This window comes from Pseudomonas sp. IT-232MI5 (assembly GCF_949767845.1).
GTDB lineage: Bacteria > Pseudomonadota > Gammaproteobacteria > Pseudomonadales > Pseudomonadaceae > Aquipseudomonas.
Window position 1 is genome coordinate 112,883 of sequence record NZ_CATKQE010000058.1, and the last position, 228,982, is coordinate 341,864.

Here is a 228,982-nt window from a genome sequence, read left to right on the forward strand (position 1 = left end):
AAGCGCTGGACGCAATCAGCTTTGTCGCCCATCCCGGCCAGGTTCATGCCTTGATGGGCGAGAACGGCGCCGGCAAATCGACCCTGCTGAAAATCCTCGGCGGCGCTTACATCCCGAGTAGCGGCGAGTTGCAGATCGGCGAGCAGACCATGGCGTTCAAGTCGACGGCTGACAGTATCGGCAGCGGCGTCGCGGTGATTCACCAGGAGCTGCATCTGGTGCCGGAAATGACCGTCGCCGAAAACCTGTTTCTCGGCCATCTGCCGGCCAGTTTCGGTTTGATCAATCGCGGTGCCCTGCGCCAGCAAGCGTTGAATTGCCTGAAAGGTCTGGCGGATGAAATCGATCCGCAAACCAAGGTCGGACGCTTGTCCCTCGGCCAGCGACAACTGGTGGAAATCGCCAAAGCGCTGTCGCGCGGCGCCCATGTGATCGCTTTCGACGAACCGACCAGCAGCCTCTCGGCCCGTGAGATCGACCGCTTGATGGCGATCATCGGGCGCCTGCGTGACGAAGGCAAAGTCGTGCTTTACGTCTCGCATCGCATGGAAGAAGTGTTCCGCATCTGCGACGCGGTGACGGTGTTCAAGGACGGTCGCTACGTGCGCACCTTCGACGACATGAGCCAGTTGACCCACGATCAACTGGTGACCTGCATGGTCGGGCGCGACATTCAGGACATCTACGATTACCGCCATCGTCCACGCGGCGCCGTCGCGCTGAAGGTCGCCGGCCTGCTCGGCCCGGGCCTGCGCGAGCCGATCAGTTTCGAGGCGCACAAAGGCGAAATCCTTGGCTTGTTCGGACTGGTCGGGGCAGGGCGCACCGAGCTGTTTCGCCTGCTCAGTGGCCTTGAGCGCATGACGGCCGGACGCCTCGAACTGCGCGGTCACGAACTGAAGTTGCGCTCACCGCGCGATGCGATTGCCGCCGGGGTTCTGCTGTGCCCGGAAGATCGCAAGAAGGAGGGCATCATCCCGCTCGCCAGCGTTGCCGAGAACATCAACATCAGTGCCCGCGGCGCCAACTCTGGCCTCGGTTGCCTGATTCGCGGTTTGTGGGAAAAGGGCAACGCCGACAAACAGATCAAGGCGCTGAAGGTGAAAACCCCGCATGCCGGTCAGCAGATCAAATTTCTGTCCGGCGGCAATCAGCAGAAGGCCATTCTCGGTCGCTGGCTGTCGATGCCGATGAAGGTCCTGTTGCTCGACGAACCGACGCGCGGCATCGATATCGGTGCGAAAGCGGAGATCTACCAGATCATCCATAACCTCGCTGCCGAGGGCATTTCAGTGATCGTGGTGTCCAGCGACCTGATGGAAGTGATGGGCATTTCCGACCGCATTCTGGTGCTCTGTGAAGGCGCTCTGCGCGGCGAAATCAGCCGTGACCAGGCCAATGAATCCAACCTGCTGCAAATGGCTTTGCCGCGCCACCGCGCTGACGGCGTGGCGAACTGAGAGGTGACTATGATGACAACCCAAAACGAAACCCTGCCCAAAGAGCGCAAACCTTTGGACATGCGCCGCTTCCTCGATGACTGGGTCATGCTGCTGGCGGCGATCGGCATTTTCATTGCCTGCACGCTGCTGATCGACAACTTCCTTTCGCCGCTGAACATGCGTGGCCTGGGCCTGGCGATTTCCACCACCGGGATCGCCGCGTGCACGATGTTGTACTGCCTGGCGTCGGGGCATTTCGACTTGTCGGTGGGCTCGGTGATTGCCTGCGCCGGCGTGGTCGCGGCGGTGGTGATGCGCGACACCAACAGCGTGTTTCTCGGTGTCAGCGCGGCGTTGGTAATGGGCCTGATTGTCGGGCTGATCAATGGGATCGTGATCGCCAAGTTGCGCGTCAATGCGTTGATCACCACGTTGGCGACCATGCAGATTGTTCGCGGTCTGGCTTACATCTTTGCCAACGGCAAGGCGGTGGGCGTGTCGCAGGAATCGTTCTTCGTCTTCGGTAACGGCCAGCTGTTTGGCGTGCCGGTGCCGATTCTGATCACCATCGTCTGCTTTCTGTTTTTTGGCTGGCTGCTGAATTACACCACCTACGGACGCAACACCATGGCCATCGGTGGCAACCAGGAAGCGGCGTTGCTCGCGGGTGTGAATGTTGATCGGACCAAGATCATTATCTTCGCCGTGCATGGGGTGATTGGTGCGTTGGCCGGGGTGATTCTGGCGTCGCGGATGACCTCGGGGCAGCCGATGATTGGTCAGGGTTTTGAACTGACGGTGATCTCGGCTTGCGTGTTGGGCGGGGTGTCGTTGAGCGGCGGGATCGGCATGATCCGGCATGTGATTGCCGGGGTGTTGATTTTGGCGATCATCGAGAATGCGATGAACCTGAAGAACATTGATACCTTCTACCAATACGTTATCCGTGGTTCGATCCTTTTGCTGGCGGTGGTGATCGACCGCCTCAAACAACGCTAAAAATCAAGAGCCCCTCACCCCAGCCCTCTCCCGGAGGGAGAGGGGGCCGACCGAGGTGTCTTGCGTAATCCGTCGACCTGAAAGACCTCGTCGATTATGTATTCGGCAAAGCTCTTTCGGGTGGATTGTGGATTCGGCAAAGCACTTTCAGGTCGGCGTACCTCTTGAGCATCCCCCATTCAGTCCCCTCTCCCTCCGGGAGAGGGCTAGGGTGAGGGGCTTTTGATTCTCCCGCCTTTCGTCACTATCCCCAAATATTCCTTGCCCGCCCGTGCCCGTTTCGGGTATCAATTTGTACATGATTAGACAGGTACGATTTGACAAGAAACAACGGGTGGTCGACGAACTCGTCCGGCGCATCGAGAGCGGCCTCATGGAGGACGGCTTTCTGTTGCCCGGCGAGCATCAGTTGGCTCAAGAATTCCAAGTCAGCCGAGGCACGCTGCGCGAAGCGCTGGCCGAACTGAAACGGCGCAATTACATCGCCACGCAAAGCGGCGTCGGTTCCATCGTCACTTTCGACGGTGTCGCCCTCGACCAGCGCAGCGGCTGGGCACAGGCCTTGGCCGATAGCGGGGCGATGATCAACACCGAAGTGCTGCGCCTGGAAGCTGTGACCCGGCCAGACCTGCTATCGCGGTTTGGCACTGACCAATTCATCACCCTCGACCGTCGCCGCCGCTCCAACGAAGGTACGCTGGTGTCCCTCGAACGCTCTTTGATGCCAGCGACTGGCGGCCTGGAAAGCCTGCCGCGCGTCGGCCTGATCGACAACTCCCTGACCATCACCCTGGCCGCGTACGGCTACATCGGCGAGCGCGGCGATCAATGGATCGGCGCCGAGCCGCTGAATGCCGAAGATGCTGAACTGCTCGGGCGCCCGGTCGGCACCGTTTTCCTCAAAGCGCTGCGCACTACCTACGACCGCCAGAACCGTTTCATGGAGCTGGTCGAAAGCCTGCTCGACCCGGTGCATTTTCGTCTGCACCTGCAATTTGGAGAATCGAAATGACCGCGCTCAACCGTGCCCTCGGCGCTTTCTATGGCCTGGCCCTCGGTGATGCGCTGGGCATGCCGACGCAATCGCTGAACCGCGAAACCATCAAGACCCGTTTCGGCCAGATCACCGATCTGCAGGACGCCGGTCCGTTGCAACCGATCGCCGCGAACATGCCCAAAGGTTCGATCACCGACGACACCGAACAGGCGATTCTGGTCGGCGAGTTGCTGATCGAAGGCAAGGGCCGCATCGAGCCGGCGATCCTCGCGCAACGCCTGATCAAGTGGGAAGCCGAGATGCAGGCCAAGGGCTCGCAGGATTTGCTCGGGCCGTCGACCAAGCGCGCCATTGAAATGATTCTCGCCGGCCATTCGCCGGAAGAAGCCGGACGTTACGGCACCACCAACGGCGCGGCGATGCGCATCACGCCGGTGGGGATCGCGGCAGATGTTGCCGATCCCGAGCGCTTTATTGCGGCGGTGGTGCAGGCCTGTCAGGTGACCCACAACACCACGCTGGGGATTTCCAGTGCGGCGGCGGTGGCGGCGGTGGTGTCTGCTGGCATCAATGGCGTGGACTTGGGCGAGGCGCTGAACCTTGGTCAGCACATCGCTCAGCAAGCCGAGGCGCACGGGCACTGGGTCGCCGGTGGGCGTATTGCCTCGCGGATCAGTTGGGCGCGCACCATCAGTGTTGATAGCGACAAGGCTTTACTGGCCGATCTGCTCTACGACGTGATCGGCACTTCGGTGGCGTCGCAGGAGTCGGTGGTGGTCTCGTTCGCACTGGCGCAGCAAGTGGCGGTCGGTGAGATGAGTGCGTTCGATGCGCTGTGCATGGCGGCGAGTCTGGGCGGCGACACTGACACCATCGCGGCGATTCTCGGGGCGATGCTGGGGGCCTGCCTGGGTCTTGAGTGTTGGCCTGGCGCGATGATCGAGACGGTGAAGGCCGTTAATCATCTGGAGCTTGAGCCGTTGGTGCAGGGGCTGTTGGCTTTGCGCTGATTGAACTGACGCCATCGCTGGCAAGCCAGCTCCCACAGGTTTTTGCTGTGAACACACTTTTGTGTACACCCCCGATCCCTGTGGGAGCTGGCTTGCCAGCGATAGGCGCAGCGCAATTTTCGAATTTTCAACCCGCAATGGATCGCGCAGACAGGCCGAGGAAGGCCGCGATGTCTTGTCGTTTTGCATCATTGCCACAACCACAAAAAAGGCAAACAGGAGCACCTTCATGAGTTCATCATCCGCCGGGCAAAGCGCCGGGCAACTGGAAACCCGCGGCATCGAGCCGGTGCCGGAAGCCGAGTGCAACGGCCATCCGCTGCAATTGTTCTGGGTCTGGTTCGCTGCCAACATCTCCATCCTCGGTCTGCCGCTGGGTGCCACGTTGGTCGCGTTTCGCGGGTTGGCGATCTGGCAGGCAATCATCGTCGCAATCATCGGTGCCGCCGGTTCGTTTGCCGTGGTCGGGATCATCTCGATTGCCGGCCGTCGTGGCCGCGCACCGAGCCTGACGTTGTCGCGAGCGATCTTCGGCGTGCGCGGCAATATCGGCCCGACACTGGTCTCGCTGATGTCGCGTCTCGGTTGGGAAACCGTCAACACCACCACCGCTGCATTCGTGCTGCTGTCGCTGTGCTCAATCCTGTTCGGTTCGCCGGTCGAAGCGAAAAGTGCGCCAGTGCTGACGCTGATCTTCATCGCCATTTTCGTCCTGCTGACCCTGTCGGTGTCCGGCCTCGGTCATGCAACCTTGCTGGTCATCCAGAAGTGGGCGACCTACGTCTTCGGTGCGCTGAACATTCTGGTCGGTGGCTTCCTCTGCGCGACCATCGATTGGAGCGCGGTATTCAACGCCACGCCAGCGCCGATGAGCGCAATGATCATCGGTATCGGCACCATGGCTGCCGGCACCGGGATTGGTTGGGCCAATGCTGGCGCCGACATGTCGCGCTATCAGCATCGCAGCGTCAAGGCTGTGCGTCTGGTTGCGTCCGCTGCATTCGGTGCGGGGATTCCGCTGGTGTTGCTGATCACCCTCGGCGGTTTGCTGTCGGTGGGCAATAACGATCTTGCTTCGGCGACTGACCCGATCGTGGCAATCCGCGACATGCTGCCAACCTGGATGGCGGTGCCGTACCTGATCACCGCATTCGGTGGCCTGTTGCTGTCGAACAACCTGTCGGTGTATTCCGCCGGTTTGACCACGCTGACCCTCGGCCTGAAGGTCAAACGCGTCTACGCGGTGGTGGTCGACATCGTTGCGATCTTCGCCGGTTCGATCTACTTCATGCTGATCGCCGACAGCTTCTACGGTCCGTTCATTACCTTCATTTCCCTGCTGGCGGTGCCGATCACCGCGTGGGTCGGGATCTTCGTCGTCGACCTGATACACCGTCACTACTACAGCCCGACAGATTTGCTCGACGTCAGCCCGAGCAGCGCCTATTGGTATCGCGGCGGCATCGAGTGGCGCGCGTTCGGCGCGTGGGCGATTGCCATCGTCCTCGGCTTCAGCTTCACCACCATCGGCACCACTGCCGAGAACGTCTGGTTCAAAGGCTTTCTGTCTGATTCGTGGCTGGGCCACAACGGCCTCGGCTGGATTGTGACCTTCGTCGTCGCTGGTGGGATTTACTGTGTACTGGGCGGGGCGAAAGATCGCCGCGCCGCGCCAACCGAGAATGCTCATGCCTAAGATGTTGCACACCGGCCAGGTCATCATCGACCTGGTCATGGCCGTGGATAAACTGCCGCAGATTGGCGGTGACGTGCTCGCGCAGTCGGCCGGTTTCGAAGCCGGTGGCGGTTTCAATGTAATGGCAGCGGCGGTACGTAATGGCTTGCCTGTGGTTTATCTTGGCCGGCATGGCACCGGACGTTTCGGCGATCTGGCGCGTCAGGCGATGAATGCCGAGGGGATTCACATCGGCATCACCGAACCCGCAATGAAAGACACCGGTTTGTGTGTGGCGCTGACCGATGCGTCGGCCGAGCGCAGCTTTATTTCCTATATCGGCGCTGAAGGTGAAGTGACTGAAGAGGATTTGAACAGCGTCGCGGCCGAGGCGGGCGATTACGTTTATCTGAGCGGCTACAGCCTGCTCCACGAGGGTAAGGCGCAGGCGTTGCTCGATTGGACATTGGCGTTGCCGGCGACAATCAACGTGGTGTTCGATCCGGGCCCGTTGGTTGAATCACCGGACTCGCCGCTGATGAAAGCGTTGCTGCCGCGCATCGATGTGTGGACCAGCAACAGTGTTGAAGCGCTGCGGTTTACCGGCGCTGAGGATATTGGCGTGGCGCTGGATCGTCTCGCTGAGCATCTGCCCAACGAGGTGTTGATGGTGGTGCGCGACGGGCCGCAGGGTTGCTGGATTCAACAGGCCAACGAGCGTCGGCATGTGCCGGGGTTTGTCGTGAAAGCCGTGGACAGCAATGGCGCCGGTGATGCCCATGCCGGGGTGTTCGTCGCCGGATTGGCGCAGGGCTTGTCTGCCCATGAAGCAGCGCGGCGGGCGAATGCTGCAGCGGCGCTGGCGGTGACGCGCTGGGGGCCGGCGACTTCACCGGGTGCGACTGAAGTGGATGCGTTTTTCCGCGAGTCCGGCGGCGCCTGATCTACCGCCATCGCTGGCAAGCCAGCTCCCACAAGTTTTTTTGGTGAACACACATTTGTGTACACCCCGGTTCCTGTGGGAGCTGGCTTGCCAGCGATTAGGCCATCAGCCTCAAGTCAAAACTTGAATTGGCCGCTCGCCGCATCGGCAACGAGCGACCGCAGGACTACTGCAGATCCAGCTTGCGCGCCGCCTCAACGCCGGCGGCACTGAGCTTGATCGGCAGGTTCAACGAATGCTCGCCAGCCTCGTTGCAGGTCACATGACCATGGTGAATCAATCCGCGATCCTGCAGGGCGGCGAGGGCGCTGGCCACGACTTTCTCGCCCCGGTAATTGTCCAGCACCTCCTTGCCCAGACCACTCGGATGGGCATGCAGCAGGCGGGTGAGGACTTCTTTTTCCAGGTTTTTATCGACGTTCATGGGTACCTCTTCATGGATGTGAATAGGACGCTCGCGTCGGCGAACTACTGACCGGAGCCTTCGGAACCGGAGCCACCGGTGGTGGTTTTGGAACCGACGCCGGGGCCCGCGTTGTCTGGCGTGGCGGGGGCGTCGGGGGTGTTCATGCCGCCCTGACGACCCGGGTCACTGCCCTGAGTGCGCGGATCGGTGCCGGTGGCGGGCGGTTGATTGATCAACGGCACGCCCGAGCCATCGGTGTTCATGCCGGGGGCACTGTTGATGGCGGGTGCGCGGGGTGGGGTAGGATCGGTAGGGCCGGTGCCCGCAGCGGTGGCGGATGCGGCGAAAACCGCAGGGCAGAGCAGGGCGCTGAATACGAAAGCAGTCAACCTTGACGGGATCATAGGGCATCTCCAGTGATTGGAATCCTTACCTGTCGTTGGTCTGCCTGCTGATCGAATTGGTGCCTGATGAACGACGAACGGTCTGGATTGCCTGCGCCGATTTCAGACTGATCCGTCGCCAGAGCAAGCGGCCAAGGGTGATCAGCCAGTTGGCCAACGCGACGAGCAATACCGTCAAAAGCAGCGTGCTCATGCCGTGCTCGACGATGATTTTCCCGGCCAATAGCGGGAAACCAAATACACCGATGAAGTACGAAAGACTGAACAGCAACAACGCCTGCGATGTGGTGCCGGCCGGTGCTTCGTTGGCGGCGAGGCCGTTGATCACCGAATAGGTCAGGCCATAACCGACGCCGAGCATCAGCGCCGCCAACAGATAGCTGAATCCGCTGTGCACACCGAACGCGAACAGCACAATCGAACCCAGCATCAGTCCCGACAGCAGGCACGATGCGCGTAATGGATCACGCTTGACGACATATCCCGAGATCAGCATCCGACTGCTGATCGCGGCACTCATGAAACCGAGAAAGAACAACGAATAATCCAGCGAAAGGGCGGCGGCATAACTTGTCTGAAAACTCGACAGGCCACCGAATACGCAACCGCCGAGACCGACCATGATGATCGGAAACAGGGCGCGTGAACCGAGCACTTGAGTGGTCGTCTGCCAGGTGATTCTTGCCGCGGTTGTGGCTTGGGTTCTTTTCAGTTTTGCGCCAAGCTGCCAGAGCAGCAGCACCCCGATCAGGCTTGCCAGCGCCGCCAGATAAAATGCCGAGGTCACCGGCAACCCCAATGCACTCGCCGCACGACCCAGTAATGGCCCGCTGCCGATGCCGGTCATCATGCTGCCGGACAGCAAGGCGAAATATTTGGCCCGCTGCGCCGGCGTCACCAGACTGGCAACGATAATCGGTCCCAAGGTGTAAAAAACGCCCCAGCCCAATCCCAACAACAAACCGAAAAACAGCAGCAAATGACCGAACCCCGGTGTCAGCGCAAAACCCAGGCTCGCCGCCACCAGCAACAGCCCGAACACTGCAATCGAACGCGCCGCCCCGAGCCAGTCCGACAAATGCCCGGACACCAGCACCGCGACAAACGTACTGACCATCGCCGCCGAAATCACACTCCCCGCATCGTGCTCATTGCCGCCGCGTGAACCGATCAGCAGCGACAGCAAAAATGTCGAACCGTAGGACAACGACAACAGATAACTGGCGAGGCAGAAAAGGCCGAACAGCTTGCTCGATACCGTGGGTGTTGCTTGCGACATGACGCGGTTCCTTGACCGGAAAAATTCAGCGTCATCTGTTTAGCACGGCGGGCCGGCGGATTAGGTCTGAGGTTGGCGAAGTCAGGATCGCTGCGCGCCGGAGTAACGCTCAGGCAATGCCGATCTCTTCCTTGAATTGTTCCATGAAACCTTTCAGGCGTTGATGACGGATCTGCGCCAGACGCTGGCCAGCGTCTGTCTGGAAACCGTCGGCAAGGTGCAGCAGTTTGGTCTGGAAATGATCGAGGCAAAAACGCGTGTCATCGTAACCGCGTTGTTTCGCTTCGGGATCCTGCGGGTCGTACAGCGCCGAACCCATGCGTCCGGCGATGTAAAAGGTTCGGGCGACACCGAGCATGCCCAGTGAGTCGAGGCGGTCGGCGTCCTGGACGATTTTCGCTTCGAGGGTGCGCGGAGTGATGTTGGCGGAGAAACTGTGGGCTTCGATGGCGTGAGCGACGGCCGTGATTTTTTCGCTCGGCCAATTCATTTCGGCGAGCACCGATGAAGCTTTTTCCGCCGCCAGTCGCGAGGCTTGCGCGCGCAGTGGCGAGTTTTTCTCGACAGCCACGCAATCGTGCAGGAGCACCGCAGCGAGTAGCACCTCCAGATCACCGCCTTCTTCTGCATGCAGCGTACGCACGTTGTGCCAGACGCGCTGCAAGTGGGCGAGGTCGTGGGCGCCGTCGTCGGACGGCTCCAATGCGTACGGCAGTAACTCTGCTGCCAGTGCCTCCACGGGCGTAAAACTATCTAAGTTCATAAGCATCCTTTCAGATTGTCTCAGTTCCTGTGGGAGCGAGCCTGCTCGCGAAGAGGCAGTATCAGTCACCGCAATGTCACTGACAGTCCGCTTTCGCGAGCAGGCTCGCTCCCACAGGGAACTGCAGTGTTTGCAACATTGCGCAGGGTAGTGTGTGTTTTGCCATGTGACGAGCGCCGCTCACCACCTTAGTATGGCGTTTTCCTTTTTCCGACAAGGCCCGTCCATGACGATCGAAATCCGCCCGGCGACCCCCAGCGATGCCCCGCAAATCCTCGCCTTCATCACTGAGCTCGCCGATTTCGAAAAGGCCCGCCACGAAGTCATCGCCAGCGTTGCCGACATCGAGCGCAGCCTGTTCGGCGAAGGCGCCACCGCCCACGGTCTGATCTGCCTGCGCGACGGGCTGCCGATCGGTTTCGCGGTGTTCTTCTTCAGCTACTCGACCTGGCTCGGCAGCAACTGCCTGTACCTCGAAGACCTCTACATCACCCCCGAACAACGCGGCGGCGGTGCTGGCAAAACCTTGTTGCGTCACTTGGCGAAAATCGCCTGCGACAACGACTGCGGCCGCTTCGAATGGAGCGTGCTCGACTGGAACACGCCGGCGATCGAATTCTACAAATCCCTCGGCGCGCAACCTCAGGAAGAGTGGGTGCGCTATCGCATGGATGGCAAGGTCTTGCGCGAGTTCGCCGAGGGCTGATCAACAATGATGGCGATTCAGTGTTAATTCGATTGTCGGTACCGCTCTAGTTCGGCATTCTACGCGCCATTTTTGCGCACTCACGGACGACACCTGCAATGCCTCTGGCACAATTTCTCCACGCCCGTGGAGCCTTCGCTGCGTCAACGAGTGACCGGCGATGAGCGGACTACGGGCGTCAATGCGTCTGTATGGCCTGGTGAAGAACTCAGGCTCAAGCGACAACCCCCAGCGTCAACCGGTCGATATTCTCTGTACGACGAACAGCACGGGCGGCACTGCCATTCGTGCGTTCGTGTCACGCCTTGATGCCGAGTTGATGACCCGCAGTGCCGGGCTCGCCGATTACCGCGTGATACCGCTGCGCACCTTCGATCCGACGGCGTTTATCGACGCTCATCAAGGCTGGCTGACGCTGCACGTCTGTTGCGGTTTCGTCGCCCCTGTCGGGCATTCGCTGCTCAAGGACCGCGGGTTGATGCCGATGGGCTGGTACGTCTATTCCGAGATCAGCCAGTGGACGGCCCAGCATCATCTCGACCTCGGCGCACAAATGGCTGAACTGCTGCAATCGACTTACGAGCGTAATCACCTGCGCAACTACAACGCCTGGCTCAACGAACTCGACGACGCCTCGCCGGCTGAACTGGCATGGCAAACCGACGAAGCCTGGCGACACCTGCAAACCGCCGCATCACCCGACAGCCGTGAGCATTGCCACGCCCTGTTCGACCCCGTCGACAACCGCTGGCGCTTCGCCGCGACCGACATCGATATTCATCAGCTGCACCCGGAACCCCTGAAGCAAGGAGCTTTGAATTGAGTGGTAAACCCGCTGCACGCGTCACCGACCCGACCGCCTGCCCATTGCCAGGCCATGGCACCAACCCGATTGTTTCCGGCTCGCCGAACGTCTTCTTCGACGGCCTCGCCGCCGCGCGCATGACCGATAAATCGGCGTGCGGCAGTCCGATTACCGGGGCCGTTTCCGGCACGGTTTTCATCAACGGCCTGAATGCCGCCACGCTCGATAGCACTGGAGGTCACGGCAATGTCGTGGTCGGTGGTTCGGGGACGGTGATTATTGGCCAGAGCGGCGGCGGGGCGGCTTTTAGCGGGTTGTTGCCGATGCCAGTGCATTTTACGGACAGGTTGCAAGTGGTTAATGAAGCAACTGGCGAGCCCGTGCCCGATCATCCCTATGTGATTCAACGGGGCGATGGCAGCATGGAACATGGGATCACCAATGAGCAGGGCTTTACTCATATGGTCAGCTCTCATTTGGCCGAAACCATAAAACTGTTTGTAGAGTGATCGAAATGGAAGTCGCAAACCCTGCACTCAAAGATTGCAAAAACGAGGTGGTGAGTCATGAGTTGACTTGCAAAACCGACCAGACTGTAAAAGCTGTGGCAATCAAAATCAAAAAAATCGTCGTGTTTTTCATCGGCGGTGCTGGAGACAAGGAACCGTATTATCAAGATCAACCACCTCACGGTAACGTAACCAGTGCGCAGGTTTTATTGCCTAAAAAATTCAGCGACGCGCAAATTGGAAAAATAAAGTCGGTGTACCTTAGTTATAAGGATGTGCGCGGCAAGAAAGACATAGAAAAGTATGTGCTGAGTTATCTGAAAGGTGATAAATCAATTTATATAAGTATCGTCGGTCACAGTCTGGGAGGATGGAACGGCGCTCATCTGGCAGCCATACTCAAAGAACAGGGATTTACGGTGAAGTCCTTGGTCACGCTTGATCCAGTGGGCGGCGGACTGGGTGTCTGGCTGATTTCAGACATTTACGCCACCACCCCGAAGCCTGGTGCAGAGTACTGGATCAATATATTGGCTGCACCGGCGAAACCCAATCAGTCCGATGATGTCGCCGAGATGGGAGAACGCTGGGTCATGAGCTCGGGTCCTGATATCAATAAAGCGGTAGACACCAACCACGAAGATGCAGGCGTAATGTTCAAGGCGAGGATTCTTGGCGAACAGTCCGCATGTGATCTCATCGCTGAAAAAATGATCAAATATCTGGAGTCTTGACATGCGAGTGTTGCTTGCAATTCTAGTTCTTTGTTTGTGTGCTTCGTGCGCAAAAAGAGTGCCATTACCAGAGACCGAAATTGAATTTGTTTCTGTTACCAAGTCTGGACACAGTGCTCTTCTGGATGTTCGCTTCAGTTCAATGACTGATCTGTTGCGATTCTTCGAGATCAATGCCGGCCAACATCAGGTCGGCAATGCCTTGATCTGTTCAATGGATGAGAGTGGCTTCTTCGAAACAAAACAGGACCTGACCCGGTATCTCGAAGGGGAGGTCGTCGCGGTATTAAATGAATCTGCTGCGGGGCCATATGTGTATTCGGCTGAGGTCTCTGCGGTGCATACACCGGACGGTGGAACGCTGAGTACGTACTTCAATAAAAAACAACTGTTGATGGTATTGAGCGCGCGTCAGGTCGTGGCATGTAAATTCAGGACTGCTGCCTACGCTTACGGTCCGTATTACTCAAAATCAATGAATATTCCTGCCAGTGTTTTCGTTCAGGCGATAGAGCGTCAGTAGTGATATTGATAACGGTGAATCACGGATCTGTTCGAGGAGAGTGGGTAGACGTGATCATCCCAAAATATGGGATGCAAAATTACATATTGAGATTTAGCGCCTGAGAGGGCTATAGTCCATCGCACTCACTGCCAAAAACAAAACAGGTGAAGCGATGCTGGCGCAATTGATCGCGCTCGATTGGGGGACGACCTCATTACGTGCTTACAAACTCGCGGCGGGCGGTGTGGTGCTGGAGCAGCGCGCGCTGTCGTCCGGGATCATGCAACTGCCAAAGACTCCGCGAGCCATCAACGGTCGCGAATGCGCCGATGGTTTCGAACTGGCCTTCGATGAAGCGTGCGGCGACTGGCTCGATGCGCAGCCGGATCTGCCGGTGATTGCCTGCGGGATGGTCGGTAGTGCGCAGGGCTGGCGTGAAGCAGCCTACTGCGAGACGCCGGCGAACGTCGCCAATCTCGGAAATTCCCTACAAATAGTTGTCAGCCTGCGCGGCACCGTGGTGCATATCGTGCCGGGGGTGATCCAGCGTTCGCGTCTGCCGAACGTGATGCGTGGCGAAGAAACCCAAGTGCTCGGTGTGCTGCAGAATCTGCCGATTGAGGCGGGTGCCGATCTGTTGATCGGTCTGCCGGGCAGTCACTCGAAATGGGTCGACGTGGTCGATGGCTGCATCACCCATTTCGATACGTTCATGACCGGCGAAGTATTCGCCGTGCTCAGTGAATACAGCATTCTCGGCCGAACCCAACAGCACAGTGCGACGTTCGATGCTCAGGCGTTTGACCGTGGCGTGCAGGTTGCGCAGTCGGCAGATGGCGAGCTCGGCGTGCTGTCGACCTTGTTCAGCGCCCGTACCCTGGGCCTGACCGGCGAACTCAGCCCGACCGCGCAGGCAGATTATCTGTCCGGCCTGATGATCGGCCATGAACTGGCGGCGCTCGCCAGCGCTCAACGTCGCCGTCGCAACAACCGGAATCTCCCTTCGATCATCCTCATCGGCAACGCGCAACTCTGCGCGCGCTACAGCCGTGCCCTCGATGCCTGCGGTTTCGCCAACGTGACGCTGGCCGAGCAGGCGACCGAGCGTGGCCTGTGGCAACTGGCGCTGGCCGCCGGACTGATCGATTCCTCATCCCGTTAACCCTGACTGGAGGCCTGACATGCTCAAGCAAGCATTGGCGCAAAACGGTCTGATCGCGATTCTGCGTGGCCTGCACCCGCAGGAAGCTGCCGCTGTCGGAGAAGTCCTGTATGCGGCCGGATTTCGCGTCATCGAAGTACCGCTCAATTCCCCGTCGCCGTACGAAAGTATCCGCATCCTGCGCACGACCTTGCCCGCCGATTGCCTGATTGGTGCCGGCACAGTGTTGACCCCGGAACAGGTCGAGTTGGTGAAAGAGGCCGGCGGGCAAGTGATCGTCATGCCGCACAGCGACGCCAAAGTGTTGCGCGCGGCGAAAGCGGCGGGGCTGTTCCTGTCGCCGGGCGTTGCCACACCGACCGAAGCGTTCGCGGCGCTGGCGGAGGGCGCGGACATTCTCAAGCTGTTCCCGGCCGAGCAGATGGGCCCGGCGGTCGTCAAAGCCTGGCTTGCGGTGTTGCCGGCGGGGACGGTGCTGGCGCCGGTCGGCGGTATCACGCCGGACAACATGCAGGCGTTTATCGACGCTGGCGTGAAGGGTTTCGGTCTCGGCTCCGGTCTGTTCAAACCGGGCATGACGCCTGAGCAAGTAGCGGTGAATGCCAAGGCCTACGTGGCCGCGTGGAAGGCCCTTCGCTAAGACTTTTTTGGCGCTGCGTGCGCTACATCTATAAGAGAGACAAAAAGATGAAAATCACCAAACTCACCACCTTCATCGTCCCGCCGCGCTGGTGCTTTCTCAAGGTCGAAACCGATGAGGGCGTGACCGGTTGGGGCGAGCCTGTGGTCGAAGGCCGCGCCCACACCGTTGCGGCTGCCGTCGAAGAGTTGTCCGACTACCTGATCGGCAAAGACCCACGCAACATCGAAGACATCTGGACCGTGCTGTATCGCGGCGGTTTCTACCGTGGCGGCGCCATCCACATGAGCGCACTGGCCGGTATCGATCAGGCGCTGTGGGACATCAAGGGCAAGGCCCTCGGGGTGTCGGTGAGTGATCTGCTCGGTGGTCAGGTGCGCGACAAGATTCGTGTGTATTCGTGGATTGGCGGCGATCGTCCGGCCGACACCGCGCGTGCGGCGAAAGAGGCGGTGAGCCGTGGTTTTACTGCGGTGAAAATGAACGGCACCGAAGAACTGCAATTCCTCGACACCTTCGAAAAAGTCGATCTGGCACTGGCCAACGTCGCTGCGGTGCGTGACGCGGTCGGGCCGAACGTCGGTATCGGCGTCGACTTCCATGGCCGCGTGCACAAGCCGATGGCCAAGGTGCTGATGAAGGAACTCGATCCGTACAAATTGATGTTTATCGAAGAGCCGGTGCTCAGCGAAAACTACGAAGCGTTGAAAGAGCTGGCGCCGCTGACCAGCACGCCGATTGCTCTCGGTGAGCGGCTGTTCTCGCGTTGGGACTTTAAACGCGTGTTGAGCGAAGGCTACGTCGACATCATCCAGCCGGATGCTTCCCACGCCGGTGGTATCACCGAAACCCGCAAGATCGCCAACATGGCTGAAGCCTACGACGTCGCGCTGGCGCTGCATTGCCCGCTGGGGCCGATTGCGCTGGCGGCGTGTTTGCAACTGGACGCGGCTTGTTACAACGCGTTTATCCAAGAGCAGAGCCTGGGCATCCATTACAACGAGAGCAATGACTTGCTCGACTACGTGAAGGATCCGCGGGTGTTCGATTACGACAAAGGTTTTGTGAAGATTCCGAACGGACCGGGCCTGGGTATCGAGATCAACGAGGAATACGTGATCGAGCGCGCGGCGGTCGGCCACCGCTGGCGCAACCCGATCTGGCGTCATGCCGATGGCAGCTTTGCCGAGTGGTGAGTACTGCCTGACACACCCGATGAGATCGTCCCCACGCTCTGCGTGGGAATGCCTCAATGGACGTTCTGCGTCCGCTTTTGGGACGCAGAGCGTCCCGGGCTGCATTCCCACGCAGAGCGTGGGAACGATCAGGCCTCAGGCCGACCTCAATAAACATAAAAAGAGGCTCTCCCCATGCAACCGCAAACCCTCACCGGGCAGGCGTCTTTAGTCACGCCCAGCCGTAAGCGGTTTTTCATCATGGTGTTGCTGTTTATCACCGTGGTCATCAACTACCTCGACCGCAGCAACCTGTCGATTGCCGCGCCAGCGCTGACCAGTGAGCTGGGCATCGATCCGATTCACGTCGGCCTGATCTTCTCTGCGTTCGGCTGGACCTACGCCGCCATGCAGATCCCCGGCGGCTGGCTGGTCGATCGCGTGCCGCCGCGCATTCTTTACAGCGTCGCTTTGTTGTTGTGGTCTGTGGCTACGGTGATGCTCGGTTTCGCAGCGAGTTTCATCGCGTTGTTTGTATTGCGCATGGCGGTCGGTGCGCTGGAAGCGCCGGCGTATCCGATCAACAGCCGCGTGGTCACGACGTGGTTCCCCGAGCGTGAACGCGCCACGGCCATCGGTTTCTACACCTCCGGGCAGTTCGTCGGTCTGGCATTCCTGACCCCGGTGCTGGCCTGGCTGCAACACGAATTCGGCTGGCACATGGTCTTCGTCGCGACCGGCGCGGTGGGCATCATTTGGGCTGTGATCTGGTACGCGGTCTATCGCGAGCCACGGGATTTCAAAGGTGCCAACGAGGCGGAAATCGATCTGATCCGCGAGGGCGGTGGTCTGGTCGATATTCAGCAGAAGACGGCCAAGGTCAAAGCCAAATTCAGCTGGACCGACTTGGGCATCGTGCTGACCAAACGCAAGTTGTGGGGCATCTACCTCGGCCAGTTCTGCCTGAACTCGACGCTGTGGTTTTTCCTGACATGGTTCCCCACCTATCTGGTGAAATATCGCGGCATGGATTTCATCAAGTCCGGCCTGCTGGCGTCGCTGCCGTTTCTCGCCGCGTTTATTGGTGTTTTGTGCTCGGGGTTCTTTTCCGACTTCTTGATCCGTCGCGGCTACACCGTCGGCTTTGCGCGCAAGTTGCCGATCATTGGCGGGTTGCTGATTTCCACCTCGATCATCGGCGCCAATTTTGTTGAATCGACGCCGCTGGTGATTGCCTTTCTGGCGCTGGCGTTTTTCGGCAACGGTCTGGCTTCGATCACCTGGTCGTTGGTGTCAACGTTGGCGCCGGCGCGGCTACTCGGTCTGACCGGCGGGGTGTTCAACTTCATCGGCAACCTGTCGGCAATTGCCACGCCGATCGTCATCGGCTTCCTCGCCAGCGGCGATTCGTTCGCGCCGGCGATCACCTACATCGCGGTTCTCGCCTTGATCGGTGCCTTGTCCTACGTGTTGCTGGTCGGCAAGGTCGAGCGTATCGAGTTGTAGTGGTCTGCGTCGGGCGACCATAATGCCGCCCGTTCCCTCGCTCAACGGTAAAAGGCTGGATATGCAGGAAGACGCTCCGGAAAAAACCAAGGACGCCGCGCCCACCGGCACGCAGACGCTATTGCGCGGCCTCGGTGTGGTGCAAGCGGTGGCCAGTGGCGCCCGCGATCTCAAGGAGATTGCCCGGCTGATCGGCACCACGCGCAGCACCACCCATCGTCTGGCCAGTTGTCTGGTCGATGAGCGCTATCTGCGCGTGGTGCCGCAAGTCGGTTATCTGCTCGGGCCGAAGCTGATCGAGCTGGGTTTTCAGGCCCGCGAAGAGTTGCCGCTGGTGACCTTGGCCGGGCCGTATCTGGACGAGTTGTCGGCGCTGACCGGCGACACCGTGCACTTGGGCATTCGTGAAGGCGACGAGGTGCTGTATCTGCTGAAGAATCCGGGACGCAATGGCCCGGAAATGCGTTCGCGGGTCGGCCATCGCATGCCGCTGGCGCGCACCGGGATTGGCAAGGCATTGATGCTCGATGACTCGCCGAAAGATTGGCAACGTCTGTACGACATCAGTCTGCCCGCAGGTGGGAAAAGTCAGTTCTGGCCGCAGCATCCCCAGCAGTCGTGGGAACAGCTTGAGCAGCGCATGACCGAATACGTTGCCGGTGGCTACGCCTTCGATCTGGAGGACAACGAACCGTCGATCCGCTGCGTGGCGGCGCCGATTCGCGATGCGAGCAAGGGCATTGTCGCGGCGATCAGTATCGCCAGCACCGTGCCGTACATGCCGCTGGAAAAAATGGCCGAGCTGATTCCCCTGATCAAAGGGGTCACAGCCCGGCTGTCGGCAGAGCTAGGCCTGAAGGTTTAAACCTTGAGCGTCGCCATGTCGATCACGAAACGGTACTTCACGTCGCCGGCGATCATGCGCGCGTAAGCCTCGTTGATCTGGCGGATGTCGAGCATTTCGATGTCGCAGGTGATGTTGTGTTCGGCGCAGAAATCCAGCACTTCCTGGGTTTCAGCGACGCCGCCGATCAACGAACCGGCCAATACGCGACGGCTCATCACCAGTTTGCCGGCGTGTACCGGTGGATCAATCGGCTCGATCAGACCGACCAGAATGTGCACGCCGTCGAAGCGCAGGGTGTCGAGGTACGGGTTGAGATCGTGCTGCACCGGAATGGTGTCGAGCAGGAAGTCGAAGTAACCGACAGCCGCTTTCATCTGTTCGGCATCGGTGGAAACGATCACGTGATCGGCACCCTGACGACGACCTTCTTCTGCCTTGCTCGCCGAGCGGGTGAATAGCGTCACCTCAGCGCCCATGGCCTTGGCGAACTTGATGCCCATGTGGCCCAGACCGCCCATGCCGAGAATCCCGACCTTGTCGCCAGCCTTGACGCCGTAGTGCTTGAGCGGCGAGTAGGTGGTGATGCCGGCGCAGAGGATCGGCGCGGCGCTGGCCAATGCGAGTTTTTCCGGGATGCGCACAACGAAGTGTTCGCTGACGACGATGCTGTCCGAATAACCGCCCATGGTGTTGCTGCCATCGACCCGATCCGGGGTGGCGTAGGTCATGGTCGGGCCTTCGAGGCAATATTGCTCAAGGTTCGACTGGCAGGCTTCGCAGGTACGGCAAGAGTCGACCATGCAGCCAACGCCGACCAGATCGCCTACTTTGTGTTGGGTGACATTCGCACCGATCGCGGTGACTTTTCCGACGATCTCGTGGCCCGGCATCAACGGGTAAACGGCGATGCCCCATTCGTTGCGCGCCTGGTGGATGTCGGAGTGGCAGACGCCGCAGTAGAGAATCTCGATCGCTACGTCGTCGGCGCGCGGGCTGCGACGTTCGAACTTCATCGGGGCGAGGGGGGTGGTGGCCGATTGGGCGGCATAGCCGATGGCGGTGTACATGTGAAACCTCGCAAAAGCAGGAACAAGTGAGGCGGCGCATTTTGGGCGTCGACTGACCGGTCGGCCATGACGATTCCTCCGGGTCTCATGCCTAATCCTCCGGCATACCGGTTTGATCGGTCGCATTGGCAAAAGGATCTGCCATGATGTTTTCATCCCCCTGTTTTCGTGATTTTTTGTGAAGAACAATTCGATGCAATTGACCCGTCATCTTGATGCCAATGCGCGCCTGGTTTCGCTGATCGAACCGCTGGCGCTGCGCGACGGTTACTCGCCTACCGGGTTGCCCGGTGTGCAAGTGTTGCGCGCCAGTTGCGATGTCGCCCGTGGCCCGCACATTTACGAGCCGAGCCTGATGATCATCGCCCAAGGCAGCAAGCTGGCGTTTCTCGGGCCGCGCACCATGGAGTACGGCGCCGGGCACTATCTGATTCAGGCACTGCCGGTGCCGTTCGAGTGTGAGACGTTTGCCTTGCCGGATGCGCCGTTGCTCGGGGTGTCGGTGGCGATTGATCGGGTGTTGCTCGGGGAACTGGTGCTGGCCATGGGGCTGGCGCCGGGCCGGCATATCCCGGCGCAGACGCCGGAGTCGATGACCTCGGTGGTGCTCGACGATGACATGCGCGGCTGTGTCGAACGCTTGCTCAGTTGCCTGCACGATCCGCTGGAATGCCAGATTCTCGGGCCGGCGCGGGTGCGCGAGTTGTTGTTCACCGCGTTGCGCGGGCCGCAGGCCGATGTGTTGCGCGCGCTGGTCGAGCAGCAGGGGCAGTTCGCGCGGGTGGCGGCGTCGATCAGCCATCTGCATGCACATTACACCGAGCCACTGAATGTCGAGACCCTGGCCGGTTGCGCGAACATGAGCGTGTCGACCTTTCATGAGCACTTCAAACGCAGCACGTTGTTGTCGCCGGTGCAGTATTTGAAGCGCTTGCGTTTGTTGAAGGCGCAGACGTTGTTGGTCGCCGAAGGGCTGGGTGTGGCGCAGGTGGCGCATCGGGTGGGGTATCAGAGTACGTCGCAGTTCAGCCGTGAGTACAAGCGCTACTTTGAGCGCAGCCCGGGTGATGAGCGCGCTGCCTGAGGATTGACACAATCCCTGTGGGAGCTGGCTTGCCAGCGGTGAGGCCGGCACATTCAACATAGATGTCGCCTGATCCTCCGCCATCGCTGGCAAGCCAGCTCCCACAGGGGGTGATGCGATGCACTAAATTTTGGGCAACAAAAAGGCCCCCAAATCGGGAGCCTTGATGTTCAGCGGGTCGACTTACATGTTCGGATAAGTCGGGCCACCAGCGCCTTCCGGCGTGACCCAGGTGATGTTCTGCGCAGGGTCCTTGATGTCACAGGTCTTGCAGTGCACGCAGTTCTGCGCATTGATCTGGAAGCGCTTCTCGCCGTCTTCCTTGGTGATCACTTCGTACACACCGGCCGGGCAGTAGCGCTGTGCCGGTTCGTCGTACAGCGGCAGGTTCTTGCTGATCGGGATGCTCGGGTCGGTCAGCTTCAAGTGGCAAGGTTGTTCTTCTTCATGGTTGGTACCGGAGATGAACACCGAGCTGAGCTTGTCGAAGCTGAGTTTACCGTCCGGCTTCGGATAATCGATCTTCTTGCAGTCGGCCGCGAGCTTGAGGCAAGCGTAATCCGGCTTGGTGTCGTGCAGGGTGAACGGCAGTTTGCCGCCGAAGATGTTTTGATCGAGCCAGTTGAAACCGCCGCCAACGATGGCGCCGAATTTGTGGATCGCCGGGCCGAAGTTACGGCTGGCGAACAGTTCGTCGTAGAGCCAGCTCTTCTTGAACGCGTCGACGTAAGTGGTCAGCTCTTCAGTGCCGTCCTTTTCCGCGAACAGCGCGTCAGCCACCGATTCAGCGGCGAGCATGCCGGACTTCATCGCAGTGTGGCTACCTTTGATCTTGGCGAAGTTCAGGGTGCCGAGGTCGCAACCGATCAGCGCGCCACCCTTGAAGACCATTTTCGGCAGCGAGTTCAGGCCACCTTTGCAGATCGCGCGGGCGCCGTAGCTGATGCGCTTGCCGCCTTCCAGGTACTGCGCCAGCACCGGGTGATGCTTGAGGCGCTGGAACTCGTCGAACGGCGACAGGTAGGTGTTGCTGTAGGAAAGATCGACGATCAGACCAACCACCACTTGGTTGTTTTCCAGGTGATAGAGGAACGAACCGCCGGTGTTCTCGGTGCCCATGATGTCCAGCGGCCAACCGGCGGTGTGCACCACCAGGCCTGGCTGGTGTTTGGCCGGGTCGATCTCCCAGATTTCTTTCAGGCCGATGCCGTAGTGCTGAGCGTCGGCATCGCTGTCGAGGTTGTAGCGCTTGATCAGCTGCTTGCCGATGTGGCCACGGCAACCTTCGGCGAACAGCGTGTATTTGCCACGCAGTTCCATGCCCGGGGTGTACAGGCCTTCTTTCGGATTGCCTTCGCGGTCGACGCCCAGATCACCGGTGATGATCCCGCGCACCACGCCTTGCTCGTCGATCAGTGCTTCCTGAGCGGCGAAGCCCGGGTAGATTTCTACGCCGAGGTTCTCGGCCTGCTGGGCGAGCCAGCGGCACAGGTTGCCGAGGGAAATAATGTAGTTGCCTTCGTTGTGCATGGTCTTGGGCACAAAGAAGTCAGGAATTTTCTGCGCGCTTTCGGCGTTTTTCAGGACAAAAATATCGTCGCGGGTGACCGGAGTGTTCAGCGGCGCGCCGAGTTCTTTCCAGTCTGGGAACAACTCGTTCAGAGCGCGTGGTTCGAACACGGCACCGGAGAGGATGTGTGCGCCGACTTCGGAGCCTTTTTCGACCACGCAGACGCTGATTTCCTTACCGGCTTCGGCGGCCTTCTGCTTCAGACGGCAGGCGGCGGACAGGCCAGCGGGGCCGGCACCGACGATGACCACGTCGAATTCCATGTATTCGCGTTCCACAGGCTATCTCCTACTCAAGGCTCAACAGTTTTTTTTCTAATTTGGAGGTTTGATGTCGCATCCGCTATTCCTTTACGTTAACGTCAAGGGGAATATTGGAGAACAGACCTTTCTCTCTAGGCGGCGCATTATATCTACACCACTCCGAGCGTCCAATACAAACGTTTGTTTGAATCGGCTCCAGCCCAGAGAAATCAAAGAAGCGCGGCTTATGAATGGTCATTTTGCTGTATTGACCGGAATAGGCGTTCCGGTCAAGATACGGTCGGTTTTGCGCTCGTCGTAGGCAGACTGGCGGTTTCAAGAGCACGTCTAAAGGCAGGGCACAGGTGGTCGAGAGTGCTGCGCAGCGCAGTCTGGCGCGCAGTTTACACAGCGTGAGGATCAATGACTTGTCGGTCACCACTGACGAACGGTCGCACCCCCTTCACATCGTGGAATCACTTCGCACCCCGGTCGGCGTTTTTAGAGGTGCCCTTTTAGCCTGATGAGCATCAACCGCCAGGTTCGCCTAGGCGACTTTCTTTTCACCGGAGAGTAACGAGGAATCCATGAAGGTTCTTGTAGCTGTCAAACGCGTTGTGGATTACAACGTCAAGGTTCGCGTCAAGGCGGACAATTCCGGCGTCGATCTCGCCAACGTCAAGATGTCGATGAACCCGTTCTGCGAAATCGCAGTGGAAGAAGCCGTACGCCTGAAAGAGAAAGGTGTTGCGACTGAAATCGTCGTCGTCTCCATCGGCCCGACCACCGCTCAGGAGCAGCTGCGTACCGCACTGGCTCTGGGTGCCGACCGTGCCATCCTCGTCGAATCCGCTGAAGATCTGACCTCGCTCGCCGTGGCCAAGCTGCTCAAGGCTGTGGTCGACAAGGAACAGCCGCAACTGGTGATCCTTGGCAAACAGGCCATCGACAGCGACAACAACCAGACCGGCCAGATGCTCGCTGCACTGAGCGGCTACGGTCAGGGCACGTTCGCCTCGAAAGTCGAAGTCTCCGGCGACAGCGTTGCCGTGACTCGCGAAATCGACGGCGGCGCGCAGACTGTTTCGCTGAAACTGCCGGCAATCGTCACCACCGACCTGCGTTTGAACGAGCCGCGCTACGCGTCCCTGCCAAACATCATGAAAGCCAAGAAGAAGCCTCTCGAAGTGCTGACTCCGGACGCTTTGGGCGTTTCCACCGCCTCCACCAACAAGACCCTGAAAGTCGAAGCGCCGGCTGCACGCAGCGCAGGTATCAAGGTCAAGTCGGTGGCTGAACTGGTCGAGAAACTGAAAAACGAAGCGAAGGTAATCTAAATGACTATCTTGGTTATTGCTGAACACGACAACAAAGTGCTGGCCCCGGCCACACTGAACACCGTGGCTGCTGCGGCCAAAATCGGCGGCGACATCCACGTTCTGGTTGCCGGCCAAGGCGCTGGCGCCGTGGCTGAAGCCGCTGCGAAAATCGCAGGCGTGAGCAAAGTCCTCAACGCTGATAACGCCGCTTACGCGCATCAGCTGCCGGAAAACGTTGCTCCACTGGTAGCTGAGCTTGGCGCTGGTTACAGCCACATCCTGGCTGCCGCTACCTCCAACGGCAAAAACATCCTGCCGCGCGTTGCTGCGCAGCTCGACGTTGACCAGATCTCCGAGATCATCTCGGTTGAAAGCGCTGATACCTTCAAGCGTCCGATCTACGCCGGTAACGCCATCGCTACCGTGCAGTCCACCGCTGCGATCAAAGTGATTACCGTGCGTGCTACCGGTTTCGATCCGGTAGCTGCTGAAGGTGGTTCGGCTGCTGTTGAAGCCGTTGGCGCTGCACACGACGCGGGCACTTCGAGCTTCGTTGGCGAAGAACTGGCCAAATCCGATCGTCCAGAGCTGACCGCAGCCAAGATCGTCGTTTCCGGCGGCCGCGGCATGCAGAACGGCGACAACTTCAAACACCTGTACGCTCTGGCCGACAAGCTGGGCGCTGCGGTGGGTGCTTCGCGCGCCGCCGTCGACGCAGGTTTCGTACCGAACGACATGCAGGTCGGTCAGACCGGCAAGATCGTTGCGCCACAGCTGTACATCGCCGTCGGTATCTCCGGCGCGATCCAGCACCTGGCCGGTATGAAAGACTCCAAAGTGATCGTTGCGATCAACAAGGACGAAGAAGCGCCGATCTTCCAGGTGGCCGATTACGGTCTGGTGGCGGATCTGTTCGAAGCCGTACCTGAGCTGGAGAAGCTGGTCTAATCCAGCGGCTTCACTTATAAAGAGCCCGACCTTTTGGTCGGGCTTTTTTTTGTCTGGGATTTGAGTGGGAGCTTTTTGCCATGGATCTGCGCTGCGGATTGCATTACTCGGTATTGCTGGGATTGGCTCTGTTGCCGGGTTTGGCCACGGCCGCGGGCAAGTGCGAGCGCCTCGTCGTCACCGGCAGCCCGGATGCGCCGCCGTACCTGTGGCAGGACCCGCAGAATCCCAAGCAGTTGATCGGCGCCAGTGCCGACCTGTTGCAACAAGTCGCCAAAGACCTCGGCATCAAAGTCGAACTGCTCTACGCCGGCAAACGCTCGCAAGCCCTCGATGAAGTTCGCAGCGGGCGCATGGACATGCTGGCCGATGCGCCGCTGACCTTCAATGAACTGGAAAACTTCGACTACATCTATCCACCGCTGCTGGAAAACGACTATCTGGTGTGGACGCGTAAAGGCTCGACACTGGTCTATAGCGAGGCCAAAGACTTGCATGGCCACACCGGTGCGATGTCGGAAAAGTCTCGCATGACCCAGGCATTCGGCGTTTTCGCCGAGCAGAATCTGACCCTGACACGGACAGCCAACCTCACTCAGGCCCTGCAGAAATTGCTCCTCGGTGAAGTGGAATATGTACTCGCCGGCCGCTACTCAGGCATGGCCGCCGCGCAGGCATTGGGCATGACCAATGACCTGCTGGCGTTCGAGCACCCCGTCGACCGCCCGGGGCTGTTTCTTGCGGTTTCGCATAACTCGGCATGTAACGATCCGTGGTTGCGCGGACAGTTGGCCAAAAAGATGACAGAATTGCCCGCGTCCGGACTGACGGAAGCCGCGCTGCAACGCAACATCGAGCGCTGGAAGGCGCAGCAGCAACAGCCGCAACAACCCGTCAGTGCCCCAAAACAGTAGGGATTCTTAGTGAGTATTCGACCTCTTTTCGCGGCGATGGCCGTTCTGGCCCTGGCCGGTTGCGCGACCGATCCGGCACCCGTTGAACAAATGCGCCTGACCGAGCAAGCCATAATCCAGGCCAAGGCTGTTGGCGCCACTGCTGACGAAGTGCCGGAAATGAAACTGGCCGAAACCAAGTACAACCGCGCCAAAGGCAACATGGCGGACGAGTCCTACCGCAACGCGCGCATGCGTTCGGAACAGGCTGAACTGGATGCTCGTCTGGCCGAAGCCAAAGTGTTGACGCAAAAAAGTGAAGAACAGCTGAATGTGCTCAACACCCGCATCGTCCGTCTGCGCAAGCAACTGGGAGATGCCCAATGAGCCTCAAATCCAAAGTCCTCGGCGGTCTGATACTTGCCGGTTGCGCCAGCTTGTACGGCTGCGCCGGTCAACACAGCGAATCCGCACTGCAAGAGGCCAGCGCCGACTTCCAGAAGGTCAAGGAAGATTCCAATGTGCTGCGCATCGCGCCGAAAGACGTGATCCGCGCCGGTGAGTCGCTGGCCCGTGCCGATCGCCTGTCGACCTACTGGGGCAGCGGCTCCGACGTGGTGCATTACGCCTACCTGAGCCAGCGTTACAGCGAAATCGCCCGCGAGCACACCAATCAGGTGCTCAACGAAGAGCGCGCAGCCAAACTGGAGCTAGAGCGTCAGCGCTTGCAACTGGCCCTGCGTGAATCCAAGTTGCTCAGCGTGCAGCAGCAGGGCAAATGGCTGGAAGAACAGATCGTCGCACTGGCCACCACGCAGACCGACCGTGGTCTGGTAATGACCCTCGGTGATGTGCTGTTCGACACCGGTGAAGCGGAGCTGAAAAACTCGGCCAACCGCGTGGTGCTGAAGATCGTCCAGTTCCTGCAATTGAACCCCAAACGCGTGGTGCGTATCGAGGGGTACACCGACAGTACCGGTGGCAAACAGGAAAACCTCAAGTTGTCTCGTGATCGCGCGCAATCGGTCGCGGATGTGTTGATAGATCTGGGCATCGACGACAAGCGCATTCAGGCCGAAGGCTACGGCGACGAATACCCGGTGGACGCCAATGCTTCCGAGCGTGGGCGGGCGCAGAATCGTCGTGTGGAAATTGTCTTCTCCGATGAAAAAGGCCAGCTCGGCGCCGCCCGCTGAGGGCTGCGTCTCTGGAAAGCCCGGACTGTCATGCAGTGCCGGGCTTTTTTACGTCTGTCGAATAGCCCGCAAATCAGTACAGTCGGGGGCAGACACCGCACTGTATGGTCGAGTAATGTGACAACTGTCCCAGTACACTTCTAAACTGTTCCGGTATTGTTTCACACAAGAATAAAATGCCCGTGAAATCGAGTGCTGCGTCATGACCAATCTCTTGCTCTACCAACGTATTGCTCAGCAACTGGCCGAAGATATCCGTCGTGGTGTCTATCAACCGGGGGAGCGCGTGCCTTCGGTGCGCAAGATGAGTTCGCAGCTCAACGTCAGCCATGCGACGGTGTTGCAGGCTTACGCCAATCTCGAAGATCAGGGCTTGATTAGGGCGCGCCCGCAGTCCGGGTATTACGTGCACCAGACACCTGCACTGACGGCGCCGACGCCGGACATCGCCCGGGTCGAACGGCCAGGCTTGGTTACCCGCAGCAGCATCATTCAACAGGTGTTGGTCGAATCACGCCGAGAAGGCGTGTTTCCGCTCGGCGCGGCTGTGCCGAGTGTCGACTACTTGCCGGTGCGCGCACTGCATCAGCAACTGGCCAAGGTCACGCGCTTCCATAGCCCGCGTGCTTTCAGTTACATGTTCAGCCCCGGTTTTGAGCCGCTGCGCCGCCAGGTGGCGATCCGCATGCGCGATGCTGGTGTGGTGGTCGATCCGTCAGAAGTGGTGATCACCCACGGTTGCGTCGATGCCTTGCAGATGTCGTTGCGCGTACTGACCCGCCCGGGTGATCTGATCGCCGCCGAATCGCCGACCTATTACGGATTGCTGCAACTGGCCGATCTGCTCGGCCTGAAAGTCATCGAGATTCCGAGCGATCCCGCGACTGGCATGAGCCTCGAAGCCCTGCAACTGGCGGCCAACCAATGGTCGATCAAAGCGTTGGTGCTGACCACGCGACTGAGCAATCCGCTGGGCGGCACCATGCCCGAAGAGCGGCAGAAACAGTTGCTGCGCCTGGCTTCTGATTTCGATATTCAGATTGTCGAAGATGATATCTATGGCGAACTGATGTTCGAGCAAGGCAAGACCAAAGCGCTCAAGGCGTATGACCGACTGGATCGGGTGATCTACTGCTCGAGTTTCTCCAAAACCTTGTCACCCGGTGTGCGCATCGGCTGGATGATCGCCGGCAAGTATCAGCAGGAAATCCAGCGCTTGCAGACCTTCAGCACCCATTCGGCGTGCAGCGTGACGCAGATGGCGATTGCCGCTTATCTGGAAAACGGCGGTTATGACCGGCATTTACGGTACATCCGCCAGGAATACCGGAAAAACCTCAGCGCCTTCCAGTTGGCGGTGCAGCAGTACTTCCCCGAAGGCACGCAAATGACCCGGCCCACGGGCGGTTTCATCCTCTGGGTGAGCTTGCCGGGGAGGGTCAATACCCAGGAGTTGCACGTTCGCGCGTTGCAGCAGGGTATCAGTATTGCCCCGGGGCTGATCTTCAGTAATACCGAGCAGTTCAACCACTGTATTCGCCTGAACTGCGGGATTCCGTGGAACCGCGAGGCGGAGCGGGCGCTGATGACCTTGGGCATGCTGGCGACGCAACTGTGTCAGGAAACCGCTGGCGGATTCTGAACGAGCGGTGGGTGACGCTTGTCTTGTCGCGTCCAACAAGCGAGCATATGGCCCTCTGCCGTTAGTGTCGTTGGGTCCATGAAAGCGATTTTTCCTGCCGCTTGGGTGTTGCTGGGTTTGCTGATGATCGGTCATGCGCCTGGAGCCGTGGCCGCTGCAGTTCAGGAAAAACCGGCTGCGACGAGTGCCGCTAAAAAAGCCACGTCTGCGCCAAAGGCCGTTCCCGCGAAGAAAGCCCAGCAAAAAGTCATCAAGAAACGCAAGCCGATCACTTCCAAATCGAAGCCTGCCAGCGAAGTGGTGAAAGCCAAGTTGCCGCCGGCAAAACTCGATTTGAGCCTGCCCAAGGACATGGTCCAGGAACTGAAGCCCAAGGGCACGGTTGAATTGCCCAAGCGCGAGCCGATCCTGCCGCAGATGTTTGGCGAGAAAAACAACGGATTCCAGCTCAACGGCCGCTTGCTCAGCAACGAAATGCAGTTGCAACTGCGCAACGAAGAGCGCCGCGAAGTCGAAGGCGCGGCGCTGGATTTCGAATTCAAACAGTAAAACCAACCCATCTGTGACCCGCAGACCAGACGCTTTGTCGGAGACTGGTCAGTCACATTGAGTTATCGCTAAAAACCCCGGTTCAGGCAATTTGAAACAGCCGTTTTAGCGGTTACTCTGTTCCGCGTCTCTTTTACACATCGCCCGTCGCGAGGAATTGTTCGTCATGAAATGCCGTGAAGGCTGTGGCGCTTGCTGCATTGCCCCTTCCATCAGTTCGCCGATTCCCGGCATGCCTGATGGCAAACCCGCCGGCGAACGTTGCGTGCAGCTTTCGGTCGAAAACCTGTGCAGCATTTTCGGCCGCCCGGAGCGTCCGGCAGTCTGTTCGGGCTTTGCTGCGGATGTCGAGGTCTGCGGCAGCAGCTCGGAAGAAGCGATCAGGCTGATCGGCTGGTGGGAGCAAATGACGGCGGCGTGATGTGTCAAACGAACGGAACTTCAACAATAAGGAATAAGACTATGGGTTCGCTGCATCGTATCGCTGTGTTGTGTGGTTTGACCGCTGTGCTGGCCACGTCCGTCGCTCAGGCTGAAGACTGGAAAGTCGCCAAGAACGAGGACGGTATCAAGGTGTCCCTCAGTGAAGTGCCGGGTTCGGACTACAAGTCCTACCAGGGCGTTGTGCTGATGAAAACCACCGTCGCCAAACTGCGCGCACTGCAGGAAGATGTCTCCGGCGCGTGCGCCTGGATTCACGAATGCAAGACCCAGAAACTGCTCAAGCACGAAGGCGATCAGAGCTGGACCTACACCCAGTTCAACACGCCTTGGCCAGTTACTCCGCGTGACTCGGTGCTGAAGGTGACCACCGTTGAAGGCGCCGATGGCAGCCTGACCCGCAATCTGGAAGGCTTGCCGACGTACATGCCGGAAGAAAAGGGCTTTGTCCGCGTTCAGCAGGTCAAAGGCTTCTGGAAGTTCGTGCCCAAGGGCGACCAGGTTGAAGTGACTTATCAGGTGCACACCGAGCCAGGCGGTAGCGTGCCGGCAATGGTGGCCAACAAGTTCGTCGTCGATGCGCCGTTCAACACCTTGAAAGCTCTGAAAGAACGCGCCGAGAAGTAAGAAGCGCGCTCTACACAAAACGCCCCGACCGATACGGGGCGTTTTGTTTTCTCGCTATATTGTGTTTCCAGATATGCGTTGCACGAAATTTTCACAAAGTGTTCCTGACAATTCGCCCGCGCTGTTTGCACGCTTTCCCGGTTTGCCATGGCTCTAGATGAAAGTGTCTGGCGGCGGGGCAGTAATCAATGGCAATGGTGCAGGTGATCGTGCAACATTTGCGCACCGCGCACGCCCCGGGGTCTGGAATGACCAATAGAGGGCATGGCGCCGCTGTATTTTTTGCAACTTCAACTTCCAATGGGTTCTAAAACGACATGGCAAACCCGGACGCCCTGAATCAGCAGCGATCTTCTGCTCGCCTGCTGCAACCGACCGTCAAATCGCATCTGGCCTACACGCTGCTTTGCGCGCTGGTCATGATGGTGATGTTTTCCGTGCTGCGCCTCGCGCTGCTGGTCTACAACCGCGAGATGATCCTCGACACTCCGGCTTCGACCTTCCTCGAAGCCTTCGCCAACGGCCTGCGTTTCGACCTGCGCCTGGTGGTTTACGTGTGCATTCCGCTGGTGCTGGCACTGTTCAGTGCCCGCGCCATGGCCGCTCGCGGTTTCTTCCGCCTGTGGCTGACCATCGCCTCAAGCATCGCGCTGTTCCTTGGCCTGATGGAGATGGACTTCTATCGTGAGTTCCACCAGCGCCTCAACGGTCTGGTGTTCCAGTACGTGAAAGAAGACCCGAAAACCGTGATGAGCATGCTCTGGTACGGTTTCCCGGTGGTTCGCTATCTGCTGGGATGGGTCATCGGCACTGTCATCCTCACCCTGGCGTTCAAAGGTGCCGACCGTGCCACGCGTCCGCGCGGACCGTTCAGTGGCGGCAGCGTCAGCACCCGTCAAGTTGCGCCGTGGTACACCCGTCTTGCGGTGTTCGTGGTCTGCTTGCTGATTTGCGTGGTTGCCGCTCGTGGCACTCTGCGTCAAGGCCCGCCGATGCGTTGGGGTGACGTCTACACCACCGATTCCAACTTCGCCAACCAGCTTGGCCTCAACGCCACGCTGTCGCTGATCGAGGCTGCCAAGTCGCGCATGGGCGAAGATCGCGACAATATCTGGAAAGCGACGTTACCGCAGGAGCAAGCGCAGAAAGTCGTGCGCGATATGCTGCTGATGCCTGACGACAAACTGGTCGATGCCGATATTGCCGCCGTGCGCCGTGATTACACGCCGCCGGCCGACAAGACCCTGCCGATCAAGAACGTTGTAGTGATCCTGATGGAAAGCATGGCCGGTCACTCGGTCGGTGCATTGGGCGCGCCAGGCAACATCACGCCATACCTGGACAAACTGTCGAAGGAAGGTCTGCTGTTCGACCGCTTCTTCTCCAACGGTACGCACACCCATCAGGGCATGTTCGCGACCATGGCCTGCTTCCCCAACCTGCCAGGTTTCGAATACCTGATGCAGACCCCGGAAGGCAGCCACAAGCTGTCCGGCCTGCCGCAGGTGCTCAGCGCCCGCGACTACGACGACGTATACGTCTACAACGGCGACTTCGCCTGGGACAACCAGTCGGGCTTCTTCAGCAACCAGGGCATGACCAACTTCGTTGGCCGTAATGACTTCGTCAACCCGGTGTTCTCCGATCCGACCTGGGGCGTGTCCGACCAGGACATGTTCGACCGTGGTCTGCAGGAGCTCAAGGCGCGGGAAAACGGCAAGCCGTTCTACGCGCTGCTGCAAACCCTGTCCAACCACACGCCATACGCCTTGCCGACGCCATTGCCGGTCGAGCGCGTGACTGACCGTGGCAGCCTCAACGAACACTTGACCGCCATGCGCTACTCCGACTGGGCACTGGGTCAGTTCTTCGAGAAGGCGCGCAAAGAGCCGTACTTCAAGGAAACCCTGTTCGTCATCGTCGGCGACCACGGCTTCGGCAACGAGCGCCAGATCACCGAAATGGACCTGGGCCGCTTCAACGTACCGATGCTGATGATTGCACCGGGCATCCAGGAGAAGTTCGGTACCCGTGACCACACCGTGGGCACGCAGATCGACATCGTGCCGACCATCATGGGCCGTCTCGGTGGCGAAGTGCGTCATCAGTGCTGGGGCCGCGATTTGCTCAATCTGCCGGAAGGCGACACCGGTTTCGGTGTGATCAAACCGTCGGGCAGTGAGCAGACGACCGCCATCGTCACCGCCGACCAGATCCTGGTGTTGCCAAGAGACAAGGACATGGGGCCGAAGATGTGGCAGTACCAGCTAGGTGCCAACCCGCACGCCGAAGTCATTCCAAATGCACCGCGCACTGCCGAGTTGAAACTCAAACTCGAAGCGTTCCTGCAAACGGCGACCAAAAGCCTGATGGATAACACCGCTGGCGTCATTCACGGCAAACCGGATTGATCGCTCACTGCCAGTAAAATCCGCGCAATAAAAAAGAGGCCCTGAACAGGGCCTCTTTTTTTTGCCGGTTACATCGTTATATCCGACCGAGTAACAGCAGCACCAACAGCACCACCAACACCACGCCGATAATCCCCGATGGACCGTAACCCCAACTTCTGGAGTGCGGGAAGACCGGCAGACCACCGATCAGCAACAGGATCAGGATAATGATAAGAATTGTGCCCATGTCGATTTCCTTGTTGATAGTGTTCGAGAAGTCTTGGTATTCAAGGGCGACTGGAGACTAAGTAATTCCAGACGGCTTACAAATTCCGACCGGTGCGCGTGAAAGAAAATTCAATGTTTTTTTAATGTATTTGGATTGCTTGTTTATTTCCTTTGAAGCACAAGATCAAAAGATCGCAGCCTTCGGCAGCTCCTACAGGAGTTCGATGTAGGAGCTGCCGAAGGCTGCGATCTTTTGATCTTGCATTCAGCAACTTGATGGAGCGTGGGCGCGCGCCGATCCTTCGCTACACTCGGCGCATCTTCCCCGGAACAACAAGGCTGTTTGCTATGCAAAATCGCATGATGATCACTGGTGCGGGCTCGGGCCTGGGTCGCGAAATCGCGCTGCGCTGGGCGCGTGAAGGCTGGCAACTGGCCTTGTCCGATGTCAGCGAACCCGGCCTGCAGGAAACCCTGAAAATGGTCCGCGAGGCCGGTGGCGACGGGTTCATTCAGCGCTGCGATGTGCGTGATTACAGCCAGCTCACCGCCTTCGCCCAGGCCTGCGAAGAGAAGCTCGGCGGCATCGACATCATCGTCAACAACGCCGGTGTTGCCTCGGGCGGTTTCTTCAGCGAGCTGTCGCTGGAAGACTGGGACTGGCAGATCGCGATCAACCTGATGGGCGTGGTCAAGGGCTGCAAGGCGTTCCTGCCGCTGCTGGAGCAAAGCAAAGGCAAGATTATCAACATCGCCTCGATGGCGGCATTGATGCAAGGCCCGGCCATGAGCAACTACAACGTGGCCAAGGCCGGGGTGGTGGCGTTGTCGGAAAGCTTGCTGATCGAGCTGGCGCAGCAGGAAGTAGGCGTGCACGTGGTGTGTCCGTCGTTCTTCCAGACCAACTTGCTGGATTCGTTCCGTGGTCCCACCCCGGCGATGAAAGCGCAGGTCGGCAAGTTGCTGGAAAGTTCGCCGATCAGCGCGGCGGACATCGCCGATTACATCTATCAGCAAGTGGCCGCCGGCGAGTTCATGATTCTGCCCCACGAACAAGGCCGGATGGCTTGGGCGCTCAAGCAGAAGAACCCGCAACTGCTCTATAACGAAATGACCTCCATGGCGGAAAAAATGCGCGCCAAAGCCAAACAGAACAACGGCTGAGCTTGCCCGTAGCAGACCGCGTCGTTAGGGTGGCCGCAATGGTCACCCTGTCGAGACGCATCAATGCTCAATTACTTGTGGTTCTTCCTCGCGGCGCTGTTTGAAATCGCCGGTTGCTTCGCCTTCTTCATGTGGCTGCGCCAAGGCAAAAGTGCGTTGTGGGTGATTCCTGCGCTGCTCAGTCTGACCCTGTTCGCACTGCTGCTGACCCGCGTTGAAGCTAACTACGCGGGGCGTGCCTATGCCGCGTATGGCGGGATCTACATCGTCGCGTCGATTGGCTGGCTGATGGTGGTCGAGCGGGTGCGTCCCTTGAGTTCGGACTGGATCGGCGTGGCGCTGTGCGTGATCGGCGCTAGCGTGATTCTGTTCGGGCCGCGATTTTCTGCGGCGTGAGGGGTATTTGTCGGAAACGTCTGACGGCTTGATGCGAGCATGGCTGTAAGGCAAAACTGATTTGCCCGCCATGCATTGTAGAGCCGCGGCAAGCCGCGCATCTTCAGGGTTCGCTAACCCTGAAGGACGAATCTCATGCTTGTACTCAGCCGTGTTGTTGGTGAGTTGATTTCAATCGGCGACGACATTTCCCTGCGCGTGCTGTCGGTGAACGGCTCCAGCGTGCGCTTTGGCGTCGAGGCCCCGCAAAAGGTCAATGTGCACCGCGCGGAGGTCTATGACCGGATCAAGCGCAAGCAGGCCACCGAAAAGCTCCGCTAGGCATTCAATCGAACAGATGCTTGGGCACATCGTGTTTGAGCATCAACTGACATTGCTCGCTTTCCGGGTCGAAGACGATCAGCGCCTGGCCTTTGGTCAAGGCCTGACGCACGCGCAGCACACGGGTTTCCAGCGGCGTGTCATCGCCGTTGTCGGTGCCGTCGCGGGTGACGAAATCTTCGATGAGGCGGGTGAGGGTGTCGACTTCAAGTTGGTCGTGGGGAATGAGCATGGGCACCTCGGCTGAATCAATGGCGGGATGCTACGGCGATTGCGGTTTGCCTGCCAGTTTTGTGTTGCCTATGCCGACCTCATCGCTGGCAAGCCAGCTCCCACAGTAATTGGGGCAACACAAATTTGTGTACACCTCCGATACCTGTGGGAGCTGGCTTGCCAGCGATGGGGCCAGTCCTGTCATCACAAAGCCGGATCAAGTATCGGAACGCTGCCCCACCAGACTGTCCACCGACGGCACCCGCGTATCGCTCTCCATTTGCGTGTCATGTTCAATCTGATGACTGAAGCGATCCAGCGAAGCATTCGCCGGCGCTGCATCACTGGCAAACACCGGCGGACTCAAGATGTAAGCCCCCAGCAAGCGACTGAGTGCCGCCAGGCTGTCGATGTGCGTACGCTCATAACCATGGGTCGCATCGCAACCAAACGCGAGCAGGGCAGTGCGGATGTCGTGGCCTGCAGTCACCGCCGAATGCGCATCGCTGAAGTAATAGCGGAACAGGTCGCGGCGCACCGGCAACTCGTTCTCGCTGGCCAATTTGAGCAAATGTCGCGACAGGTGATAGTCGTACGGCCCGCCGGAATCCTGCATCGCCACACTCACCGCATGCTCGCTGGAGTGCTGCCCCGGAGCGACCGGTGCGATGTCGATGCCGACGAATTCGCTGACGTCCCACGGCAATGCCGCTGCCGCGCCGCTGCCGGTCTCTTCGGTGATGGTAAACAGCGGATGGCAGTCGATCATCAGTTCCTGGCCGCTGTCGACGATGGCTTTGAGTGCCGCCAGCAGCGCTGCAACCCCGGCCTTGTCATCGAGGTGACGGGCGCTGATGTGACCGCTTTCGGTGAATTCCGGCAGCGGATCGAAGGCGACCACGTCACCGATGCTGATGCCCAGCGAGTCGCAGTCGGCCTTGGTCGCACAGTAAGCGTCCAGGCGCAGTTCAACGTGATCCCAACTGATTGGCATCTCGTCCACGGCGGTATTGAACGCGTGCCCGGAGGCCATCAGCGGCAACACACTGCCGCGAATCACGCCGTTGTCGGTGAACAGGCTGACACGGCTGCCCTCGGCAAAACGGCTCGACCAGCAGCCGACCGGGGCGAGGGTCAGACGCCCGTTATCTTTGATCGCGCGGACCGCCGCGCCGATGGTGTCGAGGTGCGCCGAGACGGCGCGATCGGGGCTATTCTTCTTGCCTTTGAGCGTGGCGCGAATGGTGCCGCGCCGGGTCATTTCGAACGGAATGCCGAGTTCTTCCAGACGCTCGGCGACATAGCGCACGATGGTGTCGGTAAACCCGGTAGGGCTGGGAATGGCGAGCATTTCCAGCAGTACTTTTTGCAGGTAGTTGAGATCCGGTTCGGGGATTTGCGTGGTCATGGAAACTCCTGATGGGTTGAGCACACCGATGGTTTCGATGAGGAAAGTTTTGTGTTGCTTGATCGGGCCTCATCGCTGGCAAGCCAGCTCCCACAGTTTTTGTGTGTACCGCAAAACTTGTGGGAGCTGGCTTGCCAGCGATGGCGTCGGTTCAGTCACTAGAGAATCAAGAGACAACCGGCTGACTGTGCGGAAACAACAAATCGACAAATCGCTCCGCCGTCGGCTGCGGTTCATGGTTGGCCAGCCCGGCGCGCTCGTTGGCCTCGATAAACACGTACTCGGGCTGATCCGCCGCCGGCACCATCAGATCGAGGCCGACCATCGGAATATCCAGCGCCCGTGCCGCGCGCACGGCGGCATCGACCAGGGTCGGATGCAGAATCGCCGTGACATCTTCCAGCGTGCCGCCGGTGTGCAAATTCGCCGTACGCCGCACAAACAAATGCTCACCGGCCGGCAGAATGCTGCTGTAGTCATAACCCGCTGCATGCAAGGTGCGCTGGGTCTCGTGGTCCAGCGGGATCTTGCTCTCACCGCTGGTGGCCGCTTGCCGACGCCGACTCTGCGCCTCGATCAATGCGCCCACCGAATGCTGACCATCGCCAACCACTTCGGCAGGCTTGCGAATCGCCGCGGCCACCACTTCAAAGCCAATCACCAGAATCCGCAGATCAAGCCCTTCGTGGAAGCTTTCCAGCAGCACGCGGCTATCAAACTGCTTCGCCGATTCGATGGCTTGCTGCACCTCTTCGATGCTTTGCAAATCCACCGCCACGCCTTGACCTTGTTCTCCGTCGAGCGGCTTGACCACCACCCGTTGATGCTCGTCGAGGAAGGCCAGATTGTCGTCGGCATTGCCCGCCAATTGCTGCGAGGGCAGGTTCAACCCGGCGCCTTTGAGCACTTTGTGCGTGAGGCTTTTGTCCTGACACAGACTCATGCTGATCGCGCTGGTCAGGTCGCTCAGCGATTCACGGCAACGCACCCGGCGCCCGCCATGACTGAGGGTGAACAGGCCGGCATCGGCGTCGTCCACTTGCACATCAATACCGCGCCGATGCGCTTCTTCAACGATGATCCGCGCATACGGATTGAACTGCGCCTCCGGCCCGGGGCCGAGAAACAGCGGCTGATTGATGCCGTTCTTGCGCTTGATGGCGAAGGTCGACAGATTGCGAAAACCGAGCTTGGCGTAGAGGTTTTTCGCCTGACGGTTGTCGTGCAACACCGACAGGTCGAGATAACTCAGGCCGCGACTCATGAAGTGTTCGATCAGATGCCGCACCAGCACTTCGCCGACACCCGGGCGCGAGCACTGCGGATCAACCGCCAGGCACCACAGGCTGCTGCCGTTTTCCGGGTCGTTGAAGGCTTTTTGATGGTTCAGGCCCATGACGCTGCCGATCACCGCGCCGCTGTCTTCGTCCTCGGCCAACCAGTACACCGGGCCGCCCTGATGGTGCGGGGTCAGCCGCGTGGCATCGATCGGCAACATGCCGCGCGCCTGATACAACTGGTTGATCGCTTGCCAGTCCGCCTCACTCTGTGCACGGCGGATGCGAAAGCCGCGAAACACTCGGGTGGCCTGGCGGTAATCGCTGAACCAAAGGCGCAAGGTGTCCGACGGGTCGAGAAACAGTTGCGTCGGTTCCAGGCCAAGAATCTGCTGCGGCGCGGCGACATACAAGGCAATGTCGCGCTCGCCGGGCTGCTCTTTCAGCAGTTCCTGCGCCAGTGATGCCGGGTCGGGAAACGTGTGGCCGATCAGCAACCGGCCCCAGCCGCAATGCAGCGCAATCGGCTCGGCGGCCAGCGTGCTGCCGTCTTCGGCCAGACGTGCCTGCAAGCGTTCATAGGACGGTGTCTGACCGCGTATCAGCCGTTGGTTGATGGCCGTGGCGTGGGGTTTCATCAATCAGATTCCTTGTTCACTGAGCCACAGGTTCAGGGCCGCCAGTTGCCACAGCTTCGAACCGCGTAACGGCGTCAGTTGGCCTTGCGGATCGGTCAGCAATTTGTCGAGCATGGCCGGGTTGAACAGGCCGCGATCCTGACTCGGATCAAGCAGCAGTTCGCGCACCCAGTTCAGCGTATCGCCCTGCAAGTGCTTGAGGCCGGGCACCGGGAAATAGCCTTTTTTACGGTCGATCACTTCGCTCGGAATCACTCGGCGAGCAGCTTCTTTCAGCACTTGTTTACCGCCATCGGGCAGCTTGAATTTGCCGGGTACGCGGGCCGAGAGTTCGACCAGTCGGTAGTCGAGAAACGGCGTACGCGCTTCCAGGCCCCAGGCCATGGTCATGTTGTCGACGCGTTTGACCGGATCGTCGACCAGCATCACCGTGCTGTCCAGACGCAGGGCTTTGTCCACCGCCGCGTCGGCGCCGGGCTGGGCGAAATGCTCTTTGACGAAGTCACCGGCCGCGTCATGCGCAGTCAGCCACTGCGGTTGCACGGTGGCGGCGTAGTCGTCGTAGCTGCGGTCGAAAAACGCGTTGCGATAAGCCGCGTAAGGATCGGCAGCGCCGTCGACTTGCGGGTACCAGTGATAACCGGCGAACAATTCGTCTGCGCCCTGGCCGCTCTGCACAACCTTGCAGTGCTTGGCCACTTCACGCGACAGCAGATAGAACGCAATACAGTCGTGACTGACCATCGGTTCGCTCATCGCGCGGAACGCGGCGGGCAATTGCTCGATGATTTCTTTCTCGTCGATGCGCAATTGGTGATGCTGAGTGCCGTAGTGCTTGGCAATCAGATCGGAATACTGAAACTCGTCACCGCGTTCGCCGCCGGCATCCTGGAAACCGATGGAGAACGTCGAGAGGTTCTCGACGCCGACTTCACGCAACAGGCCGACGAGCATGCTCGAGTCGACACCGCCGGACAGCAGCACACCGACATCCACAGCGGCACGTTGACGAATCGCCACCGCTTCGCGGGTGCTGTCGAGGACGCGGTCGACCCAGTCTTCCAGCGTCAGATTTTTTTCGTCGTCGTGTGGGCCGTAGGGCAGGGTCCACCAGGTTTTCTGCTCGGTGCTGCCGTCGGCTTCAACGCGCATCCAGGTCGCTGGCGGCAGCTTTTCGATGCCGGCCAGCAAGGTGCGCGGCGCCGGGACCACGGCGTGGAAATTCAGATAGTGATTGAGCGCCACCGGATCGAGAATCGGGTTGATGTCGCCGCCCTTGAGCAACGCCGGCAAGGCCGATGCAAAGCGCAGGCGTTGGCCGGTGCGCGACAGGTACAACGGCTTCACGCCGAGACGGTCGCGGGCGATGAACAGGCGTTTGGCGTCGCGTTCCCAAATGGCGAAGGCGAACATCCCGTTGAGCTTGGGCAGCAGCGCTTCGCCCCAAGCGTGGTAGCCCTTGAGCAACACTTCGGTGTCGCCACCGGAATAGAACGCGTAACCCAGCGCTTCGAGTTCGGCGCGCAGCTCGGGGAAGTTGTAGATCGCACCGTTGAAGGCCAGGGAAAGGCCAAGTTGACTGTCGATCATCGGCTGCGCCGAGCCGTCCGACAGGTCCATGATTTTCAGGCGACGGTGGCCCAGGGCAATCGGCCCTTGGGCATGGAAGCCCCACGCGTCGGGGCCGCGAGGGGCCAGGTGATGGGTGATTCTCTCGATCGCTGCAAGGTCTGCAGGTTGTTGATCAAAGCGTAACTCGCCAGCTAATCCGCACATAAAGTCCTTACCGGTTTTTCCGTTGGGGAGGGGTCAAGCCGTACCTCGCCAGAAGAGCGGGTACTCAGAAACTGACCCGCCCCGGTAAGTGGAGTTTTAGAACGATAAGTTATAAGGCAACAGGTTCCAGCTTGTGCAGCAGAGTGCCCGGTTGTTCGCGCAAATGTTTCTGCACCTCAAACTGCCCGAAGTAGTCGTCCGCCATTTCGCTGTTTATGGGGGCACCGGGCTTCGCGGAGTCTGTTGCGGTCAGGCGTTTTTTCAGATCCACCAGTCGAGACAGCGCATCGTGTTTTTCGATGGCGGTCCAACGATCGAGGCTGGCGAAAACGAGGGCCAGCAATTCATCCGTGGCATAAATACGCAAGCGCCTGTTAAAGTCCTCGTTCGGGCTGTTGAGATGGGCTGCGCTTATAAGTGACGCCTGATTCTCCCGGCGATTGGCGTAGGCGGCCTCGTTGACATTGGCAACCGCCACCGCGAGTTCCCCGGCATCTGCTGTCAACTTATCGAGATGGCGATCGAAAAGATGTTTGTACAGGCCTGTCTCCAGCGGGATGAACGCGATGTCTTCCAGGAACGAAAGGCTTTCCAGGTTCAATGTCCGGAAGTCACTTTGTTCGCGGTGGGTCAATTGCGAAATGAACAGTTCTTGCAGTTCTTTACTTGCAACGAAGTTGACGGCCAGGCGATACCTGCACTGGTCTTCACTGTCGTCCTGGTAAAAGCTGTCGCCAGCATCATTGGGAATGTAAACGTAGTAGCTGTCTTTCGTCGATTGATCGGTCTGGCGACAGGTTATCAATACGGCATCTGTCATGTATTTGCCAAATAGTTGTATCGAATACAGCTTGATTCTGGAGTTGTTGAACAGGTCACCATAAACAATGTCTTCGTTGCCTTTGGCGAGGTTCAACAGGGTGACAAGCCGAGAAAGAGGGAAGTTCGGTTTGCTGAAATATTTTCCGTAGGCGGCGAGCTTCATGTTTGTTTTATGCATTCGCAGGCTGATCAATTCGAGACTTGAGACTCTGAACGTTCTGGATATGTGTTTCTTGTATTCGCCCCCGAGATCTAGCTGGCGACTCAATAGCGCAAACGCTTGTGCGGTTATCTGAGTAGGCGTTGAGCCGTCGGGCGCTTCTTCGTCGACTTTGGTTAAGGTCTCGCTGTCGTCCGAGAAGTAACCGGCAGCCGCTTCCTGTTGCGTAAAATTCAGCATCGCTGCCTGCAACAAGGTGTAGGTGTGGGAGCCATCGTCCACGGCTGTCGCGGGTTTGAGCTTGATGCTGTCGTTGATACTGAATCGTCCTCCATACTGTTGCTGCAGCGCCTGTCGCAGCTTTCGCTTGCAGAGATCCTCCAGCGTTTCCAGTTTGCCCAGCAATTGATCAATGTAGTACTGGTAGGGCAGCGCCTCATCGAACAATGCACGGAATCCGTCAAGTCTGACCGGGTCGGCTTTGAGCAATCCGTCACTGATGAATCGGGCAACGACGGTTGCCTTGTCCCGGTTGCCCATTACATTGAGCAGTTTTTTCAGCGTGGCTTCATGGGTCAAAACGCTTGCTTGTTGTTGCGTCTGGATAATCATGTTGGAAATCTCGTGTTGAAGAAGAGACTTGATCCTAGGCCGTCGAAACGAAAAAAAATAACGTGTTTATTTGATCGCTTGAGCCATGAAGTCAGCGGTATTTTGATTGAAATATATACATATCTATCGCCACGGAAAGGTCTGAGTGTGTGTGCGGTATTTGCAGGGGAGATGGCACTCGGGGCACCCTGAAGTTACCGGAAAAGTGGTGGTAGATATCTATGTTATTGATGAGGGTTGTTGTGGTTTTATGCGTGCAGGAACATCAGGTCTTGGATTGTTAATTGTTCTTCGATTCCGATATGTTCAAACCTCCACTTCGCAATAAAGGACTATTGCCGATGTCAACCAAAGCAAAGCTTTCACAAAAAACAATCCTCAGCACATTGCTCGATGCCACAGAGGATCTCGATACCGCCCAGACTCTGCAAGAAAGCCTACCGGCGCATTTATTGAAAGCGACGGTGGCCGCTTTGTCTGCCCTTGATCAGACAAGCCGTGATCTGCACCAGATTCAGGCGACCGTGGCGGCGGATCTGCTCGCATTGAAGCCCTTGCAGACGTTCTGCATCAGTGAACTGAGCGATGCCTTGAGTCGCAAATGGTCGGTGGTTTTTGATGTCGAGAAAGACTTTCTGAGTCTGCCGGGCGTTGATTGCGGTTGCCCTGCGACCTCTACCGACGAGAACGGTATTCAGACGTTCCCGCACGCTACAACGACGCTGTTGCAAGCGGCGATGCAGAACTTCAGCGAAGACGAAGCGGCTGAGAGCTTTCCGCAAGGCAGTTTTATTCGAGTGCACAGTGCCCCAGACGGTGTCACCGGGCTGACCCCGGCCACGTTTGCCGCTTTTTGCCGAGAGCTGGATTTGGGCAAGCGCTATCAGGAGCATTTCCAGCTGGTGTTCGGCTTGCGCGACAGCGATGACAAGGCGACCGCCACCAGCACCATGACCGCTGATATCGCGAAAATGAAAAAGCTGCTGTTGCAATTCGACATGCACCAGGCCGCTCTTAAAAGCCATATCACCTTGTCTGGTCAGCAAATGCTGCAGAAGCTGATCGACTTCGATGGCGTGGTGTCGGCGCAAACACTGCTCTATGGCAACCGAACGCTGATCATGCAAGGCATTGAAATTTTCGACAGTTGCGTCTGGGGTGTGGTGGTGTTTTCTGCCCGTTCGGTGGAGTTGTACCCCGATGAGTGGTGCCTGGTGTACATGGCGGGTGAGCCCGAGCGACCACTGTACGAATACAGCAGTTTTACCGCGTTCAAGCAGTACCTGACGCAGCAGTTGAAGGTTAAAAGTTACAAGGATTATTTCGCCAACAGCATTGATGAAGACGACAAGGCCGATTTTTTCAAATCACTCGCTGACAGCGCGGATCTGGGCCACATCAAGCAATTGCCGATCGCCGTGCCACTCTTTGAGTTCATGCTGCAAAGCCATGTCGGCAAGCTTCAACTCGACGCGCGCAAACTGGCGGTGCCGACCGCTGATATCGATGAGGATGTCCGCCGGAAACGCTTGCTGGATTTTCTTCAGTTGGGTGTGACCGTTGCGTCCGTGGCGGGGTTCGTCGTGCCGCTGCTCGGGCAATTGATGATGGGCGTTGCAGTCGGGCAGTTGCTCAGTGAAGTTTACGAAGGGGTCGAGGATTGGCGCCGCGGTGATCATCAGAAAGCCCTGTCGCATCTGTTGAGCGTCGTGGAAAACATTGCGCTGACGGTTGCCTTTGCCGGGGGACAAAAAGCCTTGGGAGCGCTGGGTAAGAAACTGCTGCAGTCACACCCGGCGTTCTTCGGTGAATTCACCGCCATTATCAATCACGCTGGCCAGCCGCGCCTGTGGAAACCTGACCTTTCGCGCTATGAGCATTTCCTGCCGACGGGATTGACGGTCGCGCCGAGTTCCGAGGAGTTTTATCAGATCGGTGCGAAAACCATGGCTCGCGTCGATCATCGGTTCTTCGCCGGACCTTATGATTCCGCCGCGAAAGTCTGGCGCCTGGAACATGCCGAACGCGCGCAAGCATATGTGCCGGAGCTTGTCCGGCACGTCGAAGGTGGCTGGCGGCTGCCTGCTGAAGAACCGCAAGAGTGGGGCAGTTCCGCGTACACGCTCAAACGTATCGATCCGCAATTGAGCGAGTTCGTGGATACCGACCTGGACATGATGCGGCGACTCAGCGACACCTCGCCAGAAACCTTGCATCAGGCCTTTACTGACAATCTGAGTTTGCCTGTGCGGCTGCGCGAAACCGTGGAGCGCGCGCGCGTCGTGCGTCAGCTGCGGCAATTGACCCGCGAACTGCAGAACGGCGAAACCCATTCCGGCCAGCCTGTTGAAGCGCAATTGCACGCCTTGCCGAAAATGTCCGGTTGGCCGACCGACCGCTACATTGAGGTGACCGACGCAGAAGGCACAGTGACGGCGACCTATCCGCAAACCAAAGTGCTCGACGAATCGCTGGCGGTGGTGGTCAGCGAAAAACAACTGGCGCAGGGCCAGTTGCTGCAATCCGTAGTCGATGGCCTGTATCAGAAAGAGGTGGACACTTTGCTCGGCGGCAAAGTCGCGCGAAGTGTTGAAGAGTCGACGCTGGCAAAGAAACTCGGTGCGGTTTTGCAGGCGGATCATCGCGCGGCTTTCGAGCGTATGTATCAACGCTACGATAAAAGTGACGTCGATGATGTTCTGAAGCTGCGCCGTGTTTTTCCCGATATCCCGGCGCGTTATGCGAAAGCACTCATCGAGCGCGCGTCGAGTGTGCAGCGCCTGCATCTGCGTAAAACCGGTCGAGTACCGCTGCGGCTGGGGCAGGAGGTCAGCGATGGTATTGGCAAAGTGCGACTGGATCGCGCACTGGCGGGGTTTCATTGGTCGAGGCTCGCCAACGCCGACACCGACAGGCTGGCGATTCAGTTGTTGCCTCGTCTGAGCGGCTGGGATTCCCGACTGCGTCTGGAACTGCGCGACAAAACGCTCAGCGGGCCGATTCTGCAAGCCGTTGGCGACACCTCGGCGCTCCCCGCCGATACGTGCTCGCTGGTGAAGTCGGCCGAGGGGTATGAGGCTTTTGGCGGCGACGGCAAAACCTTGGGAAAAGTGGCATTCGGCCCTGACGCGCTGTACGAAGCCATCCTCAAGGCCCTGCCGCGACGCCAGCGAACAGCCATTGGCTTTGCAGACCCGAAGCAGGCCAGCGCGGCAAAGCTGCGCAGCCAGTTGCTCAACGCTGCACTGGATGAGCGCGAGGCCACGGCGCGCACGCTGGTCAATGGCAAGCCTGAGCCGCAGGTTGTCGAACCAGTCTGTAATCAGGGTGATCAGCCGCCTGCGGTGCAACATCCACCGGCGTTGCTGCGCAAAGTGCGCAAACTCTTTCCGCGCTTGAGTGAAACGCAGGCCAGTGAGTTCATCGATGGCCTGGGAGACGATCAGTTGACTCGTGCGACACGGGTCAATGCCTTGCGCCAGGATCTGCAAAGCTTGCGTGAAGCGCTGTTCCTCTGGAGTGAGGATACTGGCGCAATGAACAAACTCGGAGGGGATCTGGCGGAAGTGCGGCACAGCCGCAAAACCATGGCCGAGCTGATCGAAAACGGATTCCGCCGGTATTACTCCGTCACCAATGAAAACGGGAAATGGGTGGGGGTCCTGAATTTTGATGGCATGCGGGTCGGAAAACTGCCGACGCTGCCCCCGGGGATCAGCTTTGACCACATCCAGAAACTGTTCATGAATGACATGGCACTGGATGATGATGTCGCGTACTTCCTCAAGTCATTCAAAAAGCTTGAGACGCTCGAGCTCGATCGCAATGCCATTACCCGCCTCCCTGAGGTGCTGTCGCATATGCCCGATATCACTCGCTTGTGTCTGGCGGGCAACAAGCTGCAGCTGACCGAGTATACGCTGGCCAAACTCAGCGGTTTGCGCTCGCTGCATCACCTGAACCTCAACGAAAATCCGCTGAATGCCACACCGGATGTCAGACAGATGTTCAATCTGCGTCGTCTGTTACTGCAAGACACCGGCCTCACGGAAATTCCCAAGGGACTTGAGTATCTGCTGTATCTGGACTGGGTGGACTTGCGCAGCAACAAGATCAAGAACCTGCCTGACTGGTTGTTCAAGACACCGCGAAGTTTCAGCCAGGCGCTGGACCTGGGACTCAATCCCTTGGCCGATCCGAGCAAAACACACCTGGAGAATTATCGCGACAATTTCGGTATCGGCATGGGGTATCTGGAAAATGACATCGCTCGAATGAACGAGCAACAGGCACGCTCGCTTTGGCTTGCTGATAAAACGGCTGAGACGGGGGCCGGGCGTGAACGGATCTGGAACGCATTCAAGGATGATCCACGCGCCGAGAGCCTGTTCCATCTGCTCGCTGAGCTGGGTGATACCGCCGATTCGGAAAAGGTCAACAAGGACATGCAGCGGCGAGTCTGGGCCGTGCTGGAAGCAGCCGAAGCCGATACAGCGCTGTGTGATCAGATACTGAGTCTGGCCGCCACCCCGATCAATTGCACCGACAGTGCGGCAATGAACTTCAGTTATCTGGAGGTCGCCGTGGAGGTCGATCGGGTGACCCGGCTGGCCGGAAACCGGATCGCCAGTGGCAAGCCGTTGCTTGAGCTGGGACGTGGCCTGTTCCGGTTGGAACAATTGAATGAAATTGCTCGGGCGCATGCCGCCAAGGTCCCGAAGGTGGATCCACTGGAGGTAAACCTCGCCTATCGCATCGGTCTGGCCGAGACACTGGAATTGCCCGGCCAGCCGCGCAATATGCTTTTTGGCACATTAGGCGGGGTCACCGCAGCCGATCTGGACGTCGCGAAAAACCAGGTCGCCACGGCGGAACTCTCGCCCAAATGGCTGCAGTTCATGAGTGAGCGGACATTCTGGAGAGACTATCTGGAGCGCACACTTGCGCATCAGTTTTCCTCTGTCCGAGATATGTACGACCAGCGCATGACTGCCTTGGACGCGAAGAAAGACACGATGTCCAGTGTCGATTACGTTAGCCAGTCCGGCGTCCTCAAGGTCGAGCGCCAAAACGCCATGGACGAGGTCATGACGCGTCTGACCACCGATGCGCTGCGCGACACGGATCTGGGCATCTGCACCCTGGCTGACGGATAAGTACTACTTGCCGCGAATCAGCTTGCGCAACGCGAAACGGTTGGGATGACAGGCTTCGGCGACGCTTCTTGGTACGGGCAGCGGCTCATCGTCCAGCCAGGCAGCCAGCAGCTCGCCCGACAGCGGCGCGGTGATCAGTCCTCGCGAGCCGTGGCCACTATTGATGTACAGGCCGTCGAGCCACGGACAGGCGATGTCCGGAATCTGACGGGCGTCCTTGCTCAGCAGCGCATAAGCGTCAAGAAACGCTTTGCGGTCGGCGAGGGGACCGACCATCGGTAAATAGTCAGGGCTGGTGCAGCGAAAGGCTGCGCGGCCCTGCAGGTTTTCGACAGGCTGTTCGCTGATTTTCAGGCGTGCGACAAGGTCAGAGGAAATCTCTGCAAGCATCGCCAGATTGCCTTGGTGTTCGGCGGTGGTCGGTGTCAGATCATCGCTGTTGAAATCGAAACTGGCGCCGAGGGTGTGTTCGCCCAAGCGGGCAGGAGCGACGTAGCCTTCGGCACAGACCACGGTGGCCAGTGTCTGACTGGCTGCGGTTTCGGCGAGACGGGTGATCTGCCCGCGAATGCGCTTGAGCGGCAACTCGGCACTCTGGGCAAAGCGTTGGATCTCGGCGGCACCGGCCAGCACCACGACCGGTGCGCTGGCGAGCAAACGCTCACCGTCCAGCGCCTGCCATTGATCATCGACCTTGCGCAGTTGCAGCGCTTCGCAATGGCTGAGCAGTTCGATGTTCGGCTGCGCCGCTTGCGCCTGACACAGCGCCGGCGGATGCACCCAACCCCCTTCGGCATAGTACAAGCCGCCGTGGGCTACTCCGACCCCGGCACGGGCCTGCGCCTCGGGTTGATCCAGCCACTGCAACAGGTCTTCCGGGAAGGCTTCAGCCAACTGCGCGTGACGCTCGGCTTCCTTGGTATTGAACGCCAGTTGCAGCACGCCACAATCGTCCCAGTCAGTGCCGCGTTGCAGGGTTTCCAGCAGGCGCCGGGTGTAACCGAAACCGCTGACGATCAGCTGCGACAGCGCCGTGCCGTGGGCGGACAACTTCAGGTACAGCACGCCCTGCGGATTGCCCGAGGCTTCCTGCGCCACGGCTGCATGGCGTTCGAGCAACGTCACCTGCCAGCCGCGTGCGGCCAGGCTGGACGCCGTGGCACATCCGGCGAGACCGGCGCCAATCACCAGTGCTCGACGGTCACTGGTGATCGGCGCAGGGCGAGCAAACCAGGGTTTTTCCGGCGCCGGCGGCGTCACCTCTGCCGGCCAGCCGAGGAATTCGCCACGGAGGATTTCCCACTTGTGGCCGATGCCCGGCGTGCGCTTCATTTTGAACCCGGCGGCATTGAGCAAACGCCGTACCCAGCCGGTGCTGGTGAAGGTGCTGATGGTCGAACCGGGCGCTGCCAGTCGCGCCAGTTCGACAAACAGTTCGGCGGTCCACATGTCGGGGTTTTTCGCCGGGGCGAAACCGTCGAGAAACCACGCGTCGATCTGTGCGTCGAGCTGCGGCAGTTGCTCCAGTGCATCGCCGATCAACAGCGTCAGCGTCACGCGGCCGTTGGCCAGGGTGATGCGCTGGAAGCCGGCATGGATTGCCACGTAATGGCGCAGCAACTGATCGGCCAACGGTTTGAGTTCCGGCCAGAGTGCCAAGGCACGCTTGAGGTCGGCGGGGCTCAACGGGTATTTTTCGACGCTGACAAAATGCAGTCGCGCACCGGCCACGGCGTGTTGCTCGAACAACTGCCAGGCGCAGAGAAAATTCAGCCCGGTGCCAAAACCGGTTTCACCAATAACCAGACGACCAGTTGCCGGCAGTGCGGCAAAACGCTCGGCCAGGCGATTCTGTTCGAGGAACACATAACGGGTTTCTTCCAGACCTGATTTGTCGGAAAAATACACGTCATCGAACACCCGCGAACGCGGGCGTCCCTGGTCATCCCAGTCGAGTTGGGCGTGGGGCAATACAGGTTTCATGGCAGGCTCGGCAACGACAAGGCGGCCATTCTAGCCGATCGCGCAGGCGCTGCTTGATCCATGGCAAGGCTTGCGCCCGACGACTCGCGGACAATCCGCGACCTGCGGGAATTTCTGCGCCGTTGCTGTGCCCAATCCGCTAGTCTTGCTGAATCCTGGAAGGAGCCGTCCCATGTTTGAATCCGCTGAAATCGGTCACGCCATCGACAAAGACACCTATGAGGCGGCCGTCCCGGCATTGCGTGAAGCCTTGCTCGAAGCCCAGTTCGAACTGCAACAGCAGAAGCGTTTTCCGGTGATCATCTTGATCAACGGTATCGAAGGTGCGGGCAAGGGCGAGACGGTCAAGTTGCTCAACGAGTGGATGGACCCGCGCCTGATCGAAGTGCGTACTTTCGATCAACAGACCGATGAAGAGTTGTCCCGGCCACCGGCCTGGCGTTACTGGCGGATGCTCCCGGCCAAGGGCCGCATGGGGATTTTCTTCGGCAACTGGTACAGCCAGATGCTCCAGGGGCGGGTGCATGGCTTGTTCAAGGATCCGCGTCTGGATCAGGCGATCGCCGGTGCCGAGCGCCTGGAAAAGATGCTCTGCGATGAAGGCGCGCTGATCTTCAAATTCTGGTTTCACTTGTCCAAGAAACAGATGAAAGCGCGGCTCAAGGCGCTGGCCGATGACCCGTTGCACAGCTGGCGCATCAGCCCGCTGGACTGGCAGCAGTCGGAAACCTACGACAAGTTCGTCAAGTACGGCGAGCGCGTGCTGCGCCGTACCAGCCGTGATTACGCGCCGTGGCATGTGATCGAAGGCGTCGACGCCAACTACCGCAGCCTGGCGGTCGGCAAGATTCTCCTCGAGGGTTTGCAAAATGCGCTGAAGCGTCCGGACGTACATCCCCACGATGTCAGCGCCGCGCCGTTGGGTACGCCGGTCGATCAGTTGAACCTGCTCGACAGCCTCGACCTGACCCAGCGCCTGGAGAAGAAAGACTACGAAGAACAACTGATCACCGAGCAGGCGCGATTGTCCGGGCTGATGCGCGACAAACGCATGCGCCGCCACGCGCTGATCGCGGTATTCGAAGGCAACGACGCGGCAGGCAAGGGCGGGGCGATCCGTCGGGTCGCGGCGGCGCTCGATCCGCGTCAATACAACATCGTGCCGATTGCCGCGCCGACTGAAGAGGAGCGTGCGCAGCCGTACTTGTGGCGCTTCTGGCGGCACATTCCGGCGCGCGGCAAGTTCACCGTGTTCGACCGCTCCTGGTACGGCCGGGTCTTGGTCGAGCGGGTCGAAGGCTTTTGCACGCCAGCCGACTGGCTGCGCGCCTATGGCGAGATCAACGATTTCGAAGAGCAACTGGCCGATGCCGGCGTGATCGTTGTGAAGTTCTGGCTGGCCATCGACAAGGACACGCAGATGGAGCGTTTCCAGGAGCGTGAAGAGATCCCGTTCAAGCGCTTCAAGATCACCGAAGACGACTGGCGCAATCGCGACAAATGGGACGCCTACCGGGCCGCCGTGGGCGATATGGTCGACCGCACCAGTTCGGAGATCTCGCCATGGACGCTGGTCGAAGCCAATGACAAACGCTGGGCCAGGGTCAAAGTGTTGCGCACGATCAACCGCGCGCTGGAAGACGCCTTCGAGAAATCCGACAAGCGCGCAAAGAAACACAAGGATTGAGCCGATAGACGCGCATACGCGGGGTGAATGATTGTCGCGGTCGTTGATGCAGTGGACTTATGCTCGGTCCACTCTCAACTGACCACAACAATGAGGTATGCCATGCGTGAAGTGGTGATCGTCGACAGCGTGCGGACTGGCCTGGCCAAATCCTTTCGCGGCAAGTTCAACCAGACCCGTCCCGATGACATGGCGGCTCATTGCGTCAACGCCCTGCTTGAGCGCAACGATATCGACCCGGCGAGCGTCGAGGATTGCATCGTTGGTGCAGGCTCCAACGAAGGTGCGCAGGGTTACAACATCGGCCGTAATGTCGCGGTGCTGTCGCGCTTGGGCACCGGCACCGCCGGCATGACCCTCAACCGTTTCTGTTCATCGGGCTTGCAGGCTATCGCGATTGCCGCCAACCAGATTGCCTCGGGTTGCAGCGACATCATCGTTGCCGGCGGCGTCGAGTCGATCAGCCTGACGATGAAAAGCGTCAACACTGATCACTTGATCAACCCGCTGCTCAAGCAACAGTCGCCGGGCATCTATTACACGATGGGCCAGACCGCCGAAGTGGTCGCGCGACGTTATGGCGTCAGTCGTGAAGCGCAGGATCGATATTCGCTGCAAAGTCAGGTTCGCACTGCGGCAGCTCAGGCCGCAGGGCTGTTCAACGATGAAATCGTGCCGATGGCGGTCAAGTATCGTGTCGAGGACAAGAACACCGGTGAGGTGCAGATTCTCGATGGCGTGGTCGACCGCGACGACTGCAACCGTCCGGACACCACCTATGAAAGCCTCGCTGGACTGAAACCGGTATTCGCCGAGGACGGTTCGGTGACGGCGGGCAACTCGTCGCAACTGTCTGACGGTGCGTCGATGACGCTGGTGATGAGCCTTGAGAAAGCGTTGCAGCTGGGCCTCAAGCCGAAAGCGTTTTTCCGTGGCTTCACCGTGGCCGGCTGCGAGCCGGACGAGATGGGCATTGGCCCGGTGTTCTCGGTGCCGAAACTGCTCAAGGCCAAGGGCCTGCAAGTGGCGGATATCGATCTGTGGGAGCTGAACGAGGCGTTCGCTTCGCAGTGCCTGTACAGCCGTGATCGGCTGGAGATCGATAACGACAAGTACAACGTCAATGGCGGCTCGATTTCCATTGGTCACCCGTTTGGCATGACCGGATCGCGGCAGGTCGGGCATCTGGTGCGTGAGTTGCAGCGGCGGAATTTGCGTTACGGCATCGTGACCATGTGCGTGGGCGGCGGGATGGGTGCGACGGGGTTGTTTGAGGCGGTGCGTTAAGCCAGAACATTTTTGTTGTCTGTTCCATTGCTATCGCTGGCAAGCCAGCTCCCACAGGTTTCGGAGCGTTCGCAAAATCTGTGTACGCCACCAATCCTGTGGGAGCTGGCTTGCCAGCGATTGGATCACCACCACTTAGCGGTTGGAATCCTGCAGCTGCATCCGCGCGATATAAGCTTTTATCTCCAGCTCAGCCTTCTTGGCACTCTCAAACGGCCCCTCAAGGGTATTTTCCCGAGTGCTGAAATACAGTTCACCATTCACCCGGCACAGCCGGTCGCTGCGAAAGTGCGTGGCGGGGGCACTGTCGCGGGCGCGCATTGCTAACATGATCGGTCTCCTCGGCTGATGTGCTGAAAGGGATCCAATGAGCTTATGCCTGAAGCACTTGGCGCGCCCGCTCAGCCGATCAACGGCGGCGCGTCAATTTACTGCTGCGACCTGCACAGTTTCATTCGCGTCCTGACCGCAACTGTCCCTGTGTCGCGCCCGGTGGCACGCCTAGAATGAGCGCACTTGTCAGCAGGCTTTGGGGTTTCCATGCACATTTCATCGGGTCGCTGGGTCTACGGCTTGTTCCTGGCACTGCTGACTGCGTTTTTGTGGGGCATCCTGCCGATCAAACTCAAACAGGTATTACTGGTGATGGACCCGGTGACGGTGACCTGGTTTCGCCTGCTGGTGTCCGGCGGCTGCCTGTTCATCTATCTGGCGGCGGTAAAACGCCTGCCCAGCCGCAAAGTGCTCGGGCCCAAGGGTGGTTGGCTGGTGTTGATGGCGGTGCTCGGGCTGGTTGGCAACTATGTGCTGTACCTGATGGGCCTCAATCTGCTCAGCCCCGGTACCGCGCAACTGGTGGTGCAGATGGGCCCGATCATGTTGCTGATCGCCAGCCTGTTTGTGTTCAAGGAACGCTTCAGTATTGGCCAGGGGATTGGTCTGGCGGTGTTGTTGATCGGTTTTGTGCTGTTCTTCAATCAGCGGCTGGCCGAACTGCTGACCTCACTGTCGGATTACACCGCCGGAGTGTTGCTGGTGCTGCTGGCTTCGACGGTGTGGACCTTCTACGCGCTGGGCCAGAAGCAATTGCTGACGGTGTGGAATTCGTTGCAGGTGATGATGGTGATCTACCTGTTCTGCGCGCTGTTGCTGACACCGTGGGTGCACCCGCTTGAGGCGCTGAACCTGAATCCCTTGCAGGGTTGGCTGCTGCTGGCGTGCTGCATGAACACGCTGATTGCCTATGGCGCGTTCGCTGAAGCGTTGGCGCATTGGGAGGCGTCGCGGGTCAGTGCGACGTTGGCGATTACGCCGTTGGTAACGTTTGGTGCGGTGGCGATTGCGGCCGGGATCTGGCCCGAGTACGTACATGCCGAGCAGATCAATGCGCTCGGCTATGGCGGGGCGGTGCTGGTGGTGCTGGGTTCGGCGCTGGTGGCGTTGGGGCCGTCGTTGATCGCCGGTTTGAAGGCGCGGCGGATGAAAATGGCCGCCAGTTAAACCGCGCCGCTGCCATTCGCGAGCAGGCTCACTCCTACAGGGGGAATGCGTTCCAAATGTAGGAGTGAGCCTGCTCGCGATGACTTACTAAGAAACGCTACAAATCTCAGCCCTTGGCGCCAGCCTCGATCATATTCTCCGGCCGCACCCACGCATCAAACTCTTCATCGGTGAGATACCCCAGCGCCAACGCCGCCTCACGCAAGGTCAGCCCTTCGCTGTAGGCCTTCTTGGCGATCTCCGCCGACTTGTCATAACCGATATGCGGATTCAGTGCGGTCACCAGCATCAGCCCACGCTCCAGATGTCTGGCCATGACTTCGGCATCCGGCTCCAGCCCGGCAATGCAGTGCTGCTGGAAGTTGCTGCAACCGTCGGCCAGCAAGCGAATCGATTGCAGCAGGTTGTGGATGATCACCGGTTTGAACACGTTCAACTGCAAGTGACCCTGACTGGCGGCAATGCCGATGGTCACGTCATTGCCCAGCACCTGACAGGCGAGCATCGACAGCGCTTCGCATTGGGTCGGGTTGACCTTGCCGGGCATGATTGAACTGCCCGGTTCGTTCGCCGGCAGCCGCACTTCGGCAAACCCTGCGCGTGGCCCGGAGCCAAGCAGACGCAGGTCATTGGCGATTTTCATCAGCGCCACGGCGAGGGTTTTCAGCGCGCCGGAGAGGCTGGTGAGCGGTTCGTGGCCGGCGAGGGCGGCAAACTTGTTCGGTGCAGTGACGAAGGGCAGGCCGGACAACGCCGCCAGTTCTGCGGCAATCGCTTCACCGAAACCGTGCGGCGAGTTCAGCCCGGTACCGACCGCGGTGCCACCCTGGGCCAGTTCACACACCGCCGGCAGTGCCGCGCGGATTGCGCGTTCGGCGTAATCCAGCTGCGCGATGAACCCGGACAACTCCTGACCGAAGGTGATCGGCGTCGCATCCATCATGTGCGTACGCCCGGTCTTCACCAGTTTCATGTGCCGCGCGGCCAGTTCGGCGAGGCCGCCGGACAACTCGGCAATCGCCGGCAGCAGTTGTTCCTGCACCGCTTGCGCGGTGGCGATGCTCATGGCGGTAGGGAAGCAGTCGTTGGAGCTTTGCGAGCGGTTGACGTGATCGTTGGGGTGCACCGGCGTCTTGCCGCCGCGCGGGTTGCCGGCCAGTTCGTTGGCGCGACCGGCGATCACTTCGTTGACGTTCATGTTGCTCTGCGTGCCGCTACCGGTCTGCCAGACCACCAGTGGAAACTGGTCGTCGTGCTGGCCGTCGAGCACTTCGTCAGCGGCCTGTTCGATCAGGCGGGCGATGTCGGCGGGCAGGTCGCCGTTGCGGTCGTTGACCCGGGCCGCGGCTTTCTTGATCAGGGCCAGGGCGTGCAATACCGGCAGCGGCATGCGTTCCTGACCAATGGCGAAGTTGATCAGCGAGCGTTGCGTCTGAGCACCCCAGTAGGCGTCGTCCGGGACTTCGATCTGGCCCAGGCTGTCGGTTTCGATACGGCTCATCGTGCACACTCCTGTTGGTCTGTTTGCGCAGTTTAGGCCCGGTCGGGCCCAGGTGGTTCCCTCGATCCGATTGTTGACCGGTAAAACCCCGCCAATCAAGCGCGGCAAGGCTCGGGGGTTGAGCGACGAGGTTTTTTAGGCGCAGAATGGTCGCCCTTGGGGTTTTACCTCGCCTAGCTGAAAAGGAAACTCGATGACTCGTCTTCGTGCCATCTGCACCGCGGTTGCACTGGTTTGCGCCAGCGGCCAGGTGCTTGCCGATACCGCCAGCCACAACGCCAGTGCTGAAGCTTTCCTGACCCTGGCGCACGCTGACAAGCTGGGCACTCCGGTGTACATGCAAGTGCAGCAAATGTTCGCTCAGCGTTTCGAACAGACCAAAGCCCCGGAAGCCAAGAAAGCCGTACTGGAAACCTACCAGGCCAAGGCCAACGCCGCGCTCGACCAGGCCATCGGCTGGAACAAGCTCAAGCCTGACATGGTCAAGCTCTACACCAGCAACTTCAGCGAATCCGAGCTGAAAGACCTGGTCGCGTTCTACCAGTCGCCACTGGGCAAGAAAGTCCTGGAAAAAATGCCGCAGCTGACTCAGCAATCGGCCCAGATGACCCAGGCCAAACTGGAAAGCGCCGTACCGGTCGTCAACAAGCTGCTCGACGACATGACCAAAGAGCTGACCCCGGCAGCGCCTGCGGCCAAGAAGAAGTAAGCGGAGTTCGTGATGACCATGCAACAACGCATCGAATCGACGCTGGCCCTGCTTCAGCCTGAGCACCTGCAAGTGCTGGATGAAAGCCACATGCACAGTCGCGGGTTACAGACGCACTTCAAGGCCGTGGTGGTCAGCGCGCAGTTCGACGGCCTGAACCGGGTCAAGCGCCACCAGAAAGTCTACGGCACGCTTGGCGAGCTGATGGGCGAGTTCCATGCGTTGGCGCTGCACACCTACACCCCGCAGGAATGGGCAGAGATCGGCGCCGCTCCGGCATCGCCGACCTGTGCTGGCGGCAGCAAGCATTAAGCTTCGGTTTTTTGCTAGAATCCGCAACGCGCCGCTCACCCGGCGCGTTTTTTTTTGAATCCGGTTCACCCTTTGCGAGGGTAGCCACCTGGAGAAATACCCATGACACAACCGATTGTCGTGGCGGCACTGTATAAGTTCGTCACCCTCGAAGATTACGTCAACCTGCGCGAGCCCCTGCTGCAAGCGATGGTCGACAACCAGATCAAAGGCACGCTGCTGATCGCCGAAGAAGGTATCAACGGCACGGTCTCCGGCAGCCGCGAAGGCATCGACGGCCTGCTCGCCTGGCTGAAGAACGACCCACGCATGATCGACATTGATCACAAAGAGTCGTACTGCGACGAGCAGCCGTTCTATCGCACCAAGGTCAAACTGAAGAAAGAGATCGTCACCCTCGGTGTCGAAGGCGTCGACCCGAACAAAAAGGTCGGCACCTACGTTGATCCGCAAGACTGGAACGCGTTGATCAGCGACCCCGAAGTGCTGCTGATCGACACGCGCAACGATTACGAAGTGTCGATCGGCACCTTCGAAGGCGCCATCGATCCGAAAACCACCAGTTTTCGCGAATTCCCCGACTACATCAAAGAACACTTCGACCCGGCCGTGCACAAGAAGGTCGCGATGTTCTGCACCGGTGGCATTCGCTGCGAGAAAGCTTCGAGCTACATGCTCGGCGAAGGCTACGAAGAGGTTTACCACCTCAAGGGTGGCATCCTGAAGTACCTTGAAGAGGTGCCGCAGGAAGAAACCAAGTGGCAGGGCGACTGCTTCGTGTTCGACAACCGTGTGACCGTGCGTCACGACCTCAGCGAAGGCGACTACGATCAATGTCATGCCTGCCGCACACCGGTCAGTGTTGAAGATCGAGCCTCCGAGCATTACGTCGCCGGCATCAGTTGCCCGCATTGCTGGGACAAGCTGAGCGAGAAAACCCGCCGCAGCGCCATCGATCGGCAGAAGCAGATCGAACTGGCCAAGGCGCGCAACATGCCGCACCCGATCGGCTACAACTACAAGCAAGCATCCACCGAGGCTTAACCATGTCTGCGCGCCTGCTCTATGTGATGGATCCGATGTGTTCATGGTGCTGGGGTTTTGCTCCGGTGGCCAAGGCATTGGTCGAGCAGGCGCAAGCAGCCGGGGTGGAGTTGCATCTGGTGGTCGGTGGTTTGCGTACCGGCAGCGGTTCGGCGCTGGAGCCGACTACGCGTCGCTACATTCTTGAACACTGGCAAGCGGTCACCGAGGCCACCGGTCAGGCGTTCAAGTTCGACGGTGCGTTGCCCGATGGTTTTGTCTATGACACTGAGCCGGCCTGCCGGGCGATCGTTACTGCGCGCAGCCTTGCGCCGGATTGCGCGTGGAAACTGGTCGGGCTGATCCAGCAGGCGTTTTACGCTGAAGGTCGCGATGTCACCCAGGCCAGCGTGCTGGTCGAGCTGGCAGAAAAGGCCGGTGTACCGCGTATCGAATTCGCTGCCTTGTTCGATCATGCCGACCAGCACAAAGCGACTCAGGCCGATTTCAGTTGGGTGCAGGATCTGGGCATCGCCGGTTTCCCGACCCTGCTCGCCGAGCGCAACGGTCAACTGGCGCTGCTGACCAACGGCTATCAACCGCTCAGCGAGCTGTCGCCATTGCTCGGCCGCTGGCTGGAACGCGCGGCCTGTGTCTGATCGGGCCGATGACACGCCAGCCGTAAAGCGTGTCGACCGGCTGAGCTGGGCAGAAGTCCGGCGACTGGCATTGAGGCACAAAAAATCCCTGTGGATCGCTAACGGTGTCGCCGTGCTGGCGACGCTGTGCAGCGTGCCGATTCCGTTGCTGCTGCCGCTGCTGGTGGACGAAGTGCTGCTCGGCCATGGCGACGCTGCGCTGAAAGTCATGAATCACGTGCTGCCCGGTATGTGGCAGCAAGCGGCGGGTTACATCGGCTTGATGCTGGTAGTGACACTGACCCTGCGTTGCGGCTCGCTGTGCTTCGGCGTGTTGCAGTCGCGGCTGTTCGCACGGCTGGCCAAAGACATCGTTTATCGTATTCGCGTGCGCCTGATCGAACGCCTGAAGCGGATTTCCCTCGGCGAATACGAAAGCCTCGGCAGCGGCACCGTGACCACGCACCTGGTCACCGACCTGGACACCCTCGACAAATTTGTTGGCGAAACCCTCAGCCGCTTTCTGGTGGCGATGCTGACGCTGGTCGGCACCGCGAGCATCCTGATGTGGATGCACTGGAAACTGGCGCTGTTGATTCTGTTGTTCAATCCGTTGGTGATCTACGCCACGGTGCAGTTGGGCAAACGCGTCAAACACCTGAAGAAACTCGAGAACGACAGCACCTCGCGCTTCACCCAGGCGTTGAGCGAAACCCTCGATGCGATTCAGGAAATCCGTGCCGGTAACCGCCAGGGATTCTTTCTCGGTCGGCTCGGCCTGCGCGCCCAGGAGGTGCGCAACTACGCGGTCAATTCGCAGTGGAAAACCGACGCTTCCAACCGCGCCAGTGGTTTGCTCTTTCAGTTCGGTATCGACATTTTCCGCGCGGCGGCGATGCTCACGGTGTTGTTCTCCGACCTGTCGATCGGCCAGATGCTCGCGGTGTTCAGTTACCTGTGGTTCATGATCGGCCCGGTCGAACAACTGCTCAATCTGCAATACGCCTATTACGCGGCGGGCGGGGCGCTGGCGCGGATCAACGAGTTGTTGGCGCGCGCCGATGAGCCGCAATATCCCGGTGGCGTCGATCCGTTCAAGGGCCGCGACACCGTCGGCATTCAGGTGCAAGGCCTGAGCTTCGGCTACGGCGATGAGCTGGTGCTGGATCAGTTGAATCTGTCGATTGCTCCCGGTGAGAAAGTCGCGATTGTCGGTGCCAGTGGCGGCGGCAAAAGTACCCTCGTGCAGTTGTTGCTCGGGCTTTATACACCGCTGGCCGGCACCATCCGGTTCGGCGGTTCGACCCAGCAGGACATCGGCCTGGAAACGGTTCGCGAAAATGTCGCGGTGGTGTTACAGCACCCGGCGCTGTTCAACGACACCGTGCGCGCCAACCTGACCATGGGCCGCACCCGCAGTGACGAAGCCTGCTGGCAGGCGCTGGAAATCGCTCAACTGGACGCGACCATCCGCGCTTTGCCCAATGGCCTCGACAGTATTGTCGGTCGCTCCGGCGTGCGTCTGTCGGGCGGGCAGCGCCAACGGCTGGCCATCGCGCGGATGATCCTCGCCGAGCCGAAAGTAGTCATCCTCGACGAAGCCACGTCTGCCCTCGACGCCGCCACCGAGTACAACCTGCATCAGGCCATGGCGCGCTTCCTCAATGGCCGCACCACGCTGATCATTGCCCACCGACTGTCGGCGGTGAAACAGGCTGATCGCGTGCTGGTGTTCGATGGTGGTCAGGTCGCTGAAGACGGCGATCACCAGCAGTTGATCGCCGATGGCGGTCTGTATGCCAAGCTCTATGGTCACCTGCAGCAGATCCAGCGCCCTTGAGTTTCGTTCCGGTTTCTGTGCTTAGTGCTTGAATTGCATTGAGTAAATTCAACCGGAACGCGCAAGCAGCACAGCCATTTGCACAATCGGCCTAGAGGACGGCAGAGCTGTCCCTTTGACTTGTCGAAAACTAGCCTAGGCTGAGCTGTCAGGAGCGGGATTTTCCGGTGTTCATCTGGCAGTGCTTGCGCAAGGGATCTCATGAAGCAAAAGCGGACTCTCGGAACGCCACGGTTGTTGGGCATCGTCTGGCCATTTATTGCCGTCGTGTTGTTTCAAGCGTTACTGGGTGGCGTGAGTCTTTACGTGCTCTCGGCCGTTCGCGGTTATGTCGCTGGCGAAAGTCTCTGGTCCAAGGGCCAGAAAGACGCGATCTATTACCTCAATCTGTACGCCGACAGCCGTGACGAGGCGATCTTCCTCAAATACCGCAACGCGATTGCCGTGCCGCAAGGCGGGCATCAGTTACGCCTGGCGCTGGATCATCAACCGCCGGATCTGGCCGCGGCACGCGAAGGTATTCTCAAGGGTGGCAACCACCCGGACGACGTCTCCAGCCTGATCTGGCTGTACCTCAACTTCCGTCATTTCAGTTATCTGGAAACTGCCATTGACCGCTGGACGGTCGGCGATGCCTATCTGGTCGAACTGGATGACGTGGCGCAGGAGATGCACCGCAGCATTTCAGATAGCACGGCCAGCAGCGCCGATATCCAGCGCTGGAAGGCGCGGATTTTCGCCATCAACGATGCCGTGACTCCGGCGGCGAAAGCTTTCAGCGATGCCTTGGGCGAAGGCTCGCGGATGATTCTGCGGCTGCTGCTGTTAACCAATCTGGCCACGGCACTGGGGCTGATCGTGCTGGCCCTGTGGCGCACGTACAAACTGCTCAAGCAGCGTCACGCCTTTGCCGAGGCGCTGCAACTTGAGAAGGATCGGGCGCACGTCACCTTGCATTCGATCGGTGATGGCGTCATCACCACCGATGTCAGTGGTGCCATCGATTACATGAACCCGGCCGCCGAAGCCATGACCCACTGGAAGGCCGAGCAGGCGGCGGGATTGCCGCTGGCAGCGTTGTTCAATTTGCTCGACGACAACGCCCAGGCCGAGGGGCTGACCCTGATCGAGCACATTCTCAGTGGCCAGCTCAGTGGCGGCAGCGAGCATTCGAAACTGATCCAGCGCCTGGATGGCACGACGTTGTCAGTGACGCTGGTCGGCGCACCGATCCGCAATGCCGGCAAGGTCAGCGGCACGGTGCTGGTGTTGCACGACATGACGCAGGAGCGGCAATACATCGCCAACCTGTCGTGGCAGGCGACCCATGATGCGCTGACCGGGTTGGCCAACCGTCGCGAGTTCGAATATCGGCTGGAGCAGGCACTGCATAAGCTCACGCGGCATTCCGGGCGGCATGCGCTGATATTCCTCGACCTCGATCAATTCAAACTGGTCAACGATACCTGTGGTCACGCCGCCGGCGATGAACTGTTAAGGCACATTTGTACGCTGTTGCAATCGGGGCTGCGCGAAGGCGACACGCTGGCGCGCCTGGGCGGTGATGAGTTCGGCATTCTGCTGGAGAACTGCGCGCCAGACGCGGCCGAGAAAATCGCCGAGGCGCTACGCCAGACTGTGCAGAACCTGCATTTTGTCTGGAAAGGGCGGCCGTTCCTGACCACGGTGAGCATTGGTCTGGTGCATATCGCGCAGACCCCGACGACCCTCGAAGCCTCACTGCGCGCGGCCGATATGGCCTGTTACATGGCCAAGGAAAAGGGCCGCAACCGGGTGCAGGTCTACCACGCCGACGATTCCGAGCTGTCGCTGCGCTTTGGCGAAATGGCTTGGGTGCAACGGCTGCACATGGCACTGGAAGAAAACCGCTTTTGTCTGTACGCCCAGGAAATCGCCCCGCTCAAGCCGGGTGACAATAAGGGTGGGCACATCGAGATTCTGCTGCGTCTGCATGATGAAGCCGGGCGGATGATTCTGCCGGACAGTTTCATTCCCGCTGCCGAGCGTTATGGTTTGATGAGTCAACTGGATCGCTGGGTAGTTCAGAACGTATTCAAGGTTATTGCTCAATGTATTGCACAAGAACATCAAGAGCCTTTAGCAATGTGTGCGATTAATCTGTCAGGCATTACTATAGGAGATGACGCGTTTTTGCACTTTCTGCGAGAGCAGTTTGTTAACTACGCAATACCGCCTGAAATGATTTGTTTTGAAATTACAGAAACCAGTGCAATTGCAAATCTGGGCAGCGCAATAAGATTTATTAATGAACTCAAAGGCTTAGGTTGCTATTTTTCATTAGATGACTTTTGTGCCGGAATGTCTTCATTCGCTTATCTGAAACATTTGCCTGTAGACTTCCTGAAGATCGACGGGAGTTTCGTAAAGGATATGCTGGACGACCCGATTAACCGCGCAATGGTCGAAGTGATCAATCACATCGGGCATGTCATGGGTAAGCAGACAATTGCCGAGTTTGTTGAAACAACTCAGATCGAGCAGGCATTGCTCGAAATTGGTGTGGATTACGCTCAGGGTTATGTTATAGAACGCCCACAGTTGTTTACCTGTGACAGTTTGCAAAGTCGGCCCGCCAGACCGCAACCGCTGTTATTCAAAGCGCCTGGCACGTTCCGTTGAAGTCTCTCGCCGATCCTTACAATCACAAATCAAAAGGAGCCGAACAGTGATCGACACATTCAACCGAACCGGACCACTCATGGAAGCTGCAAGTTATCCTGCCTGGGCGCAACAGCTCATTGAGGATTGCAGCGAGAGCAAGCGCCGGGTTGTCGAACATGAACTTTACCTGCGCATGCGTGATAACAAGCTCAGCGCCAGAACCATGCGTCAGTACCTGATCGGGGGCTGGCCGGTGGTTGAGCAGTTTGCGTTGTACATGGCGCAGAACCTCACCAAAACCAGATTTGCCCGGCATCCGGGTGAAGACATGGCGCGGCGCTGGTTGATGCGCAATATCCGCGTTGAACTCAATCACGCCGATTACTGGGTGCATTGGAGCCGGGCACATGGCGTCAGTCTGGAAGACCTTCAGGCTCAACAGGTGCCGCCTGAGTTGCATGCCTTGAGTCATTGGTGCTGGCACACCAGTTCTGCCGATTCGCTGATCGTGGCCATCGCCGCCACCAACTATGCCATTGAAGGCGCGACCGGGGAGTGGTCGGCGCTGGTCTGCTCCACCGGCGTGTATGCCGCAGCGTTTCCCGAAGAGGATCGCAAGCGGGCGATGAAGTGGTTGAAGATGCATGCCCAGTACGACGATGCTCATCCCTGGGAGGCGCTGGAAATCATCTGCACGCTCGCGGGGATGAACCCGAGCAAGGCCTTGCAGGCCGAACTGCGTCAGGCGGTGTGCAAGAGCTATGACTACATGTATCTGTTTCTGGAGCGCTGCATGCAACTGGAGACGTCGGAGCGCTTGTTGGTCAACCGAGAGCGCAGGGCGGTAGTCGAGAGCTGATTCAAGTCTCACGCAATACCAATGTGGGAGCGAGCCTGCTCGCGAAGGGGTCATGTCAGTCAGCATTGCTTTGACTGAATCACCGCTTTCGCGAGCAGGCTCGCTCCCACACTGTTTTGTGTTGGTTGAACAGCTCAGCCCGCCATGGCCAAGCGATTACGCCCTTCGCGCTTGGCCACGTACAGCGCACTGTCAGCGCGGCGCAGCAAGCTGTCGGCCGATTCGCCGGGCAGTAACGTCGAGCATCCCAGGCTCACGGTCAGCTCGATCAACTGGCCATCGGCGTAGTACTCAGCCGCCTGTGTCGCATAACGCAGCCGTTCGCCGACCATTGCCGCCGCTTCGCGGCTGGTGTTGGACAGCAGAATCAGAAACTCTTCCCCGCCGTAACGGAACACCATGTCGACGTTGCGCAATTGTGCCTTGATCGTCGCGGCGATGGCTTTAAGCACGTCATCGCCGGCACTGTGACCATGGCTGTCATTGACCCGTTTGAAGTGGTCGATATCGAGCATCAACAGCGACAACGGTTGCAGGTGGCGACGGGACATTTCGATTTCCCGTTGCAGGGTCTGCTCCATGGCGATGCGGTTGCCGGCGCCGGTCAGCGGATCGCGCAGAGCGCTCTGGGTCGCCTCACGGTAAAGCAGGGCGTTGCGCATCGGGTACAGCAAGGATGACAGCAGCGACTCCAGCTGGCCTTGTTCCTTGTCGTTGAAGCGCTGATTGCGGCGGAACACCAGTTCGCCCATGTGCTCGCCTTCGTGGCTCAGGCTGTAGCTGACCGAGTGATGGCCGCGGCTGCCGAACTCCAGGCGCAAATCGCTGCCTTGGTGCACGTAACTCAGCGCGTCCAATGGCACGAGGCGCTGAACTTCGCGGAAAAACAGGCCGAGGATGCGTTGCGGTTCGAGGCTGGTTTGCAGTTGCAGGCTCATTTGCTGGCGCAATTGCGCCAGACTGGCCGGTCGCTCCAACAAGGGAGGCAATTGACCAAAGCCCAGGCGTTGCAATTTGGCACTGTCAAAGTCAATTGCATTGGTCTGGGAGGGTGATTTCATATGGCGTGAACCCTTAGCAGTAAGTCTGTCTTACAGGCTGGGTGAGAGCGGCTATGGGCTGCGCGTCATACTGATCCATCAGTCCCGTAGGACGTTTGGCGTAAGTTTAGTCTGCCGGATGACGATTAGTCAGCTATCGAAATCGGCCTCGCCCCATTGCCTTCACGTGGCTTGCTTTGAGGAAAATTAGAGCGAAAGTCGTGCCATTCGGTTCGGTTTTATTTAAACCGTTTGGAATCAATGGTTTGGATATTGGGGTGCGAGGTGTGCGCTGGAAATTTGACTGAAATGTGACGGTCGCCAGCGGCAAATGCATGCCGCGACAGGAATCTGCCGCGGCAACAAATGCGACGTATGGCAGTTATTGCGCGTTGAATGCCTGGCCGTTGATGCCGGTACTGTCCGGGCCCATCAGGTACAGGTACACCGGCATGATTTCTTCCGGCGTCGGATTGTTCAGCGGATTTTCTCCCGGATAAGCTTGCGCGCGCATACTGGTGCGCGTACCGCCCGGGTTGATGCTGTTGGAACGCACTGGTGCCACACCATCGACTTCATCGGCCAGGGTTTGCATCAGGCCTTCGGTGGCGAACTTCGAGACGCCATAGGCGCCCCAGTACGCCCGGCCCTTACGCCCGACACTGCTGGAGGTGAACACTACCGAGGCATCCTGCGACAGCTTGAGCAACGGCAGCAGGGTGCTGGTCAGCATGAACATGGCGTTGACGTTGACCTGCATGACGCGCATGAAGTTTTCGCCGGACAACTGCTCGATCGGTGTGCGTGGGCCGATGATCGAAGCGTTATGCAGCAAGCCGTCGAGGTGGCCGAATTCGGCCTCGATCATCGCGGCCAGCTCATCGTATTGATGGGGCAGGGCGGTTTCGAGGTTGAACGGAATCACCGCCGGCTGAGGGTGGCCTGCCGCTTCGATTTCGTCATAGACCTGCGTCAGGTTCGCTTCGGTCTTGCCCAGCAGCAATACGGTGGCGCCGTGGGCGGCGTAGGTTTTCGCCGCAGCCGCGCCAATGCCCCGACCGGCACCGGTGACCAGAATGACCCGATCCTTGAGCAATTCGGGGCGAGCGGAATAATCAAACATAAAAACCTCATCATGGAGTCAGATCGTTCCCCACGCTCCGCGTGGGAATGCAGCCAATGACGCTCTGCGTCAGGTCTCAGCAGCTGCAAAGCGCGCTATCGAGTACCTTGCGCAATTCCGACGGATGATCCACCACCACATCCGCGCCCCAATGACGCGGATTATCGTCCGGGTGGATATAGCCAAACGTCACCGCAGCGGTTTTCGTCCCGGCATCGCGCCCCGATTCGATATCGCGCAGATCATCGCCTACAAACAGAACCGTCGACGGATCCAGATCAAGCATCTTGCACGCAAGGATCAACGGTTCCGGATCCGGCTTGCTGTTTTTCACGTGATCCGGGCAGATCAGCAGCGCCGAACGCTCGGCCAGTCCCAACTGTTGCATGATCGGCTCGGCAAAGCGCAACGGTTTGTTGGTGACCACGCCCCAGATCAGCTTGGCCTTTTCGATATCAGCTAACAGTTCGCCCATGCCGTCGAACAGTTTGCTGTGCACGGCGCAGCCAACCAGATAGCGCTCAAGGAACTCCAGGCGCAGTTCTTCGAAGCCCGGTGATTCCGGGTCCATCGAAAACGTCACCGCAACCATGGCTTTAGCGCCACCGGAGATCTCGTCGCGGATGTGCTTGTCGTTCATCGGCGGCAAACCACGATCCGCGCGCATTGCCTGGCAGATGGCGATGAAGTCCGGCGCCGTGTCGAGCAGGGTGCCGTCCATGTCGAAGAGAACTGCTCTGATGGCCATCGGCTTATTCCTCGCGCAGGGTCTGGATCATGTAGTTGACGTCAACGTCGTTGGCCAGCTTGTAGTGCTTGGTCAGCGGGTTGTAGGTCAGGCCGATGATGTCCTTGACGGTCAGGCCGGCCATGCGGCTCCACGCGCCGAGCTCGGAAGGGCGGATGAATTTCTTGAAGTCGTGGGTGCCGCGCGGCAGCAGCTTCATTATGTATTCAGCGCCGATAATGGCGAACAGGTACGCCTTCGGGTTGCGGTTGATGGTCGAGAAGAACACCTGGCCACCCGGTTTGACCATGCGGAAGCAGGCACGAATGACCGACGATGGATCCGGTACGTGCTCGAGCATTTCCAGACAGGTCACCACGTCGAACTGCTCAGGCATTTCTTCGGCCAGGGCTTCGGCGGTGATCTGGCGGTATTCGACGCTGACGCCGGATTCCAGTTGATGCAGTTGCGCGACCGCCAGTGGCGCCTCGCCCATGTCGATACCCATCACGGTGGCACCGCGTTGCGCCATGGCTTCGCTGAGGATGCCGCCGCCGCAACCGACGTCGAGGACTTTCTTGCCGGCCAGATTGACCCGCTCGTCAATCCAGTTGACCCGCAAAGGGTTGATGTCGTGCAGCGGTTTGAATTCGCTTTCGCGGTCCCACCAGCGATGGGCCAGGGCTTCGAATTTGGCGATTTCGGCGTGGTCGACGTTGCTCATGTTCAATTCCTCTAAAACTTTAAAAGGGCTGTAGCCCCGGCGTGGGCGCCGGGGTGTTTACGATTCGGTGTGGCCGCTGATGCGCTGGCCCCAGGTACGGGCGGTGGCGCCCAGTTGCGCTTCGTCCATGCGCGTCAGGCGTCGGTCGTCGAGCAGTTGTTTGCCGGCGACCCACAGGTGTTTCACGCAATCGCGGCCGGTGGCGTATATAAGCTGCGATACCGGGTCATACACCGGTTGCTGGGCCAGGCCGGAAAGGTCGAAAGCGACGATGTCGGCGGCTTTGCCGATTTCCAGCGAGCCAACCTGTGCTTCGATTCCCAGTGCCCGCGCACCATTCAGGGTGGCCATGCGCAGTGCCCGATGAGCGTCCAGCGCCGTGGCCGAGCCGGCAACGGCTTTGGCCAGCAGGGCGGCAGTGCGGGTTTCGCCGAGCAGATCGAGATCATTATTACTGGCGGCGCCATCGGTGCCGACCGCGACATTCACCCCAGCCTGCCACAAACGCTCGACCGGGCAGAAACCGCTGGCGAGTTTCAGGTTCGATTCCGGGCAATGAATGACGCTGGTGTTGCTTTCTACCAGCAACGCCAGGTCGTCATCGCTGATCTGGGTCATGTGCACGGCCTGGAAGCGCGGGCCGAGCAGGCCCAGACGACCGAGGCGAGCGAGCGGGCGTTCGCCACGCTGCTCCAGCGCTTGTTGGACTTCGAACGCGGTTTCATGCACGTGCATGTGGATCGATGCGTCCAGCTCCTCGGCAATCACGCGGATTTTCTCGAGATTCTCGTCGCCGACGGTGTACGGTGCATGAGGGCCGAAGGTGATCTTGATGCGTTCGTGATGCTTCAAGTCGCCAAACAATTCGACGCCCTGACGAATGGCTTCATCGGCACTGCTGGCGCCCGGGATCGGGAAATCAAGGATCGGAATGGCGATCTGCGCGCGAATGCCGCTGTTGTGCACGCGCTCGCTGGCGACTTTTGGAAAGAAATACATGTCCGAGAAGCAGGTGATGCCGCCCTTGATCTGCTCGGCGATGGCCAGGTCGGTGCCATCACGAACGAAATCTTCATCGACCCACTTGGCCTCGGCCGGCCAGATATGGTTTTCCAGCCAGGTCATCAGCGGCAGATCATCGGCCAGGCCACGGAACAGCGTCATCGCCGCATGGCCGTGGGCGTTGATCAGACCGGGGGCGAGCAGCACGTCCGGCAGTTCGCGGACTTCAGTGGCGTTACACTTCAATGCTTCGGCGCGCGGGCCGATAAACACGATGCGACCGTCGCGGATGCCCAGGCCGTGCTCCTTGAGCACAACGCCTGCAGGTTCGACGGGTACCAGCCAGGTCGGCAGCAATAATAAGTCGAGCGCAATGGCAGGTTTCGGCATCGAGGGTCGGTTCCAGTGCTTTTGTAAAGGATGGCGAAGTATACCCGAGCGTCTTCGCGGGGGGATCGCTATAATCGGCGGCTTTTGTTCATGAGTGCGGGGTGTAGGATGCGCGATCGACTGTTGGCTGCGGAAAAAGTGAAGGCCATCGATTGGCGTGACGGCGCGCTGCACCTGCTGGATCAGCGTATTTTGCCGTTCGAAGAAACCTGGATTGCCTACACCAGCGCCGCCGGCGTGGCCGAGGCGATTCGCTCGATGGTGGTACGTGGCGCGCCGGCCATTGGCATCAGTGCCGCGTATGGCATCGTCCTCGCGGCCCGTGCGCGGATCGCCGAAGGTGGCGATTGGTACGTGGCGCTGGAAGAGGACTTTGCCTTGCTGGCCGATTCCCGTCCGACAGCGGTTAACCTGTTTTGGGCCTTGGGTCGCATGCACGATCGCCTTGATCGCTTGAAAGAGAACGCCGATCCGCTGGCCGCGCTGGAAGCCGAAGCCATCGCCATTCACGAAAGCGACCGCGAAGCCAACCTGACCATGGCCCAGTTGGGCGTTGATCTGATCCGCAAGCATCAGGGCAATGCCCAGGCGATTCTGACTCATTGCAATACTGGCGCGCTGGCCACCGGTGGTTTCGGTACGGCGTTAGGGGTGATTCGTGCAGCCTTCATTGAAGGCATGGTCGAGCGCGTCTATGCCGACGAGACCCGCCCATGGTTGCAAGGCTCGCGTTTGACTGCGTGGGAACTGGCCAACGAAGGCATCCCGGTTACGTTGAATGCCGACTCCGCCGCTGCACACATCATGAAAACCAAGGGCGTGACCTGGGTGATCGTCGGTGCTGACCGAATCACCGCCAATGGTGACGTGGCGAACAAGATCGGCACCTATCAACTGGCGGTCAACGCCATGCACCACGGTGTGCGCTTCATGGTCGTGGCACCGAGTTCCACCATCGACATGAATCTGGCCAGCGGTGACGACATTCCGATCGAGGAGCGTGACGGCGCCGAGTTGCTGGAAGTCGGCGGCAAGCGTGTCGGTGCGGACGTTGAAGCGTTCAATCCGGTGTTTGACGTGACGCCGGCGGATCTCATCGACGCGATCGTCACCGAAAAAGGCATCGTCGAACGCCCGGACACCGCGAAAATGGCCCAGTTGATGTGCCGCAAACGCCTGCATTAATGCGGTGATACTCAATGTAGGAGCTGCCGAAGGCTGCGATCTTTTGATTTTGCTTTTTAGAGGGCAGGATCAAAAGATCGCAGCCTTCGGCAGCTCCTACAGGTGTTTGTACCCCTAAATGTCAATAAACATCCGCAAATCAGCCCTCAAATCTGCATTCAAAGAAGCTCTGAGCTTCTCTCGTCCCCGTTAAGCCTGTCACCGGTCAACTAACTATGCTCCATGCGCATCTGGGGGATAGGTGCGTGGCGGCCTTTGTGATAACATCCGGCGTTTTCCGAGGCAGCTCCACGGAGCTGTCTTTACTGCGCAAATCCGCGATCCAATGTTGATTTGTCGTAAGTCGGCGCATGGCACTCGGCCTGCCCCGGCGAGCTTCGTTGCTCCCACATGGATATGACGAAGTTTCACCAGAAAAAGGAATCAGGCTTCTCATGGGCGAACTGGCCAAAGAAATCCTCCCGGTCAATATCGAAGACGAGCTGAAACAGTCCTACCTCGACTACGCGATGAGCGTAATCGTCGGCCGTGCACTGCCGGATGCGCGCGATGGCCTCAAGCCCGTGCACCGTCGCGTACTGTTCGCGATGAGCGAGCTGGGCAACGACTTCAACAAGCCGTACAAGAAATCTGCCCGTGTTGTCGGCGACGTGATCGGTAAGTATCACCCGCACGGTGACACTGCCGTGTACGACACCATCGTTCGTATGGCTCAGCCTTTCTCCCTGCGCTACCTGCTGGTAGACGGTCAGGGCAACTTCGGTTCGGTCGACGGCGACAACGCTGCGGCGATGCGATACACCGAAGTGCGCATGACCAAGCTGGCGCACGAGCTGCTGGCTGACCTGCACAAAGAAACCGTGGACTGGGTGCCGAACTACGACGGCACCGAAATGATCCCGGCGGTCATGCCGACCCGTATCCCCAACCTGCTGGTCAACGGCTCCAGCGGTATCGCCGTGGGCATGGCGACCAACATTCCGCCACACAACCTCGGTGAAGTCATCGACGGTTGCCTGGCACTCATCGACAACCCTGAGCTGACCGTCGACGAGTTGATGCAGTACATCCCCGGTCCGGACTTCCCGACCGCCGCGATCATCAATGGTCGCGCCGGCATCATCGAAGCCTACCGCACCGGTCGCGGGCGCATTTATATGCGCGCCCGCTCGATCATCGAAGACATCGACAAGGTCGGTGGCCGTCAGCAGATCGTCATCACCGAACTCCCTTACCAGCTGAACAAGGCGCGTCTGATCGAGAAGATCGCCGAGCTGGTCAAAGAGAAGAAGCTGGAAGGCATCACTGAACTGCGCGACGAGTCCGACAAGGACGGTATGCGCGTCGTGATCGAACTGCGTCGCGGCGAAGTGCCTGAGGTGATCCTCAACAACCTCTACGCCCAGACCCAGCTGCAATCGGTATTCGGCATCAACATCGTTGCGCTGATCGATGGTCGTCCACGCATCCTGAACCTCAAGGATCTGCTGGAAGCCTTCGTCCGTCACCGTCGCGAAGTCGTTACCCGCCGTACCGTGTTCGAACTGCGCAAGGCGCGCGAGCGTGGTCATATCCTCGAAGGTCAGGCCGTTGCCCTGTCGAACATCGACCCGGTTATCGCGCTGATCAAGGCTTCGCCGACGCCGTCGGAAGCAAAAGAAGCCCTGGTCAGCACGCCGTGGGAATCCTCGGCAGTGGTGGCGATGGTGGAACGTGCCGGTGCCGATTCGTGCCGTCCGGAAAACCTCGATCCGCAATACGGTCTGCGCGAAGGCAAGTACTTCCTGTCGCCAGAACAGGCGCAAGCCATTCTGGAACTGCGTCTGCACCGTCTGACCGGTCTGGAACACGAAAAACTGCTGGCCGAGTATCAAGAGATTCTTAACCAGATCGGCGAGCTGATCCGCATCCTCAACAGCGCCGTGCGCCTGATGGAAGTGATCCGCGAAGAGCTGGAAGTGATCCGCGCCGAATACGGCGACCAGCGTCGCACCGAAATTCTCGATGCCCGTCTTGATCTGACCCTGGGTGACATGATCCCGGAAGAAGAACGCGTCGTGACCATCTCCCACGGTGGCTACGCCAAGACCCAGCCGCTGGCTGCGTATCAGGCTCAGCGTCGTGGCGGTAAAGGCAAATCGGCCACCGGCGTCAAGGATGAGGACTACATCGCTCACCTGCTGGTTGCCAACAGTCACACCACGCTGCTGCTGTTTTCCAGCAAGGGCAAGGTGTACTGGCTCAAGACCTACGAGATTCCGGAAGCGTCCCGCGCCGCCCGAGGCCGTCCGCTGGTCAACCTTCTGCCATTGAGCGAAGGCGAGTACATCACCACCATGCTGCCGGTCGATCTCGAAGCCATGAAGCGTCAGGCTGATGAAGAAGAAGCCGAAGGCGTCGAGGCTGATGTAGAAGAGATCGAAAACAGCAACGAAACCGATGAAGAGCGTCGCGCTCGCATCAAGGCTGCCGATCGCAAGAAGGCGCCGTTCATCTTCATGTCTACTGCCAACGGTACCGTGAAGAAGACTCCGCTGGTGGCCTTCAGCCGTCAGCGCAGCGTTGGTCTGATCGCGCTGGAACTGGACGAAGGCGACATCCTGATCTCCGCAGCCATCACCGATGGCGAGCAGGAAATCATGCTGTTCTCCGACGGCGGCAAAGTGACGCGCTTCAAGGAATCCGAAGTTCGCGCCATGGGCCGTACCGCCCGCGGTGTGCGTGGCATGCGTCTGCCGGAAGGGCAGAAGCTGATCTCCATGTTGATTCCGGAAGAGGGCAGCGAAATCCTCACCGCCTCCGAGCGCGGCTACGGCAAGCGCACGGCGATCACCGAGTTCCCTGAATACAAACGTGGCGGTCAGGGCGTTATCGCGATGGTCAGCAACGAGCGTAACGGCCGTCTGGTCGGCGCAGTTCAGGTGCAGGACGGTGAAGAAATCATGCTGATCTCCGATCAGGGCACCCTGGTGCGTACCCGTGTCGACGAAGTGTCGAGCCTGGGTCGTAACACTCAAGGTGTAACGCTGATCAAGCTGGCCAAGGATGAAACCCTGGTCGGGCTGGAGCGGGTTCAGGAGCCTTCGGAAGTTGAGGGTGAAGAGCTTGAGGGTGAAGAGGGCGAGGAATTCGAAGGCACTGTCGTAAACGACGATGCCGGTGAAGACCAGCAACTCGACGCCGCAGCAGACGAAGAACCGCAAGAATAAGCGGACAAACGAGGGGGCGGATGAGAATTCGCCCCCTTGTTATTTGTCCGGTATGAATTTCCCCTGTAGGAGTTGCCGAAGGCTCCTACAGAGGTAGACCTATCAGATTTACAGATTTTTTGTGTATCACCAAGTCAGAGCGAGATTGGATGTGAGCAAGCGAGCCTATAACTTCTGCGCCGGTCCTGCGGCGCTTCCTGAAGCTGTCCTGCAGCGCGCCCAGGGTGAACTCCTTGATTGGCATGGCAAGGGTCTGTCGGTCATGGAAATGAGCCATCGCAGCGATGAGTTCGTGTCCATCGCCACCCAGGCCGAGCAGGATCTGCGTGACCTGCTGAATATCCCGTCGAACTATAAAGTGCTGTTTCTGCAAGGTGGCGCCAGCCAGCAATTCGCGCAGATCCCACTGAACCTGCTGCCTGAAGGCGGTTCTGCCGACTATATCGACACCGGTATCTGGTCGCAGAAAGCCATTGAAGAAGCTTCGCGCTACGGCCACGTCAATGTTGCCGCCACCGCCAAGCCATACGATTATTTCGCTATCCCGGGCCAGAACGAGTGGAAGCTGTCGAAAGACGCCGCTTATGTTCACTACGCGCCGAACGAAACCATCGGTGGTCTGGAATTCCAGTGGATTCCTGAAGTCGGTGATGTACCGCTGGTAGCCGACATGTCTTCGGACATCCTCTCGCGCCCGGTCGATATCTCGCGTTTCGGCATGATCTACGCCGGCGCACAGAAGAACATCGGCCCGAGCGGTATCGTGGTCAACATCATCCGCGAAGACCTGCTCGGCAAGGCGCGCGCGCTGTGCCCGACCATGCTCGACTACAAAGTCGCAGCGGATAACGGCTCGATGTACAACACCCCGCCGACCTTGGCCTGGTACCTGTCCGGCCTGGTGTTCCAGTGGCTGAAAGAGCAGGGCGGTGTCGAAGCGATCGCCAAGCTCAACGACGTCAAACAGCGCACGCTGTACGACTTCATCGACGCCAGCGGCCTCTACAGCAACCCGATCAACAAATCGGATCGCTCGTGGATGAACGTGCCGTTCCGTCTGGCCGATGATCGTCTGGACAAGCCGTTCCTCGTCGGTGCCGAAGAGCGCGGCTTGCTCAATCTGAAGGGCCACCGCTCCGTGGGCGGCATGCGCGCCTCCATCTACAACGCCGTCGACATCACCGCGGTTAATGCGCTGGTGGCGTACATGGCTGAATTCGAGAAGGAACACGGCTGATGTCCGAGCAAGAACTCAAGGCACTGCGCGTTCGCATTGACGCTCTGGACACCAAAGTCATGGAGCTGATCAGTGAGCGTGCGCGTTGCGCCCAGGAAGTCGCGCGAGTAAAGATGGCCTCGCTGGCCGAAGGCGAAGTGCCGGTGTTCTATCGTCCTGAGCGCGAAGCTCAGGTGCTCAAGCGGGTGATGGAGCGCAATCAGGGGCCGCTGGGCAACGAAGAGATGGCGCGGTTGTTCCGTGAAATCATGTCGTCGTGCCTGGCGCTGGAGCAGCCACTGAAAGTGGCTTATCTCGGTCCTGAAGGCACCTTCACCCAAGCCGCAGCGATGAAACACTTCGGTCACGCGGTGATCAGCAAGCCGATGGCGGCGATCGACGAAGTGTTTCGTGAGGTGGCGGCCGGTGCGGTGAATTTTGGCGTGGTGCCGGTGGAAAACTCCACCGAAGGCGCGGTCAACCACACGCTGGACAGCTTCCTCGAACACGACATGGTCATCTGTGGCGAAGTCGAGTTGCGCATTCACCATCACCTGTTGGTCGGTGAAAATACCAAGACCGACAGCATCAGCCGCATCTATTCCCACGCGCAATCGCTGGCCCAGTGCCGCAAGTGGCTGGACGCGCATTACCCGAATGTCGAGCGCGTGGCGGTGTCGAGCAACGCCGAAGCGGCCAAGCGGGTTAAAGGCGAGTGGAATTCGGCGGCGATTGCCGGCGACATGGCGGCAGGGCTGTATGGCCTGACGCGTCTGGCCGAGAAGATCGAAGACCGTCCCGACAACTCGACGCGCTTCCTGATGATCGGTAACCAGGAAGTGCCGCCGACCGGCGACGACAAGACTTCGATCATCGTGTCGATGAGCAACAAGCCCGGCGCGCTCCATGAGTTGCTGGTGCCGTTCCACGACAACGGGATCGACCTGACCCGTATCGAAACCCGTCCGTCGCGCAGTGGCAAATGGACCTACGTGTTCTTCATCGACTTCGTCGGCCATCACCGTGATCCGTTGATCAAAGGTGTATTGGAAAAGATCAGTCAGGAAGCAGTAGCACTCAAAGTGCTGGGTTCCTACCCGAAAGCAGTTCTCTAAGGGGCGGTAGCAAATGAGTGGCAACTTCCTCGCTCTGGCACAGCCGGGCGTGCAACAACTTTCGCCGTACGTTCCGGGCAAGCCTGTGGACGAACTGGCGCGCGAGCTGGACCTGGATCCGGCAAAAATCGTCAAACTGGCGAGCAACGAAAACCCGCTGGGTGCCAGTCCGAAAGCCTTGGCGGCGATCCGCGAAGAGCTGGCCGAGTTGACGCGTTACCCGGACGGCAACGGTTTCGCGCTGAAATCCCTGCTGGCCGAGCAATGCCGCGTCGAGCTGAATCAGGTCACGCTGGGCAACGGTTCCAACGACATTCTTGAACTGGTCGCGCGCGCCTATCTGGCGCCGGGTCTGAATGCCGTGTTCAGTGAGCACGCTTTCGCTGTGTACCCGATTGCCACCCAGGCAGTCGGCGCCCAAGCCAAAGTGGTGCCGGCGAAAGATTGGGGGCATGACCTGCCTGCAATGCTCGCGGCCATCGATGCCAACACCCGCGTGGTGTTTATCGCCAACCCGAACAACCCGACCGGTACCTGGTTCGGTGCTGAAGCGCTGGACGAGTTCCTGCAGGACGTTCCGGAGCATGTGCTGGTGGTGCTGGACGAGGCTTACATCGAGTACGCCGAAGGCAGCGATCTGCCGGACGGTCTGGATTTCCTCGCCGCTTACCCGAATCTGCTGGTCTCGCGCACCTTCTCCAAAGCCTATGGCCTGGCGGCATTGCGCGTTGGCTACGGTCTGTCGACTGCGGTTGTGGCTGACGTGCTGAACCGCGTTCGCCAGCCGTTCAACGTCAACAGTCTGGCCCTCGCGGCAGCCTGCGCAGCGCTGAAGGATGAGGAATATCTGGCGCAAAGCCGTCAGCTCAATGAGTCGGGTATGCAGCAGTTGCAGGCCGGCTTCCGTGAGCTGGGGCTGAGCTGGATCGAATCCAAAGGCAATTTCATCTGCGTCGACCTCGGTCAGGTCGCGGCTCCGGTGTTCCAGGGCTTGCTGCGCGAAGGCGTGATCGTGCGTCCGGTAGCCAACTACGGCATGCCGAACCACCTGCGGGTGACCATCGGTCTGCCGGCGGAAAACAGCCGCTTCCTCGAAGCGCTGCGCAAGGTTCTGGCTCGTGGGTGATGTCACTGCATTGCAATCTGCTGCACCTATGATCGGTCGCCTTGTGGTGGTCGGTCTGGGGTTGATCGGTGGTTCGTTTGCCAAAGGCTTGCGTGAAAGCGGTATCTGCCGCGAAGTGGTCGGGGTCGATCTCGACCCGCAGTCGCGCAAGTTGGCGGTTGAGCTAGGCGTTGTGGATCGCTGTGAAGATGACTTGGCAACCGCATGCCAGGGCGCTGACGTGATTCAGTTGGCGGTGCCGATTCTGGCCATGGAGAAAGTGCTCGCGCGGTTGGCGAACATGGATCTGGGCTCGGCGATTCTGACCGATGTCGGCAGCGCCAAAGGCAATGTCGTGCGCGCGGCGACCGAAGCGTTTGGCGCTATGCCGCCGCGATTCGTACCGGGTCATCCGATTGCCGGTTCCGAGCAGAGCGGGGTGGAAGCCTCCAATGCCGAACTGTTCCGTCGCCACAAAGTGATTCTCACGCCGCTTGAGCAAACCGATCCGGCGGCGCTGGTTGTGGTTGATCGTCTGTGGCGCGAATTGGGCGCCGACGTCGAGCACATGCAGGTCGAGCGTCACGATGAAGTGCTGGCCGCGACCAGTCATCTGCCGCATCTGCTGGCCTTCGGTCTGGTCGATTCGTTGGCCAAGCGCAATGAAAATCTTGAGATCTTCCGTTACGCTGCGGGCGGTTTCCGCGATTTCACAAGAATCGCCGGAAGCGACCCGGTGATGTGGCACGACATCTTCCTCGCCAACCGCGAGGCTGTCCTGCGCACACTCGATACATTTCGCAGCGACCTCGACGCCTTGCGCGACGCGGTCGATGCAGGGGATGGGCACCAATTGTTGGGCGTTTTCACTCGCGCCCGGGTTGCCCGCGAGCATTTCAGTAAAATCCTGGCCCGCAGGGCCTATGTGGACGCTATGAATTCCAACGATCTGATCTTCCTGGCTCAACCTGGTGGCCGCCTGTCCGGTCGGATTCGCGTACCGGGTGACAAATCGATTTCCCACCGCTCGATCATGCTCGGCTCGCTGGCCGAAGGCGTCACCGAAGTCGAAGGCTTCCTCGAGGGCGAAGATGCTCTGGCGACCTTACAGGCATTCCGCGACATGGGCGTGGTCATCGAAGGCCCGCACCACGGCCGCGTGACCATCCACGGTGTCGGCCTGCATGGCTTGAAACCTGCGCCGGGCCCGATCTATCTGGGCAACTCCGGCACTTCGATGCGTTTGCTGTCCGGCCTGCTGGCTGCGCAGAACTTCGATAGCGTTTTGACTGGCGATGCCTCGCTGTCCAAGCGTCCGATGAATCGCGTGGCCAATCCACTGCGTGAAATGGGCGCCGTGATTGAAACTGCTGCTGAAGGTCGTCCGCCGATGACCATTCGTGGCGGACACAAGCTCAAAGGCCTGACTTACACCATGCCGATGGCCAGTGCTCAGGTGAAGTCCTGCCTGCTGCTCGCCGGTCTGTACGCTGAAGGCAAGACCACCGTGACCGAGCTGGCTCCGACTCGCGACCACACCGAGCGCATGCTGCGTGGTTTCGGTTATCCGGTGAGTGTTGATGGCGCTACGGCATCGGTCGAGTCCGGCGGCAAGCTGGCTGCAACCCACATTGAAGTGCCGGGCGACATCTCGTCGTCGGCATTCTTCCTTGTAGCGGCCTCGATCGCCGAAGGTTCCGAGCTGGTGCTTGAGCACGTCGGCATCAACCCGACCCGCACTGGCGTGATCGACATCCTGCGCCTGATGGGCGCGGACATCACTCTGGAAAACCAGCGTGAAGTCGGCGGCGAGCCGGTGGCTGACCTGCGCGTGCGAGCAGCTAAACTCAAAGGTATCGAGATTCCTGAAGCGCTGGTGCCACTGGCGATCGACGAATTCCCGGTGTTGTTCGTCGCCGCTGCCTGTGCCGAAGGGCGCACCGTGCTGACCGGCGCCGAAGAGCTGCGGGTCAAGGAATCGGATCGCATTCAGGTCATGGCAGACGGTTTGCTGGCGCTGGGCGTCAAATGCCAGCCGACTCCGGACGGCATCATCATCGACGGCGGCCAGATTGGCGGCGGCGAAGTGCATGGTCATGGCGATCACCGTATCGCGATGGCATTCAGTGTGGCGTCGCTGCGCGCTACTGCACCGATCCGCATCCATGATTGCGCCAACGTCGCGACGTCGTTCCCGAACTTCCTCGCACTGTGCGGGCAGGTCGGTATTCGTGTGGCACAAGAGGCTCAGTCGTGAAATACATTGCACCGGTCATCACCATTGATGGGCCAAGCGGCTCGGGCAAAGGCACCGTAGCCGGGATTCTGGCCAAGCGTCTGGGCTGGAACCTGCTGGATTCCGGTGCGTTGTACCGCTTGCTGGCATTTGCTGCGCACAACCACGGTGTGGATCTGACCAATGAAGAGCTGCTGAAGAAACTCGCCGCTCATCTGGATGTTCAGTTCATTGCGGCGACCGATGGTCAGTTGCAACGGATCATTCTGGAAGGCGACGAAGTCAGCGATGTCATTCGCACCGAAAGCGTCGGTTCCGGCGCTTCGCAAGTGGCGGCATTGCCGGCCGTACGCGAGGCACTGCTGCAGCGCCAGCGTGCTTTTCAGGAGGCGCCGGGTCTGGTGGCCGATGGTCGCGACATGGGCACGGTGGTTTTTCCTGATGCGCCGCTGAAGATTTTCCTGACCGCCAGTGCCGAGGAGAGGGCGCGCCGTCGATATTTGCAGTTGAAGGGCAAAGTCGAGGGTGTTAGTCTGTCGAGTCTGCTAGATGAGATCCGTGCACGCGACGAGCGTGACACCCAGCGAGCGGTAGCCCCGCTTAAGCCGGCGGCTGACGCCATACAGCTGGATTCCACGGAGTTGTCCATCGATCAGGTGCTTGAACGCATCATGAGCGAGATCGCCATTCGCGATATCGCCGGGTGACCAAGAAGGCGGCAGGGGACCAGTCATAGTCCTGCAGCGCTTCTTTTTAATGAAACTAACCCACACCGTCTGGGGTGTGGAGATGGGCGTATCCTTCGCCCTCATTTACAGGAATTAAAATGAGCGAAAGCTTTGCGGAACTCTTTGAAGAAAGCCTAAAAACCCTGAACCTTCAGGCAGGCTCCATCATCACCGGTGTTATCGTTGATATCGATTACCAGGCTCGCTGGGTAACCGTTCACGCTGGCCTGAAGTCTGAAGCACTCATCCCGCTTGAGCAGTTCTACAACGACGCTGGCGATCTGACTATCAATGTCGGTGACGAAGTTCACGTTGCTCTGGACTCGGTTGAAGACGGTTTCGGTGAAACCAAGCTGTCCCGTGAAAAAGCCAAGCGCGCTGAGTGCTGGATCGTTCTGGAAGCGGCCTTCGCAGCTGAGGAAGTGGTCAAGGGCGTTATCAACGGTAAGGTTAAAGGCGGCTTCACTGTCGACGTTAACGGCATCCGTGCGTTCCTGCCAGGTTCCCTGGTTGACGTCCGTCCAGTGCGCGACACCACGCACCTGGAAGGCAAAGAGCTGGAATTCAAGGTCATCAAGCTGGACCAGAAGCGCAACAACGTTGTCGTTTCCCGTCGCAGCGTCCTGGAAGCCGAGAACTCCGCCGAGCGTGAAGCTCTGCTGGAATCCCTGCAGGAAGGCCAGCAAGTCAAAGGTATCGTCAAAAACCTCACCGATTACGGCGCATTCGTCGATCTGGGTGGCGTGGACGGCCTGCTGCACATCACCGACATGGCCTGGAAGCGCATCAAGCATCCTTCCGAGATCGTCAACGTTGGTGATGAAATCGACGTCAAGGTTCTGAAATACGATCGCGAACGCAACCGTGTTTCCCTGGGCCTGAAGCAACTGGGCGAAGATCCATGGGTTGCTATCAAAGCCCGTTACCCAGAAAGCACTCGCGTTACCGCTCGTGTAACCAACCTGACCGACTACGGCTGCTTCGCTGAGCTGGAAGAAGGCGTTGAAGGTCTGGTACACGTTTCGGAAATGGACTGGACCAACAAGAACATCCACCCTTCGAAAGTCGTACAAGTCGGCGACGAAGTGGAAGTTATGGTTCTGGACATCGACGAAGAGCGTCGTCGTATCTCCCTGGGCATCAAGCAGTGCAAATCTAACCCATGGGAAGATTTCTCTGGCCAGTTCAACAAGGGCGATAAAATCTCCGGCACCATCAAGTCGATCACCGATTTCGGTATCTTCATTGGTCTGGACGGCGGCATCGACGGTCTGGTTCACCTGTCCGACATCTCCTGGAACGAAGTTGGCGAAGAAGCTGTTCGTCGTTTCAAGAAAGGCGACGAGCTGGACACCGTTATCCTGTCGGTTGACCCAGAGCGCGAGCGTATCTCCCTGGGTATCAAGCAACTGGAAAGCGATCCGTTCTCCGAGTACGTCTCGGTTAACGACAAAGGCGCAATCGTTACTGGTACCGTGAAAGAAGTTGACGCCAAAGGCGCCATCATCGTTCTGGCCGACGATATCGAAGCGACTCTGAAAGCCTCCGAAATCAGCCGTGACCGCGTTGAAGACGCGCGCAACGTTCTGAAAGAAGGCCAGGAAGTAGAAGCCAAGATCATCAGCGTTGATCGTAAGAGCCGTGTAATTCAGCTGTCGATCAAATCGAAAGACGATGCTGAAGAGAAAGAAGCTATCCAGAGCCTGAAAACTGCTCCGGAAGGTGAGGCTACTGACACCACCATGGCTGGCCTGCTGCGCCAAGCAATGGCGGCCAAACAGAACTAAGTTCTGCTTGATCGTAAAAAAGGGCGACTTCGGTCGCCCTTTTTTGTGCCTGCGATTTAGTGCTCACGGTTTGTGCGAGGGGTTTGGTGAAACCAATCTTGCTTCCGGGTGGTCTGTTTCTTTAATCGGATCAATCGCCTATTCACGACTAAGCTTGGTCTTAAGCGTGTAGTCGTCGGGCAGTTGCCTGGCATAAGGAAGTGGATGAACAAGTTTATTGTCCTCATGGCTGTACTGGTTCTGGCTGGCTGTACGACCAGTGCCAAGACCCATGCTGTGCGTGGTGTCAGTGGTATAGAGGTCGACTGCTCTGGGTTGGGTTCTGGCTGGGAGAAATGTCAGAAGCGTGCGGCAAAGGAGTGCAAGGGGGCGGGGTACAAGGTGATCACCCGATCGGATGATGCCAAGGATGAAGATGAGTTTCCTTTTGGCTTCAATCCGGCGGGCTACTTGACGCGAACCATGCTGGTGATATGTCGTTAAGCATGCCGTGCCCTGTTTGTTGCTGTGATGCCCTGAAAACGGGCGTTTCGACGCGGTGGAAGATATGTCAATCCCTGGGCTGTTCAAAATCTTCCGGGCGTGCTAAAACCTTTCAAGCGCTGATCTAGCTGCTTGAAAAAGAAGGGAAAAATATGACGAAGTCGGAGTTGATCGAACGAATTGTCACCCATCAAGGGCTGCTCTCATCCAAGGATGTGGAGCTGGCCATCAAGACCATGCTTGAGCAAATGTCCCAATGCCTTGCCACCGGTGATCGCATCGAGATCCGTGGGTTTGGCAGTTTCTCCCTGCACTACCGTGCGCCGCGCGTCGGTCGTAACCCGAAGACCGGCCAATCCGTCAGTCTTGACGGTAAATTCGTTCCGCATTTCAAGCCGGGCAAAGAGTTGCGTGATCGGGTGAATGAGGAAGAGGAGGAGGGGGTTTGACAGTCGCTATCTCTCAAGGGGTTCCTCATGCGTAACCTTAAGCGCATATTTCTTGGCGTTTTTATTCTTTTACTGATCCTGGTGGTTCTAGCGTTTGTGCTCGAAAACCAGCAATCGGTATCGTTATTGTTTCTAGGTTTGAGCGGGCCGCAGTTGCCAGTTTCACTGATCGTAGTCTTGGCGTTGCTGATTGGTATGTTGATGGGGCCAGTGCTTGGTTGGTTTTTGGGGCGCTCCTCCAGAGCGGCGCGCAAACGCCTTGTCTGAAAGCGGCAGGTGCAGGGCGTCTGTCGAAATTGCGCCTCTCCCTGTTTATATCCATTAGTAAAACGTTCGTTAAGCTGTAAAATGCAGCCCTTGTTCGACAATGCTTTATTGCGCGTCGATTCAGACTGACTTTGACGGAAGCCTCATGTTTGGTGGCTTCTGCATTCATGGATTAGACAGTGCTCGTTGATGGCGCTGTCCGCAGCTCAAGGGTATGGTTCCGCGTGAAAATTCTAGTAACCGGCGGCGCCGGGTTTATCGGCTCGGCAGTCATCCGTCACATCATCGCCAACACCACCGATTCTGTCGTTAACGTCGATAAACTGACTTACGCCGGCAATCTGGAGTCGCTGGCCGAGGTTAGTCAAGACGAGCGTTACGCATTCGAACGCGTTGATATCTGTGATCGCGAGCAGGTTGATCGTGTTCTGCGTGAGCACCAGCCGGATGCGATCATGCATCTTGCCGCTGAGTCCCATGTTGATCGTTCGATCTCGGGCCCGTCCGAGTTCATTCAGACCAATATCATCGGTACTTACACTTTGCTCGAGTCCGCACGCCACTATTGGTCGGCGCTGGACGATACCCGCAAGAGCAACTTCCGCTTCCACCATATCTCCACTGACGAAGTGTATGGTGATCTTGAAGGCCCGGAAGATCTGTTCACCGAGACTACGCCTTACCAGCCAAGCTCGCCATACTCGGCCAGCAAGGCCAGTTCCGATCACCTGGTTCGTGCCTGGGCTCGCACCTATGGTTTGCCAACACTGGTCACCAATTGCTCGAACAACTACGGCCCTTGCCACTTCCCCGAGAAACTGATCCCGCTCATCATTCTCAATGCGCTGGAAGGCAAGCCGCTGCCGGTTTACGGCAAAGGTAATCAGGTTCGCGACTGGCTTTATGTAGAAGACCATGCTCGTGCGCTGTACAAGGTCGTGACCGAGGGTGTTATCGGCGAGACCTACAACATTGGTGGTCATAACGAAAAGCAGAACATCGAAGTGGTCCATACACTTTGCGCCCTGCTTGACGAACTGCGTCCGGATTCTGCACATCGCCCGCATGCCAGTCTGATCACCTATGTCCAGGATCGCCCGGGCCATGATCAGCGTTACGCTATCGATGCCAGCAAGATCCAGCGTGAGCTGGGCTGGACGCCTGAAGAAACCTTCGAAACGGGTATTCGCAAGACCGTCGAGTGGTATCTGACCAACACCGAATGGGTAGAGCACGTGAAGAGCGGCAGCTACCAGCAGTGGATCGATCAGAACTACGCGGATCGATCGAACAAGGCATGAAGATCCTTCTTCTAGGAAAGGATGGTCAGGTGGGATGGGAGTTGCAACGCTCCCTCCGGCCGCTTGGCGAATTGATCGCACTGGGTCGGCATGGCGTTGACGGGTTGTCTGGTGACTTGACCGACTTGGCGGCCTTGCGCGAGACAATCCGCAAGGTCCAGCCTGACGTGATCGTCAATGCGGCAGCTTACAATGCCGTCGACACTGCCGAGTCCGAGCCAGATCAGGCTAATCTGGTGAATGCGCAAGCTATCCAGGTTCTCGCCGACGAAGCTCGTGAAGTGGGTGCCTGGTTGGTCCACTACTCGACTGATTACGTGTTTGACGGTCAGGGGCAAGTGCCCTGGCTGGAAGGCGACGAGCCGCAGCCGCTGAATCGCTACGGCGAAAGCAAGTTGGCAGGGGAGCGCGCCGTCCAGGCCTCCGGTTGCCGTTACTTGCTGTTTCGTACCAGTTGGGTTTACAGCGCTCGTGGCGGCAACTTCGCCAAGACCATGCTGCGTCTGGGTAAAGAGCGCGAAAAGCTCAATGTCATCGTTGATCAGGTAGGAGCGCCGACAGGTGCCGATCTGATTGCGGATATAACCGCACTGGCGCTGCAGCAAGCGCTCAAGCGCCCGGAGCTGTCCGGTTTGTATCATCTGGCGGCCGCTGGGGAAGTGTCATGGTACGGCTATGCTTGTCATGTGCTGGATTTTGCCAAGGCCAATGGCGAATCGCTTGCCGTACAGGCAATTGAACCCATTGAGGCAACGGCTTATCCAACTGCCGCACGTCGTCCGTTGAACTCGCGCTTGAATACACAAAAGCTGCGCGACAATTTTTCTCTACACTTGCCGGATTGGCAAAGTGGTGTAACTCGAATGCTTAGGGAAGTTCTGAACAAATGACCACCAATAATCGTAAAGGCATCATCCTCGCCGGCGGTTCGGGCACTCGCCTGCATCCGCTGACCCTCGGCGTGTCGAAGCAGATGCTGCCGATTTACGACAAACCGATGATTTTCTACCCGCTTTCGGTACTGATGCTTGCCGGCATGCGCGAGATCCTGATCATCTCCACTCCGGAAGATCTGCCGAACTTCCGCAAATTGCTGGGTGATGGCAGCCTTTACGGTATCGAGCTGACTTATGCCGAGCAGCCGAGCCCGGATGGACTTGCACAAGCGTTCATCATCGGTGAAGAGTTCATCGGCAAGGACCCTTGCTGTCTGATCCTGGGTGACAACATCTTCTACGGCCAGCACTTCTCGGACAATCTGCGCTCCGCCAACGAGCAGAAGAGTGGCGCCACTGTGTTTGGTTATCACGTTTCCGATCCGGAGCGTTTTGGCGTGGTCGAGTTCGACGCGACAGGCCGTGCCCTGAGCATCGAAGAAAAGCCGTTGAAGCCGAAATCCAACTACGCGGTGACCGGTCTGTATTTCTACGATAACGAGGTCGTGGAAATCGCCAAGAATATCAAGCCGTCGGAGCGAGGCGAGCTGGAAATCACTGATGTGAACAGCGCCTACCTCAATAAGAAGTCGCTGAATGTCGAAATGCTCGGCCGTGGCTTCGCGTGGCTGGATACCGGTACCCATGACTCCTTGTTGGAAGCCAGTCACTTCGTTCACACCATCGAGCAGCGTCAAGGCTTGAAAGTAGCGTGCCTCGAAGAAATTGCTTACCACAATGGCTGGATAACAGCAGAGCAGCTGGGTTCTCAGGCAAATGCCTTGAAGAAAACCGGTTACGGTCAGTACCTGCAAAAACTGCTGGACTCGCCTTCTCGCTGATTCGAAAGCCTCGCGCTTTCAATCGGTGGGTTCAATCGCTGCTAGCAGGAATGGCATGCCAGTAAAACATCCCAAGATTGCGGTTTTGCTGGCTGCCTACAATGGCATGCAGTGGATCGAGGAGCAGGTAGCCTCGATCCTCGGTCAGCAGTCCGTCGATGTCACTATTCATATCAGCGTTGATTTGTCCGATGACGGCACCGAGGCCTGGTGCAAAGCTCTCGGAGAGGTCGATAGTCGCGTGATTCTTTTGCCTCCTGCCGGGCGTTTTGGTGGTGCGGCGCGCAATTTTTTTCGTTTGATTCGAGATGTTGATCTGCAGGGCTACGATGCTGTGGCGTTTGCGGATCAAGATGATATCTGGCACCCCGACAAGCTGTTGCGCGCAACACAGACGCTCGCTTCGCGCAGGGTTGATGCCTACTCAAGCAATGTCACGGCTTTTTGGCCAGACGGACAAACGATCCTGCTCGACAAGAGTCAGCCGCAAGTGGCCTGGGACTTTTTGTTTGAGGCGGCGGGACCCGGTTGTACCTACGTCCTGAGTCCTCAGCTTGCCGCGGCACTGCGTCAACAGGTCATTCATGATTGGGAGCAATTGCAGCAGGTCAGTCTGCATGACTGGTACTGCTATGCCTTTGCCCGTAGTCATGGGTTCGAATGGTTCATCGATTCCCACTCAAGCATGCTCTATCGCCAGCATGAGAGTAACCAGGTGGGGGCCAATACCGGGCTTTCATCGTTGCTGCAGCGATATGTAACCATTCATGAGGGCTGGTGGTTCAGTCAGGTCGGGATTATCGCGTTGTTGATCGGGGTAGGTAACGCGCCATTTGTCAGGCGCTGGCTGAAGCTGCGGCGACGTGATCTGTTGTTGCTATCACTGCACGGCGGGCAATGTCGCCGTCGGTTCAGGGACAAGTTTCTGTTCTTCTTTGTTTGCTGCCTCACGGCGGCAGTGGGGAGGAAGTCCTGAGCCAGAGAGGTGCGTGTCATCGGGGTGGGGCTGCTCGAAGCCTAACCACGATGATAAAAACTCTCTATAATCGCGCGCTTCGTGAAGGGAACGAATGGAGCAGGTGCGGCAGAAACGCTGAGTTGGATTTTCAGCTTTCCCGGCCAGTGTTTAATTGCAGTGGAGCATACAGTGTCAAGCCCTTTGTCAGCGGATTCCGCGAGCTCCAGCCTGGACTCCGACATTGTCGAAGTATCGGAAAGACGTGAGACTGTCGCGATATTGATGTGCTCTTTCAACGGTGAACGGTTCCTCCGTGAGCAATTGGCCTCCATCGAGCATCAGGATCATGCTCAGTGGCGCCTGTTTGTTTCTGATGACGGTTCAATCGACTCGACACGCGATATTCTTGAGTCTTTTCAAGCGCGTCTCGGTGATCAGAAGGTCACGCTGTTTTCAGGTCCCGGAACGGGGTTTGCCAGTAACTTCATGTCAGTGACCTGCCGGGAAGAAATCAACGCTGACTTCTTTGCCTGGTCGGACCAAGACGATATATGGGCCGCCGACAAATTGAGCGCAGCCTTGACGTGGTTGCGTCAGGTGCCCGTCGATGTCCCGGCGCTGTACGCCACCCGGACGACCCTGGTCAATGAAGAGGGCGTGGCCGTGGGGCTGACGCCACTCTACTCTCGCACTTTCGGCTTTCCCAATGCTCTGGTTCAGAACATAGCCGCTGGCAATACGATGGTTTTCAATCGTGCCGCGCGTGAACTGTTGAGGTCCAAAGCGCATCTGAACATCGTCGCCCATGACTGGTGGGCTTATCTGCTGGTGACCGGCGCCGGTGGGCTGTTCCATTTCGATGAGGTTCCGCATCTTCTGTATCGCCAGCATGAAGCTAATTCGATTGGTGCCAGCACCGGTTTCAAGTCGACCATTGTTCGCATACAGAAGCTTTTCCAGGGGCGACTCAGTCGCTGGATCGATCAGAACATCAGTAATCTGGAAGCCGTGGAGTTTCTTCTCGCAGAACAGAATCGTGAAGTGTTACAGCGTTTCAAAACTGCCCGTTCCCGAAATCTGCCCACTCGTCTGTTCGGTATATGGCGCTCCGGCGTCTATCGGCAGACGTTCATGGGGAATTTGGGGTTGCTGGTCGCTGTGATTTTCAAAGGGGTTTGATCAAGAATGTATCAATGGAGTTTATTTATGAATGTTTTTGAGGTTGCTGGCTGATGCAGATATTTTCAGCTTCGCCCGGCGTCATGTTTACCAGTGTCTGGCGCAATCGCGCGCTTATCGCTGCACTGATCAAGCGAGAGGTTATCGGTCGCTACAGGGGCTCTTTCATGGGGATTCTGTGGTCGTTCTTCAATCCTATTGTGATGCTCTCGATCTATACGTTCGTTTTCAGCTTCATCTTCAATTCCCGGTGGGCAGGCGCAGGTGATTCGAAGTCGGAATTCGCGTTGATTCTGTTCGCCGGATTGATGGTGTTCAACCTGTTTTCCGAGTGCGTCACCCGCGCACCGAACTTGATTATTTCCAATGGCAACTATGTCAAGAAAGTAGTCTTTCCGCTGGAAATACTGCCATGCGTGATCGTCGGCGCGTCCTTGTTTCATGCTTTGGTGAGTTTGATTGTCTGGACGGTCGCGTACGGCATCGTGTTCGGCATGCCGCCTGTGACCATGCTTTATCTGCCCGTGGTGATCGCACCATTGATATTGATCATTCTGGGCTTGTCCTGGGGGTTGGCTTCGCTGGGTGTATACATGCGTGACGTTGCGCACTTCATCGGCCTGGTGACCAGCGGCCTGATGTTTCTAGCGCCTATTTTCTATCCCGCCACTGCGGTGCCGGAGGAGTACAGAAGCTTGTTGCAATTGAACCCGCTGACCGCTGCGGTAGAGAACGTCAGAAGCGTTCTGTTTTTCGGGCAGCAACCGGATTGGCAAGTCCTTGGCATCTATTCCGCCATCGGAATAACTGTCGCTTGCCTTGGCTTTGCCTTTTTCCAGAAAACCAGAAAGGGGTTTGCCGATGTCCTCTGATATTGCAATCAAGCTGCAGGATGTTAGCAAGTGTTATCACATCTATGACAAGCCGAGGGATCGACTGGCGCAGATGTTTGCGGGTCAGCGCAAACAGTACTACCACGAGTTCTGGGCGCTACGGAACGTCACGTTCGATATCAAGCGAGGCGAAACTGTCGGTATCGTCGGCCGCAACGGCAGTGGCAAGTCGACGTTGCTTCAAGTGATCTGCGGCACACTGAATCAAAGCGCCGGTCAGGTGCAGACAGTGGGTCGCATTGGTGCCTTGCTTGAGTTGGGGTCCGGTTTCAATCCGGAATTCACGGGGCATGAAAACGTTTACATGAATGCTGCGATCCTCGGCTTGAGTCGGGCCGAAGTTGATGAGCGTTATGACGACATCACGGCTTTCGCTGATATAGGCGAATTCATACATCAGCCCGTGAAAACCTATTCCAGTGGCATGATCGTTCGTCTGGCGTTTGCGGTTCAGGCGATGGTAGATCCGGATATCCTGATCGTCGACGAAGCGTTGGCGGTCGGTGATGAGCGTTTTCAGCGCAAGTGTTTTGCTCGCCTGGATGAGTTGAAGGCCAAGGGCACCTCGATCCTGTTCGTGTCTCACTCGGGACCGCAAGTCGTTGAGCTTTGTGATCGCGCGATTCTGATGGAACGTGGTGAGCGCATCTGCACAGGGTCACCGATGGAGGTGGTGCGCGCGTATCAGAAATTGATCTATGCGCCGGCGGATGAGCAGCCGAGGTTGATTGAAGAGTTCAGGCAGATAGGTAGCCAAAAACTCGCTATCGAAGCCAGCGACGTCGAAAGGGTCGAGGTTGATGAGCAGGAGGCGCCGGAGGATCAGTATTTCGATCCTGGAATGGTTCCCGAGTCCACAACCGTCTATCCGGAGCAGGGCGCTCGTATCGACAGCTTCGAGATCTTCGATAAGCAGGGTCGCCGATGCAATGTTCTGAAGGCGGGCGGTGACTACGATATCGTCATGACGGGGGAACTGAAGGAATCCGTCTCAAGGGTTTTCTTCGCCACGCATATACGAACCGTATCGGGTGTGGTGATTACCGGCCAACGCTTCCCGGACGAGGGCAAGTACTTCGAATGCGATGGCACGGACCGGACTTTTAAAGTCACCTACAGTTTCAAGATGGTCATGCTGCCGGGCGTATACTTCGTTGGTGGAGGAGTCTGGTCGGAGGGTGAGCCTGCCCTGTGTCACAGAATTCTGGATGCGCTCATGTTCCGACTGGTATCGGATCAGGGCACAAGATCTTTTGGTTATATGGACGCTTCTAATAATGAGCCAGCACTTGAATTACTCTGACAGCATTCCTGCGGATCAACTCAGGGATATCCACACGTTTCACAAGATCACCGATGGCATGATCAGTCTGGAAGAGGGGCTGGTTCTTTATAAATTGGCCAGTCTGGTCCAGTCTGGTTGCATCGTGGAAGTCGGCTCCTACCGCGGTCGTTCTACCGTTTTCCTCGGTCGTGGCTCTCTTGCCGGCCATAAGGCCCCCGTTTATGCCGTCGATCCGCACAAGCCCTTCATCGGGGTGCTCGGTGGCGTTTTCGGCCCAAAGGATCGTACCGAATTTTACAAAACCATGTTGATCACTGAATGCAGTGAGATTGTCTCGTTGATCAATATGAGCAGTGAGATGATCGTTCCCAAGTGGAACGAGCCCGTGGGCCTGCTGTGGATCGATGGTGATCACAGTTATGAAGGTGTGAAACGCGATTTCGAGTGTTGGTTGCCGCATGTGGCTGAGGGCGCATGCATTGCTTTTGACGATGCCTCTGACCCGGTTCTGGGGCCACGCATTCTGATCAATGAGCTGCTCGCGACGCAGGCGTACGAAGAGTGCATCAGCGTTGGCAAAGTTTCCGTGCTCAAGAAAAAACAATAAGCCTGAGAGGACGGTAATGACGAGCAATGACGACCAGCGTTTGTTGGATTTTCTTACCTGGAATAGCTGTGTTTCACAGGAGCGGAAATTATTCTACGTAGCAACGCCTAAGGTGGCTTGTACATCTCTGAAATGGTGGTTTGCTGAGATGGAAGGCGTTGCCGAGGCGATTCGACAACTCAAAACCAGTTCCGAAACCGATCCTGAGCTTGTCATTCATGACTCGTTGCAAGTCGCTGCACCACAATTGTGCCTTCGTTCACCGGAGCAACTCGAGGAAATCAAGGCTGACGGTTTCTTCAGTTTTGCCCTGGTAAGAAATCCGTACAAGCGGCTTTTTTCGGCTTGGCAGTCAAAGATCTTGCTGCGCGAACCGTATCAGATCGAACCTTATCTGGGACAAGCGTTTGTAGAATGCCCGGTTGAAACCATGCTTGATGTCGCTGCCGCGTTCGAGTGTTTTCTGGAATACCTGAACACCTATGAAATCGATGATTTCAAGGATTGGCACTGGGCGCCGCAATATGACCTGCTCAAGCCTCAGCTGTTTCCCTACACCGTTGTATCGAAGATTGAGGACACGAGCGCGTTGAACGACGCGTTGCGTGCTCATCTGGGTGATGCTTACGTCAATCCGTTCACCACGTCGAAAGCCAACGAGAGCCTGATTCCTTATCTGCCGGAATTTATCAGCCCAAGAGCTAAAGCGCTGATTGACCGGCTGTATGCGAAAGACTTTGAAGTTTACGGCTACTCAACCGAACTACCGCCGGCCAAAGAGAAGTTTTCGCAGGAACATCTGACGTTGGCGTTGAAGGGAATCGAGCTTCTGCGTGGCCGACATGCTCGGATTGGCGAAATGCGGCAGCAATGTCGTGCCGAGTTTTCGGCATTGTTGAAGGACAAGGAGTGGCTGGCGGAGCAGCGTGAAAACTGGATGGCCGTTTGCAAGGAAAAGGAAACGGAGCTGGTTAACCTGCAAGGCTTCTGCGCTGGTGAGGTTGAAAAGTTCGAGATGGCGCGTGCGGAACTCGAGCAATTGAAGTTGGAGCTTGCACAATCCAACGCCGCGCTCGCGCAAGCGAACTCCGAAATTGGCCAGTCCAATGCAGAGCTGGCCAAGAGGAATGCTGAAGGGGCACGGCTGGAGGCGGAGCTGGCCGAGGCCGCATCCCAGGCCAATCAATTGAAATCCGAGTTGGCGGCGACGGCGGCAGATGTTGAGCGATTGAACTCAGAATTGGTGCAAGTGACTGCCGATTGGGTACAAGTGAAGTCTGAGTTAGTCCAGGCAAATTCCTTTTTGGTACAAGTGAAGTCTGAGCTGGTCCAGGCAAACTCCGTTTTGGCGCAATCGAAATCTGATCTGGCGCAATCGAACTCCGAACTGGCTCAATCGAATTCCGAGCTGGCGCGACTGAAAGCAGACCTGGCACGATCAAATACCGAGCTGGCTCAGTCTGGCAATGATCTGACACGGTCCAACTCTGAACTGGCCATGTCAAACGCCGAACTCGCGCGCTCAAACACCGATCTGGCGCAATCCAATGCTCAACTGGAATGGTCGAGAGCCGAGCTAGAGAAACTGAAACTGAATGTTGGATCATTGATTTCCGAGCGTGAGGCATTTGCCCTTAAACACAAGCGATATCTCGCGGCTTATCGCTTTGTCGAAGCAGGATTGGTTAGCCGGTTGCGTAAAGCCGGGCGGCTCGTAAAAGGGCGCAAAGGAGAATAAAAAGTGGCAAAGGTTTCGGTTGTACTGACTTCTTATAATCACGAGAAGTTTATCGGGCAGGCTATCGATTCTGTTCTCAATCAGACGTTTACTGATTGGGAGCTGATCATTGTGGATGACGTTTCGCCGGATGGGTCCTGGGGCGTGATCGAAAGTTACAATGACCCGCGAATCATCAAGATTCAGAATGACAGGACGCGTCGTTATATTTACAACATCAATCGGGCCATCGAGTCGCAAAGTACCGGTGAGTACATTGCCATCCACCATTCGGATGATGCCTGGGAACTGGATAAACTGGAGAAGCAAGCGGCTGTGCTGGACGCTAATCCTGGCGTAGGTGCAGTGTTTTCACATGTTCAGTGTATTGATGAGAACAACCGGCCACTCGCCGTCGAGTGGTTCAACCAGCCGAACAAACCGCGGACCGCCTGGTTGCGTTCCTTGTTTTTCAACGAGAACCAGTTGTGCCACCCAAGCGCATTGGTTCGACGCAGTGCGTACGAAAAAGCTGGGTTGTACAGAAGCGCAAATGCGCAGACGGACGATGCGGAAATGTGGACGCGCCTGTTGAAAATTGCAGATATCCATGTCGTTCAGGAACGACTGACCCTGCATCGCATTTTCTCGGATCAGTCCAATGAGAGCGGTGCGCGTCCCGACAGGCGTGCCCGGATGTGGCTGGAATGGTACTTGCAGAAAAAGCACTACGCAGGCATGCCTCTGGCCGACATTTTGGAGGCGTTTCCGGAGAGTGAGCGGTGGGTCACTCCAAAAGGGGCAAATAGCGGGTACTTGTTGGCCATGTTCGCTATTCAGATCGGCGGGTGCCCGGGTACGCGGTTGTTTGGTGTCGAGCATCTGTATCAGTTGATGAACGATGCCGAGCAGCGAGCAGAGATCGAGTCGATTCATGGCTTCACGTATCTCGATTTCATTGCCCTTACTGGCCAGGAAGATTTTTTCAATCCGGCGGCAGTCGAGCCGGTAGCGCCGAAGCCTATCGTCACCAGCCCGTTGCGGCGTTTTGCCGGTAAGGTAGTGCGCAAGCTTCGCGCGTTGTAATCGGAAGAACAGGCTTACTCTCCGGTCGGACCTTCATTTTTGCGTTGCCGGATTTACGCGGACGGAAGGTCCGTCGGAGAGCGGTTTCTGTTGTGTGTAATGTTATTTTTGATATGGGGCAGTGAGTGAGGGTCGATCTGAAAATTTTGAGGGGGGGGCTCTTTTTTGCGTTTATTGCGATCGGGGTGCTGGCCTTCGCTCGCTGGACGGGAGTTGGCAATATGGCAGTGCCTGCCCCGGTTGTTCTTCCGCAAGGGTTAGATATGGCAGTAACGGCTGCAGCGCTCACGCTGGAAGTGAAGGGCTGCGACATCGACAAATTGGGCGATGAGTTCTTCCTGCATCAATACCCCACCGATGCTTCGAATGCGGGAGCTGAGGGTTTCATAAATCAGCAGTTCAATCTGAAGGCTTTAAAACCAGTCGAAATCAAAACTCAGGAAGGCCTCGTTTCTTGCCAATACCGGGTGGAGTTTTCGCCTGTTGCAATCAGTCGGGTTGCGCTAGGACAGTTCAGAATGCCCGAGGGGCGTTGCTGTGACATTCTGTGGAATAAAGAAGTGAACCTGGATGAATAACCCTTTACCCGTCGGTTCAGTTCCCACCGCCCACCGTTCCTTCGGTCTCGATGTCTGTCGAACCCTCGCCTGTCTGCTTGTTGTGTTTGGGCATATGCTGGCGCATTCGAAACCTCATCCCATCCTGGCTGGCTTTGCGTTTCTTGCAACGTTCGGCGTAGATCTGTTCTTTTGCCTGAGTGGTTTCCTGATTGGCAGGATTCTGCTTAAAGAGGCGACGCATTGGCGGGAGGAGAAAATCGGCGGACTGACCGGGTTCTGGTATCGCCGATGGATGAGAACATTACCGCTTTATTTCTTTTTCTTTTTCGTTTCGCTGAAATTTGACTGGGCCGGTGCGACCACCTTTGTCGAGCAATTCCATTACTTGATATTCGCCCAGAACTTTGCCTGGAACATGACAGACTTCTATCGCCTGTCGTGGAGTCTGGCGGTTGAAGAATGGTTTTATTACACCTTTCCGCTGGTCATGATGTTGATGATTGGCCTGGGTGCCGGTGTCAGACGCGCGGCAATGATCGTCATCGTGATCTTCATGGTCGTACCTTTCCTCGCGCGTATCGGATTGCCTATTCAGCCGGTGCGCTACGATGATGCTCGGTATGTTGTCCTCTATCGGCTGGACGCTATCGGTTTTGGTGTTTTGATTGCCTACATCTACACGTGGCACAAACAGATTTTCGATCGCCTTGCCAGGTTTTGGTATGTTCCTTTTGCATTCGCTGTGGCACTGATCGTACTGACTCGCCAAGGGTTGCCGTGGACTGCGGGCAGCAAGCTTGAACAGTCTTTGTTCTTCACATGTTCGGCGATATTTTTCGCAGCATTGATCCCGGCATTTTTCAGTTTGGGCGCATCACGTTCGAAGGTGCTTAACCGATTTGTGAGATACACAAGCCTGATTTCCTATTCGATCTATCTCGGCCATATTTTCGCTTTTATATTAGTGATCAATGTGCTGAACCGTTATGGGTTGCAGACCATTGTCTATGACAATCCATGGTTGGCTTATCCCGTTTTCATTGCGTGCGTTTACGCGCTCGCGCACCTGACGTATACCTGCGTGGAGAAGCCATTTCTACGGCTTCGTGACGTGAATATTTTGTCGATGCTGAAGTTTTTGAAAGGCCTTCAACGTTTCGGAACAGGGAAGTAATCAATCGTTATGTCGAACTCCATGCAGCATGATTTTGCCCCTGATTCCGGTTTTGGAAAAATGACGAAAAGATACCAAGCGGACATTTCGGAAACTGGCGCTCTCGCGCAGGACTACGTTCTCGTCATCAGCAGTTCCAGTGATGCTTCCACGGATTTTTCCGATCTGTATCGGTCGCTGTGCGGCCAGACATTCCAGGCCTGGAAGTGGCTGATCTGCTTCGACAAAAGTGAGGAGCAGGTCCTCAATGTGGCTTTTGTAGAAACCCTGGCGGGTGACGAGCGTGTGCGGATGGTCAGTCGGGCAGAGCTGACTTTTGGCCATGACATTTGGGTGCGACCGGAGTACCTCGTACTGGCAGATGCGGCGACGACGTTCGATCCGACCTTCATTGAAAAGGGAATCTGGTGTCTTGAATCCAACCCTGAGTTTGCCTTTTGCAACTCGTTCGGTGTGATGACGGCAGACGGGGGAGTGACGAACCGGCAGAACTTGATCGAGGGTAAGTATTACCTGGATAACCCTCACGCCAAGGTCAGAGGTATTGTGGCTCGCAAGTCGGCCATTTTGCAGGTCAGTTCGCACGTAATCATCTCGCCCGACGGTCGGGATCCGACTCCGCTTCTGGTGAGTCTGGCGGACGCCGGCCATTGGGGTTTTACCATTGCAGAGTGTTTGCAGACCTGTGGCAACGTGCCAGAGGCGCAGAGGGTTGCGACGACGCCTGCGATACCGCTCAAGCCTGTCCCCGCTCCTCAGCGCCGTTATCCGTCGGCCTATGAATCATTGCCCGAAGGTGTTGGTTTCGAAAACCCGTTGAAGCGCAATGCGAATGGCAGACGGGTCATGTTTTTGCTGCCGTGGATGGTCGAAGGCGGAGCCGATCGAGTCAATATCGACCTGATCCAAGGCCTTGTGGCCGGTGGGGCCGATGTCACCGTATGTGCCACGCTTGATGCGGATCATCGCTGGCAGGACAGGTTTGCGGAGCTGACTGCGGATATTTTCGTCCTGCCGAATTTTCTGTCGTTATCGGATTTTCCGCGCTTCCTATTGTATCTCATTGCCTCCAGGCAGATGGATACCGTGCTGATTGCCGGAAGCACCCTGGGTTATCAACTTCTTCCCTATTTGCGCACGATTGCATCGAAGACGACATTCCTGGACTTGTGTCATACAGAAGAAATGCATTGGCTCAACGGCGGGCATCCACGATTCGGAGTCGGCTATCAAGACGCCCTGGACATGAATGTGGTGAGTACACGTCATTTGTCCGAATGGATGGCCCAGCGCAATGCCGATGCTGGAAAAATCCGGGTCATGTACACGGGAATCAAGTCGCACCCGGTTTCGCTCTCGCAAGCTCAGCGCGCTGAGACTCAGCGCAGTTTCGGCCTCGACGAACACGCGTTGACTATCATTTTTGCCGGGCGCATGTGCAATCAGAAGCGCCCGCTGAAATTGGCGGAAATTCTCCACGCCCTGAAGCAGGCCGGTGTCCGTTTCAATGCATTAATTATCGGCGAGGGCGAGTTGCGTCCGGAATTCGAGGGGTTGATAAGGCAGTACGATCTGGACGCAGAGGTTCACGTTGTAGGCGCAAAACCGCATGCCGAGTGGCTATCGTTGCTGGCGATTTCCGATGTGTTGCTGATGCCTTCGGAATATGAGGGAATTTCGGTAGCGCTGTTGGAGTCAATGGCGGCAGGGGTCGTGCCGGTGGTCGCAGATGTTGGCGGGCAGGATGAATTGGTGGGTGACGAAACCGGTTATCTGATTCCCCATGGTGCAGATGAAGTCAGCCAGTATGTCGAGGTATTGCGACGGCTCTCGTTGGATGCCTCGATGCGTGAGCGCAAGGCACAAGCTTGTCGGCAGTTGATCGAGGCTCACTACACTGCAGCCGCCACCCAACGTCAGTGGTTACAAATACTGGATGAGGCGCAAGTCAATCGAGCGCACGCGCCACAACCGTTTTTGCCGGCGGGGCTGGCGAGAGAGTTGGCAACGACGGCCTTGGAAAATCGTCGCGTGACCTCGTATCTGGATTACCTTTATTCCACTCATTGCCTGACAAATGACGCTCAAACCGAGGTGCCAGTCAGTGGCAGCATTTCGCGTTTGTTGATTGCGCGAATCCGCCAATATCGAGTGGCGAAGTACCTGCTCGATAAACCCCTGATACAAAATATACTGCGGAAGTTGAAAGTGTTGGTTTCTTGACGCTTTTGCACGCATGTGTTACTTTTTTTGTCATTTTTGTTGGCTGATTAACGTCAATTTTATTGCCATGACTTCGATGTCAGTCGAGAGTTTTTATGAAAATTACAGTGTTTGGCGGCGGCGGTTTTATTGGATCAACCATTGTTGATCGGTTGTTGCAGGATGGGCATTCCATTCGCGTTTTTGAACGACCGCGCGTGGTTGAATATCGTAAGTTTTTATCACATGAATGTGTCGAATGGATGACAGGTGACTTGTCGTCAACCAGCGATATAAACAAGGCAGTAGAGGGTGCAGATGTGGTTTTTCATCTGGTCTCTACAACTTTGCCGAAAAGCTCGAACGAAGACCCGGTTTATGATGTGCAAAGCAATGTTGTCGCAAGTTTGCAATTGCTGAACGCGATGGTTGCGCACAATGTTGGAAGAATCGTGTTCATTTCTTCCGGCGGCACGGTTTATGGTGCGCCGAAATACCTGCCTATCGATGAAAAACATCCGACAGATCCTGAAGTTTCCTATGGCATTACCAAACTGACCATCGAGAAATATCTTCAGATGTACAACCACCTCTATGGCATCAAACCTGTCGTTCTTCGGGTTGCCAATCCGTACGGTGAGCGCCAGCGTGTGGAAACTGCACAAGGGGCGGTGGGTGTATTCATTCATAACGTACTCAAAGGCTTGCCAATCGAAGTCTGGGGTGACGGCAGTGTCGAACGCGACTTCCTCCACGTCAGTGATGTCGCAGAAGCCTTTGCCAAGGCCGTTACCTACTCGGGTAGCGCCAGCGTTTTCAATATCAGTTCGGGTGTCGGCACCAGTCTTAACAGCCTCATGTCGATGATTGAGGACGTCAGTGGCGAACCCGTCGCCAGAAACTACAAGCCGGGGCGGTCTTTCGACGTGCCTGTCAGCGTGCTGAGTAACGATCTGGCTCGGGATGAGTTGGGGTGGACGCCTAAAGTCTCCATGAAGGAAGGGATTTTCAGAACCTTCGAATGGGCAAAGCAGCAAGACGCGCAAAAGTGAGGGTTAACCCGTGAGCGGTCATCAGTCGTTTGCAATTGCTGGTGGCGGTCTGGAGTGAAAGTACTGCTCACGGTTCACCAGTTTTTCCCGGAATTTTCTGCTGGTACGGAAGTCCTGACGCTGTCTGTCGCCAGGACCTTGATCGCTCAGGGGCACGAGGTTCGCGTATTCACCGGGTATCCGGCGACCACGGCGCTCGGCGATGACGAGCGATTCGACCGATACCATTACGATGGGATCCCGGTCGATCGCTTCCTCCACGCCTACGAGGCCATGGGGGACCAGACCTCCAAAATCGAAATCGGCTATGACAACCATCTCGCTGCGAACTATTTCGAGCACCTGCTGAGTGAGTTTCAGCCTGACGTTGTGCACTTTTTCCATCTCAATCGCCTCGGCACTGGCCTGATCGAAAAGGCCGTGGCGGCAGGCGTTCCAGCGTTCTATACGCCAACCGACTTCTGGAGCATTTGTCCTACCGGACAGTTACTCAGATGTGGTGGACGTGCCTGTGAGGGACCCAGTCCCGACGCGGGTAATTGTGTCGTACACTTTTCGGCCAATCTCGCGGGTCCGAAGATCGGAAAACTGATTACGGCGCTTCCGGACAAAGTTGCTGATGCGCTGGTAAGGGTCGCCCGATCGCCATTCCTGCCCGAGGCTTCGTTGGTTACAGAAGTGCACGCACTTGAAAATCGTCTGGGGCGCAATGTTCGACGACTCAATCTTCTGAACGGCATATTTGCGCCCAACAATATGATTGAGGCTCTGCTACTGAAGCACGGCGTGCGTTCGGATATCGTCGTCAAATCTGCTTATGGTATTGATCTGGATCACGCTGTCTTGCCTCGCGCCAGACGAGGCGAAGAACGCCCCTTGGTTCTGGGTTTCATCGGCACACTTGCGTCACATAAAGGATGTCATGTGCTGTTGCGGGCCATTCAGCGGTTTTCTGCCCAAGAGTTGCGTTTGAATATATACGGAAAGCATACGGACTTTCCCGAATACGTTGCCGAGTTGAAACAATTGGCTGACGGTCATGAATCGGTGTCTTTCTGCGGTACTTTTCCCAATGGGGAAATATTCAATGTGCTGGGTGGTCTGGATGCCTTGGTTGTACCTTCAGTCTGGAACGAGAATACCCCCCTTGTCGTTTACTCTGCTCAGGCAGCGGGTTGTCCGGTCGTCGGCTCCGATGTGCCTGGCATCGCAGAAGCAGTCACCAGCGATGTCGATGGTTTGTTATTTGAGCCAGGCAGTGTTGAGGCGTTGAGCCTTGCCTTGAAGCGCTTGCTAGAGGAAAGGGGGCTGTTGGCCGGTCTTGCAGCGAACTCGCGACCACCCAAATCCATTTCAGCTTATGTTGAAGAATTACTGCAGGAGTGGGGGCGACCCCTGTAGGGAAATTCTCTACTTTCCTCGCTTCAGTGGGTTTTCCTTGGCGTAAACATTCACCGGGTCTATCCTTCTCGCTTGATTTTGGGCCTGGGCTTCATCCGGATTGAGTGAAATAGTCTCCGGGATGGGAAGCCTGAATTTAATTAAATGTATAGAGCAATGGTGTAGTTACGATGGCTGAAAATCTTGTGGCTCATCAAATGGTCGTCGACCGGGGCCAGCGCAGTTCGATCAAGAAACAACGACCTGCGGTCTTGTGGTTTACGGGTCTGAGCGGCGCAGGCAAATCAACCATTGCAAACGCGTTGGAACAAGCATTACTTGAGCAGGATCGTCATACGTATTTGTTGGATGGCGACAACATGCGTCTTGGGTTGTGCCGTGATCTTGGGTTCAGTGACGTTGACCGAACGGAAAACATTCGTCGAATCGCTGAAGTCGCCAAACTCTTTGTCGACGCTGGGCTGATCGTAGTGACCGCATTCATCTCTCCGTTCCAGCGTGACCGTGCATTGGCGCGTGATGTGATCGGGGACGCTTACTTTGTCGAAGTGTTCATCAGCACGCCGCTGCTGGAGTGTGAGAACCGTGATCCAAAAGGCCTCTACAAGAAGGCCCGTTCGGGTGATCTGAAGAACTTTACCGGCATCGATTCACTGTATGAGCCGCCGGTCAATCCTGATATCTGCATCAATACACTGGAAGATGATGTACCCAGTGCCGTCGCCAGGATAATGCAATATCTGGTCGGACGGATCGAGCCTTGAAAACCCTGATTATCATTGGTGCCGGTTTCAGTGGTGCGGTAACGGCCATTCAGTTCTTGCGGACCTGTGGGGTCGGTACTCATGTAGTGCTGCTCAATCGATCCGGCGACATGGCGCGCGGATTAGCCTATGGCACCAATAGCTCCCGGCATTTGCTGAACGTCCCGGTCGGGAACATGTCCGCACTGGCTGATGAGCCAGAGCATTTTTTGCGATTCTGTGAAAGCCGTTTTCCTGGCACTACGGCAGCGTCTTTTGTACCGCGAAAACTTTATGGCGAGTATCTGTCGGGTTTGCTCGCCGACGCTGAGAATAATTGCGGCGCCGGCATCAGCTTCGAGCGGATCACCGCTGAAGCCCACAGTCTTGAAGCGAGAGGCGACAAGGCGTTGATACAGTTGGCCGATGGCCGCGAACTGACAGCCGATCATGTGATTCTCGCGTTCGGTAATTTTGCCCCCTTCAATCCTTCCATCACTGTCGGCGCCCAGAGAGAGGGTCGCTATCTGGCTGACCCATGGTCCGGCGCGATTGAGGTGCCAATTGCTGCGGATGCACCGATTCTGTTGATGGGTGCTGGTCTGACCGCACTGGATGTGGCGCTGACCCTTGATCAGCAAGGTCATCGCGGACCGGTCTACATGCTTTCCCGGCGTGGTGTACAGCCGTTGCCGCATCGAGCCTCCAGACATACGAAACCAATCGGCTTCGATGTCGTAGAACGTATGCGTTCCTGCAAGCCTGGCGCGTTGAGCTACTTGCGCGAAGTGCGTTCGATGGCTGAAGCGGCGGCGGGTGATGATATCGACTGGCGCGATATCGTCGGTGCGCTGCGGCCGATTACCGCTCAGTTATGGGGAGCTTTGAGCGAGAAGGAGCGGCAGCGTTTTCTGCGCCATTTGCAGGTGTATTGGGATGCTCATCGGCACCGGGTCGCACCGGCGTCCTACGCAGCATTCAGCGAGCAGATCGAGCAAGGCAGACTTCGCCCGATGGCGGGCAGAATCTGCGACATCGCTCCGATGCACGACGGTCTACGTGTACACGTTGCGATGCGGGGGGCAGAGTCTGTCAAAGCCATAGACGTTTCCCACATCATTAATTGCACGGGGCCGAACTCGAATTTGGCCAGGGTCGAAGATCGCCTGATCGTGCAGTTGTGTGAGGCGGGTCTCATACAGCCCGACACGCTTGAGCTCGGGGTCTGCGTGGATGAATCACTGGCAGCCCGCAATAGTCACGGTGTCGGCACGCCTTGGCTGAGCTATGTCGGGCCGATGCTGAAGGCTCAATTCTGGGAGGCCACGGCTGTTCCGGAGTTGAGAGTCTATGCCCGGGATCTGGCCAAACGGATTACTGCAAAATTCAGCGAGTAGCCCGCAGGGTCATTCGCTTGGCTCAGATCCTCCCATGTATCGGACACTGACCAAAAGCCTATGACCCAATGACGATATTGCTCAATCAAGTTTGATGTCACGAACGACTTTGCCTGTTTCGGGATTTTGGCTGATGAATAACCGTGGTTTCGTGCCTGGTGCATATTTTATGTCTGCAGGTCGGCTTCAATGAGTATCAAAGGCCTGCTGGTTACGGGCGCATCCGGATTCGTGGGTTCAGCGTTGCTGCAGCACCTGGCGCGTTCGAAGAGCCATTCATTGATAGCGGCATTACGGATCGAATGCCCTGATCTTCCCGGTGCTGTCCGTCGCTTCAAGATCACGGAACTGTCCGCGACAACTGATTGGAGTCCGGTGCTAGGCGACGTTGATGCCGTAGTCCACGCTGCAGCTCGCGTGCATGTCATGGATGAGACCGCGACTGATCCGCTCACCGAGTTTCGGCGCGTGAATGTCGACGCGACTTTGAATCTGGCGCGACAGGCTGCGGCGGCAGGGGTCAAACGGTTCATTTTCATCAGTTCAATCAAGGTCAATGGCGAGGGTACCGAGCCAGGTTGCGCCTACACCGCAGACGATATTCCGGCCCCCGCGGACCCCTATGGCATTTCAAAGCTTGAGGCTGAACTGGGTCTCAAACAGCTGGTGGCTACCACCGCAATGGAGTTGGTGATCATTCGCCCGGTGCTGGTGTACGGGCCGGGGGTCAAGGCCAATTTCCTCAGCATGATCCGCTGGCTGCAGCGCGGAGTGCCGTTGCCGTTCGGAGCGATCGATAATCGGCGCAGCCTGGTCAGCCTGGATAACCTGGTTGATTTGATAGAAACATGTCTCGAGCATCCTTGCGCTGCGCACCAGACTTTTCTCGTCAGTGATGGCGAGGATGTCTCGACCACCCGGCTTTTGCGTATGATCGCCGCAGCCCTGAACAAACCCGTCTGGCTGCTGCCAATACCTGTGGAATTTATGAAAGTGATGGCAGGACTGATGGGTAAAGGGGCAGTGGCGCAAAGGGTATTCGGTTCGCTACAGGTGGATATCGAAAAGAACAAGCGTCTACTGGGATGGGGGCCGCCAGTATCTCTGGGGCAGGGCCTGAGCAAAACGATAAAGCCATTTCTGGAATCGCGAAAATCATGACGTGTTGGTGGCTTATTCCGGTGGTTGCCGGACTTTCATTCATGCTCACTGCATTACTGCGGCGCTACGCGATATCGCGCAGCTTGATAGACATTCCCAATCAGCGCAGTTCGCACGTCGTGGCGACACCGCGCGGAGGCGGCGTCGCGATCGTGGTGACGTTCCTCGTGGCGATAACGGTCCTGTTTTTCTCTGGCATCGTTGCACCCGCGGTGTTCATTTCACTGGCTGGGGCAGGGAGCATCACCGCCGTTGTCGGTTTTCTCGATGATCACGGTCATGTGGCCGCGCGCTGGCGTCTTCTGGCGCATTTTCTGGCCGCCGGGTGGGCTGTCTACTGGATAGGCGGCTTGCCAGCATTGACGGTCTTCGGCGTCGATCTGCAGGCGGGCTGGATTGGGCAAATATTCGTGGTGGTCTATCTGGTCTGGATGCTCAATCTCTACAACTTCATGGACGGTATAGACGGAATTGCCGGAGTCGAAGCTGTCACGACCTGCGTGGGGGGCGTACTTCTGTATTGGGTGGCTGGCGTGCCAGAATTGTCTTGGCCCGCCCTCATGCTCGGTATCTGCGCAGCGGGATTTCTGTGTTGGAATTTCCCCCCTGCCAAAATATTCATGGGCGACGCTGGCAGTGGATTTCTGGGCGTGATCCTGGGGGGCATGGCATTGCACGCGGGCTGGGCTGATTCAGCGTTGTTATGGGCCTGGCTCATATTGCTTGGCGTGTTCATTGTCGATTCAACTTTCACACTGATGCGGCGACTATTGCGAGGGGACAAGGTGTATGAAGCACATCGTAGCCACGCCTATCAATTTGCATCACGTCGTTTCGGCAAGCATTTGCCAGTCACTTGTGCTGTCGCCGTTATCAATATGCTTTGGCTGTTGCCTATGGCGTTCTGCGTAGTTTATTTCCGTATTGACGGTGCCCTCGCGCTGATGGTGGCTTACGTTCCACTGATATGGCTGGCGGTCAAATATCAGGCGGGGCAACTGGAAAGGTAAATCGTCAAACTAGTAAACAACGATAGGGCTTTTTGGGTTTACAGTATTTGTTGTACCTGGAGGCGTTGCAGCTTATGCCTCCAGTTGAGCGGAGTGTACTCAGGTGTTGGGCGAGGTTATGGATAAAGTCAGGACTTATCTGTTGGGGTTACCCCGACGGCGCAAACGGATTCTTCAGGTAGCCACCGATACGTTCCTGGTATGGCTTGCGCTTTGGCTCGCGTTTATTGTCCGTTTGGGCATCGACGACATGTATAATCCGCTCAAAGCCCACTTTTGGCTTTTTGTCAGCGCTCCGGTCATTGCCATTCCGCTATTCATCCGCTTTGGCATGTACCGCGCGGTCATGCGCTACTTCGGCAATGACGCGCTGATTGCGATCGTCAAGGCCGTAAGTCTGTCTGCGTTGATCCTAGCGTTGGTGGTGTACTGGTACAGCAATCACCAGGCCGTTGTGCCTCGCTCGATCATTTTCAACTACTGGTGGTTGAGCCTGGTGATCATTGGCGGATTGCGTCTGTGTATGCGGCAGTACTTCATGGGTGACTGGTTCAATGCGGCGCAGCACATGCCATTCACCAACCGCGACGATGGATTGACCAAGGTGGCGGTCTACGGCGCCGGTGTGGCCGGCAACCAATTGGTCGCGGCCCTGCGTATGGGGCGTGTATTGCGTCCGGTGGCCTTCATAGACGATGACCCCGGCATCTCGGATCGTTCAATCTCCGGGCTTCAGGTGTACAAGCCCAAACACATCCAGCAAATGATAGATGTCACGGGGGCACAGGAAATTCTCTTGGCATTGCCGTCCTCTACACGAGCGCGGCGCAGGGAGATTCTCAATCTGCTCGAAGGCTTTCCGCTGCATGTTCGCAGTGTTCCGAATTTTTCGGATTTGGCGAGTGGTCGAGTCAAGGTCGAAGACATCCAGGAAGTGGATATAGCGGATTTGCTCGGTCGTGATGCGGTTCCTGCTCAACCGGATTTGCTCAAGCACTGCATCGAAGGCAAGACGGTCATGGTCACCGGGGCCGGTGGTTCAATCGGCTCGGAACTGTGTCGGCAGATCTTCTCCTTGGGGCCCACTACGCTTTTGCTGTTCGAGCACAGCGAATTCAATCTCTACAGCATTCTGTCGGAACTGGAGCAGCGCGTTTGCCGAGAATCAATTCCGGTTCGTTTACTGCCAATCCTCGGATCCATTCGCCAGCAGGACAAACTGCTTGATGTGATGAAAACCTGGAAGGTGGACACGGTTTACCATGCGGCCGCCTACAAGCATGTGCCGATGGTCGAGCACAACATCGCCGAAGGCGTGTTGAACAACGTCATCGGTACGCTGAATACGGCTCAGGCTGCATTGCAGTCGGGAGTTGCCAACTTTGTTCTGATTTCCACCGACAAAGCGGTACGGCCGACTAATGTCATGGGCAGCACCAAGCGTCTCGCCGAAATGACGCTTCAGGCGCTCAGTCGTGAAGTGGCTCCGGTGTTGTTCTGCGATAACGCCAATGTTTCCCGAGTCAATAAAACCCGCTTTACGATGGTGCGTTTCGGGAATGTCCTGGGCTCGTCGGGATCCGTTATTCCGCTGTTTCATAGCCAGATCAAGTCGGGCGGGCCATTGACGGTCACTCACCCGAAAATCACCCGCTATTTCATGACCATCCCTGAAGCCGCGCAACTGGTGATCCAGGCGGGATCCATGGGGCAGGGCGGCGATGTGTTTGTTCTGGATATGGGAGAACCTGTGAAAATCGTGGAGCTGGCAGAGAAAATGATTCATCTGTCAGGTTTGAGCATACGTTCCGATCGTAATCCGCAAGGTGATATCTGTATCGAATTCACTGGATTACGCCCCGGGGAGAAGCTCTACGAAGAGCTGCTGATCGGTGACAACGTGGTGGCGACGCCTCATCCGATGATCATGTCGGCCAATGAAGATCATCTGCCGTGGGACGTATTGAAAGCCAGACTTGGCGAACTTCTGGCAGCTGTTGATAAAGATGACTATTCCCGTGTTCGTCAGCTCCTGCGTGAAACGGTCAGTGGCTACACCCCGGACGGCGAGATCGTCGATTGGATCTATCAGCAACGCCGTCTCGAACCCTGATTGTTTCACATCCTGTAACGCACGCATTTTTGACATCGCTCCAGCATGACCTACGTTTGGAGAGCAGCTTCGGAAAAGCTGCTTTCTCAAACGATGATGGAGCGTCACTAATGCGTACCGGTTACTTCTACTCTCTGATTTTCGCTTTCCTTACCAGCGCCTCGATCGCCGCTATTGCCGCACCTGTTGCGCCAGCGGAGTCGCCCAAGGCGCCTTTGGTGATGGATACCGCGGCACCTTCCCTGAGTGCAAAAATCGATCTTAACGATGCCGACGCGGCAACGCTGCAAAAGGAGCTGGCGGGAGTTGGTGAGGCCAAGGCCAAAGCGATTGTTGCTTATCGTGAAACAAACGGGCCTTTTGCATCGGTGGATGAGTTGCTGGAAGTGAAGGGTATTGGCAAGGCGATTCTGGATCGCAATCGCGACAAGCTGGAAGTCAACTAAGCTAAGTGTTCAACGCCAAGGGGGCCGGTCATTGACCGGCCTTTTTTACTTGCGCAGCGTATGGCCGCTAGTGTTGGTGGAGAGGGCAGCCGTCGGCCACTTTAAAATTACGGCTATCATATTGCGTTTGGATTATGCCTATAATAATTTGCCGGTGCGTCGAGCCAACGTGGCTCATCGGCAACTTCCTTCATCAAGCGTTCCAGGAGCATTCTCATGAGTTCCGCCCAATCCCAAGGTACTGCTCTCGTTACCGGCGCATCGTCCGGTATCGGTGCGATTTACGCTCAGCGCCTGGCGGCGCGTGGTTTTGATCTGCTGCTGGTTGCCCGTGACAAGGACCGTCTGGAAAGTGCTGCAAGCCGGTTGCGTGACGCCCATGGCGTTCAGGTTGAAGTTCTCAAGGCCGATCTGACACAGAAGGACGACGTGCTCAAACTCGAACAGCGCTTGCGCAGTGATTCGAGCATCAGCCTGCTGGTCAATAACGCCGGTGTGGCAGCGGACGGACTGCTGGCCAACGCCGATATGGACCAATTGGAGCGCCTGATCCAGTTGAACATCACCGCAGTCACCCGCTTGGCATCGGCTGCTGCTGCCAGTTTCGCCAAGGCCGGTCGTGGCACGATCATCAATATCGCCTCGGTGGTGGCGTTGTTTCCGGAACGCTTCAACGCTACCTACAGCGCCAGCAAAGCTTATGTACTGAGCCTGACCCAATCGCTTAACACTGAACTCGAAGGCACCGGCGTGCAGATCCAGGCCGTGCTGCCGGGCGTGACCCGCACCGAAATCTGGGAGCGCTCGGGTATCGATGCCAGTGGCATTCCGGCAGAAATGGTCATGGACGCAGGCGAGATGGTCGATGCGGCGCTGGCCGGTCTGGATCAGGGCGAGTTGATCACCATTCCTTCGCTACCTGACGCAGGCGAATGGCATGCCTTTGTAGCGGCTCGTCATGTCATGGCACCGAACCTTTCCCGCAGTGCTGCAGCCCAACGCTACAAGTCCGGCAATTGAATTGATCAGAGGTCATCACGGTATGGATTCGCGTCGAATAGTCGTCACGGGCATGGGCCTGGTTTCACCCTTGGGCAGCGATCTTGAAGTCGTATGGCAGCGCTTGCTGGCCGGGCGTTCTGGTCTGCGTAACTTGCCTGAGGCAACGGTCGCTGATTTGCCCACGCGAGTCGGCGGCGTGGTGCCGACGCTGGAAGAGGATGCTGAAGCAGGCTTTGATCCGGATCGCGCCACGTCACCCAAAGAACAGAAGAAGATGGACCGCTTTATTCTGTTCGCCATGGAGGCTGCCCGGCAGGCGCTGGAGCAGGCTGACTGGCATCCGTCGGAGAGCAAAAGCCAGGAGCGTACCGCAACGATCATCGGTTCCGGTGTCGGTGGTTTCGGCGCGATTGCCGACGCCGTGCGCACCACCGACAGCCGCGGCCCTCGGCGTTTGTCACCATTTACCATCCCGTCGTTTCTGGTCAATCTCGCGGCAGGGCACGTGTCCATTCAGCACGGCCTCAAGGGGCCTTTGGGGGCGCCGGTGACGGCGTGCGCTGCGGGTGTTCAAGCGATTGGCGATGCGGCGCGCTTGATTCGCGCCGGCGAAGCGGATATTGCCGTGTGCGGTGGCGCGGAAGCTTGCATCGACCGCGTCAGTCTTGCCGGTTTTGCGGCAGCACGGGCACTGTCGAGCGGTTACAACGACACCCCGGAGCGCGCATCTCGACCATTCGACAGCGGTCGCGACGGTTTCGTGATGGGCGAGGGCGCGGGGCTGCTGGTGATCGAATCTCTGGAGCATGCCTTGGCCCGGGGGGCCAAGCCTTTGGCTGAGCTGGTCGGTTATGGCACCAGCGCCGACGCCTATCACCTGACGGCCGGGCCGGAAGATGGCAGCGGTGCCAGGCGGGCGATGACGTTGGCACTGGCGCAGGCGGGTATCGAGCCGGAACAGGTGCAACACCTCAACGCTCATGCGACTTCGACCCCGGTGGGCGACCTCGGCGAACTGGCGGCGATCAAAACGTTGTTCGGCACGCAAAATAAAATCGCCGTGACCTCGACCAAGTCAGCCACCGGTCATTTGCTCGGCGCTGCCGGCGGGCTTGAAGCCATTTTCACACTGTTGGCCATTCGTGATCAGGTCGTTCCGCCGACGCTGAATTTCGACAATCCCGATCCGGCGAGCGCAGGGGTGGACATCGTCCATGGCCAAGCGCGGCCGATGTCGATCGAATATGCACTGTCCAATGGTTTCGGGTTTGGCGGGGTCAATGCCAGCGTGCTGTTCAAGCGCTGGCAGGCTTAGTCGCGTTTCTTGAGATGATCCCGGGTGACATCGAGGATGCGTTGCGCAAACTCGGCATCCGCGACGCTGCGTGACAGCAGCAGCGCGCCGACCAGTGTCGACATGATGACGATGGCGCGGTCAGCGCTGTTCTCTCCTTCGAGGCTGTTTTCGATCTGCTCCAGCCGCGCGTTGAGGACCACGTCGCTGGTGGGGCTCGGTTGGCCACGCAGGCCCAGCTCGGAAGAAATGGTCAGCAACGGACAACCTTCATGCGGCGATGTCTGGTGCCATTCGGACAGATACGTTTCGATGAAGACATCGAGCGGATTGTCTTGGGAAAAAATCTCGGCGCACAAACCGTCGACCTGGTTGCCGGCCTCTTGCAAGGCTTTCTCGACAAGTTCGTCCTTGGACTTGAAATGTGAGTAGAAACCGCCATGGGTCAGACCCAGCGCCTTCATCAGGGGTTGCAGACCTGTAGCGCCGATTCCGTCCTTGCGAAAGCGAGCCGAAGCCTCCTTGATGATGCGCTGATGGGTCTGGGCTTTATGATCCTGCGAATAACGCATGTGGAACTCTCCGCAACAATGTCCCCATCTTAACCAAGGAAAATTAGATGGTGACTGTACTTCTACTTCTTAAAAGCGTGCAGATAGGTCCAATGGCTATAAAAAGCACAAACCCCGCCGATCAGGCGGGGTTGTGTTCAGCGGTCCTGCGCATCTTTGGCGTCCGCTTCGGCATTGCGTTGGGCAACGCGTCGGCGTTCTTCATCGGTCAGATCGACCTTGTTGGCGGTGTCGCGCAACATCATCAATCCGCCGACGATCGAGCCGATTGCAACGACTAGAATCAACCAGGCATACCAAGGCATAACGGCTCTCCTTAATGGCAGGTCGACGGACGAGGATTTCGCCGTGCAACGCTGCATACCACTTTTGAGCGAAGTGAACTCGCAGTGGTTCCATTCTAGGCCGCTTGTACCCGGTACACCCGAAATCCCTCAATTGCCCGTCAGCATTGCATCGGCCGGTGCGTTGGCACGCAGTTGTCCGGTGAGCAGGAAGTAGCCGAAACCGACTGCCATGAAGCCGAGGAAGATCAGCCCGATCAACGCGTTGAACCACGCCATCGCCACCAGACACACCACCGCCAGCACCAAGGCAATCAGCGGAATCAACGGGTAGCACGGCGCGCGGAAGGTACGTTCCAGATTCGGTTCCGATTTACGCAGTTTGAACAGACTGAGCATGCTCATGATGTACATCACGATCGCGCCGAATACCGCCATGGTGATCATCGCGGCGGTGAGGGTCATGCCGCCGAGGTTGATCAGACCGTCGCTGTAAATCGCCGCGATGCCGATGATGCCGCCGACAATGATGGCGCGGTGTGGCGTCTGGAAGCGTGAGAGTTTCGCCAGCGAGGCTGGGAGATAACCGGCGCGGGCCAAGGCGAAGAACTGCCGTGAATAGCCGAGGATGATGCCGTGGAAACTGGCGACCAGACCGAACAGACCGATCCACACCAGCATGTGCAGCCAGCCGGAGTTGTCGCCGACCACGGTTTTCATCGCCTGCGGTAGTGGGTCGTTGATGTTCGCCAGGGTGCGCCAGTCACCGACGCCGCCGGCAAAGAACATCACACCCATCGCCAGCAACACCAGGGTCAGAATGCCGCTGATATAAGCCTTGGGAATCGTGCGTTTCGGATCCTTGGCTTCTTCGGCAGCCATCGCCGCGCCTTCGATGGCCAGGAAAAACCAGATCGCAAACGGAATGGCCGCGAACATCCCGGCAATCGCCGGCGCGCCAAACACGTCGGAGCCGGCCCAGCCATTCAAGGCAAAGTTGCTGAAGCTGAACGCAGGGGCGACCACGCCCATGAACACCAGCAATTCAGCCACGGCCAGCACGCAAACAATCAGTTCGAAAGTAGCCGCCAGTTTCACCCCAAGAATATTCAGCCCCATGAACACGATGTACGCACCGACCGCCGCGTGTTTCGGATCGAGCGCCGGAAACTGCACATTAAGGTAGGCGCCAATGGCTAGGGCGATTGCCGGTGGGGCGAAGACGAACTCGATCAGCGTTGCCAACCCGGCAATCAAGCCACCCTTTTCACCGAAGGCGCGACGGCTGTAGGCGAACGGCCCACCCGCATGGGGAATTGCGGTCGTGAGTTCGGTGAAACTGAAGATAAAACAGGTGTACATGGTCGCGACCATGAACGAGGTCACCAGGAACCCCAGAGTCCCGGCCACACCCCAGCCGTAACTCCAGCCGAAGTACTCTCCGGAAATCACCAGCCCTACCGCAATGCCCCACAGGTGCAGCGTGCCCAGCGTGGGTTTGAGTTGTGTGTTCATGCGTTTGCTCCCTGAACGGTTTGAAAAGCTCGGGAGAGGGCGTTTGCAGTGGGCGTGCCATTGCGTTGAAACAAGTCGTAATGAGTTGAAAGCTGTCGTATCGGGGATGTTCGCGGTGGGATAGCTGCTTTTTGTGCGCCAGTTGGGTGCGATGTCGGCGTTGATGCCGTCTTCGCGAGCAGGTGAGTGCATTTCAAAATGTGGGAGCGAGCCTGCTCGCGAAGAGGCCCGCCTGACGGCGCAAAAACCTGCTGTAACGCCGGCATAAACCCACTCTTTACGCTTTCTTTATGCCCAGCCAGACCCCTCGCTCTCGTTCCTTTACAGCCTCCTTTCCGACAATGCCTCCACACGCGGCAATACGCCGTAACACGGAGATCTTCCATGAGCGTTCTGGACGGGGTGTCACTGCTATTGGCAGTGGGGCTGTTCATTTATCTGTTGGTTGCGCTGTTGCGCGCGGATCGGAACTAGGAGCGGCTATGCACAGTTATGACTATTGGCTGATCCTCGCGTTTTTCGCGGTGGTCCTGCTGCCGGCGCCGCTGCTCGGGCGCTTCTACTACAAAGTGATGGAAGGTCAGCGCACCTGGCTGACGCCGGTTCTCGGCCCGGTCGAGCGCGGTTGCTATCGCATCGCCGGGGTCGATCCGCAGGCTGAGCAGAGCTGGCAGAAGTACACGCTGGCGCTGCTCGCCTTCAACCTCGCCGGTTTCCTGCTGCTGTTCGCGATCCTGTTGTTCCAGGATCACTTGCCACTGAACCCGCAAAATCTGCCGGGCCAGGAGTGGACGCAGGCGTTCAACACCGCGGTCAGTTTCATGACCAACACCAACTGGCAGTCCTACAGCGGCGAAGCGACCCTCAGCTACCTGAGCCAGATGGTCGGTCTCACCGTGCAGAACTTCGTCAGCGCCGCCACCGGCCTGGCCGTGCTGGTTGCGCTGTGCCGTGGCATCGGCCGCAAATCGACGAAAACTCTCGGCAACTTCTGGGTCGACATGACCCGCGCCACCCTCTACGGCCTGTTGCCGTTGTGCTTGCTGTTGGCGCTGTATCTGGTCTGGCAGGGCGTGCCGCAGACGTTTGCGCAGTATGTGAACGCGGTGACGATGCAAGGCGTTGATCAAGTGATCCCGCTCGGCCCGGCCGCCAGCCAGATTGCGATCAAGCAACTGGGCACCAACGGCGGCGGCTTCTTCGGCGTCAACTCGGCGCATCCGTTCGAGAACCCGACCGCGTGGAGCAACCTGTTCGAAGTCGCTTCGATCATTCTGATTCCGGTGGCGCTGGTGTTCACCTTCGGCCACTACGTCAAAGACCTGCGCCAGAGCCGCGCGATCATCGCCTGCATGCTGGCGCTGTTCCTGATCGGCGGCGCGACTTCGCTGTGGGCTGAGTACCAACCGAATCCGACCCTGAACAACGCTGCGGTTGAACAGACTGCACCGCTGGAAGGTAAAGAAGCGCGCTTCGGCACCACCGCCACGGTGCTGTGGTCGGTGACGACGACGGCCGCGTCGAACGGTTCGGTCAACGGCATGCACGACAGCCTCAACCCGCTCAGCGGCATGGTCGCGCTGGTCAACATGATGGTCGGCGAAGTGATCTTCGGCGGCGTTGGTGCCGGGCTCTACGGCATGTTGCTCAACGTGCTGATCGCGGTGTTCCTCGCCGGTTTGATGATCGGTCGCACCCCGGAATACCTCGGCAAGAAACTCCAGGCGCGGGAAGTGCAATTGTTAGTGGTGACCTTGTTGGTCATGCCGGTGGGCGTGCTGGTGCTCGGTGCGATTGCCGCAGCGGTTCCCAGTGCTGCGGCGACCATCAGCAACCCCGGCCCGCATGGGTTCAGCCAGTTGCTCTACGCCTACACCTCTGCCAGTGCCAACAACGGTTCGGCGTTCGGTGGCCTGAGCGCCAACACACCGTTCCACAACCTGATGCTCGGTCTGGGCATGTTGATCGGTCGCTTCGGTTACATCCTGCCGGTTCTGGCCTTGGCCGGCAGCCTGGCGATGAAGAAAACCGCGCCGATCGGGCAGAACAGCTTCCCGACCCACGGCCCGCTGTTCGTGACCCTGTTGACCGTGACCATTTTGCTGGTGGGCGGCCTGACCTTCCTGCCAACCCTGGCGCTCGGCCCAATCGCGGAACACCTGAGCATGGGCTTCTAAGCCTTTCATTTTAGGAGCTGGATGATGAATATGCCCGCAATCAAACCCGCCGTCGTCAAGGCGCCGGAACAAGCGAAAACCGCGATCTCGGCCCTGTGGCGGCCGGCGCTGGTGCAAGCCTTCGTCAAGCTCGACCCTCGGCAACTGAAACGTTCGCCGGTGATGCTGGTGGTCGAACTGACCGCAATTTTCACCACGGTGCTGTGCTTTATTCCCGACGCCGACGTGCCGACCTTCGTCGCTGCGCAAATCGCCCTGTGGCTGTGGTTCACCGTGCTGTTCGCCAACTTCGCCGAAGCCTTGGCCGAAGGTCGCGGCAAGGCCCGCGCCGACAGCCTCAAGGCTGGCAGCGAGGGCCTCAGCGCGCGGCGCAAACTGGCCAATGGCAGCTTTCAAGTGGTGCCTGCCGCGAGTCTGCGCAAAGGCGATGTGGTGCGTGTCGAAGCCGGGGAAATGATCCCCGGTGACGGCGAAGTCATCGAAGGCATCGCGGCGGTCAACGAAGCGGCGATCACCGGTGAATCGGCGCCGGTGATTCGTGAATCCGGTGGCGATCGTTCGGCCGTCACCGGCAACACCCGTCTGGTGTCCGACTGGTTGCTGGTGAAGATCACCGTCAACCCCGGTGAGTCGACTCTGGACCGCATGATCGCACTGGTCGAAGGCGCCAAGCGTCAGAAGACGCCAAACGAAGTGGCGCTGGACATCCTGCTGATCGGCCTGACCCTGATCTTCCTGTTGGTAGTCGTGACCCTGCAACCGTTCGCCCATTTCGCCAACGGCAGCCTGCCGCTGGTATTCCTTGTGGCGCTGCTGGTCACGCTGATCCCGACCACCATTGGCGGTTTGCTGTCGGCCATCGGTATTGCCGGGATGGATCGTCTGGTGCGCCTCAATGTGATTGCCAAGTCCGGTCGTGCGGTGGAAGCGGCGGGGGACGTGCATGTGCTGCTGCTCGACAAGACCGGCACCATCACCTTCGGTAACCGTCGTTGCAGCGCGGTGTATGCGGCGCCGGGTGTGAGCGGTCGCGAACTGGCTGAAGGTGCGTTGTTCGCATCCTTGGCCGACGAAACCGCTGAAGGTAAATCCATCGTCGAATACCTGCGCGGTCTGCACCCGCAGCCTGAGCCGGCGCTGGAAACCTTGACCGCTGTGCCGTTCAGCGCGGAAACCCGTTTGTCCGGTGTCGACTATCAGGGCCGTGTCTATCGCAAAGGTGCGGTGGACTCGCTGCTGAGTTTCCTCGGCCAGAAACGCGCCGATCTGGCTCCGGCACTGTCGCGGGAAATCGACAAGATCGCGCAGAGCGGTGGCACGCCATTGCTGGTGTGTGCCGACGGCAAATTGCTGGGCGCGATCCATCTCAAGGACGTGGTCAAACCGGGGATCCGCGAACGTTTCGCCGAACTGCGCAAACTGGGGATCCGTACCGTGATGGTCACCGGTGATAACCCGCTGACTGCCGCCGCCATCGCCGCTGAGGCGGGTGTCGATGACGTTCTCGCCGAAGCCACTCCGGAGAAAAAACTCGCGCGCATTCGTCATGAGCAAAACGACGGTCGCCTGGTCGCGATGTGCGGCGACGGCGCCAACGATGCCCCGGCGCTGGCTCAGGCTGACGTCGGCATGGCGATGAACGATGGCACCCAGGCTGCCCGCGAAGCGGCGAACATGGTCGACCTCGACAGCGATCCGACCAAGCTGCTCGACGTGGTGCAGATCGGCAAGGAATTGCTGGTGACCCGTGGCGCGCTGACGACGTTTTCCATCGCCAACGACGTGGCCAAATACTTCGCGATCCTGCCGGCGCTGTTTGCCTCGATTTATCCGCAACTGGGCGTGCTCAACATCATGCAGTTGACCAGTCCGCAGAGCGCGATTCTCTCGGCCATCGTCTTCAACGCCTTGATCATCGTCGTGCTGATTCCACTGGCGCTGCGCGGTGTGCGCGTGCAGGCGGCGAGTGCGGCAGCGTTGCTACGGCGCAATCTGCTGATCTACGGATTGGGCGGGATTCTGGTGCCGTTTGTGGGGATCAAGGCGATCGACATGTTGCTCACGGCGCTGCATTTGGTGTGAGGCTGATATCGCAGCCCCTCACCCTAACCCTCTCCCGGAGGGAGAGGGGACTGATCGAGGTGTTTGCGGGAGTTTCACCGACTTGAGATACCGAGCCGAACTCAGGTTTTGAACTGCACAAAGATCGGCTCCCTTTCCTCTTGTCGCCTTCGTGGGAGAGGGGACTGATTGAAGTGTTTGTGAGAGCTGCGTCGACTTGAGATACCGAGCCAAACTCAGGTTTTGAACCACACAGAAATCGGCTCCCTTTCCCCCTCGCCCCCTTGGGGGAGAGGGCTGGGGTGAGGGGGAAGAGATCTCCCTGATACCCCGCAAAAGTTTGCCCAACGAATTCGAGGATTTTGAAATGTCCACAATGATACGTCCGGCCCTGAGCCTGCTGGTGCTGATGACCCTGGTCACCGGCGTCGCCTATCCACTGGTGGTGACCGGCGTCGCGCAAGTCGCATTCCCCGCTCAAGCCAACGGCAGCCTGGTGCACGACGCCGACGGTAAAGTCCGTGGCTCGTCACTGATTGCCCAGGATTTTGTCGGCGATGCGTGGTTCCATCCACGTCCCTCCGCCGGTGCGTTTGCCACCGTTTCCAGCAGCGCGAGCAACCTGGCGCCGAGTAATCCGGCACTCGCCACGCGGGTGATCGACGATGCCAACAAATTGCAGGTTCCTGGTCAGGGCCCGGTGCCATTGGCCTTGCTGACCACCTCCGGCAGCGGCCTTGATCCGCACTTGCCACCGGCAGCGATTGCCTATCAACTGGCGCGTGTCGCAGCAGCGCGAAATGTGCCGGTATCGACTCTTCAGCAACTGCTCGATGCGCATATCGAACAGCCGCTGGTGGGGCCGCCGGTGGTCAATGTGCTGGAGCTGAACATGGCCCTGGAAAAACTGTAGAAGATGATCGTTCCCACGCTCTGCGTGGGAATGCATCAATGGACGCTCCGCGTCCGCTTTGGTGGGACGCAGAGCGTCCCGGGCTGCATTCCCACGCAAAGCGTGGGAACGAGATCATCAGGAAGAGAGAACATCAAGCATGAGCGACTCCGGCCGCGCCGACGCGCTGTTAGCAGACCTGCCCCGTGACGGCCGTGGCCGGCTCAAGGTTTTCCTCGGCGCCGCCCCCGGTGTCGGCAAGACCTACGCCATGCTTCAGGCTGCCCACACGCAATTGCGCCAAGGCGTGAAAGTCCTCGCTGGGGTCGTTGAAACCCACGGCCGCGCCGAAACCGAAGCGTTGCTTGGCGGCCTGCCGCAGCAACCGCTGGTGCGCTCGGAATACCGTGGCGTGATGCTCGAAGAAATGGACCTCGACGGCATTCTCGCGGCCAGGCCGAAGTTGGTGCTGGTCGATGAACTGGCCCACAGCAACGCCCCCGGCAGCCGCCACGCGAAACGCTGGCAAGACATTCAGGAACTGCTCGCCGCCGGTATCGACGTATTCACCACGGTCAACGTCCAGCACCTGGAAAGCCTCAACGATCAGGTGCGCGGCATCACCGGTGTGCAAGTGCGCGAAACCCTGCCGGACTGGGTGCTGCAAGAAGCCTACGAACTGCTGTTGATCGACCTGCCGCCGCGTGAACTGCTCGAGCGTCTGCGTGAAGGCAAGGTCTACGTGCCGGAACAGGCCCGCGCAGCGATCGATGCGTTTTTCACCCAGACCAACCTCACCGCGTTGCGCGAACTGGCGATGCAAACCGCCGCTGCGCAGGTCGATAACGATCTCGCTCAAGGCTATCGCCAGCTCGGTCAGGCCGCCCCGGCAGTGCGCGGGCGATTGCTGGTCGGCGTCGATGGTGATGCGCAAGCCGAACGCCTGGTACGGCATGCCAGTCGTGTCGCCCAGCGCCGGCATTTACCGTGGAGTCTGGTGCATGTCGATAACGGCAGCGTACGCGACGAGCAATCGCGCCTGCGCCTGCAAAGCGCTCAGCAACTGGCCGAACGCCTCGGTGGTGAAGTGGTGTTGCTGCGCGCCGGTGAAGTGGCGAAAACCTTGGTCCAGCATGCTGCCGAGCGCCGTGCGAGTCTGGTGTTGGTCGGCCAGTCTCGGCCCAGTTGGCGTCGTCGACTGTTCGGCGGTGGCTTGGCGGCGCGTCTGTTGCGTCAGGCCCATGGGCTGGAAATCAACGTCCTCGACAACGATCATGAACACCCGCAGTCGCGCCCGCGAAACCCGCTGACACTGGTGTGGTTCGACTATGCGCTGGCGTTGGTTGCCACGGTGTTGGCCAGTGCGCTGGCGTGGGCGGTGTCGAGTGTGTTGCCGCTGCCGAATATCTCGCTGGTGTTCCTCGCGGCAGTGTTGCTGGTGGCGGTGCGCAGCAGTCTCGGTCCGGCGCTGGCCTGTGCGGCGTTGTCGTTTCTGACCTATGACTTTCTGTTCATCCCGCCGAATTTTTCCTTCGCCATCCAGCGCGAAGAAGACGTCCTGACTTTATTGTTTTTCCTGTTGATGGCGGCGCTCACCGGTAATCTTGCGGCGCGTCAGCGTCGGCAATTGCAAGCCTTGCGTGACACCCAGGAAGAAACCACCGAACTGCTTGACCTGTCGCGCAAACTCACCGCCGCCACCGATCGCCAGGCTGTGGTCAGCGCTGCCGCGCAACACCTCAATGGCTGGAGCGATCTGCAGTTGTGCCTGCTTAATCGCGACGGCCAGGGCGGCTGGAAAATCGAGACCGGCGGGCCGCTGGAATTTACCGAGTCCGAACGCGCCGCCGCCGATTGGGCCTGGCAGCACGATCAACCGGCGGGCATGGGCACCGGCACGTTGCCGTTCGGACGCTGGTGGTGGTGGCCGCTGTCGGTCGAGGATGGGCCGCTGGCGTTGCTTGGCGTGTGTGCCAAGGAAGGCCAGACCTTGAGTGGCCAGCGTCGCCGCTTGCTCACCGCGTTGAGTCAGCCGCTCGCCCAAGCGCTGGCGCGCGCGCAGTTGGCCGATGACCTGGAAGCCGCGCGCCTGCACGGCGAGACCGAACAATTGCGCAGTGCGCTATTGGCGTCGGTGTCTCACGACTTGCGCACGCCGCTGACCGCCATGCGCGGCAGCATCGACAGCCTGTTGGCCCTCGGCGAGGCGATACCGCTGGAGGACCGTCGCGAGTTGCTCGAAGGCACCCGCGACGAAGCCGAACGCCTCGACCGCTACATCCAGAATCTGCTCGACATGACCCGGCTCGGCCACGGTGCGTTGAAACTGGCGCGGGACTGGGTGTCGCCCGCCGATATCGTCGGCAGCTCACTCAATCGCCTGCGCGCGGTATTGGCGCCGCTCCAGGTCAGTACCGATGTGCCGAGTGAGTTGCCGCTATTGTTCGTCCATGCCGCGTTGATTGAACAGGCATTGGTCAATGTGATGGAAAACGCAGCGCGTTTCTCACCTGTTCACGGTCGTTTACAACTCAGCGCGGGAGCGAATGACGAGGAGATTTTCTTCTCGGTCAGCGACGAGGGGCCGGGGATTCCCGAGGATGAACGGGCGAAGATTTTCGACATGTTCTACACCGCAGCCCGTGGTGATCGCGGGGGGCAGGGCACTGGCCTCGGCCTGGCAATCTGTCAGGGCATGGTCGGCGCGCACGGCGGTCGCATCAGTGTCGCCGACGGCATCGACGGACGCGGCACCTGCATCACCTTGCACTTGCCGTTGCAAGCGCAACCGGGGATGGACAATGAAGCCTGATGCGGACTGCGCTACTCTCTTGCCACTCTTTTGTGTTGATGTGAATTCATGAGCCAGACCGCGACCATTTTGGTCATCGACGACGAACCGCAGATCCGCAAGTTCCTGCGCATCAGCCTCGCTTCCCAGGGCTACAAAGTGCTTGAGGCCGGCACCGGTGCCGAAGGCCTGGCGCAGGCGGCGCTGAACAAACCGGATTTGCTGGTGCTCGACCTCGGCCTGCCGGACATGGACGGCCAGCAAGTGCTGCGCGAATTTCGCGAGTGGGCCACGGCGCCGGTGTTGGTGTTGTCGGTGCGCGCCAGCGAAGGGCAGAAAGTCCAGGCGTTGGATGGCGGCGCCAATGACTACGTGACCAAGCCGTTCGGCATCCAGGAGTTTCTCGCCCGGGTCCGCGCCTTGTTGCGTCAGGCGCCGGCGGGGGAGGCGCAGCAGGCGGCGTTGAGCTTCGGCCCGCTGACCGTGGATCTGGCCTATCGGCGGGTGTTGCTCGACGGTGTCGAAGTGGCGCTGACCCGCAAGGAATACGCGGTGCTGGCGCAACTGGCGCGGCATCCGGGGCGGGTAATTACCCAGCAGCAATTGCTCAAGGATATCTGGGGGCCGACCCACACTGAGGACAGCCATTATCTGCGGATTGTGGTGGGGCATTTGCGCCAGAAACTCGCGGATGATCCGACGCGGCCGCGGTTTATCGTGACTGAGGCGGGGGTTGGCTATCGGCTGTTGAGTGACAACACTCTTTAGCCATTTGTTGTCCCGGCAGACGCCATCGCTGGCAAGCCAGCTCCCACAGGTTTTTCAGCTGTGATTGAAATCTGTGTATCACCTCGATCACTGTGGGAGCTGGCTTGCCAGCGATGAGGCCCTTAAAGACTGCGGAAAACTTCAGGGCTCTCTGCTCTGCTCACTGTCATACCGATCCAGCGTATCCCGCGCAATCTCGCGCCCCAACGCGATCAGCTCCGGCGCCTTGTAAAACTCGAAAAACCGGCACACCCGCTTCGGCACGTTGATCAGGATGTCCGGCGGATACCCAGCGATCTTGTACTGCGCCAACGAGGTCTGCATCACCTCGAAACTCTGGTTGATCAAATCCAGCAGCGATGCCGGCCCGACGTTATCGATGATGAATGAACCGGTCGCCGATTTCGGCGCGCCTTCACGCTCTGGCGCGGCGGCCGGTTGCTGGCTCTCCGGCTCGGCGCCGTCCAGCCAAGGGTTGATGTCTGCTGCTTCGGCACGCAACGCTTCCTGCTCGAGCCGCAACAGTTGCTCGGCCTGTGTACGGCGGAACGGCATCTTCGATCCCAGCGATCTGATCAGGTTGTCGAAGCGTGAGCGGAACGCGGCGGGGCGCTGGATCACCGGCAGTTTGTAGTGACGCTGGTTGGTCGAGTTGAGGTTGACCGCAATGATCAGATCACAGTGGCTCGACACCACCGGCACGATCGGCAACGGGTTGAGAATGCCGCCATCGACCAGCATGCGATTGCCCTGCATCACCGGGGTGAACAGGCTGGGAATCGCCGCCGAGGCGCGCATGGCCTGATGCAGACAGCCTTCCTGAAACCAGATTTCCTGTTGATTGGTGAGGTCGGCGGCGACGGCGGTGTAGGGGATGCGCAAGTCTTCGATGTTGATTTCGCCGACGATCTTGCGGATCTGGCCGAAGACCTTTTCGCCGCGAATCGCGCCGAGGCGGAAACTCACGTCGACCAGGCGCAGTACGTCCAGATAGTCGAGACTTTCGATCCAGTTGCGGTATTCATCGAGCTTGCCGGCGGCGTAGATCCCGCCGACCACGGCGCCCATCGAACAGCCGGCAATGCAGGCGATTTCGTACCCGCGTTTCTCGATCTCTTCAATGACCCCTATATGGGCATAGCCCCGGGCGCCACCGGAGCCCAGTACCAGCGCGACACGTTTTTTTTTCATCCAGCGTCCTCCCGACAAGGTTCCACAATGCACCCATCGCCGGACCGGCTCAATCGCCGAAGTCGTTCAGTGCGCCAGTGACGTCGTTTTTTCGCTCCTGCATGACCCTTCAGCGCTATCCTTCTCAGTTGCGCGGTTTCACCCGCCGGCAAGGCACTTTTTCGCAGCCAGGCCGTCTTACCTGCACGACTGTTGACCTATTTGAGGTGTGAGTGATGAAAGCCTGGATCTGTGTGCCGTTGATGGCTCTGGCATTGGCCGGTTGCGCCGGTAAAACCGCTTACCGCGACAGCTGCGGCAGCCAGCTCGACGCGGCCTGGCATGAGCTGGATCTGGCCAAGGCCGAAGGCTTTGCCGGCACCGTCAGCTACTCCAAAGCGTTGTCGCTGCTGACTGCCGCGAAGACCCAGCAACAATTCGAGGGTTTCGAAGGCTGCAGCAAGAAAGCCGAGAAAGCGCGTTTCTACATTCGCGAATCCCGCGCCGGCCGCTAAGCTGCTGACGTGAAGCAAGGAGGCTGCGGTCACTGGGCGGCAGCATGTTCTACAGAGCCATTTGAATCAGGAGCAAGTGATGTCTGCGTTGGTTGACCGGTTGGTGGCTCATGTCCTGAGTCTGGAGGTACGGCTGCTGGCCTGTCAGGCGCGATTGACGGCACGTACCGACCCCGAGGCGCTGCACGATCTGCGCACTACGGTGCGGCGCTTGCGCAGCCTGCTGCGGCCATTGCGCGGCTTGCCCGGTGTCGAGCAACTGGAAGATGCCGCCTCGGCGGTCGGCCAATTGACCACCCCGTGGCGTGATCGCGAGGTGTTGGCGGCGTACCTGCTCGCGCATGATCAGCCCGAAGCCGCGCAACGCCGCATGGCGCAGATGGCCGAGGCTTATCCGGCGCTGGCGGCGAGTGCCGAAGTGGCCTCGCTGCTGATGATTCTCGACGCGTTCCCGCGATTTCTGCGCGCCTCACAGCGTCAGGGCTTGCTCAAAGGTTTGGACAAGCGCATCGAGAAACGCCTCGGCAAGCAATGGCAGAAACTCGACGAGGCGCTGCACGATCCCGCTCACGACCGTCACCGCTTGCGTTTGCTGATCAAGCGCGTGCGCTACGGCATCGAAGCCTATCCCGAACTGGACCGCTTGCCCGAGGCGGCGCTGGCGCGATTGAAGTCGGCCCAAGGCGCGTTGGGTGACTGGCACGATTGCTGGCAGTGGCTGGCGAAAGCCGAACTGGAGGCGGATCTTCAGCCCTGTGTCGCCACTTGGCAGGCGACCATGATCAAAGCCGAAAGCAAAGCTGATCGTGTGCTGGAAAAACTCAGTTCAGCCTGTTTCAAATAACCTGAGCCCCGCGATATCCCCTGCAGGAGCTGCCGAAGGCTGCGATCTTTTGATCTTGTTGTTAAAAATCAAAATCAAAAGATCGCAGCCTTCGGCAGCTCCTACAGGGTTTTGTGTCTGTATTTGAAATACGCTAAGGCCTTTCTGTCAGCCCATTTGACCGGAATAGACGCTGCGGCGCTATGCAGGTCTGGTTAAGATCCCTGCATTCCTTTTTCGTTTTTTGAGGTTGCCATGCGCTTTAGCGATCTGCTCGAGGCGGTCCGCCGCCAACCGGAACTGACCATTCCTGCCGAATGGGGCCAGGGGCGTGCGAGCTTCGGTGGTCTGGTGGCTGCGCTGCAATACGAAGCCATACGCGCGAAGGTCCCGGCGGATCGCCCGGTACGTTCGCTGGCGATCACCTTTGTCGGCCCGGTCGAGCCTGAAGTCCCGGTGAGTTTCGAAGTGGATGTACTGCGCGAAGGCAAGGCCGTCAGCCAGGTCATGGGCCGGGCGATCCAGAATGGTCAGGTGGTGACCATCGTTCAGGGTAGTTTCGGTGCCTCTCGGCCGTCGGAGGTGGCAGTCGAAGCGTATCCGGCGCCGTCAATGAAACACTGGGATGAATGCCAGGAATTACCCTATATCAAAGGCGTGACCCCGGAGTTCATGCGTCATCTGGCAATGCGCTGGAGCGTCGGCGGCATGCCGTTCACCGGCACTCAATCGCGGCTGATGGGCGGCTGGGTGCGCTTGCGTGGAGATGTCAAAGAAGAACCGGTCAACGAGGCGCATCTGCTGGCCTTGGTCGATGCGTGGCCGCCCGCGCTGTTGCCGTATCTGAAGAAGCCTGCACCGGGCAGTACGCTGACCTGGACCATCGAATTTGTGCAGCCGCTACACGATTTGAGCACGCTGGACTGGTGCCAATACCTGGCCGACATCGAGTACGCCGCCGATGGCTACGGCCATGTCGCCGCCAAGCTGTGGAGCGCAGAAGGTGAACTGATTGCGATGAGTCGCCAGACCGTCACGATCTTCGCCTGAGTCAGTGCCGACGGTGGCGTTCACGCCAGGCGCGCCACCAGCCGCCGCTGAGAAAGAAGCGCGGAAAGGTCAGAAACTGCTCGACCAATAAGCGCGACACGGCATCTTTACGATCACTGAACGGCTCGGAGGCTTGCGCCTCCAGGCTGTGGCCGTGGCGCTGCAAACCCAGCGCCGCAACGATACCGATCACGCCGACGGCGACGCTGGCCAGACTCAGGCTGAACACCCCGGACACGATCAGCAGAAACGCGACGATAAACAACGGCACGGCAATCAGGTGCAGCACCAGATTGGTCGGGTGCTGGTGATTACCCGGGTACGCGCGCCATTGCCACGCGGGAAGATTGGGGTGACGTTTGCCCATGTTTTCTACTCCTCGATCCATGTTGAACACATGCTTGAAGAATAGGCCCGGGCGGCGAGGGCGGCGAATCAAGGTTGGCTATTGGCATCATAGTCATGATGGACAAAAAAGATCGCAACCTTCGGCAGCTCCTGCATATAAATGCGTACACCTGTAGGAGCTGCCGAAGGCTGCGATCTTTTGATCTTCAGAGCTTCAACTGACCTATTGCTTTGCTCAACTCCCCGGCCAACGTCGCCAGCTCATTACTGGTCGTCGCCGAATCCACTGTTTGTTGCACGGTGTTTTCGGTCACATCACGAATACTCACCACCGCCCGGTTCATCTCCTCGGCAACCTGGCTTTGCTGCTCCGCCGCCACGGCAATCTGCGTGTTGCTTTCACGCATCTGCGCCACCGCCCCGGTGATTTCCGCCAGTGCTTCGCCGGCCTCCTGCGCCTGCTGCACGCAATCGTCGGCCTTGTACGAACTCTCCTGCATGAAATCCACCGCATCGCGGGTGCCAGCCTGCAAGGCCGAGACCATCGTGGTGATCTCATCGGTCGAGGTCTGCACCCGTTTCGCCAGATTGCGCACCTCATCGGCGACCACGGCAAACCCCCGGCCCATTTCACCGGCGCGGGCGGCCTCGATGGCAGCGTTCAGGGCGAGCAGGTTGGTCTGCTCGGCAATGCTGTGAATCACGCTGACCACGCCGTTGATCTTCTGACTGTCCTCGGCCAGCCGTTGAATCATCTCGGCCGTCTGCTGCACACCGCTGGACAGCCCGGCAATCGAGTGCTGCACCCGCGCGACCACTTGCTGACCGCTGCCGGCGAGACCATCGGCGGTCTGCGACAAGTCGCGGGTGGCGCCGGCGTGTTGGGCGATGTGATAAACCGTGGCAGTCATTTCGTTGATCGCGGTAGCGGCCTGATCGGTTTCGCTCTGTTGACCAAGCATGCCGTGGCGCACTTCGTTCATGCTCGATGCCAGTCGCGCCGCGCCGACATCCAGTTGCCGTGCGGTGTTGGCCACGGTGGTGACGACGCGCTGGTAACCGGCCTGCATCGCGTTGAACGCATTGGCCATCTGCCCGACTTCGTCTTTGCCGGCCAGTGGCACACGAGCCGAGAGATCGCCGCTTTTCTCAACGTGAAGCATGACGTCCTTCAAGGTGTTGAGCTGGCTGAGCAGAAAGCGGATCAGCAGTTGCGAGGCACACAGCATGGCGAACATCAGAATGAACACCGCCACCGCATAGTTGGCGAAACGCTCGCTGAACACCTGACTCAGACTCGGGCCGTAGGCAATGACCGCAACTTGCTGGCCATCGGCGCGACTGAACACTTCGGCGCCCATCAGCGGGTTATCGCCGAACAGCGGCATATGATTGATCTCGTTCCAGCCGTTGCTTTCCGTGATTTCCAGCAAGGGTTGATCGTTCAGGCGCGGTGCTTCGCCGCGCTTGAAGGTCAGCACCTGATCGGCCTTGGGCAATGACTGCCCGACCGGCCAGGCCTTGAGCAATTGCGCCTGGGCTTGCGCCGAGGCCTGAGACGCGTGACTGCGCGCCTGTTGTTCGAGCTGCACGGCGTACAGCACCAGCAACAGGGTGGTGACGAAGGCGACCGCATTGACCGCCCAGAATTTGTATTTCAGTGAGATATTGCTAAGCCAGGCACCCATGGAGGTCTTCTCTGATAGCGGAAACAGTTTTGGCAAGGTGCCATTATTGTGCCGCTATGCAGAAGACTCGATTTGATGTGAGTCAAGAGATCAAAAGATCGCAGCCTTCGGCAGCTCCTACATTGGGATGGCGTACGCCCTGTAGGAGCTGCCGAAGGCTGCGATCTTTTGCGGCTTACGCCAATGCCGGGAGGTTGTAGAACGCGCGGGCACACGCGGTGGTGTGCGCCGCCAGATCTTCCCCGGTTTCGCCGCGGTGCAACGCCACTTCGCGCAGGACTTCAGTCAGATAGGCCGGTTCATTGCGCCCATTCTTTGGTTTCGGTCGCAGGGTGCGCGGCAGCAGGTACGGCGCATCGCTTTCCAGCATCAGGCGCCCGCGTTTGATCTCTTTCACCAACGGATGCAAATGCGTGCCCCGACGCTCATCGCAGATCCAGCCAGTGATACCGATGTGCAGGTCCAGATCGAGGTAGCTGAACAAGGCTTTTTGCTCGCCGGTGAAGCAATGCACCACAGTGGCGGGCAGTTGATCGCGGAAGACTTTGAGGATTTCCAACAGGCGCTGGCTGGCATCACGCTCATGCAGAAACACCGGCAATTGCAGTTCAACGGCCAACGCCAAATGCTCTTCGAGGACTTTTTCCTGTTGTGGGCGCGGCGAGAAATCCCGGTTGAAATCCAGCCCGCATTCACCCACGGCGACGACGTTTTTTTCTTGCAACAGACTGCGCAAACGACGGGCGCTATCGGCGTTCCAGTCGCTGGCCGAATGCGGATGAATACCGGCGGTGGCGAACAACCGTTGACCGCTTTCATCCAGCTGTTGGCACAGCTCTAAAGCCTGTTCGCTACCCTCGACGCTGGTGCCGGTCAGCACCAGTTGGCAGACCCCGGCCGCATAGGCGCGATCAAGCACGGCCTGGTGTTTGTCGGCGAAACTGGGGTTGGTCAGGTTGACGCCGATATCGATGAGTTGCATGGTTGCTACCTCGGGCCGAAGGCCGGAAAGCATACCAGAGCTGTAGATTCATAAGAAAAGCCAAGAACTACAACGAGTTATAGCTGTCTTTTGATGCCGCGACGCAGCCCGGTTTGGCAGAAGTGCCATTACTGTGCCAGTCTCTCGCACTTTGCCAGCGCTCCAAGCGCTCTGTTTTTGTCGGTGATTTCGATCTTTCAGAGATGAAATTGCCCCGTATTCTTTCCGGAGAGTGGATGGTTCGTCCCTCGGTTTTGCTCCTGTTGTGTGGATCGTTGCTACTGCCGATGACGGCGGTTGCGCGCCTGCCCGGGCCGTTGCAAGCCGTGCCGGCGGCCAAGGTGCGGGACTTGTCCGAGATTCGCAGCAGCCGCGTATTGCGCGTGCTGGTCAACCAGAGCCGCAACAGCTCCGGCGAAGTTCAGGGCCAGGCCATCGGCGTCGAATACCATCGCCTGCGTGCCTTCGAGCAATACCTCAATGGCCATGCTCGCGATGGCCAGGAAATCACCCTCAAGATCATTCCCAAAGCCAAGGACCAATTGCTCGGCGCCTTGCAGCGTGGCGAAGGTGATCTGGTCGCACCGGGTGAATTGCTCGATCTGCAATCTGGCTATGCCGTGGCCAGTAGCGAACCGGTCGCCAGCAACGTGCCGCTGGTGTTGGTCGGGATCAAGGGCGAGCGACGCTACACCAAGGTCGAGCAACTTTCCGGCAAAACCCTCGCGTTGCCCACCGGCAGTGCGGCGGGGGAGGCGGTCAGTCAGCTCAATCAGAAACTGGCGTTGCACAAACTGGCGCCGATCAAGATCGAATGGGTCGATCCGACCCTGGCGGTCGAAGATGTGCTGGAGATGGTTCAGGGCGGGATTTTTCACCTGACCATCGTCGAGCAACCTATCGCCGAGCGTTGGGGCAAGATCCTGCCGAAGCTGCGTTTTGACCGGCAACTGATCATCAGCGAGCCGGGCGAGGAGTACTGGTTCGTGCGCCGTGACGCCGCAATGTTGCGTGCAAGCATTGACCGCTTCCTCGGCGGTTACAAGAAACCCTCGAACGAAGATGCTGCGTTTTTGCGCATCTATCGACGCCTGTACCAAGTCCACAATCCGTTGGCTAAGGCCGATCGCCAGCGTCTCGAAAAACTGCGCCCGACTCTGCAAAAGCACGCCGCCGCGCAGAACATGGACTGGCTGAATCTGGCCGCACTGGCGTTCAAGGAATCACGCCTGCAACCCAACGCCCGTAGCGGCAGCGGCCCGACGGGGCTGATGCAGATCACGCCTTCCGCCGCTCAGCGAGTCGGCGTGAGCAATATTCAGAATCTCGATGCGAATGTGCAGGCCGGCGCCAAGTACCTGGCGATGATTCGCCGCAAGTTTTTCAACAGCCCCAAACTCAACGAGCGCGAGCGCATGGCCTTCACCCTCGCGGCCTACAACATTGGCCCCGAGCGCGTGCAGGGCATGCGCGCCGAGGCCCGGCGGCGCGGGCTGAATCCCAACCAGTGGTTCTTCCAGGTCGAGCGCATTGCCATGGAGCAGGTAGGAATGGGGCCGGTCAGCTATGTTAATAGCGTGAACAAGTATTACTTGGCGTTCGACCGGGAGCGGGAGTCGTTGGAGCCCGGGGCGCAAAAAGTCGTCTCACGGAAATGATCTAATAAACTGATTGTTATGGCGGAATATTTGCGCTTTTAACATGAATTTTACTGATTAATATAGCGGCCAACCAACACACACAACTTCTCGCAAAAACAAGGAATGCCCCATGAGCTCTCTGATCAACAAAGTATTGTTCACCCGCGCCGGCTACGGTCTGACCATCCTGCGCATTGCGGTCGGCGTAATCTTCGCTGCGCACGGCTCGCAAAAACTCTTCGGTCTGTTCGGTGGGTATGGTCTGGCAGGCACCGCGCAGTACATGGACAGCATTGGCCTGCACCCGGGCTACCTGATGGCCACATTGGCGGGCGGTACTGAGTTCTTCGCCGGCCTGGCCTTGATCATCGGCCTGCTGGTGCGTCCGGCGGCGTTGGGCCTGACCTTCCTGTCGCTGGTGGCGATCTTCACCGTACACATCAGCAACGGTCTGTTTATGGCCAACAACGGTTACGAGTTCGCCCTGGCCCTGCTCGGTGGCAGCCTCGCCGTCCTGATCGAAGGCGCCGGCAAGCTCTCGGTGGACCGCGCCATCGCCGGTTAACCGCTCTGGCTCAAGGAAAAGGCCCGCATTGTGCGGGCCTTTTTTGTTGCGGCTGATTCTTGACACTCATCGGTCACGTTCTCTAGGATGTTGCCCATGCGCCGATTTAAACAGCTACTTGCGGGGCGCCAGGTGACTTTCAACAGTTGCCGTCAGAAGCCGGAACAGGGCTTTGAAATACCGCTAAAGCGCTGGTTCGGTGTTGCCTCTCACCTGCCATGCAGACTTTTGAGGCAGAGACACGACACGATGAATGCACTACGCCCTCCAGCACGTCCCGCGCCGATCACGGCACATATCACCCAGCGCAACCCGAAAATTCTCCTTGGCGGCAAACATCAGCCGACGCTGTTGCGTTATCTCGATGGCTGGCCACGTCGCAGCGGCGGTCCTGCCGCGTTCCTGATCCAGTTCGTTGAAGACGGCGAGTCGCTGGCGCGTTTTGCCAGTGACAGCTTTGATCTGGCGGTGATTCAAGCGCCGAGCGTTGAGGATGCGCCGGAGATGATCAAGCAACTGACCCGCGTTGCGCGGCAGGGCTTGATCACCCGACGCTGATACGCTTTACGGATAGTCGATAGCGACGATGTAAACGAACTGTTCACCCGTCGGCGTCTGCACCCGGACTTCTGCATCCAGCGCCTTGCCGATCAAGGCGCGGGCCAGTGGCGAGTCGATGCTGATCAGGCCCAGTTTCAGATCCAGTTCATCCGGGCCGACGATGCGGTAGCGCGATTGCTTGCCGTTTTCGTCTTCGATGGTTACCCAAGCGCCGAAGTAGACCTTGTTCGGATCGCTGGGTTTTTCGCTGACGACTTTCAATGCTTCCAGGCGTTTGGTGAGAAAGCGTACGCGACTGTCGATCTCGCGCAGCATCTTCTTGCCGTAGGTGTATTCGGCGTTCTCCGAGCGATCGCCCTGAGCCGCCGCCTCGCTGACCGATTGCGTGACTTGCGGGCGGCGCACATGCCACAACTCATGGAATTCGGCGCGCATCCGCGCTTCACCCTCAGGGGTGATCAGCGCGGTGCCGGCGGGGCGGGGAGGGCGATAACGGCTCATGGCAACTTCTTGTGATTAAGACCGCCTGAGTCTATCAACCCTCACGCAACACTGTCAGTGGACTTGCATTGAGTGCCCGGCGCGTTCCGAATACGCCGGCGCCACCAATCAACGCCGCGCCAATCAACGGCAGCACCAGCAACCATGGATGCGGGTGCCACGGTAGATCGAACGCGTAGCGATACAAAACCAGACTCACCACTTCCGAACCGATCGCTGCGAGCAAACCGCTGACCGCACCGAGCAAACCGAACTCGATACGCCGCGCCTTGATCAGCAACTGCCGCTCCGCACCCAACGCACGCAACAGCGCACCTTGGCGAATACGTTCATCGAGCGTCGCCTGCAAGCCGGAAAACAGCACGGCCATGCCCGCTGCCAAAACAAACAACAACACATATTCCACGGCCAGGGTGACTTGGGCGAGGATGCTGCGCAGCTGTTCCAGCAGCGCTTCGACCTGAAGAATGGTCACAGCGGGAAAGGTTCGCGACAGTTCGACGATCTGCTGGTCATGGCCCGGCGCCAGATAGAAGCTGGTCAGGTAAGTCGCCGGCAGATCCTTCAATGTGCCGGGCTGGAAGATCATGAAGAAGTTCGGCTGGAAGTTGTCCCAGTTGATTTCGCGCAGGCTGGTGACCTTCGCCTCGCGATTGACCCCGCCGACACTGAACACCATGTGGTCGCCGAGTTTGAGCTGGAGGCTTTCGGCGACTTTGCCTTCTACCGATACCCCGGGAACATCGTCGGTCGGCTGATCCTTCCACCATTCACCCGAAGTGAGCTTGTTGCCCGCCGGTAAGTCAGCGGCCCAGGTCAGACTCAAATCTCTTTGAACCGCGCGGTCGCCCGCCGAATCCTTGCTGACGATTTGCTGCACGGCTTCGCCGTTGATGCTGATCAATCGTCCCGGCACTACCGGATACAGTGGCGCGGCTTGCGCAGACACTTTGATCAGATGATCGGTGAACGCCTGTTTATCTGCCGGCAGAATGTTCAGGGCAAAATAGTTGGGAGCGTTTTTCGGAAGCTGGTTTTGCCAGGTGTCGAGCAGTTCGCCGCGCAGCAGGGCGATCAAGGCCATCGACAGCAGAATCAGACCGAACGCCAACGATTGACCGGCCGCTGCCAAGGGATGGCGCAGCAACTGGCCCAGGCCCAGGCGCCATGGCAGCGAAGCTCGGGCGAGCATCCGCCGCAGGCTTTGCAGCAACAACAGCAGCAAACCACCCAAGACCAACGCGGCGACCACGCCACCGCCGAGCAGGGCGAATGTCAGCAGCAGATCGAGGCTCAGGCGCCACATGATCAAACCGAGCGCACCCAACGCGGCGCCATAAACCATCCACGTGCTCGACGGGATCGGCAGCATGTCGCGGCGCAGCACCCGCAGCGGCGGCACGCGACCCAATGCGGCCAGCGGCGGCAAGGCGAAACCGGCCAACGCCACCAGCCCGGTGCCGATCCCGGCGATGGCTGGAAACAGCCCGCCCGGCGGTACATCGCTTGGCAACAAATCATGCAGCAGCGCGAACAAACCCAGTTGCGCCAACCAGCCGAGCAATGCACCACTCAGTGCGGCGAGCAGCCCGAGCACGGTCAACTGCAAACTGAACAGCACCATGGTTTCCCGGCGCGAAAGACCAAGGCAACGCAACAACGCACTGGCATCGAAACGGCGACTGGCAAAACGGTTGGCCGATAACGCCACCGCGACACCGGCCAACAGCACGGCGACCAGACTGGCCATGTTCAGATAACGTTCGGCGTTGCCCAGTGCACCGCCAATCTGCCGGTTGCCATCGCGGGCATCCTGAATGCGCTGATTCGCAGCGAGCCCGGGTTTGATCAGTTGCCGATAGGTTTCCAGCGCCTGCGGTTCGCCGCGCCACAGTTCGCGGTAACTCACGCGGCTGCCGGGTTGCACGACACCGGTGGCGGCGAGGTCATCGAGGTTGATCATCACTCGCGGCGTGAGGCTGTAGAAGTTGCCGGCGCGATCCGGTTCGTAGGTCAGCACACGGGTCATTTTCAATGTCTTCATGCCGACATCGATGCTGTCGCCGATCTTCAGATCCAGTGCGGTCAGCAGGCGTGCTTCGACCCAGGCTTCGCCGGGTTGCGGTTCACCGCCGGGTTCTTCGGTGGCGAAGGGCGCTGGCGCACTCTTCAGTTCGCCGCGCAACGGATAGGCGCGGTCGACGGCTTTGATGCTCGACAGCTGAATGCCGTTGTCGGTGGCGATGACGCTGGAGAATTCCACCACTTGCGCATGCTTCAGACGCAGCTCGGTGCCGCTTCTGATCTGTTCTTCGCGTGCTGGCGAACTGCCCTCAAGCACCAGGTCGGCGCCGAGGAACTCGGTCGCGCGCAGCATCATCGCGCCATTCAGTCGGGCACCGAAATAGCCGATGGCGGTACTCGCCGCTACTGCAACGACCAAGGCGAAGAACAACACGCGCAATTCGCCGGCGCGGGCATCGCGCAGGAGTTGGCGTATAGCGAGACTGAACAGACGCAACAGCTGCAAACGTGCCATCAAGGCTCCAGAGGGGCGACCAACAGCCCGGCTTCAAGACGGATCAGGCGCCGGCAGCGATGGGCCAGGCGTTCGTCGTGGGTCACCAGCACCAGGGTGGTGCCGCGTTCCTTGTTCAATTCGAAAAGCAGATCGCTGATGCGCTCACCGGTGTGGCTGTCGAGGTTGCCGGTCGGTTCGTCGGCAAACAGCACATCGGGCTCGGCGGCAAACGCACGGGCGATCGCAACACGTTGTTGCTCACCACCGGAGAGCTGGCGCGGCGAGTGCGTGAGGCGCTGGCCGAGTCCGACGCGCTGGAGCAATTCGGTCGCGCGTTCACGGGCGTCTTTGCGGCCATCGAGTTCCAGCGGCAGCATGACGTTTTCCAGTGCGTTGAGGCTGTCGAGCAGTTGAAACGATTGAAAGACGAAACCCACGTGCTCGGCACGAATACGTGCGCGCTGGTCTTCATCGAGATTGCTCAGGCCCTGGCCGGCGAGAATGACTTCGCCACTGCTTGGCAGGTCGAGGCCGGCGAGCAGGCCGAGGAGGGTGGATTTGCCTGAACCGGATGCGCCGACGATGGCGAGGCTGTCGCCCTTGTTCAGTTCCAGGCTGAGTTCGTGCAGGATAGTCAGTTCACCTTCCGCGCTGGGAACCACTTTGCTGAGGTTCTTCGCGGTGAGAATGCTTGCGCCCATGGAGAATCCGATGCGTGTGTGGTTTTTGAGTGCTGGCCTGGCCTTGATGTGCATGGCCCAGAACGCAGCGGCGGGTACTGTCCTGATCGTTGGCGATAGTATCAGCGCCGGTTTCGGACTGGATACCCGCTTGGGGTGGGTGTCGTTGCTCGAACAACGGCTCAAACAGGAGGGTTTCGACGACAAAGTGGTCAATGCCTCGATCAGTGGCGACACCAGTGCCGGAGGCCAGGCACGGCTGCCGGCGCTGCTTGCAGAGCATAAGCCGGAACTGGTGATCCTCGAACTGGGTGGCAACGATGGCTTGCGCGGAATGCCGCCAAATCAATTGCAACAAAATCTTGCCTCGATGATCGACAGCTCGCGTCAGAGCGGGGCCAAGGTGCTGTTGCTCGGCATGCAACTGCCGCCCAATTACGGCAAGCGCTACACCGATGCTTTTGCCGAGGTCTACGGCAAACTCGCCGACGATAAAAAGATCCCTCTGGTGCCGTTTTTCCTCGACGGCGTGGGCGGTCATCCAGACCTGATGCAGGCCGATGGTCTGCACCCGGCGGCCGGGGCTCAGGGCAAGTTGCTGGAAAATGTCTGGCCGACGCTAAAACCGCTGTTATGAGGCTTTTCTAAGGGCAGGCTTTCGGCTAATGTGGCGCCCCCTTATTTGGAGCCCCCGATGTCGCGTTCTGCCTGGTCCCTGTTTGCCTACCAACTGATCGAGCCTGACGAGCAGCTGGATCTGTTCGCCTGCCAGGAAGTGCGGGTGCATCTGGTGACCCGGCAACTCGAACTCGGTGGTTCGGCCGATCGCACCCTGTGCGGCAGTCTGCTGCCGGCGCAGCCGCGCTGGTCGAGCGTGGATCGCCGGGTGTTTCAGGATCAGCGCCTGTGCTCGCTGTGCCGGGCGATTCTGGAGTCGCAGAAGCGCGGCACCTCGCCAATCTGGCCGGAGCTGCGTTTCGAGCTTTAAGAGCAAAAGATCGCAGCCTGCGGCAGTTCCTACATGGGTTCGCGTAATCCTGTAGGAGCTGCCGAAGGCTGCGATCTTTTCGCATTCAGCACGGTCCATCGGCGTGGCTCCCCGAATATTCAAAGTGCGGTGTACAATCGCGCTCTTATACCCTTGTTGATCATGCGAAGGATTTTCCGGATGTTGCCGCGCTTTCCTGCCGTCACCCGCTGCCTGTCACTTGCCGCCCTGTGTGTGGCCGGTCCCGTTGCTGCATTGGAGTTTCCCCTGCCACCACCCGGTGAAGACATCATCGGTCAGGTGCAGGTGATCAAAGCCAAGTACGAAGACACCTTCGCCGATCTGGGCACGAAGTACGATCTGGGTTACTCGGAAATGGTCGCGGCCAACCCGGGCGTCGATGCCTGGTTGCCGGGCGCCGGCACCGAAATCGTTCTGCCGACCCGTTTCATTCTGCCGCCGGGCCCGCGCGAAGGCATCGTCATCAACCTCGCCGAATACCGCCTCTACTACTTCCCGAAAGGCAAGAACGTGGTGTACACGTTCCCGCTGGGTATTGGTCGTGAGGGCTGGGGTTCGCCGATCGCGCACACCTCGATCACCGCCAAGACGCCTAACCCGACCTGGACGCCTCCAGCGTCGATCAAGGCTGAACACGCCGCTGACGGCGACCCGCTGCCGAACGTAGTGCCGGCCGGCCCGGACAATCCGCTGGGTCCGTTCAAGTTCACCCTGGGCACGCCGGGCTACCTGATCCACGGTTCGAACAAGAAATTCGGTATCGGCATGCGCACCAGCCACGGCTGCTTCCGCATGTTCAACAACAACGTGCTGGAAATGGCCAGCATGGTCCCGGTGGGTACCTCGGTGCGCATCCTCAACGATGCCTACAAGTTCGGCAGCAGTGGCGGCAAGGTCTATCTGGAAGCGCACACGCCGATCGACGACAAGGGCAACCCGTCGGTGGTCGACAAGCACACTGCCGTGATCAATGCGATGCTCAAGCGCGAAGACGTCACCAGTAACCTGCGCGTGAACTGGGATGTGGTGCGTGATGTGGTCGCGGCTGAAGATGGTCTGCCAACTGAAATCGGCACGCCGAATACCTCGGCGCCGATAGTCTCGAACACACCGATCGACTTGCAGCAGTAAGTCGAGATCAAAAACCCGCCGATGCGTGTAGCGTCGGCGGGTTTTTTATTGCCCGGGGAAAAGCATCGGGCACAAAAAAGCCGACCCGAAAAATCGGGTCGGCTTGATAACAATCCCGAGGGATTATTACTTGCGGCTAGCTTTGTCCAGCATGCGCAGAGCACGCTCGTTAGCTTCGTCAGCAGTCTGTTGTGCTTTTTGAGCAGCAGCCAGAGCTTCATCAGCTTTACGGTAAGCTTCGTCTGCACGAGCCTGGGAGCGAGCAGCTGCGTCTTCAGTAGCGGTCAGACGTGCTTCGGTTTCTTTCGATGCGCTGCTGCAACCGGTAGCCAGAACTGCGGCCAGAGCCAGAGCAGAGAATTTCAGAACGTTGTTCATCGTGTTCCCCTTCAAGGACTTTCAAATTAAGTGGCTGTCTCCTCACGATTGAGGAAATAGCCGGCGTACATACTACCCATTACTTGTAGTAAGTAAACTGACGTAAGGCAAGAAGCAAAAAAAATTGTAGGCGTTGATTCTTTTTCGAGCAACTTTTAACTGCACTGCTTAAAAAATACCCAGCTGCAAGCCCCGAGCTGAGCGAGTTAATGAGAAAAAGTTCCCGTTGCCACGTGCTGTTTTTGCAGTCTTGGCTAAAGTCTGTCTAGATGAATTCGTCCACACTTTTGTTCCGATTTTGCGCGCTGCTTCGCTTATCTTTGTCCATGTTGAGGTGACTTTAAAAAAGGCTGCACGTCTTAAGTCTCAACATCCGGCAATGTTCAGGTGAGTGGCCCGGGAAGATCTTCTCCCCAATCACCTCTGCGTCCATCGGAGCAACCCCCGTCAACCCGCTTGATGACGAGCGTACCTTGAGCATTTTTGCCAATGGTGCCTACTATTTATCAGGTGCCAGGTTGCGCGAGATCGGTGTGGCTCTTCTCGGTGTCCATCAGGCACGGGGTGGCGTAGATGTTCCTTCGCCGGAAAAACATCGGTAAGGTAGGGGTCAGAATTCAAGACCCGCGAGGAGTAGTGATGAGCGAGGCGTTGTCCATCCACCATGACCAGGCTGGTCATCAGTTCGAGACCAATGTGGACGGTCATCGTGCCTACCTGACCTATATGGATCTGGGGAAACAGACCCTGGATATCTATCGCACCTTCGTGCCCAACGCCCTGCGTGGCCGTGGCATTGCCGCAGCGCTGACCGAAAGCGCGCTGCAGTACGCCGAAGAAATGGGCTACACGGTGATCCCGTCATGCTCCTACGTCGAGCGCTACATGGAACGTCATCAGCGCCGCGCCGCCAAAATCTGAATCGCACACACAAAAACGCCGGGCATTGCCCGGCGTTTTTTTATGCCTGTAAAACGCGTATCAGCTGCGCTGGCGTTTCGGCAGAACATCCTTGAGCTTGGCGTGCATGCTGCGCAGGGTGTTCTCGGTGGCGGACCAGTCGATGCACGCATCGGTGATCGACACGCCGTATTGCAGGTCGGCGAGGTCTTTTGGAATTGCCTGGCAACCCCAGTTCAGGTGACTCTCGACCATCAGGCCGATGATCGATTGATTGCCTTCGAGGATCTGGTTGGCGACGTTTTCCATCACCAGCGGTTGCAGAGCCGGGTCCTTGTTGGAGTTAGCGTGGCTGCAATCGACCATGATGTTCGGCTTGATCTTCGCCTTGTTCAGCGCCTGCTCGCACAGGGCCACGCTGACCGAATCATAGTTCGGCTTGCCGTTGCCGCCGCGCAGCACCACGTGACCGTAGGCGTTGCCTTTGGTGGTGACGATCGACACGCCACCTTCCTGGTTGATGCCAAGGAAACGGTGCGGGCTGGACACCGACTGCAAGGCGTTGATCGCCACAGTCAGACCGCCGTCAGTGCCGTTCTTGAAGCCGACTGCCGAGGACAGGCCGGAAGCCATTTCGCGGTGAGTCTGCGATTCGGTGGTACGCGCGCCGATGGCCGACCAGCTGATCAGGTCCTGCAGATACTGCGGGGAGATCGGGTCGAGGGCTTCGGTCGCGGTTGGCAGGCCTTTTTCGGCCAGATCCAGCAGCAACTGACGACCGATGTGCAGACCGTCCTGAATCTTGAACGAGTCATCCAGGTACGGATCGTTGATCAGGCCTTTCCAGCCGACGGTGGTGCGTGGCTTCTCGAAATATACGCGCATGACCAGATACAGGGTGTCGGAAACTTCCGCAGCCAGCACCTTGAGGCGATCGGCGTATTCGTGGGCAGCCTTGATATCGTGGATCGAGCACGGGCCGATCACTACGAACAGACGGTGGTCGGTGCCATCAAGAATGTTGCGAATGACTTCGCGACCCTTGGTGACGGTGCGCAGGGCAGCATCGCTCAGAGGGATATCACGCTTGAGCTGATCGGGAGTGATCAGGGTCTCGTTAGAGGCGACGTTTAGGTCGTTGATCGGTAAATCAGCCATCGTTTACTCGTCAGGTCACGGGTGCCGGCCGCCAGCGATCCCCGCGCGGCGGAGCACAGCAGATTTAAGCGCGTCGGGGAGCGGAACCTTAGCGCGTAAAGCGCCTGCTAGACAATGGGCAAAAGGTGCTTTAGTCCAGCGCTGGCTGCGCAAAAGCCTTGCGCACGCTGTCGTGGGAGAACTCGTCGGCGTGTTGCTCGACCCATTGCAGGGCGACTGCCTGAATTTCTTGCAGGTCATCGTGGGTGTCGTGCATGCGGCAATAGCGCTCGATCTGACACACTTGCTCACCCATTCGCGCACTGAACAGCGTCTGCTCATCGGTGAACGCGATGCCCACCAGATAGCCTCTTTTGCGTCGCAGGCACCACGCTACATAGCCCGGATAACAGATGTCGGCATTGAGTGTCGGCATGCGTACTTGCAGGGCGGTGCCATGGCGCCAGGCACGGTGGTAATTGCAAGCGATGCCGCCGAGGCTGATAGTGTGCAGCTGTTGCCTGGAAATACACTCAGGCTTGAGCAAGGTTAATTCAACCGGCACCTCGTCCGGATGAGGAATGAAACGTCCCATGAGCACAGACTCCCTGTGTCGGCCATTTGACATTGTTTCCCCCAGTATAGTGGTCGAATCCGAACTGACCGATTTCGACGCCGACCAACGGCTATTGGCGATGAGCGGCGTTTCGCTGGTGATTTTCACCAGCGTCGGCTGCGCCAGTTGCCGTTATGCCCGCGAGGTGTTGCCGGGACTCGATCTGGCAATCGATCAGTTGTGCTGGATCGATGCCGGCGACAACGGCGGGTTGGTGGAGCGCTATCAGGTCTTTCATTTGCCGGCGCTGTTTGTGGTGCGCGACGGCGAGTTCTTTGGGGCATTGCACACGCGCCTGACGGCCGATGCGCTGAACGCGGCGCTGGCGCAGGCACTGGGTCGAATTGCAGAGGAGTTGCCATGATGGGGGCAGTGAATAAACCGGTCATAGGGATTATCGGTACCGGTGCAATCGGGGGGTTTTACGGTGTGATGCTGGCGCGCGCCGGTTTCGATGTGCACTTCCTGTTGCGCAGCGAGTTTTCAGCGGTGGCCGAGCGCGGCTTGCACATCAACAGCGCGGTGCATGGCCCGCTGACGTTGCATCCGGCGCAGGCCTATTCGTCGGCCGAAGACATGCCCAAATGCGACTGGCTGTTGGTGGGAGCGAAAACTACCAGCAACGCCGGCCTCGCGCCTTCAATCATTCAAGCGGCCAAACCCGATGCGAAAGTGCTGGTCCTGCAAAACGGTCTCGACGTCGAGGACAGCCTGCGTGAACTGCTTCCCGACTCTCTTCACCTGCTGGGCGGTTTGTGCCTGATCTGCGTGCATCGTGAGGGACCTGGACAAGTCACCCATCAAGCCTTGGGCGCGGTGAACGTCGGTTATCACAGCGGTCCGGCCAGTGATGACGTCGCACCTATGGCGATCGTCGAGGAGGGGGCCGGGTTGTTCCGCGCTGCCGGAATCGATTCCCAGGCGATGCCCAATCTGCAACAGGCGCGCTGGCAGAAACTGGTGTGGAATATTCCTTATAACGGACTTTCGGTTCTGCTCGGCGCCAGCACCACACCGCTGATGGCCGATGCCGACAGTCGCGCGTTGATTCAGGCGTTGATGGCCGAAGTGGTGCAGGGCGCCAAGGCCTGCGGCCATGACGTGCCGCCGGGATACGCCGACTATCTGTTCATGATGACCGAGAAAATGCCCGACTACTGGCCGAGCATGTACCACGACTTTTCACACAAACGCCCGCTGGAGCTGCAAGCGATCTACGCTCGGCCATTGGCAGCGGCGAAAGCGGCGGGCTGTGAGCTGCCGCGCATCGAAGCGTTGTATCGCAATTTAAGTTTTATCGACCGGCGCAACGTTTAAGCCGGTCGCTCTGGGGGAAGGCATGGCCAAGAACATCGATGACAAACTGGTGCTGGCGATTTCGTCGCGCGCCTTGTTCGACCTGAGCGAGAGCCACAAGGTCTATCTGTCGAGCGGGGTCGAAGCCTATCGGCAATATCAGATCGAGCACGAAGACGAAATTCTTGCGCCCGGCGACGCCTTCCCGCTGGTGGAAAAACTCCTGAGCCTGAACAGTCGCCTCGGCCGAGCACGGGTCGAGGTGATTCTGGTCTCGCGCAACAGCGCCGACACCGGACTGCGCGTGTTCAACTCGATTCACCATTACGGTCTGGCGATTTCCCGCGCGGCGTTCGTCGGCGGGCGCAGTCCGTATCCGTATTTGAAAGCGTTCGGTTGCGACCTGTTTCTGTCGACTCATGCCGAAGATGTGCGCGCCGCGCTGGATGCCGGATTCGCTGCTGCAACCATTCTGTCCGGTGGCGCCAGCCGCGCGGCCAGCGACGAATTGCGCATCGCCTTCGACGGCGACGCGGTGATCTTTTCCGATGAGTCGGAGCGCGTCTATCAATCCGGCGGATTGGAAGCGTTTCAGGCCAAGGAGCGTGAAGCCGCCCGCGAGCCTTTGCGCGGCGGGCCGTTCAAAGGCTTTCTGGCAGCGCTCAATCTGTTGCAGCGCGAGTTTCCCGATGACGATTGCCCGATCCGCACGGCGCTGGTCACCGCGCGTTCGGCGCCGGCCCATGAGCGGGTGATCCGCACCTTGCGCGAGTGGGACATCCGCCTCGACGAATCCCTGTTCCTCGGCGGCCTGACCAAGTCGGCGTTTCTCGAAGCGTTTGCTGCCGACGTGTTTTTCGACGATCAGGCCGGCCACTGCGAACTCGCCCGCGAAGTCGTTGCCACCGGCCACGTACCGCACGGCATCAGTAACGAACCGTCGGTCTAAAGCCTACGTGCTTCAAGACGTTGCGTCGCACGTCGTACTCGCCAAGGCACTGCTAAGCTGAATCAAATCTCCGCCATGTTGGCACGCGAGGAGGTCATATGATTCGTTCGATGCTGTATGCCACTGACCTCGGTCTGTACGCACCGTTAGTGATGCAGCATGCCTTGGCGCTGGCGCGAACATTCAATGCCGATTTGTACGTGGTGCACGCGGTGGAGCCGATGGGGCTGTTTGCCGAATCGGTGTTGCAGAGCTATCTCGACGAGCAGGCATTGAACGAATTTCACAGCCAGGGTCTGAAAACTGTCATCGCCAATATCGAGCAGCGGGTGCTGGAAAGTTTTCGCGAAGAACTGGGAGATGAAGGCGAGCAGGATCTGCAGCGCATTCGCGCGGTGCGCGTGCTGCAGGGTGATCCGTCGCAAGTGATACTCGACCAGGTGCAGAAACTCTCTGTCGATCTGCTGATCGTCGGCAGTCACAGCCACGGGGTGGGCGCGGAAACGCCGTTGGGGCGCACGGCGGCGCGGGTCCTGCAATTGGCCAAGGTGCCGGTTTATCTGGTGCCGTTGGTGGAGCGTCGGCGGCGGGAGGATCGCTGAGGCAGGAATAATGGCGCTTTGATAAAAAAGTTCTAGATTTATTATTCAAACCATTAATATAGTTATATACCGTCGCTGATGCCCGTGGCGTCTACCTGCTTTGAGGGATTCATATGAAGCTTCAACAATTGCGCTACATCTGGGAAGTGGCGCACCACGACCTCAACGTTTCCGCTACAGCCCAAAGCCTTTACACCTCGCAACCGGGCATCAGTAAACAAATCCGCCTGCTGGAAGACGAACTTGGCGTCGAAGTGTTTGCCCGCAGCGGCAAGCACCTGACCCGCGTGACCCCGGCCGGCGAGCGCATCATCACCACCGCCGGTGAGATTCTGCGCAAGGTCGAAAGCATCAAGCAGATCGCCCAGGAATTCTCCAACGAGAAAAAAGGCACCCTGTCGATCGCCACCACCCACACCCAGGCACGTTACGCACTGCCGCCGGTGATCAGTAATTTCATCAAGCAATACCCCGACGTGGCGCTGCACATGCACCAGGGGTCGCCGATGCAGATCGCCGAAATGGCCGCTGACGGCACTGTGGATTTTGCCATCGCCACCGAAGCGCTGGAGCTCTTCGGCGACCTGGTGATGATGCCTTGCTACCGCTGGAACCGCTGCGTGGTCGTGCCGCAGGGCCACCCGCTGACCAAGCTGCCGAAGCTGACCCTCGAAGCCTTGGCCGAATACCCGATCGTGACTTACGTGTTCGGTTTCACCGGCCGGTCGAAACTCGACGAAGCTTTCAGCCATCGTGGCCTGACGCCGAAAGTGGTGTTCACGGCTGCCGACGCCGACGTGATCAAAACTTACGTGCGCCTGGGCCTGGGCGTGGGCATCGTGGCGAAAATGGCCGTCGACACCAAGCTCGATAATGATCTGGTGGTGCTGGATGCCAGCGAACTGTTCGAATCGAGCATCACCAAGATCGGTTTCCGTCGCGGCACCTTCCTGCGTGGTTTCATGTGCGACTTCATCGAGAAGTTTGCCCCGCACCTGACCCGCGAAGTGATGGCCAAAGCCATTCAGTGCCACAACAAGCAGGAACTGGAAGAACTGTTCGACGGCGTCGAACTGCCGGTTCACTGATCCGTTGAATCAGAGCACCTCGGTGACAGCAAACTGTTGCCGGGTGCCCGCCACCAGTATCTCCACCTCATCACCTTCTAGCTTGCCCAGCAGACTTTTGCCCAGCGGCGAGCGCGGGGTGATGACGGTAATCGGCTGACCGACCACGTCGACTTTCAGACCTGCCGCATCCGGTGCCAGAAACAGCCATTGCTCGCGACCCTTTTCGTCTTCCAGACCGAGCAGGGCGCCGACCTCGATGCCACGATTTTCATCGTAGGCACGCAGAGTCAGGTTCTGGCACAGCGCCAATGAATGGCGAATTTCTTCGACACGTTTCGCCTGTCCGGCCGCCAGATACGACGCCTCGAGACCCAGCGTGTCGTACTTGTTTTCGGCGATGTTTTCTTCGTGGGTTGCGGTTTCGTAAGCGGTTTGTGCGGCGCGTTCGGCGATGTCGAGGTCAACGCGCAGCTTGTCGAGAATCAGTTGGTGGACGCTGTGTTTGTTCATGATCAATCGCAGAATTGCAAAACGTTGGCGCGGCTTTTCTCGCTTGGAGCCGTCTGATCCTGCTGCAGCCAGAACTGGCATTTCGGGTTCGACTGATTTCGCGAGCTGCTGCGCGCTTGATCGAGTCGAGCCTGCTGTTCATTCTTGCGCAGGTTTTCTTCGTACTGGTCGAACAGCGGGCTCTGCGGCGGAATGTCCGGCTGCACCTGCACGGCGGGCGGATTGGCCAGTTGCTGCACCGCTTGAGCCACCGGTACCAATTGCTCTTTGAAGACAAAATGCGACAGCAGCCAACAGGTCAGCGCAATGGCGAGAAAGCCCAGCCACATGCCCAAGGCAATGCTGCCGGTCAAATGCAGCGTACTTAGCTGAACAGGCAACGGGCGACGCGGATTGGGGCGATAGGGCATGGCAGCCTCCTGGCGGATGATGACGGGCAAGTGGCGATTGTCGCACGAAGATTAATCGCCGTCGGCTCTTCTGCGCGAGGTCATTTATGCGGACAATCGCTGCTTTTGCCAACGGGAGTCTTGAATGCCGGAATTAAAACCCCGCTGGGATATTTTCTGCACCGTGGTCGACAACTTTGGCGACATCGGCGTGACCTGGCGTCTGGCCAGGCAATTGGTGGCTGAGCATGGTTTGCCGGTGCGTTTATGGGTCGATGATCTGCGTGCGTTTGAACGTATCTGCCCCGAGATCGATATCGACCAGGCACAGCAATGGCAGCATGGCGTCGAAGTGCGACACTGGCCGGCCGAGTGGTCGCACGCTGACGCCGCCGATGTCGTTATCGCCGCATTTGCCTGTCAGTTGCCCACTGACTACATGGACGCGATGGCTGCGCGCGAGCAGCCGCCACTGTGGATGAACCTCGATTATCTCAGCGCCGAAGACTGGGTGATCGGTTGCCATGGATTGCCGTCGGTCAAATACAAAACGGTGCAGAAATTCTTCTTCTTTCCGGGATTCCAGCCGGGCACTGGCGGATTGTTGCGAGAGCGAGGATTGCTCGATCAGCGTCGGCAATTTCAGCAGGATGCCGAGGCTCAGCGCCAATTCCTCCAAGGTCTCGGCATCGATCGTGCGCCTGGCGCTCAGCTGATCTCGCTGTTTGCCTACGAGAATGCCGGGTTGGCCAGTTGGCTGGACGTTTTGGCGGCGGACGCTGCACCGACTCATCTGCTGGTGCCGGAAGGGCGGATTCTTGGCGATGTGGCGCACTGGCTCAAGGTGGAAAACCTTGCGGTTGGTGCGATTCATGTGCGTCAGTCGCTCACTGTGCAGGTGCTGCCGTTCGTCCGACAGGATCAATATGATCACTTGCTCTGGTGCTGTGATTTCAACGCGGTGCGTGGTGAGGACTCGTTCGTGCGGGCGCAATGGGCGGCGCGGCCGATGCTCTGGCACATCTATCAGCAGGACGAAGACATCCATCTGGACAAGCTCGATGCCTTCCTTGCGCTTTACACAAAAGGCTTGTCGCCGGGCGCCGCTGAGGCGATGAACGGTCTGTGGCGGGCGTGGAGTGCCAGTCAACCGATCGGTGAACATTGGCTTGCGACCCGCAAACACTGGCCGGAACTGCAGGAAAATGCTGAAAAATGGTGTCTGGAACAAGGCTTGCAGGCTGATCTTGCCGCAGCGCTGGTACAGTTTTACCTAAATTGGATATGATACGCGGCCTAGATTTTTGTAAATCCCATCCAAATTCGGATATTCGCAATGAAAACTGGTAAAGAACTGAAACCCGGTACCGTGATCCGTCTCGAGAACGATCCTTGGCTGGTTCAGAAAGCTGAATTCACCAAATCGGGCCGTAACAGCGCGATCATGAAAACCAAGCTGAAAAACCTGCTGACCGGTTACAAGACCGAGATCGTTTACAGCGCTGACGACAAACTGGACGACGTAATCCTCGACCGCAAAGAAGCGACCCTGTCCTTCATCAGCGGCGACACCTACACGTTCATGGACACCACTGACTACACCATGTACGAGCTGAACGCTGAAGACATCGAAGCTGTTCTGCCTTTCGTTGAAGAAGGCATGACCGATGTTTGCGAAGCGATCTTCTTCGAAGAGCGTCTGGTTTCCGTAGAGCTGCCGACTACTATCGTGCGCGTAGTTGACTACACCGAAGGTTCGGCTCGTGGCGACACTTCCGGCAAAGTCATGAAGCCAGCCAAGCTGGCCAACGGTACTGAGCTGCAAGTTGCTGACTTCATCGAAATCGGTGACAAGATCGAAATCGACACCCGCGAAGGCGGTTCCTACAAAGGCCGTGCTAAATAAGCATCGGTTTTTGCGGAAAGAAAAAGCCCGACCATTGAGTCGGGCTTTTTTGTGCCTGCGATATGTGTCACGCCGCAGGATCCCCTGTAGGAGTGAGCCTGCTCGCGATAGCGTCATTCCAGTCGACATCTACATTGATTGACTCAACCGCTATCGCGAGCAGGCTCACTCCTACATTGGAATTTGCGTATGGCTTCAAACGGTGACGTGCAGACGCACATCGACGTTGCCACGGGTGGCGTTGGAGTACGGGCAGACCTGGTGAGCAGCGTCGACCAGCGCTTGTGCGTCGGCTTGTTCCAGGCCCGGCAGGCTGATGTGCAGGTCGATGTCCAGACCGAAGCCGCCAGGAATCTGGCCGATACCGACGTGGGCGGTGATCGAGGCGTCGTCAGGGATTTTGCGTTTGGTCTGACTGGCAACGAATTTCAGCGCACCGATAAAGCAGGCCGAATAGCCGGCTGCGAACAGTTGCTCTGGGTTGGTCGCTGCGCCACCGGCACCGCCGAGTTCTTTCGGGGTAGCGAGTTTGACGTCGAGAATGTTGTCGCTGGAGATCGCACGACCATCACGGCCGCCAGTGGAGGTTGCGATTGCGGTGTAGAGAGTTTGCATGGTGTGAGCCTCGTTGAGTGCGATGTGTTGCGCTAATTATTTGCGCGCTAAGTAACTGCGAGATAAATGTATCGCGCGAATATTTAGTGCGCAAGATATATTTTTGAGAAATCCGCGCTTCGACTAAGGGGTGGGGATGAGAGAGGGTCTGTAAGCCTTGATTTAGAGCGGTTTGTGCTGCAGATCAGTTGTTGAAAATATTTTGCTGGCGACGAAATCAATGTGGGAGCGAGCCTGCTCGCGAATGGGATGTCTCACTCAACAAATCAGTTGGCTGACAGATCGCATTCGCGAGCGGGCTCGCTCCCGCAGGGGACAGTGTTGGGTCAGATCAGGCTTTCTTGTAGATGGCTGCGCAGTGCCTGCAACTCCGCTTGCAGGTGTTGCAGACGTTCCAGAGAAAAGCCGCTGGCGCCAAGGATGCATTGTGGAACGGTCTGGGCTTTTTCTTGCAACGCTCGGCCTTGCTCGGTCAGTTCGACGATCACTACGCGCTCATCTTCTCGACTGCGCGTGCGGCTGAGCAAACCTTCGCCTTCCAGGCGCTTGAGCAGTGGCGTCAGCGAGCCCGGATCGGTCAGCAACCGAGTGCTGATTTCTCCGACGGTCAAACCATCCTTCTCCCACAACACCATCATCGCCAGGTACTGCGGATAGGTCAGGCCAAGCGCTTGCAGCAGCGGCTTGTAGACCTTGGTCATCGTCAACGAGGTGGAATGCAGGGCGAAGCAGGCCTGGTTATCCAGCAGCAGGTCATCACAGGTGTCGCGTTCGGAAGTCATGTCAAAGCCTTGATCGGTGATGGACATGAATCTAGCGCTCGAATCTTTAATGCGCCAGATAATTCTCCAGTGCTAGTGTCGACCCAGATCCCGCTGTAACGCCAGATCCCATGGAGGCACCGGACTGAAACGGGTCTTGAGATATTCCAGAAGCAGGCGGCTGCGCGAGTTGGTTTGTTGTTCCATGCGCAGCGCGTAGATGCCGGTGGACTCCGGCATCGGCAGACCGTTTTCGCAGAACAACGGCAGCAGTTCGCCGCGCAACAGGTATTCGCTGGCCAGCCACGTCGGCAGATGGGCGATGCCCAAGCCAGCCAAAGCGCCGCAGACCAGGGCTTCGGCATTGTTGGCGCTCATGCGGATACGGCCCGGGCGATGCAATTGCATTTGCCCGTCGTGTTCGAAGCGCCAGGCGAAGGGCGGAGCGAGCCCCTCCCAGTCGAGACCATCGTGTTCATGCAACTGCGCAGGAACGCTTGGCACCCCACGACGCTGGAGATACTCGGCGCTGGCGCAGGCAATGCGCACCATGCTCGCCAGTGGCGTGGCCACCAGTCGCGTATCGGCCATTTGCCCGGCGCGCAGCACCAGATCGACTTTGCCCAGGTTCGAGCCGCCCATGTCGACGAAACTGTCGATCAGGTGCAACTGCACATCCAGTCCGGGGTAGAGCACGAGAAAGTCAGCGATCACTGGCGCCAGATGACGGCGTCCAAACGCGGCGGGGGCGTCAATGCGGATCAGACCTTCCGGCGCGCTGCTCAGGGACACGGCTTCGGCCCGGGCCAGTTGCAACTCGGCGACAATTCGCCGGGCGCGTTCGGCAAACGCCAGGCCGGCGGGTGTTGCTCGTACGGCGTGGGTGCTTCGAATAAACAACTGGCTGCCGACGGCGCTTTCCAGGCTGTCGATCCGTCGCGCGACGGCCGACGGTGTCAGCGGATGACGACGTGAAGCGGCGGAAAAACTGCCACTTTCCAGCACGTCGAGAAACAGCCCGAGTTGATCGGTCAATTGATTAGGGTTCATATCGGCTAAACGCTTGTGCGAAATCGGCATAGCCATTGTGCGTTGCTATGCGTTTCCCCGCCAGCCGCGACTGCGTAGGATGAGTCACCTGACGTAAGAGGAATTGGCTGTGATGGAGTTTGTGTTGTACCTGTTGTTCGGCGCCGCCCTTGGCACACTTGGCGGTATCTTCGGCATCGGCGGCGGCTTGATCGCTATCCCGTTGCTCGGCGTCTGGTTTGGTCTCGATCAGCAGATCGCCCAAGGCACGGCGCTGGTCATGGTAGTGCCGAACGTGATGCTGGCGCTGTGGCGTTATCACCAGCGCAATCGCATCGAACTGCGACATGCGCTGCCTTTGGCGGTGATGGGCTTTTGCTTTGCCTGGATCGGTTCGATCTGGGCAGTGGGCATTGATGCGCAAACCATGCGCATCGGCTTTGTCGCGTTCCTGGTGGTGCTCTCGATCTACAACTTGTTGAAGATGTTCGGCAAGCAACCTGCTGCGACGTCCGAAATGCGCTATTCCTGGCCGTGGCTTGGCGTGCTTGGCGCGGCGTCCGGGACCATGGGCGGTTTATTCGGTGTCGGCGGTGCGGTGGTGGCAACGCCGGTGCTGACCAGCTTGTTCGGCACCACGCAAGTGGTTGCTCAAGGCTTGTCGCTGGCGCTGGCCTTGCCAAGCACCGGCGTGACCCTGGTGACTTACGCGGTACACCACGAAGTGGACTGGATGATCGGCCTGCCGCTGGCCATCGGTGGTCTGGCCAGCATCAGTTGGGGCGTGAAAGTCGCCCACGCCATGCCGGAAAAACTCCTGCGCGGGCTGTTCTGCGGTTTCCTGGTGCTGTGTGCGGTGATGCTCGCGTTTAAAGTTTGAAGCCTTCGACGATGTGCTCGGCCAGGCACTCGGTGATCGGCGACGGGTTGTTCAGGTTGCGGATCAGCATGATGCTGGCCTCGGGCAGCAGTGGCAGATCCTCGGCGGCGCCAAGAATGCGCATGTCCGGGGTGATCAGGCTTTCCAGTTGCGCGGTGATCGCCAGACCCGCGCTGACCACGGCCATCAGCGCCGACAGGCTGGTGCTGTTGTAAGCGATGCGGTATTCGCGGCCCATCGCATCCAGCGCATTACACGCCCACAAACGGCAGAAACAATCGCTGTTGAACATCGCCAAGGGCAGCGGCGTCTGTTCGTGGGCGCTGAAATTCTGCGCCTCGGCCCAGACGAAACGCTCCTTGCGCAGCAACTGGCCGATCTCGTTGCCCGGTTCGCGGGTGACGATCGACAGGTCCAGATCAGTGCGTTGCAGCAGCTGCTTGGTCGATTCGCAGTGCACTTCGATCTGAATCAGCGGATAGAACTGCGCGAACCGCGACAGGATCCCCGGCAGAAACCGCATCACATAATCGTCCGGCGTACCGATGCGCACCGTGCCGACCATATGTGGCTCACGCAATGTGTTGAACACCTCACTGTGCAACTTGAGGATGCGCCGCGCGTAACCGAGCAGCACCTGGCCCTCGGCGGTCAGGCGCACCTGGCGTCCATCGCGCTCGAACAACTGCCGCTGCAATACGTCTTCTTCCAGACGCTTCATCTGCATGCTCACCGCCGACTGTGTGCGGTTGACCATTTCGCCGGCGCGGGTGAAACCGCCCTGATCAGCGATGGCGACAAAGGTGCGCAGGACATCGGTATCGATACTGGGGTAGGCCGACAATTGATGAATCTCCGTGATGCATGCCATCAGAAACATTCGTTGGATTGATCTTAGCGCCGGCGCGAGACTTGAGCCATCCACATGGAGGGCAACACGATGAAAGGTCAAAGAGAGTATGTAGACGAATCAAAATTTTCCGGCCACGGCCATATCGTTTCCGACCTGCTGCACAAGTTTAGCCGCTGGTACGAACTGCACCGTGAACGCGAGTTGCTGGCCAGTCTGAGTGACGAAGCGTTGAAGGACATCGGGGTGAGTCGTGCCGACGTTGAACACGAAGCCGTGCGGCCGTTCTGGGATGATCCGATGCATAAATGACCCGCTGCATAAATGATGAGCAGAGCGCTACACAAACCAGCTTCAAGTGGGGTAGGTTGCGAGCAGACAAGGAGATGCTCATGCCCGCAACAGTATCCTTTTCCCTCAAACAGGCGCGACGACTGGCGCTGGCTGCCCAAGGATTCAACGGGCGCCAGCCGCCGACTGTCAAAGCCGCTCACGTTCACCGGCTGATCGAACGGCTGGGCGTGCTGCAAATCGACTCCGTCAATGCTGTGGTGCGCTCGCACTACCTGCCGCTGTTCTCCCGTCTCGGTCCCTATTCTTCCGATTTGCTCGACCAGGCTGCCTGGAGTTTCGGGCGTCGTCGTTCGTTGTTCGAATACTGGGGGCACGAAGCCTCATTGTTGCCGCTGTCGATGTATCCGTTGCTGGGCTGGCGCATGCAGCGGGCCAGGCGTGGCGAGGATATCTATCAGCAGCTGGCCAGATTCGGTCGCGAGCAGCAGGACGTTGTTCGTCGGGTGTTGAGTTCCGTTGAAGAGCAGGGCGCCTTAGGCGCCGGCAGCCTTTCAACCCGGGAAGACAAGGCCGGGCCGTGGTGGGACTGGAGCGCAGAAAAACATGCGCTGGAATGGTTGTTTGCTGCCGGTGAAGTGACAGTGGCGGGCCGCCGCGGTTTTGAGCGTTTGTATGATTTACCGGAGCGCGTCATTCCTTCTTCGATCCTCCAGCAAGCCTTACCTGGCGAGGCGGAGGCGCAACGGGGATTGCTGCTGCACGCGGCACAGGCCTTGGGCGTCGGCACTGAAAAAGACCTGCGTGATTACTTTCGGCTGAACCCGGCGGATGCCCGTCCACGTCTGGCGGAACTGGTCGAGGCCGGGCAACTGCAGATGTGCGAAGTCGCCGGTTGGCGGCAGGTCGCCTATTGCCTGCCGGAGCCGAAAGTCCCGCGCAAGGTTGTGGCCAGCGCGCTGTTGTCGCCTTTTGATTCGTTGATCTGGGAGCGCAGCCGCACTGAGCGCTTGTTCGATTTCCGTTATCGACTGGAGATTTATACGCCGCAGGACAAGCGGGTTTACGGCTATTACGTGTTGCCGTTTTTGCACAACGAGAGGATTGCTGCGCGGGTGGATTTACGTGCCGAGCGGGCGGCGGGGCAGTTGGCGGTGCATGCGGTGCACGAGGAAGAGCCGGGGCTGGATGAGGAGGGGATGCTGGCGCTGGCGGTGAACTTGCGGCAGATGGCGGATTGGTTGGGGCTGGAACGGGTGCAGCTCAATTGTCAGCGTGAGAGTGCGGCGCGGTTGCGGGTGGCATTGGCACAGATTGGGTGCGACTGACCTTACGCCATCGCTGGCAAGCCAGACTCCCACAGTGTCCGCGTCGTACATATATTTTGTGATCGACGCGATCACTGTGGGAGCCTGGCTTGCCAGCGATGAGGCCAGTTAAAGCGATAAAGATGTCGAATCTTAGCGGCGAACCTGCTTCAGCGTCTCGGCAATCAAAAACGCCAACTCCAGCGACTGATCAGCATTCATCCGCGGATCACAATGGGTGTGATAGCGGTCCGACAATCCGTCTTCAGTGATCGGCCGCGCGCCACCGATGCACTCGGTGACATTCTGCCCGGTCATCTCGATGTGAATGCCGCCGGCATAACTGCCTTCCGCTTCGTGCACCTGGAAGAACTGTTTGACTTCACCGAGGATCTGCGCAAAGTCGCGGGTCTTGTAGCCGCTGCTGGCCTTGATGGTGTTGCCGTGCATCGGATCGGAACTCCACAGCACCTGCTTGCCTTCACGCTGCACCGCGCGGATCAGCGCCGGCAGGTGATCGCCAACCTTGTTCGCACCCATCCGTGCGATCAGGTTCAGACGACCTGGATCGTTATCCGGGTTGAGCACGTCGATCAGACGGATCAGATCATCCGGGTTCATGCTCGGGCCGACCTTCACGCCGATCGGGTTGTTCACGCCACGGAGGAATTCGACGTGAGCGCCGTCGAGTTGGCGGGTGCGGTCGCCGATCCACAGCATGTGCGCCGAGCAATCGTAGTAATCGTTGGTCAGGCTGTCGCGACGCACGAAGGCTTCTTCGTAGTTCAGCAGCAGCGCTTCGTGGGCAGTGAAGAAACTGGTTTCGCGCAGTTGCGGCGAGCTGTCCATGCCGCAGGCGCGCATGAATGCCAGGGTTTCATCGATGCGGTCGGCCAAATGGCTGTACTTCTCGGCCAGCGCCGAGTTGGCGATGAAGTCGAGGTTCCACTTGTGCACCTGATGCAGGTCGGCAAAACCGCCCTGCGCGAACGCGCGCAGCAGGTTCAGCGTCGCGGTGGACTGGTGATAAGACTGCAGCAGACGTTCCGGATCCGGCACGCGGCTTTTCTCGTCGAAACCGATGCCGTTGACGATGTCGCCGCGATAAGCCGGCAGGGTCACACCGTCGATGGTCTCGTCGTTGGCCGAGCGCGGCTTGGCGAACTGACCGGCCATGCGCCCGACCTTGACCACCGGGCAACCGGCGGCGAAAGTCATGACGATGGCCATTTGCAGCAACACTTTAAAGGTGTCGCGAATCTTCGCCGCGGAGAACTCGGCAAAGCTTTCCGCACAATCGCCGCCCTGCAACAGGAAGGCCCGGCCCTGGGTGACTTCGGCAAACTGCCGGCGCAGTTCGCGCGCTTCACCGGCAAACACCAGCGGCGGATAACTGGCCAGGGTTTGCTCGACCTGGCGCAAGTGCGCGGCGTCGGGGTATTGCGGTTGTTGCTGGATCGGCAGGGCGCGCCAGCTGTCAGGGCTCCACGGTTGGCTCATCACGGTCTCTAATTGGTTCTACGCACGGGAAGCCCATGGTAGCAGCAATTAGTGCGTGACCTGCTCCCGCCCCATCGCCGACAATCGCCGCTTTGCCACGGCCCCACAGCGGTGCCATCGCGTCACCGCGCCCGGTGACCATCAGGAGACGAAATGACTGAGGAGCGCGTCGAGCATCTGCTCGCCGAAGTACAGGATGAGTTCGGCGTGATTCGCGTGCTGGAAGTGGCCGATTACCGCTTTCTCGAGTTCGGCGACGCCATTGAACAGAGCTGCGTGTTTACCGCAGACCCGAGCTGGCTCGAATACGATTACACCCGGGCGATGCTGATCGGCGCGTTGTGCCATGAGCAGCCGGAGAGTGCGCTGTTTCTCGGGCTCGGTGCCGGGACGCTGACTCAGGCGTGCCTCAAGTTTCTGCCGCTGGAAGATGTCGAAGCCATCGAGTTGCGCCCGGATGTGCCGCGTCTGGCGATCGAATACCTTGGGCTGGATGATGATCCACGTTTGTATATCCGCGTTGGCGATGCGCTGGAACTGCTGCCGACCGCCGAGCCTGCGGATCTGGTTTTCGTCGACCTGTACACCGATGTCGGGCCGGGCGTCGGGCATCTGGCCTGGAGTTTTCTTGGCGACTGTCAGAAGCGTTTGAATCCGGGCGGCTGGCTGGTGATCAATCAGTGGGCCACCGATGACGGCAAGCCGCTGGGCGCGGCGTTGTTGCGTGGGCTCTATCACCGGCATTACTGGGAGCTGCCGGTGAAGGAGGGCAATGTGATTTTGATTGTGCCGGCGGATCTCGATCAGGTGCTGGACCTGCAGGCGCTGACTGCGCGGGCTGCAGCCCTGGCGCCGAAGTTGGGGTATTCGTTGCAGTCGTTGATCAACAGTATTCGCCCGGCCACCTGAGGCGTCAGTGCTGGCCCCATCGCTGGCAAGCCAGCTCCCACAGGGTTCTCGCCGTACGCAAAATGTGTGAACGACTCGGTCACTGTGGGAGCTGGCTTGCCAGCGATGGCGCCCTGACAGGCGACATAATTCTCAGATCCCCTTGAATATGCCAGGTCGCCGCTCCACCAATGAGCGCACCCCCTCCCTGGCATCCTCACTGGCCAGCAACTTCTTCACCAGCGCCGGCAACCCTTGCGCTGCCGCCGTCTCACCCTCATACCGCGCCTGGCGCGCCGACAGCAACGTCGCCTGCACCCCCAACGGCGCCTGTCGGGCAATCCGCTCAGCCAACTCAATCGCCCGCGGCAACAGGTCTTCACTGGCCATCACTTCCTGCACCAACCCCAAATGCAACGCATCGTGCGCATCGAACTCATCCCCGGTCAGCAACCAGCGCATCGCATTCCCCCAGCCGGCCATCTGGGGAAAACGTAAAGTCGCGCCACCAAAAGGAAAAATCCCACGCTGCACTTCCATTTGCGCGAAACGGGTATTGCTTGCGCACAGGTTAATGTCGGCGGCCAGCATCAACTCGATTCCAATGGTCAGGCAATAGCCTTGCGCGGCGACAATCACCGGTTTGCTCACCCGAGGCCCGACGAAAACACCCCACGGATCGCAACCGCCGGTCGGAACCTGCCAACCTTCGGCCAAAGCCGAGCTGGCATTCACCAGATCCAGACCAGCGGTAAAGTGTTCGCCATGTCCAAACACCACCGCTACCCGCGCCTCGCTGTCGGCCTCGAACTCGCCATAGGCCAGGCTCAGGTCATTGAGCAGGTCGAGGTCGAAAGCATTGCGCTTGGCCGCTCGATCAAGGCCGATCAGGTGGACGTGACCACGGCGTTCACGGCTGACGCGGCCGGGGCAGGGCTGATTCATGGCGAAATCCTCGGGCGGGAAGGGCGGGTGCAGCGACGGTATGCCGCAGGTCGGTGAATCGTTTTAGCGTCATCGCCCGCAGGGCCGGGCCTTTGAAAAATAGACCTTGGCGCGATTATCCGCAAAACCCCGTTACACAGCGGTGACACAGGTATTTTGACGATAAAAAAAGCTCCCTTTTTGGGCAAAATCCGGTATAGTGCGCGCCGGCCTTTAACCGGGCCGCGTTTAGGTAGCGCAATTTCCCGAAGTCAGCTTCGGCTGCACGTCCGCATTGCGGGCTCTTCCCGGACGATTCTTTTTTTCATTCATTCGTTTTCGCAAATCCCCGCCGACAAAGCTGCCAGGGCGACTCTTGAGTCTCAACACGGCATGCGCAGCTTTGGAGCATGGGTCTTTGCGGATGCACTTAGAGGCAGACCCATGACCCAGGAAACCGGCGGATTCGCCGCTTTTAATCTTAACCCGAATATTCTTGCAGCCGTCGCAGCGACTGGCTACGAAGAGCCTTCGGCGATTCAGCAGCAATCGATCCCGATCATCATGGCCGGCCAGGACATGATTGGCCAGGCGCAAACCGGTACCGGTAAAACCGCCGCGTTCGCACTGCCTATCCTGCACCGCATCGATCCTGCCAAGCGCGAACCGCAAGCCCTGATCCTGGCGCCAACTCGTGAGTTGGCGCTGCAAGTAGCAACCGCTTTCGAAACTTACGCCAAGCAAATGCCGGGCGTTACTGTTGTGGCCGTTTACGGCGGCGCGCCGATGGGCCCGCAACTGAAAGCAATCCGTAATGGTGCACAGATCGTTGTCGCCACTCCGGGCCGTCTGTGCGACCACCTGCGTCGTGACGAAAAAGTGCTGTCGACCGTGAACCACCTGGTTCTCGACGAAGCTGACGAAATGTTGAAACTGGGCTTCATGGATGACCTGGAAGTCATCTTCAAGGCTCTGCCACCTACCCGTCAGACCGTATTGTTCTCGGCTACCCTGCCGCAGTCGATCCGCGCCATTGCCGAACGCCATCTGCGCGATCCGCAACACGTGAAAATCCAGACCAAGACCCAGACCGTTACCGCGATCGAACAGGCTCACCTGTTGGTTCACGCTGACCAGAAGACTTCGGCCGTTCTCAGCTTGCTGGAAGTGGAAGACTTCGACGCACTGATCATGTTCGTGCGCACCAAGCAAGCGACCCTGGATCTGGCCAGCGCCCTCGACGCCAAAGGCTACAAAGCCGCGGCGCTGAACGGTGACATCGCCCAGAACCAGCGTGAGCGCGTGATCGACTCGCTGAAAGATGGCCGTCTGGACATCGTTGTTGCGACCGACGTTGCTGCTCGTGGTCTGGACGTTCCGCGCATCACTCACGTGTTCAACGTTGACATGCCGTACGACCCAGAGTCCTACGTTCACCGTATCGGCCGTACCGGCCGTGCCGGTCGCGAAGGTCGTGCACTGCTGCTGGTGACTCCACGTGAGCGCCGCATGCTGCAAGTGATCGAGCGTGTAACCGGTCAGAAAGTTGCCGAAGTTCGCCTGCCGGACGCTCAAGCTGTTCTCGATGCACGCATCAAGAAACTGACCAACAGCCTGTCGCCGCTGGTCGCTGATGCCGAATCGACTCACGGTGATCTGCTCGATCGTCTGACTGCAGACATCGGCTGCACTCCGCGTGCTCTGGCTGCTGCGCTGCTGCGCAAAGCCACCAACGGTCAAGCGCTGAACCTGGCTGCGATCGAGAAGGAACGTCCACTGGTGCCGAACAACGCACCGCGTGGCGACCGTCCTGAGCGCACCGGTGATCGTCCTGATCGTGGTGACCGCGAGCGTCGCGCGCCAATGCCTTTGGGCGAAGGCCGTGCTCGTTGCCGTACCGCGCTGGGTGCGCGTGATGGTATCGCTGCGAAAAACCTGCTGGGCGCCATCCTCAACGAAGGCGGTCTGGCCCGTGAAGCGATCGGTCGCATCCAGGTGCGTGACAGCTTCAGCCTCGTCGAGTTGCCGGAAGATGGTCTGGACAAACTCCTGACCAAACTGAAGGACACTCGCGTTGCCGGTAAGCAGCTGAAACTGCGTCGCTACCGCGAAGATTGATCCGCCCTTGGGCTGATTGATCGAACATAAAAAATCCCCGACTGGTTCGGGGATTTTTTTGTCTGCCTGAAAGATCAAAAGATCGCAGCCTTCGGCAGCTCCTACAGAGGGAACGCATTCCAAATGCAGGAGCTGCCGAAGGCTGCGATCTTTTGCTTTTAACCAAAGCGATAGATGTCCATCCCTAACGCACCCATCGTGAAGCCCTTGTGCGCCACACTGAACTCACCGCCCGCACCCCGGGCAAAATACAGCGGCAACAAATGCTCATCACTCGGATGGCTGCGCACTGCATTCGGCGCCTGCTGGCGGTAATCATGCAGCGCCGCCTCATCGTCCGCCGCCAACTTCTCGATCACCCAGTCACGGAAATCCCGCGCCCACGGCTCGACACTTTCCGGGCCAGCGTGCCAGTCCAGTTCGCGCAGGTTGTGGGTGATGCTGCCGGAGCCGATCAGCAAAATGTCCTGGTCGCGCAAACTCGCCAGCGCTCGGCCGATTCGGGTTTGCAGTGCCGGGCCAGCGCGACTCGGCAGCGAAACCTGCACCACTGGAATATCCGCCTGCGGGTACATCAGCGACAACGGCACCCAAACACCATGATCGAATGGACGTTGTGGGTCGAGGCGGGCAGTCAGGTTGTTGGCTGTCAGCAAATCAGCCACTTCGGCAGCCAGTTGCGGATTGCCCGGCGCCGGGTACTGCACTTCAAACAATGCACGCGGAAAGCCGCCGAAGTCGTGCCAGGTTTCCGGTTGCGCGTTACTGCTGACCAGCAACTCGTGGCTTTCCCAATGCGCAGAAACAATCACGATGGCTTTGGGTTTCGGTAATTCGGCTGCGAGACGCGCCAGCGCCGGGCCACTGGCGCCGGGTTCCAGCGCGAGCATGGGTGAACCGTGGGAAATAAACAGGCTGGGAAACATGATGGGTTCCTGAGCGTTAAGATGGCCACATCTTCAGTCAGATCATTGATCTAAATCTAATATAAGTTTTGATGCTTTTTGATCGAATTATTGGGAGTGACGCATGCAGCCTGAGTTTTGGCACAAGAAGTGGGCTTCGGGCCAGATCGGTTTCCATCTGCCCGAGGTGAACCCGTATCTGCAGCGGCACTGGGCGGCACCTGAAACGGCGCGAGTGCTCGTGCCTTTGTGTGGGAAAAGTCTGGATCTGGCGTGGCTGGCAGGGCGCGGTCATCAGGTGCTCGGGATCGAATTGTCGGAAAAGGCTATCGAGGACTTTTTCAGTGAACATCAGGTGCAGCCGCAGATCAGCGAGAAGGGCGCGTTCAAGGTCTATCGGGGTGACGCCATCGAGTTGTGGTGCGGGGACTTTTTTGCGCTGACAGCGAGTGATGTGGCCGATTGCGCGGCGATATACGACCGTGCCGCGCTGATTGCCTTGCCCGCGCCGATGCGTGAGCGTTATGCGGCGCATCTTCAGCGGATTCTCCCGCAAGGTGTACAAGGGTTGCTGATCACGCTGGATTACGATCAGGCGCAGATGCCGGGGCCGCCGTTTGCGGTGGGGGATGATGAGGTGCAGCGGTTGCTGGGGGATGCCTGGCAGGTGCAAGTGCTCGAGGAGCAGGATGTGCTGGGCGAGAGCTGGAAGTTCCTGCAGGCGGGCGTGACGCGACTTGAGGAGCGGGTGTACCGCGTTTCTGGCCTATAGCTCTTTAGGGGTAGTACTGGCCTCATCGCTGGCAAGCCAGCTCCCACAGGGTTCAATCGTGTTCTCTCTATCTTCAAAACGCCACAGCCCACTGTGGGAGCTGGCTTGCCAGCGATAGGGCCATCAGCAACCGCGAACTAATCATGGCAACAAAAAAGGCCCGCATCACTGCGGGCCTTTTCATTGTTACCGGTCAGATCAACCGCGACGACGCAGCGCGTCAATACGCTCTTCCAGCGGCGGGTGGCTCATGAACATGCGGGCAAAGCCCTGTTTGATGCCACCGTTGATGCCAAAGGCGTTCAGGGTGTCCGGCATGTGCACCGGCAGGCCCTGTTCGGCGCGCAGGCGTTGCAGTGCGCCGATCATTGCGCTGGTGCCGGCCAGACGTGCGCCGGCCTCGTCGGCACGGAATTCGCGCTTGCGCGAGAACCACATGACGATCGCACTGGCGAGAATGCCCAGTACCAGTTCGGCGAAGATGGTCGCCACGTAGTAGGCGATGCCCTGGCCTTCTTCGTTCTTGAAGATCACCTTGTCGACGAAATTGCCGATGATCCGCGCAAAGAACATCACGAAGGTGTTCACCACGCCCTGGATCAGCGCCAGCGTGACCATGTCGCCGTTTGCCACGTGACCGATTTCGTGGGCCAGCACGGCTTTCACTTCATCGGGCGAAAAACGCTCGAGCAAGCCCTGGCTAACCGCGACCAGCGCGTCGTTCTTGTTCCAGCCCGTGGCGAAGGCGTTTGCTTCGTAGGCCGGGAAAATACCGACTTCGGGCATCTTGATCCCGGCTTCGCGGGACAGTTGCTCAACGGTTTGCAGCAGCCATTGCTCATGCCGGGTACGTGGCTGGCTGATGATCTGGGTACCGGTGCTCATCTTCGCCATCCACTTGGAGATGAACAGCGAGAACAGCGAGCCGGCGAAACCAAAGACTGCACAGAAAACCAGCAGCTGACTAAGGTCGAGATCAACCCCGTTGGCCGCCATGAACCCGTTGAAGCCGAACAGGCTCAGGGTGATGCTGGCTATCAGCACGACCGCCAGGTTAGTGGCCAAAAACAGCAGGATGCGCATCATGGTTGTAGAAATCTCCTCAAGCTAAAGATGTAGCGTACTGCGGGGTATATAAGGTGCTGCACCGGGCTATTCAACTGAGTGACTATTTCAAACTGTGTCCTACAGCAGATTCTTCGGTGCTCGGCACATTTCCCACGACAGAAACTGATAGGGATGACGGCCAGCCGCGACCCGTCGCCATTACGCCGGACGCAGGTAACCGGTATGAATCGCAAGTGTAGAAGGCGTGCGCGGAGGTGGAACGCAGAAGTGTTGCTGAATCAGACAGTGCGCAACGTTTGGCCGTTGCGCACTGCTGGCCAGTTACTGGCGGTAAGACTTGAGGAAGTTGCCGATGCGGCCGATGGCCATTTCCAGATCATCGACGCGAGGCAGCGTGACGACGCGGAAGTGATCCGGCCACGGCCAGTTGAACGCTGTGCCTTGCACCACCAGCAGCTTCTCGGAGAGCAGCAGGTCGAGGACGAATTTTTCGTCGTTGTGGATCGGGCAGACCTTCGGATCGATTTTCGGGAACGCGTACAGCGCACCCATCGGCTTGACGCAGCTCACCCCCGGAATGTCGTTAAGCAACTCCCAGGTGCGGTTGCGCTGTTCGAGCAGGCGACCCTGCGGCAGCACCAGATCATTGATGCTCTGATAGCCGCCCAGTGCGGTCTGGATCGCATGCTGGCTCGGCACGTTGGCGCACAGGCGCATGTTGGCCAGCATATCGATGCCTTCGATGTAGCTCTGCGCGTTGTGCTTCGGCCCGGAGATCGCGATCCAGCCGGAACGGAAACCCGCCACACGGTACGACTTCGACAGACCGTTGAAGGTCAGGCAGAGCAGGTCCGGGGCCAGCGACGCGGTGCAGATGTGCACGGCATCGTCGTACAGAATCTTGTCGTAGATCTCGTCGGAGAACACCACCAGGTTGTGCGCACGGGCGATTTCCAGCATGCCCAGCAACACTTCCTTCGAATACACCGCGCCGGTCGGGTTGTTCGGGTTGATGATCACCATGGCTTTGGTGTTCGGGGTGATCTTGGCCTTGATGTCGGCCAGATCCGGGAACCAGTCGGCGCCCTCGTCACACAGATAATGCACGGCATTGCCACCGGCGAGGCTGACGGCGGCGGTCCACAGCGGATAGTCCGGGGCCGGCACCAGCACTTCGTCGCCATTGTTGAGCAGCGCCTGCAGCGACATGACGATCAGCTCGGACACGCCGTTGCCCAGGTAGATGTCTTCGATGCCGACACCTTCGACATTTTTCTGCTGGTAGTACTGCATCACCGCTTTACGCGCGCTGAACAAGCCTTTGGAGTCGCTGTAGCCTTGCGCGGTCGGCAGGTTGCGGATCACATCCTGAAGGATTTCGTCCGGCGCTTCGAAACCAAACGGCGCCGGGTTGCCGATGTTCAGCTTGAGGATGCGCTGGCCTTCCTCTTCCAGTCGTTTGGCGTGCTTGAGCACCGGGCCGCGAATGTCGTAGCAGACGTTGGCGAGCTTGTTCGATTTGCTGAACTGCATGGCGATGTGATCCCGAAAATGAACGATCCAGGCGGTGGATGGACAACCGTGCTGGGATTCCTGTGTTTTCACACAGGCGGACGTCTTGAGCCGTGGCTCCCATAATCCGTTTGAATGCGCCCGGTCTGGCTGCCAGACTGGTGCGTGACGAGGCGCAATCATACGTGCCGCCCGATCCGTGGAAAAGGTACAGATCGGGCTTTTTCAGCCGCTGAGGTGTGATGATGGAAAAGTTGGAAAAAACCCTGGAAGAATGGAAAGCCATGCTCGACCCGCAGCAGTACGAGGTTTGCCGCCTCAGTGCCACTGAGCGACCGTTCTCCGGCAAATACAACGCGACCAAAACCGACGGCGTTTATCACTGCGTTTGCTGCAACGAGCCGTTGTTCGACTCCAAGACCAAATTCGATTCCGGCTGCGGCTGGCCGAGCTTCTACGCGCCGATTGGCGAAAGCGCGATGACCGAAATCCGTGATACCACGCACGGCATGATCCGCACGGAAGTGAAGTGCGCGCGCTGCGATGCGCATCTGGGTCATGTGTTTCCCGACGGCCCGCCGCCGACCGGCCTGCGGTATTGCATCAACTCGGTGTGTCTGAACCTCGAACCGCGCGCTTAAACGATTGAAGGCGACCTTCGGGTCGCCTTGTTATTCGATAATTAAATTGCACACAATTTAATTGCTCGCTATGTTTGGCCTTTCCTGACTGTCTGCGGAGCCCAGTGCCATGAGCGACAACCTGCTGAACATCCCGTGCACCACCATCAAGGGTGAGCAAAAGACCTTGGCCGATTTCGCCGGCAAAGCGGTTTTAGTGGTCAACACTGCGAGCAAATGCGGTTTCACCCCACAGTACAAAGGCCTCGAAGAGCTGTGGCAGACCTACAAGGATCAGGGGCTGGTGGTTTTGGGCTTCCCGTGCAATCAGTTCGGCAAGCAGGAGCCAGGCAACGAAGGGGCGATCAGTGAATTCTGTGAGCTGAACTTCGGTGTCAGCTTCCCTCTGTTCAAGAAAATCGACGTTAACGGTGCCGACGCGCATCCGCTATTCGTGCAACTGAAAAAACGCGCGCCGGGTCTGCTTGGCTCCCAGGGCATCAAGTGGAACTTCACCAAGTTTCTGATTGGCAAGGACGGAAAACTGGTCAAGCGTTTTGCCCCGACCACCAAGCCGCAGGAGCTGAGCGGCGAGATCGAAGCCCTGCTCAAATGAACAGCCTGCCGGTCGATTCGCTGAAGCTCGACAGCCAGTTGTGCTTCAAGTTGTACGCCGCCTCCCGAGCGGTAATTCGTGCCTACAAGCCGATGCTCGATCAGCTCGGTCTGACCTACCCGCAATATCTGGCGATGCTGGTGTTGTGGGAATGGCAGGACGCCGCGCCGGAGCAACCGACCGTCAAGGCCTTGGGCGAGCGCCTGGCACTGGACTCGGGCACGCTGACGCCGTTGCTCAAGCGTCTGGAGCAGTTGCAGTGGGTGCAGCGCCAGCGTTCCACGCGTGATGAACGGGAAGTCCACCTGAGCCTGACACCGGCCGGCCAAGCGTTGCGCGAACAGGTCGGGCCGCTCAAGGCCCGGTTGCTGTGCGACAGCGGGGTCGATCTGGACCGCCTCAACGACCTGCGTGACGGCCTCGATTACTTGTTGGGGCAGATCAAAGCGCTGTCGTAGTCGGGATCCACTGATCGAGCAGGGCCGCGAGTTCTTCACGGCGGAACGGCTTGGCCAGATAGTCGCTCATACCGGCCGCACGGCAGCGCTCGCGTTCCTCGGACATGGCGTTGGCAGTCAGGGCGACGATAGGCAGGTGCGGCCAGCGCCCGCTTTGACGGATCTGCCGGCTGGCTTCGTAGCCGTCCATCACCGGCATGTTGCAGTCCATCAGCACCAGATCGAATTCGTGATACTCCAACTGATCGAGCGCTTCGGCACCATGAGCAGCGACGATGACCTCGCAGCCCAGTTTGCCGAGCATGCCTTTGGCCACCAACTGATTGACCGGGTTGTCTTCGACCAGCAACACCCGCCCGCGCCGCACCGAGGGAGCGGTTTCGAGCTGCGCATCGTTAATGGCAACGACGTCCGGTTGCAGGGTGCGGCGCAGGTTCTGGTAAAGCGCGTTGCGCGCCAACGGTCGTGCCTGTTGTTGCAGAGGCGCGAGCGCAGCCGCTTCTTCGCTCGGCAGAAAGCTGCCGTAGGCGGTCACCAGCAAAATCGGCGCAACGAGCGTCGGGCGCAAGCCGAAAAGGCACTCAGGGCAATCGGTAATCACCACGTCCGGGGTCAGGCCCAACAGTGAGTCATCGATGGTGCGCTGCTCATACGCAAGCCCCCAGACCGGCAGCAGGCTCTGCAACAGTTCCGCCAGACCGCTGCTGGCCGCAGTGATGGCGAGCACTTTTCCATGCAGAGGTGCCGGGACCAACGCTCGGGTATGACACGGCAGAGGCAACTCGGCACAGAACTGACTGCCAAAACCGGTCTCGGAGCTGATGGTCAGGCGCCCCTGCATCGCTTCGCAGAGGTTGTAGGTCAGCGCCAGTCCCAGGCCAGTGCCGCCGTACTGGCGAGTGATGCCGGCGCCTGCCTGCGTGAACGGCTGGAAGATTTTCAGTTGCGCGTCCTGGGCGATACCGATGCCGGTGTCGCAGACCTCGATGCGCACGCCATCCTGGTAGGTCGACAAGCGCACGTCTACCCTGCCGAAACGGGTGAATTTCAGGGCGTTGGACAGCAGGTTGCTGACGATCTGCCGCACGCGGGTCGGATCGCCCAGCACCAGCGCCGGGAAGTGCGGATCGATCAGGCAGGTCAGCTCGACGCTTGGCGCCGCGTTCTGCGACAGCAGGTTGGCGGTGTCTTCGATCAACGAGCCGAGATCGAAAGGAATGTGCTCTAGCTCCAGTTGCCCGGCATCGAATTTCGACAGGTCGAGAATATCGTTGAGCAATTCGACCAGCACCTTGCCCGAATCGTGGGCGATCGACAGCTGTTGCTGCTGTTCGGCATTCAACGGGCCGTCGAGTGACAGTGCAATCATCCCCAGCAGGCCGTTGAGTGGCGTGCGGATCTCGTGGCTCATGTTGGCGAGGAATGCCGAGCGGGCTTCGGCCATTTCCAGGGCGGTGCTGCGGGCGACTTCGAGTTCCTGATTGGACTGGCTGAGCCGTGCGTTGATCGCCTTGAGTTCGGCGGTGCGCGCCGAGACGATGTTTTCCAGTTGCCCGAGGTAGTCGGTCAGGCGGTTTTCGGCGTTGCGCCGCTGTTGAATCTCGGTGGCAATGTTCTCGAATTGCTGATTGGCGACTTTGACCAGCACGCCGATTTCATCGTTACCGTGGCCGGACGGACATTCCAGCGTAGTCGGCTCGGCGCTGCGCGGGTCGCGCCCACTGAGTTCGCGGATCACCCGCACCAGCGGTTTGGTCAGCATCACGTAGAACAGCGCCAGCAGGATACCGGTGAGAATCAGGCTGCGCGCGAACCCGTTGAGCAGGGTCACCTCGGCCCGGCGCAGAAAACGGCTGCCGAAGGCATAGGTGTCGACCTCGAGGCTCAAGACCCCCAGCGATTCGTTGGGCAGGTGATCCAGATACAGACGATCCTCGAACTGGCGCTTGGCGCCAAACAGGAAGTCGCTGATCACCCGGTAGCCGCTTTGCAGTTCCGGGCGTTTGACGCTGGCCAGCACCGTATTGTTGTTGTCGATCAGTTGCGCAGAAATGATCGCCGGTGAGCGCAACAGGCCCAGGGTCAGTTCCTGCGCCAGTTCGGCGTCGATGTTGTAGGCAATCCGTGAGGCCGGGTTATGGCTGATTTCCAGCAATGACAGGATTTCACGGTTGATGGAGGCGTCTTCACTGGCATAATCGATGCCGATTTGCAGCAGGCTGAGCAGCGTGCCCAGAATGAACCCGACCAGCACAGTAAGCCTGGCTTGCTTGTATGACAGCCGGTGGGTGAATTTGATATCCATGGGGTGTTGAACCACTTCCGTTTCCCTTCGCTGCTCAAGCATAGTCGATCATGTATGGATACCGAGGTTCCCGAATCGCCTTGTAACAAGGCTTGGTAGGGTGATTTTTATCTGTGTGTCGCCGCTGGATCGTCATCATCACTGTGAATGTGCCCGAGGAGAAGACGTGGATTCCCGATTGAATGCTTTTCTTGAACGCGCCGAGTCGGTTCTGGCGCGGATCGAACCGTTGTTGCCGGCACCACGGCCGGTGATCGACTGGGGCACTTGTCTGGCGGCGCGCTGGCAGCGCGACGGGCGCAGCGGCTACTTGTTGCCGCTGGAAGTCAGCCTCGACATGCGCCTGTCCGACCTGATCGGTGTTGACCGTCAGCTCGAACAACTGGGGCGTAACACCCAGCAATTTCTCGATGGCATGCCGGCCAACCATGCGCTGCTGTGGGGCTCGCGCGGCACTGGCAAGTCGTCGCTGGTGCGGGCCTTGCTGGCGGAGCACGCCGCCGCAGGTCTGCGCCTGATCGAGATCGAGCGCGATCATCTGGCAGATCTGCCGCGGGTGGTCGAGCAGATCGGCAAACTGCCGCAACGTTTCGTGTTGTTTTGCGATGACTTGTCGTTCGAATCCGGTGAAGGCGATTATCGCGTGCTCAAAAGCGTGCTCGATGGTTCGCTTGAGCAGGCCCCGGACAACGTCTTGCTGTACGCCACTTCCAACCGTCGCCATCTGGTGCCGGAGAAGGAAAGCGACAACGAAAACTGGAAACGCGTCGACGGCGAACTGCATCCCAGCGAAGCCGTGGAAGACAAGATCGCGCTGTCGGACCGTTTCGGTCTGTGGCTGTCGTTCTACCCGTTTACTCAAGAACACTTCCTCAACGTCGTCGAGCACTGGATCGGCCAGTTGGCGGCCAAGGCCGGCCTGAGCTGGCAGCGCGACGAAGAACTGGACATCCTTGCCGTGCGTTGGGCCACCGGCCGCGGTAATCGCAATGGACGTTGCGCGTACCAATTCGCCCGTTATTGGGTGGGACTGAAATTGTTGGAGCACAAGGCATGATTGATTTGCAACAAAGCGGCCAAGGCCTCGAAGGCTATGGCATGTTGGCCGCACAACTGGAATCGCTGCTGGCGGACGAGCGCGATTTCATCGCCAACGCCGCGCAGTTTTCGGCGTTCCTGTTCAACCAGCTCGATGACCTGAACTGGGCGGGTTTTTACCTCAACCGCAACGAAGAGCTGGTGCTCGGCCCGTTCCAGGGGCAGATCGCTTGTGTACGCATTCCGTTCGGTCGTGGCGTGTGTGGCGCGGCGGCAGCGACTCGGCAAACCCAGCGCGTTGAAGATGTGCACGCGTTCCCGGGGCATATCGCCTGCGACAGCGCGTCGAACAGTGAACTGGTCGTGCCGCTGGTCAAGGACGGTCGCCTGATCGGTGTACTTGACCTCGACAGCCCGAAACTGGCGCGTTTCGGTGCGCAGGATCAGGCCGGTATCGAGCAACTGGCGGCGATTTTCCTGCGTCTGACCGACTGCTGATCACGCGGTCAGGCCAGCCTTGTGCAGCAGGCTGGCCGGATCCACGTTGTCGATCTGCGCGGGATCGAGAAAACGCACGGCGTACTGCATGTACACGCCGTCGTTGATGAACAAACCAAACAGCTGGGCATCGATGTGTGCTTCGCGGCACATGGTGGCCATGATCGCCAACGCCTCACTCAAGGTTTTCGCTTTCTTGTACGGGCGATCGGCTGCGGTCAGCGCCTCGAAGATATCGGCAATCGCCATCATCCGCGCCGGCAGGCTCATGTCCTCACGCTTCAGGCGTTTCGGGTAACCGGTGCCGTCCATTTTTTCATGATGACCGCCGGCGATCTCGGCAATGCTGTCGAGGTGGCCGGGGAAGGGCAGGTGGCTGAGCATCATGATCGTCTGCACCATGTGGTGATTGATCACGTACCGTTCTTCGCGGGTCAGGGTGCCGCGGCTGATGCTCAGGTTATACAGCTCGCCGCGATTGTATTTGTAGCGCGGCACATCCAGCTTGAAGCCCCATGGATTGTCTTCGGGAATCAACTCGTTCGGGTCGCGTTCGAGCAGGTGCTCGGGCTTGTCCGCCAAAAGCTTTTCACTGACCGGCAAGCTCGGTGCCGGCGTGCGCGACTGACGCCGATTCTCCTCCCAGGACACACCCAGCCGGTCATCAAGGGTACGCATCCAGGTGCGTCGGCCGAGATGATCAAGACGCTGCAGATCTGCTTCGGCCATCGCTTCACTGCCTAGATTGCAGCGCGCGACAAAGGCAAAATCGTCGTCGAGCGCCGTCAGCGTGGCGTCGCGCAGTTCGGCCAATGCGGTCTCATCGCCGCCCAGGGCGCGCGCCTGCCAATAGCTGATCCAGGCATCACGCTTGAGCACTTCGAAACGTGTGCGGATCTCGTGGATGCGGTCGTTGATGGTTTCCAGTTTGGTGGCCTTGTCGACCACGTATTCCGGCGTCGTGACCTTGCCGCAGTCGTGCAGCCACGCGGCAATGTGCAGGGCTTCCCATTCATCTTCGCTCGGTTGGTAGGCGCTGAAGGCCGGCGCCTGACTGGCTGCTGCGGCCTGGGCAAGCATCAGTGTCAGCTCCGGCACGCGCTGACAATGCCCGCCGGTATACGGACTCTTGGCGTCGATGGCACCGGCGAGTAATTGAATAAAGGCGTCGAGAAGTTGTTTCTGACGGGCTTGCAGACGCTGGCTCTCGATGCTCACCGCCGCCGCGCCGGACACGGCCTGCAAAAAAGCGATGCGATCAGGGCGCAGTTTTTCCAGATCGGCTGCGGTGCCGCTGTCGCTCACCAGCAGAATCAGCAGGCCGATGGTTTCGTCGTGGCGGTTGTGCAGGCGGATGCCGATCAGATGGATGCGCGGCGATTGCATTGCCAGCAGGACCTTCTGCAAGTCGCCGGCCTGATCAAAGCCGAAGTTGCTCACCACGTTGTTGGCGCTGACCAAATGTCTGAACCACGCCGGGCCGTTGCTCTGCTGCAGGTCGTGGCCCTGGATGTCGAACGCCTCCAGGGTCTGTGGCGTGCCATCTATCACCAGGCCGTAAGGCTCCATGCGGCTGCTGTCGCTTTCACGCAGATAGATCAGCCCTGCCTGCGCCTGAGCAATCTGCACCGTTTCAAACAGCACCCGGTGCAGCAGGGGGGCAAAGCGGGTTTCGGCGCCCAGGGTGTCGGTGATCTGGAAGAAACTCGCCAGGGTGTCTTTCATTCGTGCCATCGACACACTCAACTGGTCGACTTCAAGCACCGGCGAGCGGCGTGCCAACGGAAAATTGAAATCGAAACTGCGGATGGCGTCTGCTTCCTTGACCAGCGCGTGCAACGGCTTGACCAGAATTCGCGAAATCACCCAGCCCAGCGGCAGGCATAGCAGCAGGGTCGCCAGGGTGATCAGCGCGCCTTGCCAGCGCAAACGGTAGGCATCGACCAGTAACTCGTCTTCCGGCACCAGCAACGCCAATTGCAAACCTTTCGGGCCACCCTCTTGAATGCTGCTGCGGGCGACGATCCAGTGGCGACCCTCCGCTTCCACGCGATTGCCCTTGGCTGCGCCGGACAACAGGGTATGCAAGCCCGGACTCAGGTCCGCCGCTTTGGCCAGAGAGGCCGTGCTGCCGTCGACAATCAGGCGCTCGCTGTCGGGGTAGGCCACGGCGTTGCCCTCGGCGTCGAACAGGGCAATCTCGGTGGAGGGGGTGACGACATGTTTACTCAGCGCGGCGGACAGGGCGACCAGCGTCAGGTCCGCGCCAATCACGGCGTTCTCGCCGCTGCGCCGGGCCAAGGTCGTGCCGACATTGTGTGTGGAGAAAAACACGTAGGGCTCGGTGGTGATCTGTTCCTCTTGTTGACGGGCATCGTTGAACCAGGCACGGCTGCGCGGATCGTAGCGGTCGCCTGGGTTGTCCTGACGGCTTATCGGGGTCAGTGCCTGATCGAAAAACAGCGATTGCGAGTGCATCGCGCCCTGCGGGTCATGCTCGATGCTCCAGACCTGATACGCCGCCGCTTCAGGGGCCTTGAGCAGCGTTTTCAGTGCTGCGCTGCGCAGTGGACGGACCATGAAGAAGTCGCCATTGGCATAACCCAGGTACAGCGACGCCAGGTTGGGATTGTCGCTGAGCGACTGGCTGAAGGGGCGGAGCAGGGGCATGCGTTGTTCAAGGCGCGCAGCCTGAGTGGCGGGGTTGTCCGCCAGCAAACTCAGCAAATGGCGGATTGGCTGATAGGTGGCCGCCATGTCCAGGCGCACGTCCTGTTCGATCCGTTCGAACAGTTTTTCGCTGCTCGAGAGGATGATCTGCGTGGTCTGGTGGTAATTGAACAGGCCCAGCACGATTCCTGTAAGCAGCAACAGGAAGGTGAACATGACGCTGATGTGCACATGCAGCGGAAACCGGCGTTGCTCCGGGCGCAGTGGGCTGGGCATTTCGGGCTCTCCATGATGGTTAACTCACTGCTCAGCGCCAAGCATAGTTAAGGCAGGCTCATTGTGCTTTGATCCGACACCGTCAATTGCTGCTGCAAGGCGTTCTCGAGATCGAGCATCGCCCGGTTGCTCGCTTCGCAACGGCGAGCGATCTCGTCTGTCGACAAGGCCTCGGCGCAGGCTTGCTCAAGGGCGTCGCAGCACTCGATCACGCGTGATGCCTGAGCGATACGCGCGGCCCCCTTGATCTTGTGAGCGACCACCGCCAGCGCCGCGCGATCATGTTCAGGCGACAGCGCGAGCAGTTCCTGACGATCGAGACGGCTGCTTTTGAGCAACTCGGCCAGCAAACGGCGGGCTTGAGCAGGGTTGCCACCGGTCAGCATGTTCATGTTTTGCAGGTTGAAGGCCGGTGGTGCACACGTCGGCGTGATGCCATCGACCCACTGGCTGAGCAGGCTCAGGCTCAAGGGCTTGAACAGGCAATCGTTCATGCCGGCCTGTTTGCAACGCTGGATTTCCTCCGGCTGTGCATTGGCCGTAAAGCCCAGCACAGTGCAGGGCGGGCAGCGTGCCTGGAGTTCATGCTGGCGAATGGCGCGAGTCAATTCGTAGCCATTCATCAACGGCATGTTGCAGTCGACGATCACCAGGTCGAAATGGCCCGCCCGCCACAGTGCCAGGCCACTGCAGCCGTTCTCGGCAATGCTGAAGTGATGTCCGAGAAACTCCAGTTGCTGACACATCAACAATCGATTCGCCGGATGGTCATCTACCACGAGCACACGCAGAGGCGTTTGCGATGTCTTGATCGCCGCTTCACTTTTCACTGTGCTCAGCTGTATCGGCAAGGTTTCCAGCGCCAGGGAGATACATACCTGAGTGCCGATGCCCGGCTGACTGTTCAATTGCAGTTGCCCGCCCATCATTTCGCAGAGGTTGCGACTGATCACCAGTCCCAGGCCTGCCCCGCTTCTACCTTGTTGACTGCTGTTTTCCGCCTGGGCAAATGGTTCGAACAAGCGCTGCTGGTCCTCGGCACTGATACCGACGCCAGTGTCCTGTACGGTCAGTTGCATCAAGGCACGGGCCGGCACCTCGGTGTTCATGAGGTCCAGGGTAATCCGCACATGCCCCTGCTCGGTGAATTTGATGGCATTGCTCACCAGATTCGACAGCACCTGTTTGAAACGCAGGGGTCCAGATGCACATCGATTGCCAGGTCCGGTGGATTGAAGATGACTTGCAGGGTGAGGTTTTTCTGCCGGGCGAGGCCTTCGAAGATTCTTGCCACAGACGCCACGGTATCGACCAGATTGACCCGTTCCGGGCAAAGACTCAGACGCCCGGATTCGATCCGTGCGATGTCGAGAATATCGCCGATCAAACCCAGCAGATCGTTGGCCGAATGATAAGCCGTGTCGATTGATGAGCGATCCGGATGCTGTTGATCCATACGTTTGAGTGTCAGTTCAAGCATGCCGATCACGGCATTCATTGGCGTGCGGATTTCGTGACTCATGGTCGCCAGAAACGTGCTTTTTGCCCGGTTGGCCTCATCTGCCTGTTCTTTGGCCGTACGCAACTCTTCGAACAACTGACGGCGTTCGCTGATGTCGATCCAACCGCCGATGATGCCTTTCACGTCGCCGCTGGAGTCACGGTACGGCAGTATCCAGTGATAGATCGTCAGGCGTCGGTTACCGATGTGCAAAGGCCGGTCGACCACCATCGGTGTGCCTTCGGCGACGACGCGTTGGTAATCGGCCTGAAAAGCCTGAGCCTCGAAGGCGTTGCTCAAGGTGCCCTCAATGACGCTTTTGCCGATGACGTCTTCGCGTTTGGCATTGAACGCTTCGAGGTAGCTTTCATTGCAGCTTTGCAGCAGGCCTTGGCGGTCGCGGACATAAATCGGATGCGGTGTGCCATCGACCAGTGAACGCATGAATTCAAACTGGTCGTTCAGCGCGCGCTCGGCGGCCTGACGTTGTTTGATCTGGTGACGCATATAGGCGTTCCAGGCCAGAAGCAGCAGCAGTAACAGGCAAGCGCCGACGATCACTTGGTAGAACAGGCGCTGGTAGTTATGCCAGATGTTCTGCGATGCCGTGGAGTAACCGCGCCAGCGGCCATTGATCACGCCCAGCTCATCGGGGGCGATGCTCAACAACGCTTTGTTGATGATCGACGCCAGTTCCGTGTTGTCCCGGGCGGTTGCCAGCGAAAACGCAGCCTGGCCGGTGCCGATGGTGGTGGTGATTTGTAATGCCTGATTGAAGATCCGCGAAGAAATGAAGTAGTTGGCAATCACCAGTGAGTTCACCGCGCCGTCGACATGTCCTTCAGCGAGCAGCGATACCGCGCTGAAGGTATCCGCGGTTTCGATCAACTGGATGCGCGGATACTCTCGGCGCAGGTATTCGACCATCGGATTGCCTTGGGCAATCGCCAGTTGTTTGCCTTTGAGCTGGCCCAGGTTGGTCGGGCCGTCGGCACTCTTGCGGGTCAGCAGAACGTAGGAATTTTCCAGATAGGGACGACTGAAGTTGAGGGTTTTTTCGCGCTCCGCTGTCGGCAACAATGCTGCAATCAGATCGGCTTGATGGTGGTCTATCTGCTGGATCATTTCCGCGTCGTTGCGGCTGCGCCGGATCTCGAAACGCAGGCCGGTGCGCAGGCGGATCAGTTCGAGCAGGTCGGCACTGATGCCGCGAAAATTGCCGTCGTTGTCAAAGAATGTCAGGGGCGCGAACGCTTCATTGACGACCACGCTGACCACCGGATGCTGTTTGAGCCACACTTCTTCGCGCTGGGTCAGTTGCATTTTCCGGTCGGTGAGCAACAGATCGCTACCGGCGCTCCAGCGCTTGGCAATATTGTCGCGTTCGCTGGCAGGCACTGCCTTGAGCACGGTGTCGACGATGTCGAGCAATTGTGGGTTGTTGCGGCGCACGGCGAAGCTGAAACCCTGGGCTTCCTGCTTGCCGAAATTGGCCATGCGCACATTGTTCAGGTAACCCTTGTTGATCATGTAATGCGTCGACAGGGTATCGCCGAGAAACACATCGGCCTGGTCAAACGCGACGGCGTTGATCGCGTTCTGGTAGGAGGGGTAGCAGGTAATGAGCGCCTTGGGATACAGCGCCTTGACTTCGGGTAACGGCAAATAGTGATAGACCATGCTCAGGCGCAGCCCGGCCAGGCCTTCGGTGAGTGAGCGGGTTTCGTCTTCGCGGGTGACCAGCACCGGCAGGTCAATGGCATAGGGGGTCGACAGCGCCAGGTTGGCATTGCTCGCTTCGAACCCGTTCGCGGTACCCAGCAGGTCGACCTGGCCATCGACCAGTGCCCGAATCGCCGCATCCCGGGATGGAAAGCGCTGCACCCGGACAGGCAGACCGGTGGCCTGGCCAAGGAGTCCGGCGTAGTCAGCTGTCAGCCCTTCGTAATCCTTGCCACTGACCGTCATGTCAAACGGCGGGTAGTCAGGCGCCGAAGTGCCCAGAACCAGTTCGCTACGCGCAAGCATCCATTGCCGCTGGGACTTATCGAACGTGATCGATACCGGCTCGTTTGCCGACCTGCTTAGCAAGGCATAGTCCGGTGAACCGCCGGGCATGGCGAACACGTTGGCGCTCAGGTAAAGACCTGCACTCAACGCAATTAAATAGTCCTTCAAACGGCTGGGCATGCGGGCTCTCACACGAGTGCGTTTCGTTTGGCCATCTCGATAAGTTCTACAAGGGATTTGGCCTTGAGTTTCTGCATCAGGCGTTTTTTGTAAGTGCTGACGGTTTTATTACTTAGAAACATGCCCTTGGCGATCTCCTTGTTAGTGCGGCCTTGGGCGAACAATTGCAAAACCATCAACTCGCGATCATTGACGGATTTGAACAGTTCCAGTTCGGCAAAACGGATATCGTCACTACGAACCGGATTCAATGCCTGGCTGGGGAAATAGTTGTAACCGGAAAGTACTGCTTTGATTGCACTGACCAGTTCGCTCAGGTCTTCCTGTTTGCAGACATAACCCGATGCGCCGGATTGCATGCAGCGAATGCCGAACAGTGTCGGACACTGCGCCGTCAGAATCAGGATTTTCAACGGCGAGCCCATGGCATTGAAGCGGGCCAATACTTCCAGGCCGTCCAGCTTGGGAATGCTCACATCGAGAATGACCAGATCGGGCATGCACTCGCGCACCATTTGCATGGCATCGACTCCGTTATCGGTTTCACCGACGACCTTGTAACCTTCATGCTCCAGCAGCATTCGAACGGCGAGACGGATGACCGGGTGATCGTCGACAATAAAAACGGAGTTCATAATCAAATCCCATGCAAGCACGAATAAAGCGCGCACCTTAGCTCAGTTGAATGAGCACTCGCATGAAGTGACATGGCTCCAGTCACGTTATCGGATTAATCCTACAACTAATAAGGAAACGGACTACGTTCAAACTAGGTTTGACGTAAGGAGGAGCAGAATTTGAAGAGGCTTATAGTTTGACTTGAATGATTTGCAAGTACTGGCTGTAAATGGCTTTTTATAGATGTTTAAACTTGCTGAATCGCCGCGTGGTCATTGTGGATCTTCAGCCCTGTCAGTGACGCGTTAAAAGTTCTCGGGTTGACCTGGGGGGCTGCATGCGGGTAGCCAAAACCATGGGCGCCCGCATGCGATGGAGTCAATGGCTGGAACGGCCGGTCATTTCCAGCGCCATGTCGCTGGCGTAGCTGTCGGTCATGCCGGCAATGAAATCGATCATGCGCAGAAACGACGTGTGTAACGAACCCTGAGGATCCGGTGCGTTACTGCCCAGCAGATCAAGAATGCGCCGGCTTTTGAATGACGGCGTACGACCGTTGTGTTGTTCCAGCGCGGCGCCGCAGAACGAATTGAGCAGGATCTCCAGCGTCGTATACGCGCCGATTTCATGCAGGGTTTTGCGCTTGTCCTGAAAGATTTTCTTGCGGGCGATGTCCTTGGCGTTCAGGACGCAACGCTTGGCCGGGCCGTGCATGTGCTCGACCAGATCGCCGTGCAGCGTGCCGGCGAGGAGTGCGTCCTGTTGCTCGACAAAGGCCCGCGCCGCAGCGTTGGTCAAATGCTCGATGGCCTTGCCGCGCAGGATCGCCAGTTTGCGTCGTCGCGAATCCTGCGGGCCGAGCTGACGATAGGTTTCCGGCAGATCGTCGCCCACTAGCCCGAGCAGCAGGGATTCGACTTCGGCGTATTCCAGCAGCTCCATTTCGAGGCCGTCTTCGAGATCGATCAGCGCGTAGCAGATGTCGTCGGCGGCCTCCATCAGGTACACCAACGGGTGACGCGCCCAACGCTGGTCTTCGATTTGCGGCAGGCCCAGTTTGTGGGCGATCTGCTCAAGCAGCGGCAGCTCACTTTGATAGCAGCCGAATTTGTGTTTCTTGTAGCCCAGGGAGTCGGCGTGGCGCGCGGTCCACGGGTATTTCAGGTAAGTGCCGAGGGTGGCGTAGGTCAGCCGTGTACCGCCGTCGAACTGGTGGTACTCCAGCTGAGTCAGTACGCGAAAGCCTTGGGCGTTACCTTCGAAGTTGAGAAAGTCAGCGCGTTCGGCTTCGCTCATGCCGTCGAGCCAGCCACGTCCGGCGGCCTGCTGGAACCAGTGACGAATAGCATCTTCACCGGAATGGCCGAACGGCGGATTGCCGATGTCGTGGGCCAGACACGCCGACTGCACGACCATGCCGAGGTCGGCCGGGTCGCACCATTCGGGCAAGGCACTGCGCAGGGTTTCGCCCACTCGCATGCCCAGTGAACGGCCGACGCAACTGACTTCCAGCGAATGGGTCAGGCGCGTGTGAATGTGATCGTTGCTGGTGACCGGGTGCACCTGGGTCTTGCGTCCGAGGCGGCGGAAGGCACCGGAGAAAATGATGCGGTCATGGTCTTTGTGGAAAGGGCTGCGGCCAAGTTCTTGCGGGCTGTGCAGCGGCTTGCCTAGGCGTTCGCGGTTGAGCAGGGTTTGCCAATCCAAGGCTGATTCTCTCCGTCAGGTGACTGGGGGCGTTGGCCCCTAGCTTCCCGGTTCGCGCACGCCCCTGCAAGCGTAACTACAACCCAGCCGCGTCGATGTCGATCAACAGCAAACGCTCACCGTTGTCAAAAAACTGCCCGGCCGTCAGGCAATACTGATTGCTGGTGGCATCGCGGTAGGTATTGGAGAGCGTCAAACGTCGCTCCTCCCAGCCTTCGGCGAGCAAATGATAGAAATACGGGCGCCACGACCAGTTGTGCCCCAGATAACGATTGTCGGCGAACCAGCCATGCTGCCGCCATTCGAGGTTGGGCGTCAGTTGCGTGCCGTGGCGATCGCATTGATAAAACCGCAGCAGCCAAGGAAAGGCATCCAGTTGTGGCAACGCGCTCAAGGGGGCATGCGCCTGAGCCCAGGCTTGCAGGATCGACATCAGTTCAGCGAGTTGCTGGCGCATTTGCATCAGCCGCCCGCGCTCTGCGAGTTTCTGCCGGACATAGCGCTGGCGCAGTTCGGCGAAGTGCTGCACAAACGCGTCGGCGGGAAAGAACGCCTCCTGCGCCCGCGCGAACAGGAATCCCTGTACATAGCGCGATCCGCATTCCAGGGCGAAATTCAACTGCGCTTCGGTCTCGACGCCTTCGGCGATGATCCAGCAGCCGGTCTTCTCGGCCATCTGCGCGAGAGCCTTGACCACATCACTGCTCGGACCACCCAGTGCAGCGGCCTGGAACAGACGCATATCGAGTTTGAGAATGTCCGGTTGCAGCGCCAGCACCCGATCAAGTTGCGAGTAGCCGGCGCCAAAGTCGTCGATGGCGATTCTCGCGCCCGCCTCGCGATAACGCGTGACGACTTCGGCCAGGCGTTGACCGTTGCCGCCCAGTTCGGTGATCTCGAAGACGATGCGTTGCGGATCGATACCGTAGCGCGCCAATTGTTTGAGGCTGGGCAGAGCCTGATCGGCGCGCAGACGACTGATCCAGCGCGGCGACATGTTCAGGCTGAGAAACCAGTCTACCGGCGCTTCATGCAAGCGGCTCAAGGCGTTGTCGCGGATCTGCCGGTCGAGGCGACGCAGGGCAATCGCGGGTGTGCGCGGGTCCGCAAACAGTGGCCCGACCGAAGCCAGTTGACCGTCGGCCTGGCGCAGGCGGCCCAATGCTTCGACGCCTGCAATGCGTCCCGTGGCGGTATCGATGAAAGGTTGAAAGCAGGCGAGCGGTTGCCCGTCGATCACGGGGCCTCCTTAGTCGTTCTTGTTCTGGTTGAACCCCGTCGACCGGATAGGCGCACGGAATTGAACCTCCGGATAAAGAGGTTCATCCCGCCGGTATTGCAAGAATGTAGCCAGATGTATCTGTTCAGCGTTTGGCCGAACTCTGCATGACCAGTTTGATCAGCGGCCCGAGGCTGGTGCCGAGCCGGATCAGCCGGCTCAAGCCACCGGCGCCGCCGCTTTTCGCGCCTTTGCCAGTGATAAAGCCCAATAGCGTAACGGCAGCCACGCCCCACAATGGCGCGTGTTTGATGCCGAAACCACCTTGCAGGTTTTGCGTCATGCCGCGCATGCGATGCAGCGGTTGCAGGACTTGCCCGGCTTCATGACGAATTTCCTGGCGATGCATTTCCATGCGCAGGCGGATCAACGCCTTGCGCATTTCCCGACGCGAGCTGTTGTGTGGCAGTTCAGGCAGGCTCATGGCAGCAGGCGCTCCCGGTCGTTGGCCAGCTCTTCGAGCGTGCCGTGGAAAGGCGAGGATTCATCGAAAATCGCCGCCTTGAGACGCAGTGCGCAGAAGATCGAGGCCAAGGTATAGAAAACGCACAGGCCAATGATCGCGGCCAGACGATAAGTGTCCCAGAACACGATCATCACCAGTGTCGATAAGCCCACCAGCAACAACAGGGCAAAGACCAAAGCCAGACCTGCGAACAGCAACAGGCTGACGGTTCGTGATTTCTGCTCCTGCAATTCGATGCCGAATAATTCGACATGGCTGTGCAGCAGACCCAGAACGGCGGCGCCCAGGCGTCGCGTGGAAGAGGCGGTGCCCGTAGTCGGGCCGGATTCACCGATCGACATAATCAGCGCCGGGTAGCCAGCAGGCCGATCAGAAAGCCGACACCGGCAGCGATGCCAACGGACTGCCAAGGGTTGGCCGACACGTAATCTTCAGTGGCGGTCACTGCAGCCTGACCGCGATCGCGCAGGGTTTCTTCGGTCAGTTTCAGCGTTTCGCGGGCGCGCAGCAGGCTGTCGTGAATCTGCTCGCGCAGCTCATCGGCCTGATCGCCGGCCAGGGTGGCGGTGTGCTCGAGCAAGCGTTCGGTGTCGGCGACCAAAGTCTGGAAGTCGTTCATGAGGATTTCTTGAGCAGTCTTTGCCTTGATGCTGGCCATGGTGGATCTCCGTAAGTGACGTCTGAAGCGTTCGAGTATGAGCCTTGCGCGAAGGTTCAGTACAAATGACTGGTACAACTTTTGCTGTGTCGTGGTGCGTTGCCCGGCGGTCGTGCGCGGTTGCCGGGCATGCGCCATGAGAAACCTTATCCCAAACAAGCCCGGTTCGTGTCAGGACATCGACCTCGTGCGCCAAAGCAGTTCGCCGGACCGTCGGCTCCGTGCCTGCGCGGTTGCAACTTGGTGCATGAAATGTGCGCATGAACCGCTTTGGTGCCTTTTTCGCCTTTAGGTCTGCCTGCTTATGGAAAATCTGCAAAGCGCTGTGGACACCCTGGTTCACAGCTCCAATACCTTGTTCATTCTGATCGGTGCGGTAATGGTGCTGGCAATGCATGCCGGTTTCGCCTTTCTCGAAGTTGGTACAGTCCGCCAGAAAAACCAGGTCAATGCGTTGTCGAAGATTCTCAGCGACTTCGCCGTCTCGACCCTGGCCTATTTCTTTATAGGCTATTGGATCTCCTACGGCGTGACGTTTATGCAGCCGGCGGCGGTGCTGAGTGCCGATCACGGCTATGGACTGGTGAAGTTTTTCTTCCTGCTGACCTTTGCCGCCGCGATCCCGGCGATTATTTCCGGTGGCATCGCAGAACGCGCGCGTTTCGTGCCGCAGTTGTGCGCCACGGCGCTGATCGTCGCGTTCATCTATCCGTTTTTCGAAGGCATGATCTGGAACGGCAACTACGGTCTGCAAGCTTGGCTGACGGCGCAGTTCGGTGCCGCTTTTCATGACTTCGCCGGTTCCGTCGTGGTGCATGCCATGGGCGGTTGGCTGGCGCTGGCGGCGGTGCTGTTGCTGGGGCCGCGTAATGGCCGTTACCGCGACGGGCGTCTGGTGGCGTTCGCACCGTCGAGCATTCCTTTCCTGGCCCTGGGTTCGTGGATTCTGATTGTCGGCTGGTTCGGCTTCAACGTGATGAGTGCGCAAACACTGCAAGGCGTCAGCGGTCTGGTGGCGGTCAATTCGTTGATGGCGATGGTCGGCGGCACGATGGCGGCTCTGCTCGTCGGGCGCAATGACCCGGGCTTCCTGCACAACGGCCCATTGGCCGGGCTGGTGGCGATCTGTGCCGGGTCCGACTTGATGCATCCGGTCGGTGCGCTGGTGACCGGCGCGATTGCCGGTGCGCTGTTTGTCTGGTGCTTTACCGCTGCGCAGGTTAAATGGCGCATCGATGACGTATTGGGTGTTTGGCCACTGCACGGCCTGTGCGGTGTTTGGGGCGGGATTGCCTGCGGGATTTTCGGCCAGGCCGCGCTCGGTGGTATCGGCGGCGTCAGTCTGATCAGCCAGTTGATCGGCACCGCACTCGGTGTCGCGGTGGCGTTGATCGGTGGCTTTGTCGTATACGGCGTGATCAAGGCGCTGCACGGGCTGCGCCTGAGTCAGGAACAAGAGTATTACGGCGCCGACCTGTCGCTGCACAAGATCGGCGCGGTGAGTCAGGACTAAGTTTCAGCATCATCGCTACCGGGATAAAAACCGTGAAGCAGGCGATAGCGGTCGATGCGCACCTGATCGACTTTTTCCTGCACCTGATGCGCCGGCAGACCGAGCATGATCAAGGCGTGAGAGGCGAGCATCAGGCTTGACTCCAACAGCTCCGGCACCACTTCGGTGGCGCCGGCGGCTTTCAATTCGGCCCATTGGCTGTCGTCGCGGGTGCGTACCAGGATCGGCACATGGGCATTGAGTCGGCGCGCTTCCTTGAGGATGTGCAGGGCAATGTCGCTCTGATCCACGGCAACCACCAGCAGTTTTGCGCGCAGCAGGCCAACGGCGGTCAGCAGATCGCCGCGTGATGAGTCGCCATAATGAACGTCACTTTCTCCGCTGGCGGCTTCCTGTACGCGAACCGGATCACTGTCCAGTGCGATGTAAGGCTGCTTGGCATTGCGCAGGAAACGCCCGATGGATTGACCGACGCGGCCGTAGCCACAAATCACCACGTGCTGATTGAGGTCGGCGTTGAGTGCGCTGATTTCCTCGATCTGTGCTTCCTGATTGGGCTTGCGGTGGAGTGCTGTAGCGATGCGGGGCGCCGCGCGCAATAGCAGTGGCGTCAGCAGCATCGAACAGAACGTCGCGGCGAGCAGAAGATTGCCCAGCGCCTCGGGCATCATGCTGTGTTGCTGCATTTGCGCCATCAGTGCAAAGCAGAACTCGCCCCCCTGCGCCAATGCCAGGCCGCTACGCCACGCCGTTTCGCTGTCGCTGCCGCGCCACTTCACCAACAAGGCGACGACGATGCCCTTGATCACCATCAAGCCGACGGTGAGCCCGAGGATCAGCAGGCTGTGACTGACGAACAGTTGCAGGTCGATGAGCATGCCGATGCTGACGAAAAACACCCCGAGCAGGATGTCGCGAAACGGTCGGATGTCGGCCTCGATCTGATGCCGATAGTGGCTTTCACCGAGCAACATGCCGGCCAGAAATGCACCGAGGGCAGGGGACAGGCCCAGCAGGTGAGTCAGCCACGCGGTCAGCAGCACAATCACTAGCGCCAACAGCACGAACAACTCAGCCGAGCGTGACGCGGCCACTTCATGAAACAGCCTCGGCAGTAACCAGCGACTGGCCAGCAGCAGACCGACAAACAGCACCACGGTTTTCGCCAGTGTCAGCGGCAGCGCCCAGTACCAGGCTTGGGCGCTGCTCCCGGCAAACACTGGCACCAACGTCAGCAGCAATACTGCGACAACGTCCTGAAACAGCAAAACGCCAACGGCATTCTGCCCGTGACTGCTGAACACCTCGCCGAGGCTGCCCAGTTCTTTGGTCACAATTGCCGTCGATGACAGCGAAAGCCCGGCGCCGAGCAGCAGCGCCGGCGTCGTCGGCATGCCCAGCAGCATCAGCAACAAACCGAGCAGCGCGGTGCTGATCAGTACCTGCTGACTGCCGAGGCGGAATACCACCTGACGCAAGGCGATCATCTTCGACAGGGAAAATTCCAGGCCGAGTGAAAACAGCAGAAACACCACCCCCAGTTCGGCTACGTCAGGCAGGTGTTCGCTTTCGTTGACCCAGTCGAAGGCACTCGGCCCGACCAGCAATCCCACGCACAGATAACCCAGAACCGGCGGCAACCGCAGGCGCCGAAACAGCGCAATCACCACGAGGGACGAGGCGAGGATGATCAACAAATTGGCAAACACTGGACACTCCGATGTCAGATTCAGGCTTTTCAAGCGTAGAGGCAAAAAGACCGGGAGGATCGCGCAAATGGTTTTTCTGTGGACTGATTTGCGTCAGGGTTTTGCCTGTGAACCTTTGTCGGAGGACTGGAGCCTTTGGGCGGCGGTGGCTCGACGGGTTTTCAGCTGCGGCCTAGAATAGGCCCACTCATTTTCTGGTTGAGCGCTCATGCTTCCTGAATGTCAGCTGTTCGGCACCCTTGGATGCCATTTGTGTGAAGTTGCCGAGGCCGAGTTGATGCCTTTCGTTGAGCACGGCCTGCTGGTTGAACTGGTCGATATCGCTGAAGACGAATCTTGGTTTGAGGCTTATAGCCTGCGGATTCCGGTGTTGCGTCGTGTCGACACCGGGGCAGAACTGGGCTGGCCCTTCAGCGCTGATCAAGTTGTGGCGTTTCTGCGTTAATTCGTATTTTCTCATTCATCCCGCCGGTCGCCGCTGCCATCCATTCCTTGGCATTTTACGGATTGTTCGGTTACTGTATGTTCATACAGTAAATGCTTCAGAGGGATGAACCGTGGTCAATGTCGAACAGTTGAAAAACAGCGTGAACCGGATGTCGGTTGACGTGGTGCGCGAGGCCGTTCTCGAATTGCGCCTGGACGGGCTGGTCACGGAAGGCAAGACGCCCTTCAACAAGCTGCATTTCAACACTTGCTTTGCCGAAATCGAGGCCTTGTTTCAGCGTGCCGGTTATCACAAACAACTGGATGTGGTCGGTTATCAAGGGTTGCTTTACGCCTTGTATGACCCGGGCCGCTGGGAGGCTGTCGATGTCCTGCGCTGGCTCAAGGAGTTCACAGACGCCGCAGCGCTCAAGTCGATCCCGGCCTGAGCAATCTGCGCTAGGCTCGTTTCCCTCCGTGCTGGATAATGCCGCCCTGTATTGAGGGTTTGATTTCCGTATGTCCACATCTACATTCTCTGCTGCGCAGAATCAGGCGAGCACGCTTTATCTGCCACCGGGTCCCTGGCTGACCGTACTCGATTGTCTGTGTGAGCATTTTCGTGCGATTGATCGCGAGCAATGGCGGGACCGCATCGCTCGGGGGCGAGTTCTGGATGGTCATGGTCAGCCGATCTCGGTGGATTTGCCCTACAAGGAAGGCTTGCGAATTCATTATTTTCGCGAAGTGCCGGACGAAAAGCCGATCCCGGTGGTCGAGTCGATCCTGTATGCCGACGAACATCTGGTGGTGGCTGACAAACCGCATTTCCTGCCAGTCACACCCGCCGGCGAGTACGTTGAGCAGACCTTGTTGCGCAGGCTGATTCGTCGCCTGGACAATCCCCATCTGGTGCCTTTGCACCGCATCGACCGGCATACGGCGGGACTGGTTATTTTCTCGGCCAACCCGCAAACCCGTTCGGCTTATCAGTCGCTCTTCCCGACGCGGCAGATCGACAAACGCTATGAAGCCATCGCCCCGGCGCTGCCAGATCTGAGGTTCCCTTTGGTGCACAAGAGCCGTCTGGTCGATGGCGAGCCGTTTTTCCGCATGCAGGAAGGCGCAGGGGCCAGCAACACCGAAACGGCGGTGGAGGTTCGGGAAAAGCATGGCGATCTGTGGCGCTATGGATTGTTTCCGGTGACCGGCAAGAAACATCAACTGCGCGTGCACATGACTGCGCTGGGGGCGAGCATCTGCAACGATCCGTTTTATCCGCAGGTGTTGAAAGACGTCGAGGATGACTACGCCAATCCGCTGAAGCTGCTGGCGCAGGGTCTGCGGTTTATCGACCCGGTGAACGGTGAAGAGCGCGAATTCGAGAGCCGGATTACGCTGCAATGGTGAGGCCCAAGCCACCTTTCGAACGCCCATGAAAAAGCCCGCATTAATGCGGGCTTTTCTGTATCCGGTGTCGACCAGAGCTTACAGCTCTTTAACGGTGCGAACCTGATCCTTGTTGATGCGGGTTTCTTTGCCGTCCAGCTGTTTGAACTCGTAGAAGCCCGAATCGTCATCGTATTTCGGGGTGTCGACGGCCTGGATTTCGCGACCGTCATTCAAGGTGATCACTGTAGGCGACGAGCAACCGGCGAGGGTGGCAAGGCCCAGTGCGAGCATGAAAGTGGCGAGGGTCCGTTGAGTCATGGGTGTGTCTCCGAATGGGAATTCTTTTGGTTACTGAGCTTGAGACGTATACAAGGCGTGAGAGTTCCTTGAATGGTGTCAGTCTGACACAGTGTTGTGGGAATTTAACAGTTCGGGGGTGTTCAGGTTGGCCAGTCGCGGGTCGTTGACCGGGCATTGCAGGGCAGTAGCGCCGAGCATGCGCATAACCCGGCCGGGGCTGCGCTCACCGGCGTTCCAGGCCTCTTCGAAGGCGGGTCGAAGGGCTGCCGGAATCACACACAGCAAGGGTTCCCAGTGCTCGTCATGGCGCAACATTAAAGGTTTTTCAGGATTCTGATTGGCCGTCTCGCGCATGCTTTGCAGTAACGCTGCGTCAATGCGCGGGACGTCACAGGGCAAGACCAGCAGGTGCGAATGGCGCGCAGCTTTCAGACCCGCACGAATGCCGGCCAATGGCCCCGGAAAATCGCCTTCGTCATCGACCACCAATTGATCAGCGAATGGCGCGTAACGCTCGCGATTACGGTTGCAGGAGATGATCAGGTCATCAGTCAGCCCACGGACCTTGCGCTGCAAATGTGCAATCAACGGCTCGCCCTGCCATTCGACCAAACCTTTGTCCTGGCCGCCCATGCGTTGGCCGCGTCCACCTGCCAGGAGCAGAATGGAGCAGGGGGGCAGTTGCGTGTCGAGGGTCATGGCAGCTCTCCAGAGGGGCGGCGAAAAAATGAGGCGCTGTGATATAACACCGGGCTGTTTCTCCTACAACTGGACGAGCCTATGAAAGCCAAGGCTGATGTACCTTTCGTGCCGCTCAATATTGCGGTGCTGACTGTCAGTGACACTCGAACACTGGAAACCGACACCTCAGGTCAGGTCTTCGTCGACCGTTTGACGGCGGCAGGCCATTTTCTGGCGCAGCGGGTGTTGCTCAAAGATGACCTCTACAAAATTCGTGCGCAAGTCGCCACCTGGATTGCCGACGATGTCGTACAGGTCGTGCTGATCACCGGCGGGACCGGATTCACTGGCCGCGACAGTACTCCTGAAGCAGTTGCCTGCCTGCTCGACAAACAGGTCGACGGGTTTGGTGAGTTGTTCCGGCAGATTTCGGTAGCCGATATCGGTACCTCCACGGTGCAGTCCCGTGCGCTGGCCGGTCTGGCCAATGGCACGCTGGTTTGCTGCTTGCCGGGTTCGACCAACGCCGTACGCACCGGTTGGGATGGCATCCTGGGCGAGCAGTTGGACGCGCGTCACCGTCCGTGCAATTTCGTGACTCACTTGAAGCAGGCGGCGCCTTGTGAATCCCGTGGGTAAGCCGGGCAAGACCGGGGCATTGATGCCGGTTGAGTTGGCGCTGGCGCGTTTGCTCGAGATGGCCGAAGCCTCGCCAATTGCAGAGCATGAAGACTTGCCGTTGGCTCAGGTTCAGGGACGTGTGCTGAGCGAAGATCTGATTTCGACGCTGGATCTGCCGCCTTGGCCTAACAGTGCCATGGACGGATATGCGTTGAACCTGGCGGACTGGACTGGCGAACCCATGCCGGTCAGTCAGAAAGTGTTCGCCGGGCAATCCCCGGAGCCTTTGAAACCGGGCTCCTGTGCACGGATTTTCACCGGCGCTCCAGTGCCCGCGGGCGCTGACTGCGTGGAAATGCAGGAAAACGCTGAGGTTCAAGCTGATGAAACGGTGCGCTTCCTCGAGCCGATGAAGACCGGGCAGAACATCCGTCCACAAGGCCAGGAAACCACCATCGGTGAGCTGATCCTGCCTGCCGGAACCCGCTTGGGTCCGATAGAGCAGGGACTGGCTGCGTCGTTGGGGTGTGCCGGGTTGAAGGTCGTGCGCAAGGTTCGCGTTGCGGTGATCTCCACGGGTGATGAATTGGTCGAGCCGGGCCAGGCATTGGGGCCGGGTCAGATTTACAACAGCAATCGGGTGTTGCTATGCAGTTGGCTGCAACGTCTGGGCTGTGAGGTGATCGATGCCGGTATTCTTCCGGATAATCTGGCCACTACCCGTGCCCGTCTGGGGGAGTTGCAGGATGTTGATCTGATCCTTTCCACGGGGGGCGTGTCGGTAGGTGAGGCGGATTTTCTGGGTGTCGCCTTGCGAGAAGAGGGCGAGCTTGCCCTTTGGAAGCTGGCGATCAAACCTGGAAAACCGCTGACATTTGGCCATTTCCGCAATGTACCGGTCATTGGTTTGCCAGGAAATCCGGCATCGACGCTGGTGACCTTTGCGCTACTCACTCGGCCATATCTGTTGCGCCGTCAGGGCGTGCAGGACGTCGAGCCGCTGAAGTTCAGCGTGCCAGCGGGTTTTGACTGGCCGGTGGCAGGCAATCGGCGTGAGTACCTTAGAGGCCGTCTGGAGCAAGGGCGGGCCACTGTTTATCGCAACCAGAGCTCAGGCGTACTGCGTAGCGCCGCATGGGCAGATGGATTGGTCGAAGTGCTGGAGGGCCGCACACTGAGCGCCGGCGATGAAGTGGTCTTCATTCCGCTGAGTGATCTGCTGGACTGACCGCTGTCTCGCAAATGCAGGCGTCGGCTGTCGTCGGCGCCTGCAATGACTCATTCATTTAATTGCTGATCAGTGTCACAAGCTGGTCGAATCGGCTATTGGCCACCCAACCCAGCAGACCCAGCACTACCGCTGTCGCACCCGCCGAGTAGGCAAGCCGATGTTTGATTGTTCTGACATCACTGCGGACTTCGTCCATGTCCCGCCGAAGGTACTTGAGATGGGTTTCCAGCTCGGTTACACGAGGTTCCATATCAATTTCTCCAGTGGTTCTGGCGCTGTTTTTGAATTCTGACTTTTGATTCGAGCGACTTTCGACGAGAGGGCCAACCGGGCTCAATGGCACTCTGGCTTCATGACTGGGCATGGAAGCATCCACCGATCGTTTCAACTGTTCGCTTGCAAACTTTTTCAGCTATCGAGCTGGCAAGAGCCTTGGGGGGGTATCCACTCATTACATGCACATCCTTGTGTGTTGGATTGAAGATTGCTACCGCCGGCACACGGTGACCCAATGTCGAAGCCGGGTCAATTAAGCCGATTCCGCATGTTTTGTAAGAAAAAATACCGCTGTGTAGGACGTTGAGGCCAGAAGGCCGAATTAATTACAGGTCTGACGGCTTTTTTGCGGGCGGCAGTGGTCAAGATGTCTCGAACCGATTCGATTAGGGAGTGATGTGATGAGTGAACGCCGGGCACTGTTGATTTTGCATGGCAAGCAGGCACTCAACGAGGCGGTACGCACCGCCGTCGAGGACAAGCGCAAGCAAGGCTGGGAGCTGGCCGTGCGCCTGACGTGGGAGGCAGGGGATGCTCAGCGGTGGGTGGAGCAAGCCTTGGCGGACGGCTACACAAAGATTATCGCCGGCGGTGGAGATGGCACGTTGCGCGACATCGCCGAAGCGCTCGCGGCGCACCCGGGCAAAGCCAGCCTCGTTCTTTTACCCTTGGGCACCGCTAACGACTTTTCCCGCGCCGCCGGTGTGCCATTGGAGCCTGCCGAAGCGCTTGAGCTGCTTGATGTGCCGCCGCGCGACATCGATCTGGGCGAGGTGGGCGGGCAGATTTTCCTCAATATGGCCACGGGTGGTTTCGGCAGTCAGGTCACGGCCAATACTTCCGAGGACCTGAAAAAAGTACTCGGTGGTGCAGCCTATCTGTTCACTGGTTTGTCACGATTCAGCGAGCTGCATGCTGCTTATGGTGAGCTTCAGGGGCCGGACTTTCACTGGAGTGGCGAAATGCTCGCGCTGGGTATCGGCAATGGCCGTCAGGCCGGTGGCGGGCACGTATTGTGCCCGGAAGCGCTGGCCGATGACGGTTTGCTGGATATCAGCATCCTGCCGGCGCCACAGGAGCTGGTCGGCACGTTGAAGACGCTGCTCAGCGATGGTTTCGGCATCGATAACATGTTTGTCCGAGCCCGTTTGCCATGGGTCGAAATCAAAGTGGCCGAGGGGCTCTGCATCAATCTGGATGGCGAACCACTGGAAGGTGAGAGCTTGCGATTTGAGGCGCGTCCGGCAGCGTTGCGCGTGCACTTGCCGGAGCATTCTCCATTGTTGGGCGGCGCCCGCTCGGTCAGTCGTCCAGGCTGATGATCTGTTCGCGCACGGCGAACAGTACCAGGCCCGCTACGTCGTAGATTTGCAGACGCTTCATGATCTGTGAGCGGTGGGTCTCGACTGTCTTGATGCTCAGCCCCAGGCCATTGGCGATTTCCCGGGTGGATTTCCCCCGCACGATCAAACGCAGGATTTCCAGCTGGCGCGCGGTCAGATTGTGCGAGTCGGCGGCCTCCGGCTGCTGCTTCTGATTACGGGTCAGGGCCTGATTGATCACGGTGTGTGCGATGGCGGGGCTCAGGTAGCGCTCGTTGTTGCGCAAGGCTTCCAGTGCATGTTCGAGCTCGGTAGCGGTCGTGTCCTTGAGCAGATAGCCGTGGGCGCCGGACTCGAGCGCCTGCATGATCAGCGCCGGATCGGTGTGCATCGACAAGATCAGCACCTTGCTCTGCGGACGCACCCGCTTGAGCCGTTGCAGGGCTTCCAGGCCACCGGTTTCTTTCATGGAGATATCCAGCAACACGATATCCGGACTCAGTTGCTCGACCATTTCGAGCAACTGCGAACCGTCATTGGCCTCGCCAATCACCGCGTAACCGGGAATATCCAGCACCAGAGCGCGCACGCCGGCCCTGATCAGCGAGTGGTCATCCACCAGAAGTAAGTTGCAAGTCAACGCATAACCTTATTCGTACTGGCCCGCTCGAGTGCGCGAGGCGCCCAGGGGAAGAGTGCTTCGATTTGAGTGCCTTTACCCGGTTCGCTGATGACGTTCAGGGTGCCACCCAGTTGCTCGATTCGTTCGGCCATCCCGGCCATGCCTCGTTGTCCTTCTCGACCCGGATTGGCCGACGGGGCGAATCCCATACCGTCATCGCTGATCAGCAGCGTCAGCCCTTTAGGCAGACGTTGCACGCGTATCACCAGGTTTTTTGCCTGGGCGTGACGCAGGATATTGGTAACAGCCTCCTGGGTGATGCGAAAGGCGGCGACCGCCATTTCTTCCGGAATACCGTTGAGGCGCTGCTGGCAATCGAGGCTCCAGTGCACGCTGGTGTTGGTCAATGTCTTGAGCAGATGTGCACGCAGACTGGCTTCAAGCCCCAGGCTGGTCAACTGCCGTGGATTGAGAATGGCCGAAACGTCGCGCACTTTGTCGAGGGTTTCTTCCAGGGTGGCGCACAGCACCGTGCATTGCTCCTGCAAGTCATCCGGCAGGCGTCGCTTGAGCCACTCGCTCTGCAGTTTGGCGGCCGTCAGCAATTGGCCGATATCGTCGTGCAATTCGCGGCTGAGGCGATGGCGCTCGTTTTCCTGGACTTCCAGCAAGCGGTCGGCGAGCTCCTGAGGCTGAAATTTGATCGATTTGCGTGACAGTCGATATTGCACCCAGACACATGCGGTAGCGGCGATGTCGAGCAGTAGCAGCCCGAGGCTAAGGGGTGTCGAAAGACCATAGGTCAGCAGGCTGCCGAGGGTGGCCGCGACACACAGTATGAGCGTGAACCGGCGTGCATTTTCCCGGGAAGGTGGCCATGTAGTGATTGACTTGAGACTGGCGTACATAACGGATGGAGCCAATGGATGTTCGCTGCGGGCAGACCGGCCTGAGGCTGGCGGGTCTCTGTCTGAAAATGCTGTCAATTATGTTATTGGTTTCAACGCGGTCCAGTGAATGTATTGACCGCCAACTTCAGTGGACAGCGGTCGCTGAAATCACTGTGCCATTAATTTGAAAGCAACTAATGGGCGGCATAATACCACTTAAGATACCGTTGGTCGCGCTCGCTATATATGTCCATTGAGTCAGGAAATACGTGTTTTGGACGCAAGTTCCATAATGGAAAAAGTCGATTTATTGAGTTCGATAGATGTAGGTGTTACCTGAAGTTGTGCTTCTTAACACACAGGTAAACCCTGAGGTCGGCAGAAAACATGGGTGTCTGTCGTCGGTGATTATTTAATTCGATTTTGTCGCTGGCAGGTATGAAGTATTCAATTACGACATTCAACGTTTCGCTGCAAGCGCCTGCGTGGATACAGCGTGTTGATCAGGCTTGTCCCGAGTAGGGCAATTGAGGCAAACGTTTGCCCGTCAGTGGCGGCTTTAGCTGGCTTTGACCAACCTGGAATGCGAAAGCTTCGATCAGCGAAGTCTGTTCACTTTCATCCAGACTCAGTTGCCCGGTCTGTTGATCGACCAGTTCAAGCTGCCAGGCCATCAACGTGAAGCAATCCTGCAACGCGACCAGAGCCTCTTCGTGAAGGTCGACGCGATCCTGGGTCAGGTTGAGCAGGCTGTAAATATGCAGAGAGAACTCGGAAATTGCCTCCAGCGCCAAGGCTTCAGCCCGGCGTGCGAGTTTCAGGAGGGTATTGAGCATGCACTCGATAGCGTCCTTGTCATTGCTGATCAGTTGCAGATGGCTGAGGCATTCTTCGGACTTGGCCAAGAGTTGTTCGGCCTCGACAAGGAATTCGGGGAAGCGTTGTACCCACTCTTTGCGGTCCATTGGCATGCTTATCTCCACCACGTCATGTCTCATGAGGGAATGCCGTGTGTGGCGACGATCATGAATCGTCGGGAGATCGCGCCCAGACGTGCAGGTGCACTGGCTGAGGGGTTCCAGAGGGGTTGTTTCCACTGAACTGCGATCGCACACAATAGCCTGACTCCGTTCATGCAATGAGAATGGCGTCACATTAATGGCTATTGGATATTGCGAATATCAGGTTGGGCCTGATTGTTACTAGGGGAATCCCTTAGACACGGGAACCTACGGTGCAAACCGAGGTCGCGCCGCAGAGTATGTAGCAGATGAAAATCACCGGGCCAGTAAAGCATGATGTTAATGTGACATCAATGCCTGATCATGGCATTTTTGACGGGTCGGGTTTGGCAATCAAGAACTGCCATTTGCCGCCGATAACCTCACATAGTGAATTCATCAGAACAAGCCCAGGAGTCATTGATGGCCGGCATTCTCGACACGGTAGACCAACGCACGCAACTGGTGGGTGAGAATCGCCTGGAAATTCTCATGTTTCGACTGGCCGGGCGCCAGTTGTTCGCGATTAACGTGTTCAAGGTCCAGGAAGTGCTGCAACTGCCGAAACTGACTTTGATGCCGCAGCGTCATCCGTTTGTGTGCGGGGTGGTCAATCTGCGCGGTCAGACCTTGCCAGTGATTGATCTGTCGCAGGCAATCGGCATGCGTCCATTGGTGCCAGGCCCAAACAGCACCATCATCGTCACCGAGTACAACCGTTCGGTGCAGGCATTCCTTGTGGGCGGTGTGGACCGCATCGTCAACATGAACTGGGAAGCCATTCTGCCGCCGCCGACCAGCGCCGGGCGTCAGCACTATCTGACTGCGATCAGCAAGGTCGACGATCAACTGGTGGAAATCATCGACGTCGAGAAAGTCCTCGCCGAAATCGTCCCGTACAACGCCAAGGTCTCGCGTGAAAAACTCGAAGATCCGGTGCTGGAGCGCGCCCGTGGCCGTGAAGTACTGCTGGTGGACGACTCCAACGTGGCCCTCTCGCAATTGCGCGACACCCTCGGCCAGCTCGGCGTGAAGATGCACATTGCCAGCGATGGTCTGAAAGCCCTGAACATGCTCAAGGCCTGGGCCGATACTGGCGTGAACATGACCGACAAACTGCTGATGATCTTCACCGATGCGGAAATGCCGGAAATGGACGGTTATCGCTTGACCACCGAAATTCGCAATGACCCGCGTCTGCGTGGCTTGTACGTGGTGTTGCACACCTCGCTGTCCGGCAGTTTCAACGACTCGATGGTGAAGAAGGTCGGCTGCGACAACTTCCTCTCCAAGTTCCAGCCGGACAAGCTGGTCGACGTGGTGCGCCAGCGTCTGATGCTCGACGAAGTCCCGGCCTGATCACACACCCATTGTAGGAGTGAGCCTGCTCGCGGAAGCGGTGTGTCAGCCCCGAATCATTACCTGACACATCGCTATCGCGAGCAGGCTCACTCCTACAGTTATTGCTCTTTGATTCCTGATCAAGCTCGTATAGGGTGGCGTTTTTATCCTCCAGGGAGCTGGCCATGCTGCGTCTGAGCGCGCTTTATCGTTACCCGTTGAAATCCGGCAAAGTCGATGTGCTGCAACGCGTCGACCTCGACAAGCTGGGGCTTGATGGCGACCGACGCTGGATGCTCGTGGACGAAGCCAGCGGCCGCTTTCTGACCCAGCGCGCCGAAGCGAAGATGAGTCAGTTGTCGGCCCTGTGGAATGCGCAGGGCGGTCTGACCCTGAGCGCACCTGAACAGTCCTCCATCGAAATCGCCTTGCCGGGCAATGACGCCGAACTGCGCGGTGTGACGATCTGGCGCGACACCTTGCGCGTGCCGGATGCCGGTGATGAGGCCGCGCGCTGGGTCAGCGATTTCATCGGCAAGCCGACCCGGCTGGTGCAGGTGCCGCTGGATCGCGCTCGCACCACCCAGGCGGGCTATGGCAACGATGAGGATCAGGTCGCGTTCGCCGATGGATTTCCTCTGCTGTTGATTGGTGAGGCATCCCTGCAGGATCTATCGCAAAAGGTCGGACGACCGCTGGAAATGCTGCGTTTTCGGCCTAACCTGGTGATCGAAGGCAGCGAGGCGTATGCCGAAGATGGCTGGAAGCGCATACGCATTGGCGAAGTCGAGTTCCGTGTGGTCAAGCCGTGTTCGCGCTGCATTCTCACCACCATCGACCCGCAAACCGGTGAGCGCAGTGCCGATCGCGAGCCGCTGGCAACCTTGCAGAAATATCGCGCTCAAGCCGATGGTGCGATGTTCGGGCAGAATCTGGTGAATGACAGCAATGGTCGACTCGAAGTCGGCATGCCGGTGGAGATTCTCGAGTAGTCCGTCACTGCAACGAAAAATGCCCGTGTCCTTGGACACGGGCATTTTTGTTGGTGCGGTGAAACCGTTGCTTTAGCCGCGGTATTCGCACAGGTAAGCGGTGTCGACCGCGACCTTGAGCTGGAACTTGCTGTTGGCCGGAACGTTGAACTGGCTGCCGGCGGCGAAGGTTTCCCAGTCGCTGCTGTCGGGCAGTTTGACGGTCAATGCGCCGGACACCACATGCATGATTTCACGCTGAGCGGTGCCGAACTCGTATTCGCCCGGGGCCATGACGCCGATGGTCGCCGGACCTTCAGCGGTGCCAAAGGCGATCGACTTGACGGTGCCGTCGAAGTACTCGTTGACTTTAAACATGGGCGATTCCTCGAAAAGGGTTAAAAAATGGAGGCGGCCAGTATGCACAAGGCTTTTCGCGCCGTCACCTGCCCGGCTTCTGTCTGGTGAGTTCTCGAATTGACCCTAGAGTGGCAAGACCAGTGGCAACAACCGTGCGGTGTTGCGCGCATCCTCCAGCGCCCGATGCTGCTGACCACTGAACTGCATGCCAGCCAGTTGCAGCGCACCATTGAGGCCCAACGGCCGCTCCAGGCGTCGGGCCTTGGCGAAGCGTTGTTTGAGGTTCATGTGCGGCACCTTGCTCAACCCACTGTCGATTTGCAGACGCTGCCATTCCTGCAACAACTGCTTGCGGTCGTAATCGCCCCAGCTGGCCCAGCCTTCGAGGCGCGTCTGATGCTGCGCGAGCCAGCGTTCGAACGCCGGCCAGACTTCGGTCAACGGCTGCGCCGTGTCGATATTGGCCTGGGTGATGTGCGTCAGTTCACGACAAAAAGGTGTGAGCAACGGCCGCCGCGTCGGTTTGACGAAGCGCTGGAAGTGATCCTGCTCGCGCCCGGCACGATCGACCAGTGTGGCGCCGATCTCGATAATTTCCATTTCGGTGACCGGCCAGCCACCCTCATCGGTGGTGGCTTCCAGATCTATGACCAGCCAGTGAGGCATCGCAGGGTTCCTGATTTCCGCGTTCTGATAACTCAGAGCGTAGTCAAAACCCGCATGCGTGTGTGGGCGACTACTCGACCTGCAACAGAACCTGACGATTTTTTACCTGATCGCCGACCTTGACCTGCACCCGCTTGAGCACGCCGTCGATGCCGGCCTTGAGCGGGTGCTCCATTTTCATTGCCTCCAGTACCACCAGCAGTTGACCTTTGCTGACCGGGCTGCCTTCGCTGACCAAAACGTCGACGATGGCGCCGTCCATCGGTGCTTTCAAGGTGCCGGAGCTGACGCTGGTCTGACTGTCGATCACGGCATGAGTTCGATCCTCCAGGCGCAGACTGCCGGGATGGCTGAACAGCCAGAGGTGCCCGCTATCCAGTCGATACGCGTGACGCTGGCGCAAACCGTCGATTTCCAGTGTCAGCGACTGCGTGTCCTGGTCGATGAGTTTTAACTCGAGCGCGCGCTCGGCAACCTGCACGGTGAAGGCGCCTTGCGCTTGAGCGAGCAGTTGCACTGTCCAGTTCTGATCATCAAGCCCGAGTCGATAATGCAGCGGCACACTGGCGTTGTTGCGCCAGCCGGTGAGTGGCGCGCGGTGGGCGAGGGCGCTTGCTTGATAGAACAGCATCGCCGCAATCGCCAGTTCCTCGGCATCCGCAATGTAACGGTGCAAACAAGGGTGTTCGCTGAAGTGCCGGGCAATGAACGCGGTACTGAATTCGCCACTGATGAACTGCGGATGTTGCAACAGGCTGACGAGCAGGCGCTGATTGCTTTGCACCCCGAGCAGCACCGTGTCTTGCACCGCGCGCAACAGTTTGCGCCGGGCCTCTTCGCGGGTGGCGCCGTGGGCGATCAGTTTGCCGAGCATCGGGTCGTAGAACGGGCTGACCGCTTGCCCTTCAAGCAAGCCATGATCGATTCGCGCGCCGTGTTGCAGCGCCGGCTCCCAGGCCTCTACTCGACCGGTTTGCGGGAGGAAGTCTTGCGCGGGATCTTCGGCGTAAAGCCGCACTTCCATGGCATGTCCGTTGAGCAGGATCTGGTCCTGGGTCAGCGGCAACGGCTGACCTTCGGCAACCAATATTTGCCACGCCACCAGATCCAGTCCGGTGATCAATTCAGTCACCGGGTGTTCCACTTGCAAACGCGTGTTCATCTCCAGAAAGTAAAACTGCCCACGCGCATCGAGCAAGAATTCCACCGTGCCAGCACCGACGTAATTCACCGAGCGGCCAGCCTTGAGCGCCGCTTCACCCATGGCTTGACGCAGCTCAGCGGTCATCACCGGGCAAGGTGCTTCTTCGATGACTTTCTGGTGGCGACGCTGAATCGAACAGTCGCGCTCGCCAAGGTAGATCAGGTTGCCGTGTTGGTCGCCGAACAGTTGCACTTCGACGTGCCGTGGTTCGATCAACGCCTGTTCGAGGATCAATTCGTCGCTACCGAAACCGTTCAATGCTTCGGAGCGCGCGGTACGCAGTTGCGCTGGCAAATCAGCGGCGTCGTGCACCTGACGCATGCCGCGTCCGCCACCGCCGGCGCTGGCCTTTATCATCAGTGGAAAACCGATGCGTTCGGCCTCGCGCAGCAACGTTGCGTCATCCTGTTCAGCGCCCTGATAACCGCCGATGCACGGTACGCCGGCTTCGAGCATGGCGATTTTTGAGCGGCGTTTGCTGCCCATCAGTTCGATGGCTTCGGCGCTGGGACCAATGAAGATCAGCCCGGCCTGTTTGCAGGCGCGGGCAAATTCGGTGTTCTCCGAGAGGAAGCCGTAGCCGGGGTGGATGGCGTCGGCGCCGCTGCGGCGGGCGGCGTCGAGGATGGCCTGGGTGTTCAGGTAGGACTGCTGCACGGGGGCGGGGCCGATGTGTACGGCTTGATCGGCCATTTTCACGTGCAGGGCATCGGCGTCGGCATCGCTGAAGACGGCGACGGTGCGATAGCCGAGGGCTTGCGCGGTGCGCTGGATGCGGCAGGCGATTTCACCGCGGTTGGCGATCAGGATTTTGTGGAATGCAGGCATGGGCTATTTCCTTGGAAAGTTGCATTGCATGTGCTGGCCTCATCGCTGGCAAGCCAGCTCCCACAGGTTTTGTGAGCGACGCAAATCCCCTGTGGGAGCTGGCTTGCCAGCGATGCTTTTAGGTCGCCCACCGCGGTTTCCGCTTTTGCACAAAAGCCATGGTGCCCTCGATCCCTTCGTCGCCAGTCACTGCTTCGCTAAACCACTGCGCGGCCTCATCGAGCAATTCGCTAGACGGCTGACCGGCACTCGCCAACAACAATTTCTTGGTCATCGCATTCGCCTCGGGCGCGCAACACAGCACATGCTGCAACACTTCATCGAGTCGCTCGGCCAGCGCTTGGGCATCCTGCTCGACAAAGTGCACCAGCCCCAGACGCCGTGCCTGATGCCCATCGAAACGCGCCGCCGTCAGCGCCAATCTTCGGGTTTCGGTCAGGCCGATACGTTGCACAACAAACGGCGCAATCTGCGCCGGCAGCAAGCCGAGGCTGGTTTCCGGCAGGCCGAATTGCGCCTGATGGTCGGCAATCGCGATATCACTGACACACGCCAGCCCGAAACCGCCGCCAAGCACCGCGCCTTGCAGCACCGTGATCAGCACTTGCGGCGCGTGCTGTGCTTCCTCCAGCAAGGCACCGAACGCGCGATTCAAATCGCGGTAAGCCTCGGCGCCCTGAGCGCGTGCATTGGCCATGTCCTTGATATCGCCGCCGGCACAGAAATGCCCATCGGCCCCGCTGAGCACCAGTGCCCGAACAGCGCGGTCATCGCACACAGCCGCCAGCACCGCGCGCAGTTCGCTGACCATCTGCAGGCTCATCGCATTGCGACTGTCCGGCCGATTGAGGGTGATGTGCAGCACGCCGCCATGCAGTTCCAGCAACAGCGTCTGACATTGCGGCAGGTTGCTCATTTCTTTTTCCCCGGCAGGATGCCCATCAGTTTGCAGATGATCCCCAGCATGATTTCGTCGGCGCCGCCGCCAATCGATACCAGCCGCACATCGCGGTAGGCGCGGGCCACCGGGTTGTCCCACATGAAGCCCATGCCGCCCCAATATTGCAGACAGCTGTCGCTGACTTCGCGGCCGAGGCGCCCGGCCTTGAGCTTGGCCATCGACGCCAGCCGTGTCACATCCTGACCTTTCACGTATTGCTCGGTCGCCTGATAGACCAGCGCGCGCAGGCATTCGATTTCGGTCTGCAATTCGGCGAGGCGGAAGTGGATGACCTGGTTGTCGATCAGCGCATTGCCGAAGGTCTTGCGCTCCTTGCAGTACTCGATGGTGCTGTCGACGCAATATTCCAGGCCCTTGATCATGTTCGCCGCACCGAACAGACGTTCTTCCTGAAACTGCAGCATCTGCATCATGAACCCGGCGCCTTCATGGCCGATGCGATTGCGCTGGGGCACGCGTACGTTGTCGAAAAACACCTGTGCGGTTTCCGAACTGCGCATGCCGAGTTTGTCGAGGTGCGAACTGAGGCTGATCCCCGGCGTGTTCATCGGCACCATGATCAGCGACTTGTTGATGTGCGGTTTGTCGTCCGAAGTGTTGGCCAGCAGGCAGATGAAATCGGCGCTCGGCGAGTTGGTGATCCACATTTTGCTGCCGTTGATCACATAGTCGTCGCCGTCCTTGCGCGCGGTGGTTTTCAGCCCGGCGACGTCGGAGCCGGCGCCGACTTCAGAGACACCGATGCAGCCGACCTGCTCACCAGTGATCGCCGGACGCAGGAACTCTTCGCGCAGTTCATCAGAGCCGAAGCGGGCGAGGGCGGGGGTGCACATGTCGGTCTGCACGCCGATCGACATCGGAATGCCGCCGCAGTGAATGGTGCCGAACTCTTCGGCAGCGACAATCGAATAGCTGTAGTCGAGGCCCATGCCGCCGAATTTTTCCGGCTTGGAAATACCGAGCAAACCGAGGTCGCCGGCCTTGCGGAAAATTTCGTGAATGGGAAAGCGTCCGGCCTTTTCCCATTCATCGACGTGTGGATTGATCTCGTGCTCGACGAACTGGCGGACGGTACGGCGCAGGGCTTCGTGTTCCGGGGTGAAGATCATTGTTATTGTTCTCCGTAAGATCCGTGGCGGTCAGAACCGGCTGACGCCGAAGCTGTTGGGTTGCAACGTGCGAATGTCGGCTTCGTGGCAGATATCGAGCAAATAACCGAGCAGGGTGCGCGTGTCGCGCGGATCGATCAGCCCGTCGTCCCACAGGTTGGCGCTGCCATAAAGCGCGGTGGACTGGCTGTCGAGTTTCTGCGCGGTGACTTGTTCGAGCATGTCGAGCATCTTCGGGTCCGGCGTCAAGCCGTCCTTGAGCTGTTTGGCTTCGGTAATGATGCGCAACACCTTGCCGGCCTGCGCACCGCCCATCACCGCCGTGCGGCTGTTCGGCCAGGCGAAGATGAAGCGCGGGTCGAGGCCGCGGCCGCACATCGCATAGTTGCCGGCACCGTAGGAACCGCCGACGACGATGGTCAGTTTAGGCACCCTTGCATTGGCCACCGCTTGAATCAGTTTCGAGCCGTGTTTGATCACGCCTTGTTGCTCGGATTCGGTGCCGACCATGAAGCCGGTGGTGTTGTGGAAAAACAGCAGCGGGGTCTGGCTCTGGTCGCACAACTGGATGAACTGCGCCGCTTTGCTTGCACCGTTCGGGGTGATCGGGCCGTTGTTGCCAATGAACCCGCAGGCGCGGCCCTGAATCTTCAATTGGCCGCAGATGGTTTGCTGATCGAACTCGCCCTTGAATTCGACGAAGCAGGATTCATCGGCGATGCGCGCGATGATTTCGCGCACGTCGTAAGGCTTTTTCGGATCATCGGGGATCAGCCCGAGCAATTCATCGATCGGGTAAAGCGGCTCTTTGTATTGCGGCTCCGGCAGCCACGGCAGCTGCTCGTTCCATGGCAGCATACGGAGGATTTCACGCACCTGACGCACGCCATCGGCATCGTTTTCCGCGAGGTATTCAGCCGTGCCAGCGACTTGCGCGTGCATCTCGGCACCACCCAGTTCTTCATCGGTGGCGACTTCGCCGGTGGCGGCTCTGAGCAACGGCGGGCCGGCCAAAAACAGCTTGGCCTTGCCGCGCACCACCACCACGTAATCCGACAGCCCCGGCTGATAGGCGCCGCCCGCCGTCGCCGAGCCGTGCACCACAGTGATTTGCGGCAAGCCCATTGCCGACATCCGCGCCTGATTGGCAAAACTGCGCGCGCCTTCGACGAAAATCTCGGCGGCGTAATTGAGGTTGGCGCCACCGCTCTCGGCGAGGGTGATCACCGGCAGTTTGTTTTCCTGAGCGATCTGTTGCAGGCGCAGGGATTTTTTCAGGCCGCTGGGCGAGATCGTGCCGCCCTTGATCGCGCTGTTGTTCGCCACGATCATCGCGCGGATGCCGCAGACGTAACCGATACCGGCGATCAGCCCGCCACCGGCCGAACTGCCATCCTTGTCGTCATGCAATTTGTAGCCGGCGAGGCTGGCCAGTTCGAGGAATGGCGCACCGGGATCAAGCAACAGGTTCAGGCGCTCGCGGGGCAGCAGTTGCCCGCGCTTGTCGAATTTCGCTTTGGCTTCGGCGGCTTTGTTCAGCAGGTTCTGTTCGAGTTGCTGCACTTGTTCGATGGCCGTAAGCATGGCCGCACGGTTGCGGGCGAAAGCCTCGCTGTGCGGATCGAGTCGGGACTGAATCTGCGGCATGGCTTACTCCTTGTCCTTGAGGACATCGGGAAGGTACGCCCGGTGGAACCCGTTGAACGACTCGCTGTGAGTGGCCTTGTGCAACGGCCATGCACGACTGCCGAGGCTGGCTGCGCCATCGATTTTCAAGGTGCTGCCACTGATGAACGCCGCCGCCGGGCTGAGCAGAAATACAATCGCCGCGCTGACTTCCGATTCGGTGCCGATGCGCTTGAGCGGTACATGTTCACGCAGGGTTGGAATCACCGCTTTGAACGCGCCTTCGTAAGTGTCCATGCCGCTGGAGGCGATCCAGCCCGGCGCCACCGCGTTGACCCGCACGCCGGCATGACCCCATTCGAACGCGGCGGTTTTGGTGAAGTTGTCCATGCCCGAACGCGCCGCGCCGGAGTGGCCCATGCCGGGCATGCCACCCCACATGTCGGCGAGCATGTTGACGATATTGCCGCCGTGTTTGCTCATCGACTGGTTGAACACTTCGCGAGCCATCAGGAAACCGCCGACCAGATTGGTGCGCAACACGGTTTCGAAACCTTTCTGATTGATCGAGGCCAAGGGCGACGGGTACTGGCCGCCGGCATTGTTGACCAGACCATGGATCGGCCCGTGTTCGGCAATCAGTTCTTTCACCAATTGCTTCACCGCTTCTTCATCGCGTATATCGCAGGCCTTCCAGGATGCGCGGCCACCGTCCTCGGCGATTTCGGTGGCGACTTTTTCGAGCTTCTCCGGCTTGCGCCCGACCAGCAGCACATTGGCCCCGAGCGCTGCCAGTTCATGCGCGGTGCAGCGACCGATGCCGCTGCCGCCGCCGGTAACGATGATGGTCTGGCCGCTGAACAGATCGGCGTTGAAAATCGACGCGTAAGCCATGCAAACCCTCCTCTAGTCGAGCTGTTCGGCGATGCTCTGTGGCACCGGGATCTGGATTTCCAACAGTTGCTGGGCGAAGGCTTTGCCTTGCGGGTCGATGCGCAGACTGGCCACGCCACCACCGCCAAGTGCGTTTTCCAAAAGAAAATTCAGGCTGTGGGTGCCGGGCAGATACCAGCGTTCGACCCGGCCGTGGATCGGGTCGAGCACATGGCTCATCCAGTCGACGATAACGGCCGGGGTCAGTGCTTCGGCGATCCACGCTAGGTACTCGGGTTTGCGCGGCATGACGCCGATGTTGCTGTGATTGCCTTTGTCACCGGAGCGCGCCACGGCCAGTTTCACCAACGCCACACTGGCATCGGCGCGGCCCTGTGGTTTGGGCGGCTGATGGGGCAGGGGTAAATTCTCGCTGTCGAGCGCGCCCAGTGAGGGCAGGGTGCATGGATAGTGTTCACCGGCCATGTCGATGTGCAGCGAGCAAGCGCTTTTCTCGATCAGAAAGGAGAACAGACGGATCAACGGATACACCGTTGGCCGTCCGCCGACGATGCCGGTCAGCCCCGGTGCCATGCCGGTGGCGGCCTGGGCGATTTCCCGGGAGAACAGCACCAATGCCTGTTTCAGCGGGTGGCGCACGGCGAGTTTGATCACCACTTCGCGGCTGTCGTGGCGTTGGCCGTGGGGACCGTAGGTGGCTTCGCTGCCGAGCAGTTCGATGTTGATTTCGCTGTAGGGCGCCCAGCCGCGCTGGCTGAACATTTCCGAAGTCTTATCGATGATCGCCTGACTGACGCGTCGTGCCTTATCCACCGCATCGATGCCGGCGATCAGGCAACTGGCGGTACAGCGAAAGCCATCCGGATAGGTGGCGCTGACCTTGTATTTATCCGGCGGCGGCAGGCCTTTGGCGCCGTGGACATGAACGAGGTTTTTGCCTTGTTGCTGAAGTTTGACCTGAGTGAAATCGCAGACCACGTCAGGCAACAGATACGCCTGCGGATCGCCGATTTCATACAGCATCTGCTCGCCAACGGTCAGTGGTGTGACCAGGCCGCCAGTGCCTTCAGGCTTGCTGACGATGAATTGGCCGTCGGCGCTGACTTCGACGATAGGGAAACCGATGTGCTCGTAATCCGGCACCTCGCGCCAATCGGTGAAATTGCCGCCGGTGCATTGCGCGCCGCATTCGATGATGTGCCCGGCCAGCGCGGCCTGGGCGAGTTTGTTGTAGTCGTGCCACGACCAGCCGAATTCATGCACCAGCGCCGCACTGACCACGGCGCTGTCGACCACGCGCCCGGTGATGACGATGTCGGCGCCCAGGCGCAAGGCTTCGACAATGCCCGGCGCGCCGAGGTAGGCGTTGGTCGATACGCACATCGGCGGCAGCGGGGCGCCGCTGAACATCTCGGTGATGCCGCTGAGTTGTTTGAATTGTGGTTGCAGGTCATCGCCGAGTAACACGGCGATTTTCAGCAGGACGCCGGCCTTGTCGCAGGCCGCTTGCAGGGCGGCGGCGCAGGCTTGTGGATTGACCCCGCCGGCATTGCTGATGACGCGGATGTTCTGCTCGGCCAACTGCGGCAACAGAGGCGTGAGCACTTCGATGAAGTCGCCGGCGAACCCCGCCTGCGGATCCTTCATGCGTGCGCCGGCCATGATCGACATGGTGATCTCGGCGAGGTAGTCGAACACCAGATAGTCCAGCTTGCCGCCCTCCACCAACTGCGCGGCGGCGGTGGACGTATCTCCCCAGAATGCACTGGCGCATCCGATGCGAACGGTGGTGGGCATTTTTATCTCCGACTCAGCAACCTGCGACAGAAGTGTCTGGAGGCTACCAAGCAAGCGCTTGGTTTGTAAACAGTTGAAACTATCTTCTGCCCAAGCGCTTGCTTGGTTGCCGCTGGCGGCTTAAATTGCGCGCAACCCTGCGGTTTCAGGGGGCAACAGACTGATCGACTGTAGGAGAGAACGGGTGGACGAGCAAAAAGCCCTGAGGGTCATGCGTGATTTGGTCGACGAGGGCCAATTGACCGACCCCGACAGCGCCCGTGGCAAATTGCTGCAAGTGGCCGCTCACCTGTTCCGTAACAAAGGCTATGAACGCACCACAGTGCGCGATCTGGCCGGCGCCGTCGGTATTCAGTCGGGAAGCATTTTTCATCACTTCAAAAGCAAGGATGAAATCCTCCGCGCGGTGATGGAAGAAACCATCCGCTACAACACTGCGTTGATGCGTGCTGCACTCGCCGATGCGGCTGATGTGCGCGAGCGCGTGCTGGCGCTGATCCGCTGCGAATTGCAGTCGATCATGGGCGGCAGCGGTGAAGCCATGGCGGTGCTGGTCTACGAATGGCGCTCGCTGTCCGAAGAGGGCCAGGCCAAAGTGCTGGCGTTGCGCGATGTTTACGAAGACATCTGGCTGCAAGTGCTGGGTGAAGCCAAAGACGCCGGATTTATTCGTGGCGATGTATTTATTACCCGACGTTTCCTCACCGGCGCACTGTCGTGGACGACCACATGGTTCCGTGCCGGCGGCAGTTTGAGCCTCGATCAGTTGGCCGACGAGGCGTTGATTCTGGTCCTTGAAGCGCGCTGAAGCACTTTCTATCCGGCCGGGAAACTGGCTAACTTGGCGAAACCGCCTAGCTTGAATGCATTGATCGGTATTTTTTCGGGGAGTGGGGTGTTTTGAAGTCTTCGCCAATTCGGACGGCCGCGGGTTTGATGCTCGCAGCGCTGGCTGCATTTTGGGTTTTGCCCGCTCAGGCAGCGCAACTGGTTCGGGTCGGCGCGGCGCATTTTCCGCCTTACACCATTCGCCCGGAGAACGGTGCCGACACAGGCCTCCTGCCGCAACTGGTCGAGGCCCTCAATCGTTTGCAAAGCGACTATCAGTTCGTCCTCGTGCCGACCTCGATTCCCCGGCGTTTCGGTGATTTCAAGCAGGGCCGGATCGACATGGCGATTTTCGAGAATCCTGATTGGGGCTGGAAAGACATTCCGCACACGGATGTCGACATGGGCCTCGAGGATGCGGAGATTTTCGTCGCGCAACGCGAGGACGGTCGTCAGCAGAACTACTTTGCCGACCTCACCGGCAAGCGCCTCGCGCTGTTCAGCGGTTATCACTACGAGTTCGCCAACTTCAACGCCGACCCCAAATTTCTTGCACAGAATTACAAGGCCACGCTGACCTATTCCCACGACAGCAATCTGCTGATGGTCCTTCGTAGTCGCGCCGATATCGCCTTGGTGACCCGTTCCTATCTGTTCGATTATCTGCTGCGTAACGAGAAGGTGCGCGACGAGTTGCTGGTGTCACAACGTATCGATCAGGTCTATCACCACTACGCGATTCTTCGCCCGACGGCGCCGATTACCGGTGCGGCGTTTGGCAAGCTGCTTAAGGGGCTGCGCGACAACGGTGAAATGCTGAAAATTTTCGAGCCGTACAAGATTGCGGTGGTACCGGTGCCGAAGTAACGGCGTGTCATGCCCATCCGTTGGTCGGACACTTGGCTGACCCTGTCAGATCTGACAGTAGACGCCGTATTGGCTTCAGGTTTTGATTCCTTTCCACACCCGCTCTTTGTGAGCGGCTTGAGAAAAAGGAATTTGCCATGTCCAATCCATCCCCGATTTCACTGCGTTGTGTGCCTGCTCCATTCGTAGAGCAAGCCAGCGAGAATGTCCTCACCTTGAACAAACCCGATGGTTCGACCGGCATTACAGTCGAAGTGTCGAGGTGGCCCTTTATGGCGCTCGGGCAACCGACGACGCTGCATGCCTGTGGTCAGACAAGCGATGGTTCGCCAATCATGTTGCGCATCGCCGATGCTGAACCATTGACGCAGCAGGAATTTGAGGAGGGCTGGCGCAGAACGATTGCGTGGGATGACCTGCAGGATCTGAAACACAACAGTCAACTGATGCTTATTTTTCAGCTGGCCCTGAATAACGCGGGTTGTGATTGCCCACTGCTGTTTCCTCCGATCAGCCTCAAAGTGCGAGTTCCCTTCGAGGATCTGACGACCTTCTCCGACGCTGAAGAAGCGCCCTGGAACGGCTGGACAAAAGGCCCGGCGGCAATCGACCCCGGAGATCTGGTTGTCGCCAAGGACGGGGACATCTACGTTCTCAACAACCGCACGTACACCAACGCATCGGCTGGCATCATTCTGGAAAAAAACTTCGCGAACCTTGAAGCCGGTACGCGTTATGAGTTCGGTCTACAGGTTCGTCGAACCAACACCAGCTCCAGTGTGCCGAGTCTGTCGCTTGCAGCAGGCACCCAGACCGTCACTGAAGCCAAGGATTTTCCAGCCATGACTTGGGAATCACTGGAGGGCACGTTTACTGCGGATTCTTCGCAGTGCACGTTGGCAATCATCAGTCATACGGCGAGTGGCAGCGGAAACGATTACGCAATCAAAAGGATCTGTGTCAGGTCTGTTTAGTTTGAGAACATGGGGTTTGTCAGCTTCAGAGAGCCCCGCCAGCAAACAGCATCGTTAGATTGTTGGTGGGGATCTCTAAATTTTCCGGGCGCGATCACGTTCCAGCATTTAACTGTCGACGATTATCGTGAGCCCGACCCATGTCCAATCTGAATGACCTGACTGCCCTGGCCTTGCCTTCGGGCAGCCAACTGATCGCTGATGCCACCGAAAGCCGTCTGAGCCTGAGCCTGGACGGGCAACTGCTGATCCGCCTGCGCCTTGATCGGGAGGTCAAGGGGCCGATCCAGATCGATGAGCGCTTTGCGCTGCCGCCCGGGCAGGCGTTATGGGCGGCCTGTTACTGGCTGTTCGCGCGGGATCCGGCGTGCCAGCAATTGACTTGGCAACTGGATCAGCCGCCGACCGAAGCCTTGCTCAGTGGCTTGTTGGTGAATACCGAAGTGACTGGCGAATATCGCTGTGAACGCTCGCTGTTCTGGCAATTGCCGCAACCGTGGCTCGGTACTTCGTTGACTGGCAGCTACCCGCAGCAAATGGTCATCAGCCAAGGCAAACGTCATCCACTGCGCCCGGTGAAGCCACGGGGTGAGGTGTATCGGCGTTTCGATGCGCGTCTTGGTGCGTGGATTTCCCTGCGCACGGTCGAGATCGAAGAAGACCTGCCGCGCTTCAACCGCTGGCAGAACAGCCCGCGCGTTGCCAGTTTCTGGCAGGAAGAGGGCAGCCTCGAGAAGCACCGCGAATACCTGAGCAAGCTCGATGCCGATCCGCACACGCTGACCTTGATCGGCTGTTTCGATGATCAGCCGTTTGCCTATTTCGAAGCCTACTGGGCCAAGGAAGATCGCATTGCGCCGTTTTATGACGCCGACAATTACGATCGCGGTATTCACATGCTGGTCGGCGAAGAGGATCACCGCGGCCCGCACAAAGTGGCGAGCTGGCTATCGGCGCTGGTGCATTACCTGTTTCTCGATGATCCGCGCACTCAGCGTGTGGTCGCTGAGCCTCGGGCCGACAACGCGAAGATGATCGGCCACATGCAGAATCAGTGTTTCCACTGTGAGAAGGAGTTCGACTTTCCGCACAAGCGCGCGGCGCTGATGATGCTGGGGCGTGAGCGGTTTTTTGATCGGTGCAAATTGGCCTGAGGTGATTTAAAAGCAAAAGATCGCAGCCTTCGGCAGCTCCTACAGAGGAATGCATTTCCATGTGAGAGCTGCCGAAGGCTGCGATCTTTTTTATCTGGCGACGCGGTCTTAACGACGACCGGCAATCACCGCATCCTGACGGCTGCCCGAGACCTTGCGGCAGTGCACCAGCGCATCACGAATCATGAAGTTGACCAGGGTTGGCGAAACGCCGAGCTCCTTGGCGATGTCCTTTTGCGGCACGCCATGCAGGCGGTACATCTCGAATGCATAGCGCGTGCGGCTGGGCAGTTCGGTCAGCGCGTCGGCGATGTTTTCCAGGGTCGAGAAGTTGATGTGCGAGGTTTCCGGCGAAGCACCTTGAATAACCACGTTCAGCCCTTCCTCTTCAGGGCCGGAGTACTTCTGCTCAAGCGCCTGTTTGCGGTAGTGATCGATGGCCAGGTTGCGCACGATCTGGAACAGATAGCTCAGTTGCGCCTTGATCGACGACGTGATTGGTGGCGCCGATTGCAGTCGGAAAAACGCATCCTGCACCACATCTTCGGCGCGCGACCGGCAGCCGGTAATACGGGCTGCAATCTTGACCAGAATCAGTCGATTGTCGACGAATGCCTGAAGTAGCGGTGAATCGCACTTGCTTGTGGATACTTGTTCCGTCATGGAAATCACCTTGCTGCCAAATAGGTTAGTGGGACGCCTGGGGACGAGGCCGTCCTACACATCGAGCGACAAATTATGTTGAATGATAATGATTGTCAATTGAGAAAGAGAAGTAATGCGCCACAAAGGTGCGATGTGAGAACTGCGACACGCCGCCACACCCCGGCCCCATTGGCGATCCAGCCTGCCGACTAATTATTTCAAGACGTCATCCGTTCTCATTGGTGAATGGTTCCGGGTGCACGACCCCGGCCAGACAGCATTCCAGCGCCTTGCGCGGTCGGCACAGACCGCGCCCAGCAGGCCCTTCGCGGGGCGTGACGCAGCAACCCGATTCCATTAGCAAGCCGAATTCAGGCAGGAAACCTCATGACCGACGCGTTCGAACTCCCCAGCACCCTGGTCCAAGCCCTTCAGCGCCGCGCGGCCCTGACGCCGGATCGACTGGCCTTGCGTTTTCTTGCCGAAAGCGAAGAGCAGGCTGTGGTACTCAGTTATCGCGAACTGGATGAGCGCGCGCGAACTATTGCGGCCGCATTGCAGGTCGAAGCCGAATTCGGCGACCGCGCGGTGCTGTTGTTTCCCAGCGGCCCGGATTACGTCGCGGCCTTCTTTGGATGCTTGTACGCCGGCGTGATCGCGGTGCCGGCTTATCCGCCGGAATCTGCGCGGCGTCATCACCAGGAGCGGTTGCTGTCGATCATTGCCGACGCCGAACCGCGTCTGCTACTGACCAGCGCCGACTTGCGCGACGCCTTGCAGCAGATCGAAGGCGCGCCGCCGTTGCTGTGTGTCGACACTCTCGACCGCACGCAGGCCGAAAGCTGGGTTGAACCGAGCTTGCCGCAAGACCATATCGCTTTCCTGCAATACACCTCCGGCTCCACCGCGTTGCCCAAAGGTGTGCAGGTCAGCCACGGCAATCTGGTCGCCAATGAACTGTTGATCCGTCACGGTTTCGGCATCGATGTAAATCCGGACGACGTGATCGTCAGCTGGCTGCCGCTGTATCACGACATGGGTCTGATCGGCGGTCTGTTGCAGCCGATTTTCAGCGGCGTACCGTGCATCCTGATGTCGCCAGCGTACTTCCTCGGCCGGCCTTTGCGCTGGCTGGAAGCGATCAGCCAATACGGCGGCACCATCAGCGGCGGGCCCGACTTCGCCTATCGCTTGTGCAGCGAGCGGGTCAGTGAGTCGGCACTCGAACGCCTCGACCTGAGCCGCTGGCGCGTGGCCTATTCCGGCTCCGAGCCGATCCGTCTCGACACCCTCGAGCGCTTCGCCGAGAAGTTCACTGCGTGCGGCTTCAGCGCAGACAGTTTCATGGCCTCGTACGGTCTGGCCGAAGCCACATTGTTCGTCGCCGGCACCCCGCGCGGCACCGGCATCCCGGCGCTGCGCGTGGACGATCAGGCGCTGGCGCAAAACCGTGCGGAGCCGGGTGAGGGCAGCCCGATCATGAGCTGCGGCATCAGCCAGCCGGAACACGCCGTGCTGATCGTCGAACCCAATACCCTCGAAGCGCTGGCCGACAATGCTGTCGGCGAAGTCTGGGCTACGGGTCCGAGCATCGCCCTCGGCTATTGGCGCAACCCGGAAGCCAGCGCCAAGACGTTTGTCCAGCATGCCGGCCGCACCTGGCTGCGTACCGGTGACCTGGGCTTCGTCCGCAACGGCGAACTGTTCATCACCGGGCGCCTGAAAGACATGCTCATCGTGCGCGGCCACAACCTCTATCCGCAGGACATCGAGAAGACCGTCGAGAACGAAGTGGAAGTGGTGCGCAAGGGCCGCGTCGCTGCATTCGCGATCAATCAGAATGGCGAAGAAGGCATCGGCATCGCCGCGGAAATCAGCCGCAGCGTGCAAAAAATCCTGCCGCCGGAAGCCTTGATCAAAGCGATCCGCCAAGCGGTAGCCGAGGCGTATCAGGAGGCACCAAGCGTCGTTGTACTGCTCAATCCAGGCGCCTTGCCGAAAACCTCCAGCGGCAAATTACAGCGTTCGGCGTGCCGCAATCGTCTGGCCGATGGCAGCCTCGATAGCTACGCGGTGTTCCCGTCGACCACAGCCGAAACCGCAGAGTCGGCCACCAGCGCCTCCGAACTCGAAGCGTTGATCGGCAACATCTGGGCCGAACAACTCAACGTCAAACAGGTCAACGCCGACGATCACTTCTTCCTGCTCGGCGGCAACTCGATCGCCGCCACGCAAGTGATCGCCCGGGTTCGCGAAGAACTCAGCCTTGAGCTGAGCCTGCGTCTGCTCTTCGAAGCCCCGACACTGTCGGCATTCGCTGCTGCCGTGGCGCAACAGCAACAGGACGGCGGCAGCGCCCAAGGCGCAATCATTGCGTTGTCGCGCTCCGAGCCAATGCCACAATCGCTGGCGCAAAACCGTCTGTGGATCACCTGGCAACTCGACCCGCAGAGCAGCGCCTACAACATTCCCGGTGCCCTGCGTTTACGCGGCGAACTGGACGAAGACGCCTTGCGCGCCAGCTTCCAGCAATTGATCGAGCGCCACGAATCCCTGCGCACACGCTTCTTCGAACGCGACGGCGTGGCCCTGCAACAAGTCGCTGCCGCCGCCGAATTCAATCTGCAACTGATCGACATCAGCGACCTGCCGGCCCATGAGCGCGAGGCCCGTGCGCAACAGATCCGCGAAGATGAAGCGCGCACCCGGTTCGACCTGGAGAAAGGCCCGCTGCTGTGGGTGACGCTGGTGCGTCTCGACGACGAAGATCACCAACTGCTGGTGACGCTGCACCACATCATAGCCGACGGCTGGTCGCTGAACGTATTGATCGACGAATTTTCGCGCCTGTACGCCGCCGCTTCGCAGGGCGCGACCGCGACCCTTGCGCCGCTGCCAACCCAGTACGCCGACTACGGCAGTTGGCAGCGCCAATGGCTGGCGCAGGGCGAGGGCGAGCGGCAACTGGCGTACTGGAAAACGCAGTTGGGTGACGAACATCCGACCCTGGAACTGGCCACTGATCATCCGCGCTCGACCCAACAAAACCACAGTGCCGCGCGCCACACCGTGCGTTTGGGCGCGCACCTCAGCGAGGCGATCCGCAACACCGCGCAAGCGCAACAAGCGACGCCGTTCATGCTGCTGCTCTCGGCATTCCAGAGCCTGCTGCATCGCTACAGCGGTCAGCGCGACATTCGCATCGGCGTACCCAACGCCAACCGTCCGCGCCTGGAAACCCAAGGCTTGATCGGTTTCTTCATCAACACCCAAGTGCTGCGTGCGCAAATCGATTCGCGCCTGTCGTTTGTCGAGCTGCTGGCCCAGACCCGTCAAGCCGCACTCGGTGCGCAAGCGAATCAGGATCTGCCCTTCGAACAACTGCTCGAAGCCTTCCCACAGGCCCGTGAACAAGGCTTGTTCCAGGTCATGTTCAACCATCAGCAACGCGACCCGAGCGCACTCAAGCGTCTGCCGGGTCTGCTCGCCGAAGAACTGCCGTGGCACAGCCGCGAAGCCAAGTTCGACCTGCAACTGCACAGCGAAGAAGACCGTAACGGTCGCCTGACGCTGTCGTTCGACTACGCCAGTGAACTGTTCGATTCGGCCACCATCGAGCGTCTGGCCGAACACTTCAGCAACCTGTTGCGCGAAGTCTGCGAACGCCCGGAGCAAGCCATCGGCGACCTGCAGCTGTTGACCGTCGGCGAACACGACCAGCAAAAAAACTGGAGCGTCGCACCGTGCACCCCGGCGCAACAATGGCTGCCGGAACGGCTCAACGAACAGGTGCGCAAAACCCCGGAACGCACCGCGCTGGTGTGGGACGGTGGCAGCCTCGACTTCGCCGAACTGCACACGCAGGCCAACCGCCTCGCGCACTACCTGCGCGACAAAGGCGTCGGCCCGGACGTTTGCGTGGCCATCGCCGCCGAGCGTTCGCCGCAACTGTTGATCGGTCTGTTGGCGATCATCAAGGCCGGTGGCGCCTATGTGCCGCTGGACCCGGATTACCCGGCTGATCGTCTCGCCTACATGCTCAGCGACAGCGGCGTCGAACTGCTGCTGACTCAGACCGAATTGCTCGAGCGTTTGCCGGCCAGCGACGGCGTCAGCGTGATCGCCATGGATGCGTTGCACCTGGAAAACTGGCCGAGCCAGGCGCCAGGTCTGCACCTGCACGGCGACAACCTCGCCTACGTGATCTACACCTCGGGTTCCACCGGCCAACCGAAAGGCGTCGGCAATACCCACGCAGCACTGGCCGAGCGCCTGCAATGGATGCAGAACGCTTACGCGCTCGATGAAACGGATGTGCTGATGCAAAAAGCGCCGATCAGTTTCGACGTGTCGGTGTGGGAATGCTTCTGGCCGCTGATCACTGGCGCGCGTCTGCTGATCGCCGGCGCCGGTGAACACCGCGATCCGCATCGCATTGCGCAGCTTGTTCAGGCCTATGGCGTGACCACGCTGCACTTTGTGCCGCCACTGCTCTCGCTGTTCATCGACGAACCGCTGAGCGCCGAATGCACCAGCCTGCGCCGGGTATTCTCCGGTGGTGAAGCGCTGCCCGCCGAACTGCGCAACCGCGTGTTGGCGCAACTGCCGGCGGTGCAATTGCACAACCGTTACGGCCCGACCGAAACCGCAATCAACGTCACCCACTGGCATTGCACCCCTGCCGATGGCGAACGTTCACCGATCGGTCGTCCGTTGGGCAACGTGATTTGCCGCGTGCTCGACGCCGATCTCAATCCGGTGCCGGCCGGCGTGCCGGGTGAGCTGTGCATCAGCGGTATCGGTCTGGCTCGCGGTTACCTTGGCCGTCCATCGTTGACCGCGGAACGTTTTGTGGTCGATCCGCTGGGCGAGCAGGGCGCACGTTTGTACCGCACCGGCGACCGCGCGCGCTGGACGTCCGACGGCGTCATCGAATACCTCGGCCGTCTCGACCAGCAAGTCAAACTGCGTGGTTTCCGCGTCGAACCGGAAGAAATCGAAGCGCGTCTGCTTGCCCAGAACGGCGTCGCCCAAGCCGTGGTGCTAGTGCGCGAAACCGCTGCCGGCGCGCAGCTGATCGGTTACTTCACCGCGACCGATGCCAGTGAACATCCTGACGAGCAAAGCGCTCGCCTGAAAACCGCGCTGGCCGCCGAGCTGCCGGAATACATGGTCCCGGCGCAACTGATGCGTTTGGACGCAATGCCTCTGAGCCCGAGCGGCAAACTCGACCGCCGTGCCTTGCCGGAGCCGCAATGGCAAGTACGTGAACACGTCGAGCCGGTGACTGCACTGCAACAGCAGATCGCCGCGATCTGGCGCGAAGTGCTCGGTCTGGCGCAAGTTGGCCTGCGCGACGACTTCTTCGCCCTCGGCGGTCACTCGCTGCTGGCCACGCAAATCATCTCGCGCACCCGTCAGGCCTGCGACGTCGAACTGCCGTTGCGCGCCTTGTTCGAGCACAGCGAGCTGGCTGATTTCGCCGAGCAGATCCGCCTGATCCAGGCCAGCGGCCGCACCAACAAACAGCCGCCGATCGACAAGGTCGATCGCAGCCAACCGGTGCCCTTGTCGTACTCGCAACAGCGCATGTGGTTCCTCTGGCAGATGGAGCCGGACAGCCCGGCGTACAACGTCGGCGGCATGGCGCGTCTGCGTGGCGTGTTGCATGTCGAGCGTTTCGAAGCCGCGTTGCAAGCGTTGATCCTGCGTCACGAAACCCTGCGCACCACCTTCCCGAGCGTCGACGGCGTCGCCCGCCAACAGGTGCATGCCGAAACCGGCGTACGCATGGGCTGGAAGGATTTCTCAAAACTTTCCGCCGATGTGCGCGAGCAAAAGGTTCAGCAATTCGCCGACGAAGAAGCGCATCTGCCGTTCGATCTGGAAACCGGCCCGCTGCTGCGTGCCTGCCTGGTGAAAACCGCCGAGCAGGAGCATTACTTTGTCCTGACTCTGCACCACATCGTCACCGAAGGCTGGGCGATGGATATTTTCGCCCGCGAACTCAGTGCGCTGTACGAAGCGTTTGTCGATGACCGTGATTCGCCGCTTGAGCCGCTGCCCGTGCAGTACCTCGATTACAGCGTCTGGCAGCGCAACTGGCTGGAATCCGGCGAGCGTCAGCGCCAACTCGACTACTGGACCGCGCAACTCGGTCGTGAACATCCGCTGCTGGAACTGCCGGGTGACCGTCCGCGTCCGCCGGTACAAAGCCATCAGGGCGAACTGTTCCGTTTCGACCTCAGCGACGACCTCGCCGCGCGGGTTCGTGCGTTCAACGCGCAAAACGGTCTGACCCTGTTCATGACCATGACCGCCGCGCTCGCGACATTGCTTTACCGCTACAGCGGCCAGACCGATCTGCGCATCGGCGCGCCAGTGGCCAACCGCATTCGCCCGGAAAGCGAAGGGCTGATCGGTGCGTTCCTCAACACCCAGGTGCTGCGTTGTCAGCTCGACGGCATGATGTCGGTCGGCGAGTTGTTCGAGCAGGTGCGTCACACCGTGATCGAAGGCCAGTCGCATCAGGATCTGCCGTTCGATCATCTGGTCGAAGCCTTGCAGCCGCCGCGCAGTGCCGCCTACAACCCGTTGTTCCAAGTAATGTGCAACGTGCAGCGCTGGGAATTCCAGCAGAGCCGCATGCTCGCCGGCATGACCGTCGAGTATTTGGCCAACGATGCGCGGGCGACCAAGTTCGACCTCAATCTGGAAGTCACCGACCTCGACCATCGCCTTGGTTGCTGCCTGACTTACAGCACCGATTTGTTCGATGAGCCGACCATCGCGCGCATGGCCAAGCATTGGCGCAATCTGCTGGAAGCGCTGATCGCCGATCCGCAACAGCGTCTAAGCGAATTGCCGCTGCTGGACGCTCTGGAGCAACAGCAACTGCTCGACAGCCTCGGCGTCGAACCGGGTGAGCGTCGTCTCGACCAGTGCATCCATCACCTGTTCGCCGAACAAGCGCTGGCGCGCAAAGATGCACCTGCGCTGACCTTCGCCGGGCAAACCCTGAGCTACGCTGAACTCGACGCCCGCGCCAATCGTCTGGCCTGGGCGCTGCGTGAGCGCGGCGTCGGCCCGCAAGTACGGGTGGGTCTGGCACTGGAGCGTTCGCTGGAAATGGTCATCGGCTTGCTGGCGATTCTCAAGGCTGGCGGCGCCTATGTGCCGCTGGACCCGGAATACCCGCTCGACCGTCTGCACTACATGATCGAAGACAGTCGCATTGGTCTGCTGCTCAGTGATCGCGCAATGTTCAAAGCCCTTGGCGATCTGCCGCCAAGCGTGGCGCGCTGGTGCCTGGAAGATGACAGCGCAGCACTCGCTGCTTATCCGGCCAGCGAGCTGCCGTTTATCAGCCTGCCGCAACATCAGGCCTACCTGATTTACACCTCGGGCTCGACCGGCAAACCGAAAGGCGTAGTGGTCTCCCACGGCGAAATCGCCATGCACTGCCAAGCCGTGATCGAGCGGTTTGGCATGCGCCCGGATGACTGCGAACTGCATTTCTATTCGATCAACTTCGATGCGGCGACCGAGCGTCTGTTGGTGCCGCTGCTCAGTGGTGCGCAGGTTGTATTGCGTGCACAAGGTCAGTGGGACGCGGAAGAAATCTGCGGTTTGATCCGCACGCATAAAATCAATGTGCTCGGTTTCACCCCGAGCTACGGTAGCCAGTTAGCGCAGTTCCTCTCGACGCAAAACCAAATCCTGCCGGTGCGGATGATCATCACCGGTGGCGAAGCGCTGACCGGTGAACACCTGCAACGCATTCGTGCAGCGTTCAAACCGGCGATGTTCTTCAACGCCTATGGCCCGACCGAAACCGTGGTCATGCCACTGGCCAGTCTGGCGCCGCAGGTGCTGGAGGAGGGCGCCGGCAGCGTGCCGATCGGCAGCGTGATCGGTGCGCGCGTGGCGTACATTCTCGACGCCGATCTGGCGCTGGTGCCGCAAGGCGCGACGGGTGAATTGTTCGTCGGCGGCGCCGGTCTGGCGCAGGCTTATCACGATCGCCCGGGCATCACCGCCGAGCGCTTTGTCGCTGACCCGTTTGCTACCGCTGGCGGGCGCATGTATCGCACCGGCGATCTGGTGCGCCAGCGGGCCGATGGTTTGGTGGAATACCTGGGTCGGATCGACCATCAGGTGAAGATCCGTGGTTTCCGTATCGAACTGGGCGAAATCGAAACGCGCCTGCTCGATCACGATTCGATCCGCGAAGCCGTGGTGCTCGCCCTCGACGCGCCAAGCGGCAAACAACTGGTTGGCTATTTAGTCACTGAAGTCGCTGAGCAAAGCGAAGCCAATCAGGCTGAACTGCGCGACGCGCTCAAGGCGCACCTCAAGGCACAACTGCCGGATTACATGGTGCCGACGCACCTGATTCTGCTGGCGAGCATGCCGCTGACCGCCAACGGCAAACTCGACCGTCGCGCCTTGCCGGCGCCGGATCCTGAGTTGAATCGTCAGGACTACGTTGCGCCAAGCAACGAACTGGAACAGACCCTGGCGCAGATCTGGTGCGAAGTGCTCAACGTCGAGCAGGTCGGTCTCAACGACAACTTCTTCGAATTGGGTGGCGACTCGATTCTGTCGATTCAAGTGGTCAGCCGTGCACGGCAGCAGGGCATTCATTTCAGCCCGCGTGATCTGTTCCAGCATCAAACTGTGCAGACTTTGGCTGCTGTGGCCAGCCGCACCGAGCAGTTCACGGCCGAGCAGGGTCTGGTGGCCGGTGAATCGCGCCTGACGCCGATTCAGCACTGGTTCTTCGACACTGCAATCCCCGAGCGTCAGCACTGGAATCAGGCGTTGTTGCTGGAGCCGACCGTGACCCTCGAACCGCATCGTCTGGAGCAAGCGTTGCTGGCGGTGATCGAGCAGCATGATGCCTTGCGCCTGCGCTTCACCGAGGCCAACGGTCAATGGCAAGCGACGCACCAAGCCGTCTCCGAAGCGGCCGTGGTGTGGCAAGTGCGGGTTACCTCGATGGACAAGTGCCAAGCGCTGTTCGCTGATGCGCAACGCAGCCTTGATCTGCAAAATGGTCCGCTGGTTCGCGCCTTGCTGGTCGACGGCCCTGAAGGTCAGCAACGCCTGTTTATCGCCATCCATCACTTGGTGGTCGACGGCGTGTCGTGGCGCGTATTGCTCGACGATGTGCAAACCGTTTACCGCCAACTCGATGCCGACCAAGCGGTGAAACTGCCAGCGAAAACCAGTGCCTTCAAAGACTGGGCCGCGCGTTTGCAAGCCTATGCCGGCAGCGAATCCCTGCGCGAAGAACTCAACTGGTGGCAGACCCAACTGGCCGGTCCGAGCGCCGATTTGCCGTGCGAAAACCCGCAGGGCGGCCAGCAGAATCGTCACGCGCAAACCGTCAGCGTGCGCCTCGATGCCGAGCACACCAAACAGTTGCTGCAACAGACGCCAGCCGCCTATCGCACGCAAGTCAACGACTTGCTGCTGACCGCGCTGGCCCGTGTGCTCTGCCGCTGGAGCGGTCAACCGTCGGCACTGATTCAACTGGAAGGCCACGGTCGCGAAACCCTGTTCGACGAGATCGATCTGACCCGCACTGTCGGCTGGTTCACCAGCGCTTACCCACTGCGTCTGACCCCGCACAACATCGAAGAGGCTGCGGGGCAGGGCGCTTCGATCAAGGCGATCAAGGAGCAACTGCGCGCGGTGCCGCACAAGGGCCTGGGCTACGGCGTACTGCGTTATCTCGCCGATGATCTCAGCCAGCGCAGCATGGCCGCGTTGCCGAACGCGCCGGTCACCTTCAACTACCTCGGCCAGTTCGACCAGAGCTTCGGCAGCGATGCGCTGTTCCGTCCGCTGGATGAAGCGGTCGGTGCCGCCCACGATCCGCAGGCGCCATTGCCAAACGAACTGAGCATCGACAGTCAGGTCTACGGCGGTGAATTGCTGCTGCGCTGGACCTTCAGCGCCGAGCGTTACGACGCGCAAACCATCAACGATCTGGCCGACGCTTACCTCGGTGAGCTGCAAAGCCTGATCGCCCATTGCCTGCAAGACGAGGCCGGCGGCCTGACGCCGTCGGATTTCCCGTTGGCCAAGCTGACTCAGGCGCAACTGGATGCCTTGCCGGTACCGGCCGCGCACATCGAAGACGTTTATCCGCTGACGCCGATGCAGGAAGGCATGTTGCTGCATACCTTGCTCGAACCGGGCACCGGTCTGTACTACATGCAGGATCGCTACCGCATCAACAGCGAACTCGACCCGGAGCGTTTCGCCCAGGCGTGGCAAGCGGTGATCGCCCGTCACGAAGCGCTGCGTGCGTCATTCTGCTGGAATGTCGGCGAAGACATGCTGCAAGTGATTCACACACCGGGTCGCACGCCGATCGAGTATCTGGACTGGAGTGCCATCGCTGAAACCGAGCAGGAACCGAAGCTGCAAGCGCTGCTGAAAAGCGAGCGCGAGGCCGGTTTCGATCTGCTCAATCAGGCGCCGTTCCACCTGCGTCTGATCAAGGTCGGCGCAGCGCGTTACTGGTTCATGATGAGCAACCACCACATTCTCATCGATGCATGGTGCCGCTCGTTGCTGATGAACGACTTCTTCGAGATTTACACCGCGTTGGGTGAGGGTCGTGAAGCGCAACTTGCCGTGCCGCCGCGTTATCGCGATTACATCGGCTGGCTGCAACGTCAGAGCCTGGCCGAAGCGCGGCAGTGGTGGCAGCACAATCTGCAAGGGTTCGAACGCACCACACCGATCCCGAGCGACCGTCCGTTCCTGCGCGAACACGCCGGTGAAAGCGGCGGCATGGTCGTTGGCGACCGCTACACCCGCCTCAATGTCGAGGACGGTGCGCGTCTGCGTGAACTGGCGCAGGCGCATCAATTGACCATCAACACTTTCGCTCAAGCCGCGTGGGCCTTGGTACTGCGCCGCATGAGCGGTGATCGTGACGTGCTCTTCGGCGTCACCGTGGCCGGGCGTCCGGTGGAAATGCCGGAGATGCAGCGTACCGTCGGTCTGTTCATCAACAGTATCGCGCTGCGGGTGAAAATGCCTGAGGACGATCAGCGCAGCAGCGTGCGTCAGTGGCTCAGCGCTTTGCTCGACAGCAACATGCAACTGCGTGAGTACGAATACCTGCCGTTGGTGAACATCCAGGAACAAAGCGAATTGCCGAAAGGCCAGCCGCTGTTTGACAGCCTGTTTGTCTTCGAAAACGCCCCGGTGGAAGTGTCGGTACTCGATCGCGCGCAGAGCCTCAATGCGACCTCGGACTCCGGCCGAACCCACACCAACTTCCCGCTGACGGCGGTGTGCTACCCGGGCGATGACCTCGGTCTGCACCTGTCGTATGACCAGCGTTACTTTGACGAATCGACCATCGAGCGCATGCTCGGCGAGTTCAAGCGTTTGCTGCTGGCGCTGGTCGATGGCTTCCATGGCGATATGGCCGACCTGCCGCTGCTAGGCAGTGAGGAAGAGGAGTTTCTGCTGCACGGTTGCAACCAGAGTGCCCACGATTATCCGCTGGAGCAGAGCTACGTGGCGCTGTTCGAAGCGCAGGTTGCCGCGCATCCGCAGCGCATTGCAGCCACGTGCCTTGATCAGCAGCAGAGTTACGCCGAGCTGAACCACAATGCCAACCGACTCGGCCATGCACTGGTCGCCGTGGGTGTGCAGATGGATCAACCGGTGGCCTTGCTCGCCGAACGAAATCTCGATCTGCTCGGCATGATCATTGGTAGCTTCAAGGCCGGTGCCGGTTATCTGCCGTTGGATCCGGGCCTGCCGAGTCAGCGTCTGCAACGCATCATCGAGCTGAGCCGCACGCCGGTGCTGGTCTGCTCTAAAGCATGCTTTGAACAGGCGCAGACTTTGCTGGATGAATTCAGCTGCGCCAATCGACCGCGCTTGCTGGTGTGGGAAGAGCTTCAGGCAGCGGCAACATCGGCGCACAACCCGGAGATTTACAGCGGCCCGGACAACCTCGCTTATGTGATCTACACCTCGGGTTCGACCGGCCTGCCGAAAGGCGTGATGGTCGAGCAGCGCGGCATGCTCAATAACCAGTTGAGCAAGGTGCCGTACTTGAATTTGAGCGACGCCGACGTGATCGCACAAACGGCTTCGCAAAGCTTCGATATTTCGGTCTGGCAGTTCCTCGCCGCGCCGTTGTTCGGCGCACGGGTGGACATCGTGCCGAACACCATCGCCCACGATCCGCAAGGTTTGCTGGTGCACGTGCAAGCGCAGGGCATCACCGTACTGGAGAGCGTGCCGTCGCTGATTCAGGGGATGCTCGCCTCGGATCGCCTGAGCCTGGATGGCTTGCGCTGGATGCTGCCGACCGGTGAAGCAATGCCGCCGGAGCTGGCGCACCAATGGCTGCTGCGTTACCCGGACATCGGTCTGGTCAACGCTTACGGCCCGGCGGAATGCTCGGATGACGTGGCGTTTTTCCGTGTCGACATGGCCTCGACGCGCGGCAGTTACCTGCCGATCGGTACGCCGACCGACAACAACTTGCTCTATCTGGTCGACGGCGCGCTGGAGCTGGTGCCGCTGGGCGCGGTGGGTGAGTTGTGCGTGGCAGGCACGGGCGTCGGTCGCGGTTATGTCAGCGACCCGTTGCGCACCGCACCGGTGTTTGTGCCGAACCCGTTCGGCGCGCCGGGCGAACGTCTGTATCGCACCGGTGACCTGGCGCGGCGTCGCAGTGACGGTGTGCTGGAGTACGTTGGCCGGGTTGACCATCAGGTGAAGATTCGCGGTTATCGCATCGAGCTGGGCGAAATCGAGGCGCGTCTGCATGAGCAACCGGAAGTACGCGATGGTGCGGTCGGTGTGCAGGAAGGCGTCAACGGCAAGCACTTGGTCGGCTATCTGGTGGCGGCCGATTCGGCACTCAATCCGAGTCAACGCCTGGAGCGGATCAAGCAGCGCCTGCGCGCCGAGTTGCCTGAATACATGGTGCCGCTGCACTGGTTGTGGCTCGATCAGCTGCCGCTCAATGCCAACGGCAAACTCGACCGCAAAGCCTTGCCGGCGCTGGAGATCGGCCAGTTGCAGAGTCAGGATTATCTGGCCCCGCGCAATGAACTGGAGCAGACCCTGGCGGATGTTTGGGCCGAGGTGCTGAAGGTCGAGAAGGTCGGCGTACGCGACAACTTCTTCGAACTGGGCGGGCATTCGTTGCTGGCCACGCAGATCGCCTCGCGGGTGCAGAAAACCCTGCAGCGCGATGTGCCGTTGCGGGCGATGTTCGAGTGCAGCACGGTGGAGGAGCTGGCCGAGTACATTGATGGACTGGCGGCGAGTGATATCACCGAGGAGAAGGTCGATCGGTTGAATGATCTGATGGCGGAGCTGGAGGGCCTTTGATTTTCTAGTGCCTGTAGTGGCCTTATCGCTGGCAAGCCAGCTCCCACAGTAATCGAGTGTAGCCACAGATTTTGTGTTCACTCTGGAACCTGTGGGAGCTGGCTTGCCAGCGATGGCGTCAGCGCGTTCAACACAATTAAACCAGTACAAACGCGTACATTTTCAGGGTTGACGACCAGCAACCGGCAGCTCAGTCTGCCGGTTCTCTTTTTTGTCGCGGGGGTGGTCGATGCCTTTTTTCACGGTTGACGGACAAGCGCTGCATTACATTGATCAAGGCACAGGACCGGCGGTATTGCTGGCCGGCAGCTACCTGTGGGATCAGGCCATGTGGGCACCGCAGATCGCTGCGTTATCGCCGCACTATCGGGTGATCGCACTGGACTTGTGGGGCCACGGTGAGTCGGGACGGTTGCCTGAAGGCACCACATCACTGGACGACATTGCTCGTCAGGCGCGGTCCCTGATCGATCATCTTGATATCGATCAGGTCACTCTTGTCGGGCTGTCGGTCGGTGGCATGTGGGGCGTACGTCTGGCGTTGTTGGCCCCGCAACGGATCAACGGTCTGGTGCTGATGGACACCTACGTCGGCGTCGAGCCGGAACCGACTCGTCAGTACTACTTCTCGCTGTTCAAGCAGATTGAAGAAAGCGGCGAAATCTCCGAGCAGTTACTGGATATCGTCGTGCCGATCTTCTTCCGTCCGGGTATCGATCCGCAGTCGGCGCTGTATCAGGATTTTCGCGCGAAACTGGCGGCGTACTCCTCGGATCGACTGCGCGAAAGCATCGTACCGATGGGGCGTATCACCTTTGGCCGGGATGATTTGTTGCCACGACTGGGCGAATTGAATGCGGCCTCCACGCTGGTCATGTGCGGCGATCAGGACAAACCGCGACCACCGTCGGAAACAAAGGAAATGGCCGAGTTGATCGGTTGCCCGTGGGTGCTGGTGCCGGAGGCGGGGCATATCTCCAACCTGGAGAACCCGCAGTTTGTCACCGAGGTGTTGTTGGCTTTCCTGGCTGACCGCCGTTGAAAAGATCGCAGCCTGCGGCAGCTCCTACAGAAAACGCTTTCCATGTAGGAGCTGCCGCAGGCTGTGATCTTTTGATTTTGCTTATTTAGGCCCGAGAATCTTCACCAACTTGTCCGGCGAAGGCGCACCTTGCTGCTGTTGCAGCTCACCCTTGTCATCCATATAGAAGATTGCCGGCGTCGCCTGCAAATCGAGGTCTTCCATCAACTGCATGTTCGCCGCCAATTTGCTCTGCACGGCCGCTGGGATATCTTTCAGCGCTTTTAGCGAACTGCTCTTGCCAGCCTTTTCGTGATCTTCCAGCGCCTTGACCGGATCCTTCGCGGCCAGCAGTGCCGCTGATTTGCCCGGGCTGTCCTCGCGAATGATGCCAACCATGATGTGCCGCAACTGCACCTTGCCAGCCTTGACCCACGGCCGCGCCTGTTCCCAGAACATGTTGCAGTAAGGGCAGTTCGGATCGCTGAACAGGTACACCGTGCGCGGTGCATCCTTGTTGCCGTCCTGAATCCAGTTGCTCGCCTCGAACTTCGTCCAGACTTCCTTGGCCATTGGCGCGTAGACCAGTTTTTGCAGCGGCTCGCTGCTCAGGTCCTTACCGTCGGCGTCGTACAGATTACCGAGCAAAACGTGTTTGCCATCCGGAGTCAGGTACAGGGCCATGCCACGGTTCTGATATTGCGCCGCATAACCGCGCAGACCGTCGGGCGCATCGAACTGGCCGACGATTTTCGCGCCTTTGGCTTCGATCTGCTTGATCGCCGCAGGCAATTCTTCAGCGGCCTGCACTGACGGCAAGTGCAGCAGGGCGCTGCCCAGAGTCAGCGTCAGCAGGTGGCGGAGGCGGGGCATGGCAGTTTCCTTGCAGAGGTGGCCGGAGCAGTGGCCGGGTTCGAATTCGGGGTCGGGGTGTCGAAGTTTTCCAAGGCGCGCGCCAGGCTGGCGTTGGATAACTCGCCTAGGTGACTGCTCAGCAGCCTACCGTCAGGGCTGTAGAACAGCGTAGTCGGCAGGGCCATGGAACCGACGGCCTGACCCAGCCGGCCGCTGCGGTCGAACAGCACGTTGTTCAGGCTCAGGCCTTGGGTTTCGAGAAATGTCGCCACGCTTTGCATGCTTTCGGCCTGATTGACGAACAGGAAGGTCAGGTCGGGTCGTTGCTGCTGGGCGTTTTCCAGCACCGGCATCTCGCGCCGGCACGGAGGACACCAGGTAGCCCACAGATTGATCACCAGCGGGCCGCCCTGATAGTCGCTGAGCTGGATGGTTTCCCCCGCCGCATTGCGCAGGGAGATGTCCGGCAGCCGGGTGCCTTGTTCATAGATATTCAGCGCCAGCGTCGCCAACAGCCAGAACGCCACACCGCTGGCCACACCAAAACCCAGCGGGCGACGCAAGCCCGGTCGGCGCCAGCCGCGATACAGCGCCACCAGCAGCAGCAGGATCACGCCTGGCCAGGCGAGGAAACCACCGTCACGCAAATCAATGATCTGCCACGGGTCATTGCGATAGTGCGACCAGTACAGCAACACAAAGGCAACACGCGCCGCGAGCATCCCGAGCAGAAACAGGCTGAACAACGCCGACTCGGGGTTATCGCCACCACGCTTGGCCACCCGCCAGCCGACAAAGGTCGCCAGCGCCAGGGCACTGATCAGCAGCAGGTGATTAAGCGCAATGGCAAAGGTGCCGAGGGTCAAAGTCAGCATTAATTGGCTTCCCGGGTGGTAGCCCAGCGTTGCAGGAATGTATCGGCATCGACTTCGCCGGTGATGCGCTGGCTGCGGCGTTCTTCGCCATCCGTGCCGATCCAGACGAAGCTCGGTGGCCCCGGCACTTTGTAGCGGCTGAGCAATTCACGGCTGGCGGCATTGTCGGCAGTGACATCGAGGCGCAGCAGGCGTACGTCACTCAACGCCTGCATGACCTTGTCCTTGCCGAACACCTGTTTCTCCATGACTTTGCACGACACGCACCAGTCGGCGTAGTAATCGAGCAGCACCCACTGACCCTGAGCCTTGGCGGCATCGAGTTCGCGTTGCAGCGCAGCCGGCTCCTTGATCGTGGTGAACGCGTCATGAGCCGATGGCTGCGCTGCGCTGGCGCGGCCGGCGCTGTAGACCTGCAACGGCTGATACGGATCATCGCTGCCGCCTGCCGCGCCAATCACCAGCAGACTGCCCCACAGCCCGAGCAACAGCGAGCTGGCGCCGAACAACTGGGCTACTCGGCCAAAACCTTCGGACTGTTTCCAGGCACAGAACGCAGCGATCAACAGCAGTGCACCGCACAGGCCCAGCCACAACGAAGCCTCCAGCACCGGACGCAACATCAACAGCGCCGTGGCGAGGAAGAGGAAACCGAACACGCCTTTGAGCAGGTTCATCCACGCGCCGGGCTTGGGCAGGAAGCGATTGCCCACGGTCACCAGCAACAACAACGGCACACCAATGCCGATACCCAGCGAGAACAGAATCAAGCCGCCGTACAGTGCGTTGCCGCTCTGCGCGATGTACAGCAACGCACCGGCCAGCGGCGCGGTCATGCACGGGCCGACCAGCAGACCGGACAATGCACCGAGGACCCCGGCGCCAATCAGGCTGCCACCGCTGCGACTGCGCGAGGCGTGTTCCAGGCGATCACGCAGGGCCACCGGCAATTGCAGTTCAAAGAAGCCGAACATCGGCAGGGCCAGCACCACGAAGATCGCGGCGAACGTGCCGAGCAGCCACGGATTCTGCAACCATGCCTGCAGGTTTGCGCCGAGCAGCGCAGCGATCACGCCCATCGCCGCATAGACCAGCGCCATGCAGATCACATAACTGCCGGCCAGCGCGAAACCGCGACGCGGGGTGGCGCCACTGCCAACGACCATGCCGGCCAGAATCGGCAGCATCGGTAACGTGCAAGGCGTAAACGCGAGCAACAGACCGAGACCAAAAAACACCAGTAAGCTCCAGCCCAGCGCGCGTTGTTGCAGGCTGCTGGCCAAGGCCTGATCCGGCGCTTCAGCGCTGGCGGCCACCGCCGCTTTGCCGCCCAGATCAATGACCCGGGTCTGCGGTGGATAGCACAGGCCGGCATCGGCACAGCCCTGATAGCTGACCTTGATCTGGCCTGTGGCTGTCGCCGGGATTTTCACTTCCAGCCCTTGGCGATAGACCGGTTGTTCCCCGAAAAACTCGTCGCTGTGGGACTCGCCTTCAGGCAGCGCGGGCTGTTGCTCTGCGCTCAATCCGTCGAATTTCAGGCGTTTCTGATACAGGTAATAGCCGTCGGTGATTTGCCAGAACAGTTGGGTTTCACCGGATTCCAGGCGTTCGGAGGTGAGCACGAATGCCTGGTCGACCGGCAGAAATTCCGGTTTAGTCTCAAATGGATTGTTTCCAGCCTGGGCCAGGCTGGACATCAGCAGAGCAAACAATAGAAAAAAATGACGCATGGAGGAGCCTTGTCCCTGTGCAAGTGAGGCGCAGAATGGGCGGCGGCGATTAACCGATAATTAACCGTATCCTACAAGGCCCTCCGGGCTTCGGCCAATCAGCCGCGCAGCAGTCCCGGCCAGTTCGCGTCATTAATGGTTTTCGGTCCGGAGACCAGACGGTCGGACTGAATGTTGTAAGTCAGGTATTGGTTGTCGGTCAGGAAGATGTACCAGTAGCTGTCGGCCAAAGTCCGGTCATTTTGCGCTGCCGTGATGATGCGGTCCTTGTACGGTTTCAGCGCGCCCAGCCGATAATCCCCGAAGGATTTGTAGGTCAGGGTCTTTGCCTTGTAGTTAAACGATAGATAGTGTCCGTCGTTGAGGATGAACCTGAATAGAAACGGGTGACCGGTCAGTTGGAACCAGGTGCCGGCGATGATCTTGTCGAAGTAGGGCAATATCGGCTTCCAGATCGAATCGGCAACTTTATAAAAGGCATCGACCTTGTCTTTGTCTTGATTATATTTACACACCACGGGTGTGATGCCCTGATAGAAAAACAACCAGGCAATATCTTCATCTGACGAGGTGTTCCAGCCGAATGAAGTGGTTGTCAGGCCGAAACGCAAGTCTTTGGCATGGGGGCCAAAGGTGTCCCAGCTATCGCCGACCGATGCGGGATAGTTGGCGGATACCTTATTGTCACCGAGATCGAATCGGGAATAGGTGTCGCTGTCCTTGAAGAAGAAATAAATACGGTCGGGGCCGGAGCGCCAATCGAGCGCGACGAAGTTTTTTAGTTGAGGCATGTTTATTAAGTCCCTTTAAAGTTGTTGGTGGTTGCCAGTCGAAAACTAAATGATCGAAGGGTTATTACATAGGGAGAAACTGTTTCTTTATTAGTGGGAAAGTTTCAGCGCCGGGTGAGGCCCTGCAACAGGTGGCGCCCCGATGTTTTTGCCCGGCTTTCCGTAAGCGCCGGTGACGGCCATAATTGCCGCTTAATCCTCGCCTGCTTCACTCGCCTTTTTTATCCACGGAGCACCCATGCACGTACTGGTTTGCGAAGACGATGAGCTGATTGCCAGCGGGATCGTTGCCGGCCTCACGGCTCAGGGTTTGACCGTTGAGCACGTCAACACCGCGTCGAAGGCGCGGGCGATGCTCAAGGTGGCCGAATTCGACGTGATGGTGCTCGATCTCGGCCTGCCCGACGAAGATGGCCTCAAGTTGCTGCAACAACTGCGGCAGAGTGGCCTGGAAATTCCGGTGCTGATCCTGACCGCGCGCGACTCGGTCACCGACCGCGTCGATGGTTTGCAGGCCGGGGCTGACGATTACCTGCTCAAACCGTTCGATCTGCGTGAACTGTTCGCCCGTCTGCAAACCCTGTTGCGCCGGGTCGCCGGGCGCAGCGTCAACCTGATCGAGCACGGCGCGCTGACCTACGACCCGAGCAGTCGCGAAACCACCCTGGCCGGGCAACCGGTGGACTTGTCGCGCCGCGAGCAATCGCTGCTGCAGGCGCTGCTGCACAATCGTGGTCGGGTGCTGTCCACTGAACAGTTGAAGGACAGTGTCTACGGCTTCAACGATGAACTGGAAAGCAACGCGCTGAACGTGCACATTCATCACCTGCGCAGCAAACTGGGCAAAGGCATCGTCGAAACCGTGCGCGGTCTGGGCTATCGCCTTGGCCCGGCCGATGGTGGAGATCAAGGCAAGTGATGAGTCTGCGACTGCGCCTGAGTCTGACCCTCGGCGCCGCGTTTGCACTGATCTGGGCGCTGGCGGCGGCGTGGATGCTCAGTGACCTGCGCAATCAGATGATGTTTTCCCTCGACCAGCGTCTGGTGGCGTCGGCGCGCATGGTCGCCGGGCTGCTGGAACAGTTGCCGACTTTGCCGAGCAAAGGCGAGGGCACGCATTTCAGTGCCGAACAACTGAATATCCCCGGTGGCATGGCCTGTCAGGTCAGCTCCTTGCGCGGGGAAATCCTCGCGCGCAGCCACAACAACCCCGAACAAGCGCTGGAAGCCGAGAAGATGGGCTTCCATGACCAGATGATCGACGGTGCACCGTGGCGCAGTTTCACCCTTGCCCGAGGCGATGTGCGGATTACCACCGCTGACCGGCAGATCGAGCGCGAGGCGCTGAACATGTCGATCCTGCTGGCGGCTTCGGTGCCGGTGGGTGTGGCGTTGCTCGGCTGTCTGTGTCTGTTGTGGCTGGGCATTGGCCAGGGTCTGGCGCCGCTTAACCGTCTGCGTGAAGCACTGATGCGGCGCAATGCCGACTCGCTTGAGCCGTTGCAGATCCAGACTTTCCCCAGTGAATTGAAGCCGCTGCTTGAAACGCAAAACCAGTTGTTCCAGCGCATTGGCAAAACCATCGAGCGTGAGCGCCGTCTGACCGGTGACGCGGCGCATGAACTGCGCAGCCCGCTGACGGCGATCAAGACCCACCTGCAAGTCGCACGCATGACCGATGGCAACGCCCGCGATCAGTCGCTGGCACGGGCCGAGGAGGGCGCCGATCGCTTGCATCGCACCCTCGAGCAACTGCTGTTGCTGGCGCGGGTCGAGGGCAGTCTGTCGTTCGATGACGGCTCGCAATGCAGCGCCGAGCAAGTGGCACGCCTGGCGATTCAGGACGCCACGGGGGGCGAACGCCTGCGCATCAAATTGCACCTGCCGGCCGAACTTTCTGTCGCACCGTTGCAAATGCCGGCGGTGCTGTCGATTGCGGCGCTGCGCAATCTGCTCGACAACGCCCTGCGCCATACGCCCGAAGACTGTGCGGTTGAGCTGAGCCTGGAAACCATTGGCAACCGCGTGCGTTTTGTCGTGCGCGACCATGGCCCGGGGATTGCGCCGGATGATCTGCAACACCTGACCCAACGCTTCTGGCGCAACGGCCAAAGCACCGGTTGCGGCCTCGGTCTGGCAATTGTTCAGGCGATCGTTCAGCGTTGCGACTGTGCCCTGCATTTCGACAGTCGCCCGGATGGCCTGCGGGTCGAACTGACCATGCCGTTGCAACCTGTCTGATTCCAGCACAGCCTGTGGAAGGAAATCGCGCCAGACACATCAAATGTAACTTCTCGGCGTTCGCTATCCGGACCGGGTGGGGATAAGGTCAGCGCAGCTTTGACTCAATGGATTGAGGGAACTGCGCCATGGAAGCACCCATCTGCATTCGTCCGGCCACTCTGGCCGACGCCGGTATCATCAGTCGCATCATCGAACGTTCGATCCGCATCGGTTGTGCGCTCGATCACCGTAACGATCCGTCACTCGTCAGCCAATGGATCGGCCTGCAATCCGCCGACTTCATCAGTGCCCGGCTCGCCGACCCGCACTTCTATCTGTGTATCGCGTTGCTGGCGGACAAACCGGTCGGTGTCGGCATGGCTCGGGCCAGCGGCGACATTTTGCTGTGTTACGTCCAGCCAGAGTCATTTCGCCGGGGCGTCGGACGGGCGCTGATGGAGGATCTGGAAGGCTGGTTACGGGTTCGCGGTGGTTCTCACGCTGATCTCAACAGCACGTACACCGGCCAGGCATTTTATCGGCGTCTGGGCTATCACAAGTCAGCGCCGCCCCTCGAATACCAAGGCTTGCAGAGCCTGCCCATGCGCAAGCCGTTGGCATTGCCGGGCTGACAACTCGATCACGGGCTAAATCCTCAGGCCCCTTAAGCGTTTCCAGAACAGGAAAACCTGCAAGTGCGCCCCGCGATCGGAATGCGCACCTGTCCGGTGTGCTGTTTTGGTCACTATCCATAGCCAATTGAGGGGTCGAGAGATGTCAGTCGCCACCAGCCTTATCGAAGAGTCGTCGGCCCGGGTTACTTCGGCGCCGGCCGAAACGTTGTACCAGTTCAATGAATCGCCATTGCTGGCCCGGCAGGCCCGGCAGGAATCCAACGCCCGCAGTTATCCGCGGCGCATTCCGCTGGCGCTGAAGCGCGCCAAAGGCCTCTATGTCGAAGACGTCGAAGGGCGCACGTTCATCGACTGCCTGGCCGGTGCCGGCACGCTGGCGCTGGGGCATAACCATCCGGTGGTGATCGAAGCGATCCAGCAGGTGCTGGCCGATGAATTGCCACTGCATACCCTCGACCTGACCACTCCGGTCAAGGATCAGTTCGTCCAGGATCTGTTTGGCCTGCTGCCTTCCGCGCTCGCGGCTGAAGCGAAAATCCAGTTCTGCGGCCCGACCGGCACCGATGCCGTGGAAGCCGCGTTGAAGCTGGTGCGCACCGCGACCGGGCGCAGCACCGTGCTGTCTTTCTCCGGCGGTTATCACGGCATGAGCCAGGGCGCGCTGAGCCTGATGGGCAGCCTGGGGCCGAAAAAGCCGTTGGGTGCGCTGCTCAGCAATGGCGTGCAGTTCATGCCGTTCCCGTACGACTACCGCTGCCCGTTCGGCCTCGGTGGCGCGGCAGGTGTAAAAGCTAACCTGAGTTACCTGGAAAACCTGCTCAACGACCCCGAGGCCGGTGTGCAATTGCCCGCCGCGGTGATTGTCGAGGCGGTGCAGGGCGAGGGCGGTGTGATTCCGGCGGACATCGAGTGGCTGCGCGGCTTGCGTCGGATCACCGAGAAGGCCGGTGTGGCGATGATCGTCGACGAGATCCAGAGCGGTTTTGCCCGCACCGGCAAAATGTTTGCCTTCGAACACGCCGACATCACCCCGGATGTGGTGGTGCTGTCCAAAGCCATCGGCGGCAGCCTGCCGTTGGCCGTGGTGGTCTATCGCGACTGGCTCGACACCTGGCAACCGGGCGCGCACGCCGGCACCTTCCGTGGCAATCAGATGGCCATGGCGGCAGGCTCTGCGGTGATGCGTTATCTGGTCGAACACAAGGTCTGCGAGCACGCCGCGGCCATGGGCGAGCGCCTCAGCGAGCACTTGCGCATCCTGCAACGCGACTTCCCGCAACTGGGTGATATTCGTGGTCGTGGCCTGATGCTCGGGGTCGAGCTGGTCGAGCCGAACGGCACTCCCGATGCGCTCGGTCATCCGCCGGCGTTTGCCCGACTGGCGCCGCTGGTTCAGCGCGAATGCCTCAAGCGCGGCCTGATTCTGGAGCTGGGTGGTCGGCATGGCGCGGTGGTGCGTTTCCTGCCACCACTGGTGATCACTGCCGCCGAAATCGACCGTGTCGCGGAAATCTTTGGCCGTGCTTTGGCCGCTGCCACCGCTGCGCTGTAAATTTTTCGCCGCGCCAAACGTTCTTTCTACATACCCGGCTGCACCCCGTGTGCAGCCCACCCTTACAACGATGGAGAACCAGCATGACGTCAGTATTCGACCGCGAGGACATCCTTTTTCAGGTTGTGGTCAACCACGAAGAGCAATACTCGATCTGGCCGGATTACAAAGCCGTGCCGGAAGGCTGGCGCACCGTGGGCAAGAGCGGCCTGAAAAAGGAGTGCCTGGCCTACATCGAAGAAGTCTGGACTGACATGCGTCCGCTGAGCCTGCGCCAGAAGATGGAAGGGCAGGCTGCCGCGCAATAAGCGGTCGGGCAAAAACAAACCCGCTGGACTGGTGACAGTCAGCGGGTTTTTTTATGCCTTGGATTTGTGTTGCCTTTCAGGGCCCCATCGCTGGCAAGCCAGCTCCCACAGGTATTTTGGTGATTGCAAAATCTGCGTTCACCGAGAACCCTGTGGGAGCTGGCTTGCCAGCGATGAACGATAACGCGGTGCAACTGGAATCACGCCCCGCTCAAGCCCTTGAGCAGCAAATCCACATTGCCTTCCAGCTCCGCCACCGGGTCCGCCGCATCGGTGCTCAGCACCACCAGATGGCTGCCGGACTCGGCAATCGCCGCTTTTACCGCGTCCGATGGCTGCCGATGATGCAACACCACCGCCACCTCATTGTCCTTGAGCGTCGCCGTGAGTTTTTTCAGATCTTCAAGCGTCCACTCGGCATCCGGCCGTGGATCCTCGCCGATGAGTTCCAGATTGAGGCTGCCGATCAAATAGCCGAAGTGATCACTCAAACTCATCACACTGAGATTGTCGGCGCTGGCCAGTCGCGCCTCGCTGTCGGCGCTGAGCTTCAGCAAACGCTGCTTCAATGCCGCCAGATTCGCCTCGATCTTTGGCTTCGCGCTGGGTGCCAGGCGCACCAGATCCGCCGCCATCACATCCGCCATGCGCCCCATGTTGTTGCTCGCCAGCCATGGCTGACTGTTCAAGCCATCGACCTTCAGATCCGGTTGCACGGCGATGCCGGGCAGGGCGCCATCCACCGGTCGCGCGGCGTCGACTTCAACGATGCGGATATTGCTGCGACGGGCGATCGGGTACAGCGGATCATCGGCCCACAGCGAGCGCACGCCGATTACAGCATCGGCGCCGGTTGCCAGTTTGCTCAGTGCCGGCGCGCCGCGACCGGTGAAATACGCGGTCTGACGGCTGCCCGGCAGATTCGCTGGCGCCGCACGTTCAAGGTTGACATCAGTGCCTTTGAGCAGCACTTCGCCCAAACCATAAGTAATCGGCAACGACGCCAGCACTCGCAGCGGTTTAGCATTTTCGGCAGCCATCAACGGCGCGCAGACCACGCCGCACAAGGCCATGGCCAAGGTCAGTTTGCGAATTGAAAAAGTCATTTATCCAAGATTCCCTTTCAGACTCGGGACAACCCCGCGCGCAATGGCGGCAAGGGCAAAGGCAATACCGGCGACCAGAATGATGGCCGCGCCGGACGGAATCGGCAGATCGAACACGATCGGCGCAAGAATCCCGCACAACGTGCTGACCGTGGCGATCAACACCGAGCACCAGAAGAACCCTTTGAGCGACTGG

At 59.0% G+C, this 228,982-nt stretch carries 203 protein-coding genes and 1 pseudogene (2 of these 204 cut by a window edge); 129 read left to right on the forward strand and 75 right to left on the reverse strand.

Annotated features, from left to right (window positions below):
• The 6 genes from araG to ACM6JQ_RS23855 all read left to right on the forward strand — a co-directional run.
• On the forward strand, positions 1-1,460 hold the 3' portion of the coding sequence (gene araG, locus ACM6JQ_RS23830; protein ID WP_007908292.1) for an L-arabinose ABC transporter ATP-binding protein AraG. It extends 85 nt beyond the left edge of the window; only the last 1,460 of its 1,545 coding nucleotides appear in the window; the start codon falls outside the window, past its left edge; its stop codon occupies positions 1,458-1,460.
• A gap of 12 nt (positions 1,461-1,472) precedes the next feature.
• Positions 1,473-2,441: an L-arabinose ABC transporter permease AraH gene (araH, locus tag ACM6JQ_RS23835; RefSeq protein WP_042704903.1), complete on the forward strand. Its 969-nt coding sequence runs from the start codon at positions 1,473-1,475 to the stop codon at positions 2,439-2,441.
• Between the two features lie 298 nt (positions 2,442-2,739).
• A complete protein-coding gene (locus tag ACM6JQ_RS23840) occupies positions 2,740-3,453 on the forward strand; it encodes a GntR family transcriptional regulator (protein WP_007908297.1) in 714 nt (237 codons plus the stop codon).
• Positions 3,450-4,448, forward strand: coding sequence for an ADP-ribosylglycohydrolase family protein (locus ACM6JQ_RS23845; protein ID WP_095112888.1), 999 nt, complete (start codon positions 3,450-3,452; stop codon positions 4,446-4,448). The genes ACM6JQ_RS23840 and ACM6JQ_RS23845 overlap by 4 nt, the downstream gene beginning before the upstream one ends.
• A 229-nt stretch (positions 4,449-4,677) precedes the next feature.
• On the forward strand, positions 4,678-6,144 hold the full coding sequence (locus ACM6JQ_RS23850) for a purine-cytosine permease family protein (RefSeq protein ID WP_414894763.1): 1,467 nt from the start codon (positions 4,678-4,680) through the stop codon (positions 6,142-6,144).
• The gene (locus ACM6JQ_RS23855; RefSeq protein WP_123375479.1) at positions 6,137-7,066 is read left to right on the forward strand and encodes a PfkB family carbohydrate kinase; all 930 of its coding nucleotides are present in this window, start codon (positions 6,137-6,139) and stop codon (positions 7,064-7,066) included. Before ACM6JQ_RS23850 ends, ACM6JQ_RS23855 begins: the two co-directional genes overlap by 8 nt.
• A 166-nt stretch (positions 7,067-7,232) precedes the next feature.
• Here ACM6JQ_RS23855 and ACM6JQ_RS23860 read toward each other — a convergent pair whose 3' ends face one another.
• The 4 genes from ACM6JQ_RS23860 to ACM6JQ_RS23875 form a co-directional block, all read right to left on the reverse strand.
• Positions 7,233-7,490: a hypothetical protein gene (locus ACM6JQ_RS23860; RefSeq protein WP_016986009.1), complete on the reverse strand. Its 258-nt coding sequence runs from the start codon at positions 7,488-7,490 to the stop codon at positions 7,233-7,235.
• A 44-nt stretch (positions 7,491-7,534) separates the two neighbouring features.
• Positions 7,535-7,876 carry a hypothetical protein gene (locus tag ACM6JQ_RS23865; RefSeq protein WP_007908306.1) on the reverse strand — a complete coding sequence of 114 codons (342 nt, stop codon included), beginning with the start codon at positions 7,874-7,876 and terminating at the stop codon, positions 7,535-7,537.
• Between the two features lie 25 nt (positions 7,877-7,901).
• Positions 7,902-9,155 (reverse strand): MFS transporter, encoded by a 1,254-nt coding sequence (locus ACM6JQ_RS23870; protein ID WP_414894764.1) that lies wholly within the window; start codon positions 9,153-9,155, stop codon positions 7,902-7,904.
• Positions 9,156-9,264: 109 nt separating this feature from the next.
• The gene (locus tag ACM6JQ_RS23875; RefSeq protein WP_414894765.1) at positions 9,265-9,918 is read right to left on the reverse strand and encodes an HD domain-containing protein; all 654 of its coding nucleotides are present in this window, start codon (positions 9,916-9,918) and stop codon (positions 9,265-9,267) included.
• A 226-nt stretch (positions 9,919-10,144) separates the two neighbouring features.
• Between ACM6JQ_RS23875 and ACM6JQ_RS23880 the strand changes: the two genes are divergently transcribed.
• The 10 genes from ACM6JQ_RS23880 to ACM6JQ_RS23925 all read left to right on the forward strand — a co-directional run bounded on the left by ACM6JQ_RS23880 (position 10,145) and on the right by ACM6JQ_RS23925 (position 18,525).
• Entirely contained in the window at positions 10,145-10,624 is a 480-nt protein-coding gene (locus tag ACM6JQ_RS23880) for a GNAT family N-acetyltransferase (protein ID WP_414894766.1), read from the forward strand.
• A gap of 160 nt (positions 10,625-10,784) precedes the next feature.
• Positions 10,785-11,447, forward strand: a complete 663-nt coding sequence (locus ACM6JQ_RS23885; protein WP_414894767.1) for a hypothetical protein — start codon at positions 10,785-10,787, stop codon at positions 11,445-11,447.
• On the forward strand, positions 11,444-11,938 hold the full coding sequence (locus ACM6JQ_RS23890) for a PAAR domain-containing protein (RefSeq protein ID WP_095112894.1): 495 nt from the start codon (positions 11,444-11,446) through the stop codon (positions 11,936-11,938). The genes ACM6JQ_RS23885 and ACM6JQ_RS23890 overlap by 4 nt, the downstream gene beginning before the upstream one ends.
• 5 nt (positions 11,939-11,943) lie before the next feature.
• Positions 11,944-12,672, forward strand: coding sequence for a hypothetical protein (locus ACM6JQ_RS23895; RefSeq protein WP_007908319.1), 729 nt, complete (start codon positions 11,944-11,946; stop codon positions 12,670-12,672).
• A 1-nt stretch (position 12,673) separates the two neighbouring features.
• Complete coding sequence (locus tag ACM6JQ_RS23900) at positions 12,674-13,195, forward strand: hypothetical protein (RefSeq protein ID WP_007908321.1); 522 nt, start codon at positions 12,674-12,676, stop codon at positions 13,193-13,195.
• Positions 13,196-13,349: 154 nt separating this feature from the next.
• Positions 13,350-14,339, forward strand: coding sequence for a 2-dehydro-3-deoxygalactonokinase (locus ACM6JQ_RS23905; RefSeq protein WP_095112895.1), 990 nt, complete (start codon positions 13,350-13,352; stop codon positions 14,337-14,339).
• Between the two features lie 19 nt (positions 14,340-14,358).
• Entirely contained in the window at positions 14,359-14,979 is a 621-nt protein-coding gene (locus tag ACM6JQ_RS23910; RefSeq protein WP_414894768.1) for a 2-dehydro-3-deoxy-6-phosphogalactonate aldolase, read from the forward strand.
• Between the two features lie 47 nt (positions 14,980-15,026).
• Positions 15,027-16,175 (forward strand): galactonate dehydratase, encoded by a 1,149-nt coding sequence (gene dgoD / locus ACM6JQ_RS23915; RefSeq protein WP_007908327.1) that lies wholly within the window; start codon positions 15,027-15,029, stop codon positions 16,173-16,175.
• Positions 16,176-16,349: 174 nt separating this feature from the next.
• Entirely contained in the window at positions 16,350-17,660 is a 1,311-nt protein-coding gene (locus ACM6JQ_RS23920) for an MFS transporter (protein ID WP_414894769.1), read from the forward strand.
• 61 nt (positions 17,661-17,721) lie between these two features.
• Positions 17,722-18,525, forward strand: coding sequence for an IclR family transcriptional regulator (locus ACM6JQ_RS23925; RefSeq protein WP_034155326.1), 804 nt, complete (start codon positions 17,722-17,724; stop codon positions 18,523-18,525).
• On the opposite strand, the gene ACM6JQ_RS23930 is transcribed toward ACM6JQ_RS23925, so the two are convergent.
• Positions 18,522-19,574, reverse strand: coding sequence for an NAD(P)-dependent alcohol dehydrogenase (locus tag ACM6JQ_RS23930; protein WP_414894770.1), 1,053 nt, complete (start codon positions 19,572-19,574; stop codon positions 18,522-18,524). The genes ACM6JQ_RS23925 and ACM6JQ_RS23930 overlap by 4 nt on opposite strands.
• Positions 19,575-19,767: 193 nt before the next feature.
• Here ACM6JQ_RS23930 and ACM6JQ_RS23935 point away from each other — a divergent pair, with 193 nt between their 5' ends.
• Entirely contained in the window at positions 19,768-20,658 is an 891-nt protein-coding gene (locus ACM6JQ_RS23935; protein ID WP_016985999.1) for an AraC family transcriptional regulator, read from the forward strand.
• Between the two features lie 183 nt (positions 20,659-20,841).
• Here ACM6JQ_RS23935 and ACM6JQ_RS23940 read toward each other — a convergent pair whose 3' ends face one another.
• Positions 20,842-22,506, reverse strand: coding sequence for an electron transfer flavoprotein-ubiquinone oxidoreductase (locus ACM6JQ_RS23940; protein WP_007908336.1), 1,665 nt, complete (start codon positions 22,504-22,506; stop codon positions 20,842-20,844).
• A 551-nt stretch (positions 22,507-23,057) separates the two neighbouring features.
• Between ACM6JQ_RS23940 and ACM6JQ_RS23945 the strand changes: the two genes are divergently transcribed.
• The 10 genes from ACM6JQ_RS23945 (at position 23,058) to ACM6JQ_RS23990 (ending at position 32,496) form a co-directional block, all read left to right on the forward strand.
• Entirely contained in the window at positions 23,058-23,807 is a 750-nt protein-coding gene (locus tag ACM6JQ_RS23945) for an electron transfer flavoprotein subunit beta/FixA family protein (RefSeq protein WP_007908338.1), read from the forward strand.
• Complete coding sequence (locus ACM6JQ_RS23950) at positions 23,808-24,737, forward strand: electron transfer flavoprotein subunit alpha/FixB family protein (RefSeq protein WP_007908340.1); 930 nt, start codon at positions 23,808-23,810, stop codon at positions 24,735-24,737. It begins immediately after the preceding gene.
• Positions 24,738-24,817: 80 nt separating this feature from the next.
• Entirely contained in the window at positions 24,818-25,651 is an 834-nt protein-coding gene (locus tag ACM6JQ_RS23955; protein ID WP_414894771.1) for a substrate-binding periplasmic protein, read from the forward strand.
• 9 nt (positions 25,652-25,660) lie between these two features.
• Entirely contained in the window at positions 25,661-26,017 is a 357-nt protein-coding gene (locus ACM6JQ_RS23960) for a DUF4398 domain-containing protein (RefSeq protein ID WP_176472319.1), read from the forward strand.
• Positions 26,014-26,826 (forward strand): OmpA family protein, encoded by an 813-nt coding sequence (locus tag ACM6JQ_RS23965; RefSeq protein ID WP_414894772.1) that lies wholly within the window; start codon positions 26,014-26,016, stop codon positions 26,824-26,826. The genes ACM6JQ_RS23960 and ACM6JQ_RS23965 overlap by 4 nt, the downstream gene beginning before the upstream one ends.
• A gap of 202 nt (positions 26,827-27,028) precedes the next feature.
• Positions 27,029-28,468 (forward strand): PLP-dependent aminotransferase family protein, encoded by a 1,440-nt coding sequence (locus ACM6JQ_RS23970; protein WP_007908347.1) that lies wholly within the window; start codon positions 27,029-27,031, stop codon positions 28,466-28,468.
• 78 nt (positions 28,469-28,546) lie between these two features.
• Positions 28,547-29,017, forward strand: a complete 471-nt coding sequence (locus tag ACM6JQ_RS23975) for a translation initiation factor 2 (RefSeq protein WP_414894773.1) — start codon at positions 28,547-28,549, stop codon at positions 29,015-29,017.
• A gap of 166 nt (positions 29,018-29,183) precedes the next feature.
• Entirely contained in the window at positions 29,184-29,438 is a 255-nt protein-coding gene (locus ACM6JQ_RS23980; RefSeq protein WP_007908349.1) for a YkgJ family cysteine cluster protein, read from the forward strand.
• A 41-nt stretch (positions 29,439-29,479) separates the two neighbouring features.
• Positions 29,480-30,085 carry an START domain-containing protein gene (locus tag ACM6JQ_RS23985; RefSeq protein ID WP_414894774.1) on the forward strand — a complete coding sequence of 202 codons (606 nt, stop codon included), beginning with the start codon at positions 29,480-29,482 and terminating at the stop codon, positions 30,083-30,085.
• 317 nt (positions 30,086-30,402) lie between these two features.
• Complete coding sequence (locus ACM6JQ_RS23990; protein WP_123375490.1) at positions 30,403-32,496, forward strand: LTA synthase family protein; 2,094 nt, start codon at positions 30,403-30,405, stop codon at positions 32,494-32,496.
• Between the two features lie 76 nt (positions 32,497-32,572).
• On the opposite strand, the gene ACM6JQ_RS23995 is transcribed toward ACM6JQ_RS23990, so the two are convergent.
• Positions 32,573-32,731, reverse strand: a complete 159-nt coding sequence (locus ACM6JQ_RS23995; RefSeq protein WP_169432680.1) for a DUF3309 family protein — start codon at positions 32,729-32,731, stop codon at positions 32,573-32,575.
• 323 nt (positions 32,732-33,054) lie between these two features.
• Here ACM6JQ_RS23995 and ACM6JQ_RS24000 point away from each other — a divergent pair, with 323 nt between their 5' ends.
• The 3 genes from ACM6JQ_RS24000 to csrA all read left to right on the forward strand — a co-directional run bounded on the left by ACM6JQ_RS24000 (position 33,055) and on the right by csrA (position 34,587).
• Entirely contained in the window at positions 33,055-33,870 is an 816-nt protein-coding gene (locus ACM6JQ_RS24000) for an SDR family oxidoreductase (protein ID WP_007908355.1), read from the forward strand.
• Between the two features lie 63 nt (positions 33,871-33,933).
• Positions 33,934-34,266: a YnfA family protein gene (locus ACM6JQ_RS24005; RefSeq protein WP_007908357.1), complete on the forward strand. Its 333-nt coding sequence runs from the start codon at positions 33,934-33,936 to the stop codon at positions 34,264-34,266.
• Between the two features lie 135 nt (positions 34,267-34,401).
• Positions 34,402-34,587 carry a carbon storage regulator CsrA gene (csrA, locus tag ACM6JQ_RS24010; RefSeq protein WP_007908359.1) on the forward strand — a complete coding sequence of 62 codons (186 nt, stop codon included), beginning with the start codon at positions 34,402-34,404 and terminating at the stop codon, positions 34,585-34,587.
• Between the two features lie 4 nt (positions 34,588-34,591).
• Here the strand turns inward: csrA and ACM6JQ_RS24015 are convergent, their stop codons facing one another.
• From ACM6JQ_RS24015 to ACM6JQ_RS24035, 5 genes are all read right to left on the reverse strand, one after another.
• Complete coding sequence (locus ACM6JQ_RS24015; protein ID WP_003199186.1) at positions 34,592-34,819, reverse strand: YheU family protein; 228 nt, start codon at positions 34,817-34,819, stop codon at positions 34,592-34,594.
• A 198-nt stretch (positions 34,820-35,017) separates the two neighbouring features.
• Complete coding sequence (locus ACM6JQ_RS24020; protein WP_007949948.1) at positions 35,018-36,208, reverse strand: osmoprotectant NAGGN system M42 family peptidase; 1,191 nt, start codon at positions 36,206-36,208, stop codon at positions 35,018-35,020.
• 166 nt (positions 36,209-36,374) lie between these two features.
• Positions 36,375-38,123: an N-acetylglutaminylglutamine synthetase gene (ngg, locus tag ACM6JQ_RS24025; RefSeq protein ID WP_414894775.1), complete on the reverse strand. Its 1,749-nt coding sequence runs from the start codon at positions 38,121-38,123 to the stop codon at positions 36,375-36,377.
• A 3-nt stretch (positions 38,124-38,126) separates the two neighbouring features.
• Positions 38,127-39,899: an N-acetylglutaminylglutamine amidotransferase gene (locus ACM6JQ_RS24030; RefSeq protein WP_414894776.1), complete on the reverse strand. Its 1,773-nt coding sequence runs from the start codon at positions 39,897-39,899 to the stop codon at positions 38,127-38,129.
• A gap of 109 nt (positions 39,900-40,008) precedes the next feature.
• Positions 40,009-41,493: a dermonecrotic toxin domain-containing protein gene (locus ACM6JQ_RS24035; protein ID WP_414894777.1), complete on the reverse strand. Its 1,485-nt coding sequence runs from the start codon at positions 41,491-41,493 to the stop codon at positions 40,009-40,011.
• A 341-nt stretch (positions 41,494-41,834) separates the two neighbouring features.
• Here ACM6JQ_RS24035 and ACM6JQ_RS24040 point away from each other — a divergent pair, with 341 nt between their 5' ends.
• Positions 41,835-46,649 carry an NEL-type E3 ubiquitin ligase domain-containing protein gene (locus ACM6JQ_RS24040; RefSeq protein WP_414894778.1) on the forward strand — a complete coding sequence of 1,605 codons (4,815 nt, stop codon included), beginning with the start codon at positions 41,835-41,837 and terminating at the stop codon, positions 46,647-46,649.
• Positions 46,650-46,652: 3 nt separating this feature from the next.
• On the opposite strand, the gene mnmC is transcribed toward ACM6JQ_RS24040, so the two are convergent.
• Complete coding sequence (gene mnmC / locus ACM6JQ_RS24045; protein ID WP_095112908.1) at positions 46,653-48,632, reverse strand: bifunctional tRNA (5-methylaminomethyl-2-thiouridine)(34)-methyltransferase MnmD/FAD-dependent 5-carboxymethylaminomethyl-2-thiouridine(34) oxidoreductase MnmC; 1,980 nt, start codon at positions 48,630-48,632, stop codon at positions 46,653-46,655.
• A gap of 172 nt (positions 48,633-48,804) precedes the next feature.
• Between mnmC and pap the strand changes: the two genes are divergently transcribed.
• Positions 48,805-50,319, forward strand: coding sequence for a polyphosphate:AMP phosphotransferase (gene pap / locus ACM6JQ_RS24050; RefSeq protein WP_007908377.1), 1,515 nt, complete (start codon positions 48,805-48,807; stop codon positions 50,317-50,319).
• A 102-nt stretch (positions 50,320-50,421) separates the two neighbouring features.
• Positions 50,422-51,606, forward strand: a complete 1,185-nt coding sequence (locus tag ACM6JQ_RS24055; protein WP_095112909.1) for a thiolase family protein — start codon at positions 50,422-50,424, stop codon at positions 51,604-51,606.
• A gap of 135 nt (positions 51,607-51,741) precedes the next feature.
• On the opposite strand, the gene ACM6JQ_RS24060 is transcribed toward ACM6JQ_RS24055, so the two are convergent.
• The gene (locus tag ACM6JQ_RS24060; protein WP_414894779.1) at positions 51,742-51,936 is read right to left on the reverse strand and encodes a DUF6316 family protein; all 195 of its coding nucleotides are present in this window, start codon (positions 51,934-51,936) and stop codon (positions 51,742-51,744) included.
• Positions 51,937-52,146: 210 nt separating this feature from the next.
• Here ACM6JQ_RS24060 and ACM6JQ_RS24065 point away from each other — a divergent pair, with 210 nt between their 5' ends.
• Positions 52,147-53,106 (forward strand): DMT family transporter, encoded by a 960-nt coding sequence (locus ACM6JQ_RS24065; RefSeq protein WP_007908382.1) that lies wholly within the window; start codon positions 52,147-52,149, stop codon positions 53,104-53,106.
• A 106-nt stretch (positions 53,107-53,212) separates the two neighbouring features.
• On the opposite strand, the gene ACM6JQ_RS24070 is transcribed toward ACM6JQ_RS24065, so the two are convergent.
• Positions 53,213-54,607 (reverse strand): class II fumarate hydratase, encoded by a 1,395-nt coding sequence (locus tag ACM6JQ_RS24070; RefSeq protein WP_007908383.1) that lies wholly within the window; start codon positions 54,605-54,607, stop codon positions 53,213-53,215.
• A gap of 193 nt (positions 54,608-54,800) precedes the next feature.
• On the opposite strand from ACM6JQ_RS24070, the gene ACM6JQ_RS24075 reads away from it, so the two are divergent.
• The 7 genes from ACM6JQ_RS24075 (at position 54,801) to ACM6JQ_RS24105 (ending at position 62,631) form a co-directional block, all read left to right on the forward strand.
• A complete protein-coding gene (locus ACM6JQ_RS24075; protein ID WP_007908385.1) occupies positions 54,801-55,316 on the forward strand; it encodes a DUF2059 domain-containing protein in 516 nt (171 codons plus the stop codon).
• A 12-nt stretch (positions 55,317-55,328) separates the two neighbouring features.
• Positions 55,329-55,628, forward strand: a complete 300-nt coding sequence (locus ACM6JQ_RS24080) for a BolA family protein (RefSeq protein ID WP_007908388.1) — start codon at positions 55,329-55,331, stop codon at positions 55,626-55,628.
• Positions 55,629-55,730: 102 nt separating this feature from the next.
• Positions 55,731-56,672: a rhodanese-related sulfurtransferase gene (locus ACM6JQ_RS24085; RefSeq protein ID WP_150706499.1), complete on the forward strand. Its 942-nt coding sequence runs from the start codon at positions 55,731-55,733 to the stop codon at positions 56,670-56,672.
• 35 nt (positions 56,673-56,707) lie between these two features.
• Positions 56,708-57,310, forward strand: coding sequence for a DsbA family protein (locus tag ACM6JQ_RS24090; protein ID WP_174245131.1), 603 nt, complete (start codon positions 56,708-56,710; stop codon positions 57,308-57,310).
• Positions 57,303-59,129: an ABC transporter ATP-binding protein gene (locus ACM6JQ_RS24095; protein ID WP_007908392.1), complete on the forward strand. Its 1,827-nt coding sequence runs from the start codon at positions 57,303-57,305 to the stop codon at positions 59,127-59,129. The genes ACM6JQ_RS24090 and ACM6JQ_RS24095 overlap by 8 nt, the downstream gene beginning before the upstream one ends.
• A gap of 201 nt (positions 59,130-59,330) precedes the next feature.
• Positions 59,331-61,790, forward strand: coding sequence for an EAL domain-containing protein (locus tag ACM6JQ_RS24100; RefSeq protein WP_414894780.1), 2,460 nt, complete (start codon positions 59,331-59,333; stop codon positions 61,788-61,790).
• A gap of 79 nt (positions 61,791-61,869) precedes the next feature.
• Positions 61,870-62,631 carry a TenA family transcriptional regulator gene (locus ACM6JQ_RS24105; protein WP_409212648.1) on the forward strand — a complete coding sequence of 254 codons (762 nt, stop codon included), beginning with the start codon at positions 61,870-61,872 and terminating at the stop codon, positions 62,629-62,631.
• A 134-nt stretch (positions 62,632-62,765) separates the two neighbouring features.
• Here the strand turns inward: ACM6JQ_RS24105 and ACM6JQ_RS24110 are convergent, their stop codons facing one another.
• The 5 genes from ACM6JQ_RS24110 to ACM6JQ_RS24130 form a co-directional block, all read right to left on the reverse strand.
• Complete coding sequence (locus tag ACM6JQ_RS24110; RefSeq protein WP_007908395.1) at positions 62,766-63,692, reverse strand: GGDEF domain-containing protein; 927 nt, start codon at positions 63,690-63,692, stop codon at positions 62,766-62,768.
• Positions 63,693-64,053: 361 nt separating this feature from the next.
• Entirely contained in the window at positions 64,054-64,794 is a 741-nt protein-coding gene (locus ACM6JQ_RS24115; protein WP_007908397.1) for a YciK family oxidoreductase, read from the reverse strand.
• A gap of 76 nt (positions 64,795-64,870) precedes the next feature.
• Complete coding sequence (mupP, locus tag ACM6JQ_RS24120; protein ID WP_007908398.1) at positions 64,871-65,542, reverse strand: N-acetylmuramic acid 6-phosphate phosphatase MupP; 672 nt, start codon at positions 65,540-65,542, stop codon at positions 64,871-64,873.
• Positions 65,543-65,546: 4 nt separating this feature from the next.
• Positions 65,547-66,245: a bifunctional 2-polyprenyl-6-hydroxyphenol methylase/3-demethylubiquinol 3-O-methyltransferase UbiG gene (gene ubiG, locus ACM6JQ_RS24125; protein WP_007908399.1), complete on the reverse strand. Its 699-nt coding sequence runs from the start codon at positions 66,243-66,245 to the stop codon at positions 65,547-65,549.
• A gap of 57 nt (positions 66,246-66,302) precedes the next feature.
• Positions 66,303-67,637 (reverse strand): TRZ/ATZ family hydrolase, encoded by a 1,335-nt coding sequence (locus tag ACM6JQ_RS24130; protein ID WP_123375501.1) that lies wholly within the window; start codon positions 67,635-67,637, stop codon positions 66,303-66,305.
• Between the two features lie 108 nt (positions 67,638-67,745).
• Between ACM6JQ_RS24130 and mtnA the strand changes: the two genes are divergently transcribed.
• The 34 genes from mtnA (at position 67,746) to fabF (ending at position 107,796) form a co-directional block, all read left to right on the forward strand.
• A complete protein-coding gene (mtnA, locus tag ACM6JQ_RS24135) occupies positions 67,746-68,822 on the forward strand; it encodes an S-methyl-5-thioribose-1-phosphate isomerase (protein WP_042704961.1) in 1,077 nt (358 codons plus the stop codon).
• A 434-nt stretch (positions 68,823-69,256) separates the two neighbouring features.
• The gene (gyrA, locus tag ACM6JQ_RS24140; protein WP_007908402.1) at positions 69,257-72,031 is read left to right on the forward strand and encodes a DNA gyrase subunit A; all 2,775 of its coding nucleotides are present in this window, start codon (positions 69,257-69,259) and stop codon (positions 72,029-72,031) included.
• A gap of 151 nt (positions 72,032-72,182) precedes the next feature.
• Positions 72,183-73,268, forward strand: a complete 1,086-nt coding sequence (serC, locus tag ACM6JQ_RS24145) for a 3-phosphoserine/phosphohydroxythreonine transaminase (RefSeq protein ID WP_007908403.1) — start codon at positions 72,183-72,185, stop codon at positions 73,266-73,268.
• On the forward strand, positions 73,268-74,362 hold the full coding sequence (pheA, locus tag ACM6JQ_RS24150) for a prephenate dehydratase (RefSeq protein ID WP_007908404.1): 1,095 nt from the start codon (positions 73,268-73,270) through the stop codon (positions 74,360-74,362). Before serC ends, pheA begins: the two co-directional genes overlap by 1 nt.
• A 13-nt stretch (positions 74,363-74,375) precedes the next feature.
• Complete coding sequence (hisC, locus tag ACM6JQ_RS24155; protein ID WP_007908418.1) at positions 74,376-75,488, forward strand: histidinol-phosphate transaminase; 1,113 nt, start codon at positions 74,376-74,378, stop codon at positions 75,486-75,488.
• 28 nt (positions 75,489-75,516) lie between these two features.
• Positions 75,517-77,724 (forward strand): bifunctional prephenate dehydrogenase/3-phosphoshikimate 1-carboxyvinyltransferase, encoded by a 2,208-nt coding sequence (locus tag ACM6JQ_RS24160; protein ID WP_414894781.1) that lies wholly within the window; start codon positions 75,517-75,519, stop codon positions 77,722-77,724.
• On the forward strand, positions 77,721-78,410 hold the full coding sequence (gene cmk, locus ACM6JQ_RS24165; RefSeq protein WP_007908422.1) for a (d)CMP kinase: 690 nt from the start codon (positions 77,721-77,723) through the stop codon (positions 78,408-78,410). The genes ACM6JQ_RS24160 and cmk overlap by 4 nt, the downstream gene beginning before the upstream one ends.
• Before the next feature lie 119 nt (positions 78,411-78,529).
• Positions 78,530-80,218, forward strand: coding sequence for a 30S ribosomal protein S1 (rpsA, locus tag ACM6JQ_RS24170; RefSeq protein WP_095112915.1), 1,689 nt, complete (start codon positions 78,530-78,532; stop codon positions 80,216-80,218).
• A gap of 204 nt (positions 80,219-80,422) precedes the next feature.
• Positions 80,423-80,701: a hypothetical protein gene (locus tag ACM6JQ_RS24175; protein WP_095112916.1), complete on the forward strand. Its 279-nt coding sequence runs from the start codon at positions 80,423-80,425 to the stop codon at positions 80,699-80,701.
• Between the two features lie 152 nt (positions 80,702-80,853).
• Complete coding sequence (gene ihfB / locus ACM6JQ_RS24180; RefSeq protein ID WP_003189779.1) at positions 80,854-81,150, forward strand: integration host factor subunit beta; 297 nt, start codon at positions 80,854-80,856, stop codon at positions 81,148-81,150.
• A 27-nt stretch (positions 81,151-81,177) separates the two neighbouring features.
• Positions 81,178-81,417: a LapA family protein gene (locus ACM6JQ_RS24185; RefSeq protein WP_007908448.1), complete on the forward strand. Its 240-nt coding sequence runs from the start codon at positions 81,178-81,180 to the stop codon at positions 81,415-81,417.
• A gap of 224 nt (positions 81,418-81,641) precedes the next feature.
• Complete coding sequence (gene rfbB, locus ACM6JQ_RS24190) at positions 81,642-82,718, forward strand: dTDP-glucose 4,6-dehydratase (RefSeq protein ID WP_176472320.1); 1,077 nt, start codon at positions 81,642-81,644, stop codon at positions 82,716-82,718.
• Complete coding sequence (gene rfbD / locus ACM6JQ_RS24195; protein WP_007908452.1) at positions 82,715-83,608, forward strand: dTDP-4-dehydrorhamnose reductase; 894 nt, start codon at positions 82,715-82,717, stop codon at positions 83,606-83,608. The genes rfbB and rfbD overlap by 4 nt, the downstream gene beginning before the upstream one ends.
• Positions 83,605-84,495: a glucose-1-phosphate thymidylyltransferase RfbA gene (gene rfbA / locus ACM6JQ_RS24200; RefSeq protein ID WP_007908453.1), complete on the forward strand. Its 891-nt coding sequence runs from the start codon at positions 83,605-83,607 to the stop codon at positions 84,493-84,495. The genes rfbD and rfbA overlap by 4 nt, the downstream gene beginning before the upstream one ends.
• A 55-nt stretch (positions 84,496-84,550) precedes the next feature.
• On the forward strand, positions 84,551-85,471 hold the full coding sequence (locus tag ACM6JQ_RS24205) for a glycosyltransferase (protein ID WP_095112917.1): 921 nt from the start codon (positions 84,551-84,553) through the stop codon (positions 85,469-85,471).
• A 171-nt stretch (positions 85,472-85,642) separates the two neighbouring features.
• Positions 85,643-86,632, forward strand: a complete 990-nt coding sequence (locus tag ACM6JQ_RS24210; protein ID WP_095112918.1) for a glycosyltransferase family 2 protein — start codon at positions 85,643-85,645, stop codon at positions 86,630-86,632.
• A 53-nt stretch (positions 86,633-86,685) separates the two neighbouring features.
• Complete coding sequence (locus ACM6JQ_RS24215) at positions 86,686-87,504, forward strand: ABC transporter permease (protein ID WP_095112920.1); 819 nt, start codon at positions 86,686-86,688, stop codon at positions 87,502-87,504.
• Positions 87,494-88,828, forward strand: coding sequence for an ABC transporter ATP-binding protein (locus tag ACM6JQ_RS24220; protein ID WP_095112922.1), 1,335 nt, complete (start codon positions 87,494-87,496; stop codon positions 88,826-88,828). Before ACM6JQ_RS24215 ends, ACM6JQ_RS24220 begins: the two co-directional genes overlap by 11 nt.
• A complete protein-coding gene (locus ACM6JQ_RS24225) occupies positions 88,803-89,417 on the forward strand; it encodes a class I SAM-dependent methyltransferase (RefSeq protein ID WP_176472321.1) in 615 nt (204 codons plus the stop codon). The genes ACM6JQ_RS24220 and ACM6JQ_RS24225 overlap by 26 nt, the downstream gene beginning before the upstream one ends.
• 16 nt (positions 89,418-89,433) lie before the next feature.
• Positions 89,434-91,155 (forward strand): sulfotransferase family 2 domain-containing protein, encoded by a 1,722-nt coding sequence (locus ACM6JQ_RS24230; RefSeq protein ID WP_095112925.1) that lies wholly within the window; start codon positions 89,434-89,436, stop codon positions 91,153-91,155.
• 3 nt (positions 91,156-91,158) lie between these two features.
• The gene (locus ACM6JQ_RS24235; protein ID WP_095112926.1) at positions 91,159-92,220 is read left to right on the forward strand and encodes a glycosyltransferase; all 1,062 of its coding nucleotides are present in this window, start codon (positions 91,159-91,161) and stop codon (positions 92,218-92,220) included.
• Between the two features lie 125 nt (positions 92,221-92,345).
• Positions 92,346-92,798 carry a hypothetical protein gene (locus tag ACM6JQ_RS24240; RefSeq protein ID WP_256588370.1) on the forward strand — a complete coding sequence of 151 codons (453 nt, stop codon included), beginning with the start codon at positions 92,346-92,348 and terminating at the stop codon, positions 92,796-92,798.
• The gene (locus ACM6JQ_RS24245; protein WP_414894782.1) at positions 92,791-93,954 is read left to right on the forward strand and encodes an acyltransferase family protein; all 1,164 of its coding nucleotides are present in this window, start codon (positions 92,791-92,793) and stop codon (positions 93,952-93,954) included. The genes ACM6JQ_RS24240 and ACM6JQ_RS24245 overlap by 8 nt, the downstream gene beginning before the upstream one ends.
• 9 nt (positions 93,955-93,963) lie before the next feature.
• Positions 93,964-96,177 (forward strand): glycosyltransferase, encoded by a 2,214-nt coding sequence (locus ACM6JQ_RS24250; protein WP_414894783.1) that lies wholly within the window; start codon positions 93,964-93,966, stop codon positions 96,175-96,177.
• Between the two features lie 95 nt (positions 96,178-96,272).
• The gene (locus ACM6JQ_RS24255) at positions 96,273-97,208 is read left to right on the forward strand and encodes an NAD-dependent epimerase/dehydratase family protein (protein ID WP_095112929.1); all 936 of its coding nucleotides are present in this window, start codon (positions 96,273-96,275) and stop codon (positions 97,206-97,208) included.
• Positions 97,209-97,262: 54 nt separating this feature from the next.
• Positions 97,263-98,609, forward strand: a complete 1,347-nt coding sequence (locus ACM6JQ_RS24260) for a glycosyltransferase (protein ID WP_095112930.1) — start codon at positions 97,263-97,265, stop codon at positions 98,607-98,609.
• 170 nt (positions 98,610-98,779) lie between these two features.
• Positions 98,780-99,373 (forward strand): adenylyl-sulfate kinase, encoded by a 594-nt coding sequence (cysC, locus tag ACM6JQ_RS24265; RefSeq protein ID WP_095112931.1) that lies wholly within the window; start codon positions 98,780-98,782, stop codon positions 99,371-99,373.
• Positions 99,370-100,749: an FAD/NAD(P)-binding protein gene (locus tag ACM6JQ_RS24270; RefSeq protein ID WP_414894784.1), complete on the forward strand. Its 1,380-nt coding sequence runs from the start codon at positions 99,370-99,372 to the stop codon at positions 100,747-100,749. Before cysC ends, ACM6JQ_RS24270 begins: the two co-directional genes overlap by 4 nt.
• A 189-nt stretch (positions 100,750-100,938) precedes the next feature.
• Complete coding sequence (locus tag ACM6JQ_RS24275; protein WP_414894785.1) at positions 100,939-101,910, forward strand: UDP-glucose 4-epimerase family protein; 972 nt, start codon at positions 100,939-100,941, stop codon at positions 101,908-101,910.
• Positions 101,907-102,920, forward strand: a complete 1,014-nt coding sequence (locus ACM6JQ_RS24280; protein WP_414894829.1) for an MraY family glycosyltransferase — start codon at positions 101,907-101,909, stop codon at positions 102,918-102,920. The genes ACM6JQ_RS24275 and ACM6JQ_RS24280 overlap by 4 nt, the downstream gene beginning before the upstream one ends.
• A 118-nt stretch (positions 102,921-103,038) precedes the next feature.
• Complete coding sequence (locus ACM6JQ_RS24285) at positions 103,039-105,033, forward strand: polysaccharide biosynthesis protein (RefSeq protein ID WP_095112935.1); 1,995 nt, start codon at positions 103,039-103,041, stop codon at positions 105,031-105,033.
• 110 nt (positions 105,034-105,143) lie between these two features.
• Entirely contained in the window at positions 105,144-105,479 is a 336-nt protein-coding gene (locus tag ACM6JQ_RS24290) for a ComEA family DNA-binding protein (protein WP_007908495.1), read from the forward strand.
• 216 nt (positions 105,480-105,695) lie between these two features.
• Positions 105,696-106,499, forward strand: a complete 804-nt coding sequence (locus ACM6JQ_RS24295; protein WP_007908497.1) for an SDR family NAD(P)-dependent oxidoreductase — start codon at positions 105,696-105,698, stop codon at positions 106,497-106,499.
• 22 nt (positions 106,500-106,521) lie between these two features.
• Positions 106,522-107,796 (forward strand): beta-ketoacyl-ACP synthase II, encoded by a 1,275-nt coding sequence (fabF, locus tag ACM6JQ_RS24300; protein ID WP_414894786.1) that lies wholly within the window; start codon positions 106,522-106,524, stop codon positions 107,794-107,796.
• Here the strand turns inward: fabF and ACM6JQ_RS24305 are convergent.
• The 3 genes from ACM6JQ_RS24305 to eat form a co-directional block, all read right to left on the reverse strand.
• Positions 107,793-108,347 (reverse strand): TetR/AcrR family transcriptional regulator, encoded by a 555-nt coding sequence (locus ACM6JQ_RS24305; protein WP_095112936.1) that lies wholly within the window; start codon positions 108,345-108,347, stop codon positions 107,793-107,795. The genes fabF and ACM6JQ_RS24305 overlap by 4 nt on opposite strands.
• Positions 108,348-108,484: 137 nt before the next feature.
• A complete protein-coding gene (locus ACM6JQ_RS24310) occupies positions 108,485-108,652 on the reverse strand; it encodes a DUF2897 family protein (RefSeq protein ID WP_007908505.1) in 168 nt (55 codons plus the stop codon).
• 129 nt (positions 108,653-108,781) lie between these two features.
• Positions 108,782-110,146, reverse strand: a complete 1,365-nt coding sequence (gene eat / locus ACM6JQ_RS24315; RefSeq protein WP_007908507.1) for an ethanolamine permease — start codon at positions 110,144-110,146, stop codon at positions 108,782-108,784.
• 384 nt (positions 110,147-110,530) lie between these two features.
• On the opposite strand from eat, the gene kdpF reads away from it, so the two are divergent.
• From kdpF to ACM6JQ_RS24345, 6 genes are all read left to right on the forward strand, one after another.
• Positions 110,531-110,620 (forward strand): K(+)-transporting ATPase subunit F, encoded by a 90-nt coding sequence (gene kdpF, locus ACM6JQ_RS24320; RefSeq protein ID WP_007899818.1) that lies wholly within the window; start codon positions 110,531-110,533, stop codon positions 110,618-110,620.
• Between the two features lie 8 nt (positions 110,621-110,628).
• The gene (kdpA, locus tag ACM6JQ_RS24325) at positions 110,629-112,323 is read left to right on the forward strand and encodes a potassium-transporting ATPase subunit KdpA (protein WP_007908510.1); all 1,695 of its coding nucleotides are present in this window, start codon (positions 110,629-110,631) and stop codon (positions 112,321-112,323) included.
• Between the two features lie 24 nt (positions 112,324-112,347).
• A complete protein-coding gene (gene kdpB / locus ACM6JQ_RS24330) occupies positions 112,348-114,405 on the forward strand; it encodes a potassium-transporting ATPase subunit KdpB (protein ID WP_414894787.1) in 2,058 nt (685 codons plus the stop codon).
• A gap of 346 nt (positions 114,406-114,751) precedes the next feature.
• Entirely contained in the window at positions 114,752-115,297 is a 546-nt protein-coding gene (gene kdpC, locus ACM6JQ_RS24335; protein WP_007908524.1) for a potassium-transporting ATPase subunit KdpC, read from the forward strand.
• Positions 115,298-115,436: 139 nt separating this feature from the next.
• Positions 115,437-118,088, forward strand: a complete 2,652-nt coding sequence (locus ACM6JQ_RS24340; RefSeq protein WP_007908532.1) for a sensor histidine kinase — start codon at positions 115,437-115,439, stop codon at positions 118,086-118,088.
• Positions 118,089-118,136: 48 nt separating this feature from the next.
• A complete protein-coding gene (locus ACM6JQ_RS24345) occupies positions 118,137-118,835 on the forward strand; it encodes a response regulator (protein ID WP_102899954.1) in 699 nt (232 codons plus the stop codon).
• A gap of 141 nt (positions 118,836-118,976) precedes the next feature.
• Here ACM6JQ_RS24345 and ACM6JQ_RS24350 read toward each other — a convergent pair whose 3' ends face one another.
• On the reverse strand, positions 118,977-120,026 hold the full coding sequence (locus tag ACM6JQ_RS24350) for a patatin-like phospholipase family protein (protein ID WP_007908542.1): 1,050 nt from the start codon (positions 120,024-120,026) through the stop codon (positions 118,977-118,979).
• Positions 120,027-120,241: 215 nt separating this feature from the next.
• Between ACM6JQ_RS24350 and ACM6JQ_RS24355 the strand changes: the two genes are divergently transcribed.
• From ACM6JQ_RS24355 to ACM6JQ_RS24365, 3 genes are all read left to right on the forward strand, one after another.
• The gene (locus ACM6JQ_RS24355) at positions 120,242-120,520 is read left to right on the forward strand and encodes a hypothetical protein (protein WP_007908543.1); all 279 of its coding nucleotides are present in this window, start codon (positions 120,242-120,244) and stop codon (positions 120,518-120,520) included.
• A gap of 79 nt (positions 120,521-120,599) precedes the next feature.
• Positions 120,600-121,364, forward strand: coding sequence for a CHAD domain-containing protein (locus ACM6JQ_RS24360; protein WP_007908544.1), 765 nt, complete (start codon positions 120,600-120,602; stop codon positions 121,362-121,364).
• Between the two features lie 234 nt (positions 121,365-121,598).
• Complete coding sequence (locus ACM6JQ_RS24365) at positions 121,599-122,393, forward strand: acyl-CoA thioesterase (RefSeq protein WP_007908545.1); 795 nt, start codon at positions 121,599-121,601, stop codon at positions 122,391-122,393.
• A gap of 1 nt (position 122,394) precedes the next feature.
• On the opposite strand, the gene ACM6JQ_RS24370 is transcribed toward ACM6JQ_RS24365, so the two are convergent.
• The 3 genes from ACM6JQ_RS24370 to ACM6JQ_RS24380 all read right to left on the reverse strand — a co-directional run bounded on the left by ACM6JQ_RS24370 (position 122,395) and on the right by ACM6JQ_RS24380 (position 125,411).
• Positions 122,395-122,760: a terminase gene (locus ACM6JQ_RS24370; RefSeq protein ID WP_414894788.1), complete on the reverse strand. Its 366-nt coding sequence runs from the start codon at positions 122,758-122,760 to the stop codon at positions 122,395-122,397.
• Between the two features lie 187 nt (positions 122,761-122,947).
• Positions 122,948-124,429: a methyl-accepting chemotaxis protein gene (locus ACM6JQ_RS24375; RefSeq protein WP_414894789.1), complete on the reverse strand. Its 1,482-nt coding sequence runs from the start codon at positions 124,427-124,429 to the stop codon at positions 122,948-122,950.
• A gap of 175 nt (positions 124,430-124,604) precedes the next feature.
• Positions 124,605-125,411: a TatD family hydrolase gene (locus ACM6JQ_RS24380; RefSeq protein ID WP_414894790.1), complete on the reverse strand. Its 807-nt coding sequence runs from the start codon at positions 125,409-125,411 to the stop codon at positions 124,605-124,607.
• A 236-nt stretch (positions 125,412-125,647) separates the two neighbouring features.
• On the opposite strand from ACM6JQ_RS24380, the gene ACM6JQ_RS24385 reads away from it, so the two are divergent.
• The 3 genes from ACM6JQ_RS24385 (at position 125,648) to ACM6JQ_RS24395 (ending at position 128,174) form a co-directional block, all read left to right on the forward strand.
• Positions 125,648-127,069: a transglycosylase SLT domain-containing protein gene (locus ACM6JQ_RS24385; RefSeq protein ID WP_007950156.1), complete on the forward strand. Its 1,422-nt coding sequence runs from the start codon at positions 125,648-125,650 to the stop codon at positions 127,067-127,069.
• Positions 127,070-127,181: 112 nt separating this feature from the next.
• The gene (locus ACM6JQ_RS24390; protein ID WP_007908568.1) at positions 127,182-127,616 is read left to right on the forward strand and encodes a DoxX family protein; all 435 of its coding nucleotides are present in this window, start codon (positions 127,182-127,184) and stop codon (positions 127,614-127,616) included.
• 249 nt (positions 127,617-127,865) lie between these two features.
• On the forward strand, positions 127,866-128,174 hold the full coding sequence (locus ACM6JQ_RS24395) for a hypothetical protein (RefSeq protein WP_007908569.1): 309 nt from the start codon (positions 127,866-127,868) through the stop codon (positions 128,172-128,174).
• Positions 128,175-128,180: 6 nt separating this feature from the next.
• Here the strand turns inward: ACM6JQ_RS24395 and greB are convergent, their stop codons facing one another.
• The 3 genes from greB to ACM6JQ_RS24410 are packed head-to-tail and all read right to left on the reverse strand — an operon-like array spanning position 128,181 to position 131,900.
• Positions 128,181-128,678, reverse strand: a complete 498-nt coding sequence (greB, locus tag ACM6JQ_RS24400; protein ID WP_414894791.1) for a transcription elongation factor GreB — start codon at positions 128,676-128,678, stop codon at positions 128,181-128,183.
• Positions 128,679-128,712: 34 nt separating this feature from the next.
• A complete protein-coding gene (locus ACM6JQ_RS24405) occupies positions 128,713-131,217 on the reverse strand; it encodes an ABC transporter permease (RefSeq protein ID WP_414894792.1) in 2,505 nt (834 codons plus the stop codon).
• Positions 131,217-131,900 (reverse strand): ABC transporter ATP-binding protein, encoded by a 684-nt coding sequence (locus tag ACM6JQ_RS24410; RefSeq protein WP_007908572.1) that lies wholly within the window; start codon positions 131,898-131,900, stop codon positions 131,217-131,219. The genes ACM6JQ_RS24405 and ACM6JQ_RS24410 overlap by 1 nt, the downstream gene beginning before the upstream one ends.
• A 10-nt stretch (positions 131,901-131,910) precedes the next feature.
• On the opposite strand from ACM6JQ_RS24410, the gene ACM6JQ_RS24415 reads away from it, so the two are divergent.
• From ACM6JQ_RS24415 to ACM6JQ_RS24425, 3 genes are all read left to right on the forward strand, one after another.
• Complete coding sequence (locus tag ACM6JQ_RS24415; RefSeq protein ID WP_007908573.1) at positions 131,911-132,516, forward strand: arylesterase; 606 nt, start codon at positions 131,911-131,913, stop codon at positions 132,514-132,516.
• A 57-nt stretch (positions 132,517-132,573) separates the two neighbouring features.
• A complete protein-coding gene (locus ACM6JQ_RS24420; RefSeq protein WP_007908575.1) occupies positions 132,574-132,867 on the forward strand; it encodes a hypothetical protein in 294 nt (97 codons plus the stop codon).
• A 180-nt stretch (positions 132,868-133,047) separates the two neighbouring features.
• A complete protein-coding gene (locus ACM6JQ_RS24425) occupies positions 133,048-134,019 on the forward strand; it encodes a L,D-transpeptidase family protein (RefSeq protein ID WP_007950157.1) in 972 nt (323 codons plus the stop codon).
• Between the two features lie 126 nt (positions 134,020-134,145).
• Here ACM6JQ_RS24425 and oprI read toward each other — a convergent pair whose 3' ends face one another.
• Complete coding sequence (gene oprI / locus ACM6JQ_RS24430) at positions 134,146-134,397, reverse strand: outer membrane lipoprotei OprI (RefSeq protein ID WP_003199355.1); 252 nt, start codon at positions 134,395-134,397, stop codon at positions 134,146-134,148.
• Between the two features lie 639 nt (positions 134,398-135,036).
• Here oprI and ACM6JQ_RS24435 point away from each other — a divergent pair.
• Positions 135,037-135,318 carry a GNAT family N-acetyltransferase gene (locus ACM6JQ_RS24435; protein WP_003226804.1) on the forward strand — a complete coding sequence of 94 codons (282 nt, stop codon included), beginning with the start codon at positions 135,037-135,039 and terminating at the stop codon, positions 135,316-135,318.
• Positions 135,319-135,378: 60 nt separating this feature from the next.
• Here ACM6JQ_RS24435 and ACM6JQ_RS24440 read toward each other — a convergent pair whose 3' ends face one another.
• Together ACM6JQ_RS24440 and ACM6JQ_RS24445 are read right to left on the reverse strand one after the other, a co-directional pair.
• Positions 135,379-136,455 carry a 3-deoxy-7-phosphoheptulonate synthase gene (locus ACM6JQ_RS24440; RefSeq protein ID WP_007908583.1) on the reverse strand — a complete coding sequence of 359 codons (1,077 nt, stop codon included), beginning with the start codon at positions 136,453-136,455 and terminating at the stop codon, positions 135,379-135,381.
• 130 nt (positions 136,456-136,585) lie between these two features.
• A complete protein-coding gene (locus ACM6JQ_RS24445) occupies positions 136,586-137,029 on the reverse strand; it encodes a PilZ domain-containing protein (RefSeq protein ID WP_110720410.1) in 444 nt (147 codons plus the stop codon).
• Here ACM6JQ_RS24445 and ACM6JQ_RS24450 point away from each other — a divergent pair.
• The 5 genes from ACM6JQ_RS24450 to cysB all read left to right on the forward strand — a co-directional run bounded on the left by ACM6JQ_RS24450 (position 137,028) and on the right by cysB (position 140,985).
• Positions 137,028-137,414, forward strand: coding sequence for a thioredoxin family protein (locus ACM6JQ_RS24450; protein ID WP_042705015.1), 387 nt, complete (start codon positions 137,028-137,030; stop codon positions 137,412-137,414). The two genes, ACM6JQ_RS24445 and ACM6JQ_RS24450, sit on opposite strands and share 2 nt — an antisense overlap.
• A complete protein-coding gene (locus tag ACM6JQ_RS24455) occupies positions 137,411-138,367 on the forward strand; it encodes a putative 2-dehydropantoate 2-reductase (protein WP_414894793.1) in 957 nt (318 codons plus the stop codon). The genes ACM6JQ_RS24450 and ACM6JQ_RS24455 overlap by 4 nt, the downstream gene beginning before the upstream one ends.
• A 22-nt stretch (positions 138,368-138,389) precedes the next feature.
• A complete protein-coding gene (locus tag ACM6JQ_RS24460; protein WP_007908587.1) occupies positions 138,390-139,295 on the forward strand; it encodes a 5'-nucleotidase in 906 nt (301 codons plus the stop codon).
• 98 nt (positions 139,296-139,393) lie between these two features.
• A complete protein-coding gene (locus ACM6JQ_RS24465; protein WP_007908589.1) occupies positions 139,394-139,897 on the forward strand; it encodes a universal stress protein in 504 nt (167 codons plus the stop codon).
• A 113-nt stretch (positions 139,898-140,010) separates the two neighbouring features.
• On the forward strand, positions 140,011-140,985 hold the full coding sequence (gene cysB, locus ACM6JQ_RS24470; protein ID WP_007908591.1) for an HTH-type transcriptional regulator CysB: 975 nt from the start codon (positions 140,011-140,013) through the stop codon (positions 140,983-140,985).
• A gap of 9 nt (positions 140,986-140,994) precedes the next feature.
• Here cysB and ACM6JQ_RS24475 read toward each other — a convergent pair whose 3' ends face one another.
• Entirely contained in the window at positions 140,995-141,477 is a 483-nt protein-coding gene (locus ACM6JQ_RS24475) for a GreA/GreB family elongation factor (RefSeq protein WP_007908593.1), read from the reverse strand.
• Between the two features lie 2 nt (positions 141,478-141,479).
• Positions 141,480-141,887 carry a hypothetical protein gene (locus ACM6JQ_RS24480; RefSeq protein WP_095113026.1) on the reverse strand — a complete coding sequence of 136 codons (408 nt, stop codon included), beginning with the start codon at positions 141,885-141,887 and terminating at the stop codon, positions 141,480-141,482.
• 124 nt (positions 141,888-142,011) lie between these two features.
• On the opposite strand from ACM6JQ_RS24480, the gene earP reads away from it, so the two are divergent.
• Positions 142,012-143,154, forward strand: coding sequence for an elongation factor P maturation arginine rhamnosyltransferase EarP (gene earP / locus ACM6JQ_RS24485; RefSeq protein ID WP_414894794.1), 1,143 nt, complete (start codon positions 142,012-142,014; stop codon positions 143,152-143,154).
• A gap of 48 nt (positions 143,155-143,202) precedes the next feature.
• Positions 143,203-143,772 (forward strand): elongation factor P, encoded by a 570-nt coding sequence (locus tag ACM6JQ_RS24490; protein ID WP_007908599.1) that lies wholly within the window; start codon positions 143,203-143,205, stop codon positions 143,770-143,772.
• Between the two features lie 195 nt (positions 143,773-143,967).
• On the opposite strand, the gene ACM6JQ_RS24495 is transcribed toward ACM6JQ_RS24490, so the two are convergent.
• The 3 genes from ACM6JQ_RS24495 to ACM6JQ_RS24505 all read right to left on the reverse strand — a co-directional run bounded on the left by ACM6JQ_RS24495 (position 143,968) and on the right by ACM6JQ_RS24505 (position 146,198).
• Positions 143,968-144,387 (reverse strand): organic hydroperoxide resistance protein, encoded by a 420-nt coding sequence (locus tag ACM6JQ_RS24495; protein WP_007908600.1) that lies wholly within the window; start codon positions 144,385-144,387, stop codon positions 143,968-143,970.
• A gap of 326 nt (positions 144,388-144,713) precedes the next feature.
• Complete coding sequence (locus ACM6JQ_RS24500; protein WP_185051941.1) at positions 144,714-145,169, reverse strand: MarR family winged helix-turn-helix transcriptional regulator; 456 nt, start codon at positions 145,167-145,169, stop codon at positions 144,714-144,716.
• Between the two features lie 72 nt (positions 145,170-145,241).
• A complete protein-coding gene (locus ACM6JQ_RS24505; RefSeq protein ID WP_042705017.1) occupies positions 145,242-146,198 on the reverse strand; it encodes a LysR family transcriptional regulator in 957 nt (318 codons plus the stop codon).
• Positions 146,199-146,310: 112 nt separating this feature from the next.
• Between ACM6JQ_RS24505 and ACM6JQ_RS24510 the strand changes: the two genes are divergently transcribed.
• Complete coding sequence (locus ACM6JQ_RS24510; protein WP_038364277.1) at positions 146,311-147,057, forward strand: sulfite exporter TauE/SafE family protein; 747 nt, start codon at positions 146,311-146,313, stop codon at positions 147,055-147,057.
• On the opposite strand, the gene ACM6JQ_RS24515 is transcribed toward ACM6JQ_RS24510, so the two are convergent.
• On the reverse strand, positions 147,047-147,901 hold the full coding sequence (locus ACM6JQ_RS24515; protein WP_007908606.1) for a LysR substrate-binding domain-containing protein: 855 nt from the start codon (positions 147,899-147,901) through the stop codon (positions 147,047-147,049). The genes ACM6JQ_RS24510 and ACM6JQ_RS24515 overlap by 11 nt on opposite strands.
• A gap of 96 nt (positions 147,902-147,997) precedes the next feature.
• On the opposite strand from ACM6JQ_RS24515, the gene ACM6JQ_RS24520 reads away from it, so the two are divergent.
• Both ACM6JQ_RS24520 and ACM6JQ_RS24525 read left to right on the forward strand, forming a co-directional pair.
• Complete coding sequence (locus tag ACM6JQ_RS24520; RefSeq protein WP_007908607.1) at positions 147,998-148,219, forward strand: DUF1127 domain-containing protein; 222 nt, start codon at positions 147,998-148,000, stop codon at positions 148,217-148,219.
• 80 nt (positions 148,220-148,299) lie between these two features.
• On the forward strand, positions 148,300-149,526 hold the full coding sequence (locus ACM6JQ_RS24525) for a winged helix-turn-helix domain-containing protein (RefSeq protein WP_414894795.1): 1,227 nt from the start codon (positions 148,300-148,302) through the stop codon (positions 149,524-149,526).
• A gap of 132 nt (positions 149,527-149,658) precedes the next feature.
• Here the strand turns inward: ACM6JQ_RS24525 and ACM6JQ_RS24530 are convergent, their stop codons facing one another.
• On the reverse strand, positions 149,659-151,005 hold the full coding sequence (locus tag ACM6JQ_RS24530; RefSeq protein WP_003226774.1) for a class II 3-deoxy-7-phosphoheptulonate synthase: 1,347 nt from the start codon (positions 151,003-151,005) through the stop codon (positions 149,659-149,661).
• A 153-nt stretch (positions 151,006-151,158) separates the two neighbouring features.
• On the opposite strand from ACM6JQ_RS24530, the gene ACM6JQ_RS24535 reads away from it, so the two are divergent.
• On the forward strand, positions 151,159-151,914 hold the full coding sequence (locus ACM6JQ_RS24535) for a spermidine synthase (RefSeq protein WP_007908609.1): 756 nt from the start codon (positions 151,159-151,161) through the stop codon (positions 151,912-151,914).
• A gap of 132 nt (positions 151,915-152,046) precedes the next feature.
• On the opposite strand, the gene ACM6JQ_RS24540 is transcribed toward ACM6JQ_RS24535, so the two are convergent.
• The gene (locus ACM6JQ_RS24540; RefSeq protein WP_007908610.1) at positions 152,047-152,838 is read right to left on the reverse strand and encodes a crotonase/enoyl-CoA hydratase family protein; all 792 of its coding nucleotides are present in this window, start codon (positions 152,836-152,838) and stop codon (positions 152,047-152,049) included.
• Positions 152,839-153,261: 423 nt separating this feature from the next.
• On the opposite strand from ACM6JQ_RS24540, the gene ACM6JQ_RS24545 reads away from it, so the two are divergent.
• Entirely contained in the window at positions 153,262-154,935 is a 1,674-nt protein-coding gene (locus tag ACM6JQ_RS24545) for a DEAD/DEAH box helicase (RefSeq protein ID WP_007908612.1), read from the forward strand.
• A gap of 158 nt (positions 154,936-155,093) precedes the next feature.
• On the opposite strand, the gene ACM6JQ_RS24550 is transcribed toward ACM6JQ_RS24545, so the two are convergent.
• Positions 155,094-155,861 (reverse strand): DODA-type extradiol aromatic ring-opening family dioxygenase, encoded by a 768-nt coding sequence (locus tag ACM6JQ_RS24550; protein ID WP_414894796.1) that lies wholly within the window; start codon positions 155,859-155,861, stop codon positions 155,094-155,096.
• Between the two features lie 103 nt (positions 155,862-155,964).
• Between ACM6JQ_RS24550 and ACM6JQ_RS24555 the strand changes: the two genes are divergently transcribed.
• A complete protein-coding gene (locus ACM6JQ_RS24555) occupies positions 155,965-156,612 on the forward strand; it encodes a thiopurine S-methyltransferase (RefSeq protein WP_095113033.1) in 648 nt (215 codons plus the stop codon).
• 198 nt (positions 156,613-156,810) lie between these two features.
• On the opposite strand, the gene htpX is transcribed toward ACM6JQ_RS24555, so the two are convergent.
• Both htpX and ACM6JQ_RS24565 read right to left on the reverse strand, forming a co-directional pair.
• Positions 156,811-157,698 (reverse strand): protease HtpX, encoded by an 888-nt coding sequence (gene htpX, locus ACM6JQ_RS24560; RefSeq protein ID WP_007908619.1) that lies wholly within the window; start codon positions 157,696-157,698, stop codon positions 156,811-156,813.
• Positions 157,699-158,001: 303 nt separating this feature from the next.
• Positions 158,002-159,213, reverse strand: coding sequence for a pyridoxal phosphate-dependent aminotransferase (locus ACM6JQ_RS24565; RefSeq protein WP_007908620.1), 1,212 nt, complete (start codon positions 159,211-159,213; stop codon positions 158,002-158,004).
• A gap of 224 nt (positions 159,214-159,437) precedes the next feature.
• On the opposite strand from ACM6JQ_RS24565, the gene msrB reads away from it, so the two are divergent.
• From msrB to ACM6JQ_RS24580, 3 genes are all read left to right on the forward strand, one after another.
• The gene (gene msrB / locus ACM6JQ_RS24570; protein ID WP_007908622.1) at positions 159,438-159,833 is read left to right on the forward strand and encodes a peptide-methionine (R)-S-oxide reductase MsrB; all 396 of its coding nucleotides are present in this window, start codon (positions 159,438-159,440) and stop codon (positions 159,831-159,833) included.
• A 109-nt stretch (positions 159,834-159,942) separates the two neighbouring features.
• Positions 159,943-160,428 carry a glutathione peroxidase gene (locus tag ACM6JQ_RS24575; protein WP_007908624.1) on the forward strand — a complete coding sequence of 162 codons (486 nt, stop codon included), beginning with the start codon at positions 159,943-159,945 and terminating at the stop codon, positions 160,426-160,428.
• A complete protein-coding gene (locus tag ACM6JQ_RS24580; RefSeq protein WP_414894797.1) occupies positions 160,425-160,886 on the forward strand; it encodes a MarR family winged helix-turn-helix transcriptional regulator in 462 nt (153 codons plus the stop codon). The genes ACM6JQ_RS24575 and ACM6JQ_RS24580 overlap by 4 nt, the downstream gene beginning before the upstream one ends.
• Here ACM6JQ_RS24580 and ACM6JQ_RS24585 read toward each other — a convergent pair.
• Positions 160,870-163,191, reverse strand: coding sequence for a response regulator (locus ACM6JQ_RS24585; RefSeq protein WP_007908628.1), 2,322 nt, complete (start codon positions 163,189-163,191; stop codon positions 160,870-160,872). The genes ACM6JQ_RS24580 and ACM6JQ_RS24585 overlap by 17 nt on opposite strands.
• Positions 163,192-163,357: 166 nt before the next feature.
• Between ACM6JQ_RS24585 and ACM6JQ_RS24590 the strand changes: the two genes are divergently transcribed.
• Together ACM6JQ_RS24590 and ACM6JQ_RS24595 are read left to right on the forward strand one after the other, a co-directional pair.
• Positions 163,358-164,248: an ATP-binding protein gene (locus ACM6JQ_RS24590; RefSeq protein ID WP_007908631.1), complete on the forward strand. Its 891-nt coding sequence runs from the start codon at positions 163,358-163,360 to the stop codon at positions 164,246-164,248.
• On the forward strand, positions 164,245-164,727 hold the full coding sequence (locus tag ACM6JQ_RS24595; protein WP_007908634.1) for a GAF domain-containing protein: 483 nt from the start codon (positions 164,245-164,247) through the stop codon (positions 164,725-164,727). Before ACM6JQ_RS24590 ends, ACM6JQ_RS24595 begins: the two co-directional genes overlap by 4 nt.
• Here the strand turns inward: ACM6JQ_RS24595 and ACM6JQ_RS24600 are convergent, their stop codons facing one another.
• The 8 genes and pseudogenes from ACM6JQ_RS24600 to ACM6JQ_RS24635 form a co-directional block, all read right to left on the reverse strand.
• Positions 164,728-167,673, reverse strand: coding sequence for an HD domain-containing phosphohydrolase (locus tag ACM6JQ_RS24600; RefSeq protein ID WP_414894798.1), 2,946 nt, complete (start codon positions 167,671-167,673; stop codon positions 164,728-164,730). It abuts the gene before it with no gap.
• A 47-nt stretch (positions 167,674-167,720) separates the two neighbouring features.
• Positions 167,721-171,364: pseudogene (locus ACM6JQ_RS24605) on the reverse strand (transporter substrate-binding domain-containing protein).
• Between the two features lie 8 nt (positions 171,365-171,372).
• Entirely contained in the window at positions 171,373-171,999 is a 627-nt protein-coding gene (locus ACM6JQ_RS24610; protein WP_007908640.1) for a response regulator transcription factor, read from the reverse strand.
• A 361-nt stretch (positions 172,000-172,360) separates the two neighbouring features.
• A complete protein-coding gene (locus ACM6JQ_RS24615) occupies positions 172,361-173,689 on the reverse strand; it encodes a deoxyguanosinetriphosphate triphosphohydrolase (protein ID WP_007908641.1) in 1,329 nt (442 codons plus the stop codon).
• Positions 173,690-173,765: 76 nt separating this feature from the next.
• Positions 173,766-174,929, reverse strand: coding sequence for an EAL domain-containing protein (locus tag ACM6JQ_RS24620; protein WP_414894799.1), 1,164 nt, complete (start codon positions 174,927-174,929; stop codon positions 173,766-173,768).
• 124 nt (positions 174,930-175,053) lie between these two features.
• A complete protein-coding gene (locus tag ACM6JQ_RS24625; RefSeq protein ID WP_007908651.1) occupies positions 175,054-175,392 on the reverse strand; it encodes a hypothetical protein in 339 nt (112 codons plus the stop codon).
• The gene (locus ACM6JQ_RS24630; protein ID WP_414894800.1) at positions 175,389-175,775 is read right to left on the reverse strand and encodes a phage holin family protein; all 387 of its coding nucleotides are present in this window, start codon (positions 175,773-175,775) and stop codon (positions 175,389-175,391) included. Before ACM6JQ_RS24630 ends, ACM6JQ_RS24625 begins: the two co-directional genes overlap by 4 nt.
• 2 nt (positions 175,776-175,777) lie before the next feature.
• Positions 175,778-176,092, reverse strand: coding sequence for a DUF883 family protein (locus ACM6JQ_RS24635; RefSeq protein ID WP_007908653.1), 315 nt, complete (start codon positions 176,090-176,092; stop codon positions 175,778-175,780).
• A 304-nt stretch (positions 176,093-176,396) separates the two neighbouring features.
• Here ACM6JQ_RS24635 and ACM6JQ_RS24640 point away from each other — a divergent pair, with 304 nt between their 5' ends.
• Positions 176,397-177,605 (forward strand): ammonium transporter, encoded by a 1,209-nt coding sequence (locus tag ACM6JQ_RS24640; protein WP_007908654.1) that lies wholly within the window; start codon positions 176,397-176,399, stop codon positions 177,603-177,605.
• On the opposite strand, the gene ACM6JQ_RS24645 is transcribed toward ACM6JQ_RS24640, so the two are convergent.
• Positions 177,602-179,314 carry a cation:proton antiporter gene (locus ACM6JQ_RS24645; RefSeq protein WP_414894801.1) on the reverse strand — a complete coding sequence of 571 codons (1,713 nt, stop codon included), beginning with the start codon at positions 179,312-179,314 and terminating at the stop codon, positions 177,602-177,604. The genes ACM6JQ_RS24640 and ACM6JQ_RS24645 overlap by 4 nt on opposite strands.
• 208 nt (positions 179,315-179,522) lie before the next feature.
• On the opposite strand from ACM6JQ_RS24645, the gene ACM6JQ_RS24650 reads away from it, so the two are divergent.
• From ACM6JQ_RS24650 to ACM6JQ_RS24660, 3 genes are all read left to right on the forward strand, one after another.
• The gene (locus tag ACM6JQ_RS24650; RefSeq protein WP_007908657.1) at positions 179,523-179,759 is read left to right on the forward strand and encodes a glutaredoxin family protein; all 237 of its coding nucleotides are present in this window, start codon (positions 179,523-179,525) and stop codon (positions 179,757-179,759) included.
• A 112-nt stretch (positions 179,760-179,871) separates the two neighbouring features.
• The gene (locus ACM6JQ_RS24655; RefSeq protein ID WP_007908658.1) at positions 179,872-180,189 is read left to right on the forward strand and encodes a transcriptional regulator; all 318 of its coding nucleotides are present in this window, start codon (positions 179,872-179,874) and stop codon (positions 180,187-180,189) included.
• 70 nt (positions 180,190-180,259) lie between these two features.
• Positions 180,260-181,150, forward strand: a complete 891-nt coding sequence (locus ACM6JQ_RS24660; RefSeq protein WP_414894802.1) for a pseudouridine synthase — start codon at positions 180,260-180,262, stop codon at positions 181,148-181,150.
• Positions 181,151-181,228: 78 nt separating this feature from the next.
• On the opposite strand, the gene ACM6JQ_RS24665 is transcribed toward ACM6JQ_RS24660, so the two are convergent.
• Both ACM6JQ_RS24665 and mobA read right to left on the reverse strand, forming a co-directional pair.
• On the reverse strand, positions 181,229-181,450 hold the full coding sequence (locus ACM6JQ_RS24665) for a YgdI/YgdR family lipoprotein (protein ID WP_007908660.1): 222 nt from the start codon (positions 181,448-181,450) through the stop codon (positions 181,229-181,231).
• 78 nt (positions 181,451-181,528) lie between these two features.
• Positions 181,529-182,131, reverse strand: coding sequence for a molybdenum cofactor guanylyltransferase MobA (gene mobA / locus ACM6JQ_RS24670; RefSeq protein WP_414894803.1), 603 nt, complete (start codon positions 182,129-182,131; stop codon positions 181,529-181,531).
• Positions 182,132-182,212: 81 nt separating this feature from the next.
• On the opposite strand from mobA, the gene moaB reads away from it, so the two are divergent.
• Positions 182,213-182,752: a molybdenum cofactor biosynthesis protein B gene (moaB, locus tag ACM6JQ_RS24675; RefSeq protein ID WP_007908664.1), complete on the forward strand. Its 540-nt coding sequence runs from the start codon at positions 182,213-182,215 to the stop codon at positions 182,750-182,752.
• Entirely contained in the window at positions 182,736-183,962 is a 1,227-nt protein-coding gene (gene glp / locus ACM6JQ_RS24680) for a gephyrin-like molybdotransferase Glp (RefSeq protein WP_414894804.1), read from the forward strand. Before moaB ends, glp begins: the two co-directional genes overlap by 17 nt.
• Positions 183,963-184,020: 58 nt before the next feature.
• Here glp and ACM6JQ_RS24685 read toward each other — a convergent pair whose 3' ends face one another.
• On the reverse strand, positions 184,021-184,329 hold the full coding sequence (locus ACM6JQ_RS24685; RefSeq protein ID WP_176472330.1) for a hypothetical protein: 309 nt from the start codon (positions 184,327-184,329) through the stop codon (positions 184,021-184,023).
• 313 nt (positions 184,330-184,642) lie between these two features.
• On the opposite strand from ACM6JQ_RS24685, the gene yegS reads away from it, so the two are divergent.
• Positions 184,643-185,560, forward strand: a complete 918-nt coding sequence (yegS, locus tag ACM6JQ_RS24690) for a lipid kinase YegS (RefSeq protein ID WP_007908672.1) — start codon at positions 184,643-184,645, stop codon at positions 185,558-185,560.
• Here yegS and ACM6JQ_RS24695 read toward each other — a convergent pair.
• The 3 genes from ACM6JQ_RS24695 to ACM6JQ_RS24705 form a co-directional block, all read right to left on the reverse strand.
• Positions 185,544-186,203, reverse strand: a complete 660-nt coding sequence (locus ACM6JQ_RS24695) for a response regulator transcription factor (RefSeq protein ID WP_007949957.1) — start codon at positions 186,201-186,203, stop codon at positions 185,544-185,546. The two genes, yegS and ACM6JQ_RS24695, sit on opposite strands and share 17 nt — an antisense overlap.
• Positions 186,200-187,093: a sensor histidine kinase gene (locus ACM6JQ_RS24700; protein ID WP_007908674.1), complete on the reverse strand. Its 894-nt coding sequence runs from the start codon at positions 187,091-187,093 to the stop codon at positions 186,200-186,202. The genes ACM6JQ_RS24695 and ACM6JQ_RS24700 overlap by 4 nt, the downstream gene beginning before the upstream one ends.
• A 485-nt stretch (positions 187,094-187,578) precedes the next feature.
• A complete protein-coding gene (locus tag ACM6JQ_RS24705) occupies positions 187,579-188,046 on the reverse strand; it encodes a hypothetical protein (protein WP_007908675.1) in 468 nt (155 codons plus the stop codon).
• Positions 188,047-188,499: 453 nt separating this feature from the next.
• Between ACM6JQ_RS24705 and ACM6JQ_RS24710 the strand changes: the two genes are divergently transcribed.
• Entirely contained in the window at positions 188,500-189,435 is a 936-nt protein-coding gene (locus ACM6JQ_RS24710) for a chemotaxis protein CheV (RefSeq protein WP_007908676.1), read from the forward strand.
• A 167-nt stretch (positions 189,436-189,602) separates the two neighbouring features.
• Complete coding sequence (locus tag ACM6JQ_RS24715) at positions 189,603-190,409, forward strand: MOSC domain-containing protein (protein ID WP_007908677.1); 807 nt, start codon at positions 189,603-189,605, stop codon at positions 190,407-190,409.
• Positions 190,410-190,481: 72 nt separating this feature from the next.
• On the opposite strand, the gene ACM6JQ_RS24720 is transcribed toward ACM6JQ_RS24715, so the two are convergent.
• The 8 genes from ACM6JQ_RS24720 to ACM6JQ_RS24755 all read right to left on the reverse strand — a co-directional run bounded on the left by ACM6JQ_RS24720 (position 190,482) and on the right by ACM6JQ_RS24755 (position 199,833).
• Complete coding sequence (locus ACM6JQ_RS24720) at positions 190,482-190,766, reverse strand: pyrimidine/purine nucleoside phosphorylase (protein WP_003226701.1); 285 nt, start codon at positions 190,764-190,766, stop codon at positions 190,482-190,484.
• Positions 190,767-190,871: 105 nt separating this feature from the next.
• The gene (locus tag ACM6JQ_RS24725) at positions 190,872-191,414 is read right to left on the reverse strand and encodes an exonuclease domain-containing protein (RefSeq protein WP_007908678.1); all 543 of its coding nucleotides are present in this window, start codon (positions 191,412-191,414) and stop codon (positions 190,872-190,874) included.
• Between the two features lie 70 nt (positions 191,415-191,484).
• The gene (locus ACM6JQ_RS24730) at positions 191,485-193,446 is read right to left on the reverse strand and encodes an acetyl/propionyl/methylcrotonyl-CoA carboxylase subunit alpha (protein WP_414894805.1); all 1,962 of its coding nucleotides are present in this window, start codon (positions 193,444-193,446) and stop codon (positions 191,485-191,487) included.
• Positions 193,447-193,564: 118 nt separating this feature from the next.
• A complete protein-coding gene (locus ACM6JQ_RS24735; protein ID WP_095113044.1) occupies positions 193,565-194,362 on the reverse strand; it encodes an enoyl-CoA hydratase/isomerase family protein in 798 nt (265 codons plus the stop codon).
• Positions 194,359-195,516: a citronellyl-CoA dehydrogenase gene (gene atuD / locus ACM6JQ_RS24740; protein ID WP_007908685.1), complete on the reverse strand. Its 1,158-nt coding sequence runs from the start codon at positions 195,514-195,516 to the stop codon at positions 194,359-194,361. The genes ACM6JQ_RS24735 and atuD overlap by 4 nt, the downstream gene beginning before the upstream one ends.
• Before the next feature lie 30 nt (positions 195,517-195,546).
• Positions 195,547-197,163 carry an acyl-CoA carboxylase subunit beta gene (locus ACM6JQ_RS24745; protein ID WP_414894806.1) on the reverse strand — a complete coding sequence of 539 codons (1,617 nt, stop codon included), beginning with the start codon at positions 197,161-197,163 and terminating at the stop codon, positions 195,547-195,549.
• A gap of 3 nt (positions 197,164-197,166) precedes the next feature.
• Positions 197,167-198,036: an SDR family oxidoreductase gene (locus ACM6JQ_RS24750; protein ID WP_007908689.1), complete on the reverse strand. Its 870-nt coding sequence runs from the start codon at positions 198,034-198,036 to the stop codon at positions 197,167-197,169.
• 12 nt (positions 198,037-198,048) lie between these two features.
• Positions 198,049-199,833 carry an acyclic terpene utilization AtuA family protein gene (locus ACM6JQ_RS24755; RefSeq protein WP_414894807.1) on the reverse strand — a complete coding sequence of 595 codons (1,785 nt, stop codon included), beginning with the start codon at positions 199,831-199,833 and terminating at the stop codon, positions 198,049-198,051.
• 184 nt (positions 199,834-200,017) lie between these two features.
• On the opposite strand from ACM6JQ_RS24755, the gene ACM6JQ_RS24760 reads away from it, so the two are divergent.
• The 4 genes from ACM6JQ_RS24760 (at position 200,018) to ACM6JQ_RS24775 (ending at position 203,656) form a co-directional block, all read left to right on the forward strand.
• Complete coding sequence (locus ACM6JQ_RS24760; protein WP_007908692.1) at positions 200,018-200,641, forward strand: TetR/AcrR family transcriptional regulator; 624 nt, start codon at positions 200,018-200,020, stop codon at positions 200,639-200,641.
• Positions 200,642-200,733: 92 nt separating this feature from the next.
• A complete protein-coding gene (locus ACM6JQ_RS24765; RefSeq protein ID WP_007908693.1) occupies positions 200,734-201,528 on the forward strand; it encodes a substrate-binding periplasmic protein in 795 nt (264 codons plus the stop codon).
• Positions 201,529-201,665: 137 nt separating this feature from the next.
• Entirely contained in the window at positions 201,666-202,502 is an 837-nt protein-coding gene (locus ACM6JQ_RS24770; RefSeq protein WP_414894808.1) for a sugar-binding protein, read from the forward strand.
• Positions 202,503-202,642: 140 nt separating this feature from the next.
• Positions 202,643-203,656, forward strand: coding sequence for a GNAT family N-acetyltransferase (locus ACM6JQ_RS24775; protein ID WP_414894809.1), 1,014 nt, complete (start codon positions 202,643-202,645; stop codon positions 203,654-203,656).
• A gap of 108 nt (positions 203,657-203,764) precedes the next feature.
• Here ACM6JQ_RS24775 and ACM6JQ_RS24780 read toward each other — a convergent pair whose 3' ends face one another.
• Positions 203,765-204,319: an RNA polymerase factor sigma-70 gene (locus tag ACM6JQ_RS24780; RefSeq protein WP_007908696.1), complete on the reverse strand. Its 555-nt coding sequence runs from the start codon at positions 204,317-204,319 to the stop codon at positions 203,765-203,767.
• Between the two features lie 369 nt (positions 204,320-204,688).
• Between ACM6JQ_RS24780 and ACM6JQ_RS24785 the strand changes: the two genes are divergently transcribed.
• Both ACM6JQ_RS24785 and ACM6JQ_RS24790 read left to right on the forward strand, forming a co-directional pair.
• Entirely contained in the window at positions 204,689-217,687 is a 12,999-nt protein-coding gene (locus tag ACM6JQ_RS24785; protein WP_414894810.1) for a non-ribosomal peptide synthetase, read from the forward strand.
• 229 nt (positions 217,688-217,916) lie between these two features.
• The gene (locus ACM6JQ_RS24790) at positions 217,917-218,729 is read left to right on the forward strand and encodes an alpha/beta fold hydrolase (RefSeq protein WP_414894811.1); all 813 of its coding nucleotides are present in this window, start codon (positions 217,917-217,919) and stop codon (positions 218,727-218,729) included.
• 81 nt (positions 218,730-218,810) lie between these two features.
• On the opposite strand, the gene dsbG is transcribed toward ACM6JQ_RS24790, so the two are convergent.
• The 4 genes from dsbG to ACM6JQ_RS24810 form a co-directional block, all read right to left on the reverse strand.
• Positions 218,811-219,581 (reverse strand): thiol:disulfide interchange protein DsbG, encoded by a 771-nt coding sequence (gene dsbG / locus ACM6JQ_RS24795; protein WP_414894812.1) that lies wholly within the window; start codon positions 219,579-219,581, stop codon positions 218,811-218,813.
• The gene (locus ACM6JQ_RS24800) at positions 219,557-220,438 is read right to left on the reverse strand and encodes a prolipoprotein diacylglyceryl transferase family protein (RefSeq protein ID WP_414894813.1); all 882 of its coding nucleotides are present in this window, start codon (positions 220,436-220,438) and stop codon (positions 219,557-219,559) included. The genes dsbG and ACM6JQ_RS24800 overlap by 25 nt, the downstream gene beginning before the upstream one ends.
• A complete protein-coding gene (gene dsbD, locus ACM6JQ_RS24805; protein WP_414894814.1) occupies positions 220,438-222,171 on the reverse strand; it encodes a protein-disulfide reductase DsbD in 1,734 nt (577 codons plus the stop codon). Before dsbD ends, ACM6JQ_RS24800 begins: the two co-directional genes overlap by 1 nt.
• 98 nt (positions 222,172-222,269) lie before the next feature.
• The gene (locus tag ACM6JQ_RS24810; RefSeq protein ID WP_414894815.1) at positions 222,270-222,962 is read right to left on the reverse strand and encodes a hypothetical protein; all 693 of its coding nucleotides are present in this window, start codon (positions 222,960-222,962) and stop codon (positions 222,270-222,272) included.
• A gap of 238 nt (positions 222,963-223,200) precedes the next feature.
• Between ACM6JQ_RS24810 and ACM6JQ_RS24815 the strand changes: the two genes are divergently transcribed.
• The 5 genes from ACM6JQ_RS24815 to ACM6JQ_RS24835 all read left to right on the forward strand — a co-directional run bounded on the left by ACM6JQ_RS24815 (position 223,201) and on the right by ACM6JQ_RS24835 (position 227,680).
• On the forward strand, positions 223,201-223,881 hold the full coding sequence (locus ACM6JQ_RS24815) for a response regulator (protein WP_007908710.1): 681 nt from the start codon (positions 223,201-223,203) through the stop codon (positions 223,879-223,881).
• Positions 223,881-225,203, forward strand: a complete 1,323-nt coding sequence (locus tag ACM6JQ_RS24820) for an ATP-binding protein (RefSeq protein WP_095113055.1) — start codon at positions 223,881-223,883, stop codon at positions 225,201-225,203. Before ACM6JQ_RS24815 ends, ACM6JQ_RS24820 begins: the two co-directional genes overlap by 1 nt.
• Before the next feature lie 128 nt (positions 225,204-225,331).
• On the forward strand, positions 225,332-225,817 hold the full coding sequence (locus ACM6JQ_RS24825; protein WP_007908713.1) for a GNAT family N-acetyltransferase: 486 nt from the start codon (positions 225,332-225,334) through the stop codon (positions 225,815-225,817).
• A gap of 142 nt (positions 225,818-225,959) precedes the next feature.
• Complete coding sequence (locus tag ACM6JQ_RS24830) at positions 225,960-227,372, forward strand: aspartate aminotransferase family protein (protein WP_414894816.1); 1,413 nt, start codon at positions 225,960-225,962, stop codon at positions 227,370-227,372.
• An 83-nt stretch (positions 227,373-227,455) separates the two neighbouring features.
• Positions 227,456-227,680, forward strand: coding sequence for an MbtH family protein (locus ACM6JQ_RS24835; protein ID WP_003226665.1), 225 nt, complete (start codon positions 227,456-227,458; stop codon positions 227,678-227,680).
• 200 nt (positions 227,681-227,880) lie between these two features.
• Here ACM6JQ_RS24835 and ACM6JQ_RS24840 read toward each other — a convergent pair whose 3' ends face one another.
• Complete coding sequence (locus ACM6JQ_RS24840; RefSeq protein WP_414894817.1) at positions 227,881-228,786, reverse strand: metal ABC transporter substrate-binding protein; 906 nt, start codon at positions 228,784-228,786, stop codon at positions 227,881-227,883.
• On the reverse strand, positions 228,787-228,982 hold the end of the coding sequence (locus ACM6JQ_RS24845; RefSeq protein ID WP_007917717.1) for a metal ABC transporter permease. The gene runs 704 nt beyond the window's last position; only the last 196 of its 900 coding nucleotides appear in the window; its start codon lies beyond the right edge, outside the window; it ends in the stop codon at positions 228,787-228,789.

Excerpts from the sequence above, each read along its gene's own strand:
- greB (WP_414894791.1), bottom strand. The coding sequence starts at position 128,678 with ATGAGCCGTTATCGCCCTCCCCGCCCCGCCGGCACCGCGCTGATCACC.
- ACM6JQ_RS24800 (WP_414894813.1), bottom strand. The coding sequence starts at position 220,438 with ATGCTGACTTTGACCCTCGGCACCTTTGCCATTGCGCTTAATCACCTG.
- ACM6JQ_RS23840 (WP_007908297.1), top strand. The coding sequence starts at position 2,740 with ATGATTAGACAGGTACGATTTGACAAGAAACAACGGGTGGTCGACGAA.
- kdpF (WP_007899818.1), top strand. The coding sequence starts at position 110,531 with ATGAGCGTTCTGGACGGGGTGTCACTGCTATTGGCAGTGGGGCTGTTC.
- ACM6JQ_RS24685 (WP_176472330.1), bottom strand. The coding sequence starts at position 184,329 with ATGCCCAGTCATGAAGCCAGAGTGCCATTGAGCCCGGTTGGCCCTCTC.
- ACM6JQ_RS24425 (WP_007950157.1), top strand. The coding sequence starts at position 133,048 with ATGTTGCCGCGCTTTCCTGCCGTCACCCGCTGCCTGTCACTTGCCGCC.
- araH (WP_042704903.1), top strand. The coding sequence starts at position 1,473 with ATGACAACCCAAAACGAAACCCTGCCCAAAGAGCGCAAACCTTTGGAC.
- ACM6JQ_RS24070 (WP_007908383.1), bottom strand. The coding sequence starts at position 54,607 with ATGAGCCGTATCGAAACCGACAGCCTGGGCCAGATCGAAGTCCCGGAC.
- ACM6JQ_RS24525 (WP_414894795.1), top strand. The coding sequence starts at position 148,300 with ATGCCCGCAACAGTATCCTTTTCCCTCAAACAGGCGCGACGACTGGCG.
- ACM6JQ_RS24230 (WP_095112925.1), top strand. The coding sequence starts at position 89,434 with ATGACGAGCAATGACGACCAGCGTTTGTTGGATTTTCTTACCTGGAAT.
- moaB (WP_007908664.1), top strand. The coding sequence starts at position 182,213 with ATGAAAGCCAAGGCTGATGTACCTTTCGTGCCGCTCAATATTGCGGTG.
- ACM6JQ_RS23875 (WP_414894765.1), bottom strand. The coding sequence starts at position 9,918 with ATGAACTTAGATAGTTTTACGCCCGTGGAGGCACTGGCAGCAGAGTTA.
- gyrA (WP_007908402.1), top strand. The coding sequence starts at position 69,257 with ATGGGCGAACTGGCCAAAGAAATCCTCCCGGTCAATATCGAAGACGAG.
- ACM6JQ_RS23905 (WP_095112895.1), top strand. The coding sequence starts at position 13,350 with ATGCTGGCGCAATTGATCGCGCTCGATTGGGGGACGACCTCATTACGT.
- rfbA (WP_007908453.1), top strand. The coding sequence starts at position 83,605 with ATGACCACCAATAATCGTAAAGGCATCATCCTCGCCGGCGGTTCGGGC.
- atuD (WP_007908685.1), bottom strand. The coding sequence starts at position 195,516 with ATGATCTTCACCCCGGAACACGAAGCCCTGCGCCGTACCGTCCGCCAG.
- ACM6JQ_RS24065 (WP_007908382.1), top strand. The coding sequence starts at position 52,147 with ATGCACATTTCATCGGGTCGCTGGGTCTACGGCTTGTTCCTGGCACTG.
- ACM6JQ_RS24825 (WP_007908713.1), top strand. The coding sequence starts at position 225,332 with ATGGAAGCACCCATCTGCATTCGTCCGGCCACTCTGGCCGACGCCGGT.
- ACM6JQ_RS24440 (WP_007908583.1), bottom strand. The coding sequence starts at position 136,455 with ATGGCTGATTTACCGATCAACGACCTAAACGTCGCCTCTAACGAGACC.
- ACM6JQ_RS24575 (WP_007908624.1), top strand. The coding sequence starts at position 159,943 with ATGAGCGACAACCTGCTGAACATCCCGTGCACCACCATCAAGGGTGAG.
- ACM6JQ_RS24215 (WP_095112920.1), top strand. The coding sequence starts at position 86,686 with ATGCAGATATTTTCAGCTTCGCCCGGCGTCATGTTTACCAGTGTCTGG.
- ACM6JQ_RS24460 (WP_007908587.1), top strand. The coding sequence starts at position 138,390 with ATGGCCAAGAACATCGATGACAAACTGGTGCTGGCGATTTCGTCGCGC.
- ACM6JQ_RS24750 (WP_007908689.1), bottom strand. The coding sequence starts at position 198,036 with ATGGCTTACGCGTCGATTTTCAACGCCGATCTGTTCAGCGGCCAGACC.
- ACM6JQ_RS24840 (WP_414894817.1), bottom strand. The coding sequence starts at position 228,786 with ATGACTTTTTCAATTCGCAAACTGACCTTGGCCATGGCCTTGTGCGGC.
- ACM6JQ_RS24500 (WP_185051941.1), bottom strand. The coding sequence starts at position 145,169 with ATGACTTCCGAACGCGACACCTGTGATGACCTGCTGCTGGATAACCAG.
- ACM6JQ_RS24075 (WP_007908385.1), top strand. The coding sequence starts at position 54,801 with ATGACTCGTCTTCGTGCCATCTGCACCGCGGTTGCACTGGTTTGCGCC.
- ACM6JQ_RS24100 (WP_414894780.1), top strand. The coding sequence starts at position 59,331 with ATGAAGCAAAAGCGGACTCTCGGAACGCCACGGTTGTTGGGCATCGTC.
- ACM6JQ_RS24060 (WP_414894779.1), bottom strand. The coding sequence starts at position 51,936 with ATGTTAGCAATGCGCGCCCGCGACAGTGCCCCCGCCACGCACTTTCGC.
- ACM6JQ_RS24510 (WP_038364277.1), top strand. The coding sequence starts at position 146,311 with ATGGAGTTTGTGTTGTACCTGTTGTTCGGCGCCGCCCTTGGCACACTT.
- mupP (WP_007908398.1), bottom strand. The coding sequence starts at position 65,542 with ATGGCCATCAGAGCAGTTCTCTTCGACATGGACGGCACCCTGCTCGAC.
- ACM6JQ_RS23990 (WP_123375490.1), top strand. The coding sequence starts at position 30,403 with ATGGCAAACCCGGACGCCCTGAATCAGCAGCGATCTTCTGCTCGCCTG.
- ACM6JQ_RS24185 (WP_007908448.1), top strand. The coding sequence starts at position 81,178 with ATGCGTAACCTTAAGCGCATATTTCTTGGCGTTTTTATTCTTTTACTG.
- ACM6JQ_RS24000 (WP_007908355.1), top strand. The coding sequence starts at position 33,055 with ATGCAAAATCGCATGATGATCACTGGTGCGGGCTCGGGCCTGGGTCGC.
- fabF (WP_414894786.1), top strand. The coding sequence starts at position 106,522 with ATGGATTCGCGTCGAATAGTCGTCACGGGCATGGGCCTGGTTTCACCC.
- ACM6JQ_RS24385 (WP_007950156.1), top strand. The coding sequence starts at position 125,648 with ATGGTTCGTCCCTCGGTTTTGCTCCTGTTGTGTGGATCGTTGCTACTG.
- ngg (WP_414894775.1), bottom strand. The coding sequence starts at position 38,123 with ATGAAACCCCACGCCACGGCCATCAACCAACGGCTGATACGCGGTCAG.
- ACM6JQ_RS23975 (WP_414894773.1), top strand. The coding sequence starts at position 28,547 with ATGAAAGCGATTTTTCCTGCCGCTTGGGTGTTGCTGGGTTTGCTGATG.
- ACM6JQ_RS24580 (WP_414894797.1), top strand. The coding sequence starts at position 160,425 with ATGAACAGCCTGCCGGTCGATTCGCTGAAGCTCGACAGCCAGTTGTGC.
- kdpA (WP_007908510.1), top strand. The coding sequence starts at position 110,629 with ATGCACAGTTATGACTATTGGCTGATCCTCGCGTTTTTCGCGGTGGTC.
- ACM6JQ_RS24345 (WP_102899954.1), top strand. The coding sequence starts at position 118,137 with ATGAGCCAGACCGCGACCATTTTGGTCATCGACGACGAACCGCAGATC.
- dsbD (WP_414894814.1), bottom strand. The coding sequence starts at position 222,171 with ATGCGTCATTTTTTTCTATTGTTTGCTCTGCTGATGTCCAGCCTGGCC.
- ACM6JQ_RS24450 (WP_042705015.1), top strand. The coding sequence starts at position 137,028 with ATGAGCACAGACTCCCTGTGTCGGCCATTTGACATTGTTTCCCCCAGT.
- ACM6JQ_RS24080 (WP_007908388.1), top strand. The coding sequence starts at position 55,329 with ATGACCATGCAACAACGCATCGAATCGACGCTGGCCCTGCTTCAGCCT.
- ACM6JQ_RS23880 (WP_414894766.1), top strand. The coding sequence starts at position 10,145 with ATGACGATCGAAATCCGCCCGGCGACCCCCAGCGATGCCCCGCAAATC.
- ACM6JQ_RS24360 (WP_007908544.1), top strand. The coding sequence starts at position 120,600 with ATGTCTGCGTTGGTTGACCGGTTGGTGGCTCATGTCCTGAGTCTGGAG.
- ACM6JQ_RS24405 (WP_414894792.1), bottom strand. The coding sequence starts at position 131,217 with ATGGCACGTTTGCAGCTGTTGCGTCTGTTCAGTCTCGCTATACGCCAA.
- ACM6JQ_RS24175 (WP_095112916.1), top strand. The coding sequence starts at position 80,423 with ATGAACAAGTTTATTGTCCTCATGGCTGTACTGGTTCTGGCTGGCTGT.
- mnmC (WP_095112908.1), bottom strand. The coding sequence starts at position 48,632 with ATGAAACCTGTATTGCCCCACGCCCAACTCGACTGGGATGACCAGGGA.
- ACM6JQ_RS24535 (WP_007908609.1), top strand. The coding sequence starts at position 151,159 with ATGACTGAGGAGCGCGTCGAGCATCTGCTCGCCGAAGTACAGGATGAG.
- rpsA (WP_095112915.1), top strand. The coding sequence starts at position 78,530 with ATGAGCGAAAGCTTTGCGGAACTCTTTGAAGAAAGCCTAAAAACCCTG.
- ACM6JQ_RS24245 (WP_414894782.1), top strand. The coding sequence starts at position 92,791 with ATGAATAACCCTTTACCCGTCGGTTCAGTTCCCACCGCCCACCGTTCC.
- ACM6JQ_RS24415 (WP_007908573.1), top strand. The coding sequence starts at position 131,911 with ATGCGTGTGTGGTTTTTGAGTGCTGGCCTGGCCTTGATGTGCATGGCC.
- ACM6JQ_RS24785 (WP_414894810.1), top strand. The coding sequence starts at position 204,689 with ATGACCGACGCGTTCGAACTCCCCAGCACCCTGGTCCAAGCCCTTCAG.
- ACM6JQ_RS24365 (WP_007908545.1), top strand. The coding sequence starts at position 121,599 with ATGCGCTTTAGCGATCTGCTCGAGGCGGTCCGCCGCCAACCGGAACTG.
- ACM6JQ_RS23860 (WP_016986009.1), bottom strand. The coding sequence starts at position 7,490 with ATGAACGTCGATAAAAACCTGGAAAAAGAAGTCCTCACCCGCCTGCTG.
- ACM6JQ_RS24520 (WP_007908607.1), top strand. The coding sequence starts at position 147,998 with ATGAAAGGTCAAAGAGAGTATGTAGACGAATCAAAATTTTCCGGCCAC.
- ACM6JQ_RS24305 (WP_095112936.1), bottom strand. The coding sequence starts at position 108,347 with ATGCGTTATTCGCAGGATCATAAAGCCCAGACCCATCAGCGCATCATC.
- ACM6JQ_RS24225 (WP_176472321.1), top strand. The coding sequence starts at position 88,803 with ATGAGCCAGCACTTGAATTACTCTGACAGCATTCCTGCGGATCAACTC.
- ACM6JQ_RS24835 (WP_003226665.1), top strand. The coding sequence starts at position 227,456 with ATGACGTCAGTATTCGACCGCGAGGACATCCTTTTTCAGGTTGTGGTC.
- ACM6JQ_RS24160 (WP_414894781.1), top strand. The coding sequence starts at position 75,517 with ATGATCGGTCGCCTTGTGGTGGTCGGTCTGGGGTTGATCGGTGGTTCG.
- ACM6JQ_RS23855 (WP_123375479.1), top strand. The coding sequence starts at position 6,137 with ATGCCTAAGATGTTGCACACCGGCCAGGTCATCATCGACCTGGTCATG.
- ACM6JQ_RS24810 (WP_414894815.1), bottom strand. The coding sequence starts at position 222,962 with ATGCCTCAACTAAAAAACTTCGTCGCGCTCGATTGGCGCTCCGGCCCC.
- cysC (WP_095112931.1), top strand. The coding sequence starts at position 98,780 with ATGGCTGAAAATCTTGTGGCTCATCAAATGGTCGTCGACCGGGGCCAG.
- ubiG (WP_007908399.1), bottom strand. The coding sequence starts at position 66,245 with ATGAGCAACGTCGACCACGCCGAAATCGCCAAATTCGAAGCCCTGGCC.
- ACM6JQ_RS24005 (WP_007908357.1), top strand. The coding sequence starts at position 33,934 with ATGCTCAATTACTTGTGGTTCTTCCTCGCGGCGCTGTTTGAAATCGCC.
- pap (WP_007908377.1), top strand. The coding sequence starts at position 48,805 with ATGTTTGAATCCGCTGAAATCGGTCACGCCATCGACAAAGACACCTAT.
- ACM6JQ_RS23930 (WP_414894770.1), bottom strand. The coding sequence starts at position 19,574 with ATGTACACCGCCATCGGCTATGCCGCCCAATCGGCCACCACCCCCCTC.
- ACM6JQ_RS24480 (WP_095113026.1), bottom strand. The coding sequence starts at position 141,887 with ATGCCCTATCGCCCCAATCCGCGTCGCCCGTTGCCTGTTCAGCTAAGT.
- ACM6JQ_RS24710 (WP_007908676.1), top strand. The coding sequence starts at position 188,500 with ATGGCCGGCATTCTCGACACGGTAGACCAACGCACGCAACTGGTGGGT.
- ACM6JQ_RS24660 (WP_414894802.1), top strand. The coding sequence starts at position 180,260 with ATGTCCACATCTACATTCTCTGCTGCGCAGAATCAGGCGAGCACGCTT.
- ACM6JQ_RS24445 (WP_110720410.1), bottom strand. The coding sequence starts at position 137,029 with ATGGGACGTTTCATTCCTCATCCGGACGAGGTGCCGGTTGAATTAACC.
- ACM6JQ_RS24435 (WP_003226804.1), top strand. The coding sequence starts at position 135,037 with ATGAGCGAGGCGTTGTCCATCCACCATGACCAGGCTGGTCATCAGTTC.
- ACM6JQ_RS24700 (WP_007908674.1), bottom strand. The coding sequence starts at position 187,093 with ATGTACGCCAGTCTCAAGTCAATCACTACATGGCCACCTTCCCGGGAA.
- ACM6JQ_RS24275 (WP_414894785.1), top strand. The coding sequence starts at position 100,939 with ATGAGTATCAAAGGCCTGCTGGTTACGGGCGCATCCGGATTCGTGGGT.
- ACM6JQ_RS24090 (WP_174245131.1), top strand. The coding sequence starts at position 56,708 with ATGTGTTCATGGTGCTGGGGTTTTGCTCCGGTGGCCAAGGCATTGGTC.
- ACM6JQ_RS24130 (WP_123375501.1), bottom strand. The coding sequence starts at position 67,637 with ATGCCGAAACCTGCCATTGCGCTCGACTTATTATTGCTGCCGACCTGG.
- ACM6JQ_RS24285 (WP_095112935.1), top strand. The coding sequence starts at position 103,039 with ATGGATAAAGTCAGGACTTATCTGTTGGGGTTACCCCGACGGCGCAAA.
- ACM6JQ_RS24115 (WP_007908397.1), bottom strand. The coding sequence starts at position 64,794 with ATGTTTGATTATTCCGCTCGCCCCGAATTGCTCAAGGATCGGGTCATT.
- ACM6JQ_RS24790 (WP_414894811.1), top strand. The coding sequence starts at position 217,917 with ATGCCTTTTTTCACGGTTGACGGACAAGCGCTGCATTACATTGATCAA.
- oprI (WP_003199355.1), bottom strand. The coding sequence starts at position 134,397 with ATGAACAACGTTCTGAAATTCTCTGCTCTGGCTCTGGCCGCAGTTCTG.
- ACM6JQ_RS24640 (WP_007908654.1), top strand. The coding sequence starts at position 176,397 with ATGGAAAATCTGCAAAGCGCTGTGGACACCCTGGTTCACAGCTCCAAT.
- ACM6JQ_RS24055 (WP_095112909.1), top strand. The coding sequence starts at position 50,422 with ATGCGTGAAGTGGTGATCGTCGACAGCGTGCGGACTGGCCTGGCCAAA.
- ACM6JQ_RS23900 (WP_007908321.1), top strand. The coding sequence starts at position 12,674 with ATGCGAGTGTTGCTTGCAATTCTAGTTCTTTGTTTGTGTGCTTCGTGC.
- ACM6JQ_RS24705 (WP_007908675.1), bottom strand. The coding sequence starts at position 188,046 with ATGCCAATGGACCGCAAAGAGTGGGTACAACGCTTCCCCGAATTCCTT.
- yegS (WP_007908672.1), top strand. The coding sequence starts at position 184,643 with ATGAGTGAACGCCGGGCACTGTTGATTTTGCATGGCAAGCAGGCACTC.
- ACM6JQ_RS24715 (WP_007908677.1), top strand. The coding sequence starts at position 189,603 with ATGCTGCGTCTGAGCGCGCTTTATCGTTACCCGTTGAAATCCGGCAAA.
- ACM6JQ_RS24725 (WP_007908678.1), bottom strand. The coding sequence starts at position 191,414 with ATGCCTCACTGGCTGGTCATAGATCTGGAAGCCACCACCGATGAGGGT.
- ACM6JQ_RS24545 (WP_007908612.1), top strand. The coding sequence starts at position 153,262 with ATGACCCAGGAAACCGGCGGATTCGCCGCTTTTAATCTTAACCCGAAT.
- ACM6JQ_RS24040 (WP_414894778.1), top strand. The coding sequence starts at position 41,835 with ATGTCAACCAAAGCAAAGCTTTCACAAAAAACAATCCTCAGCACATTG.
- ACM6JQ_RS24780 (WP_007908696.1), bottom strand. The coding sequence starts at position 204,319 with ATGACGGAACAAGTATCCACAAGCAAGTGCGATTCACCGCTACTTCAG.
- ACM6JQ_RS24475 (WP_007908593.1), bottom strand. The coding sequence starts at position 141,477 with ATGAACAAACACAGCGTCCACCAACTGATTCTCGACAAGCTGCGCGTT.
- kdpC (WP_007908524.1), top strand. The coding sequence starts at position 114,752 with ATGTCCACAATGATACGTCCGGCCCTGAGCCTGCTGGTGCTGATGACC.
- ACM6JQ_RS23970 (WP_007908347.1), top strand. The coding sequence starts at position 27,029 with ATGACCAATCTCTTGCTCTACCAACGTATTGCTCAGCAACTGGCCGAA.
- ACM6JQ_RS24395 (WP_007908569.1), top strand. The coding sequence starts at position 127,866 with ATGAATGCACTACGCCCTCCAGCACGTCCCGCGCCGATCACGGCACAT.
- ACM6JQ_RS23910 (WP_414894768.1), top strand. The coding sequence starts at position 14,359 with ATGCTCAAGCAAGCATTGGCGCAAAACGGTCTGATCGCGATTCTGCGT.
- ACM6JQ_RS24280 (WP_414894829.1), top strand. The coding sequence starts at position 101,907 with ATGACGTGTTGGTGGCTTATTCCGGTGGTTGCCGGACTTTCATTCATG.
- ACM6JQ_RS23895 (WP_007908319.1), top strand. The coding sequence starts at position 11,944 with ATGGAAGTCGCAAACCCTGCACTCAAAGATTGCAAAAACGAGGTGGTG.
- ACM6JQ_RS24820 (WP_095113055.1), top strand. The coding sequence starts at position 223,881 with ATGAGTCTGCGACTGCGCCTGAGTCTGACCCTCGGCGCCGCGTTTGCA.
- dsbG (WP_414894812.1), bottom strand. The coding sequence starts at position 219,581 with ATGCCCCGCCTCCGCCACCTGCTGACGCTGACTCTGGGCAGCGCCCTG.
- ACM6JQ_RS24020 (WP_007949948.1), bottom strand. The coding sequence starts at position 36,208 with ATGACCACGCAAATCCCCGAACCGGATCTCAACTACCTGCAAAAAGTA.
- ACM6JQ_RS24555 (WP_095113033.1), top strand. The coding sequence starts at position 155,965 with ATGCAGCCTGAGTTTTGGCACAAGAAGTGGGCTTCGGGCCAGATCGGT.
- ACM6JQ_RS24505 (WP_042705017.1), bottom strand. The coding sequence starts at position 146,198 with ATGAACCCTAATCAATTGACCGATCAACTCGGGCTGTTTCTCGACGTG.
- kdpB (WP_414894787.1), top strand. The coding sequence starts at position 112,348 with ATGAATATGCCCGCAATCAAACCCGCCGTCGTCAAGGCGCCGGAACAA.
- ACM6JQ_RS24540 (WP_007908610.1), bottom strand. The coding sequence starts at position 152,838 with ATGAATCAGCCCTGCCCCGGCCGCGTCAGCCGTGAACGCCGTGGTCAC.
- ACM6JQ_RS24310 (WP_007908505.1), bottom strand. The coding sequence starts at position 108,652 with ATGCCTTGGTATGCCTGGTTGATTCTAGTCGTTGCAATCGGCTCGATC.
- cysB (WP_007908591.1), top strand. The coding sequence starts at position 140,011 with ATGAAGCTTCAACAATTGCGCTACATCTGGGAAGTGGCGCACCACGAC.
- ACM6JQ_RS24375 (WP_414894789.1), bottom strand. The coding sequence starts at position 124,429 with ATGGGTGCCTGGCTTAGCAATATCTCACTGAAATACAAATTCTGGGCG.
- dgoD (WP_007908327.1), top strand. The coding sequence starts at position 15,027 with ATGAAAATCACCAAACTCACCACCTTCATCGTCCCGCCGCGCTGGTGC.
- ACM6JQ_RS24410 (WP_007908572.1), bottom strand. The coding sequence starts at position 131,900 with ATGGGCGCAAGCATTCTCACCGCGAAGAACCTCAGCAAAGTGGTTCCC.
- ACM6JQ_RS24630 (WP_414894800.1), bottom strand. The coding sequence starts at position 175,775 with ATGTCGATCGGTGAATCCGGCCCGACTACGGGCACCGCCTCTTCCACG.
- ACM6JQ_RS24295 (WP_007908497.1), top strand. The coding sequence starts at position 105,696 with ATGAGTTCCGCCCAATCCCAAGGTACTGCTCTCGTTACCGGCGCATCG.
- ACM6JQ_RS24255 (WP_095112929.1), top strand. The coding sequence starts at position 96,273 with ATGAAAATTACAGTGTTTGGCGGCGGCGGTTTTATTGGATCAACCATT.
- ihfB (WP_003189779.1), top strand. The coding sequence starts at position 80,854 with ATGACGAAGTCGGAGTTGATCGAACGAATTGTCACCCATCAAGGGCTG.
- ACM6JQ_RS24625 (WP_007908651.1), bottom strand. The coding sequence starts at position 175,392 with ATGAGCCTGCCTGAACTGCCACACAACAGCTCGCGTCGGGAAATGCGC.
- ACM6JQ_RS24775 (WP_414894809.1), top strand. The coding sequence starts at position 202,643 with ATGTCCAATCTGAATGACCTGACTGCCCTGGCCTTGCCTTCGGGCAGC.
- ACM6JQ_RS23950 (WP_007908340.1), top strand. The coding sequence starts at position 23,808 with ATGACTATCTTGGTTATTGCTGAACACGACAACAAAGTGCTGGCCCCG.
- ACM6JQ_RS23865 (WP_007908306.1), bottom strand. The coding sequence starts at position 7,876 with ATGATCCCGTCAAGGTTGACTGCTTTCGTATTCAGCGCCCTGCTCTGC.
- ACM6JQ_RS24755 (WP_414894807.1), bottom strand. The coding sequence starts at position 199,833 with ATGCCCACCACCGTTCGCATCGGATGCGCCAGTGCATTCTGGGGAGAT.
- ACM6JQ_RS24600 (WP_414894798.1), bottom strand. The coding sequence starts at position 167,673 with ATGCCCAGCCCACTGCGCCCGGAGCAACGCCGGTTTCCGCTGCATGTG.
- ACM6JQ_RS23985 (WP_414894774.1), top strand. The coding sequence starts at position 29,480 with ATGGGTTCGCTGCATCGTATCGCTGTGTTGTGTGGTTTGACCGCTGTG.
- ACM6JQ_RS23980 (WP_007908349.1), top strand. The coding sequence starts at position 29,184 with ATGAAATGCCGTGAAGGCTGTGGCGCTTGCTGCATTGCCCCTTCCATC.
- ACM6JQ_RS24665 (WP_007908660.1), bottom strand. The coding sequence starts at position 181,450 with ATGACTCAACGGACCCTCGCCACTTTCATGCTCGCACTGGGCCTTGCC.
- ACM6JQ_RS24110 (WP_007908395.1), bottom strand. The coding sequence starts at position 63,692 with ATGAAATCACCCTCCCAGACCAATGCAATTGACTTTGACAGTGCCAAA.
- ACM6JQ_RS24390 (WP_007908568.1), top strand. The coding sequence starts at position 127,182 with ATGAGCTCTCTGATCAACAAAGTATTGTTCACCCGCGCCGGCTACGGT.
- ACM6JQ_RS24370 (WP_414894788.1), bottom strand. The coding sequence starts at position 122,760 with ATGGGCAAACGTCACCCCAATCTTCCCGCGTGGCAATGGCGCGCGTAC.
- ACM6JQ_RS24035 (WP_414894777.1), bottom strand. The coding sequence starts at position 41,493 with ATGATTATCCAGACGCAACAACAAGCAAGCGTTTTGACCCATGAAGCC.
- ACM6JQ_RS23845 (WP_095112888.1), top strand. The coding sequence starts at position 3,450 with ATGACCGCGCTCAACCGTGCCCTCGGCGCTTTCTATGGCCTGGCCCTC.
- ACM6JQ_RS24595 (WP_007908634.1), top strand. The coding sequence starts at position 164,245 with ATGATTGATTTGCAACAAAGCGGCCAAGGCCTCGAAGGCTATGGCATG.
- ACM6JQ_RS23925 (WP_034155326.1), top strand. The coding sequence starts at position 17,722 with ATGCAGGAAGACGCTCCGGAAAAAACCAAGGACGCCGCGCCCACCGGC.
- ACM6JQ_RS23945 (WP_007908338.1), top strand. The coding sequence starts at position 23,058 with ATGAAGGTTCTTGTAGCTGTCAAACGCGTTGTGGATTACAACGTCAAG.
- ACM6JQ_RS24650 (WP_007908657.1), top strand. The coding sequence starts at position 179,523 with ATGCTTCCTGAATGTCAGCTGTTCGGCACCCTTGGATGCCATTTGTGT.
- earP (WP_414894794.1), top strand. The coding sequence starts at position 142,012 with ATGCCGGAATTAAAACCCCGCTGGGATATTTTCTGCACCGTGGTCGAC.
- ACM6JQ_RS24745 (WP_414894806.1), bottom strand. The coding sequence starts at position 197,163 with ATGCCGCAGATTCAGTCCCGACTCGATCCGCACAGCGAGGCTTTCGCC.
- ACM6JQ_RS23920 (WP_414894769.1), top strand. The coding sequence starts at position 16,350 with ATGCAACCGCAAACCCTCACCGGGCAGGCGTCTTTAGTCACGCCCAGC.
- ACM6JQ_RS23955 (WP_414894771.1), top strand. The coding sequence starts at position 24,818 with ATGGATCTGCGCTGCGGATTGCATTACTCGGTATTGCTGGGATTGGCT.
- ACM6JQ_RS24610 (WP_007908640.1), bottom strand. The coding sequence starts at position 171,999 with ATGAACTCCGTTTTTATTGTCGACGATCACCCGGTCATCCGTCTCGCC.
- ACM6JQ_RS24380 (WP_414894790.1), bottom strand. The coding sequence starts at position 125,411 with ATGCAACTCATCGATATCGGCGTCAACCTGACCAACCCCAGTTTCGCC.
- csrA (WP_007908359.1), top strand. The coding sequence starts at position 34,402 with ATGCTTGTACTCAGCCGTGTTGTTGGTGAGTTGATTTCAATCGGCGAC.
- hisC (WP_007908418.1), top strand. The coding sequence starts at position 74,376 with ATGAGTGGCAACTTCCTCGCTCTGGCACAGCCGGGCGTGCAACAACTT.
- ACM6JQ_RS23850 (WP_414894763.1), top strand. The coding sequence starts at position 4,678 with ATGAGTTCATCATCCGCCGGGCAAAGCGCCGGGCAACTGGAAACCCGC.
- ACM6JQ_RS24085 (WP_150706499.1), top strand. The coding sequence starts at position 55,731 with ATGACACAACCGATTGTCGTGGCGGCACTGTATAAGTTCGTCACCCTC.
- ACM6JQ_RS24220 (WP_095112922.1), top strand. The coding sequence starts at position 87,494 with ATGTCCTCTGATATTGCAATCAAGCTGCAGGATGTTAGCAAGTGTTAT.
- ACM6JQ_RS24565 (WP_007908620.1), bottom strand. The coding sequence starts at position 159,213 with ATGCAGTTCAGCAAATCGAACAAGCTCGCCAACGTCTGCTACGACATT.
- eat (WP_007908507.1), bottom strand. The coding sequence starts at position 110,146 with ATGAACACACAACTCAAACCCACGCTGGGCACGCTGCACCTGTGGGGC.
- ACM6JQ_RS24340 (WP_007908532.1), top strand. The coding sequence starts at position 115,437 with ATGAGCGACTCCGGCCGCGCCGACGCGCTGTTAGCAGACCTGCCCCGT.
- ACM6JQ_RS24815 (WP_007908710.1), top strand. The coding sequence starts at position 223,201 with ATGCACGTACTGGTTTGCGAAGACGATGAGCTGATTGCCAGCGGGATC.
- ACM6JQ_RS24730 (WP_414894805.1), bottom strand. The coding sequence starts at position 193,446 with ATGCCTGCATTCCACAAAATCCTGATCGCCAACCGCGGTGAAATCGCC.
- pheA (WP_007908404.1), top strand. The coding sequence starts at position 73,268 with ATGTCCGAGCAAGAACTCAAGGCACTGCGCGTTCGCATTGACGCTCTG.
- ACM6JQ_RS24490 (WP_007908599.1), top strand. The coding sequence starts at position 143,203 with ATGAAAACTGGTAAAGAACTGAAACCCGGTACCGTGATCCGTCTCGAG.
- ACM6JQ_RS24355 (WP_007908543.1), top strand. The coding sequence starts at position 120,242 with ATGAAAGCCTGGATCTGTGTGCCGTTGATGGCTCTGGCATTGGCCGGT.
- ACM6JQ_RS23885 (WP_414894767.1), top strand. The coding sequence starts at position 10,785 with ATGAGCGGACTACGGGCGTCAATGCGTCTGTATGGCCTGGTGAAGAAC.
- ACM6JQ_RS24770 (WP_414894808.1), top strand. The coding sequence starts at position 201,666 with ATGTCCAATCCATCCCCGATTTCACTGCGTTGTGTGCCTGCTCCATTC.
- ACM6JQ_RS24350 (WP_007908542.1), bottom strand. The coding sequence starts at position 120,026 with ATGAAAAAAAAACGTGTCGCGCTGGTACTGGGCTCCGGTGGCGCCCGG.
- ACM6JQ_RS24105 (WP_409212648.1), top strand. The coding sequence starts at position 61,870 with ATGGAAGCTGCAAGTTATCCTGCCTGGGCGCAACAGCTCATTGAGGAT.
- ACM6JQ_RS24030 (WP_414894776.1), bottom strand. The coding sequence starts at position 39,899 with ATGTGCGGATTAGCTGGCGAGTTACGCTTTGATCAACAACCTGCAGAC.
- htpX (WP_007908619.1), bottom strand. The coding sequence starts at position 157,698 with ATGATGCGCATCCTGCTGTTTTTGGCCACTAACCTGGCGGTCGTGCTG.
- ACM6JQ_RS24550 (WP_414894796.1), bottom strand. The coding sequence starts at position 155,861 with ATGTTTCCCAGCCTGTTTATTTCCCACGGTTCACCCATGCTCGCGCTG.
- ACM6JQ_RS24205 (WP_095112917.1), top strand. The coding sequence starts at position 84,551 with ATGCCAGTAAAACATCCCAAGATTGCGGTTTTGCTGGCTGCCTACAAT.
- ACM6JQ_RS24250 (WP_414894783.1), top strand. The coding sequence starts at position 93,964 with ATGTCGAACTCCATGCAGCATGATTTTGCCCCTGATTCCGGTTTTGGA.
- ACM6JQ_RS24015 (WP_003199186.1), bottom strand. The coding sequence starts at position 34,819 with ATGCTCATTCCCCACGACCAACTTGAAGTCGACACCCTCACCCGCCTC.
- ACM6JQ_RS24830 (WP_414894816.1), top strand. The coding sequence starts at position 225,960 with ATGTCAGTCGCCACCAGCCTTATCGAAGAGTCGTCGGCCCGGGTTACT.
- ACM6JQ_RS24455 (WP_414894793.1), top strand. The coding sequence starts at position 137,411 with ATGATGGGGGCAGTGAATAAACCGGTCATAGGGATTATCGGTACCGGT.
- msrB (WP_007908622.1), top strand. The coding sequence starts at position 159,438 with ATGGAAAAGTTGGAAAAAACCCTGGAAGAATGGAAAGCCATGCTCGAC.
- ACM6JQ_RS24585 (WP_007908628.1), bottom strand. The coding sequence starts at position 163,191 with ATGGATATCAAATTCACCCACCGGCTGTCATACAAGCAAGCCAGGCTT.
- mobA (WP_414894803.1), bottom strand. The coding sequence starts at position 182,131 with ATGACCCTCGACACGCAACTGCCCCCCTGCTCCATTCTGCTCCTGGCA.
- ACM6JQ_RS24530 (WP_003226774.1), bottom strand. The coding sequence starts at position 151,005 with ATGAGCCAACCGTGGAGCCCTGACAGCTGGCGCGCCCTGCCGATCCAG.
- ACM6JQ_RS23965 (WP_414894772.1), top strand. The coding sequence starts at position 26,014 with ATGAGCCTCAAATCCAAAGTCCTCGGCGGTCTGATACTTGCCGGTTGC.
- ACM6JQ_RS24720 (WP_003226701.1), bottom strand. The coding sequence starts at position 190,766 with ATGTTTAAAGTCAACGAGTACTTCGACGGCACCGTCAAGTCGATCGCC.
- ACM6JQ_RS24465 (WP_007908589.1), top strand. The coding sequence starts at position 139,394 with ATGATTCGTTCGATGCTGTATGCCACTGACCTCGGTCTGTACGCACCG.
- ACM6JQ_RS24495 (WP_007908600.1), bottom strand. The coding sequence starts at position 144,387 with ATGCAAACTCTCTACACCGCAATCGCAACCTCCACTGGCGGCCGTGAT.
- mtnA (WP_042704961.1), top strand. The coding sequence starts at position 67,746 with ATGCGCGATCGACTGTTGGCTGCGGAAAAAGTGAAGGCCATCGATTGG.
- ACM6JQ_RS23870 (WP_414894764.1), bottom strand. The coding sequence starts at position 9,155 with ATGTCGCAAGCAACACCCACGGTATCGAGCAAGCTGTTCGGCCTTTTC.
- ACM6JQ_RS23935 (WP_016985999.1), top strand. The coding sequence starts at position 19,768 with ATGCAATTGACCCGTCATCTTGATGCCAATGCGCGCCTGGTTTCGCTG.
- ACM6JQ_RS24420 (WP_007908575.1), top strand. The coding sequence starts at position 132,574 with ATGTCGCGTTCTGCCTGGTCCCTGTTTGCCTACCAACTGATCGAGCCT.
- ACM6JQ_RS24290 (WP_007908495.1), top strand. The coding sequence starts at position 105,144 with ATGCGTACCGGTTACTTCTACTCTCTGATTTTCGCTTTCCTTACCAGC.
- rfbD (WP_007908452.1), top strand. The coding sequence starts at position 82,715 with ATGAAGATCCTTCTTCTAGGAAAGGATGGTCAGGTGGGATGGGAGTTG.
- ACM6JQ_RS24635 (WP_007908653.1), bottom strand. The coding sequence starts at position 176,092 with ATGGCCAGCATCAAGGCAAAGACTGCTCAAGAAATCCTCATGAACGAC.
- ACM6JQ_RS24735 (WP_095113044.1), bottom strand. The coding sequence starts at position 194,362 with ATGAGCAACCTGCCGCAATGTCAGACGCTGTTGCTGGAACTGCATGGC.